The organism is Vibrio alginolyticus NBRC 15630 = ATCC 17749, assembly GCF_000354175.2.
Taxonomy (GTDB): domain Bacteria; phylum Pseudomonadota; class Gammaproteobacteria; order Enterobacterales; family Vibrionaceae; genus Vibrio; species Vibrio alginolyticus.
Window position 1 is genome coordinate 1095761 of record NC_022349.1, and the last position, 230686, is coordinate 1326446.

Below are 230686 nucleotides of genomic sequence, written 5' to 3' on the forward strand. Positions count from 1 at the left end.
CAAACAGCTGTTATTTAAACAAATATTCTTGAGATATCATCACCTCATCCAACAGAGGTTTAAGGTTGTGCTGCTTAATCGTAAAACATTCCTTTCAATATCCGGAACATTTAAAAAGATAGCATTCTCGTCACAGCTTTGCCTGGAGCAAGAGTGGTTATTCTCCACAAGTGATGGTTTAAACATAGACTAGTAGGAATGGCTAAGATGCTTTGCAATGGCAGAATGAACAATCACTTGAGTCAATTAGACAAAGGGTTCGTTACTTAACGAAGTCTGTGACAGAAAAGAAGTTTGAGATTTTCAAAAAATACGAAAAAGGCCTAACATTTTCATGTTAGGCCTTAAATCTGGAGCGACACACGAGGTTCGAACTCGTGACCTCAACCTTGGCAAGGTTGCGCTCTACCAACTGAGCTAGTGTCGCATTTAATATGAGATGGTGCCCCGGGCCGGACTTGAACCGGCACAACGCGAACGTCGAGGGATTTTAAATCCCTTGTGTCTACCAATTCCACCACCAGGGCACACAAATATTCTTTGTGATGCCTTTACAGAAAAGTAAAACACCATCTGATACCGCTAAATGCCATATCAATAAAATTTGGAGCGACACACGAGGTTCGAACTCGTGACCTCAACCTTGGCAAGGTTGCGCTCTACCAACTGAGCTAGTGTCGCATTTTTCTCGAAAGCCATTCGCTCTCAAAAGAATAATGGAGGCGCCTCCCGGAGTCGAACCGAGGTCCACGGATTTGCAATCCGCTGCATAGCCACTCTGCCAAGGCGCCTCATTTGTGAATAAAGCTAAGCTTTTTCACCACCCTTTCGAGCCGTGCTCTCTTGGGTACGGGATGCATTCTACGGATTCGAGCGATCGAGTCAACACTATTTTTATTTTTTTAAATCGTTTGACTAGAATTTGTGCGAAAGACGATGGATTGCTTAGTTTTAATACTAAAAATCGCTTAAATACACTTGTTTATCATAAAACTTTGGCTACGCCTTACACTGCTGGCCGTGCGTTGCGTGCATTGAAGTATTAATAATCAGAAGACTCGCCTCTCTAAGACTCTCCAAGGACAAAAACAAGACTTAGATCACAAATATAACTCTATCGAAGCAAAAGCCCCAGATACAAATTGCAAACATGGCCGTTAGCAAGCATTGAAAAGCGAGAGAAGCCAAAAAATGCTGTAGATTGCCTTAGATACAAAAAAGCAGGCTATTAAGCCTGCTTTCTAACATCAGAATTTAATGGTGCTCTTCATTCAACAGATCGTCTTTCGCAGCAGCCAAATATTGAATCATTGACCAATATGTCAAGAAAGTTGCCACATACAAGGCCGCAAAGCCTAGCCAAACCATCCATTCATCGTAACGCCATATCAACACCCATAAGGCGAACATTTGCGAAACAGTTTTTACTTTGCCAACCCAAGATACCGCAACACTTGCTCGCTTACCGATTTCAGCCATCCATTCTCGCAATGCTGAGATAATGATTTCTCGCGCAATCATCGTTACCGCAGGAATGGTCACCCAAATTGAATGATAATGTTCCGTGATTAGAATCAATGCCGTTGCCACTAGCACTTTATCAGCGACAGGATCAATAAACGCGCCAAAACGAGAAGTTTGGCCAAGTTTACGGGCCAACATGCCGTCAAGCCAGTCAGTAAAACCCGCTACCCAAAACACCATTGCTGCTGCAAACGGTGCCCATGAATAAGGTAGATAAAAGACAACCACAAAAACAGGGATTAGGAACAGTCTAAGAAGAGACAGAATGTTCGGGATATTCAAACGCATTTTATTATTCTCTTACACATTGCGGCTTAATGTTGCGCGATTTTCCTTATTGTTTCAATGCTTGGAAAATAATTTCTGCTAAAGAGTGACTTATTCCCGGTACTTTGGCGATTTCTTCGACACTTGCACGTTTAAGTTCTTGTAACCCACCCATGTACTTGAGTAACGCCTGACGTCGTTTAGGGCCGATTCCCTCAATCCCTTCGAGTGCACTCGTACGTCTGGTTTTACCTCGCTTAGCACGGTGCCCCGCTATAGCATGGTTATGGCTTTCATCACGAATATGTTGAATAAGATGCAGCGCAGGAGCATCGCTTGGTAAATGAAACTCGTCCCCATCGACTGTAATCAGCGTTTCTAAACCTGGTTTGCGAGTAACGCCTTTTGCAATACCAATCATGATAGGACGCTTTGGCCAATCCCCCCAGTACTGCGAAATGATGTCATGCGCACGATTTAACTGACCTTTACCGCCATCGATAAAGATGATGTCGGGAATTTTCTCTACGTCCAATTGCTTCGAATAACGGCGCTCCAACGCTTGTCCCATTGCTGCGTAATCATCACCACCGGTAATCCCAGTAATGTTGTAGCGACGATACTCTTGCTTTACGGGGCCTTCGTTGTTGAACACAACACATGACGCAATCGTGCTTTCCCCCATCGTATGAGAGATATCAAAACATTCCATTCGAGCTATAGACTCCAAATTCAATGTTTCGCGAAGCGCATGAAAACGTTGATTAATCGTCATTTTGTGATTGATTTTGGTGGTAATCGCCGTTAGTGCATTCGTGTTCGAAAGCTTGAGATACCTTGCTCGAGAGCCAGTTGGCGACGTATGAAAATGAACCTTACGGCCTGCCACTTCACTTAACGCTTTCTGTATTGGCGCAATATCTTCTGCCAACTCTTGATTCAAAATAATACGAGAAGGAATTGTACGTGCTTCGTTATGGCTCAAATAGTATTGAGTCAGAAAACTATCGAACACTTCCTGCTGGCTTGTATTTTGTGGGATTTTCGGAAAATGGCTACGGCTACCAAGCACTTTGCCTTGGCGTATCATCAGGATATGGATACACGCGATACCATTCTCCTGAGCAAACCCGAGTACATCCATATCATCCATGCTGTCTTCTGAGACGTACTGCTGCTCTTGAACACGCCTAATCGCTTGGATTTGATCGCGAAATTTAGCGGCATCTTCAAAGCGCAATTGCTGACTGGCAACTTCCATTTTCTCGATCAGTTGTTTGAGTACTTGCTGATCTTTGCCTTGCAAAAACATTCGCACAAAGCCAACCAACTCTGCATATTCTTCATCAGAAATGATGGTATTAACGCATGGTCCTGCACAACGACCAATTTGGTACATCAAACATGGGCGCGTTCGGTTGGAATAGACAGTGTCTTCACACTGGCGCACAGGAAATATCTTTTGCAGCAAATGCAATGTTTCTCTTACTGCACCAGAATCTGGGTAGGGGCCAAAATATTCACCTTTGCGCTTCTTGGCGCCACGGTGGATAGAAAGCCGTGGGTGCTTATGACCGCTAATAAAGATGTAAGGGTAAGACTTATCATCTCGCAGCAACACATTGTATTTCGGTAAATACTGCTTGATGTAGTTATGCTCTAAGATCAACGCTTCTGTCTCAGTGTGAGTCACCGTGACGTCTATTTTGGCGATATTACTGACAAGCGCGCGAGTTTTCTCACTGTCTACTTTTTTTCGAAAGTAGCTTGAAAGGCGCTTTTTAAGGTCTTTGGCTTTACCTACGTAGATTACAACAGCTTCGGCGTTGTACATTCTGTAAACGCCGGGCTGATGAGTTACTGTCTTGAGAAAGGAAGCCGAATCGAAAGGAGGATTCACGCTAAAGGGTCTCGGTGTCCAGCATTCCGTGGCGAATCGCTAAGTGAGTTAACTCAACGTCACCATTAATGTCCAATTTACTAAAGAGTCGGTAGCGATAGCTGTTGACTGTCTTTGGACTTAAATTAAGTTGCTCAGAAATATCCGTTACCTTTTGGCCTTTGGTGATCATAAGCATGATCTGCAATTCACGTTCGGATAAGTCTTTAAAAGGGTTCTCAGAGGCTGGAGAAAATTGACTCAATGCCATCTGCTGCGCAATCTCTGGCGAGATGTAACGCTGCCCACTATTAACTACACGAATCGCATTCACCATTTCGTCAGGGCCAGCACCTTTGGTTAAATAACCAGACGCACCTGCCTGCATCACCTTGGTTGGAAACGGGTTTTCTGTATGAACGGTAAGTACGATGATTTTCACATCAGGATTCACGCGAAGAATTTTTTTAGTGGCTTCCAAGCCGCCAATTCCTGGCATGTTCATGTCCATTAAAACGACGTCAGCATGATTACTGCGACACCATTTTACTGCATCTTCACCGCTGTCAGCTTCTCCTGCTACGTTCATTCCACGGACGTCTTCAATAATACGTCGTATCCCTGTGCGAACCAGCTCGTGATCATCTACAAGGAAAACATTTATCAAACTTGTATCTCCACACTTTGTATTGGTTCTGCACCCACATAACCATTATTTGTTAAATGTGGATATCAGTATGACTGCCTATATACTAACGTAATCGACAAAAAATTGCTTTCTATGAATATGTGCTGAAACGCAAACTTTAGCAAGAACTTATTCATAAACCACTCTATTATTTTAGAGCGTGATGAGCAGAACCGAAATCTAAGAAAAGACAATTAACAACATTAAGTACAATAAATCAAGTAACTAGGTTTCATATTGCCCAGAGAAACACGCTATAACTTAAAATGACACTGTCCCTCTTGCACCAAAGACTAACTTGTAATCACTAATTCCAGCAAAAATTTGAGACGCTTTCTTTACTGGTTATTTTTACAGTTCTTAGTGTTAAACTAACGTTCTTCAAGTTTTCTAAGGTTTCTCACATTTGAATATTCAACAAGGCTTCCTGCTAACTCGACAGGCACGAGACATCAAAGGTCAAACTCAAATCGAGCTGTGGCTTTCGACAGAAGCAGGTCCTACTCAGTTACTTATTAATGGTGAGAAGCCAGTATTTTTCATCGCTCAGAAACACTCAGAGCAAGCAAAGACACTCGCACGAGAAAAAAACATATTCGTCGACATCCGCCTTTTGGATCTCAAAACGTTTGAACATACTCCTCTTGCTGCCTGCTATACCAATGTAACCAGAGACGCTCTCGCACTCAAAGACACATTCGCTCAAAAAGATATCACTACGTATGAAAGTGATATTCGCCTCGCCGATCGCTACCTAATGGAGCGTTTTATCAAAGGCAGTATCGAGTTTACAGGCAATGTGACTCGCACCAATGGCTACCAACGCGTCCAGAGCGCAAAATGCCGTGCGGGGCAATATGAGCCGAAGTTAAACGTTGTCTCGTTAGATCTAGAATGCTCTGAGAAAGGCATTCTTTACTCAATCGGATTAGACAGCATCATGGATTCCCGCGTTATCATGATCGGAGAACCAGAACCTTCGGAGACACCGATACAATGGGTTAAGGATGAAAAAGCGCTTCTAGAAGCACTCATCGTTTGGTTTAAACAATTCGACCCCGATGTCATTGTCGGTTGGAACGTCATTGATTTTGACTTTCGTCTGCTACACAAACGAGCAGAATGGCACAACATGAAGCTAATGCTTGGTAGAGCAGACCAAGCCAGCTTTTTCAGAAGTTCATCTCAAAGCCAACAAGGGTTTATTTCCATTCCAGGGCGAGTTGTAATGGACGGTATCGATACGTTAAAAACGGCGACTTATCACTTTCGGTCTTGGTCATTAGAGTCTGTATCTCAAGAACTCTTAGGGGAAGGGAAAGAAATCCACAACGTTCATGACCGCATGGATGAGATCAATCGTATGTACCGCTCCGACAAACCATCGCTGGCTAAATATAATTTACAAGACTGCGTGTTAGTGAATAAGATTTTCAATCACACTCACCTGCTCGACTTTGCAATAGAGCGCTCTCGTCTCACTGGTGTCGAACTGGATCGTGTCGGCGGTTCGGTTGCAGCATTCACAAACCTATACATGCCTCAGATACACCGAGCAGGCTACGTTGCTCCGAACCTACACCCTGAAAATTGGATTGCCAGCCCCGGCGGTTACGTGATGGACTCCATCCCTAACCTATATGATTCTGTTTTAGTATTGGATTTTAAGAGTCTATATCCATCGATTATTCGCTCTTTCTTGATTGATCCTATGGGTTTAGTTGAGGGGTTATTGCTCGATATTGGAAAAGAAGAAAATCAGGCTGTACCTGGCTTTCGCGGTGGGCAGTTCCATCGTACGAAACACTTTTTACCAGAAATGATTGAAAAGCTTTGGGCAGCACGTGATGTGGCAAAGAAGAACAATGAAAAAGCTTTTTCTCAGGCAATCAAAATCATCATGAACTCCTTTTATGGCGTACTGGGCTCATCGGGATGTCGTTTCTTTGATACTCGGTTAGCTTCTAGTATTACCATGCGCGGACATGAAATCATGAAGCAAACTAAGGTGCTGATTGAGGAGCAAGGATATCAAGTGATTTACGGCGATACGGATTCCACATTCGTGTCGTTGAATCGACCATACAGTCAAGTAGAAGCTGACGCTGTTGGAAATCAATTAGTTGATTACATCAACTCTTGGTGGCAAGAACACCTGCGTTCTGAGTACAACCTAACATCTATGTTGGAAATCGAGTATGAAACCCATTATCGCAGATTCCTTATGCCAACGATTCGTGGCGCAGAAACTGGCTCGAAAAAGCGCTATGCGGGTTTAATCGGTGAAGGAGAGCAAGAACGGATTGTATTTAAAGGGTTAGAAAGTGCCCGTACTGACTGGACCTCGTTAGCACAGAAATTTCAAAATACACTCTATAGCATGATTTTCCATGGTGAAGATCCAAGCGACTATGTCCGAGAGATGGTTGAGAAAACTAACAACGGTGAATTTGATGAACAGTTGGTGTATCAAAAGCGACTGCGAAGAAAACTGCATGAGTATCAGAAGAACGTCCCGCCACAAGTGCGTGCAGCTCGTTTAGCCGATGAGATAAATGCCAAGCTTGGCCGCCCATTACAGTATCAAAACAAAGGACGAATTGAATACATTATTACCGTGAACGGTCCTGAACCTTATGAGTACCTCAATAGCCCGATTGATTATCAACATTACATTGATAAACAACTCAAACCCGTTGCAGATGCGATTCTCCCTTTCATTGGGACGGATTTTGACAGGCTTTCAGCGCCACAAATGGGGTTGTTTTAGCCGATACGAAACTCTGTTTTCTGGTACTGTTTTGCTAACCAATCACCAAACGCATCAATTAGCCCGATAACAGAACGCTTGGGAATACCCCGGCCAGAAAGTAAAATTTCTAGCCGCTCGATCTCAAGCTGCTTTTCAGGATGATAAGTTAAGAATACCTTGCCACACTCTACGGGGTCATCAAACCAACGTTTATCTCGATACATCACCAAAGAGTATGACGCTCTTAGTAACTTTTTAGCAATCACGCGCTGGGCGGCCACCTGCTCTTCTATCGTCTTCGCTTGTACGATTTTTTTGCGATAAGCCGTAATCCAATCTTCCACATCCATATTCCAGTGCTTAGCAATTTCCCAACTTGGGACGTAATCACCAAAACAGTCTGCTAGATCATCACCATAAACACAGACACAGCAATGCTTAAGCATAAAGCCCCAAGTGAAAATACTATCTAAATTAGCTACTTCGCTCACTAAGGCTGTACGGACCGATACACCATTAACGTGAGGGTAACTCTGCTGCGCACGCCACTTAATTGTGTTGAGCAAAGTCGCGCGATTGTGCTCAAAGGATGATTGAGTAACGACAACCAGGTCTAAGTTCGACTTCCCTGCGATCGCTGTTTTACGAGCAACACTACCGTATACATAAACGCTGTGTAAGTTTTGCCCCAGTCCACCTTTGAGACAAGCGGTGACTTCCCTAATTAAAGGCGCAAACTCTGGTTGAAATGGTTGTTTAGGATCGATAACAGGCAGAGACATGACTTAAAACGTGTTCTCAGATGGTTCAAGAAGTTGGGCTATATGTTCTCTTAGCCGACTCACTGAATCAAGTCCATTCAGGTGTTTAGTCATGGGAGTAACAACAAATTTCTGCAATGAATTTTAATGCTAGGCGGCTAACTTAGCGCTATAATCACCGAGTTTTGCTTAATAAGTATGAATAGGAATATACAATGCCAAAGGCAAGTGAAATCAAAAAAGGCTTCGCAATCGAGTCTAATGGTAAAACTCTTCTAGTTAAAGACATCGAAGTAACGACTCCAGGCGGTCGTGGCGGCGCTAAAATCTACAAAATGCGTTGTACAGATCTAAACACGGGCGCACGTGTAGATGAGCGTTACAAGTCTGATGACGTTGTTGAAACGGTAGAAATGAACAAACGTGCAGTTGTGTACTCATACGCTGACGGCGATGAGCACATCTTCATGGATAACGAAGACTACTCACAATACACATTCAAGCACAATGAAGTTGAAGACGACATGCTGTTCATCAACGAAGATACACAAGGTATCCACATTATCCTTGTTAACGGTGCTGCAGTGGGTATTGAACTACCATCTTCTGTTGAGCTAGTGATTGAAGAAACTGACCCTTCAATCAAAGGTGCTTCTGCATCTGCTCGCACTAAGCCAGCACGCTTCGCTTCAGGTCTTGTCATCCAGGTTCCTGAGTACATTGCAACTGGTGACCGTGTTATCATTAACACAGCTGAACGTAAATACATGAGCCGAGCATAAGCATGTCTGATTTGATTTCTTACGACGACGTCATCGACGCAGCGTACGACATTTTCCTTGAGATGGCTCCAGATAACCTAGAGCCTGCTGACGTGATTCTGTTTACTGCGCAATTTGAAGATCGTGGTGCCGCAGAACTTGTTGAAACCGGTGATGACTGGGTTGAACATGTTGGCTTCGAGATCGACAAAGAAGTATATGCAGAGGTTCGTATCGGCCTAGTAAATGAGGAAAATGACGTTCTTGATGACGTATTTGCTCGTATGCTAATCAGCCGAGACCCTGAACATAAGTTCTGCCATATGCTTTGGAAACGCGATTAACGTTTCTTCATCATGAACAAAGATACCAGCCTAGTGCTGGTATTTTTTTATCTGTTATTTTCGTCTAGCTGAGATATTTGTTTATACAAAGCACCCTGCTCTATATAGGCTTTAGACCCTTTTGTTATGTAACAGATAAGAAAAAGGCTTGCCGAATTGGCAAGCCTTTCTGATGTTTTGCTATCGATTAACGATGCTTGTTGCGTGCGCCTTGGTCACCAGCAGTCTTCTTCGGCTTACGACGAGAAGGGTTGTTGCTGCGACCTTTTGGCGTGTTAACACGCTCTTCATGGCGCTTAACTGCGCGACGAATTTTTTGGCTGCGTGCACGCTCACGTTTGCGTGACGTGTTGTCTTTGTTCAGATCAAGCATGGTTTCTTTCTCTGGACGAAGCTCTACAAGCTCACGCAAGTAGTTTACTTCTTTCAGGTCAAGCTCCATCCAACCGCCACGAGGCAGTTTCTTGTCTAAGAAGATGTCGCCGTAACGAACACGTTTCAGACGGCTAACGGTACACTCTTGCGATTCCCATAGTCGACGAACTTCGCGGTTACGACCTTCGTTGATAACAACGTAAAACGTGTGGTTCATGCCTTCACCACCCGCGTAAACAACATCTTCAAAGCGAGCTAAACCGTCTTCCAGTTCAACACCTTTTACTAGATTACGAACTTTCTGTTCAGTTACTTCACCGAACACACGTACTAGGTATTCACGTTCAACTTGGCGGCTTGGGTGCATTAAGCGGTTCGCCAGTTCACCATCCGTTGTGAAAAGTAGAAGACCAGAAGTGTTCGCATCCAGACGACCAACTGAAATCCAACGAGAGCCACGAATTTTTGGCAGACGATCAAAAACAGTACGACGACCTTCTGGATCGTGACGAGTACACAGTTCACCCTCAGGTTTGTAGTACGCAAGTACACGACAAATCACTTCTTCTTGAATCTTTGCAGAGACAATGTGACCATCGATACGAACTACGCTGCTCTCGTCTTCAAGTCTTTCACCAAGCTTAGCGACTACACCGTTCACGCTAACGCGACCAGATTTAATTAACGATTCAATCTCACGACGAGAACCGTGACCAGCACGTGCTAATACTTTTTGTAACTTTTCGCTCATTTATCTACCTATGTGTCGTCTTCACAGACGTCTAGACCAGGATTGGTCTGCATTTTGCTATTTACCCATTTCAGTGGGATTTTTCGGTCGGACATTATACGTAACTTTCTTAGTTAATGTAAGCTAAATCGGCGCCATTCTCCACACCAAAATTCACTTCAAAAATGACCGAAATATTTGTCCTATTCTGCAACTTTTTTACTACTTAATGCAGGCATTGCTCAACGAGAATCCCACTAATATCGGTCTTCCTGAACCACTTTAACCACGCGGTACCTGATAAAATTGTCAGGGTTACAACAATAACCACTTGGGGTGTGTTTACTGTTCGTATTGCTAGAAAGCAACGAAGAATAAGCCGTCCCTGTTTGCTGCTAAGTAATACCAATCATCGCAGACAATGAGCGCTCATAGCAAAACAAGGTCGTGGGTAACAAGACAAAAATTGTCTTTAAGTCATTAGTTCACATCAAAAATAACACTAATGCTATCGTGTACTCTGACTCACTAGGTTCGCTCTGCACTCTCGGCGATTGGCATAAATCAGACAAAAAGGAATAGAACAATGTCTATGCTAAATCTCGACCTAAATTGGATTTTTGGGACATCTCAAGATGACGATATGACAGGCACAAAAGGCTCTGAAACAACCGATATTTTCTTCGGCTTCTGTGGTGATGATAAGTTTGTAGGATACGGAGGTAATGATATTGTCTTCGGTGGCTTGGGAGACGATACCTTGCTTGGTGGCCGAGGTAACGACTTTGTTTCTGGCGGCTTTGGAAACGACTTCCTATCCGGCGGATTAGGAAACGACAAACTCTTTGGTGGCTGTGGCGACGACACAATTTTTGATTATTCAGGCAACAACTACTTGAGTGGTGGCTGGGGTAACGACACGCTCGTTGTTGGTGATGGTGAATCAGTACTGAGCGGTGGCTGTGGAGACGACACCTTCGTGCTTACAAACCGCCTGGCTATTGGTGTACCTGATCAGCCAGTATCTTCCAACGATATTGATGTCAAAGCCGACATTGTCGATTTTAATATTTTCCATGACAAACTTGTCTTTGATATGGGCCGAGACACTGATAACGATGGCATTCGAGATACGTTCTTGGATTCAGCGGATGATCTGACTTTATCTTACAATGAGTGTGGCTGGGCAGTATTCTCAAGTGATGAATACAATGTTGAAGTGACACTAAACGGTGTGAGCTCTGCATACATCAACTATGCAGAACAAAATGGTATCGACATTTTCGATTTCGCTTAACCTCAATCAGTTAAGTTCAATGAGATATTCGATATGACAACTAAAATAGGAGGCGCGATGCCTCCTATTTTGTTTGGCGGTGGTGTGCGTCTACTATTCGAATGGTGCAGGGTCACCTGATCCCAAACGAACTACAACAGGTTCACCTTCGCTAAAGTCAATTACAGTCGTAGGTTGTTCACCTAGGTAACCGCCATTAAGAATCACATCAACCGCATGTTCTAGTTTATCGCGAATATCCTCTGGATCAGATTCTGTTACGTCACTGCCAGGTAGAATCAACGACGTAGACATCATCGGCTCACCTAATGCTTCCAACAAGTCCAAGGCAATTTGATTGTCTGGGACACGGATACCGATGGTCTTACGTTTTGCATTCATCAAACGACGCGGCACCTCTTTTGTGCCTTTGAAGATGAAGGTGTAAGGACCTGGTGTGTTATTTTTCAGCAGTCGGAATGCAGAGTTATCCACTCGCGCATAGAGAGAAAGCTCCGACAAATCACGACACAGTAAAGTAAAGTTATGCTTATCATCCAGACGACGAATCTGACAGATTCGTTCCAGTGCCTGTTTGTTCTCCAACTGACAGCCAAGTGCATACCCTGAATCAGTAGGGTAAACCACAACGCCGCCGTTACGAATGATTGCTACTGCTTGATTAATCAAGCGAGCCTGTGGGTTTTCTGGGTGAACGTAAAAAAACTGGCTCATTGTAATTCCTCATTATCGAGCCTCTCGGCTCTATATTTTTATGGGTTCTCGACTTCGTATTACTGAGTATTATTCAACGAAGGATCTATTCCCCAATCTTTCCAAACTGGTTCGACGCCAGCAGGCAACCATAGGTTCCTTCCTAGCTCCATCCACGGTGATGGGTAGTGAAAATCACTGCCTTGAGAGGCTAATAGTTTGTATTGTATAGCATAATCAGCCAAGTTGCGCCTTTCTTGTTGCGCTTGCTGTGGCTGTGCAACTTCCATCGCATCACCACCTGCTTCGACAAACGCTGCTAGAAGACGCTTAATCCACTTCGCTGTCAACTTATATCTGCCAGGATGCGCTAATACCGCCATTCCACCAGCCGCATGGATAGCATCAACCGCATCCTTCATCGAACACCAATTCGGTGGTACATAACCTGGGTTATTACGCGTTAGGTATTTTTTAAACACCATTTGCATGGTTTTTGCGTAACCATTATCTACCAACCATTTCGCGAAATGCGCTCTTGTCACTGGAGCATCACCGGCGATTTGCCTTACCTCTTCAAGCACACCTACTCGAGTTGCTTTTTGTAGTCGCTCTGCAATTAACTCAGATCGTGTTATGCGATGCTGCTTCTGCTGTTCTATGAGGGCAGATAATTGTTCATTTTCCGGATCAATATTCAGGCCGACAATATGAATGTCTTTGTTTTGCCAGACGGTCGATATCTCAATGCCATTGATGATTTTTATCGGCAAATTATTATCTTGAACGTATTGCTTAGCTAACGCCAAACCGTCAACCGTATCGTGATCAGTGATCGCCAAAACCTCGATATCAAAACTCAGCGCCCTTTCCACTAAATCTTTAGGTTCTAACCGACCGTCCGATGCAGTGGTGTGACTATGTAAATCAATTCTCATATTTTTATCGTTTTAATGCCGTTTTGGGGTTGACTTTTTACCCTCGCACTAGTTAACTAGTACACAAATACAAAGTACGTAATTTAAGGTTCACCATGTTACAAGAATTTAACCAAAACCAAAAAGCGAAAGTTGCGGTTTGTCTTAATAAGGCAAACTCATCAGATCTTGCTTGGTGGCGCACTTGGACTAGTTCTTGGTGGGCAAACGTATACTTCTAGTTTATAGAACCAAACGTTGTAAAGCCCGCTACTTAAGCGGGCTTTTTTGTTTTGTTGCTCATTTCACATTCAACTGCCTAAACATTAATCGAATATAGCCAACTCTAGATTGGGAGAACGTTTGCTTTATGCGACTATGTACGGCAGGAAGATTTAAACAGCTACAAGGAGGTCTTGTGAACAAGGCCATTGAAATTAAGAAACTTGGACAGCTTGAAGTGCTAACGGCTTCCGTCCCTTATACTCAAGACCCGACTCGCTTGTTCCACACACTATGTGAGAACAAAACTGACAGCCTATTGCTGGAATCTGCTGAGATCGATTCAAAGCAAAATTTAAAATCCCTGCTGATCGTAGATTCAGCGGTTCGCATTGTTTGCTTCGGCCATACCGTTAGCATGCACGCCTTGAGCAATAACGGTAAAAACCTACTGTCTCACCTAAACCAGAACATCCGTGGTGACGTTGAGAGCAAGTTCGATGGCGAAACGCTAACTTTGCAGTTTAACCAGCCATGCGACACGTTAGATGAAGACTCTCGCCTACGTGAAGCCTCTTCTTTCGATGCGCTACGTTTGGTTCAGCATAGTTTTGATATTTCACAGCAAGACAAACACGCAATTTTCCTTGGTGGTCTGTTTGCCTACGACTTAGTCGCAAACTTTGAGCCGCTTGGTAATGCCGAAGCAACAAATCAGTGTCCAGATTACGTTTTCTACGTCGCGGAAACACTACTTGTTGTCGACCATCAAACGGAATCTTGCCAGCTTCAAGCGACGTTGTTTGTTGATGGTTCAGAGAAAACAGCGTTAGAGACTCGTATTGCAGAAATTAGCGCCCAGTGTGCAGCGCCAAAACTGTTGCCGAGTGCAGAGCAAATAACAGATGTAACGGTAGAACCTAGCGTGTCTGATGCAGACTTCTGCCAAACCGTTCGCGACTTAAAAGAGTTCGTAGTGAAAGGCGATGTATTCCAAGTTGTACCGTCTCGTAGATTCACTCTACCTTGTCCTTCTCCACTGGCGGCTTACAAAGAACTGAAACAAAGTAACCCAAGCCCTTACATGTTCTACATGCAAGATGAGCTGTTCACTCTGTTTGGCGCATCACCTGAAAGCGCGCTTAAGTATGAAACCGATACCAACCAAATTGAAATCTACCCAATTGCAGGCACACGTCGCCGCGGTAAGCGCCCGAATGGAGAGATCGATTTCGACCTAGATAGCCGCATCGAACTTGAACTACGCACCGACATGAAAGAAAACGCAGAACACATGATGTTGGTTGACTTGGCACGTAACGACGTCGCTCGTATTGCTCAAGCTGGCACTCGCCACGTAGCAGACCTTCTAAAAGTCGACCGTTACAGCCACGTGATGCACTTGGTATCACGCGTGGTTGGTCAACTGCGTGAAGACCTAGACGCGCTGCACGCATACCAAGCTTGTATGAACATGGGCACGCTCACTGGTGCACCAAAGATTCGCGCAATGCAGTTGATTCGCGATGTGGAAGGCGCACGTCGCGGTAGCTACGGCGGTGCGGTTGGTTACCTAACTGGTGAAGGCACACTCGACACGTGTATCGTCATTCGCTCAGCGTACGTTGAGAACGGCATTGCTCAAGTTCAAGCTGGTGCTGGCGTGGTGTTCGATTCTGATCCACAAGCAGAAGCAGACGAAACGCGCGGCAAAGCACAAGCGGTAATCTCTGCTATCCAAGCAGCGCATAAATCACAATAAGGAATAGGGTTCAGAGATGGCTAATATCATTTTTATCGACAACTTTGACTCGTTCACCTACAACCTTGTGGATCAATTCCGCTCGCTAGGTCACTCAGTCAAGATTTACCGAAACAACATCCCAGCAGAAACCATTGAACAAGCGGTAAACGAGCTTGAAAACCCAGTGGTTCTGCTATCGCCAGGCCCAGGCGCACCGTCAGAGGCAGGCTCAATGCCAGAGCTTATCCAACGCATGAAAGGCAAAGTGCCGATGATCGGGATTTGTCTTGGTCACCAAGCGATTGTTGAAGCATACGGCGGCACCGTTGCTGGCGCAGGCGAAATCATTCACGGTAAGGTCTCTATGATGGAGCACCAAAACCATGCGATTTACCAAAACCTACCATCACCACTTGCGATTGCACGTTACCACTCGCTGGTTGCGACCAAGGTTCCTGAGAGCCTAACCATCACAGCAGAAGTGGATGACTTGGTAATGTCTGTTGTACATGAAGAAGATAAAGTTTGCGGGTTCCAGTTCCACCCGGAATCTATTATGACGACCTACGGAGCAACACTGTTGGCCAATGCCATTGAATGGGCACTTGAAGAACAAACTTCAGCTAACCCACTCACTGCTTAAAAAGCACTGGCACATAAGAAATTTAGGAGAGGAAATATGGAAGCAATCATCAACCCTATTATTACCAAACTGTACGAGCAAGAATCGCTTACTCAAGAAGAGAGCCAACAGCTATTCGACATCATTATCCGTGGTGAGCTAGACCCAATTTTGATGGCATCAGCGCTGACTGCACTAAAAATCAAAGGCGAAACACCAGATGAAATAGCAGGCGCGGCAAAAGCGCTGCTGGCAAATGCAAACCCATTCCCTCGTCCAGATTATGATTTCGCGGATATCGTAGGTACTGGCGGCGACGGTCACAACACCATCAACATTTCAACCACTGCGGCGTTTGTTGCTGCAGCATGTGGTCTAAAAGTAGCGAAACACGGTAACCGCAGCGTTTCAAGCAAATCGGGTTCTTCTGACCTTCTTGATTCATTTGGTATCAACCTAGCTATGAGCGCAGACGATACGCGCAAAGCGGTCGACGATATCGGTGTTGCTTTCCTATTTGCACCTCAGTACCACGGTGGTGTGCGCCATGCGATGCCAGTGCGTCAAACCATGAAAACGCGCACCATCTTTAACATTCTTGGCCCACTGATTAACCCTGCTCGTCCTAACATCGAATTGATGGGCGTTTACAGTGAAGAACTGGTTCGTCCTATCGCAGAAACCATGCTACAAATGGGTATGAAGCGCGCCGCTGTAGTACACGGTAGTGGTTTGGATGAAGTGGCGATTCACGGCGAAACAACCATTGCTGAAATCAAAGACGGTAAGATCACAGAATATAAACTAACGCCTGCAGACTTCGGTCTAGAAGCGCACCCACTAGAAGCGATCAAAGGTGGCGATCCTGAAGAAAACAAGGCGATCATTACCAATATTCTGACGGGTAAAGGTACAGACGCACAATTGGGTGCAGTGGCGGTGAACGTTGCTCTGCTAATGCGTCTATTCGGCCACGAAGATTTAAAAGCCAACACGCAACAAGCGATTGAGGCAATGAATTCAGGCAAGGCGTACCAATTGGTACAACAACTTGCCGCACACGCTTAAGGAATTGAAGAAGATGACTGACTTCAACACTCAGCAAGCTGACAACCTGTCTGAGCACGTTTCTAAAAAAGAAGCAGAAATGGCAGAAGTACTGGCGAAAATTGTCCGCGATAAATATCAATGGGTAGCAGACCGTAAGGTGTCTCAACCGCTAAGCACATTTCAGTCTGATTTGCTGCCATCGGACCGCAGCTTCTACGACGCTCTGAGTGGTGAAAAGACGGCGTTCATCACCGAATGTAAGAAGGCATCTCCTTCTAAAGGTTTGATTCGTGATCACTTCGACTTGGATTACATTGCATCGGTTTATAACAACCATGCTGATGCAATTTCAGTATTAACAGACGAAAAATACTTCCAAGGTAACTTTGACTTTCTTCCTCAAGTGCGCGGTCAAGTCAAACAACCCGTTCTGTGCAAAGACTTCATGGTAGATACCTACCAAGTTTACCTAGCACGTCATTACAGTGCTGATGCTGTGCTACTGATGCTTTCTGTCCTGAATGACGAAGAGTATAAAGCCTTAGAAGAAGCAGCACACAGCCTGAACATGGGTATCCTGACCGAAGTCAGCAACGAAGAAGAGCTTCATCGTGCAGTTAAGCTAGGCGCACACGTTATCGGCATCAATAACCGTAACCTTCGCGACCTAAGTACTGATTTGAATCGTACAAAAGAACTGGCACCGACAATTCGCGAACTGGCTCCTAACGCAACAGTAATCTCAGAATCTGGCATTTATACCCATCAACAAGTTCGTGATTTAGCAGAATTCGCAGACGGCTTCTTGATTGGTAGTTCGCTGATGGCGGAAGACAACCTTGAACTTGCAGTACGTAAAGTGACGCTGGGTGAAAACAAAGTCTGTGGTCTTACTCATCCAGATGACGCAGCGAAAGCGTATCAAGCTGGTGCGGTATTTGGTGGCCTGATTTTTGTCGAGAAGTCGAAGCGTGCGGTTGACCTTGAAGGTGCTCGCTTAACCATGAGCGGTGCTCCTCTGAATTATGTAGGCGTTTTCCAAAATCACGATATCGATTTTGTTGCTTCTGTCGTGACCTCTTTGGGTTTAAAAGCGGTGCAACTGCACGGTCAAGAAGACCAAGCTTACGTAAACCAACTCAAAGCCGAACTACCAGCAGCGGTAGAAATTTGGAAAGCTTACGGCGTGACTGATGCCAAGCCAGAACTGCTAGCAGACAACATTGATCGCCATTTATTAGATGCGCAAGTTGGCACTCAAACTGGTGGAACTGGTCAAGTGTTCGACTGGTCACTGATCGGCGACCCAAGTCAAATTATGCTAGCGGGCGGACTGTCGCCAGAAAATGCTCAACAAGCAGCGACACTAGGTTGCTTGGGATTAGATTTAAACTCTGGTGTAGAAAGCGCACCAGGCAAAAAAGATTCACAGAAGTTGCTCGCGGCATTCACTGCTATTCGCAACTACTAAAGCTGGATATCAGCTAAAAAATTTAAAGCTATTCGTAGCGAAAAATACGAGAAGGAATATAACGATGGCAAAACTGAATGCCTACTTTGGCGAATACGGCGGTCAGTACGTTCCGCAAATTCTAGTTCCAGCACTGGAGCAACTAGAGCAAGCGTTTATCGACGCGCAAGAAGATCCAGAATTCCGCAGCGAATTCATGACGCTTCTTCAAGAGTATGCGGGCCGTCCAACGGCTTTGACTCTAACTCGTAACCTAACCAAAGGTACGAAAACCAAACTGTACCTAAAACGTGAAGACCTACTTCACGGTGGCGCGCACAAGACCAACCAAGTGTTGGGTCAAGCGCTGCTTGCAAAACGCATGGGTAAAAACGAAATCATCGCAGAAACAGGCGCAGGCCAACACGGTGTAGCAACTGCACTAGCGTGTGCGCTGCTTGGCCTTAAGTGTCGCGTTTACATGGGTGCAAAAGACGTTGAGCGTCAAAGCCCGAACGTATTCCGTATGAAACTAATGGGCGCAGAAGTTATCCCTGTCCACTCGGGCTCTGCGACACTTAAAGATGCATGTAACGAAGCGCTACGCGACTGGTCTGCAACTTATGAAGACGCGCACTACCTACTAGGTACAGCGGCAGGTCCTCACCCATTCCCAACCATCGTGCGTGACTTCCAACGCATGATTGGTGAAGAAACGAAGAATCAGATTTTGGCACGTGAAGGTCGTCTTCCTGATGCGGTTATCGCATGTGTGGGCGGTGGTTCAAACGCTATCGGCATGTTTGCTGACTTCATCGAAGAAGAAAGTGTTCGCCTAATTGGTGTTGAACCAGCAGGTAAAGGTATCGATACTGACCAGCACGGTGCACCACTTAAGCATGGTAAAACAGGCATCTTCTTCGGTATGAAAGCGCCATTGATGCAAGATCCAAACGGTCAAGTAGAAGAGTCTTACTCGGTATCTGCTGGCCTTGATTTCCCTTCAGTTGGCCCACAACACGCACACCTAAACGCAATTGGCCGTGCTGAATACGACAACGTGACAGACGATGAAGCGCTAGAAGCATTCCAAGAGATTGCACGTCACGAAGGTATCATCCCTGCTCTTGAATCTTCTCACGCCGTGGCACACGCACTAAGTATGGCACGTGAGAATCCAGAAAAAGAGCAATTGTTGGTTGTTAACCTATCAGGTCGTGGTGATAAAGATATCTTCACTGTACATGCCATCCTAGAAGAAAAAGGAGCAATCTAATGAGCCGTTATGAGAAGATGTTTGCGCGCCTAAACGAAAAGAGCCAAGGCGCATTTGTACCGTTCGTAACGGTTTGCGATCCAAACGCAGAGCAATCTTACAAAATCATGGAAACACTGGTTGAGTCTGGCGCAGATGCCCTTGAACTTGGTATTCCATTCTCAGATCCACTAGCCGATGGCCCAACCATCCAAGGCGCTAACATTCGCGCGTTAGAGTCAGGTGCAACACCAGATATCTGCTTCGAGCAAATCGGTAAGATCCGAGCTAAGTACCCAGAGTTGCCTATTGGTCTTCTGATGTACGCGAACCTTGTTTACTCTCGTGGTATCGAGAACTTCTATGAGCGTTGTGCAAAAGCAGGCATCGATTCTGTTTTGATTGCAGATGTGCCAACTAATGAAAGTGCCGAATTTGTTGCTGCTGCAGAAAAGTTTGGTATTCACCCAATCTTCATCGCACCACCAACGGCAAGTGATGAAACACTGAAGCAAGTATCAGAGTTAGGTGGCGGCTACACTTACCTACTCTCTCGTGCAGGTGTTACTGGCGCAGAAACCAAAGCAAACATGCCTGTAGGTCATATGCTGGATAGACTGAACCAATTTGATGCACCACCAGCGCTACTTGGTTTTGGCATCTCTGAGCCAGCACAGGTGAAACAAGCACTAGAATCTGGCGCCGCTGGTGCAATTTCTGGTTCAGCCGTGGTCAAAATCATTGAAGCGAACGTTGAGCAGCCACAAATTATGCTCGACAAGCTAGGTGAATTCGTTTCTGCAATGAAAGCTGCCACTCAAAAATAATTTCAGTTTGATATGACACAACAACGCCCGCTTAACATTATGTTTAGTGGGCGTTTTCTTACTATCGCGTTTATACCACGTCATTTTTTGTTCAACGCCCGCACTTTCCAAATCTATCTCAAGCAGAGCACTCCAAGAGTGTTAAGCTTGGGTAACTTAACTAACTCAATAAAGCAATGTGCAGTAAGGTTGCTACATGGAAGAAGTCAAAACACTGCTAGCCAAATGTCCTGTACTATCAGGGCTGCCAGATAAAGGGCTTAGTGAAGCAGCGCAAATGACTAAGGTTCGCTGCTTCGACGAAAAAGCACTGATTTGCAATAAAGGTGCGCTTCAATCTTCTCTTATGGTCATAGCTCAAGGTGCAGTGAGAGTGAACTCAATTAGTTCAAAAGGCAAAGAAGTCACACTGATGATTTTCGAAGCTGGTGGCTGGTTTGGAGACAATGTTTTTTCTCCCGGTATGCCTCGTATTTTTGGTGCGACCGCGCATTCGGACGTGACTGTAATGGAGCTTCCTGGAGATAAATTTCGCCAATTACTCGCCAAATACCCTCAAAGTTACCCCACTATACTCGACTTACTTAGCCGCCGCTTGTGGTCTGCTATTTCTGTTATCGAAGATGACGCGATTAGAGGAATTGAAGAACGAGTCGCCAAAAGGTTGCTGCTACTTGCTGAATACCAACTTAATCAAGCGATCGATACTCGACCATGCGTTGTCAGGGTAACAAGAGAACATATCGCTAACATGATGGGGCTAACTCGTCAAAGCGTACACAAGATACTAAAACGATTAGAAAGTATCGGGATGCTAGAGCTAAACTATGGCTCAGTAACCATTACCAATCCGAAACGCTTAGAAGAATACTTTAAAGAACTCGAGCAATAGATCCATTCAACAAACGGTAAGTATTGTCTAACGATATCTAAAAAACTTATGCATCTAATTGGTCAAGAGCACAACACCATTTGCACTTAGGCAAGTGGCGCTGTGACACAAAAACCATTGAATTGACTAAGCTATATTCAATTCAGATTTCAACTCACGTTTCAAAATCTTTCCTGTCGCACTCATCGGGAGGTGTTCACGAATTTCGACATAACGAGGATATTTAAACGAGGCTAATTGCTCTTTACCCCACTTTTGTAATGAATCGGCGTCAATGTATTCTTTTGGTTTAAGTACAACGTAGGCTTTTATCTCTTCGCCATACTCTTCATTTGGAATCCCTATCACCGCGACCATTGAAACTGCAGGATGAGTCATGAAAACTTCTTCAATTTCTCTGGGATAAACATTAAATCCACCTCGAATGATCAGATCTTTCATTCTATCGACAATAAATAAATTACCTGAACTGTCAAAGCGGCCCACATCACCAGTATGGAACCAACCATTTTGTAGCGCAGATTCAGTAACTTCTGGGCGATCAAGATATCCCTTCATAACATTATGACCACGCACAACAATCTCACCTTCTTCGCCTATCGGTAGTGCATTGCCTTCAATGTCGATAACTCTTACTTCGACGCCTTGAACCGGTTGACCTACCGAGCCTGGTATACGCTCCTGATCCAAATGATTAAAACATGCAATAGGACTTGTCTCCGACAAGCCGTACCCTTCTAAGATCGGCACATTAAATGTTTCTTCAAAGGTTCGAAAGATTTCGGTTGGTAATGGCGCACCACCGCTTACTGCAACACGCAATGACGAGGTATCAAATTGATGCTGCACATGAAGCAGACCGATGTACATCGTTGGTACACCAGCAAATATCGTCACCCTACGTTTTTCCACCAGCTCAAGAACATGTTTAGGCTCAAACCTAGGCACTAACACCAATGTTGCCCCGCCCAAAACACTAGCATTTAAGTGGACGGTTTGACCAAATGTATGAAATAAAGGCAAAGTTACTAAGTGAATATCATCGGCCTGGCTGCCCATAATGTTTTGTGCCACCAGAGCGTTCATTATGATGTTCTGCTGAGTCAGCTCAGCGCCTTTTGGTAAGCCTGTCGTCCCTGATGTATACAAAATCACACAAGTATCATCCGCATTACGCGGTATATAATCCGGCAACGGTTGGACATCGGCTATAAACGCATTGAGAGTTATTACACCATTCCAATAGCTTTCATCTTGAGATTGAGTCAGTACGACTATGCCTTCGCATGTATCGACTTGTTCAAAGGCTTTGACGCCCTCTTTTGCCATTGGCAGTTCTTTCGTCCCTTCAAAGCAGAAATAAAACTTCGCTTTTGAATCTTCTAAGTGATACTTAATTTCTCGCGCTTTCAAAAGCACATTTAATGGGACTGCAACCGCGCCGGCTTTTTGTATTGCATAATAAACAAACGCGAAAAAAGGATTGTTTGGGCATGAAATCGCAACGCGGTCACCTGGCTTTACGCCTTTATTGATTAAAGACGCTGCGATCTTACCGGCGACCGCATCAAACTGCTCATAATTTATCTTTTCAGCGCCACATATCAACGCCGTTTTATCTGGTTTACTCGCAGCATTTCTTTGTAACGCAGCAGCAAGATTCATCATAGTATCTTTACCTCTTACTTGTCTTTCTCGTCTAATCAGCTCAGGAGCATTAACTAAGCAAGTTATCCTTAACACTGGATCGTCAGCATTTGAGTCTCACCAGTCATTGTCATTTAACATTATGTTTACAACGCAATCAGGACTAAGAATGTAAAGCAATTAACATTTCAGAAGGCAAATTAATAAAAGTGTGAGCTTGAAAGAGATGAATTGTTATAAATATCAACCCAAGTCACTAAAAACTCTGACTGCAATAGCAAATACAAAAGCGGTTAAAATTAACAAAAAGAAAACAAATAAAGAAAAATAAACTTGAACAATCCTAAGCGCGACCCTTATAAGAAAAATCAATAGCAAACGTTTGCCATTGAACAAAACTTTATCGTTCGTCAATAAAATATCGATTAATCCATCAATAATACCTTGCTGCATATTGCCAATTGTAAACGATAAGTGTAAAAAGCAAGGCGAGATAATTATCCGTAAATCCATTTATGGTTAGTGGGTAATTTTAGGATTTTACATTTTATTAGCACAGAGGTTATGGAAGTGTTAAAAGAAAAGAGTTTGCTAAACAACATTGGCGTACAAGTCGTAATCGCCATGATCGTGGGCACAGCCGTTGGTGCCATGATGGGTCATGATGCGACGGTGTTCGCTCCTTTAGGTGCTATCTTTATCAACTTAATCAAAATGTTGGTTATTCCTTTGGTCGCTGTAGCCTTGATTTCTGGCGCCGCTGGTCTTGGGAACAGCCAGTCAGCAGGTAAAGTTGGTATCGTCACTCTAGGTTATTTTGGTTTAACATCCGCCCTAGCCGTTGCGCTTGCACTATTTATGGGTGAAGTATTCCAACCAGGCATGGGTATCGACGTCTCTGGCGTTGAAGGCATGTTCTCAGCAGAATACGCTTCAAAAGGTGAACTACCTACTTTCTGGGCAACCATCACTGGTATGATCCCAACCAACGTTTTCCAATCACTAAATGAAGCAAACATCCTACAGATCCTCGTTTTCTGTATGTTCTTTGGTATTGCGATTTCTAAGCAAGCAAAAGAGCGTCGTGAACCAATCATCAATGGTGTTAACTGCATCGTTGACGCAATGGTTTGGATGATCAACAAAGTAATGATCATTGCACCTATCGGTGTATTTGGTCTGATGGCAGAAGCCGTCGGTACGTTCGGTTTTGGTGCGCTAATGGTGGTGTTTAAACTGTTCGTTGTTTACGTTGCCGCCATCCTAATCTTCGGTTTCGTTGTTTACCCAGCAATGGTGCATGTTTTCACGAAGACATCTGCGAAGAAATTCCTGTCTTCAATGAAGAAACCGCAAGCAGTTGCGCTTTCAACAGCGTCTTCTATGGCAACACTGCCTGTTACAATGGACACCTGTGAAAAAGAGCTGGGCGTAAAAAATTCAACTGCATCATTTGTTCTGCCTCTAGGCGCAACGATCAACATGTCAGGTAATGCGATTTACTATGGCTTGGTTGCTATCTTCTTTGCTCAACTGTTCAATATCGATCTAGGCATGGGCGCTTACATTGCAATTATCGTAACGTCTACATTGGGTGCGGTTGGTCAAGCGGGTGTTCCTGGCCCTTCTTTCCTAGTGGTTGCCGTGCTTCTTGCCGCTGGCATTCCAATTGAAGGTCTACCGCTGCTATTCGCTCTTGACCGTATTTTCGATATGATTCGTACAGCACTGAACATCACAGGTGATGCTGCATGTGCAGTTATCGTTGATGCGCTAATTGAAGAAGAAACGGCAGAAGCTGAGCTAAAAAAGCAAGAAGCCTAACCCTTTCTTGAATAGACCAAAAACCGCTCATAATGAGCGGTTTTTTTGTCTTTTCTTGCATTACGTAACTATACAAATAGAAACCGATGGCATAAATTTTTCAAAATGATATAAACCATTACAAAATATAACAAAACGTTAGAGCTAGGTTATATCATGAGTCTTGAGCAATCTTTGGACTATCTCACCAAAACAAATTTGCCGATCGAATCAAAGCAGCAGGCCTTGGTTGACTCAGTTATTCTTACCCTAACGAAACAAAAACGAGATGCTCTTTTTCAACCGGTTGCTCTGTATCGAATAAAACTGCTTAAATCTCTCTTTCCTAAACACGCATCAAAAAGTCTTTCTGCACTATTTGAGTTAATGGATTATCGAGATTTAGTGCAACAGTATCCGACAGGTTTCTCCAAAGAGATTCGTTTACTTGAACAACTTGCCGCAGATTGTTACCCGCATTGGATGGTTTTCTGGTGTCAATGCGAGATCGAAGCAATCAAGCAAAAATATCCTTCAAACGAAGCTGCGATTCCTACTCCGCTTCCGTTTGACGACCACAGCTATACTAGCGTGTTAATTGAAGATATCGCAGATTGCGATCTTGAGGTAATGCTGCCAAATCATGCAGCGTTAATGCCGATTTCCGAAGCGATCACACTGAGTAATCTTGAGCTTTTCGTCCAAACTGAACAATGGTTTGAAATCTTGCCTCTTTTATCACTCTCGCAAAAAGGGCAGCACTTTGCCCTCTTGCTCAAATCGTCATCTTCACCAATCATGGTCTCCTCCGCTTTAGTGCAAAGCTGGCATCAACGAAATAACTGGCTCAGTTACTCACCACAGTTTAGTAACGAACAATGGCAGTTTTGCTTTCCTAATCATGGGTATAGTGTTCTCAATCAACTGGGTATTTTGGAGTGTCGTGCTCTAACTCATGAGCACACTCTTATTGAGTTTGATGCTCAGTTTCAATCTCGTGTAAAGAACAGTGAAGCGGTTTGCGAAGTACTGCGTCTTACGGTGGGAGGCAACATTCAACAAAAGCTGTATTTTTTGTATCTGGCGCAAAAAACTATGATGAGCGAGCTCTATAAAGCAGGCTATAAGCTCGGCTTTACCATTATTGAGCAAGTGTTTATGTTAAATTTCTATCAATCTATTGATTTAAGTGCCTACTTTCACTCAGGATACCGCGACATTAACAGTGACGGTACCAAGACATACCGCGGTTTCTGGAATTTAGGTATGATGGTTGAAGCATTTCAAGACATACAATTTCGCGACTACAAACATTGCGTACGAACAAAAAGAATGGATAAAAAGGTGAATGAGCATGCTTGATGTTCATTTGCACGGTATCTTTTACCCAAAAGCATTGGCATTGTACGCGACTGTACTAATAGTATTCGCTTGGTTACTGTATTACTGCTATCGCCTAAAACAGAAGAGTGAATCAATCTTAGGCTCGCATCACGCGCCTTACATCGCTTATTCCAGCTGTATCATTGTTTGGATAAGCAGCAACGCCTATTTCCATACCGATTTATTGCCAGAATTAGGCTCTGTTGGTGGCATTTTTATGGCTAAGTTAGCGAACTTAGCGTCTTTTTTCGCCTTTGCGTTTGCATTCTATTTTTCTTGCCAGTTAACCGCAGATGTTAAAAAAACAGCGGTCAAAGTCTGGCAAAAAGTCGTCTTTGTCGCACTAGCAACGTATTCACTGTACATCAACTTAGTGCCGAATCTTACTGTCGAAAATGTCACCATTAGTGGTCCAAGCCAGTTCGTCATTGAATTTGGCTCACATACCTCATATTTTTTCATTAGTTTGCTAGCTTTCGTGGTACTAACGCTGCTTAACTTGATTGCCATGCGCGCGAACAGCAGCAAGCTCACGCTAGCAAAAAGCAACTATATGATAGCTGGCATTTTGGTATTCATGTTATCTACGGCAGTGATACACCTTGGAATGACGTATTTCCTTGGCGACTTCTCCCTAACTTGGTTACCACCAGCACTTTCAATCAGCGAAATGTTGTTTGTGGGCTATGCCCTACTTACCTCTCGCTTCTACAGCGCTAAATATCTCACGTACTTAACGGTAAGCGCGCTCTTAGTCTGCGCCATTTTTGTTCTGCCGCTAGGGGCGATATTTATTCCTATCTCTGAAGATAACCAATGGCTTGTTGCGGTACCTTTATGTGCGCTTATCGGTATCACTTGGCACTTGCTTTTTAAGCGAGTCAGTCGTTACGCTTCGTATTTTATTTATGGGAAACGACACACTCCCGTTCAGCAAATCCTTGGGTTAGAGGAAGAGTTTAAACGCTCAATAGATGATGCTATGCATCAGTTGGCATCGTTACTTAACATACCAAACAACAAGCTGCAGCTAGTCACTAGCAATTACACAGAAACGTTTTACGAAGAGTACCTGCCGTCAAGCAAGTCAGTTCTCGTGCTAGATGAGTTGTCTGAAGAAATTGATTATGCCTCCTCTTCTAAAGGGTCGATGAGAAAGCTCTACGAGCGCATGCGCTCAAGCAATACTGCGCTCGTTATGCCTCTCTTCGGTCGTGGAAAGTCAGTTACTCACTTACTAATTTCTTCACATAAAATAGATAATAAGCTGTTTTCTAATGAAGAAATCTCAGCTCTGCAAACGTTATTAGTTCGCATCCAGAGCACCATTGAAGCCGATAGAAAGGTACGCCAAAGCCGTGCGCTGGCTAACTCCATTGCACATGAAATGCGTAACCCTCTCGCTCAAGTACAATTACAATTTGAAGCTTTAAAACAGCATATAGAGTCAAACGCCTCACTGGATACGCTAAAAAGAGAAATTGATAAAGGTGAAGCCGCTATACAACGCGGTAGACAACTTATCGATATTATTTTACGAGAAGTTAGCGACAGTTCACCAGAGCATGAGCCTTTAGCTCTCACTTCCATACATAAAGCCATCGACCAAGCAGTAAGCCGTTATGGTTTTGAAAACGATCAAATAATAGAGAGAATTAACCTGCCACAGGCACACGATTTTGTCGCGAAGTTAAATGAGACCCTGTTTAACTTTGTCATTTTCAATTTGATTCGTAACGCTATCTACTATTTTGATTCTTATCCCGACAGTCAAATTGAGATTCGTACCCAGACGGGGGCTTACGAAAACATTCTGATCTTCCGAGATAGTGGGCCAGGTATAGATAGCAGTATCTTACACAAGATATTTGATGACTTTTTCTCGTATCAAAAAAGCGGAGGCAGTGGCTTAGGTTTGGGCTATTGCCAACGTGTTATGCGCTCCTTCGGAGGACGAATAGAGTGCCAGTCTGAATTGAACGAGTTCACAGAATTCTACTTGTATTTCCCAGTCGTACCAAACGCACCAAAACCAGAGACATTAAGAGCACCGGACTTTGATAGCTGGAAAGCAACTGCATCACATTTTGAAAATCATTCAGCTCAACACGTACAAGTATCTAAAGATGCACCAACAGTGCTCATTGTTGATGACAAAGAGGTGCAACGCACCTTGGTACAGATGTATTTAAAAAGGCTGGGAGTCAACAGCTTACAAGCAAATAATGGAGCCTCTGCGGTAGAACTATTCCACTCTCATAAGATTGATCTCGTTCTTATGGATGTCCAAATGCCGGTAATGAATGGATTTGACGCAAGCCAACGGATTAAGCAAATCACATCCTCCGTTCCAATCATTGCCTTATCTGGTGAGTCTGGAGCTAGAGAGTTGGAGCTAATTTCGAAACTCATGGATGACAGACTCGAAAAGCCCACCACGTTAAATGCACTTCAAGTCGTCATCCAAAGATGGTTACAGAACGAGAATTCTGCGCCTTCCAACACTTTTTAATCTGCAAATATAGAATTGGCACTAGATGTGCATTATTGGAGTAAATCGAATTATCCAGAAGGTCAAGCAGGCTGCAAAAGAGTAGCGTATGAGCTTGATAAGGAGATCGCCATGTTACTTCATCGACATACATACTACGGCTTGATTCATCATGGAATCAAAACACTGTTACTTGATCGCTTAGGCCACTATACAGAAGAAGAGTATCATCAATATCTGAGCCTGATGACTGGTAAATCCACTTGCTTCACGATGTCTCTCGAAGAGCTAGAAGCAACGGTCGATAACTTACTACGGGAAGGCTATTTAGAAGATGTAAAAACGCTTATTTCCCAATATCAACGTGTTGCTTAAGGTTTAAAACTCTCAACTCTATTGCCGCTTCACGCGGCAATTTTTATTCCTTCCATTTGCTGTTTCGACGTGGAAGAAGCTTGCGGGCTGTACGATATACTAAGCGTTACTATTCTTACCTTAACTTCCTCAGTATTCACATCTTGTCAGATTCCGTTAGACTGTCTTCAATTCAATAATTAGGTAGATTTTGCCATCATGAAGCAGATCCTAGACTTTATACCACTCATCGTTTTCTTCGCTTTATACAAGCTGTACGACATCTACGTGGCGACAGGTGCACTGATCGTAGCAACAGCCATTCAGCTTGTCGTCACCTATGCGCTATATAAGAAAGTCGAAAAGATACAGCTAATAACATTTGTTATCGTCACTATCTTCGGCGGCATGACCCTTTTCTTCCACGACGACAATTTTATAAAGTGGAAAGTCACCATCATTTACGCGATTCTGGCGATTGGCTTAGCAGTGAGCCACGCATTGGGAAAATCAGCCATCAAAGGTATGCTAGGCAAGGAAATTACGTTACCTGACGCTGTTTGGGCAAAGATTAACTGGGCTTGGGTTGGCTTCTTCTCATTCTTCGCTGGCCTAAACATTTATATTGCTTACGAATTGCCGTTGGATGTTTGGGTTAACTTCAAAGTATTTGGAATGTTGATCGCGACATTTGCCTACATGATTGCGACTGGCTTTTACATTTATAAACACATGCCAAAAGAACAAAAAAATAACTCATCCGATGTGTCCACTGATGATTAAAAACTCAGTTTTGCTATAATCCGCGACTTCACAGCGACCTTAGGGTCGCTGTTTTGCTCCATGTATCAGTAAACCGCTCAAACAACGTACCGTTTTCAGACCATTCTTGCTGCTGTAAATCAACTTTCTCTGGTCCGGTATCTGCGGTTTTTTAAGGACCTTTGGTTCTAGGTATTTACTATGTTGGCGCTTAGTTTGAGCGCCTTTAAGATTTAGGATGTCACAATGAGTCAAGAAATTAGCTCTCCGAAAGGTCAAATGCTGCTTCGTACCCTTGCAATGCCTGCAGATACAAACGCCAATGGCGATATTTTTGGCGGTTGGATAATGTCTCAGCTCGACTTAGCGGGCGCGATTCTGGCAAAAGAGATCTCTTGTGGTCGCGTTGTCACCGTTTCGGTATCAAGCATTACGTTCAAAAAACCTGTTGGTGTGGGCGATGTCGTATGCTGCTACGGCGAATGCACTAAGATCGGCCGCACATCCATGAGTGTCGATTTGGAAGTATGGGTCAAACCCGTCAAAGCTCACGGTGTTGGCGAACGCTTCATGGTTTGTGATGCGACCTTCAACTACGTAGCCATTGACAGTGAAGGTAAACCACGTCCGGTTCAGAATTAGTCAACCTACAACGCTAACAGTTAGAAAGGATCTCACATTTTCTGTTGTTCACTTGTGAGAGACACAAAAAAGGCGTTAAATTAACACTTTACCCTACCAATTAAGGAACTATGCTATGTGGTATGTCATCTTTTCACAGGACGTTGAGAACTCGTTGGAAAAACGCATGAGCGTTCGCCCACAACACTTGGATCGCTTACAAAAGCTACAAGACGAAGGCCGCCTTCTTACAGCTGGTCCGATGCCTGCGATAGATTCTGACAATCCTGGTGAAGCTGGATTTACGGGCTCAACTGTCATCGCTGAATTCGCCTCTCTAGAGGATGCTAAAGCGTGGGCAGAAGCCGATCCTTATGTAGCGGCTGGTGTTTACGATCATGTAATCGTGAAACCGTTCAAAAAAGTGTTTTAATTTATGAAAAAATTACTGTGTCTTTTCTTGGTATTTGGTGCTCTGGCTGGCTGTTCATCAACCGATGATAAGCAGCGCCAACTTGAGCTTATGGCATCAAACCGAGCAGGAGTTTTGTCTGCGGGTCTCCCTTTAGAGTACGGTCCACTGCAAATAATGCGTGTCTCATCCAACAAAAATGTTGTAGAGATGATGATGATTTATAACGATGGCGCACTCGGTGCAAAGCCGTTAAATCAAGTACTGAATACCAGTATCTATACCTACTGCAGCAACCCAGAAGTTCGCAAGCAAATTGATATGGGCTTGATGTATCGTATTAAGGTACGTAATTCTCGCGGTCAGTTGATGGCAGATGAGTTGGTTTCCGCACAGACTTGTACTCAGGTGAAGTAGCTACAGTAATTTTTGTTGCTTTCGGCACGAGACGATGATTCGCTATTATTGAATAATCTGAAAACGAAAGTTAACAATTAAGAATAGAAAAACGGAGACCACAGTCTCCGTTTTTATTTGCTGTAACGATGTGTTACGCCAGCTCAGCACGGAGCTTCTTCGCCGCTGAAACCAGATTTGCCAATGCGGCTTCTGTCTCCTTCCAGTTTCGTGTTTTCAGACCACAATCTGGGTTTACCCACAAACGTTGAGCCGGAATTTTTTCTGCCGCTTTCTTGATTAAACCTTCAATCCATTCTTCCGTAGGAATGTTTGGTGAGTGAATGTCATAAACACCAGGGCCAATTTCGTTCGGGTAATTGAACTCTTCAAATGCTTTCAGCAGCTCCATATTTGAGCGAGATGTTTCAATGGTAATGACGTCCGCATCGAGTGCCGCAACCGAATCAATGATTTCATTGAACTCGCTGTAACACATATGAGTGTGAATCTGAGTTTCTGGTTTTGCACTTGCCGCAGAGACCTTAAACGCATTTACGGCCCATTCTAAGTACGCTTTGTGATCGCGTTTTTTGAGTGGTAAACCTTCTCGAATGGCTGGCTCATCAATTTGAATGATATTGATGCCTGCATCTTGCAGGTCAGACACCTCATCACGTAGTGCCAAAGCAAGTTGCTGCGCAATTTCTTGACGTGTGATGTCTTCACGTGGGAACGTCCAACATAAAATCGTTACTGGTCCAGTCAACATGCCTTTCATCTGTTTGCTGGTTAGCGACTGGGCGTACGTCGACCATTCAACTGTGATCGGTTTTTCACGTTCAATGTCAGCAACTACAATGGCAGGTTTCACACAGCGAGAACCATAACTCTGTACCCAACCAAATTTGGTCGTTTGAAAACCCGCCAAGTTCTCAGCGAAGTATTCCACCATGTCGTTACGCTCTGCTTCACCATGAACTAGCACATCTAGGTCGAGCGCCTCTTGACGTTTTACTGCGTCAGCAATATGTCCTTTAAGTGCTTGGATATATTCAGACTCAGATAATTGACCTGTACGATAAGCGCTGCGCTGCACCCGGATTTCACCCGTTTGAGGAAAAGAGCCGATTGTCGTTGTTGGCAACAAAGGCAAGCCCAATACTTCAGCTTGATGCGCAGCACGCTCTGCATAAGGTGCGCTGCGCTCGGCAAGTGACGCGGTAATGTTGTTTAAACGCGCTTGTACTTGAGGTTTATTCACATGTGTTGCTGTCTTGCGCGCTTTGATTGTCTGGCTATAGGTATCACAAGCGAGAATCGCATTTTGATCACCATCGAGCGCTCGGCCAAGCAAGGCGACTTCTGCCACTTTTTGTTTTGCAAAGGCAAACCAACTTTTTACTTCTTCGCTCAGTTCTGTTTCCAGTGCTAAATCAACAGGGCTATGTAGAAGAGAACATGAACTGGCAACCCAAAGTTTGTCGCCCAGTTTCTCTTTGACTGGCTGTAGACGCTCGAGTTGGGCACTTAAATCCGAACGCCACACGTTACGACCATTCACAACGCCAGCAGAAAGCACCCACCCCTCCGGTAACTTGGCAACCACATCGTCAAGCTGCTGAGGGACGGCAGATAAATCGATATGCAAACCATCCACCGGTAGCTCTACAATTTTGTCTAGCGTATCGCTTACGGAGTCAAAGTACGTCGTTAGCAGCACTTTTACATCGCTTCGAATCACTTGGTAGGCCAGCTTAAACGAATCAGCCCATTTGCTTTCTAGCTCCAGTGACAAAGTTGGCTCATCAATCTGAACCCACTCAACACCTTGACTTGCTAGCTTTGCCAAAATAGCTTGGTAAGCAGTAAGTAAGCGTGGTAGCAGGGTTAAGCGGTCAAACCCTTCTTCGACCTCTTTGCCCAAGTAAAGGTAACTGACTGGGCCAAGCAAAACAGGCTTCACTTGGTGGCCAGCTTGAAGCGCTTCGTTGACTTCTTCAAACAGTTGCGGCCAGCTCACTTCAAACGTATCGTCCTTGCTGAATTCAGGGACAATGTAATGGTAGTTTGTGTTGAACCATTTGGTCATATCCGATGCCGCAGCGCCCGCACAGCTGCAACCCGCCTGAGATTGACCGCGACCCACTTTGAACAACGTATCCAGGTTAGGGAAACCATCAGCGTGACGCTTTGGCACATGACCCAATAGCAACGTGGTCGTCAGTACATGATCGTACCAAGCGAAGTCGCCAGCGGTGGCAAAACTCAAGCCAGCATCTGTTTGCGTTTGCCAGTTTTTAGCGCGCAGATCTGCTCCAACCTTTTTAAGCTCTGCTTGATCAATTTCTCCGCGCCAGTATTTTTCCTGAGCGAATTTTAATTCTCGTTTTTCACCGATGCGTGGATAACCTAATATGTGAGTCGTTGTCGCCATGTCCCTATTCCTTTCTCAATTTTGTTCAATTTGTTTGGATCAGAGCATCTTTCGGTAAAGAATAAGATGTCTGGATGGCTAAACTATCGCTCTCATCTGATATTAGAACAACGTCCATTTATTCAACTTGTTTATTAAAAAAATTCATCATGAAGCGACATGATTCGCAAATAAAAACAACAAATAGACGTCTAGACGTTTACATATCCATTTTTTGTCGTTAAGTTATTTACACGATTGCTATTCTGTTCATAGCGAGCAACAAAGGATGAAAGGAATTCATGATAGAGCTAAAACATTTGCGGACACTCACTTCGCTTCGAGACACTGGCTCTCTAACGGCGACAGCGACCGCTTTGCATCTCACTCAGTCGGCACTGTCTCATCAGATCAAAGATTTGGAGGCGCGAATTGGAGGGCAACTGTTCCTGAGAAAGACTCGTCCGGTGAAGTTCACTTCAGAGGGAGAAATCCTATTGCGTCTTGCAGAAGATATCCTTCCGAAACTCGCAAGAGCAGAAAATGATTTAGCGAGCTTGAAAGAGGACGTCAATGGCCGATTACATATGGCCATTGAATGTCACTCTTGCTTCCAATGGCTAATGCCTGCACTTAGGGAGTACCAACTTGCTTGGCCAAGCGTAACATTGGACTTTTCCTCTGGTTTTGGCTTTGAACCACTCCCAGCTCTATTGGCAGGCGAACTCGATCTTGTTATTACTTCCGATATCCAACCTCGATCCGAAGTCCACTACGAGCCTCTATTCGACTTTGAAATGCGTTTAATTACCGCAACCAACCACCCATTGGCGGAAAAAGAAATTATTGATCCGCAAGATCTCGCAGATCAAACCATGCTCTCTTATCCTGTTCAAAAACAACGGCTAGACGTCGTAAAACACTTTCTTCAGCCAGCAGGAATAGAACCTGCGAAATGGAAGCAAGCCGACAACACTCTCATGTTAGTTCAGATGGTCTCTGCTGGATTGGGGGTGGCGGCACTACCCAATTGGGCGATTTCTGAATTTTCTCGCCAAGGTCTTATTACCAGTAAACCTTTCGGCCAAGGCTTATGGCGTCGCTTGTTTGCAGCAACGCGTCACTCAGAGAAAGAGAAGCGTTACTTACAAGCTTTTTTTCGCAACCGCGAGGCTACAATGTAAAAGCCACCTTGACGGAATCAAGGTGGCTTAAAAGATTTGGGTTATGAAAGGCTTAGCGTTGATATGCTTTAAATTGGTTAGTCAATGGATCGTACTGATAACCGAGCATATCAAGCTTGCCGACTACAGACTCTACATCCATCTCATACACTGATACTAACTCGTCAAAACTGTCGCACTCTAAACGTAGCTTTTCGTTGACGATACCTAGCAAAATAGTGCTGTCCAGATTACCTACATTGCTTAAATCCATCGCGACTCTCCTCTTCGACAAGGTATATAAACAAGCGTAGTAGTAATCACGCGAATTTAAAGTGAGTGCGATCTAAAACGTGATCACCTTATACCCAAGCACCAAGAAAGCACTTGGATATAAGCTGTCTAGCTTTGTCTTTAGAATAGAGGTTAAGCCGCGAGAGAGAATAAACCTTGCAGGCTCGTCATCGACGCGAGTGCTAGAAGCAAGGCAACGCTCAGTTGCACCTTTTCTGGTTTCTTATGCGTAAAAATATGCCAACACCACACAATAATTGAAGAAATTAGCATAGCTAAAGACAGCAAGATCGGCTGTGTCGCAGCGTTTAGTGTGGCTTCATTTAACTGGTAAGAAGCAAACAACGTTGCGATGACTAATAGCATTCCAGACACAATGCCCGTAACTGGTAAAATACGGTGAAATGCCTGTAATCTGCTGCGAGCTATCGTAAGCAGCAATTGAGAAAATGACGCCCCAAGGAAAAATATCATTAGCGCCATCGCTATCGATGCTGGCCAGCTTGATTGCTCAAATACTTGAATACTCACATACGCAAAGGCCAAACCATTCGCTAAATGCATCGCCCATAGTGGCCCTTTCTCACGCGTTTTCTTGGTTTGAACCTGAGAATAAAAGTAGAAAATAGCAAACACGATCATAAATGCTTCAATGCGAAGTGACGCAACAGCGAGCCACAATACAGCTACTGCTGGCAACATTTTATGAAGACGTCCTCGCTGACCAGGACAAATATCGCCCTTTATTAGAAGCAAAGTCAGTAGCGCTTGTGCGCCAAATAGCATCGGAGGGAAAGTAACCAGCAATTGTTGAATCATGTTGAATGCACGCTCAAAAGTCATTTTGGGGGGCGATAATATCAAATCAACTATCGCCAAACCACCGAAAGTCGGCCCCCAAATGAGCTAAAACGGTAAGACAATTTTATTCACAGAGAGGCAAGATACTTCAACGCGTCTTCCTGCGTTAAAACTCCACGGTACTCTTCTTTGGTATTACACAGTACCCAAGGGAAACGAATGCCGGTTTTAACCAACTCTCGAATAACAGAGACAGGTAAACCCTCATCAACCAACACAAATTCGGTGCTCATTATCTGATTAACAGGACGTTTCCAAATTCTGCTTTCTCGTTCAGTTTCTCGCTCTGTGCCCATCGAGGGCGTTAGGTGTAAATTCACCGTCTCTTTCGTAATTAACCCAACACAACGATTTTCATTGAGAACAACTAAAGGCAAGCTTGGATTCAAATTCATGTACTCCACTGCCAAGGAGAGCGGTTCTCCAGGGTCCATAGACCTGACTTGTTCATGGCTCACAGATTGCAACACATCACTTTGCTTAGACTCAATCGCGATGTCAGAGAACAGATGCCCATAACTGTTCGCTTTATCCATCAAATCGACAGGCACGGCAGCAGAAAATAGAAAGCCCTGCATGTAATCGACACCGATTTCTGCCAATACTTGAAGTTCTTGCTTAGATTCCACGCCTTCAGCAACCACTTTTACATTCATTTGCTGTGCAAGCTCGGTGACCATTTTCACAATGTTATAGCTGGTGCTCCCTTTATGAATGTTCTTGATGAATTTTCGGTCTATTTTCAGTAAATCAAACTGCCCTTTTTCTAGATAAGAAAAAGAAGAATACCCAGTACCGAAGTCATCAATCGCGATCTCAATGCCCTCTTTCCGCACTTCCTCTAGAGCTCGAGTATGCTCCTCATCTTGTTCAAAATACGCGGTTTCTGTTAGCTCGATAGTTACTCGCTTAGGGTCTACACCACTGGCTTTAATCAAATCATGCGACCGCTGAAGGATCTGAAGAGAATCCAATTTCGTATTGAGGGAGCGATTGATGGTCACGCCCACTTCCTCGCCATAAATTTCTTGTAAGCGCGGAAAGTGCTTCAACGCAGCTTGGCAGACCACATCATCAAGTGCCGCTATGAGTTCTAGATCTTCAATAATAGCGATCATCTTCTGCGTACAATACGCATCATTTTCATCATAGAAGCGTGCGAGGGCCTCGAACTTAACCACTCTTCCGGTTTGAACGTCGATAATCGGTTGAAAGTAAACGTCCACTAGCCCACTCTCTATTTGTGCCTCCAAAAACGCCTCGAGATGTTGGCGCTTCACTAATTCAGAGTGAAGTTCACTGTCGTAAAAGTTGAAATAGCTGCCTTCACCGGAAATAGAGGACAACATCGCTTGCGCTGCATGTGCTAGCGCTTGTCTTGGTCGGTTCGTATCATAGCCAAGGATTGACACACCAGTTTGGCCTTTAACGATAGTGGCATGCATTTTTGTGCCCATTTCATTTCTAAGCTCATTAAAGAACCCTTTCATGGCAATTTGGATCAAACGAACCGGGCTCAACCATTGACAATGAGGGGTCTGCAAGCATACGACAAACACATCCCGAGATAACTGCCCCGCAATACTGGTGTAGCGACTTCGCATAATAAAATCTGCAAAACCTAATTGCTGTTCAAGCAAGTATCTCTCCGAAAACTTGGGTCTGAGTGTCATAACAATGTTGAGTTCTTTATTTCTGCTTTCATTCGCTAAGTTCGCTAATTGGAGTTCAAATTCTTTCCTCGCTGGTAAAAAGGCAGCCCAATCATGCTGTTGTTCACAACGATTTTTCATCCACAACAACGAAGCAGAAATATCCGTAGAAAATCCGAGATAGAGAATTCGTCCAGAATGAAACGTAAGTCGGTAAATACAAAGATGATGAGCTTGGTTGCTACCGTTTGCTGTTTTGCTCAGCAAGTTACCACACCAACATCCTTCATCATTAATTTGCTGCCACAGCTGATCATAAAACGCTTGGCTATGGTGAGAGGTACTGAAAATATGAGTTTTAAGCCCAACCAGATCTCGGTTTTGATAGCCCATTTGTAACTCAAAGGCACGGTTACAACCTAAGATGCGCGTATCTTCATCGGCAACTAAAACGCCTACATTTGGCAAATCAAAAATCGTTTCGAGAATTTTCGCTAACTCCTCGCAACCAGTGATTGTTAATTGTGGAATGATAGTGCCTTGGATAATGCGCTTATTGAGCCTTTCAAAACTAATAGTAACGTGCACTAAGTTAACGTTTTTTAGCATCATGCAACAAGAAAACCGCCCCCGTCCGCCAAAGAGTTCCACTTCTAGAATTCGTTGTTTTAGCGTTTCTTGTTGCCCCATCAGCATATGATCAAACAAGTTATTTAGGCTGGTTATTGGCGTACTTATCCCAAATGCCTTTGCCATTCCTTGCTGATCACATTCGAACTCGCGAGTATCAATATCGTAAGACCACTCTATAACAGGAGTTAGACTGGAAGTCGTTTGCATTTTTGGATGCACTGTTGTCGTAGATTCACTCATACCCTAGCCCCTTTTTTTGTAATTAGCCCAAGGCTCAAAATTCACAGTCAATTCGCGACATTCCAGTTGGGACCTGCCGATCCTCTTTATAGATGGATTGTGTCAACGATAAGCCTATCGACTTAGAACTATTTCCAGAGCAGCTCAGCCTTTTGCATTTAATATGCACTAATTTGATTATAGGCTTTACCCCACATAAGCACACCATTGCTTATTCTTTGTATTAAGATTGCGACATTTTTCATGAACCGATCTATAACCATGAGGCTTTCAAGGTGAAATTAGACAGAAAATCGCCGATAGAGCATTGATATTTTTACAAACCAAATAAAACTCGATGAACTAAGCTTGAATAGATGAGTTTGTTATAGATACCTGATAATCAAATCGCTATAATTCGCGCTCCCTGGAACAGAGAGCAAAATATGACCAATAACATCACTCCTATTCATGAGTACAAAAAATACTGGGCAGAGTGTTTTGGTACGGCACCTTTCTTGCCGACCAGTCGCAAAGAAATGGATGCCCTAGGATGGGATAGCTGTGACATTATCATTGTAACCGGTGACGCTTATGTGGATCACCCAAGCTTTGGTATGGCTATCATTGGCCGCCTGCTAGAAGCACAAGGTTTCCGTGTCGGTATCATTGCTCAACCAGAATGGCAAAATAAAGATGCGTTCATGCAACTTGGTAAGCCAAATCTGTTCTTCGGGATCACTGCGGGTAACATGGACTCCATGATCAACCGTTACACCGCGGATAAAAAGCTTCGTCACGATGACGCGTACACACCGAATAACGAAGGTGGTAAACGCCCAGACCGAGCAACGTTGGTTTACTCTCAACGTTGTCGTGAGGCATACAAAGAAGTACCTATTGTTTTAGGTGGTATCGAAGCTAGCCTACGCCGTGTTGCGCACTACGATTACTGGTCAGATAAAGTTCGCCGTTCTGTACTGTTTGATGCAAAAGCAGACATCCTACTTTTTGGTAACGCAGAGCGCGCACTTGTCGAAGTAGCACATCGCATCGCAAACGGCGAAGGCATCAGCACCATGACCAATATTCGTGGTACTGCCGTGAACTTGCCAGCGGCGCCAGAAGGCTACACGGTTATTGATTCTTCTCGCATTGAAAAACCTCGTAAAGAAGCGTTCGTACCAAAGAACCCATACGAAGTAGAAACTCAGTGTGAAACTAAAAAAGATGAGCCTGTTGCACAACCAATCACGATTCGCCCATCACGCCACGATGCTGCGACGACTGCGGTCCGTTTACCTTCGTTTGAAAAGCTAAGAAACGATCGTATTCTTTATGCGCATGCAAGCCGTGTATTGCATCTAGAAACGAACCCGTACTCTGGTCGAGCGTTACTTCAAAGCCATGGTGATCGTGAACTTTGGGTAAACCAAGCTCCAATTCCATTGACGACCGAAGAGATGGACTTTGTGTTTGGCCTGCCTTACGCGCGTGTCCCTCACCCTATGTACGGGAAAGCAAAAATTCCTGCGTACGACATGATCAAGACGTCTGTAAACATCATGCGTGGTTGCTTTGGTGGCTGTTCTTTCTGTTCGATTACCGAGCATGAAGGTCGAATCATTCAAAACCGTTCGAAAGAGTCTATCATCAACGAGATTGAAGAAATTCGCGACAAAGTTCCAGGCTTTACCGGCACAATTTCCGATCTTGGTGGCCCGACTGCAAACATGTACCGCCTGGGCTGTAAAGATCCAAAAGCGGAAGCGAACTGTCGTCGTCCTTCTTGTGTATTCCCGGGCATCTGTAACAAGCTAAACACAGACCACAAACACACGATCGATTTATACCGCGAAGCGCGTAAAGTTGAAGGCGTGAAGAAAGTGATGGTTGCATCTGGCGTACGTTACGACCTTGCGATTGAATCACCAGAATACGTGAAAGAGCTCGTGACTCACCACGTAGGCGGTTACTTGAAGATTGCACCGGAACATACAGAGAAAGGTCCTCTTGATCTGATGATGAAGCCAGGCATGGGTACGTACGATCGCTTTAAAGAGATGTTCGAGAAATACAGTGCAGAAGCAGGCAAGAAGCAGTACTTAATCCCTTATTTTATCTCTGCGCACCCAGGCACAGAAGACGAAGACATGCTGAACCTTGCTCTGTGGCTGAAAAAGAACAACTTCGAATGTGATCAAGTACAAAACTTCTACCCTTCGCCAATGTGTAACGCAACGTCGATGTACTACTCAGAGACAAACCCTCTGAAACGCGTGAAGTACAAAAAACGTGAAGATGTACCTGTAGCAAAAGGTGAACGTCAACGTCGCCTGCATAAAGCGCTGTTGCGTTATCACGATCCAGCAAACTGGCCAATGATCCGTGAAGCCCTAATCAGTATGGGTAAAAAACATTTGATTGGTGACAAACAAGGCTGTCTCGTTCCTGCAGAAGACATTGAAGCACAAACACCTGCGCAACGTCGTAAATCTGGTCGTCATGGGGCAAACCGCTTTGCAACCAAACATACCAAAAACCAACCAGGCTTCGGTGGTCATTTGAACAAACGTTCTGAAGGCGGTTCAAAAGATGGTAAACCATCTGGCAACCGTAACGGTTCGGGTAAAGCTACAGGTGGTCAACGCCCTGCAAGCAACGGCCAACGTCCTAGCGGCAACGGTGCAAACCGCCCGGCAGGTAGCAAGCCGCAAGGCCAAGGTCGCCCACAAGGACAAAGCAAACCAGCTGGTCAACGTAAACCAAAGCGTCGCTAACTCTTTAGCACTTAAATACTAGAAAGGGCTCCAGAGGTAACTCTGGAGCCCTTTTGTTTTGTCGGCTCATTGAGGCATCACTCACAACTAAAACTTTGATTCAATCAATACAAAAAATGGTAAACACCAACCAACTTATTGGAAAAACAAACAATTATTTGATTGACGCAAAACCATAAAAATCTAACTCATTGATTTTTAATTGCTTTATTTTGGTGCGATATTTGCGTAATAGAATAAAACTCTTAAACATGGGCTAACGATGAATAATCCACTTCCCCCAAAAACTTCTATGTTCTGGTATGACAACAGCTATACCTATGAGGAGGCCGTTCAGGCATTTGAAAGCGATGGTACACTGAAATCGCTGAATATCGTTCCAACCACGGAATCCGATGATCTTGCTGGCTCACCCCCAGAGCGCAGTATGTTTTGGGAGGGAGAAACAAAAAAAATCGATCCGCCACCGCCGTCTGAACCAGAGCCTCTCAATTTAAAAACTGAGAAAGAAGCAACGGAAGCATCACCTGCGCACTTTATCCCAGTCCGCTATGCCATCGATCAGCTAGAAACAGAAGAGACACAACCTTTTGGTTTGCCTGAAGAATGGAAAGGGCAAGGCCCAGCCAAACTCAATACCGTTGGTTACACCCTGCGTCAACTGCGCGACGGTTGGCTGTATGTCTATGATGCAATCAACAAAAGCTTAGACGAATACGAAATCAAAGGAACGCAATTCACGCTCTATAAGTTGGGAGAATCAGAAAGCCCAAAATCAGAGCAGCGTGGGACACCACAAGATGCAAAGCCCTTCCTTACTTACGTCAACGGAAGCGTACTATCGATTTGCTTCTCTGAGCACCGGTGGACATGGCACACGTTCATGCGCGTACTTAACAATCCGAGTAATCATATCGATCGCATGCAAACCATTGTTCTGTCCTCAAACGAGAATCAGCACAACATTGCACCAATAGATAAGTTAACCCAAGTCGCTGATATTGAATCTTCTGCCGTCGATGATGGTCGCTTTGCGGATTCTGGCATCGCCACCAAAGCAGATGAAGATGGTTCTGTCTTTAAACCTGTCGCAGTCGAAAGCGATTTAACCTCTGCGATTCCAGAAGAAGAATCAGGCTACTTCGTCGCGATAAAAGATTACGCCGCAGACATTCAAGATATGTCACTGCATTTTGTTGGTGCCGCAAGCCCTTACCGCCTTTTCACTGACCAGTTTTCAAACCAGTGGAACTTGATGCAGACCGCCATGCAACTGTGTATGTTTGGTGCAAGTGACGAGATAGACATGCCAGCTAGCGTTAAGCGTAACGGCGAAGAGCTGTCGTTTTATACCGACATGGCTGACTATTATGACTCCTCTCACCAACTTGATTTGGCAGAGCAGAACAAAAGCTCAGTTCAGTCCGGCTATCCTGCTAAATTTTCCGCTGGAGCGATTGAATCACACCAACATACCCAAAGTGACATTGCTAAAGCGATACAGGACAAATATCGAATTTCTGCGAGCCGTTTTGGTAAATACGAACAATGGATAGCGACTGAACGCTGGCGTCAGCAGCTCAACTGGAAGCAAATGCTGAGCGAGATGCAAGAGCTGTCAGAACAAAAAGAAACCATGCTAGCCCAAGTGGTTTCGGTCAAACGCGACTTTATCGCAGTAATGGAGTCCTTAACGCCGCATCATCTCGAAAGAACCTTCGACCTATACAGCGAAGACACGCAGTACAGCTTGTATCAACTACACAAGCAAGCGGTTGAGTCATTTACTTTGGTGATACAAGAAGAAGACCGCCAATGGGCTGAAAGCCAATGGGAGAAACCAACCAGTTTACTTGCTCTCTATGCCTCTGGGTTTAGTCGTAGTTTATTTAAAGTGATGGAGAAGAATATTACAGAGGCGCTTGATGAACAGTCGATCGTCTCAGGAAATCCTGATCCTGATAATCAGTTGATGGACCAGATATCTGATACCAGCAACCGCGTGAATATGTACTCTAAGATCATGGACTTTGTTTCCAATCCAAACACTGCGGAAACAGCCTTTCTCAAAGATATCGCCAAAGGTTTCCAAGAGCTGGATATTATTTTTAAATCTGCAATAGGTGCGCTTGCAAAAGGCGTTGTAGAGTTTGGTGTTAGCATGACCTCACAAGTATCAATTTCGCTGATGCCTGTTTTCGCTAAACCTCTGAACCGTCATAGCTATTATTTATTTGCCGTTATTGCAGAACATATGGCACACAACATGCCCGTAACAATAAAAGAAGGTTACGCTCGCGATTTTAAAAAATGGAAAACACGCGTAAATGATTATCTGATTAAGCTCGAAAAAAACGATGCAATCATTGCTGACTTCCAGAAAAATAACCGCAAAGCTGACTCTAAATACACAACAGCTTTAAAAAATAAAAAGACTATTAAGAAGGCTCTCGCTGTAGCTACATTGGAGTACCCGCAGTACATTGAGTTACCTGATGATCTACCTCAAAGAACCATCGAGCTTAGAACGCGGATCGTGATGAATAAGCTCAATGATTTGAATAAACTGTTCGAGAATGCCGGTGGTCTAGGCTTTCTGGCATTAATATTTAACTGCATCGCGCTTGGTGATGCCATGAGCAGTATTCAAGACACGGGGTTAATGTCCTCAGATGAATTTTTGGATATCCAGCAAAAGTTATTTTACACAGTCAACGCTTGGACAGGTGTTCGTACAGGTAAGTTATGGGAGAAAGTGAAGGGTGAACCTAGGTTAAGGTCACATTCATATAATGTCTTAAAAAAGTTAGTGAATAGAAACGAAGATACCTTTAAAAACTTAAACCTTGATGACCTAAAGGTATTCAATAAATGGCTAGCAATCACAGGGGCTTTAGGTGCGTTAGCTTCGGGTATTGAGGCTTACCGTTCTTGGCAGAGTGCTGACAAAGTTTATGGTCAAGAAAAATATCTGCATGTAGCAAATTCCCTAGTATTAACAGCAATGTCAGCTGTCGGTATATTCCAAGTATACGGAGGGTTAACTGGACAATTTGCATTAAACTTATCCTTTGGCGGGCCTATAACGGCCGGCCTGGTTATTCTCACGATTGCATACCTAGCCATCAATTATAAGTTGAATAAACTGAAACAAGATGATTTCCAAAAATGGTTAGATAAACTGCCTTGGGGTTATCACCCGACTCGCACTCAGTGGAGCCAATCTTCGAGCTTACCCGAAAGAGAGAAGCATAATTCAGCATTGGTTCAGCAAGCGCTGTTTGACTTACAATCTATTATTCAACAGCCTACGGTATACCATCAACCTATTGAAAAAGTACAAGCTTACCCAGGTTACACACATCGTGAGTTAATCGGTTTGGAAGTGCATATTCAACTGCCAAGGCGTGCTGCAACGAATGGTATTACGTTGAGAACTAACAGCAAGGCAACAGAAGATGATTTGATGTCAGGCTCGTGGCATCAAAACGCAGATTTAGTCACGCTACAAACTCAAGATCAAGCGAGCAAAGAATCACTGGTGTACAAAGTAACCTTGCCAATTGAAGAAGCAGATCATTACCTTGCAATGCAAGTAGCTTACGATGTGGAAGATGATGCCCCTGCTAAGCGTGAGTATTGGTTCCAAAACGGCATAAAACAGAGTGCAACTTATGGCATTATTTCAGACAATATCAAACAAGACATAATTAAAAAAACACTCACCCCCGCAGTTGGCACACTAGGTTTTCAGGAGTAACCCTTGGCATATTCACCGTTTTATATCACCCCAGAAGAATTGGCGGTTTATCAAGAAGCACAAGAGCAAGAGATTCTCAAAGGGGACAATTTAACAACATGGCATAAGTATGATGTAGAAGAGCCATTTCGCTACCATTACAAGTTAACGGCTTTGCCATTTATGAGCTTCTTATTTGTAATTGTATTTTTGACACACTCAAGTGATACGCTTGTCGTGACCTTTTTTGGCCTTATCTTGTCAGTAATGATGGCCGGGATCTTTTATCTTACGATTGGCCTCGACTATCGCTATGACTATATCTTTTCTGACAAAGGCTTTGTGATGAAGAAGCGTCGCAACATGCCTAAGTGGGCGAATACCGCCACACAAGCCGTTGGCTGGATCGGTGCGGTAGTTTGCGTTTTGATGGTAGCGGTAGTTGGCCCGATGGCGTTAGCTGGAGCGGGCGCTCTTATTTTATTCTCATTTGGTATGTTAAAACGCAAGCCCGATGAACCAACAGAAGTGAGAATTGGAGAGCGTGAAGATTGGTTGTTTGCCGACTACAACAAAAAGCGCAAAGTGATCCAGTTCTACTTTAAGCAGGATAAGTGTGAATATATCGATATGGAACACAACACTATTGTCCGTTCACATAGTAGATCTGATTGCTACGTATTTTTCAAAACTGAAACGGACTTAGAATCGATGGTAAATCAGTTAGCTACGGAATATAAGCTGGATTGTACAGAGGTAGATGACCACAAAAAGCTGTTTGAATCGAAGCCAGAATCAAGGCTCTTTAGTATTCCGGTTTGTAGTAGAGAATATCAAACCGAAGAGGTATTTGATTTAAGGGCGTCAAATGCCCCACTTCCTGAGCGTGAATACCTTTACAACGGCAAGTGGCAAACGGAATCTGAGATTGAAAAATCAAAATCTGAACTAACGGCAGCCAAGGTATAAACCTTGGCTTGTTTACCTTTTTACATCCCCCAAAGCTTTAGGTTTACTCTGATGTACAAAAAGAAAAATTGGTTCAAATAACGAATTTTTAACTCGAGGATAGGAGAGTAAGCCCGAACCTTCTATCCTCAACTAAACACCCATTTTGCACTGAGTAAATAGTTACTCACCATGCCTGCCAATATGCCTAAGATCAAAGCCAAATAGACCATCACCCCTTGCGTTCCTAGCGCGAGCGTTACGCCTTTGAACACAATAAAGTTCGGCAAAGCACTGATACAGGCACTCGCCATAAATTTTTGCCATTGAGCGAAAGGGTTGGTTTTTTCTGCTTGAGAGAAAGTCAGCCAGCGATTGCCAAGCCAAGTCGTGGTTGCTGCAAACAAAAATGCTATCCCACGAGCCAGCATCAACTCCAGACCAAACCAATGGAACAACACAGAAAAGATAAGGGTGTCGACCATAAAGCCGACACCACCTACCAGAGCAAACCTTGTTAACGAAGCAAACCTTTCCAGCGAAGCAAATTTTGGTAATTTGCGCATTCCGTTATCCAACCACACAGGTGTAGAGTGAGCGTTTCGATTTTGCTGTGAACTCGTTGGTACAACTCAACGCATTTTCATGAATCATGCTATCCACTCGCTGCGATTTACCAATCAGGTGGAATTTCTTCAGATTGTTTAAGTCATTCTTATGTTTAAGCTTTTTCGCCTGACCATGACTATAGAACTGGCCTGAAAACGGGCGCTTACCAATGTAGAAGACCGGAGCATTATCATTAATTTGCGCGAAGATGATGCGGTCGCTGCGGCTATCTGCTTTGCCCATATTCAAAACCAACATCGCAATCATAAGCAGGGCTGGCAACACCGCTGCCGTTCCGGTCAACCATTTGAAATCGTGTTTATCCACCAGCATTGCAATCAAGATACCCAACGCAGGCACACCCGGTAGCACGTAAGCAGGCAAAATATTCCCAGCCATGGTGAACAAGATCATTGGAGAAATCAGCCAACACATCAGGAAGCTAAACAAACCTTGATGATCGGTTTCAATGGCTTTGAGTACCTTACGACGTTTCCACGCCAAGATAGGCAATACAATTGACCAAGGCGCAGCCGACTGTAGCCAGAATACCCAGATCATCCCACGTGGTTGATCATGAGCAGAACCATACAGGTCCCCTTCCCAACCGCTGACAACAAAACGCTTAAAGTGCTCGCCAACAATAAAGTAATCAATAAATCCAGGCGTCGCCATTTCAGCCATGATGTACCAAGGTAGAGCAATCGCAAGCATGAGCGCCAACCCCAACACAATTGGAAAACGCTGCCACAAGGCTTTGAAGGCACCGAAGAAACCATGCTGAATCACAAGCCAAGGAAACACTGCGATGCCCATGATCACGATCGCCACCGGACCTTTTGCTAACAGCCCGCAAGCCAAGCCAAAGAAACCGAGATAACCCCACAATCGGCTGTGGTTGTCTTTGCCAAGCCAGCAGTAGTAAAAGCCGACCATCGCCATGGTCATTGCCAATGTCAGTGCCATGTCTGTCATCACTGCACCCGCCGCAATTGAAAAGATGCCACACGTCGCCAATACCAACGCTGCGATGACTGCATTAAAGCCAGCGCGATGCGCCATGGCTGCAACAAAAATAATAGTCGCGACACCCGCCAACCAATGAGGCGCGCGCACTGCGAATTCATTCAATCCAAACAACTCAATGCCGTAAGCACTCATCCACGTGAACAGGGGTGGCTTCCCCCAAAAAGGCACGCCGTAATCAAACTGTGGGGTAAGCCAATTGCCGGTTTCCACCATTAAGCGCGCCATTTCGCCGTAGCGGGCTTCTGTGGTGTCCATCAAAGGGTAAGCGGCAAGTGAAATAAGACGGAGTAAAAGAGCAAACGCCAACAACAACCACAAATGGGTTTTATTAATACTCATGATTACGCGGTTTCTCCCAGTTTAAACTTCATGGTTTGGATGGATTGATGTTTTGCAGGCTGCTCGTAAACAGACTGAACAAGATAAAGAGGACGTTGCTTGGTCTCGACAAAAATGCGGCCAATGTATTCACCCAAAAGGCCAATCGACAGCAGTTGCACACCGCCCAACGCAAGTTGGACGACCATCATGGATGGGTAGCCAGTGACAGGCTCACCAAACACAACGGTTTTCATCACAATGAATGCGCCATAGATAAAGGCACTGAACGCCACTAACGCACCGGCAAGTGTCGCTAAGCGCAAAGGACGAATGGAAAACGAGGTAATGCCGTCCATTGCAAGGCCAATCAGCTTGAGGTAGTTCCATTTGGTTTCACCACAGAAACGAGCGTCACGCTCAAACTGAACCGTCACTTGCTTGAAACCCGGCCAAGAAAAGATGCCTTTCATGTATCGGTTACGCTCTGGCAACGCATTGATGTGTTTAACCACTTTTGCGCTCAGTAGACGGAAATCGCCCACGTTCTCCGGCACATCCAATTTCGCCATGCTATTAAGCACTTTGTAAAAGCAAGCGGCCGAGAAGCGTTTGAACCAGGTTTCACCGTGGCGTTCACTGCGCTGCATGTTCACCACGTCATAACCTTCACGCCATTTTGATACCATTTGCGGGATCAACTCCGGTGGGTCTTGCAAGTCGGCATCAATCACAATCACCGCTTCACCTTGGCAGTGTTCCAGACCCGCACTCATGGCGGACTCTTTGCCAAAGTTACGGCTTAATGCAATACAACGAACGTCGCTAGAAGATTGAGAAAAGTTTTGCGCGATCATTAGGCTGTCATCTTTGCTGCCGTCGTCGACATAGACGATTTCGCAATGTTCTGGCATTTCATCCAAAACGGCGGCTAAACGACGATGAAATTCAGTCAAGACTTCTTGCTCGTTAAAGAATGGCACCACAACAGACAAAACTGTTTTAGGCTCAGTGTGTTGGCTCACCTTTGAAAAGGTTGCAGCGTGAATGTTGAAGGTTGACATGCTACTCTTCCACTAAATCCGATGAATGAATCCAGTCTACAAACATCAACGTGAAAGAGATGTTATTGACATCTTTTTCACGTCCTTAGTGAATAATGTTCGGTTAAGACGAAGTCTTATTTTCGAACACCTGCCCACTTGGAGAGAAATACATGAAACGCGTACTTTTAGTCGAAGATAATCGAGAAATTGCAGGCATGCTGTTCGATTATTTTGAGTGTGCAGGTATGGAACTCGATTATGCAGACAACGGCGAACTCGGCCTGAAACTAGCGATGGAAAACACCTTCGACATCATCTTGCTCGATCTCATGCTGCCACGCATGGATGGCCTGACCATGTGTAATAAACTTCGCGACGCGGGCAACAACACACCGGTACTTATGCTGACGGCGCTCGATAGCCGTGACGATATGCTCAAAGGCTTCCAACACGGTGCGGATGACTATCTGACCAAACCTTTCGATCTGGATATTCTTGAAGCGCGCATGATGGCACTGATCCGCCGTTACCGTGGCACTGTCGCATCGAGCAAGTTGGAATACGGTGAAGTGTCTATCGACCAAAAAACGCGTAAAGCTTATCGCCAAGATAAACTGTTGGCGCTAAACCCTACCACTTACACCATTCTGGAAATGCTTGTGAAAAGCGCGCCAGACGTAGTGACACGCGAAGAAATTGCCTTCCAACTTTGGCAAGAGAACGAGCCGAACAACGACGTTCTGCGCAGCCACATTTACCAACTTCGCAACCAACTTGATAAGCCATTTGAACAACATGTGCTTATCACCGTGCCGAAAGTTGGCTTCCGCTTGGAGACAGGTGCATGATCAATCGCTTACTTGCTAGCACGCAAAGCACACAAAGTATGACAGGGCGACTCGCTCTGTTTTTCTCTTTTGTGTCGGTCGTGATTGGCATCTTCTGCTTTTTGTTGATTACCGGCTCCCTGCTTTGGTCTGAAGACCGCGTGGGCGAGCGTCGTATTATGGTCGACAAAAAAGAAGCAATTGAACATTTCCAGTCCCACCCAGAGCAAGGCAGTATTCAGCTTGACCTGCTCACCACTGCATACAACGACATCTCATTGGTTGCCGAGCGCTATCAAAAATACCTGATTGGTCAAAAGCACTTTCTTGATGAAGTAGAAGACGGTGAATACTCGCGCATGGTTTACATGAGCACTTACACCTACAAAGGCGTTGAACATCCCGTTATTCTGGTTTCCTTGATTGATGAAATCGAGATCACCTCAGAGGAATTCATTCTCGTCGTCGCTATGGTGCTGTCCATTGTCGCCGTGCTGGTGTTCCTGTTTGGTAGCCTCCTGCTGCGCTTATCACAACGCTTGATTGAACCCGTCAATGCGCTTAAAACTCAACTCGACCATCATCAAGGCGATGCTACGCAAACTTTTAGCGTGCCAGAGGGCTCGGCCAAAGAGTTCCAAACCCTCGCGGATGAGTTGAATGAGTATCGCCACAAAATCAACCAAGTCATCAAGCGTGAGCAAGCCTTTGCACGATACGCAAGCCATGAACTGCGTACACCGTTAACCGTAATGAAAGGCTCAAGCAGTTTACTGGCAAGAAGTGCGAACACGGATTTCCAGACCCGCCAGGTGAACCGAATTCAAGATGCAACGCAGCAGATGTCGACTATGGTGGATGCCCTACTCGGCTTAGTGCGTTACGAGCGTAATGCAGATGATTCACCAGTGCGCAGCATCACCGAAGAAGAACTCATCCAAATCATCTTCCAAAGCCAAGCTCAGGCGGATGAGAAAGCACTCAGCTTTGATGTACAGATCGACGGAAACCCAAAAACGCGCGCTACCAATGCTGTGTTGACCATTATTCTTGGCAACCTGATTCGCAACGGCATCGCCGCGACACCATCGGGATCAATTCATATCAGCATCGGGGAAAACACCATCTCGGTACGTGATGAAGGCGAAGGCTTTTCGACCATTCCACATTCTGATGGGCACGGATTGGGTTTGATGATTGTGGATGATTTATGCCAGCGTTATGGCTGGCAATTTAAGATTGGTACACATCCAGAAGGTGGTTGTGAGGCGGTGATTGACCTTACGTCAGAGCATCAGGAATAACCGAAAAGGTTGTACTGAAACACAGACTTTTTATCTGGGTTTAATGGCGTTACACTACGCGCCCTTTTTAAATGGCAAAGGTGACACGGTTTATTCCGTCAGCATCGACATGAAACTCTCAGAAAGTCCTATCACCCAACATAGCTTTAATGGGCACAAATTTTTCCTTAAACGTGACGACATGCTCCACTCCCACTTTTCTGGGAACAAAGCACGTAAGTTTATGACGTTAATGGAAGAGCAAAATCCCGACATCACCACGTTAATAAGCTTTGGCTCCGCTCAATCTAATGCCATGTACTCGCTAGCGGCTCTCGCCCAGATTAAAGGTTGGGCATTTGAGTTTTATGTTCATCACATTCCATCTTGGCTAAAAAGCTCCCCCATCGGAAACTATCGCGGCGCTCTCGATTTGGGTATGAAAATCACCGCCATGCAAGACATCGGTAGCGAACTTCACCCTAGTGAATACATCCACCAGGTACGAAGAGTAGATGAGTCGACATTGCTGATTCCAGAGGGTGGACGTTCCCACCTCGCTGAAGCTGGCATCAAACAGTTAGCACGAGAAATTCTTGATTGGACGCGATTGAGAGGTAAAGAGCAGTTTACGGTCGCCCTGCCATCAGGTACTGGCACGACGGCTTTATATCTTCATAAACATTTAAGCCCACACGGCATAGAAGTGCTAACTTGCCCTTGCGTAGGCGATGCAGATTACTTAACTGAGCAGTTCAACCAGCTCGGTGAAAACAGCCACCCAACCATTTTAACCGTGCGCAACAAACACCATTTTGGTCGCTTGTACGAAGAAGATTACATCACATGGAAAGCACTCTTTGAGCAAACCGACCTCGAATTTGACCTGTTATACGACCCGTATATGTGGCAATGCCTCACCCCTTGGTTGGAAGAGAACACAGATAAAACGGTGATTTATATTCACCAAGGCGGGTTACTTGGCAACGAGTCGATGTTGCCAAGATATCAACGAGAATTTGAATAGCGTGTTCAAATAAAGTTGTTGCTGATTACAGTGATTCCACTATTTGATGAGCGCCAGAATTTCTTTGAATTCAGGTGCTCGGCAATCTTCGACCATTTCATACAAACACATTTCTAACCCAGTGAGCACCACACCGTTAGCGGTTAACTTCGCAAGAGCGAGCGCTTTATTGGCAGCGGTTCGGGAAGAGACACAATCCGTGACTAATTCAACGCGATAACCGGACTGGCGCAGAGAAACCGCGGTTTGATAGACGCAAATGTGGGATTCAATACCGCAAACCAACCAGGTATCAACTTTCGCGTTCTCCACCGCGACCTTAAACGTCGCCTCTTTGCAACCATCAAACGTGTACTTGGTAATAGGTAAATGCGTGCTTTCAAGCACTTCACGAATCGGCTCCGCGGTTGGGCCCAACCTTTCTGGATTCTGTTCTAGCCACAGAATAGGCAAATCTAGTGCTTTGGCGCCCTTTACCAGTTTCGTGATATTTTCAATCAGTGCGTCGCTTTCATGCATTAATGTAGCGAGTTTGCCCTGAACATCCACCACAATCAGGCCCGTGTTTCCTTTCGATAACATTTCCATCTCCTATCTTGTGCGACCACAAACCATACTCAACAAGTTGAGCAAAAGTTAATGTATCAGAACCCTTTCATGTTAGAGCAATAAAACCTAGAAAGATGACCTTCGCTCACACATTTGCCCTTAGGTAAGAGTGGTTTGAACTGACTATTTAAATTTCTCTCGAATTAGTTCAATCAAGGCTTTGACTTTATTGGGCAGAAATAAGGCCGAGGGATAAATCAGAGTAAGATGCTGCTTCGGATGCGCGAATTGAGGCAGCACCTCGACCAACAAACCGTCTCTCAGTGCAGGCTTGGAATGAATTTGAGGAATAAACGCGATGCCGTTTCCTGCTATCGCCATCGAGCGCAGCAAGTTGAGGTCATCCGAACGCAACGCCACATGCAGATCTGAATCGAGCAAATCGGCATTGTAACGATTAGTTAAAAGGCGATGCTGCTTAAGATCTTCCACCGTTTTTACTGGCGGATGCGATTCTAGATAGGCTTTTGACGCAACAAAGTGACTACGATAAGGCAAAAGACTGAACTGCACATAGCTGTCATCGGTGACTTTGACCACGCTCGGAAGAAGCTGTAAATCAAACGATTGACGCTTGAGATCGACACTCTCTTGATGGTTTTCAATCTCGACCGAAATCTCCGGATACCGCGTTGTGTACTCGGTGATGATCGCGTTAAACGCGGCAGAGCTCATCAATGCGGAAGGAATGGCTAAACGCACCTTGCCCGTCAGCTCTTGTTGATATTCATGCATGGCATTTAAACCTTGCTGAATATGGTCAATAGGCTGCCCCACCAACTCAAACAAGCGTTTCCCGTGCTCCGTCAACTCAATGCTGCGTGTTGTGCGGATCAAAAGCTGTACCCCGAGCGATTTCTCTAATTCTTGCAGGCGACGACTCACTTTTGAGCGTTGTAGTTGATTCGCCTCTGCCGCTGCGCTTATACCGCCGTGAACCACCGTCTGAGTGAATAGGTAAATATCATCAAAATTAACGTTCATTGTCCTATTTTTAGGTCATTTATGTTCGTATTATCATTCTACTGAATTGTGAGTAACTTCTCTATAATCCGCTATCCAATATGTTTAACGGAACTTGTAATGACGGCTGACCAAAAATTCAAACACTGGATGCGAACTTTGATTGTCCTGTTCATCGTACTATTTTTGTACATTATCATTGCTGACCGCCACGCCCCCTTAACGACCGAAGGACGAGTGCAAGGATACGTTGTCCAAGTCGCACCCGAGGTATCTGGTAAAGTGACCGACGTTCTCATCGAGAATAACCAGTCCGTTCAAAAAGGCGATGTGTTGTTTACGATTGATGATCGTAAATACAAGATAGCACTTGAACAGGCGGAGCTGTCTCTGCAATCCGCTTATGAAAAAGAAGCAACACTGTATTCTCAACGCGAAGCCGCTCTTGCCAATATTGCCCGCGCACGAGCGACATTTGATAATGCACACCGCGAGTACAACCGCTTACTGACACTATCGAAGCAGAAAGTCATCTCTCAATCGACACTCGATAATGCCTTTGCCCAAAATCAGGTATCACGTGCAGCGCTTAAAGCGGAACGACAAAACTTAAAAGTCATTGAGGCGCAATTAGGCGATCAAAAAGGTCAAAGCACCGCCGTTCGAATTGCCAAAAATGGCATCGAAAAGGCGCAACTTGATTTGGCAAATACCGCGGTACTCGCTCCCAGTGATGGTGTCGTGACCAACCTGCAACTAGAAGTTGGCACGATGGCAAACACCAACATGCCATTGCTGACATTTGTACCAACAGGATCACTCTGGGTAGCCGCTGATTTTCGTGAAAAATCCGTCGCGAACATAGACAAGACTTTCCACGCCTTGGTCACATTTGATGCCAACCCAGGTTCGGTGTACGACTTTGATTTAGCTAGCCGCGATTACGGTGTAGCAGCCGCACAACAAACGCCTAATGGCGCACTAACCAAAGTGGAAGTGAACAACCGCTGGGTACGTGATGCGCAGCGTACACGAGTGAACCTAACCAGCAGCGAAGAGTTACCACCAGCACTGTTTGTCGGCTCTCGCGCTACCATTGTTTTGTACCCAGACAACAGCATTTTCTGGCAGTTGATGGCGCAAGCACAGATTCACCTCGCAAGCTGGTTCCACTTCATTTACTAGGCGGCGACAATGAAAACCTTACGAATTTGGTTCGGCTGCTCTTTAGGGCTCGCGCTAAGCATGATCTTCGGTTGGTCTTACGGATTTTTTGCCATCATGATGCCGCTGTTTATATTGGGCAGAATGGACAACTTTAATCTTTCGGCTTTATTGATCGTGTTTTTCTCTGCGGTGTGGACAACCATACAAGCCACATTTTTGCTGGAATACTTGCAGTTTCATCCAACATTAATGACCGTAGCCGTCGGAATCATGATGCTGTTCAAGTGCATTGCAATGATGAACCAGAAAACCTATTTGTTTGGTTACATGGGGCTGTTGGTGGGTTCAATTGTGTTGAATTTTGCCAGCTATAACTTCATGGATATTGAAGAGTTCAACGTCAACATGTGGGTGATGGCGTTCAGCAATATTTTTGTTTGCACATTCGCGTATTGGTTGTTCCCGGAGCCAAAGTCCCCCACCGAGCACATTGAGATGTCGACCCCAGTGAAAAGCGATATTGACTACATCAGCCAAGTTGCCATGGGTTGGGTAGTGGCGATGGCGGCGTTTATCGTATTCCAAGTAGCGGACTTATATGACTCGTTATCCGCACAAGCTTCCATTTTGATCATCCTAACCCCAATGACTTTAGCAGGCTCGCTCGCCATGGCAAAAATTCGCATCATCGGCACCGCACTAGGCTGCATCGCAGGGATGGCTGTTCAGCTGATATTGGGCAGTTGGTATGGGCATGCGCTACTCTTTTGGCTCGCCTTTACCATTGCAATGGGGCCATTCTGCTTGTGGCTCACAAAGGGGCAAATTAAAGCGGCTATCGCGTTTTCTGCCATGTCTGCCCTATCGGTTCCGCTGACGACTTCATTGGTGCCAGAACAAAAAGACGCGTTCTTTTCGATCTTGTACCGTTTCAGCTCGATTTTCGTTGCTGTTCTGCTCACCGCGATGGTGATGTGGGTGGTGCATCACTGGATTCGTGTGATATTGCTAAAGCATCCTGAGATGAAGAACGTGGAGTTGAATTAAATCTGGCCGAGGCTGGAAACGGGAAATGTATGTCGCTCACTTTACTGTGAGCGGCATTTTTATTTAAAACGGTCACCCTGAACATTGAGGAACGAGCGTGGTTCAGGATCTACTCACCGAGTGCTGTAAAGTTCTAAGGTTATCGCCATTTTCCAGTGAGTTGTTAGTAGATTCCTAGTCTCGTCTAGACTCGCTGGAATGACCAAAATTTGAATACAAGCCAAATAGTTGGGTATGTGAGTAACGTATCTCTTAACATCCGTCATCCTGAACAGCGAGGGACGAGCGTGGTTCAGGATCTACTCACCGACTGCTTTGAAGTGCGAAAGTTATCGTCATTTCCTAGCGAGCAGTAACCCGATTCCTAGTCTCACTTAAACTCGCTGGAATGACGTTATCTTGAAACTGCTCTAATAACTAGGGTTGTGGCGAGCAATATATCTTCCAACATCCGTCATCCTGAACAGCGAGGGACGAAGTGATTCAGAATCTACTAATCACGTGCTTTGAAGTGCGAAAGTTCTCGTCATTTACCAGCGAGCTGTTATCAGATTCCTAGTCTCGTTTAAACTCGCTGGAATGACGCTATCTTGAAACTGCTCTAATAACTAGGGTTGTGGCGAGCAATATATCTTCCAACATCCGTCATCCTGAACAGCGAGGGACGAGCGTGATTCAGGAGCTACCCACCGGGTGCTTTGAGGTTCGTAGACTATCGCTATTTCCCAGCGAGTTGTAATCAGATTCCTAGTCTCGTCTAGACTCGCTGCAATGACGCTATCTTGAAACTGCTCTAATACCTAGGGTTGTGGCGAGCAATGCATTTTCCAACATCCGTCATCCTGAACAGCGAGGGACGAGCGTGGTTCAGGATCTACCCACCGACTGCTTTGAAGTGCGAAAGTTATCGTCATTTCCTAGCGAGCAGTAACCCGATTCCTAGTCTCACTTAAACTCGCTGGAATGACGTTATCTTGAAACTGCTCTAATAACTAGGGTTGTGGCAAGCAATATACTTCCAACATCCGTCATCCTGAACAACGAGGGACGAGGTGATTCAGGAGCTACCCACCGAGTGCTTTGAAGTGCGAAAGTTATCGTCATTTCCTAGCGAGCTGTAATCAGATTCCTAGTCTCGTCTAGACTCGCTGGAATGACCCTATCTTGGAGCTGCTCAAATATCGGTTTTGTGGCGAGCGATGTATCTTCCAACATCCATCATCCTGAACAGCGAGGGACGAACGTGATTCAGGATCTACCCACCGAGTGCTTTGAAGTGCGAAAGTTATCGTCATTTCCTAGCGAGCAGTAATCAGATTCCTAGTCTCGTCTAGACTCGCTGGAATGACCCTCTCTTGGAGCAGATCCAATACCTAGGGTTGTGGCGAGCAATGTATCTTCCAACATCCGTCATCCTGAACAGCGAGGGACGAGCGTGATTCAGGATCTACCCACCGAGTGCTTTGAAGTGCGGAAGTTATCGCTATTTCCTAGCGAGCAGTAAACCGACTCCTAGTCTCATTTAAACTCGCTAGAATGACCCTAATTTTAGTTCATGGTGCGGAGCCTAAGTATTAACATCAACCCACCAACTCTTTACGAATGATCTCCGCACCCGCACTTAACGCATTGAGCTTAGCGGTCGATACTTCAAGAGACAAAGGCGCCATACCACAGTTGGTACATGGGTAAAGCTTGTCGGCATCAACGTATTTCAATGCCTCTCGCAGTGTATTCGCCACTTCTTCTGGCGTTTCAATTTCGTTGGTTGCAACGTCAATCGCACCAACCATCACTTTCTTACCGCGAATCAACTCAAGTAACTCAATAGGCACTCGTGAGTTATGACATTCGAGCGAGATAATATCGATATTCGACTGCTGCAATTTAGGGAATACTTCTTCGTATTGTCGCCATTCAGTGCCTAGCGTTTGCTTCCAATCCGTGTTCGCTTTGATGCCGTAGCCATAGCAGATATGCACCGCCGTTTCACATTTCAGCCCTTCAATCGCACGCTCTAAACATGCAATGCCCCACTCGTTCACATCATCGAAAAACACATTGAACGCAGGCTCATCAAACTGAATGATGTCGACACCTGCAGCTTCAAGCTCTTTCGCTTCTTGATTGAGGATCTTTGCAAATTCCCAAGCCAGCTTTTCACGGCTACCGTAATGATCATCATAAAGCGTGTCGATCATCGTCATAGGGCCTGGCAGCGCCCACTTGATAGGTTGCTTAGTTTGCTGACGCAAGAACTTGGCATCTTCAACAAACACGGGCTTTGTGCGGCTCACTGGGCCAACCACAGTCGGAACACTTGCTTCATAACGGTTGCGAATGGTCACCGTTTTACGGTTTTCAAAATCTACACCGCTTAAATGCTCAATAAAGGTCGTCACAAAATGTTGGCGAGTTTGCTCGCCATCACTGACGATATCAACGCCTGCCAGTTCTTGTTCTTGCAAAGCGACACGTAACGCATCGCGTTTGCCATCAATCAGTTCTTCACCTTGCAGTTTCCACGGTGACCAAAGTTTTTCTGGTTCCGCTAGCCAAGAAGGTTTCGGCAAGCTGCCAGCCGTTGAAGTCGGTAATAGTGTTTTCATCGTCATTCCTTTCTAGATTCTCGTTATCTTTTACGCGTAATTTGCAGACCATTGTTCAAGCACAGATTGATAAGGTTTGATGAAATGCTCCTCGGCAAATTTCCCTTGTTCAACTGCCAGTTGGCTGCGCTCTTCTCGGTCGTAAACGATTTGAGTTAGCGAGTGGTCTAGGTTTTTTAGGTTTGGCTGGTAGCAATTACCGGCAACCGCATTGGCATTATAAATTTCTGGTCGGTAAATCTTCTGGAATGTCTCCATCGTACTTATCGTGCTGATAAGCTCTAGGTTTGAATAGTCGTTCAACAAGTCACCGAAGAAGTAGAATGCCAACGGTGCAACACTGTTGGGTGGCATAAAGTAGCGCACCTGTAAGCCCATCTTTTTAAAGTACTGCTCAGTCAACGAAGATTCGTTCGGCTGATATTCAAAGCCCAAAACAGGATGTTGGTTTTCGGTGCGTCGGTATACCTTGTTGTCCGATACACTCAGACAAATCACCGGCAGCTTTTTGAAATGCTGTTTGTAAGACTCAGAATTAACGAAAGCTTTGAACAGTTTGCCATGCAAATCACCGAAGTTCGCTGGGATGCTGAACTGTGGCTGGTTTTTGTTGTGGTCCAACAGCAAAACGCTAAAGTCGTAATCACGCACGTATGAAGAGAAGTTGTTGCCCACTATGCCTTCAATGCGCTCGTTAGTGTTGTGGTCAACAATGTTGGTTTTGAGCACTTCAATCGATGGGAATGCTTCTCCACTACCTTGGATATCCATATCAACAGAGATGATTTCAAGTTCAACTGAGTAGCGGTCACCTTGCGCGTTATCCCAATATGCCAACGCATTAAAACGATTGTCGATCATTCGGAGTGCATTGCGCAGATTCTCTCGGCGGTAGTTTCCGCGAGCCAGATTAGCAAAATTGGTAGTGATTCGCGTGTTGTCTGATGGTTGGTAATTCTCATCAAAGCGAATGCTTTTGATAGCAAATGTGAAATCGTTATTCATCGTGAGTTGGTATCCTATTTCCTTAGATAAAGCAGACTTTTCCTAACTCTGTGCATGGGGACATTTTTTGTTTTTGGTTTTCCCAATCGTTAGGTTGCACAGCGCTTACGACGAACGGTTAGTGCAAAAATGACCGTCGCAGTGCCTAACACCAGAGCAGTCCTTTTTTTATACTTGCTTCACGAGTTAAGTAATATTGGTATTGTTTCACATTGAACATGAAGGAAATTCATAGTGGCAGTTCCAACCCTGAGAGAGCTATCGTAGATACTGTTTTTCATTGACACCAATACACGTAACTTGGCGAGCATATTGCCAATATGTGTAATTAAGAAACGGATAAGAGATTAGCAGTACGTAAACCAGTTTAAGCCGAGAAAACGCATTGTATGAACAAGGCACCAACTGGAATATAGGACGACGTAACTTAAATAGCACTTTTCACACTCCATCGTTTATTCAAGCATTCGTTTAATTAGAAGTACGTTACATTTTATATTCTCGAAACATGATTATTTAATTATCTTATTTATTTCTTTTTCTATCTTTACCATCTTAAACGTAAAGTTTAATCCCCTGCTGTAAAAGCACATATAACTTCATACACGAACATGACAACTTCATTGACGGACTTTATCACTAAACTATTACATTAAGCTCTAAAAAAACAACAACAAAAAAACATAAGCCGCTGTTTTAATTTGAATTAAAACCATAAACCCGAGATAACCACATAACGATACTTTACTTAGTTTGGTATAACAAAAACCCTAAAAATAACATGGCTAACATTTATAAAATTCACTTTTATCAATAAAAAATCTAAATATAACATTAGAAAATTAAAATTAAGCAATAACTTAAAAAGACAAGACTTAATAACCAAATTCTTATTTATTATAGTTGAGAGGTGAATTTAAAAACTATGAGACATTAATCCCACGAATCTATCCTTTTTCTTTTTTTAATAAAACACAAGATGCACTATTTCACCGCTCATTTATTGAGCTTGAATTTATAACCTGTCCATAATTATAAAGTGCCCATCAAGATAGTTTAAAACAAAAGTCTTTATGGGCTGACTAATAGGAAACAATAATGGAAAAACAGCATCTTTCCGCGAGTATTATCGCACTCGCTTTACTTGGTTCTTTAGCACCAGCACATGCTGAAGATACATTAAAATCTTACACTTCGACGTTGCTTCAGCTTGATGATGGTGATGCACGCTCGAAAAAAATCCGCTTAATTTATTCTTTAGAAAATGTCTGGAACCAATCTTTACTACCAAATGGCGCTAAAGAAGCTAAGTTGATCCTAAATGGCGGCTCTGGCTTCGACATGACTAATGTTCCAAACAAAGAACAAATCTATGGTTTTGCCACTGGGGGAGATTACCGTTACACCGTTCCAACGGCTTTTAAGCTGGCACTGAGCTATTTAAATGGCGCCCCTTTACGCCACATGAGCCATGCTCCAGAAAACACCATTGCAACGGCATCTGTCAGTGAGTCGCTAGATTTTAACCTTGGATTCAGTGCTTCTACTTCTCCAAATATTAGTGGGGGAATCTCCTGGAGCAACCGTGTAACGTACGACCAGCCAGAGTTTCAAACGGTTGCCGATTTTAACCAAGCTAACGAAAGCATTAATTGGTTAATTGAAAACAAGACTATCCGCCATAATACGCCAGCTAAAGACTGGTTATTGTATCGTTGGACCAGTTGTGACATGGGTAATTTGATTGATTACAATGAGTTACCTGTCGTTATGCGTTCAGATTTTAAACCACAAGTCGGCGTCGTATATAGAAAAAATGACATTCAAGATGGCCTAGATACATCAGAGGTCAAGCTGGTTGCTGGTTGGCGAAAAACCAATTACTACTTTGGTCGCGACTGGTGTAGCTGGTATACCACACCAGAAAATACCTGGAAGAAAAATCGTGATAGCAGTCAATGGACAGAGACTAGCCGAGCCGTAACTATCTCTTGGAATGACGATCTCTACCACTAACTTATTAGCCTGCGGCCACGGAATAAATAAGTGGCCGCCGTATTTACTAATGAAATAAACGGTAAGACATGACACATGACAAGTAACAAAAAACTCTTGACTGGATCGGCGCTAGCACTTGGTGCAGTACTCGCCATATTTCTGATTAATTCAAATAACAAGAATGCCCAGACCGAACCTGTTGCAAGCCTTGACGAGCAAATCAAGACAGAAGACGCTGCGACAATAAGTGTAACGCCTCCTGAGAGCAATGCTGCTCAAAAGGTGGTTACCACTCCAACACCACAAAGTGGCAATGATGATACTTCCGACGTCATTCCAGCTACACCTTGGATATCTGCCCCATTAAATGAACTGAGCAATGAACTGTACGATTTTATTGAAGCTGAACAGGTAAGTTACATCAGTACGACCGACTATCCATTCGACGAGCAAAAGCAAAAACAATTGCGAACATTAGCTAAGCAAGGGGTTCCTATCTTGTTTGACAATACGGAGTCATCCTATTTGGATAGCTACGGTGTCAGCGAAACCAAAGTCGTATCAGAGTATTTTGGTACGGCGTCTGAAGGTGATGTCATCATCGCTACCGGAGTACAGAATGCAGATGGCAGCATTCATTATCTAGTTTTGCCTTTGAAGAGCAACGATCTCAACGATAACAGTAAATTGATTGAGGACACTAAGCTCGCAATCACTCTACTTAAAGAACAAAAGCATGACTTGATAAAAGAGAGACAAAACGAACATCGCGAATAAAAGTAAAGGGAGATAGCCTCTGTATCGCTATTTCCCTTAAAACTCAGTTCTCAATTAAGAAAAGCTCATTTCTCCCTACTTACCGGCACCCTATCCGAAATCACCTTGCCGTCTTTGATGGTGATGATGCGTTTAGTGCGCTCTGCCAGAGCGTTATCGTGCGTCACGATGATCAGCGTTCTACCTTCGGCGTGGAGTTGGTTGAACAAGGCTTCAATCTCTGCGCCGGATTTTGAATCCAATGCACCCGTTGGTTCATCTGCTAAGATGATTTGCGGATCGTTGACCAAGGCTCTTGCAATCGCGACCCTCTGTTTTTGACCACCAGAAAGCTGGTTTGGTTTATGGTCTAAACGATCCCCTAGCCCGACTTGCTCTAGCAATTTAGCTGCGCGCTGGCGACGTTCTTTGGCTTTGATACCAGAGTAAACCAACGGCAGTGCCACGTTATCAAGCGCCGTCGCGTATTCCAATAAGTTAAAGCTTTGGAAGACAAATCCGATCTTTTGGTTACGAATGCCAGCCAGCTCATTCGCACTTAAACTTGCGACGTTTTGGCCGCCAAGTTGGTACTTGCCATCGGTGGGCTTGTCTAAACAGCCGAGCATGTTCATCAACGTTGATTTGCCTGAACCGGACGGGCCAAGAATCGAAAGAAACTCGCCTTGATTAATGGTTAAGTCAACGCCGTCTAGCGCGCGAACTTCCGCCTCCCCGCTTGAGTAGTATTTACAGATGTTGGTCAGCTCAACAAGCGGCTTGTTCGACATGTTCTTTCCAGAGTTATTGTTGTTATTCACTTTGTAGCGCCTCCAACGGGCTGACTTTTGCGGCTCGGTTTGCAGGTAACCATGCAGATGCCACACCAATGATCACTAAGGTGAGGATGACAATCGCGACAACGACCCACGACAACTCAGGGACAGGTTTACCCAGTTGTTCATAAAAGGCATTACCCTCTAAAGGAATGGAACTGATGGCAGACACCAGCGCGTACGTCACGCCTAAGCCAAGCGCGCCCCCCATCATCATTGTCAATAAAGACTGCACTAAATAGTGCATGCGAATGGCCGTTGGAGTTGCACCGACTGCCATGCGCACGCCGATATCACGCGTAGATCGCTTTACGGTGGCATACATCACATTGGCGATGCCAACGCCAGCAACAGCTAACGTCACGAAGCCGATAATGCCAAGAAAACTCTGCAAACCTATCAGGAACTGCTGCATACTCTTTTGCTTAAGGAACATATCATCGACTTGGACGATCTGCTCATCGCTGACACTTGCCCCGTGCTTACGGGCAATCACTTGCCTTATCGTCTTTGCTAAGGCTTCTCGGTCTACATTCGCTTGTGGCTGCACATTGATGCCACCAATTTCACCGTTGACATGAAATCGCTTCCACGTCGCTAACGGCACAAAGCTGGAATAGTTGATAAGATCCCCCAGCTCTATTTGAGCGCTGTTTTTCTCCAATACGCCCACAACGGTGAACTCCTCATTGCCGATTTTTACCTTTTTCCCCACAGGGTTGACTTGCAATGTGACTGTCGCAAACCAACTAAAGTCCTCATTCGGGTTGAATAAGTCGGCTGCCAGTTCATAACCCAGTACAACGACTTTGCGCGTCTCTTTTTGATCGAGTGGATTTAACCATCGCCCCCCCGCCATCGGCACCAAATTGGTCATGGATTGAAACTCGCTCGTGACCGCTAACGGCTCTTGCCACGAGCTTCTGTCACCAACGGTGATGCGCTCTTTCCACTTCGCCGTTGGCGCAACGCTTTTTACATCAGGTAACGCTCGAACGACCTCTGAATCGTCCATTTTTAGTGTCAGAAACTTACCTTGGTGAAAAGCACCGTGGTCGACGGTGGCCATCCCTCCGGTCAAATAAATCAAGTTGCCGTTACCATTTTGTGCGGTTTTCAATACGCCCTGACGAATACCCTCACCTACCGCCAACATAGCAGCGATACAAAGGGTCGCCCACGCTACTGCTAGAATGGTCAAACCCAGTCTCAGCTTTTCTGCGGCCATTTCTTGGAAAATTTGTCTCATCGGTAACAACATGACTAAGCCCTCGCACTCAAAGCAATGACTGGCGTGAGACGCGATGCTCGCCTTGCTGGGAAATACGACGCCATCAATGCCAAGATAAGCGTCACAAGTAAAGACCAAGCAATAGAATCTGGCGTGATCACAGGTAAACCAATCCATTCCGGTAATGCCATGCTGCTTAAGACAGATACCACGGCATACGAAAACATCAGACCTAATGCCGTGCCCACGGCTACCAATATAAGCCCTTCAAGAATAAACTGACTGAGTATGGATTTTTGAGTCGCCCCGATCGCCAAACGCACACCGATTTCACGCGTGCGCTCCGTGACAGATAAAAACATGATGTTGGCAACGCCAAGCGCACCGACCGCCATGGTCATCGCGCCGCTCGCTCCAAGAAAAATCTGAATGCCACGCAAAATTCCACTGATGACCGCTGCACCTTCACTAAAATCGGGTAATTCGACCGCATCTTTATCACTTGGGTCAAAATGAAGCTGCTTGGCGAAAAAGTTCACGATATTTTGTCGAAACGACGGTGCATCCATCCCGTCTCTCGGCTTCATCAATATCATCCAAGGTTTCGCATCCCACAAATCGCGGTACGTTGTTTGAGGAATGAAAACCGTGCGGCTATCGCCGAATGAAATGCCAGTGTCCTCACCAACGGTTATCCCAATCACCAAAAACGGAATGCCGTTGACTTTGAGCCTATCCCCGATTTGGATTCCACCCATTTGCGCAATTTGATCGCCTAACACCGCCACGCGAGTGTGGTTGTCCATATCACTTGGTGACAGGTTTCTCGAACCGGGTTGCAGCTTGCGTTGCATTAAAGGAAAGTAAGACGTATCAATACCGCTGACCGTACTCGATAAATTCTGTCCTTTGAGATTGGTGATATTCGCATCCCATTTGGCGTAAACGCTTGACGCCTGTTGCACGAAGCCCGACTGTTTGATCATGTCGACTTTTTCTTGTGGTATATCAATTTGGCGTCTTGAAGGTAACCCTTGCCACGGTTTACTGGTACTCGACGGAAACACCACTTGCACATTGTTGATCATAAATGAAAACGACTGGGTCTGATGGCGATAAAAGCCTTCGCCAAGTGCGATTAACACCACCACAGAGATCACGCCCCAAGCAATCGCGATAATGGCTAGCACGCTCTTCATGCGGTGCGCCATCAACGTTTGCCAAGTTTGTTGCAATAGACTGCTCATGAATGAAAAGCCCGAGAGATCAACGCCATGGTATCGTCATCGAGTTTCCCTGCGGTTTGCAGTAAGCCGATTCTCTTACGCCAGTAGCTGTACAAGTTGGTTTGCAGACTGTTTTTCGCCTCAAACAAGCTGTTGTGTGCGCTGATAACTTCCGACACTTCAAGCAGACCAGCGTCGTAAAGTTTCTCTTTGCTTTGCAACACTCTGGCGCGCGACTCAACCAGCTCGTTCGCTATCAAAACTTGATTCCAGTTGATATCGACCTGCGTAAACTGCTGAATAACTCGTTTCTGAATATCAATTTCCACTCTACGCATATCTTGCTTGGCGCTTAAAATGTTCAACGATGCTTCGTCCACTTTAGCTCGCACTGCACCATTGAGGTCAATCGGCAAACTCAAACTAATCCCAGCGTTAAACTCGCCGTTTGAACGATTGTCACCATCGCTGTAGCCCACACTGCCTTTGACGGTTGGGTAGTATCCACCTTTAGCTGAATCTTTCGCGAACTCGCTCGCTTTCACCATCTGCGCCGCGACCAACAGCTCTGGACTACTGTCTTTCGCCAGCTTTAGCCATTGCTCCTGAGAGTCCACCAGCATCGGCGGCTGAATTAGAGAATCCGTTCGAATTTGGTCGACACTCTCCGGCATTTGATTGATTAACGCCGCAAGCTCTGCTTTTTTCACTTCGAGATCGGCTTTTGCATTGAGGATACTTGCTTGCTCAGAAACTTGATTCGCTCGCATCTCTTCAACATCAACCGACTTCACTTTGCCTGCTCGATAGCGTTTCTCGATGATGTTGAGAAGTTCTTTCCCCTCCTCCAGCTTGGACTGCGCCAATTTGAGGTCGCCCTGTGCGCTTGCTACATCTAGGTAAGCGGTGAGCAACTTCTGCGCAAGCTCGTTATGTGATTGAGATAGCTCTAACTGTGCTTTGAGATAATTGGCATTCGCTTGATCCAGTTCCGACCACAAACTGCTATCCCAAATAGTTTGAGATAAGGTAGCGCCGTAACTGTTCGAATGGCTTGAGGACTCATTCCAATCCGCTGACGCACTGGCACTTAAACCCGGCAATAACGCACTGCGGCTACTCTGTACGCCAACCTCGCCAAGCTGGACGCCGATTTTCGCTTTTTCGTAATTAGGATCGTTCTGCTTTGCTTGGTGCCAAGCTTGTTCAATAGAAATTGCGTAGGTCGGCAAACTGAGTGTGGCAGCCAACAATGCAAAGGCGATTTTTGATCGTTGCAGTTTAACCATGCGCCGCTCCCATCATGCTGTTGTCGATAACCTCTTCATCAAGCTCCACGCCGTCAAGCACTTCGACATTGATGCCATCTGACAGACCGAGTTTCACCGGTTGTTTATGAAACCCTTGTTCTGAGCTATCGGGGATCAGAACATTCGGTGCGTCACCATCAAATTGCAGAGCGCGCTCCGGTAGAGTGAGCACGTTTTCAGACTTCTTCAGAATGATTTGAGCCGTCGATGAAAAACCAGAACGAAGCAACACATCTTGTGGGATCTTGAGTTCTCCCACTTCAACCTCAAAACCGTTATCAAAACTTTTTGCCGAAGCGTTGCCTTCTGGTGAGTTAAGGTTCTCAGATTGAATCGCCACTTTGGTTAGCACACCAGAAATCGCCACATCAGGATAAGGCGCAACCGTCAACATAACGGGCATTCCCGGAGACAACTGCGCAGCATCATGCTCACTGACGCTACCTTTAAAAATCAGACTGTTCATGTCGGCCAATGACATCATTTCAGTCGCGGCTTGGCTTGATTGAGTCGAGATGATCGGCTCTCCGACCTCAACTTTCTGGTTGAGTACCGTGCCATCAATTGGCGCGTAGATCGTCGACGTTAAACGTGCATCGCCGATAGACGCCTCACCACTGCGGATGAGTTCGAGATTCTGGCGCTTTTGCAATACGTCCGCTTGCGCAGATTTGACTGCCGAGCGCGCACTTACGTATTCGTCGTAGTTACTTGGAATAATGTCCTGCTTGACCAAGCTTTCTAAGTTGGACAGTTTTTGTTTGGCGGATTCCAGATCGGCTTCGCTACGCATGAGCTCTGCCGATGCATCCGTTAATGCTTGGGGTGTTGGGTTTGGACGCACTTTGATCAGCGGCTGGCCTTGCTTCACCTTTTCACCAACTTTCGCGTAAATTTCACCGACGATACCGTCGATTTGTGACTTGATAGACACGGAGTGTGCAGGGACAATTTTACCAACAGCCACCGCTTGTTTTTCAATCGTGCCTTTTTCCACAATCAATGTAGGCAGCAATTCTGGTTGAGCAGCAGATTGGAGATAGAAAGACGTACCACCGCCGAGCAGCGCGAAGCTCACAGCGGAGACAAACCAACGTTTCGTCATTATTTATTCCAACAATTATTGGGTAGTCTAATGACTACTCCTAAAACACAAAGTTGAAGGAATAATATCCTGCTTTAATAGCGGTTTGGTTGTCACAGTTGGTATGGTTTTGTCAGTCGGCTCTGACAATCAAAAACTAAAGAATCATTCAGCAAAGACGTTGTCTACGATGGCGACTAACAAGCTCTGTAACCGCTCGTTTCAACCGCCACCCTTTTCATTCTGAACAATGTGCAAAATGGCGCTGATCTGTATCCAAGTGAGCAGCTGTTTCTTGAGCGTTTAATATGTTCTCTTGATTAGCCCCAAACTCAGCCCCCGTTCCAGGCCAATAATATGTATCTTTATCACGACATAGTGTGAGAATGACAGGATCATTGTGTATATTGGGCTCATCTCCTAGCTCGCCATACATACTGAAAGTAATCTCAGACCCAACGTCTCCACGAAGTTTCTGAATCACTTCTGCTTGAACTTTAAAGAGAACATCTTCCTCGTGTTCAGCAAACTTTTCAAAACCTGTAATTTTCACCACTGCAGAATAGGGCGTTTGAAATATCGCATCTTTGAGTACCTCATTCTGAGAGTACACTCCCTGTGAAGCACAAGCTGATAAGCTCACACAGCCTAGCAAACTTATAAATTTCTTCATATTTAACTTTCCGTTCCTGCTAAGGCAGAGCCTTTTGTATATACAGGTAAAGTACCTTTTGTTTCATCGTAGTTACTCGGTACTACGAACTTGTCCCAGACATCAATAGAGTACTTTGCTATATTGACTTGGTTGCTTTGGTTTCCTCCTAACATGTACAAATGCCTACCATCAGGGCTCTTTCCCACGACAAAAGCAACATGCCCACCACCTTTTCTCGATTTAATCCCTAGAGCTCCATGTATAGGTTCTGAGATGTTTTTACCAAAACCCTTCCACTCCTTTGCTCGATAAGCTTCTTTTACTGGAGTGATTCCGTGTTGTTTAAAAACCCAAGCGGCAAACGAACCACACCAAGCATTTTGACCTCCAGAGTCATCAGTGCCCCAGAACTTAGATGCTGTAAAATACTCTAAAATCCTTGGATTGGCCTTAGTGCCTGAAACTTCTTTTTGTCCAATTTCTCCCAACGCTGTTTTCATCCAAGGTACTTTGGTTACTAGTTTTTGAGCATCATGAGGATCATTTTTCACTGAGCTATAGGATGGTAATCCATTGAGCTTACGATGAGTTCTACCATTTACATCGATCCGACCATCTGGCTTTACCATATAAAGTAGCTTACGCTGACACACTTTTATTGCCTCTACTGTTTTCGACAAATGAGGACTCCGCCCTAACGAGCCATCAACAACCAACAGTCGGGTAAAACCTATTCTCTTTTGGTTATCATTTAAAAATTGTTGAACTGCTTTAACATCATTTTTCGAATTAGTGCCATTTATACCAACAGAGCCACGGATTTTTAATCCCATTCTCGTTACCTTTATAACTAATCATATAATTAAGAAAGTACGCTTTAGCGTGACAACAATAAAGATAAAATGTTGTTTTATACGATTAGCCATACGAGGGAAATTAGGTGTTGAAAATATAGATTACAAATAAACTCAGCTCATATCACTAAAAACACCTATTTATCATCTTTTGGTCACGCTTCAAAGCAGGACAGCCAGATGTTTTAAACTATGCGTATTAATAGACGAAAAAATGTTTATAAATGAACACTTAAATTAACATAGTAAAACTATCAATTACTATTTTAAATTTAAATAACACTTCCTTTTTAAGGTCAATCTATAATTAAATTTATCAAACTTTAATTTTTATTAAATTGAGCTTTAATTTATTAATCTGACTATTTAACTAATTTCATTTCAGTTAATTGTACTTTTTGGCATGTTAGCGGGTGATGGCGGCGCCAATAACACCGACCCATTTTCAGAAGGAATAACGGACGATAACCAATGGATTGTGGAAGAACCACACATGATGATTATTACCCTAGACCAAGTGTTGCTCGACTCTCTACCAACCGGTTCAAGTTATGATCGCCCATACGTGATGTGGAATGGTATGCCATACGCACACATTATTATTCCCGTTAGAGCGAGAAAATAAAAAGAAAAAAATCCGATACTCAATATTTTGAATATCGGATTTTTATAGCGTTATCGAGCTAACCAAATTCTCGCTAGTATTCCTATCGGAGTGGTAACGCCAGTTGTGACAGAGGAAATTTCACCATTTCTTAAAACATAAATGGTTGGGGTCACGCTAATTTCCCATTCGCGCATAATATCGCTTGAAGGATCGTTTATGTTTTCGAAACGATATTCTTTTGCCCTCATAAACTGCGCCACACGCTCATTCGGTCCCGACGAGCCAGAAACGCCAACTACGGTGTAGTCATCACTCAGCCAGCTCACGCTTGGGCTTACAAATTTACAAGCGGGACACCAAGTCGCCCAAAAATAAACAACGACAGGTTGTTCATAACTTTGCGCGATTGCATCGAAGTGTTCACCATCGCTCAATACTGAGCTCAATGGTGGTGCCTCCTGTTTAGGAATATCTTTAGTGCGATACCAATCCATCGCGATGGAAATGACGGTGACAATGAGCACCATCTGTACGATTTGAACGAGCCAATATCGGAATGTTCTACGCCGCTTTGTCGAACTCATTGAATAGCTCCCCCACTCGCTTGCTTCACCGCACTTAAAACAACATCATCAGTCAGGATCACAGGTAACGGGATACCTTGTGGCGCTGCCGGGCCATAGACGATGTTAAACGGCACACCGTAACGCCCATGAGCTCGTAAAAAGTCCGTTACCGAGCCGTCCGGATGTGTCCAATCCCCTTTTAACGTCGCTACATTAGGGCTTTGCAGCAATGAGTAGACAGGATCTTGCCAGATCACACCGATCTTGTTCGCTTTACACGTGACACACCAATCCGCAGTGACATCCACAAACACCACTCGCCCATTATTGACGTGATCTTCAATCGCCGAGTTAGAAAGCTTCTGCCACGCTAAGTCCTCAGGAAGCGGTGTCGCCCATTGGTCGGCAGTGACACTACCAAGTAACAGGCCACCAGCTATCAACACTAATGACGCAGTTCCGGATACAGCAAGCGCTTTCTCACCATACACTTTCTTAACTCTTGCCATCATTACAACAAAAGCAACCACAGCGATAAGTGCAATCCATAACATCGGTACATGATTTGCCATTAATGAAAGTAGCCAAATGCTAGTCGCCAGCATCATTATGCCAAACACGATTTTAACGACATTCATCCACGAGCCAGGCTTTGGTAGTTTCAGCGCGATATTTGGAAACACAGCGACTAAGAGCCAAGGCAGTGCCATACCCAATGCTAATGCTGTAAAGGTTGCAAATAACGTTAATACGTCGGCACCCAAGGCAAACGCCACGGCCGTTCCTAGAAAAGGCGCGGAGCAAGGCGTCGCAAGCAATGTAGCAAACATACCTTGAACATAGTGTCCAGCTAACGAGTTGTCGCCTTTCGAGGCCAGCCATGTATTGGTACCCGATGATAGACGGACTTCAAACAGCCCCAGCATATTGGCCCCAAACAAAGTGGTGACCAACACCATCAAACCTAAGAACCAAGGGCTTTGAAATTGCACGCCCCAGCCAATGGCATTACCTGTTAGCTTAAGCACCAAAATAAAACCAGCGAGAATCCAGAACGACGTTAATATACCAAGTGACGAGGCAACAAACTGAGCGCGAATTTGACGACGCTCGATACCTTGAGCGGCAACAATACTACTTAGCTTCATCCCCAAAACCGGAAGAACGCAAGGCATAATGTTAAGAATTAAACCGCCGAGCAACGCGAATAGAAAAACACTCGTTAGAGACGTGCTCGGCAACGGTTCAACTATTGCCTCAGCAGTTGCTTGAGTGGTTTCTTCTGCTAGTAAATTGGTGTCTTTGATGGTCACAAACAGCGACTGACCATCTAACTCCACATCGCCCAGCCAAGTATCAACGATATAGCTCGCGGTGACGATGTTTCCTTCTTGATGCATTCCTTCAAGCTTGAAGCTATAGTCTCGCGTTGCTTCATCGACACCATCCACCAGCACTTGTGGTTGTTGCCAACCCTGACTGTTCTGTAGCTTGATTTGTAGTTTCGATTGGTTCACATCCCAACTCGCCTGAGTAACATCAATAAACGGCGATGGCTGCGGCACGTTACTCACTGCTTGAGCGTAACTGAACATCACGCCTTCATCGACTGTTAGATCAGAAGGCAAGAACGTCAATTGAATTTGATAGTCGGTCAGCACACAAATCGTCGTACAAGAAGAAAGTGTCAGTACCGCATCAATCGTGACAGGTTTGGACATGTCTTCGACGTGCAGCGTCATGGGGAACAAAGTATCGCCTTTATACCCAAGAGTCTCGATACCTAATAGTTCGAATTTTTGTGGGTGCGGCCATTGCCAATCCACTTTGGATAAATTTTGTGAATTTTGCCAATCAATAGATGGTGCTACGCCGCCCTCACCAGGTGAACGCCAGTAAGTTTTCCAGTCTCCGGTTAACTTGACATCCAAATAACCTGTAAGTGTTTTGGCTTGCGGATCTTGTTGACCAGTGAGCACAAAGCGCGTTTGCACTGGAGGATGTTGTGGGTTGGTTATCCAACCTGTATCAGTAGTTTGAGCTGAAATACTCAGAGAGAGCAAACTCAAAGCAAGCGTCATAAAAAACATGAACGCAAACTGAGTCAGTTTAGTAATTTGATTCATAGTGATTCCTAGTTAAAAGACAAAGGTGCTAAATAACTGACGCTAGTGGTCAGAAAGCACGCTTTTATTCTCGGAACACACAGAAAGTCAGATGGACTCGATACTTACGGCCTATCGGTTCCGTCCAATGTTGCGCACCAATATAGGCACTGCACAACCAAATTGCCGAAGCAAAAAGACCGACAAACAGAACAACAATAAATACATCGAGTTGATGTTGAGAAAACTGAATTAACTTTTCAGACAATTCGCACTTGCTAGTTTCTTTAGTATCAATCGACTTGACGCTCGAACGCTCATCAGCAAGTGAAACCGCGGGCGATTCCGTCTCATATTTCATAGAGCATGACGATGCAAAGCCTGAATTTTGCATCAGACACACAACGACCACCCAGCCAATAATCGCCAGTAGCCATTTTGCCCGCTTATGTGGCGTGTGATGTCGTTTAGTCAACAAACTCATAAGAATTCAGATAAAGTAAGAACGAAGAAGATAATACGCGAGTCGTCATAAAGCTCAAGTTGTATCCTCTAAATAGCCTTAAGAGGCTTCACTCGCTAAGCTTTAATCTAACTTGCCATAAATATATGCCAACTCTGCGACGGTTTTTGCCGAGAACTTCTTCAATAGATTGGCTCGGTGTACTTCAACCGTTCGCATTGCTATGCAAAGTTCGTCAGCAATACGAATGTTGCGTTTTCCTTCAATGATCAAACGCAAAATGTCTTTTTCTCTAGGTGTGAGCGATTCATAAGCCGATTTTGCTGCTGCCATATCGAGGTTTGTGGCAGACTGCGCCTGTCCCTGCAAAATGGCTCGTGCCAGTTCATCGCCTTTGACTGGTTTTTGGAAGAAATTGACCGCCCCAGCATGCAATGCATCGACCGCCATCGGAACATCACCATGCCCTGTCAGATAAATAACGGCTAACGGGCTGTTGGCTTTATTTAAAACTTGGTGCACTTGCTGACCACGAAGGTTGGGCATTCGGCTATCAAGGATCACACATCCGGCCTGATGAATGTTCACTTTATCGAGAAAAGATTGCCCATCAGCAAAAGTCGTCACGTTGAAGTCATGCTCTTCCAGCATAAAAGCGAGCGAGTCACGCACCGATTCATCATCATCGACTACAAAAACAGGTAGCTGCTTTTCACCGCTGCTCATTGAATGCTCCTATGCCTAGTTCAGATTAGTTTTGATATGGAAGCACAAGCTCAACCAAACAACCATGTGGTGCTGTCGAGCTGATGACAAACTCGCCACCATGCATTTCCATCACATCGCGACAAATGGCTAACCCTAGCCCAAGCCCTTCTTCTTTGCTACTCACAAACGCTTGAGTCGGATTCTCTTGCTGCAACCCTGTACCATTGTCTAACACTCGAATAGAGAGTTGACTGATTTGGTAATCGCAATGCAGGGCAATTTTACCTTGATAACCTGATGAGTGATATTTCTCTTGGAACAAAGTACACGCATCAATCGCGTTGCTGATCACATTAACTAAAACCTGTTGTACGCCAACTGCATCGACAAGTAACGGACGAATGTTCCCTTCTGTACTGGCCACAATAGAAATGTTTTGCTTCTGCATTCTAAAATGGAGCAACTCAATCGTGTCATCAATAAGTACTTGAAGATCACACGACGTTTTGTCGACACTGCGCTTACGAATCAACGTTCTTAATCGCTGAATAATTGCATCGGCTCTTTCAACTTGGCCCTGTATTTTCTCAAGCACAGGGACAATATCTTCATGTGGGCGTTTTTTGGCCAAGCGAAGTAAACCGCCTTCACTATAATTGCGAATGGCTGCCAATGGCTGATTGAGCTCATGGGCAAGACTGGTGCCGATTTCACCGACAATCGCGACTCTTTGTGAATGCTCTAACTGTTCACTTTTCTCTTTTAAACGTAACGATGTCTGCTCCAACGCTTGCTTGCTCTTGCTAAATCGATACTCAAGCCAAAAGTGGTAAGCGTTCAATACAATCACAAAAATGAACAGCGCCCACGCCCATTCCTGATGACTACGCAGCCAGCGCAATGCTTCTTGCCACCAAGGCTGCTGCAACGGATGGAGGTCTAGCGCCTGATAAAGTTTGTCGATGCTCAGCAAGCTGACGGGTGACGTCCAACCTGATGCGCCTGCCGCAATAACCGCAGGGTGTTCAGGTGGCATCGCTAACAATACTTGCGCAATCTGTTTGGCGATCTGAGCAGAGCCGCGCTCTGTTTTGGCAAATGACCAGTTTGGATATAACGGCGTAGAAACAGCGCACGAAGAATGTTCATTTGGCTGTTGATTTAGGACTCGAAAATCCCCTTGCTGTAACAGACCTTCATTTTGCATCTGTTCCAATAAACAAGCAGGGACGACAGCGGCTTCCACATTGCCATCACGCAATTGATACAGGTTGGCATCAATAGGAAAGCCGAGGTAACGGACATCAGCAAAGAAATCGTTAGGATTAAGACCCATTTCGACTATCTGGTAACGCAGCGTTAAGTAACCGCCAAAGGCTTTTTCTGATACAGCAGCAACGGGAAGCCCTGAGACATCTTGCAATGTTTGATAGCTTGAACTGGCTCGAACCACCAGCGCCGAACCAATTCCGTAGTTCGAATTTTGCGGCGCTCGGCTGGTTAGCGTTGCCATCCACGATAGCGCGTATTGCCTACCCAATCGCACTGCCTGACCTGGGTTAGTTAAGATGAAATCCATCGTCTGAAACTTCACCGCTTCGCCCATTTCATCCAAGTTAAGGGGATGAAGAACAAAATGCACATCAGAAATTTGCTGATTGAGCCAATCAATGGTCGGTTGCCATCTCTGCTCAGCATAAAGGTGACCACGTATCGCTAACACGCCCACTTCGACTTTCTGCTTGGCCTCTGGCTGCACTGCCTTTTGCTCTTGCATTTCTTGCAGATATTCTTGTTCAGAAACTGCGCCCTGAGCCAAAGATGCAAAGGCAACTAAGCAAAGAACCCAAAACTGAAGCAACCGTGGCGTTTTGTTCATGATGAGTAGAATCGTTCCTTCGAAAGTAATGGAGCAAGAATAACAGCTACCCTTGGTAAACCACATTTGTTTTAGATCAAGTTTGATCTGGGTATGTGGAAATCCACAATATAAGCCTCGCAGTGCATTTCTCACAATGGAATCAGTCAATTCAAATACAACAAAAAAAGCAGGTGAGTTATGGATTCCACCAAACGTCGCTTTCTCAGCGCGGTCACAGCCGGAGCCGCGTTAATTCCAGTCGCTGGCATTGGCACGGCAACTGCGGGAAACATTATTCGAAATAACCAGTCCGCTGACCGAAAAGGACAAGTCGGGAAGCGTTATGCCATGGTGATAGATTTGCGTAAATGTGTCGGATGCCAGGCTTGCACTGTGGGTTGCAGCATCGAGAACCAAGCGCCAATCGGTCAGTTCCGAACCACCGTAAAGCAATACGAAGTTACGTTAGATGATGGCTCTACAGCCACGCGAGAAGCAAAAGCCTTTATGCTACCGCGCCTGTGTAACCACTGCGACAACCCACCTTGCGTGGCAGTGTGTCCGGTTCAAGCAACCTTTCAGCGCAAAGATGGCATTGTCATGGTGGATAACAGCCGCTGCGTCGCCTGCGCGTACTGCGTACAAGCTTGCCCTTACGATGCTCGCTTTATCAATGAAGACACCCTCACCGCAGATAAATGTACCTTCTGTGCTCACCGTCTAGAACAAGGTCTATTGCCTGCCTGCGTGGAAACCTGTGTTGGCGGTGCACGTGTAATTGGTGATTTGAATGATCCATCAAGCGAAGTCCGCCGCTTAATTGCGAAGCACCAAGACGATATCAAAGTGCTAAAACCCAATGAAGGCACCAAGCCACACGTGTTTTACATCGGCATGGATGAACGCTTCACCAGCCACATCGACGGACAACCTGCTATTTACGACCCACAGGGAGAGCGCGCATGAACATCACCGAAGTGTTAGTCCAACCTCAAGCAATGGCTTGGCTCCCGTGGGCAGTGCAGTATTTCTTCTACATCGGCTCAGCTTATGCGGCTGCTGTTTTATTCCTAATCGCCCTATTATTTGAAAAACACACCAGTCACAGACTGCGCGCTGCGCTTGTTCTGACGCTGGCCATCGGCGCCATCGTGGGGCCATTAGCGTTAACTGGCGACCTTCACCAACCGGGACGCGCATGGCATTTCTACGCACACATCACTCCGTGGTCATGGATGTCTTTAGGGTCGCTTTTCTTGCCTGTTTTCTCAGGTTTAGCGGTAGTGACTGCATGGCTGTATCTCCGCGAGGATCTGATCAACTTACGTAATCAGCCAGGGAAAGTACTGCCTCTAATTTCAAAGCTGTCACTGGGTGACTGGGCGCTCTCTCGTAGAGTCATGCTTATGGTGTCTGCCATCACGGTGCTATCAGGCATCACCATTGCAGTCTACACAGGCGCTGAAATTGCGGTCGTTAAATCGCGCTCTTTATGGCACCAACCCGCGTCACCAATTCTTTGGTTTGTCACTGCATTTATGGGCGCTGTCGGATTTTCTCTGCTGATTTGGTTACTGCTGCCTAGTCAGTCAAAGACGCTGACATCTGGCGATACTAATTTACTGAAAAAATCAGTGGTTACCAGCGGTGTATTAACGCTGATACTGCTACCGATTTGGGCATCCAACAATTCCGCATTTTCGCTCTATTCTAGCGAACAATGGATGCACAACATTGCCCTGCTCACTTTTGTCGTTTTAGGTTGTGTTTTGCTCGCTTTCATCTTCTTGCGCGATACCAAAAAGTCCGCATCAGCCAGATTTCGTCACGTCATAGGGCTCAGTTTTGTGTCTGCTGCCGCACTGGAAAGTGCATGGCTGATTCGCTGGTTTACCATCATGGAAGTGCAAACCATCGCCAAGTTCGATGCAGGGCTGTATCCATACCAACTCACTATGGATGGAAATGGCTGGATAGGCATTATCGGCATGCTCGGATTATGGCTTGCACTGGCACTGCTCGGTTCGGAGCTGGTTCAGCCAAAACAAAAGATCGAAGTAAAAGCCTCATCACCCACCTTAACTGAACGCTAATCAAAGGGGATTTCATCATGGATAACAAACGCCGTCAGTTTTTGAAATCAGGCATTGCAGTGGGTGGGCTTGGCGCATTCGCTGCGGGTTACGCCACCACCACCAAACACATGGTCGAGGGTGCGCTCGAAGGCACTGCGGGAGAAAAAACGCGTGATATTCACCACGGTAACTCGCTTGAACCAGAGTACACGGTCAACAGCAAAGGCAACCTAATCCCTAATCCAAATCAGCGCGTTGCACCATCGATGTGCTTTGGTTGTTGGTCACTGTGCGGATTGCGTGTACGCATTGATAACCGCAACGACGAGATTTTGCGTATTACTGGCAACCCATATCACCCACTCTCTCATCAGCAACACATTCCGTTCGAAACGCCAGTCAAAGGTGCTTATTTAAGTTTGGCAGGAGAAGCGGGCCTTGACGGTCGTTCAACAGCATGCGCACGTGGCAATGGGATGCTAGAAATTCGCAACAGCCCGTACCGCATTACTCAGCCACTGAAACGAGTTGGAAAACGCGGCGAAGGAAAATGGATTCCGATCAGTTACGAACAACTGATAGAAGAAGTCGTCGAGGGCGGTGATTTATTTGGTGAAGGTCATGTGGATGGCTTACGCGACATTCGCGATTTAACAACGCCCGTTGATCCTGAAAACCCAGAATATGGACCGAAAGCCAACCAACTGTTAATGACCAACGCCGGTAACGAAGGCCGAGACGACATATTCAAACGCTTCGCGTTCAACAGCTATGGTACGCGTAACTTTGGGCATCATGGCTCTTACTGCGGCTACGCATTTCGTGCTGGCAGCGGCGCATTCATGAACGATTTAGATAAGAACGCGCACTTGAAGCCAGACTTTGATAACGCGGAATACATCATCTTCATCGGTATGTCACCAGCTCAAGCGGGTAACCCTTTTAAGCGTCAGGCGCGCCAACTCGCCAATGCGCGAACAGAAGGTAGCTTGGAATACACCATCATCACACCAAGTTTGCCTGCTGGTTCATCGAGCTTGGCTGCCGGTGACAACAACCGCTGGGTACCAATCAAACCAGGCACCGACTCTGCCCTCGTGCTTGGCATGATCCAGTGGATCATCGAAAACCAACGCTACAACAAAACCTTCTTGGCGCAGCCGGGGGCAAACGCGATGAAGCGAGCCGGCACCGCGCACTGGTGTAATGCTACGCATCTCGTGATAAGCGATAATCAGCACCCGAGAAACGGCACGTTTTTACGCGCGTCGGACTTGAATCTGCCATTCGAGGGCGAAGCGTTGTCTGACTCCGACCCATACGTCATCGTGGATGAGCAAAGCGGCGAATTTGGTGTTCATACCCAAGAAGAGGAAGCGGCACTGTTTGTCGATAAAACGGTTTCGCTTGCATCGGGCGAAGTGCGCGTAAAATCGTCTCTACAAAGACTCAAAGAAGAGGCGTTCAAATACAGCCTTGCGTTCTACAGCCAACAATGTGAAATCCCTGTCGAACAAATTGTTGAACTAGCAAAGCGCTTCACCAGTCACGGAACAAAAGCGGTGGTCGATACCCACGGTGGCAACATGCACACCAATGGGTTCTATAACTCGTTTACCATCATGATGCTCAATGCGTTGATTGGTAACATAAATATGAAAGGCGGCGCGATGGCCAAAGCGGGTGGCTACCCAACTTCCGCTGCGGGTCCTCGTTACGACTTCACCAAATTTGCTGGCAAAGTCGGCCCGAAAGGCGTCTTTTTGTCGCGCAGTAAATTCCCCTACCACAAAACAAGCGAATACAAACGTCGCGTTGAGGCTGGTGAATCCCCTTATCCAACTCGCGCGCCTTGGTATCCGTTTGCCGCGCCACTGCTGACAGAGCACCTATCTGCGGCTATTGATGGTTATCCATACCGCGTTAAAGCGTGGATCAATCACATGGCGAACCCAATGTATGGTGTACCCGGTTTGAAAGCTCTGCTGGAAGACAAGCTTAAAGATCCAAAAAAACTCGGTTTGATTGTGTCTGTTGATGCGTTCATTAACGAAACCACCGCATTGTCGGACTATATTGTGCCGGACACGGTCACCTACGAAAGCTGGGGTATGGCAACGCCTTGGCACGACGTTCCGGTGAAAACCGTCACCGCTCGTTGGCCGATTGTGGGAGCGCGAACAGAGAAAACCGCCGATGGTCGTTCAATTTGCTTAGAAAACTTTTTGATTGATGTCGCCAAGAAAATGCAACTAGGCGGCTTTGGTGACAACGCGATTCAAGATGCGCAAGGGAATTGGCACGCTCTCCACAGCGCTGAAGATTTCTACTTACGTTCCGCGGCAAACTTGGCTTATGTGAAAGGCGGGGTGCCTGAAGTTTCGGCAGAAGACATTGCGTGGTCCGGCCTAGAGCGTTTAATGCCAGCCATGCAGAAGACGCTGACAGCGGATGAGATGAAACGTGTGGCGTTTATTTTTGCTCGCGGTGGACGTTTTGAAAATGCAACCGAAGCGTATCAAGGTGAGCAAATGAAGCACAAATGGACACGACCTGTCGCGATATGGAATGAACGTGTCGGCAGCGCAAGAAACACCATGACCGGTGATTTCTACACGGGTTGCCCAACATGGCATCCACAAAAACTGGCCGATGGCACATCAATGGAAGACCAGTTCCCAAGCTCAGAATGGCCTTTCAGCCTGACGAACTTTAAATCCAACATTCACAGTGCGGTATCCAATCTATCGCCAAGGTTGAACTCGATTAAAGGCGTAAACCCAGTGTACATCCATCCAATCGATGCCGAGTGCGCAGGCATTAAAACGGGTGATGAGTTTGTTATCGAGACACCATCTGCAAGCACCAAAGCACTTGCGATGATAGTCAGCGGGATTCGCCCTGGCACACTCGGATTTGAACATGGGTTTGGCCATACCGAGCTAGGACAACGCTCGCACTGGATCGGCGATAAGCAACAACCCGTAAAAACGCGCAGCCAAGATGGCGTCAATATTAACGACATTGGCTTAATTGACCCTACTCGAGAAGGCAAAGGCGTGTTGTTGGATTGGGTCGTGGGCGCGGCGGCACGTCAGTCCCTGCCGGCCAAAATCCGCAAAGCGTAACGCCGCACGTTAAGACGTCTCTACCACTTAGAGCTGCCGATTTGTGCAGCTCTTCACCACTTTGTTTTTATCGCTTATAGAACAACCAATAAAAACAAATACGGCCATTTACACTTATTAAATATGTGGAAATCCACAATACCTTTCATTATTGACAAGGCCGACAATATTGTCCAAGTGACTACCAAGTAGCACTTAGACATATTAATAAAAATTAAAGTGAGTCAGCATGTCAAAAATTCTTCCAGTGGTGGTGGCCTGTTTGTTAGCAACCACTATGGGCGCAAGCGCCTCGTCTATTCCGGAAAAAGCCAGCGTATGTAGCGGTTGTCACGGCCAAGATGGCATGGGACAGCCAAATATCGCGCCGATGATCGCTGGTTTAAACGCGAATTATCTCAACACTCAAATCGAACTATTCCTTAGTGGCGAACGCCAAAATGTGGTCATGCAAGGCATGGCGAAGGAACTCAGCGATCCCGCAGACCGTAAGGAAGTTATGGAGTACTTTGCTAACCTCCCGAGCTATGAGTTCACGAATCCAGAACAACGCGGCGACCAAGCTGATATTCGTAACCCGTATCGTAAATTAATTTTCCAAGGCGATTGGGATAGAAATATTCCAGCTTGCGCAACTTGTCATGGAGCCAGCGGTATGGGCGTCGACAAGTTCCCTCGCCTCGCAAGCCAACATGCTGATTACTTAAAAACGCAATTGATGGCATGGAAAAACGGCACTCGCAGTGGCGACCCGCTCAATATGATGGGGACCATCGCAAAAAATCTCACTGACAAAGAGATCGAAAATCTTGCTTACTACTTTGCCTCATTACGTTACTAGGAGCAGTCATGAAACGTTTCTATTCTTTGTTCGCACTGCCTTTCATTTCTACGCTCGTACTAGCTAACGATCCATTACCGGACCGCCAGAAAGAGCTACCTGCGATAGAAAAAGAAAAGCACGGTGAATACTTAAAATCGCGTGATCTCAGCACAATCCCAAACACCGCATTTGGTGAGCAAGTAAAACGCGGTTACTCGCTCTTTGTTAACTCACAACAAATGCGCGGAAAATACGTTGGCAACGAACAAAACTGTGTGAACTGCCATATGGAGGCAGGACGAAAAGCAAACGCTGCGCCACTGTGGGCAGCTTACATGGCATACCCTGCATATCGTAAGAAAAACGATCGCGTAAACAGCTATGCTGACCGTATCCAAGGTTGTTTCGAGTATTCCATGAACGGTAAAGCGCCCGCTTACGATTCGACAGAAATTGTTGCCCTTAGTGCTTACGCCTACTGGTTAGCGATGGGCGGCTTGCTTGACAAACATGGTATGGCGGATGAACCCATTCCAGAACTAGACGCAAAAACGTTGCAAATTGGTGGAAAAGCAAAAGACTTCCCGTTGCCCGAAGCCATCGCACAAGCATTACCAATTGAAAAGCGGGGTAATCTCTCTGGGCGTGGCTACCCAAAAATCGCCGCCCCTGAGCAAGAACCATCAATAGAGCGAGGCGCATTGGTCTACGAAAAGAACTGTGAAACTTGCCATCGCGCCGACGGTTCAGGCATCAAAGACACCAACGACCATTCATACATTCCACCACTTTGGGGCGAATATGCGTATAACTGGGGCGCAGGTATGCACCGGATTAACACAGCGGCCTATTTTATTTACGAAAACATGCCGCTTGGTAAAAGTGTACAGCTGACAGAGCAAGAAGCTTGGGATGTCGCAGCATACGTCAACAGCCATGAGCGTCCACAAGATCCTCGATTCAAAGGCAATGTCACCGCAAACGCGGAGAAATATCACCAGCACCAAGGCTATTACGGCAAAACGCTCAACGGTACGCAAGTCGGCTCCAATGCCTTTAAGAGCGGAACGGTCAAGTAAAGTACAACTAAGTACCTTAAATAAAATGCTCTTTTTCCCTGCTCTGATTATCTGGGCAGGGTTACTTACCCTTAAAAACAAGTAATTACCCCCCTCCACAGACAAGCAATATCACATTATTTTCGACTTCCAACATACTCATCTTCGCCGTAAAATCTTGTACCAAACGCGACTTCGTTTATGTCTTAGATCTCCCATATCCTCTAATGCCAAAAGTAAGAAACTCGTAAACTCCTGAATCAAAACAAGCGTGCCTAGTGAAAAAAGAGTATTCTTAAAGCAAATGAATCTAAAACCTACCCGATGAGTATTCAACCTAATTCCCGTCAGTTAATTTCATGCGAAGAGTGCGGCCTTGTTGTTCGCATTCCCGATATCGAACAGGGGCAAAAAGCACAATGTCCTCGATGTTCGCATTCGCTGACTAAAGTGAATGCCAAGCCTTACCAAAGCGTGATCGCCATATCATCGGCATGTTTGATCATGTTAGTGCTAAGCATTTCTTTCCCTTTTATGTCGTTCAGCGTGCAAGGGTTGTCGCAAGAAATCACCTTGTTGCACGCTGCCAAAATGCTGGCTGAGTTTCAAAATGTGCTTTTGGGTGTGCTGCTACTCGCAACAGTTATCGTTTTGCCTGCAATCTATGTTGGTCTCATTCTCTTTCTTCACCTTGAAGCATTAAAAGCACGTAAACATACCCCCTCTAGAAAGCAGCAACGAATGGCAAAAGTTTTATGCCGTCTTCTGTTTCGAGTCGAACCCTGGTTAATGGTGGATGTCTTTTTGATTGGCGTGTTGGTCAGCTTAATTAAAATCGCTTCCCTCGCAGACATAGGAATGGGCACTTCATTCTGGGCGTTTTGTGTATATACCGTTCTGGTAGTCAAATGCATATCAATGGTCGACAAAAGCTGGCTCTGGGGGCACTTTATTCCAGCTATCGAGCTATCTAATGTAAAAGAGGGTGATACGCACCATAACCACAACCATATTGGTTGTCATACGTGTCACCAGCTCAACCCTATTGAAGCTAAAAAACACCAACACTGCATTCGTTGTAAAAGCCCTATTCACAAATACAACCCCGCAGACAACTTACAAAAAGCTTGGGCGCTTTTGTTTGCTTCAGTCATTTTCTATATCCCTGCAAACCTCTACCCTATGATGTACACCGTAAGTCTTGGACATGCAGAAGGTTCGACTATCATGGAGGGGGTAATATTGCTTTGGCATTTAGGTTCTTACCCTATTGCGATGGTAATTTTCTTTGCTAGCGTATTTATTCCAATGGCGAAAATGCTGGCACTCGCGTGGCTGTATTACAATGCGCAAAAAGCGCGATATCTTCCGCACGAAGAGAGTATTTCACGCTTAAAGATCTACCGCATAACTGAGTTTATTGGCCGTTGGTCCATGATCGATATCTTCGTCGTCGCGATCTTAGTTGCACTGGTTCAGCTGCAAAACTTAATGGCGATTTATCCAGGTCCTGCTGCGCTCTCTTTCGCGGCAGTGGTCATTTTTACTATGCTTTCTGCAATGATATTTGACTCACGTTTGTTGTGGCAATTGCCACAAAACGAAGTGCAGGAGCCGATTTCTGACAACTTAAACGAGAAAGCCAAATATGAGTGATGAGAACAACGTAACCGCTCAAATAAAACCGCAAAAGCAGATTTCTGCGATATGGATTGTCCCGATCCTTGCGCTAGCCATGGGAGCGTGGATGCTGTTCCAATATATCAACAGTACAGGCCCACAAATTACTCTCCAACTGCCAACCGCAGATGGGATTGAGGTTGGCAAAACCGAAATCCGAGCATTGAATGTAAAAGTCGGACTGATTACTGAAGTCACTCTCAGTGAAAATTACGATCACATCATCGCTAAGGCACAAATGAACAAGGATGCAGAACGCATGCTGCGAGATGACACCATGTTTTGGGTTGTGAAGCCTCGTATTGGCCGTGATGGCGTTTCAGGTTTAGAGACCTTGCTCTCTGGCGCTTATATCCAACTTCAGCCGGGTAAATCTAAGATAGAGAAAGAGCGCTTTACGGTCTTAGATGTTCCCCCAGTCGCCTCTCCTGATGCAGAGGGGTTACGCCTTGTGTTAACACACCGCGAGGCTGGTAAGCTAGGCGTTGGTGACCCCGTCATTTATAAAGGCTTTACGGTTGGTCGTGTAGAGAAAACCAGCTTTGATGTTGACACTCGCAAAGCGTTATACCAACTCTTTATTTTCAAGCCTTATGACAGCTTAGTGCGCACTCGTACCAAGTTCTGGCTGAATTCTGGCGTAGATTTACAGCTCAACGCTGAAGGGTTCGAAGTCAAGTTTGGCTCATTAGAGAGCATGCTAACGGGTGGTGTTACCTTCGATACCGTTCCAGGTCTTGAATCCGGTGAACAGCTCACTGAAAATATGGTCAACTTCCGCTTGTACGATGATATTAAACAACTTCGAGAAGGCATGTACGATGATTATATTGAATTCGTTATGCTTTTTGATGAATCGGTACGAGGACTTAAACGTAAGGCACCTGTCGAATATCGAGGCTTGAGAATTGGTACTGTGATGCGTGTACCAATGCGACTTCCAACCCCAGAAGAGAACTTTTCTGCGAAAAAAATCCCTGTATTGGTACGAATCGAGCTCGGCCGTGTTTATGGCGATTTCCAATCCCAATCTTTACCAATGTTAAAAGATAAATTGAAGAGTGAGTTTGCTAAAGGCCTACGTGGTACTTTAAAAACAGGTAACTTATTAACAGGCGCACTGTATGTTGACGCCGACTTCTATCCAAACGACGAGCCTTACGTACCGAGTAAGTTTGCTGATTTAGATGTTTTCCCAACCATGCGTGGTGGTTTTGCGCAGGTTCAGCGCCAAGTGAACGACTTCCTAAATAAGATTAATAACTTACCAATGGAAGAAACACTAGACTCTCTCAATTCAACGTTAAAAACGTCCGAAAAAACGTTAGCTTCAGCAGAACGCGTGGCGGACAGTATTGATAAACTTTTGAATCAAAAAGAGACGCAAGAGATCCCAACAGATATTCGCCAAAGCTTACAGCAATTACAAAAAACACTCGATGGTTATGGGCCCAACTCAACCATGTACAGCGAAATGGAAGCCACGCTAAAAGAATTAGAAAGCGTAATGACAGAGTTTAAACCCGTACTTAAACAGCTAAACGAAAAGCCAAACTCTCTCGTGTTTGGAGAAGATGAAATCAGTGACCCAATACCAGTTAAAGGCAAAAACTAATGAAACGAGTATTCTTTCTGTCTATCGCGCTATTTGTCGGTCTAACGGGTTGCAGTAGCGCTCCGCAAACTAAAGGAGCTATGTACCTTCTACCTAAGGCGGAACCAGTGACGCTGAGCTCTTCTGATATCGCTCAGCGCCCAACTTTAGTTGTTCGTCCAGTGACATTGGCGAGTTATTTGAATGATAATGGCATTGTTTATCGAACCTCTGAGACCCAAGTTATTCAGGCGAAGCACAATCAATGGGCGCACAGTATTTCTGAGCAAATCACTCAGAGAGTCGTCGCGGAACTACGTCACAAGCAAAGTCATTACTGGCCGACTGAAATGAATAATCTGTTGGATCAAAGCGGTGAAGCCAAACTCCAGCTTACGTTAAATAAATTTAATGGCAGCTACAAAGGTAATATCGAAATTGAGGGGGAATGGTTACTCATTAATGCCGAAGGTAAGGTAGAAAACAGCGCGCCAATACAAATCTCTCAGCCGCTTCAAGATGAGGGCTATGAAGCGCTCGTCAACGCTTTATCCATAGGCTTAGAAAGCCTAACCTCAGACATTGCCAAACAACTCTAAGTCAATGTTAATTACAGGGAAGCAAGTTGCTTCCCTTTTTTATGCAGAGTGTAGCGACTTCTACTAAGCTGAAAGCTGACGAAAAGCCGAAAAGGAAATTGGATGAAACCATGTAACCTGCTATCACTCTCCTCACTCATTCTTGTATTACCTACATCAGTAGCGCTCTCAGCTGAGACACAAGAATCTCGTTGGCGAAATAGCATAGAAGTGTACATGCTAGGACTGAATATCCACGGGGATACCAGTATTGGTCGCTTTTCATCAGAGGTGGATGTCGATCCTAAGTTCATCGTAGACCACCTCGATATTGGGGCGATGTTGCGATTCGAGAGTATTTACCAAAGTAAGTGGGGCTACTACATAGATTATAGTTTCATGAACTTAAGTGGTGATGTTAATAATATCAAGGGCGCTCTGCCTAACGCTCGTTATCGTGCGGACATCGAAATACGGCAAGGTGTTCTAGAAGCAAAGGCATTCCAACGCGAACAATATTCATTTGGTAAACTGGATTATATGTTTGGATTACGTTGGTGGGACAATGACATCACCGGCAAGCTGTATCGTAATGACAACCGGGTACTAGAAGATAGACTGTCATTACAAGAAGATTGGGTCGATTTTTTAGTTGGCTTGCGACTCATTGATGAATTGAGTGAAAACTGGCGATTTCATGCCAGTATCGACGCCGGACTTGGCAACGATACTCACTTCACTTATGCCATTCAAACTGGTGTTCGTTATCGCTTTAACGAATGGTCTGATCTCAACTTAGCTTACAAGTCGACCTGGGTCGATTACAAAAATGAAGAGGTATTTGAATATGATACGGCTTCTCAAGGGCTTTTAGTCGGACTTGGCTTTTACTTTTGATCAGGTGAAACCCTAGCCTATATTCAAGCGTTGTAACGTGTACTAGCTCTAGGTACACGTCTAGTGCCGCGTTACAGATGCTTAAATAAGGCAAATTGATCTTCATCAGACTATAAATTGCTCTTCGGTGTTACTCTCTGTCGCAAAATATAAAACCCCACTCTATGACCTCATATAGGTCTTGTTGATAAGGTTCCCGAGTAGCAATGTCGATTAACATTTCCGATTTAACCACCGCCCTAAATAAGGTGGAGCATATTCATAAAGTGCAGCTTGAAAACGTACATCAGTTCTTCAAAGCAAACGAAGCTTTCTCGTTGCAAACATTCAGCCAGCTGATATCCAGCGACTCGCTTGATGATCGATTTAAAACCATCGATAAAGCGTTCTCTTTGCTTGGTGATGCAAAAACCTACCTTTTAGAAGTGTCTTACCTTGTTAAGTAAAAAAGAAAGCCCCGATAAAATTCATTACCGGGGCTATCATTTTCTATCTAAACTACTGATTTACAATTTGTAACGATCATCAATTACCGTTAATTCTGGGAAGGTTTTACCCTCGTCCATCGCTTCTTCTGTCTCTTCTTTTACTTGGTTATCAATCCAGAAATTACCGATATCCATTGGATGAAGCACCCATTCTGTCGCTTTTGTCATGCCGTTTTTAGGAATTTTAACCCAGCGCCAATGAGCAACTCGAGAATAAGGCACCATGTAGCCAGGAACGATGATATTCGCTTTGCTGACATAGTTTTGGATTTGATGCGACAAGTCGTAACGCTTCTCCTGATCAAACTCAGAATCATACGCTTCAATTAACTTGTCTAGCTCAGGGCTGCTGTAGTTGGTGTGAGCATTCGTTTGTGGTCGATTTGCATTATCCGAGTGTAGGTATTCCCAATACGCAGGGATCTCACCAGAGCCCATATTCAAAAACGCTAGCTGATGCTTTTTCTCAAGAATGTATTTAAACGCAGATGAGCCATCCACCAAGTTTAACGTGAACTCAAGACCAGCAAGTTTCGCTTGCTCTTTCAGGTATGCAATACGCGGTGTCCAAGAGTTGTATCCGTAGGTGATAGCAAAGCTCAAGCGTTGGCCCTTGTCGTTAACACGAATACCATCTGCGCCCACTTTGTCAAAGCCCGCTTTTTCGAAGTGTTTAACCGCCGCATCAGCATCAAACTTTGGCGGTGTATTGTTAGGATCATCGTATTCGCCATGACCAAAGCCGAGTCCATGCGGTTTACGTGAATAATCTCCACGCATGATGTTTTCAATCATGCCGTCATAGTCAGTGGCTGCCATAACACCTTTACGCACTTCTAGGTTATCCAACATCGGCATCGCTGTGTTCATCCAAAGACCACCTGCTCCTTGCGGTGCTTCGTTAAAGCCCCAGTACTTTTGGATATAGCCTTTTTTGTACACATCACTATTGGTTTTGTCATGCCAAAAGCTTGGTAGCACCATCTCAAAGTAGTCTAAGTTGCCTTTCTCAAAGTGCTTCATGGCAATATCAGGATCGCGAATCACCTTAATGCGAACCTTTTCAACGTTATAACGGTTTTTATAGTAGCGGTTGTTGTATCCCCACCAATCTTCACCGACATGTTTGAATGTCACGCTCTTACCTTTCTTCACTTGATCAATGTAGTAAGGCGCTGCGGTTGGCTCAGATTTAAAGTTAAACTTTCTGACGAAGTTATCAGGCATGCCATCGTTATTTGCGTCCTTTTCTCCTTCAAAGAAGTGTTCAGGACGAGGCTGAAAACCATTACTTGGCATGTTAATCATAACCATAAGTGAGTCATGACTTTGAGCTACAGCAAGATTGACTTTGATCGTGTAGTCATCAATTTTTTCAACACTCACAATACTGTTTGTGAAGAAGTCGTTATACCACGGGTCGATAATGTCTTTTGACGTGTAGTACTTCATCATAAAGACGTAATCATCTGCTGTAATTTTTTCACCATCTGACCACTCGGCCGTTTCGTCGAGTTTAAAGAATACGGTTTTGTTGTCCTCTCCAAATGCCCATGACTTAGCAAGTTGAGGGATCCATTTGCCAGTATTTGGATGACGCTGAGCCAGTTTTGGTGAACCATCCATTAAGTATTGGCGCAAACCTGAGTTCGCATCTGGACCAACACTTCGTAATGTTTGCGGAAAGCTCTGAATGTAAGTGCGATAGGTGCCACCTCGTACCGCTTCTTCAGAGGCAAATAGAGGTTCGTTGTTGTTTGAAATCCATTCGATATCAGCTGGCAATTCTGCCGCACTCAGTTGAAAACTGGCAGCGGTCAGTGTTGCTAGTACTGAAAATGGCAGTTTTTTAGTCATGTTTCTTCCTTGTTGTGTTTGCGCACTAAGGTCGTAACAAGGAAGACAGCGTGTGAAAGCTCACAGAAAGCTGCGATTTAAAATACGCAGATAGGAAATAATAGGAACGTAATATGAAGTGACGTCCTGCCAGCTTCTATATTAATTTCAAAGAGTTTCACTAGGTCATCCTAGACCTTACAACGCAGTGAATGCATCTTCGCCATAGTATTCTTTAGATATTTGTAACGCAAGCCATCAATAACACATGATTGCATTTTCGAGGCATCACAGTGAGTTATGTTACAAAAGTGTGATCAGCATAGTACCAAGCCCTACTTTACTCAGAATAAACCGCAGAACCTTTATCTCAATTGGCCCCGATATACCAGTTACAGCGAGTAAATGATCAGACATAGCTGGTTAAAAGGAATGGTTGTTTACCGCGATCAGTATTTTCATTCGATATAAAAAGTGAGGCATCTTAGCCTCACTTTTCTCCATACAATCGAGACAGTGCTTACATTTTAGATAAGCTCTCATTGATCGACTTCAGCACTTCTGCAGGATTTGACGCTTGAGTGATAGGGCGACCAATCACAAGATAATCTGAACCTGATTGGATAGCGTCTACTGGCGTCATGATACGGCGTTGGTCACCTTGTTCTGAACCAGCAGGTCGAATACCAGGGGTCACTAATTTAAATTCTTGGCCTAGTTCGCTCTTCAGTAGTGAGGACTCTTGCGCTGAACATACGACACCATCTAAGCCCGCGTTTTTGGTCAAGGTTGCTAGACGAATCACTTGCTCCTGAGGCGCAACATTCAAACCAATACCAGCTAAATCACTTTGTTCCATACTGGTTAGTACCGTTACACCGATAAGAAGTGGACGATCTTTACCATATGGCTCAAGAATTTCACGTGATGCCGTCATCATACGCTCACCACCGCTCGCGTGTACGTTCACCATCCATACACCCATTTCAGCCGCAGCGCGAACTGCTTTCGAACAGGTGTTTGGAATATCGTGAAATTTTAAATCTAGGAATACCGAGAAACCACGTTTATGGAGTTCACGTACAAAATCAGGACCAAATAGCGTAAACATCTCCTTGCCAACTTTTAGTCGGCATGACGCAGGATCAATTCTATCTACAAACGCAAGTGCATCTGCTTGGTTATCATAATCCAGTGCGACAATAACTTTTTGGTCGATCATTTCATCTCCTAACTGTTTTGGTTCTTATTAAATAAAAAGTTAAAAAAATGCAGCGGACAGAAACTCTGCCAGCTGCATTAAGAATTATTCACCATCCAATCCGCGGATTGGCTTGATCGTCCCCCATCCTTTACAGGACGGACAATGCCAATAAAGGGAATGGGTAGAAAATCCACACTTCCGGCATCGGTAATGTGGTTTCACTTTTAACTGTTCACCCACCATCGCTTGTAGTGTTGATAGGCTGTCTTTCGCTCGACCATCTTCTGCTTCTGCAATGTGGTAGTCAATTAAACGGTAGAAGCCCTTCATGGTTGGGTTTTTCAGCAATTGTTTCGTCAGTAACTCTTGAGCAGCCCCAACGTTCTCGTGATGAGCAACTAATTGAGCCAACATCAACTCGGCTGATACGCCAGCTTTCTTATCAATACAAGCTCGCAGAAACTCGACAAGTTCATCTTCCTGACCCAGATGATGATAGCATTCTGCAATAGTTGGCAAGACATCACTGATAAAGTCTTTATCTTGCTCAAGTACCCCTGTCAGATATTTGATGGTGTGCTTATAGTCTTCAGACTCTAGATAAATTCGTCCCAAAGCAATACTTGCTCGAACACACTTCGGGTCTTCCGCTAACGCTTTTTTAAAATGCTGTATTGCCTTATTAGTATTCCCATCAGCTTGGTCGAGCATGGCTATTTCACACCAAAAATGGGCAATATTTGCACGCATCCTTGAGCGTTTATTACCTAACTTAGCCAATTGGTTCGCGTAATAAATCGCCTTTTCCCATTCTCGTGTTTGCTGATAAATGGTCACTAATTGTTGAAGAGCCGCCTCTTTGTAATCTGGCTCTTCAACTAACTGTTCGAAGATTTTCTCTGCACGATCAAGAAAACCTGAGACCATGTAGTCTTTCGCTAACTGTTGAAGGGCGAGGTTCTTTTGGTCCAGTGTTAAGCCTGAACGAGAAATAAGATTTTGGTGAATTCTGATTGCGCGGTCGACTTCACCACGAGACCGGAACAGGTTACCCAACGCAAGGTGAGTATCGATGGTCTCGTTATCAACTTGGAGCAATTCAATAAAGTGATCGACAGCCTTATCTGATTGGTCAGAGAGCAGTAGATTAAGACCCGTCATATACTGACGAGAGATTTGATGAGATTGCTTCTGCTTGTCTTGCTGAGCGCTGCGATGTCCCATATACCAGCCATACGCAGCAGCTATAGGCAACAACAAGAAGAGTAGTTCAAGCATTAAAGTTAAGCCTTATCCTTATGCCTGTTTTTCAATGGCTGGCTTATCAGCAGCGTTGTTTGATTCAGTTGGTTCGTACTTTTTCAGTTTTTTCTTTAAACGACGGACCTGTAGCTGAGTTTTCAGTTGGATGCTACCAAAGATAACCCACGCTAAAGCAAAGCCAACCACAAATACTACACCTAATAGCGTAGATAAGTGGAACTCTCCTTTTGCTAGAAGATAGTTAAAAGTCACGAGCTCTTGGTTTTGGGAACCTAACGCCAATGCAATTAAAAAGAGAGCTAAAACAGCAACGATTTTTATAATTTTCATGTTACATCACCCTTCTAGGAGTAAGTCGGTAAGATTATGCAGGAAAATGCTTCTTCAGACTACGTATATTAGCAATAATCTATACCCAAGTAACCTCAAGATGCTTAGTTTGTAGACATGCTTAGAAGTTAAAGTTATTTGGGTATAGAAAACAGCTGAATCCACAATTAGATTAGTAAACGATCTTGGATGTATTACTAACTTGGATACATTACAAAAAAGCGGCATACACAAACGTATGCCGCTTTTTTCAAACTAATAAGAGTGCATTAACCAATATTTACACGCTCACGAAGTTCTTTACCAGGTTTGAAATGTGGAACGTATTTACCTTCCAATTCCACTTTATCGCCCGTTTTAGGGTTACGACCTACGCGAGGCTCGCGGTAATGAAGAGAAAAACTACCAAAGCCACGGATCTCGATACGGTCACCGCTCTCTAGTGTAGAGGCCATGTGCTCTAAAATATCTTTTACAGCATCCTCTACCTCTTTCGCTGATAAGTGTGTTTGCTCAGCGCAGAGTCTTTCAATCAGTTCAGACTTAGTCATAGTTGCCCTCTTTGAGTATCTTTATCACTTATTATAGTAAGTAATACTAATTCCAACAAACACTTGCTGACAATTCTAGACAAATTTTATGCAAAATGCGCAATGAAGAAATGCCTTTTATTAAGATAGTTTACTGTCATTAGTATTACTACTTAAATATGACCAAATATAAAAAAGGAGCCTTGCGGCTCCTTTTTTGCTTAAGCGAGTATATTATTCGCCTTTAGCAGCTTTGAAAGCGTCAGCCATTGCGTTACCGAATGCATTGTCATCTTGCTTGTTGATAGATGCCATTGCTTCTTGCTCGTCAGCTTCGTCTTTAGCTTTGATAGATAGGTTGATTACGCGGTTCTTACGGTCTACACCTGTGAACTTCGCTTCAACAACATCACCAGCGCTTAGGATTAGAGAAGCATCTTCTACGCGATCGCGTGATACTTCAGAAGCACGGATGTAACCTTCAACGCCTTCTGCGATTTCAACAGTAGCGCCTTTAGCGTCAACAGCAGTTACAGTAGCGTTAACTAGAACACCTTTCTTGTTGTCAGCAACGTAAGCATTGAATGGGTCATTTTCCATTTGCTTGATGCCTAGAGAAATGCGCTCACGCTCAGCGTCTACTGCTAGAACAACTGCAGAGATCTCGTCGCCTTTCTTGTACTCACGTACAGCTTCTTCACCAGCAACATTCCAAGAAATGTCAGATAGGTGAACTAGACCGTCGATGCCGCCTTCTAGACCGATGAAGATACCGAAGTCAGTGATAGACTTGATCTTACCAGTAACTTTGTCGCCTTTAGCTTGTGCTTCAGCGAATGACTGCCATGGGTTAGCTTTACACTGTTTCAGACCTAGAGAGATACGACGACGTTCTTCGTCGATTTCAAGAACCATAACCTCAACTTCGTCGCCAACATTAACAACTTTAGAAGGGTGGATGTTCTTGTTAGTCCAATCCATTTCTGAAACGTGAACTAGACCTTCAACGCCTTCTTCGATTTCAACGAAGCAGCCGTAGTCAGTTAGGTTAGTTACGCGACCAGTTAGTTTGTGACCTTCTGGGTAACGCTTAGCGATTGCTACCCATGGATCTTCGCCTAGTTGCTTAAGACCTAGTGATACGCGAGTACGCTCACGGTCGAACTTAAGAACTTTAACTTGGATCTCGTCACCAACGTTAACGATTTCAGATGGGTGCTTAACGCGCTTCCAAGCCATATCAGTGATATGTAGAAGACCGTCAACGCCACCTAGGTCAACGAACGCACCGTAGTCAGTAAGGTTCTTAACGATACCTTTAACTTCAGAACCTTCTTGTAGAGTTTCTAGAAGCTCGTCACGCTCAACGCTGTTCTCTGATTCGATAACTGCACGACGTGAAACAACTACGTTGTTACGTTTTTGGTCAAGTTTGATAACTTTGAACTCTAGCTCTTTGTTTTCTAGGTGAGCAGTGTCGCGGATTGGACGTACGTCTACTAGAGAGCCAGGAAGGAAAGCACGGATACCGTTTAGTTCAACAGTGAAACCGCCTTTAACTTTACCGTTGATGATACCAACAACAGTTTCAGCTTCTTCGTAAGCTTTCTCAAGTACGATCCAAGCTTCGTGACGCTTAGCTTTCTCACGAGAAAGTTGAGTTTCACCGAAACCATCTTCAACAGCGTCTAGAGCTACGTCTACTTCAGCGCCAACTTCAACTTCAAGTTCGCCAGCAGCGTTCTTGAACTGTTCAGCAGGGATAGCAGATTCAGACTTAAGACCAGCGTCAACAAGAACGAAACCGTTCTCGATAGCTACTACAGTACCTTTAACGATGCTGCCTTGTTGGAATTCTGTTTCGTTTAGAAACTCTTCAAAGAGTTGAGCAAAAGATTCAGTCATTTAATTAATCTTCAATAAATTAAACTTCCACGGGTATCCTACCGCATGGGGTTATTAAATTCGCCAGTCATCATCCTTGCGACCAACGCTCTTAGCCTAGTCGAGTATTATTACTCAGCTAGCTTCGATTCGATATATTGTAGTGCCTTTTCTACTACTTCGTCGATAGTCATCGACGTAGAATCTAGCACAAGCGCATCCTCAGCAGGGCGTAATGGCGCCACTGGGCGGTTACGATCTCGGTCGTCACGCTCTTGGATCTCGCTTAAAAGGTCAGCAAATCTAACATCTAACCCTTTCTCTTGCAACTGTTTAAGGCGTCGATTTGCACGCTCTTCAGCACTCGCATCAAGGAAGATTTTTGCTTGCGCACTCGGGAATACAATTGTGCCCATATCACGACCATCAGCAACCAGACCCGGTGCGGTCTCAAATGCACGCTGACGACGTAGTAATGCCTCACGAACACGTGGCAAAGCCGCAACTTTAGATGCTGCCATACCCGTTTCTTCTTTACGAAGCTCCCCTGACACGTCTTCGCCTTCTAGAATGACCTTAACTAAGTCACCTTCCGCGATAAATTGAACGTCTAGGTGGGTTGCTAGTGGGACAAGAGCATCTTCTGACTCGGTGTCGACACCGTGGTGAATCGCAGCGAGTGCAAGTACACGATAAATTGCGCCAGAATCTAAGAGTTGGAAACCCAACTTTTTCGCCAGCAACATACATAAAGTGCCTTTACCTGCACCACTAGGTCCATCTACGGTTACAACCGGAGTTTGAGAGGACATGTTCTTCTCCACCAATAGTTTCTTTTCAGCAATTTGCTCGGTTTTCGAGGCGCACATTATACGGGTAATCAGTCTTTGGAGCGAGGAAAAATGTCGTGTAAAGCATTACACCTAATGCGTAATTGGATTCATCAATAAACATAAAGTTCAACAAAAACGGCGAGAGCTTCTGCCCTCGCCGTTTTAAATGTCATGAACTTAAGCTCGATTAAACAATCGGTTTTTGACCACGCTCAGCTAACTTTAAAATCACACTATCAGCGACTTTACCCGCCACACCTGCTAGCTTGTCTGCCAGCTTTTTCTTCTGCACATAATGCACAGAAAGTACGGTTTTATCTTTGCATGCCGCAACAACGATATCATCAGATGTACTAATGTCATCCACCAAACCAAGCTCTTTCGCTTGTGTACCGAACCAGTGCTCACCAGTGGCTACTTTGTCTAGGTCCAAACTAGGACGACGCTCACGGATGAAGTCTTTAAACAAGACATGTGTTTCTTCAAGTTCTTGCTTAAACTTATCGCGCGCTTTATCGGTATTCTCACCGAACATCGTTAGCGTGCGTTTATATTCACCCGCTGTTAGTTGTTCGTACTCAATGTCATGTTTCTTCAACAGTTTGTTGAAGTTAGGAATTTGTGCGATAACGCCAATAGACCCCACAATTGCAAATGGTGCAGAAACAATCTTATCTGCTACACATGCCATCATGTAACCGCCACTTGCCGCAACTTTGTCAACAGAGATGGTCAGAGGAAGACCCGCAGCTTTGATTCGGTCCAGTTGAGAAGAGGCAAGGCCGTAACCATGAACCATACCACCGCCAGACTCTAAGCGAAGTAACACTTCATCACCTTCACGTGCGACAGCCAAAATAGCGGTGATTTCTTCACGTAGAGACGCGACTTCTTTTGCGTCTATGCTACCGTTGAAATCAAGAACAAATAGGTGTGGTTCACGCTTGCTATCTAATGAACCGTCTTTGCTCGCTTGTTTGATTTCTTTCTCGCGAGATTTGTTCTTCTCTTTTTCTTCTTTCTTGACGGCTTTATCTCGAGCCTTGATGAAAGCATCGTCATGCAAATGATGCTCTAACTGCTCAACAGATTGTTTGTGTTGCTCTGAAAGGTTGGTAATCTCTAACTCCCCTTTCGCCGCACCCGATTTGCCACCAGCCGATTTTGCAATAATGAGCAGAACAATTATCGCAGCAACCACCGTGATAATTTTGGCCAGAAACAGACCATAATCTAATAAAAATTCCAACGAGAGCTCCTTTATCTCATTTCAGATGACGTTAGTATGTTACGCAGAAACATCAGCGAGAAGGCAGCGCGGTTTGTAACCACTTGTTCTGATTGATAGCATACCTAACGAAAGTTCTGGAATTGGTATAACACATGAATTGGTGTATTGTAACCATCTTGTCACGATTACCAAGATTTTCCATTGAGAAACAGGCGTTTTTTAGCGTCAATTAACTATCATGGACCCTCTTACAATAATAAGGATTTATCGCCGTGAACTACTCCGTTTCAGCTGATGCTCTAAAAGGTAAAGTCATTCTTGTTACTGGCGCTGGTAATGGCATCGGCCGTCAAGCCGCGCTTTCTTATGCCGAGCACGGTGCAACTGTTATTCTCTTGGGTAGAAATGTGCAAAACCTTGAATCTATCTATGATGAGATTGAAGCTGCTGGCTATCCACAAGCAGCTATCATTCCATTGGATCTCAAGGGTGCAACTCAGCAGAATTACATTGATATGGCAGAGACAATCGAAGGACAGTTTGGTCGCTTGGATGGTCTATTACACAACGCAGGTGTCTTGAGTTCGCTGTGTCCATTTGATCAAATCAAAGAGGAAGACTTCGACGATATCATGCAGATCAACGTGAAAGCCGAAGTGCTAATGACTCAAGCACTACTGCCTGTGATGCGTAAATCAGAAGCTGGGCGTATTATCTTTACCTCTTCAACCGTCGGCCACTCTGGCCGCGCATTCTGGGGGCCATACGCTATCTCTAAATTTGCCGTAGAAGGCATGATGCAAGTTTTGGCTGACGAGCTGAGTGATACACCGATCCGCGTTAACGCAATTAACCCTGGTGCCACTCGTACTCGCATGCGTGAAAAAGCATATCCGGGTGAAGATGCGAATACTCTCAAAACGCCACTGGATATCATGCCGCTATATTTGCACTTAATGGATCCTGCGGTTACCGATGTGAACGGTCAGTGCATCGACGCTCAACCGAAGCGTAAATAACTCATTCAGGTTACCTCACATAATCGATTGAAAAGGCAGCAAACGCTGCCTTTTTTCATTTCTCTCTTCATAAAAATCTTGCGACTTTCTCCCACAGAAATATACTGTATATATATACAGGTATTTATTATGCAAGATATTATTCAGAACTTAAAAAGCCAACACCTTGTTTGGCAAGCAAATTTAACGAAAGCAGATCCTCAGCAGTTGCAGACTAGTTCCGGTTTTTCTGAATTAGATGATTTGCTCGGCGGAGGCTTTCCACCTCATGGCGTAGTGGAGATGGAATCTATTGGTAGTATTGGTGAATTGCGTTTGCTCGCTCCCTATTTAAAAGCCACTCAGACCAATGGTGTGACCGCATTTATTCAACCACCTGCGCTAGTGAATTCTCTGTTTTTACACTACATCGGGTTGGATATAAACCAAGTGTGGGTCGTTACTCCAACTCACCCCAAAGACGCTCTTTGGGCTGCAGAGCAATGTCTGAAAAGTGGGGTATGCAGTAATGTTTTGTTATGGCAAGAAGAGCTTGAAATACATCAAGTGAAACGCTTACAGGTAGCAAGTGAACAAGGGAGTTGCCCTCTCTTTATGCTTAAAACAGATACTATCAACCGCTTGTCTTTGCCTGTGTCACTCAGTTTAAAACTGAAAGGCGACGAGCAAGGGATTCATGTTGAAGTGCTGAAAAGGAAAGGAGGCTGGAATAGAGGTAGCGTTAGTATCGGATTCCAACACCATTACCCGCAACTGGTGAAACCATCATCTGAAACTGTGCACTCGACTGTGGTCAACTTCCCACTGGCGAACCAAGGTTAGTGATATGTCTCTGTGGATTTACTTACACTTCCCTCGCCTGCAGCTAGACGCACTCTTTGGTGATAACCAAGAACAACCCGTGGTGATTGTCGAAAGCCAACGTTGCCAGATTATTCAATACAACGAGATTGCCGAACAACAAGGCATTAAGCCTGGTATGGGCTTAGGCAGTGCTGCGTCCTTGTGTCGAGATTTACAAGTGCATCCTTATCATCCACAAACCGAATTAAATAAATTACAAGAGGTAGCCCAGTGGTTGTATTTGATCACATCTGACGTTGTGTTGATGCCAAACCAAGGTATTTTACTGCGTGCTACTCCAATGCTCGCTCTGTATGAAGGGCTTGAAAACTATTGGAATAAAGTCAGAGCTCACTTATCGGAGCTGAAACTGAGTTTTCAATTCGGATGTGGTTTTTCGCCTTTTGCTGCCAAATTGATGGCATTATCAGGAGCGAACGTCATCAGCGAAGACAAATCTGCCATACAAAAAGCCTTATCACCAATACCGTTAACACTGACAGATTTATCAAACGCTACCGTAGAGAAGTTACAACGTGTAGGTGTCACCACATTGCAAAACCTGCTTGAACTGCCATTGCAAGACATCGCACGACGCTTTGATATCGATTTGGTGAACTACGTTGGTCGACTGACTGGGCAGTTTAAACACCCTGTCGACTTTTATCACCCTACCGAATCCTTTCAAGTTTATTTAGAGCTGTTGTTTGAGATCGAAAACGTTCAGTGGATTGAAAAGCCGTTGGCCAAATTACTTCGTCAACTCGAAATCTTTCTTAAATTAAGAGATAAGGTCGCTTTTGAACTGTGTTTAACACTCCACCAGCGTGAGAAACAAGAGCAACACCTTCAACTCACTTCTGCGCAAGGTGATTACCTATGTCAGCGTTGGCAACAGTTAGCGAGTTTGAGCTTAGAGTCACTCTCGCTTAATGGCCCAGTCACAGGGCTAACGTTAAAAGTCATCCGTCAAGGTGAGCCTCTTAGTGCATCACGCGATCTCTTTGCTGGGCAGAAAGGAAACATGAATGCTTTAGAGCTGCTCTCTTTACTGCAAGCTAAATTGGGAAAAAGTGCCGTTTTAAAACCCAATATTGCTTGCGATCCTAGACCAGAAAAGGCCAGTCAGTATCGCCCTGCTGATGCTCCGGATGAAAAGGGGCACGACATACCATCCATACTACGCCCAGCAATGCAATTACCGACTCCCATTGTATTGCAAGAGCAAGTTTCTTTGGTCCACGGACCTGAGCGAATAGTTTCTGGGTGGTGGGATGGTGATGAGATCATGCGTGATTACTACATTGCACACACCAAGCAAGGCCGCTGGTTATGGATATTTCGCGATCAGCACAAGCACTGGTTTCTTCATGGCTATTTTTGTTAAATCGACAGTTATTTTTGTTGGGTCATTATGAGTTACGCGGAACTATTTTGTCAGTCTAACTTCTCTTTTTTGACTGGGGCTTCTCATGCAGAAGAGCTGGTACTCCAAGCTGCTTTCTATCGCTATCAAGCTCTAGCTATAACGGATGAATGTTCAGTCGCGGGCGTTGTCAAAGCCCATGCGACCATCGAACAACATAAACTCGATATCAAACAAATCGTTGGAAGTATGTTTTGGTTAAATGATGAATGCCAAATCGTACTGCTTTGCCCTTGTCGCAAGGCTTATGCCGAGTTGTGTCGTATCATCACAAACGCAAGGAGACGCAGTGAAAAAGGCAACTATCAACTGTTCGAATGGGATTTGATGTCGGTTCGACATTGTTTGGTATTGTGGCTGCCCACACATCAAGAGAGTGATCACCATTGGGGGCGCTGGCTCAATCAACACCACGCTAATCGTTTGTGGGTAGCGATTCAGCGCCATTTGAGTAACAACGATACTGAGTACATTGCGCACTGCGAGCAGTTAGCACATGAATTTCAATTACCTATAACTGCCTGCGGAGGCGTTCTCATGCATGATGTTGAACGCTTGCCATTACAGCATGTACTTACTGCTATAAAGCATGGGTGTAGCGTCGATAAACTCGGTTTTGACCGTATTTCGAATACTGAGCGAGCGCTTCGTCCTTTTAAAAAGTTGATTCGGATTTACAAACCAGAATGGCTGGAAGAAAGTACTTACATCGCCGATTTATGCGAGTTTAAGCTCTCCGATTTAAAATACGAATATCCTACCGAGCTGATCCCAGATGGTTACACACCCGACTCTTACTTACGTATGTTGGTCGAACGTGGTAAAAAGCTGCGTTTTCCTGAAGGCGTGCCAGCAGAAGTCAATCAAACCATCGAGAATGAACTGGCGCTTATTCAAGAGCTGAAATACCACTACTACTTCCTTACTATTCACGACATCGTAATGTTCGCGAAACAGCAAGGCATTCTTTACCAAGGGCGAGGTTCCGCTGCAAACTCTGTGGTGTGTTATTGCCTGGAAATTACCGCCGTCGATCCTCGACAAATCGCTGTCTTATTCGAACGATTTATCAGTAAAGAACGTAAGGAACCGCCGGATATTGATGTGGACTTTGAACACGAGCGCCGTGAAGAAGTTATCCAGTATATTTACAAAAAATATGGCCGTGAGCGTGCAGCACTTGCTGCAACAGTGATCAGCTATCGCTTTAAAAGTGCCGTGCGTGAAGTCGGTAAAGCACTAGGGATTGAAGAGACCCAATTGGATTTTTTCATTAAGAACGTTAATCGCCGAGATCGCAGCCAAGGCTGGCAAGCTCAAATTATTGAACTTGGCTTACAACCAGAATCTCTCAAAGGGCAGCAGTTTATCCAATTGGTCAACGAGATCATTGGCTTCCCACGCCATTTATCTCAGCACGTAGGTGGCTTTGTAATTTCATCTGGCCCTTTATATGAGTTGGTACCTGTTGAAAATGCCTCGATGGAAGATCGCACTATCATTCAATGGGATAAAGACGATTTAGAAAGCTTGAAGCTACTAAAAGTCGATGTGCTCGCACTCGGCATGTTAAACGCCATCAAAAAGTGCTTTCAGCTGGTCGAGAAACATCACCAGCGATCCCTCTCTATTTCCGAAATCACTCGCCGACAAGATGATCCACACGTGTACCGCATGATCCAAAAAGCCGACACGATAGGCGTATTCCAAATAGAATCTCGTGCACAAATGAGCATGCTTCCTCGCCTAAAGCCTGCTTGTTATTACGATTTAGTGATTCAAATTGCAATTGTTCGTCCAGGCCCTATTCAGGGTGATATGGTGCATCCTTTTTTAAAACGACGAGATCACAAAGAGCCAGTCAGTTATCCATCGGAAGAAGTAAAAAGCGTTCTGGAGCGGACTATGGGCGTCCCTATTTTCCAAGAGCAAGTCATCAAGCTAGCCATGGTAGCCGCAGGGTTTAGCGGCGGCGAGGCCGATCAACTCCGTCGAGCGATGGCATCATGGAAAAAGAATGGCGATCTCGCTAAATTCAGACCAAAACTGATCAATGGTATGCAAGAGAGAGGTTATGACTTAGCGTTTGCTGAGCGCATTTTCGATCAGATTTGCGGCTTTGGTGAGTACGGCTTCCCTGAAAGTCATTCAGCGTCTTTCGCAGTGCTGGCATATTGTTCTGCATGGTTAAAATATTATTACCCAGCCGAATTTTACACTGCATTGTTGAACAGCCAACCAATGGGATTTTATAGCCCATCGCAATTAGTACAAGATGCTCGCCGACATGGCGTCGAAGTATTGCCGGTGTGCGTCAATCATTCAAAATATCAACATCATCTCGTCTCACGTCCGAATGGCAGGCTCGGCGTGCAACTTGGTTTTCGCTTGGTGAAAGGCTTTAACGCAGAAAGCGCACAAAGACTTATTGAGCGCAAACCACTTAATGGTTACCGATCGATTCAAGAAGTAAAGCAGATATTAAGAAGCCGAAGTGACATTGAATTATTGGCTTCAGCCAATGCATTTCAGGCCTTATCGGGGAATCGTTATAACGCTCGCTGGGCAGCAATGGATTCCTTATCTGACCTACCATTGTTTCACAAGGTCGAAGAACCCAATGTTAGCTACCAGACTCAACCTTCTGAATATGAAAATTTAATTGAGGATTACGCAAGCACGGGACTATCTCTTAGCCGCCATCCAATTAAATTATTAGAAGAAACGGGCAAACTCCCTCACTTTACCCGCATGAGGCAACTGACAGAGAAACCGCATAAGTCACTGGTCACAGTGGTAGGTGTGGTAACAGGAAGACAATCTCCAGGCACCGCCGCTGGCGTGACATTTTTTACGTTAGAAGATGACACGGGCAACATTAATGTGGTCGTTTGGCAAGCGACAGCACGAGCCCAAAAGCAAGCGTATTTAGGTGCTAAAGTATTAATGGTGAAAGGCATTCTTGAAAGAGAGGGAGAAGTCACACACGTTATTGCTGGCAAGTTGATGGATTGCACGCACTACTTGAACAATCTACAAAGTAAATCTCGGGATTTCCATTAGTACAGAGGAATTAAGGAGAGAAATGTTAAAAATCAGAGAGAGGTGCGCTCCCTCTGATTTCACTAGATCTAATCATGCACTTTTAGAAAGCATCTGGCGTAATCGGTCTTGAGCAACTTCAACCAGCAGATCCGGTTGGAATTTAGATATAAAGCGATCACAGCCTACTTTTTGTACCATGGCTTCATTAAAACTACCGCTCAGAGAAGTGTTCAATGTGATAAACAACTTAGACATACGTGGATCTTGGCGCACTTCATGGGTCAGTTTATAACCGTCCATTTCAGGCATTTCAGCATCCGTAATCATCATCAACAGCTCTTTTTCTACATCTTTACCTTCATCACACCAACGTTTTAAAACCGTTAACGCTTCTAGCCCGTCACGGCACTCGATGATATTCATACCCAATTGAGAAAGCGTATCGCGAACTTGATTACGAGCTGTAGAGGAATCATCCACAATCAGAACATTACGCCCGACCATTGCTTGGGCCAATTCTTGATCGAGAATGTCCTCCGAGATAGTCACGTCGTAATGTACGATCTCTGCTAAAACTTTTTCAACGTCAATAATTTCGACAATTTGAGAGGCATCCCCCTCTTTGATTTGCGTGATAGCCGTGAGGTAATTCGAGCGACCAGACGTGGAAGGAGGCGGCTGAATTTCAGTCCATGCCGTATTAATAATGTTTTTAACCGGACCGACTAAGAAGCCCTGCACCGTGCGGTTGTACTCTGTCACGATCAAATTTTCTTCTTCCGCTTCACCACGTAAAGCAGGAAAACCAATTGCGCCTCGTAAATCAATCACTGGTACCGCTTCACCTCGTAGAGAAGCAACCCCACGAATATTGTAGTGCGATCCAGGGAGCTTGGTTAACGGTGGAAGCTTGATGACCTCTTTCACTTTGAACACATTAATCGCAAATAATTGGCGACTATTTAAAGTGAACAGCAGAAGCTCTAGTCGATTTTCACCAACCAAGTTTGTACGCTGGTCAACCGTATTTAACACTCCGGACATACTACTACCTAAATTATGGATAATTCTTATTTTACTCGAAATCAGTACAGACACAGCAAGATTATATAACCAAATAACCTTAAAATATTTGGCTTTTCGAGCACAGCTTTAAAGTACAACAGTTTTAGCGTATTACTTCTCTTTGCATCAGACGCAAAGTCACGCAGCACATTGAAAGCCATTTTGTTTATTTACTTGAGCTTTTTAGGAAATTACATGAATGGCGCAGATATAGCAATGCAACATAACTCAAATTCCCATTCTAGTAATAGGCGATCAAAAAGGGTGAGCCGTTAAGTCTCACCCTAAATCACCTACAAATGTAGTCTCAACAGCCAGGCACATCATCATGTTAAAAAGTACTTAACCTTCCACAACCTTCATCAATAGTTGACCATCGTACAACGCTTGCTTAATCAACGCGGCACCAGGCATTGTGGCTTGCTTATAGAAACGAGACTCCACCAGCTCAAGATCTTGGTGATAAACAGGTAAACTCTGCTCTTCGATACAGCGACGAACCGCAGGATAAAGCACATCTTTTGCTTGGTTAATCACACCACCGATCAAGATTTTCTCAGGGTTAAATAAGTTGATCACAATAGCAATTGCAGAGCCTAAGTAGCCTCCAAGTTTTTCAATCACATCGACGGCCAAAGGATCACCGTTTGCAGCGGCTTCACAAATGCTCTCAATACTCATTTCTTCTTGTTTAGCAAGAATAGAGTCTTCGCCATCAGCGATTCGTCTTACGACTTCTTCACGAATTGCCTGAGAACTGGCAACGGTTTCCAAACAGCCAATATTGCCGCAATGACAACGTTTTCCATTTGGGTCAATTTGAATATGCCCGAGTTCACCAATGTTACCGTGACGGCCTTGCAAAACGCGCCCATCCAGAATGATGCCCGCACCTAAACCGTGGTGGATAGAGATAAGAACGGAGTTGTCATTATCTTGAGAATGACCAAAAAGCTTTTCTGCTAATGCCCAAGCTCGCGTGTCATTGGCAATGAAAACTGGCAAGCCTGTTGCTTTGTATATCTCTGGTCCAAGAGCAAGATTTTCGACATTGTAATGAGGCATCTGCAAAACGACACCTTGCTCTGAGTTCACGAGACCAGGCAGCGTAAGGGCAATACTGGTAACACGATCAAGTTGATCCGCGTAAGTCTGAAAGAATTCATCAATTTCGTAAAGCAGGCGCTCAAGCACATCGTCTTGATCAAGCTCGTGTATCTCGATTTTAGTATCGATCAGTACATCACCGCCTAACTCATGCAAAGCAATGGTTAAATAACCTCGCCCCAAACGCATTGACAAAAATTGCCAGCCTTCATTATTGACCTGCAAACCGACAGCAGGTCGACCACGACTCGTCGCTTCTTGTACTGTCGTTTCATGAATCAAGTGCGCTTCAATTAATTCTCGAGTGATTTTGGTGATACTAGCAGGAGCAAGCTCACTCTGCTTGGACAAATCAATTCGAGAAATAGGACCTTTTAGGTCAATTAGTTTATATACACGACCAGCATTGACCTGTTTGATATGATCAATATGGCCCGGTTGAGCCATGTACATCTTGCACTCCGAAATTCTATAACGGGACAATTTTTTTACTTTGCGAACTAATTGTGAAGTGAATTAATAAATCCCCGTGACAAGCATCACGTATAAACCTGTTTGTTTGTGTATTCAATCAAATAACGAAGAATCTACTCCTGTTAAATTGTTTGAAAAATAACTTATTTTTATTCACTAAATTATGAAGTAATGCCTTTAAAGCAGCGTATTTTTATCAATAAGGCCATTGCCTGTCGAATATCTGTCTGTTTTACCGGGGTTACTCTTAATGTAAACATTCTGTGCATATACTTATATTCAAGTAGCTTTAAGGTGTGGGCTCAGCAACGAGGCTAACCTTGAGAGCGATTGCGTAAAGTAAGGATAGAGTTCAAGTTACCTTTACACACACATTCATCGGAGAATCTATGACTTCCAAATTAAGACGAACAAAAATTGTCACTACGCTGGGTCCTTCAACGGATAAGGACAATATACTTGAGGAGATCATCAAAGCCGGTGCAAACGTTGTCCGTATGAATTTTTCACATGGAACCAGTGAAGACCACATTCAACGTGCGAACAAAGTCCGTACCATTGCAGCAAGACTTGGGCGTCAGGTTGCAATTCTTGGTGACTTACAAGGCCCTAAAATCCGTGTATCAACGTTTAAAGACGGCCAAGTCATTTTGAATGTGGGCGATAAATTCACATTAGATAGTGATTTACCAAAAGGTGAAGGCAATCAAAAATCTGTAGGGTTAGATTATAAAGAACTACCGCAAGATGTTTCACCAAATGACATTTTATTACTCGATGATGGACGCGTTCAGTTGCAAGTTACTAAAGTAGAGAGTAATAAAGTTCATACCCGTGTGATTGTCGGTGGTCCATTGTCCAACAATAAAGGGATCAACAAAAAAGGCGGCGGATTGTCAGCGGATGCGCTCACAGAGAAAGATAAAGCTGATATTCTTACCGCCGCAGCAATTCAAGTGGACTACCTTGCTATTTCATTCCCACGTAACGGCGAAGACATGCATTACGCTCGACGCTTAGCCAGAGATGCAGGCCTTGAAGCCATGTTAGTGGCTAAAGTCGAACGAGCAGAAACCGTCGCGACCAATGAGTCTATTGACGACATTATTCTCGCATCCGATGTGGTGATGGTTGCACGTGGTGACCTTGGTGTAGAAATCGGTGACCCTGAGCTCATTGGTGTCCAGAAAAAACTGATTCGTCGCGCACGCAGTTTAAACCGTATCGTGATTACTGCGACACAAATGATGGAATCCATGATTACTAGCCCAATGCCAACGCGTGCTGAAGTGATGGATGTGGCCAATGCGGTTCTAGACGGCACTGACGCGGTGATGCTGTCTGGAGAGACTGCTGCAGGTAAATATCCTGTAGAAACGGTCAAATCCATGGCCGAAGTATGTGTGGGGGCAGAAAAAATGTCGGAGGCAAGTCTATCTACTTATCGCTTAGATAGAACCTTCGAAACCGCTGAAGAAACCATCGCAATGGCAACCATGTACTCTGCGAATCACATGGAAGGAATTAAAGCGATGATCTCGTTAACTGAGTCTGGCAGGACTGCGTTGATGATGTCTCGCTTAAGCTCTGGCTTGCCAATATTTGCCTTATCACGGAATGAATCGACACTAAATCGAGCAGCATTATACCGAGGCGTGACACCTGTATATTTCGAGTCAAAAAGTGATGCGGGTTTACCAACAGCTCAAGCAGCGATTACTAGCCTTAAAGAGCAAGGGTTCTTGCACAAAGGTGATTTAGTCATTATTACTCAAGGCGATGTAATGGATGTTGTTGGCTCAACCAACTGCATGCGCATTCTACAAGCGTAGTCGTTATACCTAACTGGAATTAACCACAAGAACCCGCAAATAAGGCTCCGAAAATGGAGCCTTATTTATATGCTTTGTATATTGCGCACATCGTGAACGTAAGAAGGTTTATGCAGTCTCTCTACCATCAATTTCAACATCCAGCTGGTCATAGAGTTGAACTAGGTTAAACCCAGCTTGAAGCCCAAGTTGATAGTCATGCTCTAGTGACTCTTGGTCACTTAACAAAGAAGAAGAACGAAGTCCCTCTTTAGGCGCAACTTGTAAAATAAAAGTGTCGTCAGGTGGAGCAGATATAAAGGCCTGAGTGAGCTCAAATGTTTGATAATGAATCATCAGCATGTCGGCTAAACCTGAATCAAAATTCTCACCAATCAGATGACTTAAACGATACAAGTTATCGGCACCGAACAACCAACGGCCTCCATTTAACAGCATTTTCCCTGCAAGCTTCGATTGATGTGCTGCATTAATTTTTTGTTGGAAGAACGACGCCCAATCCAGCTTCCACTGATTCACTTTTTGCTGCCATGATTGCTGTACTGAGTTGATAGACTCTCGATACCATTCGACAGGCACATCCCCCACTTCACTTTGGGCTCTCGCTTCAATCTCTGAAAACGGCTCTGTGCGAATGACAATAATGTTGCGAGCATTCTGACGCCACGCTTCTTGAACAGGGATAGAGGCAGACACGCCGCCATCAACAAACTTATTGCCATTTACGTCGACAGGTCCGTGGTACAACTTGGGAATCGCACATGTCGCTAGCATAGTGTTAAACCACGAGTCATCCAAGATTGGTAGATATTGATCTGATAGCGTCTCTATATTCGTTACCGCAGCAAACGCTCCTCGTTTTCCCAATGCGCTGCGACCTAAATCAAGGTCAAGCTTGTATGGGAAATCTTGAATCCGTTCTAATGCCCACTCTAAACCTAAGTACTGCTGCTTTCGGATATAGCGAAACAGATTAAAAAATTCAGGAGACGTTGTCAGCTCGGTAATAAAAGCTTTGCCCATGCCATGTTGACGACACAAGTAAGAACATAAGTTAAGTGCTCCGGCAGAGGTGCCATAGAATTCATCGAAAGGATCGAAGTTGGAAAGTAAAAAGGCGTCTAAAACGCCAGCGGTAAAAATCCCTCTCTGCCCTCCACCTTGCGTGACTAAAGCAGTTTTACCATGCCTAAAGTGCTCATAAACTTTTACATCAAGCTCTGCATGGCTTTCTGTGATTATACCGCTGTTACGTATCATAGGCTCACGCCGTTTTGTTAAAACGTTTGGTAAAAGTGGTTATCTTAAGCTGTTGTAATAGCAATGATGCCAAATGACAAAAGCACTGCAAAAACAGTCACCACAATGATTAATGCGGATTTTAGATCGTGTTCCATAAACACCTCCTTAATATGTAACAAATTAATAACACCGGTGTGAAATATGTTCAAGATTTGCTTAATTTAGTCGCGCAATTTTGACTAACCCATCACAATTAGCTTAGTCATAATAAGGAGATAGGGGATGAACCAAAAACTCAGCTGGCTAGTAGGAATCATGATGATGAGTACTGCTATCAATGCACAAGCGAATATCATCGTTACACCATACATAGGCTATACAGGAGGCGGCCAAGTAGAGGATGAAAGTGGTAATACATACGATCTCGACCCCGCAGTGAATTACGCTCTTTCAGTCGAGACTCCCTTAGAAAAAGGAAGGATCGGATTGTTTTACTCCAATCAATCGACGGAACTTGAAAAGCTGTCCAACTCGGCAGATATCCATTATCTGCACTTCCAAAGCAGCATGTACTATCCTGTCGCAGAAAAATGGCAAACCTATATCGGTGTAGGTTTGGGCGCTTCTTACGCCGATGTGGATTGGGTAGACAAAAAATACGGATTTTCGGCTAGCGCTTTTGCAGGGCTGGAATATGAATTTTCAAAGAACTTTGCATTAACAGCCCAACTGAGATGGTTAGGAACGGTCGTTGATAACGATACATCTGGCGCCTGTACTCTACCTAATGACGGCTCAAACTGTATCATTAAGTTCGATACTGATTGGATGAACCAATTCCAATCAAATGTCGGTTTTAGTTTCCGCTTCTAATTTTTATGCATGTTCCTTTATAGGACTCGTCACAAAGAACGCTGAACGAGTCCTGCACAGAGCCGATAAAGGACATCGTCTAAACACCATTGTTTGGCAAAGTAACGAAGCATCATCTAGATAGGTGCACAAAAGATAGCCGTACGCCCTAATTAATCAAAATAGTCTTAAACACCAAAGCAATTATTAGATCCCAGTCATTTATTCCAGACAAACAACCACACACCCACATAAAACCACAATCAAACTCAAATTTAACAAGATTAAAACCAGACAACGCATCTGAATTAACATTTAGATTCTATTGCGCTAAGTATTATTAGAAGTTAGTCTGATCAGTGAAAACAGATAAATATTTCAGTTTTATCAAACACACATCAAAATTTTAAGATTAATAATCTACTTTCTCTTACAGTAGCCAGAATATAGCTCTATAAAATTATAAGAAGTTAGAATTAAGGATAGAAAAGCTGATGGATAACAGCGGTCCTTTCTTCCAACTGTTTGCGCAATTATTACTGTGTTACGTAGAGAGCTTCATTCCTCAGGGAGTCTTATAGGAGTCAAATATGAAGCGAGAACAATGGGGATCCCGGGCGGGATTCATCTTAGCAGCAGTTGGGTCTGCTATCGGTTTGGGAAACATTTGGCGTTTCCCATACATGGCCTATGAAAACGGTGGCGGCGCATTTTTTATTCCTTACATTTTTGCCATGATCACTGCCGGTATTCCATTTATGATCCTTGAGTTCAGTATGGGACAAAAATACCGAGGCTCGGCACCAAAAACACTTGCGAAAATTCATTCTAAATTTGAATGGCTTGGCTGGTTCCAAGTTGGTGTGGCTGCAGTTATTGCCGTTTACTATGTGGCTGTTATCGGTTGGTCGATTTCTTACTTTGGGTTGTCGTTTACTCAAGGTTGGGGAACCGATACCAACGCATTTTTCTTTAGTGAATACCTAAAGCTAGGTGACAACTCACCAACAGACTTAGGCAGTATTCAATGGAAGATTGCTTTATCCATGGTAATTGCTTGGGCAATTACTTACACCGCCATTGCCAAAGGCGTGAAATCAGGAATTGAACGAGCATCTAAAATTATGATGCCAATCCTATTCTTGATGGTGATTTTCTTAATCGGACGTATGATTTTCTTGCCAGGAGCTCTAGATGGCGTGAACTACATGTTCGAACCCGATTTCAGCAAAATTTGGGATGTGAAAGTATGGGCAGCGGCATATGGTCAGATCTTTTTTACGCTAAGTATCGGCTTCGCCATCATGCTAGCTTACTCTAGCTACCTACCAGAAAAGTCGGACATAACGAATAACGCGTTTATGACCGTGTTGATCAACTGTGGCTTCTCGATCCTAGCCGGCATCATGATCTTCTCAGTATTGGGTTACATGGCTCAAGAGCAAGGTAAGCCGTTAACAGAGGTGGTATCTGCAGGCGTTGGCTTGGCTTTTGTTACTTTACCTGCGGCAATTAACCTACTACCTGCCCCATATATTCTTGGTCCACTGTTCTTCTTTGCACTGGTGGTTGCTGGTCTAAGTTCGCATATTTCAATTATGGAAGCCGTAACTTCAGCCATTATCGACAAGCTGAAGTGGAGCCGTAAAAAAGCTGCAAATGTTGTGATTGGTATTGGCTTCGTTGTCTCTATGGCGTTTGCTACCAATGGCGGTCTGCTGCTACTCGATCTAGTAGACCACTTTGCAAACAACGTTGGCATCATGGTTGGTGGTCTGGTTGAGATTGTCTTGATGGCGTGGCTATTGAAGCGCGTGCCAGAAGTACGTAATTACGTTAACGAGCGCTCTGATTTCTCTGTTGGTCAATGGTTCGAGATCTGCTTACGCTTCGTTACACCAATCATGCTCGCCATTATCTTAGCGACCAAGCTATACGCCCTAATTACTGAAGGCTACGGTGGCTATGATCTAACTTTAGGCTGGGCACTTATCGCCGCACTCTTTATCTTTGGTCTAGTGATCAACGCAGTGAACCGCAAGGAGACAGCAAAATGACAATCAGCGCAATTATTATGATGGTTATTGGTTTAGGTATCACTTGGGGCGGCGCTGCCGTTTGCATCAAGCGAGCCATGGATAAACAATAAAACGTTAAGTTCCATATAAAAAAACGCCGGTAGTTACCGGCGTTTTTTTGTACATACTTTAGTTCAATTCTAGAAACTGTACTTGATGCCAACGGCGCCGCCAAGTTGCAAGTCAGCACCTTTGTAAAGATCTAGCTCTGGGTGTATTTGACCATAAAGGTCCCAGCCGCGTGATAAATCCCAGTTCACACCAAGTGGTACTCTCACACCAAACTCGTCATCCCATTCATACCAGCCACCAACGCCGACATACCAAGTCACAGGCATGTTTTGATCGAATGTTCCACGCTTAGCGATGTAATCAAACGCCATACCATCGTTTCCGATAATGCCACGATATTTGTTATCTAACTCTACAACAACACTTAATTGTTGATCGACAGCCATACCAACTGATAGATCCGTTGGCTCGCTTGCCGCCATTGCCGTACTAGAAACTAGTCCCAAAACTAAAATGAATTTGTTCTTCATACACGTTATCAATTATTCAAAAAAACATTATTCGCTATTCAAACATAATGGCATATCAATATGTCAACGATGGGTAAGCTCGATGTATGAAAAAGCTGACAAAAGTAAAGATGAGTTTAGGATCACACTAAAAAAGGAACTGTCAGTTAATAAAATAGGAACTAAAAAAGGAGGCCGAAGCCTCCTTTTATGCATTACTATGAATGACTGCGATTAACCGTGGTTACGAATCCACTCATCCATTTCAGTTTTTAGGTTATCAGACTTAGTACCGAAGATAGCCTGTACACCACCAGCTACAACTACAACACCAGCAGCGCCTAGTTGTTTTAGCTTGTCTTGGTCAACAGCTGCTGTATCTGCAACTGCTACACGTAGACGTGTGATACATGCATCTAGACCAGTAATGTTAGCTTTACCGCCAAACGCTGCAACCAGTTCACCGCCCATATCAGAGCCAGAAGTTACAGCTGCACTTTCCGTTTCATCTTCACGGCCAGGTGTTTTTAGGTCAAGCGCTGTGATTACACCACGGAACACTACGTAGTAAATTACTGCGTAAACTAGACCAACGGCAATCATTAGCACCATCTTCTGAGCGTTACCAGATAGAACTAGGAAGTCGATCAGACCGTGAGAGAAAGAAGTACCGTGTACAAAGCCTAGAGTGTTCGAAACGATGTATGCAGAACCAGCTAGTAGAGCGTGGATACCGTATAGTAGTGGAGCAACGAATAGGAATGAGAATTCGATTGGCTCAGTAATACCAGTTAGGAATGAAGTCAGTGCAGCTGACGCCATGATACCCATTACTTTTGCACGGTTTTCTGGTTTAGCACAATGAGCAATTGCGATTGCTGCAGCTGGTAGACCGAACATCTTGAACATGTAACCACCCGCTAGCTGACCGAAGCCATTACCAGCAGCACGAGATGCTTCATCAGCAACTAGGTAACAAGTTAGTACACCATTTTGAGCTTCACCGGCAGCGTTAACACAAGAACCTGCTTCGAAGAAGAACGGTACGTTCCATACGTGGTGTAGACCGAATGGGATTAGAGAACGCTCAACAACACCGTAGATACCGAATGCTAGCTGTGGGTTTTGGTGTGCAGCCCAATCAGAGAATGCAGAAATTGCACCGCCAATTGGTGGCCAGATAACAGAAAGGATAACACCTAGGATGATCGCAGCAAAACCAGTGATGATTGGCACTGCGCGCTTACCAGCGAAGAAGCCAAGGTACTCTGGAAGTTGGATTTTGAAGAAACGGTTGAATGCCCAAGCAGCCACACCACCGACAAGGATACCACCTAGTACACCTGTATCGATTTTCTCAACACCCATAACGCCCGCCATTACACCTAGCGTTGCCGTCATGATGCCGTAACCAACGATAGCTGCAAGACCTGCAACACCGTCGTTGTTAGTGAAGCCTAGAGCTACACCTACTGCAAATAGAAGTGCCATTTGGCCGAATACTGAACCACCAGCTTGTTCCATAAGATTAGAAACGATCTCTGGAATAAAGCTTAGATGGGCAGCACCCACACCTAATAAAATACCTGCAACTGGTAAAACTGATACTGGAAGCATCAGAGCCTTACCAACTTTTTGCAGGTTAGCAAAAAGGTTCTTAAACATGTTTATGCTCCTGATAAATTTATAAGTATTATTTGGGCACTAACGGCACACCCCCGTAGCCTAAAGGTTAGCACCCAATGAAAATGTAACCACAACTGCATTATATTTTCCGGCTCTAAATATATATTGATGACCCTCAAACTTTCCACACAGTTACGAAATTTAGTTTCAAAACAAGTCTTGGATCACACCCAAAAACAGCCGATGAAAAGGTTTGCATTGCACTTATATTACTGTTTTATAAAGAATTAATTATTTATATAATTAATTTTAAGGCGTAAATAAAATACGCCCCAATGTTATTTTTAGTAACAAAATTACATTTGTGATTTTTGAATGTTATTAAATCAACATTTTTAGTAAACATTAAACTCGTGAGCGTATCTGTTGTTTTTATCAACAAAAAAGGAGCCTAAGCTCCTTTTTTATGCTCTTATTATTTTTTCATCGCAAAAAAAGATTTCGGAAGTTTTCGGTGGTTTTTTGTGCCACTTCAGAAAGAGAGCACGATTTGAGTTGCGCAATATAAGAAGCGACTTCGACAACGTAAGCGGGTTGATTCTCTTTGCCACGATGGGGAACAGGAGCCAAGTAAGGAGAATCTGTCTCAATAAGAAGCTTCTCTAAAGGTAGAGTCTTCACCACTTCTTTTAACTCTGTAGCTTGACGGAAAGTAACAATCCCCGAGATAGAAATATAAAACCCCAGCTCCAGTGCAGCTTCAGCAAATGGAAGATCTTCTGTAAAACAGTGGATAACACCACCACATTTCTCTGCCCCACCCTTACGCAAAATATCTAGAGTATCCGCACGTGCGTTTCTGGTATGGATAATTAAAGGTTTGTTGAGCTCCACTGCAAGATCAACGTGTTGCTCAAAGCGCTCTTTCTGTAACGCGGCCGTTTCGGGCTTGTAATGATAATCTAAACCCGTTTCGCCAATAGCGACGACTTTTGCATTCGACGCATGGTGGCGCAATACGTCCATCGAAAAGTCGCTTTCAACATCAAGTGGGTGCACACCGCACGAAGCATAAACATTGTCATAAGGCTCGATCATTTCCATCATTTTCGGGAAAGAATCCAGCGTTACTCCAACAGAAAGTAGCTCAGTTACGTTTGCTTGTTTAGCTTTGTTAATAACGTCTTCCACATTGATGTGGAGATCGTCGTAATTCAATTTGTCTAAATGACAATGAGAATCTACGAACATAATGCCTCTCGTGATTCAATTAACCAATTCATTGATAGTAGCTCAAGGTTCAGGCCAGGAAAGGCTTGCACCTGAGCTTTCAGGTTCATCAGCGCCTTCGCTGATGAGTACAAACCGTTATAGTTGTCCGGTTGAAACTTTGTCGCGCCCGGAAGCATTTGAGCTTCTGATACACCAAACTGCGCTTTCTGAGCATCTGTCAGTAAATACCATGCCCAGTCTAGTGATTGCTCTGAGTGTTTAGCGATTAAAGAAGCACACTCAGAAACGTCTGAAACAGGCGAAGACATTGCCTTAATAAAACTGCGTTCAAAAGCCAAGTAAGCTTCGAGATCACCATTATTTAACGCATCCAATGTTTTTATTGGAGAGCCCATATTCAGTTTTAAGGCATAAGCAGGAACTTGCTTCGCCCCTTGTTCGTGCATCCATTGCATTGCTTGTTCCGCTGACGGAGGCGCAACAACCCAGTGTTGGCAACGGCTACGAATCGTTGGGAGCAGACGCTCCTGATTGTGGGTAACGAGCAAAAACAAGCACTTTGCCCCAGGCTCTTCTAGCGTCTTTAACAGCGCATTCGATGCCGACTCGTTCATAGAGTCCGCCGGTTCTATTACAAATAGGCGGTAACCATTAAGCTGAGATGATTCCTGAGCAAGACGGTTACAAGCGCGAATTTGGTCCACCGTTATCGCCTTTCCTTCTTTCTCTGGCTTGATCCAGTGTAAATCAGGGTGGTTTTGAGATTGATTTAGCTGGCAGCTATGACAAAAACCGCATGCTTCACTCGCGTAATTTTGGCAAAGAAGCGCTTGGCTAAAAAACTCGATAAGTTTTTCGATGCCTAAGCCCTGATCGCTTTGTAATAAAAGCGCACCTGGTATTCTGTCCGACTCTAACCCTACTTTGAGGTTATCCCATATTGGCTGTAGCCATGGATAATCATTTAACATGAGTCACCTAAATTTACATTTCACTTATTGACGAGCTAGCCACTCGTTTAGAGCGTCCCGAATATCACGCGACACGCCTTCAATCGTCTGTTCTGCGTTAATGATAACGATGGAAGGATCGGCATGAGCAATCTCCAAATAACGCTCACGTGTACGCTCGAAGAAACTAATATCCATCTTCTCTATACGATCTAACTCACCACGCCCACGCGCACGCTCAAGCCCAACACGAGGGTTAATGTCCATATAGAGAGTAAGAGCAGGTTTAAAATCACCAAGCGTTGTATCCCGGAGATTTTTCATTAACGATGCGTCAATCTGACGGCCACCACCTTGATAAGCTTGCGACGACATATCGTGTCGGTCACCAACCACCCACTGACCGTTTTCCAAAGCTGGTTTGATCACGTTCTCAACCAACTGAACACGTGCAGCGTACAGAAGAAGCAACTCCGTCATGTCCTTAAGTTCTTCGCCTTCGTGCTCTTCTTTCACCAGAGCGCGCATTTTTTCTGCTAGCGGTGTGCCTCCTGGCTCACGGGTATTTACGATATCCTCAATACCTGCCGCTTTTAGCGTATCTAAAACGGTTTTAATCGCAGTGCTTTTACCCGCGCCTTCTAGGCCTTCAACGACAATAAAGTTTGCTTTCATCATTTGTTCTTTCTTAGTTCTCTTAAATAGGCACGAACAGCACGGTTGTGCTCAGCAAGGGATTTCGAAAATACATGTCCGCCCTTTCCACTTGCTACAAAATATAAATAGTTGCTGCTTTCTGGATTCAAAGCCGCTTCAATGGAAGCTTCACCAGCCATCGCAATCGGTGTTGGTGGCAAACCATTGATGGTATAAGTGTTATATGGTGTCGGCGTACGCAAATCTTTCTTACGAATATTGCCATCGTATGCATCACCCATACCATAAATAACTGTCGGATCAGTTTGTAACCGCATGCGTTTGTTCAATCGGTTGATAAACACAGAAGCGACGCGCTCACGCTCAGAATCAATAGCCGTCTCTTTCTCGATGATAGACGCGAGAATCAAGGCTTCATATTTGTCCTGTAATGGCAGCTTTTCTTGACGAGCTTCCCAGCTAGCGTCCAGTATTTTATTGAGTTTTCGATGCGCTCGTTTTAATAACTGGCTTTCACTCGCACCCGCTGTGTAATGGTAGGTTTCTGCTAAAAACAACCCTTCTAGCTTTTCTCTCTCAATTCCAAGCTTCGCAGCCATTTCTTTTTCTGACAGTTCGGTTAAATCATGCTTTAAATAAGGAGCACTTTTTAGTTGATCTACCCATTCAGAAAAGCGGCTGCCTTCAACAAAAGTGATCGCAAACTGGTATTCTTTTCCAGTATTCAGATGCTCCAATGTTTGCGAAAGCGACATACCAGGCTCAAGTTGGTAAGTACCCGCTCGCACTTGCAACAATTCTGGATATAAGTGAGGAATTAAACGGATGTACTCCGATGTTTCAATCACCTCATCTTCAACTAAGGCGCGCATGACATGATGAAAGCTTGTACCACTTTCTACAGTAAACAGCTGAGGTTGTTCCAATAGAATAGGCTTTTCAACGTATTGTTTAGCCTGTGAAATTATATAAAAAACAGCTGCTGCGCCTATCACTGCGATCAGCACAACAAAAGCCAACAGTTTTTTAATCACGTAGTTAAATTCCCTTGCAGTCGTTGAGTCAATTTTCCTATCGGAAATATAGTCTTAGAGTTCGATGTCACTATGCTGCGAATAGGTACGACACCTAATATTGAGTTACACATGAAAGCCTCGTCAGCACTCAGCAAATCTGGAAGTATAAAACGCCCCTCGATGACTTCAATATGACTTACTTTAAGTAACTCAAGCACCTTACGACGCATTACGCCCGTAACGCCTGATAAGGTCAGCTCCGGCGTAAATACTTTATTACCTTTAACCCAAAAAAGGTTGGCCATTGTAGTTTCAATGACATGGTTTTGCACATTTAACGTTATTGCATCTGCAAACTCTGTATTGTCGATTTCAGCCTTGGCGAGAATCTGCTCTAAACGGTTGTTGTGCTTATGTCCCGCAAGTAAAGGTTGAATCCCTAGACGAGTATTACAAACGCCCAAGTCCACACCTTGTTCTTGCCAAGATGAATAATGAGAAGGAAACGCAAAATTGGAAATCGTCACGATAGGGCCTTTAATCCCATTAGGGCTATACCCTCGCCCGCCAATACCGCGGCTAACGTGAATCTTCACCCCCGCTCGTGCGTCAGATAAAACCGCTTTGCTTGCCCAATCATGCACAACTTTCCAGTCAGGTGAAGAGATCTTCAAAGCGTCAAGGCAAGCACTCATGCGCTCAGTATGTTCTTGCCAGTAAACCAACTCTCCATTTTGGGTCAGGATGGTGGTAAAGCCTCCATCACCGTATTGGAATGAGCGATCACCTAGCTCTACATGCGTTTGCGGAACTCCATTTACCCAAAACATTCACGTACCTTCAAATTAGCAGACAACAAATAAAACAAAACGGCTCAATGCTAAGCATCGAGCCGTTAGAATACAAGTTTCGCTTATCTAAATAAGGTTAGATAGTGTTACTCAGCGAACTTCTTGAAGATCAAAGAACCGTTTGTACCACCAAAGCCAAACGAGTTACAGATAGCGTACTCCATACCTTCAACTTTGCGCGCTGTATGCGGCACAAGGTCGATGTCTAGACCTTCTTCTGGTTCATCAAGGTTAATGGTTGGCGGAACAATTTGGTCAACCAAAGACATAACCGTGATAATTGCTTCAACAGAGCCAGCAGCACCTAATAGGTGACCCGTCATCGACTTAGTTGAAGACACAAGAACTTGCTTCGCACCTTCTTCACCAAGAGCACGTTTCACGCCCTTGATTTCTGCAACATCACCAGCAGGAGTAGAAGTACCGTGAGCATTCACATAACCTACTTGAGTACCTGTGATGTTAGCGTCACGCATCGCCGCTTCCATCGCAAGTGCACCACCAGAGCCATCTTCGCTTGGAGATGTCATGTGGTAAGCATCACCAGACATACCAAAACCAACCAGTTCTGCGTAAATCTTCGCGCCACGTGCTTTTGCGTGTTCGTACTCTTCAAGCACCATCATGCCAGCACCATCACCTAGAACAAAACCATCACGGCCTTTATCCCATGGGCGAGACGCTTTTTGAGGCTCTTCATTACGAGTAGATAGCGCTTTAGCTGCACCGAAGCCAGCCATGCCAAGAGGCGTAGAAGCTTTTTCTGCACCACCAGCAACCATCGCATCTGCATCGCCGTAGGCAATCATACGTGCTGCATGGCCAATATTATGCAGGCCAGTAGTACATGCGGTAGAAATCGCGATATTTGGACCACGAAGACCACGCATGATAGATAGGTTACCTGCAACCATGTTTACAATGGTCGAAGGAACAAAAAATGGGCTAACTTTGCGAGGGCCTTTGTCTACTAATGCAGTATGGCCAGTTTCGATAAGGTCAAGACCGCCAATGCCTGAGCCGATAGCAACACCAACTCGAGCCGCATTTTCTTCGGTAATTTGTAAGCCAGAGTTATCAAGAGCTTGAATACCCGCTGCAATGCCGTACTGGATGAAAAGGTCCATCTTACGAGCATCTTTTTTAGACATGTACTCTGTGCAATCGAAATCTTTAACAAGACCTGCAAAACGAGTTGAGAAGTTCGTAGTATCAAAGTGCTCGATATTTACGATACCACTTTGACCTTCTAGCAGGGCTTTCCAAGATGATTCTACTGTGTTGCCTACCGGTGACAACATACCCATGCCAGTGACAACTACACGACGCTTGGACACGATATAATTCTCCGGGAATTGAATATTTCTATGAGAGGATAGAAGAAGTTAGAAAGAACACAGGCGGTCTAGGAGACCGCCTGGGAGAGCTAATTACTGAGCGCTGTTTACGTAGTCGATTGCAGCTTGAACAGTAGTGATCTTCTCAGCTTCTTCGTCAGGAATCTCAGTGTCGAATTCCTCTTCTAGAGCCATAACTAGTTCTACAGTGTCTAGAGAATCAGCACCTAGATCGTCAACGAAAGAAGCTTCGTTTTTAACTTCTGCTTCGTCTACACCTAGCTGTTCAACAATGATTTTCTTTACGCGTTCTTCGATGTTGCTCATTTTTCTTTCCTTTACAGATTTCGCCTAATGCGATGATTCCGTAGTTTATTCGAACTATTGAAAGTTGCAAGGGGGTCCTTGCTGGTCAAACCACAAAATTAGCGAATTTAACCGAATTTCAATACATTTTTGACTTAAATCATGCACAAATCTTGCGCATAAGCATGACAAGTTCATGACAGTTAACTGCAACTATAGGCTATTTTTCACAATGTAAAATAGCTTATTTTGCATAAACTGTCGCATTAAACCATGTACATGCCACCATTTACATGCAAAGTTTCACCAGTAATGTACGCTGCTTCAGGAGAAGCAAGGAAAACTACTGCTGATGCAATTTCACTTGGGTCACCTAAACGACCTGCTGGCACGTTCGACAATGTTGCCGCACGTTGGTCATCATTTAGTGCCTTAGTCATGTCAGTTTCGATGAAACCAGGAGCAACAGTGTTCACTGTTACACCACGAGACGCAACTTCACGAGCCATTGATTTAGTAAAACCAATCACGCCCGCTTTCGCTGCTGCGTAGTTAGTTTGACCAGCATTACCCATGGTACCAACAACAGAGCCTACGTTGATGATACGACCCGCACGTTTTTTCATCATACCGCGTAAAACCGCTTTAGACATGCGGTAGATTGGCGTTAGGTTGGTATCGATGATGTCGTTCCACTCATCATCTTTCATGCGCATCAATAGGTTGTCACGAGTAATACCAGCGTTATTCACCAGAATATCGATCACACCAAATTCTTCGTTGATCGTTTTTAATGTCGCTTCGATAGACTCGACATCAGTCACGTTAAGCGCTAAGCCTTTACCGTTATCACCAAGATACTCGCTGATAGCAGCCGCACCACTTTCAGAAGTAGCAGTACCGATAACCGTAGCACCTCGCTCGACAAGAAGTTCCGCGATCGCGCGGCCAATACCACGGCTTGCGCCGGTAACTAGCGCGATCTTACCTTCTAGATTCATCATGTTGTGTTTCCTTTTCTTATCGCAAATTTATCGCTTGATGGATTACTTCGCAGCGTCTAGCGATGCGATATCATTCACTGCTGCTGCAGTTAGCGTTTTCACGATACGTTTTGTTAGACCTGTTAAAACTTTACCAGGACCAAGCTCAAGAAGATTTTCTACGCCTTGTTCGTGCATCAGTTCAACTGTTTCAGTCCAACGAACTGGGCTATGTAGCTGACGAACAAGCGCATCTTTGATTTTTGCAGGATCTGTCTCAGCAACCACATCAACGTTGTTGATAACTGGCAGCTGTGGTGAGTTAAATTCGATAGACTCGAGAGCTACAGCAAGTTTTTCCGCTGCTGGCTTCATAAGTGCACAGTGTGAAGGTACTGAAACAGGAAGAGGAAGCGCACGCTTCGCACCAGCTTCTTTACATAGCGCACCAGCTCGCTCTACTGCGTCTTTGCTACCAGCGATAACGACTTGACCAGGCGAGTTAAAGTTTACTGGAGAGACCACTTCGCCTTGCGCTGCGTCTTCACACGCTTTTGCAATCGCATCATCAGCCAAACCGATAATCGCGTACATTGCGCCAGTACCAGCTGGTACTGCTTCTTGCATAAGTTGACCACGTAATTCAACCAGCTTGATGGCTTCTTTAAAGTCAATAACACCCGCACATACAAGTGCTGAGTACTCACCTAGGCTGTGACCGGCTAGGTTTGCTGGTTGCTCTAAGCCAAGTTCCTGCCATACACGCCAGATTGCAACAGATGAAGCTAGCAAAGCTGGTTGAGTACGGAAAGTCTCGTTTAAATCTTCTGCAGGTCCATTTTGAACAAGCGCCCATAGATCGTAACCTAGTGCGTCAGATGCTTCTGCAAATGTTTGTTTTACTACGTCATATTGTTCGCCTAGTTCTGCAAGCATACCTACAGCTTGAGAACCTTGACCTGGAAATACGATAGCAAACTTGCTCATGTTGTTTTCCTTTAAGCAAAGTAAAAAGAAATAAGATGCACCAAGTGCACCTTAAATTTTGAATTCTTGTGAAACTTAGAACTTCACAAGGGCCGAGCCCCAAGTGAATCCGCCGCCAAACGCTTCAAGAAGCAGAGTTTGACCGCGTTTAATACGACCATCACGTACCGCTTCATCTAGTGCTGTTGGCACCGTCGCAGCTGATGTGTTGCCGTGTTTATCAAGTGTAATCACGACTTGGTCTAGTGACATCGAAAGTTTCTTCGCTGTCGCTGAAATAATGCGGTAGTTCGCTTGGTGCGGCACTAGCCAGTCTAGTTCAGACTTATGCATGTTGTTGGCTTCAAGCGTATCTTTTACTAGTTTCGATAGCTGAGTTACAGCGACTTTGAATACTTCGTTCCCAGCCATATGAAGCCATTTATCCGCATCTTGCCCCCGCACAGGTACAGGTAGGCTTAGAAGCTCTCCGAATTGACCATCCGAGTATATGTGGGTAGAGATAATGCCAGGCTCTTGGCTAGCGCCTACGACAACGGCTCCGGCACCATCACCAAATAGGATGATGGTTGAACGGTCTGTCGGATCACACGTTTTAGACAAAGCATCTGAACCAATCACAAGTACGTTTTTGCACATACCAGATTTGATATGTTGGTCTGCAACAGATAATGCGTACACAAAACCAGAACAAGCAGCGGCTAAGTCAAAAGCTGGACAACCTTTAATGCCAAGCTTTGCCTGCACCTGACACGCAGATGAAGGGAAAGTATGGCTACTGCTCGTTGTGGCTACGATAATCAGGTCGATATCGTTTTTATCAATACCCGCCATATCGATAGCGTTTTCAGCTGCGTAGAATGCCATGTCTGCTACAGTTTCGTTTTCTGCAGCAATTCGACGCTCTTTAATACCCGTGCGAGCAACGATCCACTCATCACTTGTATCTACCATTTTCTCTAGATCTGCGTTTGTACGCACCTGAGATGGCAGGTAGCTGCCAGTACCTAAAATTTTGCTATACATGAAGACTAATAATGCCTCTCGAGTAAAACCGCTTCCAAACGATCGCTAATACGGCTTGGTACTTGTCGTTTGACCTCGTGTACTGCCTCGCCAAGTGCATTGACAATCGCAGATACATCCGCACTTCCATGGCTTTTTATGACAATGCCGCGCAATCCTAGCAAACTTGCGCCGTTATACTGGTCGGGGTTCAGTGTTTTTAGTTCATTAAACAGCCTAGAAAACAACTTTCTAGCTATCCAACCCTTTATCGTTGATGCCATTATGCTGGTTTTAATTTTTTCGATAAAAAGTTGAGCTGTTCCCTCACTGGCTTTTAAGCATACGTTGCCGACAAATCCATCACAAACAATGACGTCAGCAACATCATGCAAAATTTGATTACCTTCAATATAACCGACAAAGTTAATCGCATCGGTCTGAGAAAGCATTTCTGCGCAACGTTTGACTAAATCGTTACCTTTAATCTCTTCTGCGCCAATATTGAGTACAGCAACGCGAGGAGGACGACCCAAGTGTTCTTCAGCTAATGCACTGCCCATTACAGCAAATTGGAACAAGCTATCAGCATCGCACGATACATTCGCCCCCAGATCTAGCATCCAAGTACGCTTTCCGGTAATCGTCGGTAAAGCGGAAACTAAAGCAGGACGTTCAATGCCAGGAAGTAACTTAAGAATGAAACGCGATAGTGCCATTAATGCACCGGTGTTGCCACCACTAACACAAGCATCCGCTTTCTGCTCAGAAACCAAATCGATAGCCATACGCATAGAACTATTTTGGCTATTACGTAACGCCAATGAAGGTTTTTCTGAGTTCGAGATAACTTTCTCGCTGTGAAGAATAGTCAAGCGGGAACTGGTCGAGGTACCGAGTTGAGATAATTGAGACGTGATCAGAGATTGATCACCAATAAGAATCACTTTTAGCTCTGGGAAATGAGACAGTGCCTGCACGGCGGCAGGCACTGTTACGCGTGGACCGAAATCCCCGCCCATTGCATCAAGTGCAACGGTAATACTTTGCAAAGGTTCAACCTTACTTGTTGATAACCTTTTGACCACGGTAGTAACCTTCAGCAGTTACGTTGTGGCGTAGGTGAGTTTCACCAGAAGTCGCGTCTACAGATAGAGCAGCTGTAGTTAGCGCATCGTGTGAACGACGCATACCGCGCTTAGAACGAGTTTTACGGTTTTTCTGTACGGCCATTGACCCTACTCCTATACTATTGGGTTAAAAACCTGAAGAAGAATCGGCTACCACACCTATTACTTTTTCAGACTTTTCAAAACGTCGAATGGATTCGGTTTTTCTTCCTCAATTTCTTCAGGAATCTCACCAAAAACCATGTTATTTGAATCAACGCTACAATCCGCTTCATCGTGCATCGCAATTTGAGGTAATGCTAAGATGAACTCGTCTTCAACAAGTTGTATGAGGTCTAATTCACCATATTCATTTAGATCTACCAAATCATAAATTTCTGGTGCTTCCTGTTCTGTTTTCTCACCGTAGTAAGGAGTAGAAAGGAATTCAACTTCGCACTCATGTGCGAATACCTCATTACAACGCTGACACTCTAAATCGACTTCGATGTTAGCTTTACCAGAGATAACAACGAGTCGCTGTTCATCCATCCCAAATGACAATGAGACTTCTGCGTCGCGTTTTACGCCTTCAGTTGTTTCCACTAAGCGCTTGAAAAGACTAGCTTGGATGATGCCATCGTAATCCAATCGTTTCTGTGCAGCTTTAGCTGGGTCAACCGTTCGCGGTATTTTTACCTTTTGCATAGGGCGCGAATATTATCTTCCAAATCAAAATTAGTCAAAGAAAAAGGCAAAAAAGTTGTACTTTTTTACGCTTAACATACAGAGCATTAGCCAGAATCATTTTTGATCGATTATCCTATTGGAAATGCTCCCACGAATTGTAATTCAAAATGAAAAATTACCAACTGGTTTTAGCCTCAACTTCCCCTTTTCGTAAACAACTGCTTGAAAAGCTCTCACTACCATTCGTTTGTTTACCACCTGATTGCGATGAAACACCTTTTGACCAAGAAACGCCAACTGAACTTGTGCAGAGACTGGCCCAAGAGAAAGCAATATCTTGCCAGACGGATAAAGCAAGTTTAGTTATCGGCAGTGACCAAGTTTGTGTCATTAATGGTGAAATCGTTGGCAAGCCTTTAAATAGAGATAACGCGATAAATCAACTTTTGGCTCAAAGTGGAAAAGTCATCACTTTCTATACTGGTCTTGCGGTACATAACACCGTGACAAACCATACAGAAGTCGGCTTTGATTCTTTCGAGGTGCACTTTAGAGATTTAACGCTTGAACAAATCGAACGCTACGTCGACAGGGAAGAACCTTTTTACTGCGCAGGCAGCTTTAAAAGCGAAGGCATGGGAATTTGCTTGTTTACGAAATTAGTCGGTAAAGACCCGAACACACTTGTCGGACTACCATTGATTGATTTGATTGATATGTTGAATGTTCAAGGACTCGATGTCCTTTAACCCAAATACGATAAAAGGGAGCCACAGGCTCCCTTTTGCATCCGCGAGGAAAACATGGTTACGCGTTTCTTAAACCCGCCAACACTTTTTCTAGTTTCGGTTCCATCGGTGCGTTGATTTCCATCCACTCATCATTTGATGGGTGTTGGAACTTGATGTTTGCCGCGTGTAGGAACAAACGATCTAAACCAACTTGACCTGTGTAAGCATCAAAGCGACGATCACCGTAGCGATCATCCCAAGCGATTGGGTGACCAGTGTATTGCGTATGAACTCGTATTTGGTGAGTTCGACCAGTAATCGGACTCGCCTGAATCAATGTAGCTTGTTCGAACTTTTCCAAAATCTTAAAACGCGTTTCTGACGGCTTACCATTAGGGTTAACACGAACAATACTGTTCACTTCGTTTTTGAGCAGTGGCGCGTTCACAACCTTACAACTGCTTTTCCATTGCCCCATGACAAGAGCTAAGTAAAACTTCTTTACTGTCTTTTCACGAAACTGGGCTTGCAAGTGACGAAGTGCAGAACGCTTTTTAGCAACCAGCAAAATCCCTGAAGTATCACGGTCAATACGATGCACAAGTTCAAGAAAGCGAGCTTGAGGACGCAGAGCCCTAAGCGCTTCAATCGCACCAAACTTTAAACCACTGCCACCATGCACAGCGGTGCCAGATGGTTTGTTTAGAATCAACATATGGTCATCTTCGAAGATAATCATATTTTCCAACTCAGCGACTTTGTTAAGTTTCGTACTTGGTGCGACATCGTCATCTTTTTTCTCGACGGTCACCGGTGGAATACGAACGAGATCGCCTGCTTTTAACTTGTACTCTGCTTTTATACGCTTTTTATTTACGCGCACTTCGCCCTTACGCACAATTCGGTAAATCATGCTTTTAGGAATGTCTTTTAATTGGTTGCGCAAAAAATTATCAATGCGCTGACCCGCCATATCTTCGTCGATGTCGACGAACTGGACTTTTGTTCTTATTTCGTTCATGGGCGGTATTGTAAACTCAATTTCGTGCGACTTCACATTATTCTTGTCGTAAAAGAAACACTCGGTGGCACATACTGGTCTAAATTTCGCCAAGCTTTTGTTTAAATTATTAAAACTCTCAATCAAGTTCTCAATTTGTTTTCTGTCTTGAACAGTTTGCACATCTCAATTGCTTATGAAACAGCCAGTTATAAAATAGAAATTTTGAGTTTAGCGGCAAATTTTCTATCGTTTGCGTGAAAGCAGATTGCTGATAGCCACGCGCACTGCTATAGTTCACAGCTGCTAAGGAAGGTTTGGTTACATTTTATTCATTACCAATCATTTATCCTCAAGCAATGTGAGTAGATCGTTGAAGGTCGAGTGCAGCATTGGCGTGAGACACATCGAATTCAACACTCTTGCCACCCTACTCCTCGCATATTCACGTTGAGTACCTACCGCCCAAATAGCGGGTCACAAGTCTACGTTTCCAACAGAAACCACAAGAGGCTTGTGATGACTGAAGTGCCCGAGAGCATCCCCTTCCAGCCGGGAGGCTGCAAAATACAAGCCATGGGATCAGGCACCGTGAAAGAGCGAAAAAACAGTGGCAAGTCGACAAGAAAGATATAAAAGAAAAGACAACGAGAATTTTCAATGAAAAGAATGTTAATTAACGCAACTCAAAAAGAAGAGTTGCGTGTCGCTCTGGTTGATGGCCAGCGACTTTTCGATCTTGATATCGAGAGTCCAGGTCATGAATCTAAAAAAGCGAATATCTACAAAGGACGTATCACACGTATCGAACCAAGCTTAGAAGCCGCATTTGTTGATTACGGCGCCGAGCGTCACGGTTTCCTCCCTCTCAAAGAAATTGCCCGCGAATATTTCCCTGAAGGTTACACCTACCAAGGTCGTCCAAGCATCAAAGAAGTGCTAACGGAAGGCCAAGAAGTTATCGTTCAAGTGGAAAAAGAAGAACGTGGAAGCAAGGGCGCAGCTCTTACTACTTTCATTTCTCTTGCTGGTAGTTACCTTGTTCTGATGCCTAACAACCCTCGTGCTGGCGGTATTTCTCGTCGAATCGAAGGTGACGAGCGTACTCAACTAAAAGCCGCATTAAGTACTTTGGAACTGCCTCAGGGCATGGGCCTAATCGTACGTACTGCTGGCGTTGGCAAGAGTGCTGAAGAGCTTGAGTGGGATTTGAATGTACTACTTAACCACTGGGGTGCAATCAAAGGTGCAGCGGACTCTAACCCTGCTCCATTCTTAATCCACCAAGAAAGTAACGTTATCGTTCGTGCAATCCGTGACTATTTGCGTCGTGATATTGGCGAAATCTTAATTGATAGCAACACCATCTACGAACGTGCAAAAGAGCACATTCAATTGGTGCGCCCTGATTTCCTTAACCGCGTTAAGAAATATGAAGGCGAAGTTCCACTATTCAGCCACTACCAAATCGAAAGCCAAATTGAATCGGCTTTCCAACGTGAAGTGCGTCTGCCATCTGGTGGTTCTATTGTTATTGACCCGACTGAAGCACTAACGTCTATCGATATCAACTCTGCTCGTGCAACCAAGGGCGGCGATATTGAAGAAACAGCTCTAAACACGAACCTAGAAGCAGCCGACGAAATTGCTCGCCAATTACGTCTACGTGACTTGGGTGGCTTAGTGGTTATCGACTTTATCGATATGACCCCAGTTCGTCACCAACGAGAAGTAGAAAACCGTCTACGTGAAGCCGTTCGTCTTGATCGCGCTCGTGTACAAATCGGTCGTATTTCTCGCTTTGGTTTGTTGGAGATGTCACGCCAGCGCTTGAGCCCTTCTCTTGCAGAAGCAAGCCATCACATCTGTCCTCGCTGTAGCGGAACTGGTGTCGTTCGCGACAACGAATCTCTAGCACTTTCTGTACTTCGTTTAATTGAAGAGGAAGCGCTAAAAGACAACACAGCACAAGTACTTGCAGTCGTACCTGTGCCAATCGCCTCTTACTTATTGAACGAAAAACGTCGTTCAGTAAACCATATCGAACGCATTCAAGAAGTGAAAATTACGGTTGTTCCTAACTCTGATATGGAAACACCGCACTTTGAAGTTATCCGTGTTCGTGAAGGCGAAGAGTTCGATCTGATTTCTTACTTACTTCCTAAGAAACTGGAAGCAATGAAAGAAGCAGAAGGTAAAGAGCCAGCGGAAGTTGACGTAAAACCAAAACGAATTGAAGAGCCAGTTCTTAAAGGCTTTGCTGCTCCGTCTCAAACCGCACCTGCACCAGCAGCTAAACCAGCTCCTGAGGCGAAGAAGAAAGAACAAGACGTTGAACAAGAAGAGAAACCTGGATTGTTCAGCCGTCTGTTTAAAGCACTTGGTAGCTTCCTATTCGGTGGTTCTGAAGAAACAAAAGAAGAACAGAAACCTCAGGAAGAGAAAAAACCAAATCGCGATAATCGACGTAACAAACGTGATCGCAACGATCGTCGTCGCAATAACAACCAGCGTGATAATCGTGATAACCGCGACAATCGCGATAACCGACGTCGTCGTAAGCCTCGTGATGAGCAGGCTAATGAGCAAAACGAAGCTCAACAACAAACAAATAAACCGCAAAACCGTAACCAAAAGCGTAAACCTAAAGCTCAACAGGCAGATAAAGCCCAAGAGCAGAAAGCAAACGCAAAAGTAGCGGAAAAAGGTCTGCAGCTAGCAGCGGAAGCTCGTACTGAAACAAAACCAGAAGAGAGCAAACCGAAGCAGCAAAATGCGAAAGCAGAAAAAGTGAAAGAGCGCCGCCAACGTCGCAAATTGAACAAGTCTGTACGCGTTAAGGACCAAGAAGCTATTGAGAAGAAAGCCGAAGAAACAGCGGTTAAGACTCAAGAAACGGTTGAAGCTAAAGTTGAAAAGCCAACAGAAGCAGCGGTAGAGGCACAGCAAGACAACAAGCAAGCAGAGTCTAAGCAACGTCGTAATCGTCGTTCGCCACGTCACCTGCGTGCAAGCGGCCAGCGTCGTCGCCGTGGCCGTGATCGCCGCCCTAACCCATTCCGCCTACGTAAGGGAGGTGTCGCTTCTCCTGAAATGGCTATGGGTAAAGTAATGCCACGTTACATTCCGAAACCAGCACCTAAGAAGGAAGAGCGAGTTAAGGAAGAAGCTGTAGCAGCAGTACCTGCAATCCAAGGTGGCTTTGCTTGTCCAGAAATGGCAATGGGTAAAGTGATTATTCGTCGCGAGCAGCCTGTCGTAACAGATGCGCCAGTTGTTGAACACAAGGTTCAAGAAACCGTTGAAGCGAAAGTGGAAGCTCCAGTAGTAGAAGCACCCGTTGTGGAAACAGTAATCACAGAAAAAGCTGAATCAGCAGTAATAGAAACAGCCTCGGTAGAGCCTATCGTTGAAACTCCTGTAACTGAACATGCTGAACCGGTTGATGCCATTGTAGAAACGGCACCTGCTGAAGAGCCTATCGTTGAAGCAGAAAAAGAGATTGCGGCCGAAGCGCCAGTAGATAAACCAGAGCCTAAAGTCGAAGCCATTAAAGTTGCGGCTAAGCTAAACGCTAGCGCACCGATGACGAAAGCACCTGGCCCTCAAGAGCTACGCGAAATCACGGTTGCAGCAGCACCGTTCAAAACCGAACGTTACCAAGCTAAAGGTGCTGGTAGCCAAGTGGCTAAAAACCGTGCATCGGCAGAGATGACAAAGCCTAACTTTAACTAGGCTAAATCATTACGTTCAACTGCTTAACGGCATAAATAAATTAAAGGCTACCATCTGGTAGCCTTTTTTATCTTCATATTTGCCCAATAAATTGTTCATATAAATACCAATTCGTGATCACATTTGTACGCCATTATTCGTATCATTCTTGAACTTAATCACACTTTTCGGTAGCATGCGCCGACTCAAGTTTTCGACACCATTCTGATGCTGCTCTTTTAATACTACGGTTTACACTGCAATGTTTGATTAAAAATCAACCTTCCAGTGGCTTGTGCAAATACGAATATGTGTCGGGTTTAACTCATTGCAAAGAGAACTTAAAAACAAACATGTTCGAATTTCCCCAATTTTCTAAGCACTCCGTAAAAAATGATGTGCTATCAGGCCTAACCGTTGCGCTAGCATTGGTTCCTGAAGCTGTCGCATTTGCGTTCGTCGCAGGCGTAGATCCGATGGTCGGTCTTTACGCTGCATTCATCGTTGGTCTTATTACTTCCATTTTCGGTGGTCGTCCTGGCATGATTTCTGGTGCAACAGGTGCCATGGCAGTCGTAATGGTTTCGCTTGTCGCGACTCACGGTGTCCAGTACCTATTCGCAGCCATCATGCTCGCTGGTATTCTTCAAATTGCCGCTGGTATGTTTAAATTGGGTAAGTTCATCCGTATCGTACCTCACCCTGTGATGATCGGTTTTGTGAACGGTCTGGCTATTGTTATCTTCCTAGCTCAGTTGGGTCAGTTTAAAGCGCCAGACATCAACGGCATGCTTACTTGGCTACCACAAGACCAGATGCTGCTAATGCTTGGTTTGGTTGCGCTGACTATGGCAATCATTCACTTTCTACCAAAAATCACAACAGCTGTACCCTCTTCACTTGTTGCGATCGTAACGGTGACGGCTTTAGTGGTTGGCTTGGATCTGGAAACTCGTACTGTTGTTGACTTCCTGCGTACAATGTCTGGAGATGAAGCTGCAACACTCGCTGGTTCACTACCAACCTTCTCTATTCCTGCGGTACCATTTACGCTAGAAACTCTACAAATCATTCTTCCATACGCGATCATTCTAGCGGCCATTGGTCTAATTGAATCTCTACTAACACTGACAGTTTTAGATGAGATGACGAATACTCGTGGTCAATCTAACCGCGAATGTATCGGTCAAGGTATGGCAAACATGACGTGTTCTGTGTTTGGCGCAATGGGTGGTTGTGCGATGATTGGTCAGTCGATGATCAACGTAAACTCAGGTGGTCGCGGCCGTCTATCTGGTATCGTTGCGGCTATCGCTCTATTGATGTTTATCTTATTCGCTTCTTCGCTAATTGAAATGATCCCACTCGCTGCTCTGGTTGGTGTGATGTTCATGGTTGTCATTGGTACATTCGAATGGGCAACATTTAAGCTAGCACGCCGCGTACCGAAGCAAGACTTCTTCGTTATTGTTCTTGTGACCGTTGTTACTGTTCTTACTGACCTTGCTGTTGCCGTAGCGGTTGGTGTTATCGTTTCTGCATTAATGTTTGCATGGCAACACGCTAAGCACATCTATGCCGACACGTGCTTAAACGAGGAAGGTTCAAAAGAGTACAAGATTCACGGCCCTATTTTCTTTGGCTCTGCGGCTAACTTCCTGGAGTTGTTTAACGCGCCTGAAGATCCAAAAGATGTGATTGTCGATTTTGCAGACTCTCGCGTGACAGATCACTCTGCAATTGAAGCCATTGAAACACTGGCTGAGCGTTACAATGCTCAAGGTAAAACGCTGCACCTTCGTCACCTAAGCCCAGATTGTCGTAAACTTTTGGACAAAGCTGGCAGCTTGGTTGAAATTAACGTGAAGGAAGACCCAAGCTACAAAGTCGCAACCGACATACTAGCGGGTTAACACGAATAAAAAGGGATGAGCTGAGCTCACCCCTTTTTCTATTGTCTTCAAGCACGGTGATTATAGCTTCTTCAAAATTGCGTCTGATGCCTCTTCGATTAAATCAAGCACCAGTTCAAAGCCATCTTCCCCACCATAATATGGGTCCGGGACTTCGTCGTAAACTGACTCAGAATGACTTAAAAATAACGATACTTTGTGTCGATACTTCAACGGACAAATATCCAATAAATCGGCCAAATTTGCTTTATCTGCGGCTAATATAAGGTCAAACTTTTCAAAGTCATCAATGGTGACTTGGCGCGCTTGCATTCCTTTAAAAGAATAACCTCGCTGCTTTCCTGCTGCCATTGCTCTTGAATCCGGTCGGTTTCCTGCGTGGTAGTCAATTGTACCTGCCGAATCAACCTCTACTTCAACGCCTAGCTTTTGAGCTTTCGCTCTTAACACTGCCTCTCCAGTTGGTGACCGACAAATGTTTCCCATACAAACAACAAGTATTTTCTTCATTTTATTCCCTGAATTATCGGTGGTTTTTCTTCACGATATGTTGGTCTATCATAGCGAGATAAATCAATGAACCCAAATTAGCTTGGGCACAGCACGAAAAGGAATTGAGGAAGTATTATGTCTATCGAAGAAAATAAAGAAGCACGCCATAAAGCTCGCCAACAAAAAGTCAAAGAACAGGTAGACGCAAAAATCGCTGCTGCTCAAGAGGAAAAAGGTCTGCTACTGATCATTACCGGAAATGGTAAAGGTAAATCGACATCAGGATTCGGTACGATCGCACGCGCAGTGGGTCATGGTTTGAATTGTGCTGTCGCGCAGTTTATTAAAGGTACTTGGGACAACGGAGAGCGCAACCTACTTGAGAAACTCGGCGTTGAATTCCAAGTAATGGCAACCGGCTTTACGTGGGAAACTCAAAACAAAGCCGCTGATACCGAAGCAGCGCAAGGCGTATGGCAAGAATGTAAGCGCATGCTGCAAGACGACTCTATCGATGTCATCTTGTTTGACGAGCTAACTTATATGGTGAGCTACGGCTACATCGACTTAGACGAAGTGGTCGAAGCACTGAGCAACAGACCTAAAATGCAGTCGGTTATTATTACTGGGCGTGGCGCACATCGAACCCTGATTGAAATGGCCGATACCGTTTCTGAAGTGAAAAATGTAAAGCACGCATTTGAATCTGGCGTAAAAGCCCTCAAAGGCGTCGATTGGTAACACTCGCAGAGTAATTTAAAAAGGGTTGGCAAAATGCCAACCCTTTTGATTTTCACGCACGGTTAGTTGAAAAGATTCTTCAATAAACCATCGACCGCATCTTTGGTTTTCTCGTCTTTGATTTTGTCCGTTAGCTTCTCCACGCCACGATCGATTTCTTTTTGAGCTTTCTGCTTCAGAACATCATCGAATACGAGCTTGAATTTAGGATCTGCCCACTTACCAGACACATTGATTGGAATCGTGATGTCTTTCAGCTCATCTATATCTTTACCGCCCTGGCCTTCTAGGCTGCCTACAACTGACGTGCTGATAGTAAAGTCGACTGTTTCATTGATGTAGTTTGCGGTACCTTTACCACGAACACGTAACAATGGAGACTGAGCTTGCATATTATCCGTTGATACAACACCTTTGTTGAGTTTCAATGTCGCCGTCATCGCACTGAAGTCTGTTTTCTTAGCTACATTGGTGCCTTCAACTTTTTGCCCTTTAAATTTCGCATAGTTTTCACGAATCAACTGAGCAACGTTGATGCCATTCACCGCACCGTCAGCAAAATTGATAACAACCGTACCAGATAGATTCTTCTTGATACCGGTAGGCGTGAGACTCTTACCTGTAACATTCACATCAATGTTACCTGTCCCTTCAAGTTTGTCGTTTTCAGCAACGTCTATAAGTAGCGGTTGAACTTTCACGCCTTTGATTGACTTTTTAACACTGTAAGTCGCTGGTGATTGGCGTGCATCTAACTTCGCTGTCGCTGAGATTGAGCCTTGGTACAACTTCGAACTAAAAGATGTAAGCTCAAACACGCCACGATTTACAGTGAAGCTCGTTTTTACCGCTTCCATCTTCGCATTTGCCGCTTTGAATTTGTCGATGGTAATGTCACCCTTTACATCTAACGTTTTCAACGCAGACAAATCAGGCTCAACCTCAGGTCCGGCAGGAGCACTCTCGCCACCAGAAGCAGGCTTATTACCTTCGGCAGCTTGCTTATCTAACCCTAAGAACTCATCAAGATCGATATTGGGGCTATGGAGAGCAAAGCGTACTTTAGGAATATCACCGAGTGCCACATCAGCCTTACCATCTAAGGCGATAGCATTCGCTGTTAACTTCTCTAGAACAAAACTCAGATGGTTTTTCGTTAGGTCGAAAGACAGATCAGACACCATGTCGACTTTCATCGGGGACTGAGGTAAAGCATCACCCTCAAAAGTCGATTTAAGAGTTAACTTATCCAACTGTACTTTGCTGATAGCCTTGTCCACGCTAAGTTGACCAGCACCCTGCATATCTAACTTCATACCACCAGCGTCACCCTTAATGGCATAAGTCAGGTTATTTACTTTATCGAATTCAAACGTGTCTAAACCGATCGTTGCCGATTCAATTTTATTGGCAGGGTCAGAGTATGTCGCATCAAAGTTGATGTTCTTTAGCGCGTAGTTTGCCAAACCTTTTTCTAGCTTAAAGTCTGCCTGACCTTTCGCGGTGAACTTTTGGTCGTTCATTTCGCCCTTCACGCCAAAATCAGCCGTTGTCCAGTTGTCAAAAGCGAATTCGGAAAGGTTTAATGAAATATCATAAAGTTTGGTGTAACTACCGGCTTGCTTATCCTGCATTTCTAATGAACCGTTAGAAACCGTAACGCCAGCAAGATTAATACTCCAATCAGAACCAGAAGTTTGCGTTTCACCATTTTGCGTAGGCGCAGCATTGTTCTCTTGTTCTGCTTGTTGTGTTTGGGCTTTCGTCAATGCATCAATATTCTTGCTGCCATCTTTCTTGGTTTCAATGTAGAACTCAGCACCATCAAGCGTGACGTTTCCAATTTCAAGCTGTTGACTAAAAAGTGGCATAACAGAGATGTCTACACCAACGGTATCAACTTTGAATAAATTGGGTTTACTAAAGCCTTGTGGGTTTCGCAATTCTGTATGTCCCAACTCAAAGCCAATTGATGGGAAAAATTGCCAACTGATATCCCCTTCAATCACCAACTCTAATCCCGTTTGCTTTTGCGCTTGCTCAACAATAAGGGGTTTAAACTGATTCGGATTGACGAAGATGGTTAACGCTAAAATTGCGACCAAAATGACCACAATCGGTATTGCTAGAATTAAGAGCAGTTTCTTCATTTGTTTTTCCTTGCTCGAGTGTTTTTACAATTATAAGCGCAGACTCCATTTGCCGCTGACAGTTCCACAAAAGCGTGAAAAGTGTCTGGTTTTAACCTGCAACTGACTAATTTAAAAACAAAAAAAGAAGTGGCACTTAAGGTGCCACTTCTTCTCCTAAAAATAAAGCGATATAGCCGTCTATAGGCTTAAGCTTTCAAAAGTCTTGCAATGTGAGCTTTTAATACATCAATTGCGATACGGTTTTTACCACCGCGAGGAACAATAATGTCCGCATATTGCTTAGAAGGTTCGATAAACTGCATGAACATCGGACGTACTGTTTGTTGGTATTGCTTAAGAACAGACTCCATAGTTCGGCCTCGCTCTTCCACATCACGCTTAACACGGCGAAGCAAGCAAATATCTAACGGTGTGTCCATAAATACTGTCGCATGCATCAAATCACGAAGACGAGGGTCTGTAAGAAGAAGGATACCTTCTAGAATGATCACCTTTTTAGGTGTCATTGTGGTGGTGTTAATTGTTCTTGTGTGCTCAGTGTAGCTGTACTCAGGCACTTCTACTGCTTCACCACGTACCAATTTTTCTAGGTGCTCACACAGTAGGTCGTGGTCCAACGCACTCGGGTGATCGTAGTTCGTCTTTACTCGCTCTTCCATGCTTAGGTGGCTTTGGTCGTTGTAGTAGCAATCTTCCGTGATGACACCGATTTGATGATCGCCTACTTTCGCGCGAAGCTCATTATAAATAGTGCTCGCGATCAGACTTTTTCCAGAAGCAGAAGCGCCAGCAATACCTACGATGACGCATTGATTATTATCAGACATTAGTTTGCACCCGATGATGATTTCTAGTCACATAAAAAGATAAACTGCCTGATTATAGGGAGTTCACCCCATAGTTACTAGTTGGAATTAGGGTTTAGTCATAAGTTTCTGCCTGCTCAGAGGATTAACCTCCGAGCAAACGTTAAAATGTGCAATTATCAACCAGCAGGCATAGTAAACTTAGTTCACCATTGTAAAGCTAATCGCATCTGGTTTTGCTTTGCCTTGCCAAAACATCGTGCTACATACGCGATCGGCAAGTTGCTTATAATACCCTGCATGCTCACTTTCTGGGCGTCTTGCTACCGTTGGCACGCCAGCGTCAATATCTTCTCTCATAGAGATATGAAGCGGAATTTGTCCTAACAATGCTAAGCCAAATTCTTGCGACATTTTTTCAGCTCCGCCCATACCAAAAATATGCTCTTTCGCGCCACATTGACTACAAATGTGATAACTCATGTTTTCCACAACACCAATAACCGGGACATGGACTTTGTTAAACATTGCCGCTCCCTTCCTTGCATCGGCAAGGGCTAAATCTTGCGGCGTTGTGACTAACACGCTACCTGTTACCGGAATTTGTTGTGACAGCGTCAATTGAATATCCCCCGTACCTGGCGGCATATCAATCACCAAATAATCCAAATCTGGCCAATCTGTTTCAGTTAATAACTGCGACAACGCTTTTGAAGCCATTGGACCGCGCCATATCGCCGCTTCTGATCTATCCACCAAATAACCGATAGAATGAGTATAGATGCCGTGAGCAAAAATGGGTTCCATCCACTTGCCATCACGAACTTCTGGTTTAGCATCTTCTTGCCCCAACATCATAGGTACAGACGGACCATAGATATCTGCATCCAACAATCCCACTTTCGCCCCAGATTGAGCAATCGCCAACGCTAAGTTAACTGCGGTAGTAGATTTACCAACGCCACCTTTCGCAGAACTGACGGCAATGATGTTCTTAACACCCTTAACCGAGTTAGCCACTTGAGTTTCTAAAGCTTTAACTCCAAGGCGAATATTAAATGGGAATTCAGCCACTTTACCCGAGGCTTGCTGCTGTTTGATCCAGTCATGCAGTACGGTTTGAAGCTCATTACTTGCGAATGGCAACGTTATATCAATAGAACCCTGTGTCGTAATCGAAATTGCGCCATGAATATCTGCCCAGTTTTCCACCAACTGTGGATGTTGGAATTGGTTAAACCAGTGACAAAAATCTTGTTTTGAAGTGAACTGATGCATAAGCCCTCCTTTTAGATGTCATGCTACCACCGTCCAGGCTCAACCAGAACCCCAAAAAAACTAAGGCATTCCGCAGTTTGACACCTTGGAGTTAGTCAGTTCATGGGGTAGTATTATCCATCAAAATTTATTTATACCTATCAAGAAAAGCGAATATTAAGTATGGCAAACGATCCAAAAAACTTTCCGTCAAGGAAAATGCTGGTAACTTGTGCCCTTCCGTACGCTAACGGTTCGATCCACCTTGGTCATATGCTTGAGCATATCCAAGCGGACATTTGGGTTCGTTACCAACGCCTACGCGGCAACACTGTAAACTTCATCTGTGCTGACGATGCTCACGGCACGCCAATCATGCTTAAAGCGCAACAGATGGGTATTACTCCTGAAGAAATGATTGCCGCAGTTAGCGAAGAGCACCAAAAAGACTTCGCTGGATTTGATATCAGCTTTGATAACTACCACAGCACACACTCAGATGAGAACCGTGAGCTAGCGTCACACATTTATCTTGAGTTGAAGAAAAATGGCTTTATCTCTAGCCGCACTATCTCTCAGCTGTTCGATCCAGAAAAAGAGATGTTCTTACCGGACCGTTTCGTAAAAGGTACCTGTCCAAAATGTAAGTCTGAAGACCAGTACGGTGACAACTGTGACAACTGTGGTGAGACTTACAGCCCAACAGAACTGATCAATCCTAAATCTGCGGTTTCTGGTGCGACGCCAGTAATGAAAGATTCAGAGCACTTCTTCTTCGACCTGCCTCAGTTTGAAAGCATGCTAAAAGAGTGGACTCGCTCTGGCTCGCTACAAGCTGAAACAGCGAACAAAATGCAAGAATGGTTCGAATCTGGCTTGCAGCAATGGGATATCTCACGTGATGCACCATACTTTGGCTTCGAGATCCCTGGTGAGAAGAACAAATTCTTCTACGTATGGCTAGACGCGCCTATCGGCTACATGGGCTCTTTCAAAAACCTATGTGACAAGCGCGACGACCTAGATTTCGACGAGTACTGGAAGAAAGACAGCTCAGCAGAACTGTACCACTTCATCGGTAAAGACATCGTTTACTTCCACAGCCTATTCTGGCCAGCAATGCTAGAAGGTTCCGGCTTCCGTAAACCAAACAACGTATTCGTACACGGTTACGTAACCGTAAACGGCGCGAAAATGTCGAAGTCTAAAGGTACGTTCGTAAAAGCAAGCACTTATCTAGAGCACCTAGACCCTGAGTGTCTACGTTACTACTACGCTGCGAAGCTAAACAGCCGTATCGATGATCTAGATCTTAACCTTGAAGACTTCACTCAGCGCGTAAACGCTGACGTTGTTAACAAGATCGTTAACCTGGCATCTCGTAACGCAGGTTTCATCGCGAAACGTTTTGAAGGCAAACTGTCTGACAACTTTGCAGAGCCTGAACTTTACAACGAATTTGTTGCTGCTGCTGACCGTATCGCTGAGCTTTACGAAACGCGTGAGTTTGGTCGTGCAATCCGTGAAATCACGGCATTGGCAGACAAAGCTAACCAATACGTTGATGAAAAAGCACCGTGGGTTGTAGCAAAAGAAGAAGGCAAAGATCAGGAACTACAAGACATCTGTTCTGTCGGTATCAACCTATTCCGCGTACTGATGACTTACCTGAAACCAGTAATGCCATCGCTAGCTGCGCGTACTGAAGCGTTCCTAAACCAAGAGCTAACTTGGGAAAACATCGCTGATCCACTAACAGGCCACGAGATCACTAAGTTCAAAGCACTGTTCAACCGTATCGAACCGAAGAATGTTGAAGCGATGATCGAAGCGTCTAAAGAAGATGCGGCGGCAGAAATGGCGGCGAAAGAGAAAGCTGAAGCGGAAAAGAACAAGGCTAGCCAAACCGAGTTAGACAAAGAACCAATCGCTGAAGAGATTGAGTTCGATGCTTTTGCTGCAGTAGATATGCGTATCGCTCGCATCATCTCTTGTGAAGAAGTACCAAAAGCCAACAAACTGCTTAAGTTCCAATTAGACATCGGTGGTGAAACTCGTCAGGTATTCTCTGGCATCAAGTCAGCTTACAAACCTGAAGAGCTAGAAGGCAAGCTAACGGTAATGGTAGCAAACCTAAAACCTCGTAAGATGAAGTTTGGTATGTCTGAAGGTATGATCCTAGCGGCAGGCCCTGGTGGTAGCGACCTGTGGATCCTTGAGCCACACGAAGGCGCTCAACCTGGCATGCGCGTAATGTAAGTTGTAGCTTTACGATCAAATTTAAAAAGTCCTCGCCAGTTCAGCGGGGACTTTTTTTGACTGAATTCACACTTTTGGGGAATTTGTGCACCAAACTTGTACAGCATCTTTCCCGTCACAAGCCTAACTCACTGTTTTAATAGAATTTAATTAGTGGCATCAAAACTGCAATCTTCCTTGTTAGGTCCAAACACTAACAAGGAGTTGGTTATGTTTGTTTTGATTTCCACACTATTGTCCATCGCTATTTTAGCCGGAATATATCACTTATCTTCTAAACGAGAGCAGCAACATGCGCGCAAATATCAGCTGTTAACATTGTTACGAGATGTTGTTCACCTTCTGAGACACCACCGAGCTGCTACTCACTACTCGCTTCAATTCCAACAAAACGATCAACAAAAATTGGACGCTCTTCATGATGCTCTGACTAACAAGCTGCATCTTTTAGTCGAAACATCACGGTTTGAAAACAAACCCATGTATCGCGTATTACAGATTAAAGTAGGGAAACTACTTGAACAATGGAATGACCATAGTGTTGCAAGAAACCAGATGGAGCATGGTAAGTTAATTCGTCATTGCTTGTTTTTGATGGATGAAGTAACCATCGCATGGCTAGCGGTTGAACAAAGAGATGACTTGCATAATGAGTATCACATGAACTGGCAAAACATTATGGATAGCTTGGAGACCCTGACTCAGTTACGAATCAGCATTCAAGATTTAGGAGAACAAGGCGGAAATGAGCGTTTCAAAAACTATGCATCGGTCATGATGCGTAAGCTAAACCAACTAGCGGTTATCGCTCCACTTAGCATTACCTCTCCTGCTTCCACGCGCTCAATACAGACGCTAAATGAATACGTGACAGGGAGTCATGTCGACTTAACAGAAGCAGAGCTTTATGGCGTCACATCGGACTTGTCATTGACCATCTTCAATACTTACGACCATGTCCTTTCAGATGTCGTAGAGTCATTATATCTACCGTTACCCAGACTCTCGCTAGCAGGATAAACGTTCCATGCCTTTTTATTGGTGCTTGGTTCGTCGCCGACTTATAAATAAAAACAAAAAAAACCGCAGGCCTAAGGCACTGCGGTTTTCGTTTATTCAACTTGTCAGCGCTTAGCTGTCGTCTTCCGTGAAGTTCGTTGGTAATTGCTTTTTCATTTCGTTCCAGATCAACGCACTTTCCATACCATAATGACGAATCACCACTGGTAGTTGTTCACGCTGGCCACTTTCACAAGTTTCGAGCAATTGATGGTAAAACTTCAGAGCTAGCTCACGAGAAGCTGGATTTGAGAAGTAGTAGCTACCGACACGATCGTAGAGCTTCTTCAAACCATTAAAGATCAAACCGTAAATTTGATTTCCTGAATGGAATGCTAGGCGCTGGAAAAGCATATAATCGTAAAAGTTGAACGTTTTAGCAATCAAGATTTCTTGACGCTTCGCTTCATCTTTCTCGTTATCTTCTTTCACATTCTGCAGAACTTTTTCAGCATACGGCGAAGAAGCGATGAATTCGTCCCAGGAAGCCGCATTCATTAAAGCTTCACAAGATTCGATTACGTTCTTAATTGTACGCTCAGAGCTCTCTTTGTTCGCTTTAAATGCATAGCGCATAAAGATAGGACTGATGTTGGTACGTGCCGCAAGCAGATCTTCTACAATGTTTGTCGCATTATCAACGTCTAGCGTCATTAAAGTATCCAAAATATGCAGACCAGAGGTCTCCATAAATTGGTTAACTTTCGTAGGTTTGCCGTGCTGGATAGTCAGCCATCCATCACGGGCTAGTCGTTGAAGAACCTCTCTTAAAGTCGTTCGAGTAACACCAATCAGTTCGGACAGCTCGCGCTCAGCAGGTAAAATTGAGCCTGGAGGAAAACGGCCGTTCCAAATGCTCTCGATAATATATTTTTCTGCGAATCCCGCAGGGCTTTTCGCCTTTATGACCATTCTACTTTTTATCCAATATTGATTTCTGAGGGTCGATACTACTCATCATACCACTACTTAGCGGTTTGAGAAAATTTACGATCAATAGTGGAAACGACTCCATAACATAGAGTTAATACTCTATATGTTGTGTCAATTTAAGAGGCTCTAACATGCGAGCGAAAGCAGTAAAATATGAATTTTCATTTAATTAAACAGCTCACAAATCTCGGAGAAATAAAGACAACCGTGTCACATTTTTATATTCAAAATATGAAAAATTACTTTGTATATCACAGTTAATATTCTTTCTTAATTTGCCTTTTCTCGTCACTGACCGTCATTTAAAATCCAAGAGGATTTTTTTAAGACTTTCATGGTATAGTAACGCCGTTTTGATCGCGTTATTACATTTAAAAAGTCATTTTAGTCGGTAGCATCACGTTTTGTTATTGACTAATAAATGCCTGAGTGTAGAGTTTGCGGTCGAAAGTGAGCGGTGCTTGAGTTCAGGGGAAGTAACTTGGCAAGACTACAATAAACAAAGGATTGTTGTTTTACTAAGTTATTGTTTTTAAAGACTAGTTAATAAGTCTAACAAACAGATACTTAAGCACTATTGTAGTGTCTATTCATAATTTTGTTATAAAGAGAATTATCATGCCGATATCGCTCGGAAACGCTTTTATCAAGAACTTCCTTGGTAAAGCGCCTGATTGGTACAAAGTTGCCATTATAGCCTTCTTAATAATTAACCCGATTGTATTCTTCCTAATAAACCCATTTGTAGCTGGATGGTTGTTGGTCGCTGAATTTATTTTCACGCTAGCAATGGCATTAAAATGCTACCCATTACAACCTGGCGGTTTACTTGCTATTGAAGCCATTGCTATCGGCATGACTAGCCCTGCGCAAGTTAAGCACGAATTAGTAGCAAATATCGAAGTACTGCTACTTCTGGTGTTTATGGTTGCGGGCATCTACTTCATGAAGCAGCTATTGCTGTTCATTTTTACCAAAATTTTACTTGGCATTCGCTCTAAAACCCTACTATCACTCGCGTTCTGCTTTGCTGCGGCATTTTTGTCTGCATTTTTGGATGCCTTGACGGTTATCGCCGTTGTTATCAGCGTGGCGATCGGCTTTTACTCTATCTATCACAAAGTAGCGTCTGGTAACCCTATCGGTGACCATGACCATACACAAGATGACACGATCACTGAACTAACGCGTGATGACTTAGAAAACTATCGTGCCTTTTTGCGCTCTTTGTTGATGCATGCTGGTGTAGGTACTGCCTTAGGTGGCGTAACCACGATGGTTGGTGAACCTCAAAACTTAATTATTGCAGACCAAGCGGGTTGGTTATTTGGTGAATTCCTAATCCGTATGTCTCCAGTGACACTACCTGTATTTTTCTGTGGTCTCATCACTTGTGCTTTAGTTGAAAAGCTTAAAGTGTTTGGCTACGGCGCGAAGCTTCCTAATAACGTTCGTCAGATCCTCGTCGATTTTGACCGTGAAGAGCGTAAAACGCGAACAAATCAAGATGTCGCAAAACTCTGGGTTCAAGGTCTTATTGCGGTTTGGTTGATCGTTGCACTCGCTTTGCACTTAGCTGCTGTCGGCTTAATTGGCCTTTCTGTGATCATTTTAGCGACCGCATTTACTGGTGTCATTGAAGAGCACTCCATGGGGAAAGCGTTTGAAGAGGCCCTGCCCTTCACTGCACTGCTTGCAGTATTTTTCTCGATCGTTGCTGTAATCATTGACCAAGAGCTGTTTAAACCAGTCATCGATGCGGTGCTTGCCGTTGAAGATAAAGGTACTCAGCTAGCTCTGTTCTATGTGGCGAATGGCTTATTATCTATGGTGTCGGATAACGTGTTCGTTGGTACGGTTTACATCAATGAAGTAAAAACTGCACTCATTGAGGGCCTCATTACTCGTGATCAGTTCGACTTACTGGCGGTGGCAATCAATACTGGTACTAACCTGCCTTCTGTTGCAACGCCAAACGGTCAAGCGGCATTCCTATTCTTACTCACATCGGCTCTCGCTCCATTAATTCGTCTGTCTTACGGTCGAATGGTTATCATGGCGCTGCCTTACACCGTCGTTCTTGCGATTGTCGGTCTGATGGGAATCATGTTCTTCCTAGAGCCTGCAACAGCTTCTTTCTACGAAGCTGGTTGGATTTTACCTCATAGTGGTGATCTGACTCCCGTAGTATCCGGTGGTCACTAAAATTTGAGTTGATTAGGAAACTTATCCACGATAAAAAGCTCTGAGTATTCAGAGCTTTTTCTATTTCAGACAGGAACAAAAACGTGACTATTTTAAATTCACTTAACCAGTTTTCAAAGGGACGTTTATCGTGGCTACTGCTTCTGCTATTCGTCGTTTTCTTTGAAGCATGTGCCCTCTATTTTCAGCACGTCATGATGCTTGCACCATGTGTCATGTGTATTTATGAAAGAGTCGCGATGATGGGAGTGGGCGTCGCTGCAATGGTTGGTATATTGGCACCCAAGAACCCAATTTTCCGCTGGCTAGGTTTGATAGGCTGGGGATTAAGTGCTTACAAGGGTTTGTTACTTGCGATGCAGCACGTTGACTACCAGTTTAATCCATCACCATTCGCGACTTGCGATTTATTCGTCACATTCCCTAGCTGGGCTCCGCTCAATCAGTGGGTTCCTTGGATGTTTGAAGCATATGGTGATTGCTCTAAGGTTGTATGGCAGTTCCTTGATTTATCAATGCCACAATGGTTAGTCGTAATTTTTGCAGGCAATTTAATCGCTTTGGCATTAATTGTAATTGCACAATTCTTCCCTGCAAAACGCGTTAATCCAATTCGTTAATCCTACTGACGCGTAAAAATTAACAAAAAGCCGACCATCTGGTCGGCTTTTTGTTAAGTGGATAGCGCGGCGATTCGACTTAGCCGCGTTATTGACCACAGCACTGCTTGAATTTTTTTCCGCTCTCACAAGGACAGAGATCATTGCGCCCGATACCTTTGAATGGGTTTAGGCTTTGAGCTTTATTGCCTACCATCAACTCATCCGCGCCCAGCGCGACTTCACCGACCATTAAATCAAGCTGGTCGACTAAATCTGTCAGGGCCGGTGGCGTTTCAATACCTGCGTCGCGCATCTGTTGCTGCGTTGCTGGCTCATCGATCGCCAGCATCAAAGTGGTCAGTAATGCTTGCAGCATACGCTGTAATCCATCATTGAGCTCAACGTCTTGCCACTGTTCTTCAATCATTGGCCAAACAGACATAAAGCCTTCGGCAAAATCAGCAAGTTGTTCAGGTTCTTTGCCTGTTAGCTCTAGCACGGAATATTCGTTTCGTTGAATTCGGTTATGCTGCTTGTGAATTTGCTCTTCCACAGCTGGTTGAATCGCTTTGAATCCCTCACCTAATAGCGGCTCTAACCACTTTTCAGGAGCGAGTGGTTTTGTCGTCAGATTCGCAGCTAACACTGCGCCTTCGATAAATAGGCAAGATTCATCGACGTGAACTTCACCTTTTTCAATCAATGTGTATTGCATGACATCTGGTTTCCCATAAATTTGGCGGCATTATACCTCAGAGCTCAAAAGCAAGTAACCTAACGTTGTGTGTTTGACGGCATTGGGCGCTTCGAGTCTTTTAATGACAAACTTAACTTACATCGCTACAATCGCCCTCCTTTTTACCACCAAACTGTATTAGGCAAGCTATGCGAGTTGTACTAGGCCCAATGGAAGGCGTTTTAGATCATTTGATGCGCCAAATCCTGACCGAGATAAACGACTATGACCTGTGTGTTACGGAGTTTGTTCGCGTAATCGACCAGCTATTACCCGATCATGTGTTTCACCGTTTATGCCCAGAGCTGTTGCAAGGTTCTCAGACTGCATCTGGTGTGCCAGTACATGTGCAATTGTTGGGACAGGAACCGAACTGGATGGCTGAGAACGCAATTAAAGCGGCAAATCTTGGTGCCAGAGGCATTGATATAAACTTTGGTTGCCCAGCCAAAATGGTCAACAAAAGTAAAGGTGGAGCAGCGCTACTCCAGCATCCAGAGCTCATTCACCGTGTTGTGAAAGCTTGTCGAGAAGCCGTTCCAGAAGCCATTCCCGTAACTGCAAAAATTCGTCTTGGCTGGGAGAACCCTGAAGATTGCTTTGAAATTGTCGATGCCATTCAGTCTGCTGGCGCAAATGAATTGACCGTACACGCACGTACTAAACAAGGTGGTTATAAAGCTTCTGAGATAAAATGGGATTACATCAACCAAATTCGCGAACGTTTCGATATCCCACTGATAGCGAATGGTGAAATTTGGAATTATGAAGACGGTCAACGTTGCATTGAAACGACTGGCGTTAACTCTTTGATGGTGTGCCGAGGCGCTTTCAATATCCCTAACTTAGGCAATATGGTGAAACATAACCACCAGCCAATGTCATGGCCCGAGGTGGTTGAGTTGCTCATCTATTACTCCAAGTTTGAGATGAAAGGCGATAAAGGCTTGTATTACCCAAACCGCGTAAAACAATGGTTCTCTTACTTACGTCAGGCTTATCCTGAAGCAAAAGACCTATTTAGAGAAATCAGAACGTTCAACAAAGCCGCACCAATTGTTGAGCATATTCAACGCTACCGCGATGACTTAAACTCTCAGGTTGCATAACTCCCGAACACAAAAAAGGACGAATATCTCGTCCTTTTTTGTACCTAAATCCTAGTAACAGATCTTATTTTTGCCGGTACTTTTGGCTTGATATAACTTTTCATCCGCCGCTTTAAACAATTCATCAAAGTTTTCTACTCGGCTCTCTTTACTAAACACCACACCGCCAGAGATCGTAAAGCCTTCTTTCGTTACGCGTATCGAGCGCTCATCTATGGCTTTTTTTACTCTGTCTAAAATGAGTTTAATGCCTTCTGAATCTTCGTCATAAATAGCTAAAACGAACTCTTCGCCACCAAACCTTGAGGCAACATCGGTATGGCGAATATTTTCACGTATACATTTTGCAACAAGCTGAATTGCAGAATCACCGACATCATGACCATAGGTGTCGTTGATCTTCTTGAAGTTATCAATATCGAACACTGCCAAAGCAACCTGTTTTTTTGTCATCTTATTACGCCACACGGTTTGCATACCTCGACGATTCAATAAGCTGGTCATTGGGTCTCTTGCTGCCAGTTCTTTAAAGTAACGTCGCTCGCTATGCATATTCACATAGAACAAGACGACGGTACTCAGCACGTAAATAAATAGTGCAACAATAAGGCTGTATTTTTCAAAAACCGCTAGGTTCTTAGCTTCATCCCAAAGGTTGTACTCGTAGTACATGCTGTGATTCGCACTCAATCGCTCTAATTCGACTGGTTTGATTCGTGTACTGTTTGAAGGAATGGATTGTAAATTGGAAACCAAATGAAACTGACCAACAAGACCTAGCGACGAAGCCATGAGCGTATTGATGTCAAAATCAATAGACAAAACACCTTGATGTTCTCCTTTCTCATAGACGGGTACCGTCATACTAATGACTTGACCTTCCATCGAGTCCAACACAGGCCCTGGTCCAGCCAAGGTAATGTTCACTTTATCTTGCGCGGTTTTTTGCCAAAAAGGTCGGGCTTTTAGCGTTGACAAAAGCTCTCTTGTGAAATTTTTTGCGTAGGTATCGGGTGAGGAGATAACGTAACCGCGCTTGTCAATGTAATGGATTCCAACAATGTGCGATTCAATATCGTGCAGAAATGACAATGACGGCGCAAAACCCGCCTTTTGTTCAGCTAACTGGTTAATCGTTGAACCTTGCTGACATAAGCTTTCGTCCCCTACGATCATATAATCAAGGTCAACCGCAGGTAACCCTTCACTATAAACACTTTCGAGTAATAACACATCTATAGGCCAAAGATAACAAAGCCCTTCTTTGACTAAAGAATTATGTTCTTCAAACAGTGGGTTAGCGTAATTGGTATAGTTGGTGAAGCTGTAATCTAAAGCCGTGAGTACTTTAATACCGCGAGACATTGCACGCTCGATACGCGAATACTCAGAATCGATATAGCGGTTAACCGCATCATAGTAATTTTTCGTTGTCACGAGTAAAACCACTACAAATAACGCCAGAGGAAAAAAGATGACAAATGAGAGGCTAAATCGCCTTTGGTTTACCATTGAGTACCATGCATATGAAAGGTCAATAGTCTCTTATGACTGCTATTAAATTGATACTCGTTATCTGGTGACGCATGCAATGCAGCACCAGATAACAAGAGACCAAACAAATGTGTGCGCGCTGTTTGAGACCGTTTATATATTAAAGGAGTTTAATCAATATAGAGTGTGGTGTCACTTTAGTCGCCATAATTTGCAGCTTTGTGCCGACATATTGACAGAGATATGACCTTTATAATCAACCTGTTCTGTGTCACCTAACAACGATACAACTTGGCTAACCTCCAAGCCCAGTTGCCACATAGGTAAATCGATTGAACATTCATTACCACTGAGATTAATCATTACAACGACTGCTTCACGACCCAGTACACGTGCGTACGCCAACTGGTTGTTAGTGCAATGAAGCCATTGAATACAGCCCGACTGTAAAGGCTTACATTGTTTACGTATCTTGATCCATTGTTGGTAAAGCGATAGCCATTGTGAACTTTCAATTTCATTCCAAGGAAAACAACGACGATTATCCGGGTCCAGCCCTCCCTCTAGTCCGACTTCACTCCCATAGTAAATACAAGGTGTACCGACGTATGTCATAAGCATTGCTAGCGCGATGTTCATTTTACGCTTATCACCATCAACCAGTGTGATAAAACGAGCAGTATCATGACTATCGAGTTGATTTAGCTGCGATAGCTGATTCGAAAATGGGATTTTTACTCTGGCTTCGTCCAACCATGCTTTAAACTCCAAACCATCAATGTTGATTGGATCGTACACAATGTCTTGTCGTGCGATAAAAGCTCGGACTGGATGAGCAAAACCGTAGTAGTTCATCGCCCCATCCTCTTGATCACCTTGCAACCACTGCGTTGCTTCAAAAAAGTGCTCACCTAACACATAAGCATTCGGGTTTACTGACTTAGTCGCATTACGAAACGCTGCCACATAATGAGCATTGTTTTTCGCGCCGTCCCCTTCGCCAAGCATATGAATTACATCAAACCGCCAGCCATCAACCAAGTACGGTGGCTTCAGCCAATACTTAATGACAGAATCTTCACTTTGGTAGATGTAGTCGCGCACCTGTTCATTTTCAAAGTTCAGAACCGGTAAGTTACCAATGCCTTTCCAACCAATGTAGTGATTGGTTTCACCTTCGAAAAAGTAGTAATCACGGAACTTTGACTGCGGATTGCCATACGCTCCTTCTCCTTTTTGATGGATATCAAACCAAGGATGATGCACTGACGTGTGGTTAAACACCGCGTCTAAGACAATCTTCATATTCTTACCACGGATTTTCTCACACAGTTCAGCAAACTGATCATTGGTGCCGAACATAGGGTCAACAGTGAAGTAATCGGTGGTGTCGTATTTATGATTACTTGGTGAAGAAAAGATCGGATTAAAATAAAGCGCAGTAACGCCGAGCTGTTCAAGATAGTCCAACTTTTGCTCCACACCTTTGAGGTCGCCACCAAAGAATTCACGTGCCCCGGTATTTTGGTGAGAGCCTACCGCGTCTCCCCACGCCTTGACGATCGATGCAGAATCATACTGAGCATAAGCGTGGCGAATATCAGACTCACTTTTACTAGCAGAAAAACGGTCAGGAAAGATTTGATAGAAAACTTGCTCTTGGACCCAGCTTGGTGGTTGATGCTCTACATTCAACTTAAAGTGGAACTCTTTGGGTGGAATACGCTTTTGTACGCCTCGTGCATCGAGCCAGTATTGTTGTCCGTCTTTGAGGAGCTTAAACACATAATGTGTGACATCTCGATCTTGATTTGGTCGAAACGATGCCTCCCATAGTAATAATTCACCAGCCGTTCCTACTTGAGCCATGTCGACCAGATATTCTTCATTGTCCGGTTCAATACGCACATAGACGGAATCAAAATCCAATGTCTCGGTTTTCAGTCTGACTGTAACTTGCTCGTCATTAAAAGCTAAACCATCAATAGTTTGACTATGAAAAATAAATGGCAGGTTCATTATGGGCACTCCTCGTCATCGGATATGCCACTATGTTATTGAAGAATTAGAGACAAGAAATCCTCCCTGCGAGTTGACATATCAGCCAATTTTCCCAAGGAGGATCACACTTAGTAGGCGTAGTGACTTGTCGGATACCGCTTAGTTCAACAAAAGACTGTCATCTGCAAGCTCTTCACCACGCACTTTAGAGAACATATCCAGCAAGTCTGGTACTTGCATGTTAGCACGCTGCTCTCCAGCCACATCAAGCACAATTTCACCTTGGTGAAGCATTACGGTCCTATCGCCACATGCTAATGCGTCTTTCATCGAATGCGTCACCATCATCACTGTTAAATCGAACTCATCGACAATACGTTTAGTTAAGTCGATAACAAACGCCGCCATACGAGGATCAAGCGCAGCCGTGTGTTCATCAAGCAACAACAACTTACTCTCCGATAACGTCGCCATCACAAGGCTAACGGCTTGTCGTTGTCCACCAGACAGCAACCCAATGCTATCGCCCAAGCGGTCTTCTAAACCAAGACCGAGGATGCTAATTCGCTCTTGGAACAGCTTGCGACGTTTGGTAGAGAGCGCCAACCCCCAGCTGCGTTTTTTACCACGCATGTGCGCTAGAGCCATGTTCTCTTCTATCGTCAGTTCACCACAAGTCCCGGCCAATGGATCTTGAAACACTCGGGCACATTGCGTCGCACGTTGGGCTACCGTCTGCTTGGTGACGTCTTTACCATCAATGATCACCTGACCACCTATCATCGGCGTCTCACCTGTCACCGCACCAAGCAACGTCGATTTTCCTGCGCCATTAGAACCAATCACGGTAAGAAATTGATGCTCTGGAACCTCTAAAGAGACGCCTTTCAATGCACGATTTTCCAAAATCGTCCCTGGGTTGAACGTGACCTGAATGTTATTTAGTTCGATCATAATGCCTCCCCAGAACCATTTTTTGATGCCGCTTGTTTAGCATCAGTAACGCGTTGTTTCGCTCTCATGCTCTGTTTTAGCTTTGGAGCAATAAGCGCCACAGCCACCAATACTGCGGTAACCAGGTTGAGGTCTGAAGCTTGTAAACCAAACATGCCAGAACTCAAAGCGAAAGCCACTGCAAGACGATAAAGTACCGAACCGATGATGACCGCAAATACCGCAACCCAAATCTTGCGCCCGGGAATAAGGGTCTGCCCCAAAATCACAGCTGCCAAACCAACGACAATGGTGCCCACGCCAGAGGTCACATCCGCAAAGCTGTTCGTTTGTGCAAACAACGCGCCTGCGAATCCCACAAACCCGTTGGATAAAGCCAAGCCAAAGTAGGTATAAAAGCCAGTGCTCGCCCCTTGCGCAGAAACCATACGCGCATTCACACCCGTGGCTCGTAAACCAAGACCAAAGTCGCTGTTCAGCAGGCGAATGACAAAGAAAGCGGACAGAAGAACTAAGGCCCCAACAACCAGAGGGCGAATAAACATCGCATCGCCCAATGCTTCAAACGGAGTGAGAATCGTATCCTCTCCAAGCAACGCCATATTAGGTTTGCCCATAATACGAATATTAATTGAAAATGCAGCGATCATGGTAAGAATGGAAGCTAACAGGTGTAAAATACCACACCGAACAGCCAGAAAAGCGGTTACCCACCCCGTCATACTACCAGCTATCATCGCCATTATTGTCGCAAGCCAAGGATTAATACCTGCGACAATCGCCGTTGCAGCCACCGCAGCTCCCATTGGAAAGCTGCCATCCACACTCAAATCGGGGAAATCGAGAACACGGAACGTAAGATACACACCCAGAGCGACTAGGCCATAAATCAAGCCAATTTCGAGTGCGCCAAAAAAAGCAAATGCAGACATAACTGCTCCTTTCTGCATGCTCAGGCTGGCTAATACCAACCTGAACGTAAGACTTCTAACGTATACTCCCCTTCTTCTCTAGCAGAATGCTCTACACGAGAAATCCGGCGAGTATCAATTTTGGGGCAAGCGTCTACCAACCAACGTGACAGGCTTAACCCCAAAAAGCGTTACTTATTGCATGCTTGTCGCACGTTCAACCACAGAACTTGGCAGCTTGATACCGAGCTTAGATGCTGCGCTTTCATTAATTACAAGGTCAGAGCCCGTCGCGACTTTTACATCTAGCTTGCCTGGTTCTTGACCATCAAGAATCGCCGCCACGTAATCCGCGGTTTGTACACCAACCTGGTAGTAGTCAAAACCTAAGCCTGCAATTGCACCCTTTTCCACATACGACGTCGCGCCACCAAATACAGGTTTCTTCGCTTGATTCGCTGCCACAATCATCCCTTCAATCGCACTTGCAACTGTATTGTCTGTTGGGGCGTAAAGAATGTCTGATTTCGCTGCAATCGCTTGAGTCGCAGACTGAACATCAGCACTTTTTAGTGCGGTCGCTTCAACCACTTGTATGCCTTTTGCTTTTGCGCTTTCTTTTAGTAATTCAACTAAAGTCACGGCATTAGCTTCACCGGGATTAAATACAACCCCGATGCTTTTCACCTGAGGAAGAATTTCTTGGATGAGATCGACATGCTGAGCAACGGGTGAAAGATCAGACAGGCCAGTTACGTTTTTGCCTGGTTGTTCCATCGACTTAACCAATTTCGCACCAACCGGATCTGTTACCGCAGTAAAGACAACAGGAATAGAGCGAGTAGCCGACACCAAGGCTTGTGCCGAAGGTGTCGCGATGCCAACTAACACATCAGGATTTTCGCCGACGTACTGACGGGCAATTTGCACCGCAATCGCTGGATTACCCTGTGCGGTCTTATAATCAAATTCTAGATTTTTGCCTTCTTCGTAGCCTTTCGCTTTCAAACCATCAAGTAATCCTTGGCGCGTCGCGTCTAACGCCGGGTGTTCGACAATCTGTGAAACTGCGACAGTTGCAGTGGCGGCCAGTACATTGGTAGAAGAGAAAATAGCAGTAGCAGATAGAACGGCGGTGGCTAATAAACGTTTCGTTTTCATCATAACTCCTTGATGTGACTTCGTCCTTGTTTCACGAGCTTTCAATATGTGTATCGACTCGTGAATTCAAATGTTTGAAGGCGGTATTGTTGTGTTCGTATAACTGTGCACTTCTTGCGCATCTTGTTTTTATTATTACTACTAAGTCTTAGTAAAGAAAAGAAAGATTTAACACTAAAGCAACATTTGTGATCGGGGGGACTTCTTCATCCGGAAAGAATCTTTGGTAAACAAAGCTTCGCTCGCTTCATCAACGACCGTCAAAGTAGGTAATAGAGGCAGGATCAAAAATGGAGCGGCCAGTGCACACTCCATTTCAAACAATTTAAATTAGAACCAACGCTCTAATGACGATTTATCGAGCTGGCGAAACGCTCGGTTCAGTATTATCGCAAGCTCTTTGTAACGAGGGCGAGCTTTGACAGGCTCTAATGCAAAACCTGTTTCCACAATTTTTTGATGCAACTCCCGATACCAAGAGGCCAAAGAAGGCGGCAATTTCGTGTTGGATCGAGCACCAAGCCACCAAATGCCTTGAAGTGGCAAGCTAATCGCAAACAAGGCGACAACAATGGATTGAGGTAACGCGTGGTAATTGTTGAATGCCATTTGAGTGAGTACGCTGATCGCAGCAACGGCCGGCATGACTTTAATGCCAAAGCGAGTCGCCTTAATGATACGCTGTTCCGGAAATATGGCGCTTAGCTCTTTACGAACCGGCCAGATCTCCATGTAATTCTGGCCATCTTTCAGGCTATGGATCAATCCGACTTTATTACTCATACCGCTCTCTCACTAAAAAATAGTTGAACATTTCAACTGAAGGTACAAAAAATTGATGAAAGTTAATATTCTTTCAAATTTTTTTTGTTATCATTGCTTATTATCGCTATCCTTTGCAGACCCTCAATCTCATTGTTGCTGTTATTTACAATTTAAGCAACTCCGAGATATCTATCTGCACGGATCGCATCATAGTGATGGAAGGGTTCATCACTATTTCTTTATATGGAATTAGAACAATTTTTGACCAGGATTAGTACGCAGCCTTCTGGGTATCGGCTATTCTTGTGATTAATTTTTCATTCTTTAACTGATTTTTTATCAGACGAATAACAGGTAGTCATACATGTCTAAGCTAGTTTTAGTTTTAAACTGCGGTAGTTCTTCTCTTAAATTTGCCGTTGTTGATGCCGAGAACGGCGACGAGCACTTGTCAGGTCTTGCTGAGTGTCTTCACCTTCCTGAAGCTCGCATCAAGTGGAAACTTGATGGCAAGCACGAAGCTCAACTAGGCAATGGTGCAGCTCACGAAGAAGCACTAGCGTTTATGGTAGAAACTATTCTTGCTTCTAAGCCAGAGCTTAAAGCTAACCTAGGCGCAATCGGTCACCGTATCGTTCACGGCGGCGAGCAGTTCACTCAATCTGCACTAATTACTGATGAAGTTCTAAAAGGTATTCAAGACGCTGCAACATTTGCACCTCTTCATAACCCTGCTCACATCATCGGTATCGAAGCGGCTAAGAAAAACTTCCCAGAGCTGAAAAACGTTGCTGTATTTGACACTGCGTTCCACCAAACTATGCCTGAAGAGTCTTACCTATACGCTCTTCCATACAACCTATACAAAGAACACGGTATCCGTCGTTACGGCATGCACGGTACTTCTCACTTGTTCATCACTCGTGAAGTTGCAGGCCTACTAAACAAACCAGTTGAAGAAGTAAACATCATCAACTGTCACCTAGGTAACGGCGCATCTGTATGTGCGATCAAGAACGGTCAATCTGTAGACACTTCTATGGGTCTTACTCCACTTGAAGGTCTAGTAATGGGTACTCGCTGTGGCGACATCGACCCTGCTATCGTCTTCCACCTACACGACGCTCTAGGTTACTCTGTTGATCAAATCAACACGATGCTAACTAAAGAGTCTGGTCTTCAAGGTCTAACTGAAGTGACTTCTGACTGTCGTTTCGTTGAAGACAACTACGGTCAAAAAGAAGAAGCAACACGCGCAATGGACGTGTTCTGCCACCGTCTAGCTAAATACGTTGCTGGCTACACTGCTTCAATGGAAGGCCGTCTAGACGCAATCACTTTCACTGGCGGTATCGGCGAGAACTCTGGCCCTATCCGTGAAATGGTTCTAAACCGTCTTGGCATCTTCGGTATCGAAGTAGATAGCGAAGCTAACCTTAAAGCTCGCTTCGGCGGCGAAGGCGTTATCACGACTGAAAACAGCCGTATCCCTGCAATGGTTATCTCTACTAACGAAGAGCTAGTCATCGCTGAAGACACTGCTCGCCTGACAGGTCTTTAATTGAATTCCTGGCTAGCCACTCGGCTAGCCAGATTTTCATTCAAACGAATTTCTTAGGGGCTCAACTCCTATTCTTCGAGCTTCATGGAATAAGAGTTGAGCTTTTATCCCCCAAATAGCTAAAGGTACTCTACGAATGTCTCGTACTATTATGCTTATCCCTACTAGCGCAGGCGTTGGCCTAACAAGCGTTAGCATGGGTGTTCTTCGCGCTATGGAGCGTAAAGGCGTTAAAGTTTCTTTCTACAAGCCAATCTGTCAGCCACGTTCAGGTGGTGATCAGCCAGATCTGACTTCAACTATCGTTGGTCGTAACAGCGATATGAAGATCGGTGAACCAATGGCGATGTCTGTTGCTGAAAGCCTAATCGGTAACGACAACATGGACGAGCTGCTAGAAACCGTTGTTGAACGTTACAACCAAATCAACAAAGACGCAGACGTTACGCTAATCGAAGGTCTTGTACCTACTCGTAAGCACCCATTTGCAAACCAAGTAAACGCGGAAATCGCGGCAACACTTGGTGCAGAAATCGTGCTAGTTGCGACTCCAGGTACTGATAACCCTGCGCAACTGAAAGAGCGTATCGAAGTAGCATGTTCTAACTTCGGCGGCACTAAAAACAAAAACATCTCTGGTGTTATCATCAACAAGCTAAACGCTCCTGTTGACGAAGCTGGCCGTACTCGCCCTGACCTATCTGAAATCTTTGACGATGCAGACAGCGCGAAACAAAACGAATTGAAAGTGATGGAAATTTTTAACACTTCTCCAATTCGTGTACTAGGTTGTGTGCCATGGAGCATTGATCTGATTGCGACTCGTGCAATCGACATGGCTAAACACCTGAAAGCAGATATCATCAACGAAGGTGACATCAACACTCGTCGCATCAAGAGCATCACTTTCTGTGCGCGTTCTCTGCCAAACATGATTGAGCACTTCAAACCGGGCTCTCTACTTGTTACTTCTGCAGACCGTCCTGATGTTATCGTTGCTGCTTCTCTTGCTGCAATGAACGGTGTGGATATTGGTGCAGTACTACTAACTGGCGGTTACGATATCCCTAGCGAAATCGAAGGCCTATGTAAACCAGCATTCGACACTGGTCTACCTATCTTCAAAGCACAAGGTAACACTTGGCAAACGTCTCTAAACCTACAGAGCTTCAGCATCGAAGTACCTGCAGACGATAAAGAGCGTATCGAGTTCATCAACGAACACGTTGCTGGCCACATCGACGGTAACTGGATCGAGTCTATGACTGAAGGCACTCAGAAGTCTCGTCGTCTAAGCCCACCAGCGTTCCGTTACCAGCTAACTGAACTTGCTCGTAAAGCAGGTAAGCGTATCGTTCTTCCAGAAGGTGACGAACCACGCACAGTTAAAGCAGCGGCAATCTGTGCTGAACGCGGCATTGCAGACTGTGTACTTCTAGGTAACCCAGATGAAATCCGTCGCGTAGCGGCTCAACAAGGCGTTGAGCTAGGTACTGGTGTAACCATCATCGATGCAGATGCTGTTCGTGAAAACTACGTTGCTCGCCTAGTTGAGTTGCGCGGTGCGAAAGGCATGACTGAAGTTGTGGCTCGTGAGAAGCTACAAGATTCAGTATTCCTAGGCACAATGATGCTTGAGAACGACGAAGTTGACGGCCTAGTTTCTGGTGCTGTTCACACTACGGCGAACACTATCGTTCCTCCGTTCCAAATCATCAAGACGGCACCAAATGCGTCTATCGTATCTTCAGTATTCTTCATGCTTCTGCCTGATCAAGTACTGGTTTACGGTGACTGTGCAATCAACCCAGATCCAACTGCTGAACAGCTTGCTGAAATCGCTATCCAATCTGCTGACTCTGCAGCAGCATTCGGTATCGAACCACGCGTTGCAATGATCTCTTACTCTACTGGTGAATCTGGTAAGGGTGCAGACGTTGATAAAGTACGTGAAGCAACAAAACTGGCTCAAGAGAAACGTCCTGATCTTATCATTGACGGTCCTCTACAATACGACGCTGCTATTATGGAAAACGTTGCTGCTTCTAAAGCACCAAACTCTCCAGTTGCAGGTAAAGCGACAGTATTTGTATTCCCAGACCTAAACACGGGTAACACGACTTACAAAGCGGTACAACGTTCAGCTGACCTAGTATCTATCGGTCCAATGCTGCAAGGTATGCGTAAGCCTGTAAACGACTTGTCTCGTGGCGCGCTAGTAGACGACATCGTGTACACCATCGCTCTAACAGCTATCCAAGCAGACCAAGAAGCTAAATAATCGCTTCTGACATCTAGTTGGATATAGATACAAAGCCCTCGATTCGTCGAGGGCTTTTTCTATTGCTGGCCAGAACACTTATTTGTTTTTTATACCAATCACTGCACAACCTATAATTACTGGTGCACAAAGCTTTTCTCCCTATCGCCCCCCCATACCTAATCGACATTGCTCGTGCTTGTTCTTACACCGATTGACCCACTCCCAAAAAATGCATTGGCTCCAAAGCAGCACGGTCCCTGTTCAATTTATCGACATTATTTACGTTTTAGCTAAACTTTTTTGCTAGGAAATACGTAAAAGCTACTGCAATGCACAAACTCATTGACTGCTAAGGAATATATATGAAGGATTTCATCAATACATCACTGATAAAGTTTGGTTTAGCTGCGTTTCTGATTAGTTTTTCTTCATTCAGCTTTTCCGCCCCGAGTATTAAAGGCGTCGATCAAGATATGTCCGGAGGAACGGTGACCGCTGAAATGGCTCATGCTGATGACAATGGGTGGATGGTTGTCCACCGAACAGACGAATCAATGAAGCCTGGTCCTGTTATCGGCTACGCTCCGTTAAAAATGGGAAAGAATGAAAACGTAAATGCAATTTTGATGGAACCAGTAGAATCAGGCGATATGCTGATGTTAATGGTCCACGGAGAGAAAGGTGGCATGAAGACTGGTGTGTTTGAGTATACGCTCGGCGCTAAAGAGGACGGTCCTGTAAAAGTGGACGGAAAGCTAGTGATGGACATCGTACGCGCTAAGTAAGGTGGCGATGAATGAAAAAGTAAACTTCCTACTCCCGGTATTTAGATGACACAAAAGTACTTAACGGCATTGCTAACCGTTAAGTACTTTTTCATTTGCGATGGAAGCAGCAAACTAGCCAATCCTTTCTCTTCCATGAGGAGTATTTAGGTCTAAATCAGGCCCTTTTGGTACAACTTGCGTCGGATTAATCCCAGTGTGGCTGAAGTAGTAGTGGCGTTTAATGTGATAGAAATCCGTCGTTTCTTCGACGCCTTTTACTTGATACAACTCTTTTAAGTAGCCTTGTATATTTTCGTAGTCTGCGATGCGCTGCTTGTTACACTTGAAATGCCCCACATACACCGCATCAAAACGAATAAGAGTCGTAAACAAACGCCAATCCGCCTCAGTAATTGTGTTCCCTGCTAAGTAACGATGCGTAGCTAGGTGAGCATCGATTTTATCTAACGCATTAAACAAAGAATCAAACGCTTCTTCATACGCCTCTTGCGTAGTCGCGAAGCCACAACGATACACTCCGTTGTTGACATTCGGATAAACAAAATCGTTCCACTCATCAATAACGTGTTTTAGATGTTCTGGATAGTAGTCGTCGCGATTCCCTGTTAACGCATTGAACTCCGAGTTAAACATACGAATGATCTCTGACGACTCGTTCGACACAATAGTATTGGTCTTTTTATCCCAAAGTACAGGCACGGTTACGCGGCCCGTGTAATCGGGTTTGGCCTGCGTGTAAATTTGATACATGCGCGTGTGACCAAACAATGGCTCAGGAAGCCCCATTTGCCAACCTTGGCTGAGCATATCAGGGCAAACGACCGTGACATCAATATGTGGTTCTAAACCTTTCAGCTTGCGGAAAATGAGGGTTCGATGTGCCCACGGACAAGCAAGAGAGACATACAAATGGTATCGACCGGACTCTGGTGTAAACTCCGCATCAGGGTCGTTTTTAACCCAGTTACGGAATCCGGCATCTTCGCGCACAAATTTGCCACCATTTGATTTTGTGTCATACCAGACATCTTGCCAAACACCTTCAACCAACTTACCCATGATTGCTCTCCTCTCGTTCTGTTTGTGTCTATATTAGCGTTTCCTATCAAACAGAGAATCATCGAACTTAGGACATCATGTTCAAGAAATTCGAATGTATAAATCAGACACATAAAAAAAGCGCGACCCGATGAAGGTGTCGCGCTTAAGCCCGTCACAGGCTGAATTTATACACTAACGTGTAAACAAGATACCGCGTGAACGTCATTACCTAAAATGGTTGGCTTCGTCTTCGCACACTCTTCGGTTGCTTGTGGGCAACGAGTGCGGAATACACAACCCGACGGTGGGTTGATAGGTGAAGGAAGATCACCCTCTAGCATTTGGATTTTCTTATTGCGCTCAATATCCGGGTCCGGGATCGGAACCGCAGACATCAGCGCACGCGTATATGGGTGCTTAGGATCAGCAAACAGAGCCTCGGCCTCGCCAAGTTCCACGGCATTACCTAAATACATAACTAAAACGCGATCTGAAATGTGTTTAACGACAGACAAGTCATGCGCAATGAATACCAGAGAAAGCCCTAACTCTTTTTGAATCTCTTTAAGCAGGTTAACAACCTGAGCTTGAATAGATACATCAAGCGCCGATACTGGCTCGTCACAAATGATCATCTTAGGCTTAAGGATAAGCGCACGCGCTATCCCGATACGCTGACACTGACCACCCGAGAATTCGTGTGGGTAGCGGTTAATCACGTTAGGTAATAGGCCAACTTTCGCCATCATCTCTTTAACGCGATCTTTCACTTCCTGCTTAGACAGTTCTGGATAGAATGTCTCAAGAGGTTCAGCAATGATATCACCAACAGTCATACGCGGATTCAGCGATGCCAATGGGTCTTGGAAAATCATCTGAATTTCTTTACGCGTCTCACGGCGCTGAACGCTTTTCATTTTAGTAAGGTCTTGACCCAACCAAACTACTTGGCCGTCAGTAGCTTCAACCAGACCAATGATGGCACGAGCAAACGTCGATTTACCACAACCTGATTCACCTACTACACCAAGCGTTTCCCCTTCGTATAGTCGAACGTTCACGCCATCTACCGCTTTCAGGCTCGAAGGCTTTGACCACGGCCATGCCGACTTTGAGGCAATGCTGAAGTGAACTTTCAGCTCAGAAATGTCCAGAATTAGTTTTTTGTCTACTGCGTTCATTTGTTCCAAGCCTCCCATTCAGAAAAACATGCACGCTGACGACCATCACCAAATGGTGTCAGAATTGGCGCCTCGCGCTTACAACGATCCATCACACGGTGACAGCGCTCTTGATAAGGGCAGCCCGGCGGTAGACGAAGCAAGTTTGGTGGATTACCAGGAATGGTCGGCAGAATTTCACCCTCAGTATCGAGGCGAGGAATCGCCTTCAGCAGCCCCTCCGCATAAGGATGGCTTGGATTGTAGAAAATTTCGTTTACGTTACCGTACTCCATAGTACGGCCTGCATACATCACCAGCACCTTGTCACACGAACCTGCAACCACACCAAGGTCGTGCGTGATCATGATGATCGCTGTGTTGAACTCAGATTTCAGCTCATTCAACAAGTCCATGATCTGTGCTTGTACCGTCACATCAAGTGCTGTTGTTGGCTCATCGGCAATAAGCAGTTTAGGACGACATAACAACGCCATCGCGATCATTACACGCTGACGCATACCGCCTGAAAACTCATGCGGGTACATCGTGATACGCTTACGCGCTTCAGGGATTTTTACCGCTTCCAGCATGCGTACTGATTCTTCAAATGCTTCCGCTTTGCCCATGCCTTTGTGCAGCATAAGCACTTCCATCAACTGATCACTCACTTTCATGTAAGGGTTCAGTGATGTCATTGGGTCTTGGAAGATCATTGCGATCTGTTCCGCACGCACTTTGTTCAGTTCTTTTTCTGGTAAGTTTAGGATTTCTTTGCCTTCAAACTTTGCGCTACCAGAAATAATACCGTTCTTAGCCAAAAGGCCCATGATTGCGAATACGGTTTGAGATTTACCTGATCCCGACTCTCCAACGATACCTAAGGTTTCGCCTTGGTTGAGAGAGAAGTTCAAATCGTTTACTGCGGTTACGATACCATCTTGCGTGGTGAATTCGACGCGCAGATCTTTGACATCTAATAAGCTCATCATTGCTTCCTTAATCTTATCTTTTAATTATCTGTCTTTTGGATCCAGCGCATCGCGCAGGCCGTCACCAACGTAGTTGAAGCAGAATAGCGTCACAACCATGAACACTGCTGGGAATGCCAGCTGCCAGATTGCTACTTCCATTGTCTGTGCACCTTCTTGTAGAAGAGCGCCCCAACTTGTCATTGGTTCCTGAACACCAAGACCAAGGAATGATAGGAATGATTCCGTTAGAATCATACTTGGGATAAGCAGCGTAGAGTATACCGCTACAATACCCAGTACGTTCGGTACGATATGACGAGTAATGATTTTCCAGTTGCTTACACCACACACATGTGCCGCTTCGATAAACTCCTTGCTACGTAGACTAAGAGTCTGACCACGTACGATACGCGCCATATCTAGCCATGCGATAGCACCAATCGCAACGAAGATCAGCATGATGTTACGACCGAAGAATGTTACCAGTACAATCACCAGGAACATAAACGGTACCGCGTATAAAATTTCTAGAATACGCATCATTACGCGGTCAACTTTACCGCCGATGAAACCAGATGCTGCGCCGTAGAGCGTACCAATCAGTACCGCTACAAATGCACCCATAACACCTACCATCAACGAAATACGACCTCCAATTAGCGTACGCACGTATAAATCACGGCCTAAGCTGTCAGTACCAAACCAATGGTCAGCATTCGGTGCAACGTGCATCGCGTACCAGTCAGTATCATCAAATGTGTACGGTGCGATCATTGGCAGGATAATAACCGCCAACGTCATTAAAACAAGAAGGAATAAGCTCACCATCGCCGCTTTGTTGCGCATGAAACGGATACGAGCATCTTGCCAAAGACTGCGACCTTCAATCTCCAAGTTTTCGGAGAATTTCTCAATCGCTTCTAGGTTTTCTTTTTTCGTTAACATAACCAAACGTCCCTGTTAGTAGCGAATTTTCGGGTCAATCATTGCAAGTAAAATATCTACAATCGCGTTGAATAGAATGAATAGGAAACCAATCAGAATGGTTACCCCCATTACTAGCGAGTAGTCACGGTTAAACGCAGCGTTAACGAATAGTTTACCAATACCAGGCAGACCAAAAATAGTTTCGATAACAACGGAACCGGTGATGATACCTACGAAAGCTGGACCCATGTAAGAAACAACAGGGAGAAGTGCCGGCTTAAGAGCGTGTTTGATAATGATATAACGGTAACTTAGACCTTTAGCACGTGCCGTACGAATAAAGTTACTGTTTAGGGTTTCGATCATCGAACCACGCGTAATACGAGCAAAGGTAGCAACATACAGTAGCGACATACCAATAACAGGAAGCACTAAATACTGCCAGCTACCATCTTGCCAACCGCCCGCAGGGAAGATATTCCAGTGAAGCGAGAATATGTAGATAAGCGCAGGCGCTAATACAAAGGATGGCATTACGACACCAAGCATCGCAGTCGACATGATGGTGTAATCAATCCAAGTATTTTGCTTGAGCGCAGCAATAGTACCGACGGTAACCCCCATTATCAAAGTAAAGATAAAGGCGATGAAGCCCACTTTAGCCGAAACAGGTAAGGCAACCGCGATCAGCTCGTTTACTGAGTAATCAAGGTATTTAAATGACGGTCCGAAATCACCTTGGATAACATTGGTCAAATACGTGGTGTATTGTTCAAATACAGGTTTATCCAAGCCATATTTAGCTTCGATATTTGCCATTACTTCGGGTGGTAATGGACGCTCTGTCGAGAAAGGGTTTCCCGGTGCAAAGCGCATAAGAAAGAAAGATACGGTGATCAAAACCAACATTGTTGGGATCGCCTCAAATATCCTTTTTGCGATGAATTTAAGCATAAACTCACTCTTTCAGTCTGTGACAGTTAAATTAAAGAAGTCGTCCAATTCTTTTGGACTAAAGATAGGCGCTACATGCAATTTCTCACATGTAGGGCCTCATTTTTATAGTTCTATCGAGTTACGAATTACTCTGTGATGTAGAGATCTTTAGAGTAAATCTTGTCTTCCGCGTTATTTACTGGGAAGCCACCAACTTTCGGTGATAGTAGACGTGATTTCACGTACTGGTAGATAGGTGCGATTGGCATATCTTTTGCCATCAACTTCTCTGCTTCTAGGTAAAGTGCTTGGCGCTCTTCGTCAGAAGTTGAAGCAAATGCTTTGTTCATGATCGCATCGTACTCTTTGCTGTCGTAGTGAATACCACCAGTAGTGTTATTACTCATCATCAGCGTTAGGAAAGATGAAGCTTCGTTGTAGTCGCCACACCAACCTGCACGAGCAACCTCAAAGTTGCCAGAATCTTTGGTAGATAGGTAAGTTTTCCACTCTTGGTTTTCTAGCGTAACGTCTAGACCAAGTGTCTTCTTCCACATTGAACCCAGTGCAACCGCAAGTTTCTTGTGGTTCTCTGATGTATTGTATAGAAGGTTAAATTCAAGAGGGTTGTCTGCGCCGTAACCCGCTTCTTCCAATAGACGCGCAGCTTCTGCGTTACGCTCTTCTTGCGTCATTTTGCCGTATGCAGGAATTTCTGGGTTGAAACCTGCCGTAATTTCAGGTGTTAGGAAGTAAGCTGGCTTTTGACCTTGACCTAAAATCGCATCGGTCACAATGTTACGGTCAATCGCATAAGAAATCGCTTTACGCACACGAACATCATCAAACGGCTTTTTCTTCGTATTGAAGATGTAGTAGTAAGTACATAAGTTACCGGTTACAGACACTTCTTGTGGGTGCTCTTTCTTCAGACGCTTGAAGTGCTCTGTAGGCAGCTCGTTCGTGAAGTCGATTTCACCCGCTAGGAAGCGGTTCATTTCCGCTACTTGGTTCTCGATTGGTAGGAAAGTAACTTGGTCAAGCGTCGTGTTTTCGTTGTCCCAGTACTGTTCGTTACGTTTTAGAACCAAACGCTCGTTTACAACCCAGTTGTCAACAACATAAGCACCGTTACCTACAAAGTTCTCTGGCTTCGTCCATTGATCGCCGAACTTTTCAACAGTTGCTTGATGAACAGGTTTCACTGTCGTGTGGCCCATCATCATTACAAAATATGGTACTGCAGTATCTAACTCAACCACTAACGTGTGATCGTCAACCGCTTTAACACCTAACTCGCTCTTATCTTTTTTACCCGCAACAATGTCTTTTGCGTTCTTCATCTTGGTGTATTCCATGTACCAAGCATATGGAGAGGCGGTTGCTGGATCGACTGCGCGTTGGAAGCTGTAAACGAAATCACCTGCAGTGACAGGATCACCGTTTGACCATTTTGCGTCTTCACGTAAGTGGAAAGTGTATGTTTTGTTGTCTTCAGTTTCCCAAGATTCTGCAACACCAGGGATAGTGTTACCGTCCGCATCTTGGTTTACAAGGCCTTCAAGAAGATCGCGAATCACGTGGGATTCTGGAACACCTTGAGATTTATGAGGGTCTATTGTCGCAACTTCTGTACCGTTACCACGCACCAATTCTTGAACAGCAGCAAGTTTTGGCTCTTTAGAATCAGATTTAGCTTCAGGGGCTGGAGCCGGAGCAGGCTCAGCAGCTTGTTTCTCCGCAGGCTTTTCACCACAACCAGCTAGAGCGAGAGAAAGACCAGCACCAATAAATAAAGCGCGCGTGATTTTATTCTTATACATGCGTAAAACTCCAAATTTTTTCGTTAGCATCCATGACTTCTTTGTAAGGGCCTGGAACGGTCAGAGTTTTAGATTTTTTTAGTGCACTTTCTGAGCACAAAAGTCTAAAACCTTACAAAGACTGCGGCACACATTAGCAATCATTGAAGTAATTTGCCATAAAAATGTAGCAAAAAAACCAATAATGCTGACTAAACCACACATATCTAGCAGTAAACTCTAACCCCAAAGCATTCACCAGCCAAATAAAGACCAGAAGCGACATTTAACAGGCGAAACTTTCGATTAATCTGAGTTTAAACCATTTACTAGCATCTTATGCTAGATATTTACACATCATTTAACATTTATGACAAATCAAGTCTAACAAATAATTGTTTATATATTGGGCAAAAAACTTTTATTGTGAAGAATATCACCAGACAAAAGATAGGAAATATTGAAACAAAGTGAGCAATACAATGAAGATAAATACAAAAAAAGCTAAGTACCATTAGCACTTAGCTTTTTTCACTAGAATGCGGGTTAGTTCTATTTTTCCCAACGCTGTGCAGCTTGATGATCGGTGTCGCGCGACTCAACCCAACGATCTTCATTCGTCGTACGCTCTTTTTTCCAAAATGGAGCTTGGGTTTTCAGATAATCCATGATGAACTCGCACGCATCAAATGCCGCGCCGCGGTGCGCACTGGAAACGCCCACAAATACAATTTGATCACCGCTATCCATGTCTCCGACGCGATGAATCACGCGTACACCTAATAGTGGCCAGCGAGACTCAGCTTGATCGCAAATGTCGCTCAAGCTCTTCTCTGTCATCCCCGGATAGTGCTCTAGATGTAAACCAATCACATTATCCCCAAGGTTCATATCTCGAACTTTACCAACGAATGTAACGACAGCGCCGGCAGCCGTCCCTTCAGATAGACGTTGATATTCTTGCTCAACCGAAAAGTCTTCAATTTGTACAGAAACACGAGAATCCATCTTAACCCCCAGTTACCGGCGGGAAAAACGCAACTTCATCACCTGCTTTTACTTGTGTATCCAGAGGGACGATAGATTGGTTCACTGCAGCAAGTAGCTTTCCTGACTCGAGTGCTAAATCCCACTTGCCATCTTTCTCAGTGCCTTCTTCCACTAGATGTGCACGAATTGATTCAACCGTTTCAAACGGCCCGTCTAACTCAACACTGTCGATGCCAATCAGCTCGCGAGTTTGAGCAAAGAAAAGTACTTTAATCATGATTCCACCTTAAAGTGACCAGATTTACCACCCGTTTTCTCTAATAGACGAACTTGACCAATGACCATGTCTTTTTGTACTGCTTTACACATATCGTAAATCGTTAGAGCAGCAACGGAAGCTGCCGTGAGCGCTTCCATTTCCACACCAGTTTTACCCGCAAGTTTACATACTGATTCGATGCGAACTTTGTTCTCTGCTTCGATAGCTTCCAGTTGAACTTCAACTTTAGAGAGTAGTAGCGGATGACAAAGTGGAATCAAATCCCAGGTTTTCTTCGCAGCTTGAATACCAGCAATACGAGCCGTCGCAAATACATCACCTTTATGGTGCTGGCCAGAGACAATCAGTTGAAGTGTTTCTGGGGCCATGTGAACAAATGCTTCAGCACGAGCTTCACGAACCGTCTCCGTTTTTGCTGACACGTCAACCATGTTTGCTTCGCCAGAAGCATTGATATGTGTAAATTGGGTCATTGTTTTTCCTTCGCTTTTAGGAAAGGTTATACAGATAGGTGTGGCATGAAGTTACAAGGGCGATGACTTGCATCCAACTGCTGTTTAATAATTTTTGTCCAGCCTGTGCGGCACGCACCAGTTGAACCTGGCATTGCGAAGATCACGGTGTGGTTAGCAAAACCAGCAATCGCACGAGACTGAATCGTAGACGTACCGATCTCTTCGTACGACACCATACGGAACAACTCACCAAAACCTTCAACTTCTTTATCAAATAGAGGCTTAAGTGCTTCTGGCGTGCTATCACGTGAGGTGAAACCTGTACCGCCAGTAATCATGATCGCTTGTACGCTTTCATCAGCAATCCATTGAGAAACAATCGCGCGGATCTTGTACATGTCATCAATAACAATTTGCTTGTCTACTACGTTGTGACCCGCTTCTTGAGCATGCTCAGCTAGGTAACGACCAGAGGTATCGTTTTCTTCAGTACGAGTGTCAGATACCGTTAGAACGGCAATATTTGCAGGTTGGAATTTGCTTTCAGCGTGACCCATTTGTTCACCTATTCTCTTAATTAGCTTTGATACGCTTGGTATCGATTCGGAAAAAGTTAGAGCCAGCTTATCACTAAGCTCGCTCTAAAAGTTGAATGAAGTTAGCCGCCGATAGACGCGAGGTGTGGCGTCATACCAGTATTGCCATCATGCAAGAAATGGCTTACCGACTTGGTTTGTAACTGCGCCTGGATACGTTCAATAAGCTCACTCTCTTGCTCATCACGTTCCAAAAGATCACGCAATTCTACACCGTAGTCTCCAAACAGACATAGGTGCAGCTTACCCATCGCAGAAACGCGCAGTCGGTTGCAGCTTTCACAAAAGTCTTTTTCATAAGGCATGATAAGACCTATTTCACCCTTGTAATCAGGATGAACAAATACTTGCGCAGGACCATCATTATGCGAGCGTACTTTCAGCAACCAACCATTTGCAATTAGCTGGTTACGAATTGCCACTCCGGATACATGGTGCTTATTAAATAGCTCATCCATCTCACCCGTTTGCATCAACTCAATGAAACGCAGTTGGATTGGACGATCTTTTATCCAGTTAAGAAACGCTGGCAGCTCGTGATGGTTCAGATCTTTCATCAACACCACATTAACTTTTACTTGCTCATAACCGACCTCGAACGCACGTTCGATACCATTCATGACTTCAGTAAACTTATTTTCACCTGTGATTTGATGAAACATACGCGGGTCAAGGCTATCCACACTGACATTAATGTGGGTTAAACCCGCTTCACGCCAATCTGCGACTTGTTTTGCCATGCGATAGCCATTGGTTGTCGTTGCAACTTTTTGAATTCCAGGCGTCGCCGCTACTGAATGGATAATGTCGGTAAAATCTTTGCGTAAGCTAGGCTCACCACCAGTGATGCGCACTTTTGACGTGCCACAATCAGCGAATGCTTTTACGACCCGTTTGATTTCAGGGAGAGATAAAAAAGACGAGTTTTTATTGCCCGAAGGCTTATAGCCATCAGGAAGGCAATAGGTACATTTGAAATTACATACGTCGGTCACAGACAGACGCAAGTAATAAAACTTACGATGAAATTTGTCTTCGAATTGTTGCGCCACGGAACACCTTTCCAAACACGGGAGGCATGGCCATTTCCAATCATGCCCTTGTGACAGTATGCCACTGGCTCAAAACGCTTATCCAAGGACTTAGCAATAGTGAGCTCGGAGTTATGGCAACCAGAGATATGAAATCTCTGATAGCTTTGCGGTGTAAAATACTTAATATTTGTAATGGAATCCAGACTTGAGTGATAAAAAACTCTCTAGAGACACAATTTACCGCTAAGTGAGTACCTTTAAGACACTCCTTAAGATAAATTGTAGCCGTTTTTTATTAGATTATTAGAAGAACATAATGAATATCTACACAGATAAAAAAGTGGTCGCTGTTGGCGGTGGTCATGGCTTAGGTCGAATGCTGGCCGCATTACGAGATTTTGGCAGCAATGCAACTGGGATTGTTGCCACGACTGACAATGGTGGTTCAACAGGAAGAATTCGTCACTGCCAAGGAGGAATCGCTTGGGGAGACACACGTAACTGTATTAATCAGCTCATTACAGAGCCTTCGATCAGTTCTATGATGTTTGAATATCGCTTCAAAGGCACTGGCGAACTTGATGGTCATAATCTTGGTAATTTGATGCTTACTGCACTCGATAACTTATCGGTCAGACCTTTAGATGCCATTAATCTGATTCGCAATATGTTAAAAGTCGACGTTAACATCCTTCCTATGTCCGAACACCCTTCGGATCTTTCCGCGTTATCCGTAGATGGGAAGTGGGTTACGGGAGAAACAAATGTCGACGAAATGAAAGCAGACTTGCGACGTTTGGATCTTTCACCAGAAGTGCCTGCTACCAAAGAAGCCATCACAGCTTTGGCGGAAGCGGACGCGATTATTCTTGGCCCTGGCAGTTTTTTAACTAGTATCATGCCTCCTTTATTGCTGCCTGAACTCGGCAAAGCGATTGCAGCAAACACAAAAGCAAAAGTCATTTTTGTTGCTAACCTGAGTCCAGAATACGGCCCAGCAGGAAGAATGACGATGGCTCAAAAATTAGAATGGTGTGAACGTGCCTGCCAAGGAAGAAAAATAGACGTGGTTCTAACAGAGAAAACCGAGCAAGACGTCTTAAGTCAATGGAATGTAGTGACGGAGTCACTCGCCTCCTCTAACCGAGACTGGCGTCACGATAGAAACAAGCTCAAACTAGCGATTGAAAATCAGCTACAACTTTCTATCTAGGAGCACGTTACCTGACTAGCGCCCTCTTTTAAGTTGTTTATTGATAATGAAAACCCTTCTGTCATCGAAGGGTTTTAGTTCAGGCATCCAGTAAGAACAGATGTTTACTAAGAAAAATGGTTAATAGGAATAAATAGCTACTGTCGCCAAGAGCGATAAGCATCTCGAGTTTCGTGCAAAAGATCGAACATAACCTCTAACACCTCAGACTCCGCAGTTAACTCACCGGCTTTCGCTTTTTTGTCTATGGACATCGCCAGTTCACAAAGGCGATCTGCCCCAAAGCTCGCAGCACTACTTTTCAACGCGTGGCTGATTTCTTTTGAGTAAGCTAATCGCTCTGCCCCCTGTAGTTGGGATAAGTTCTCGATATAGGTATCCATTTCTCCTAGGAAGATATCGAACAGTACAGGTACGTTGTCACTGCCAATTTCCATCGACAGTTCATCTATTTTTTGCTGATTTAATACATTTACACTCATACTTTTTGCCGCTCTTCCTTGCCGTTCCATGCCTGTAACTTGCGGTAAATCGTCGACGGACTGACATCAAGGTATCCCGCCGCTCGAGGAATATTGCCATCACATGCTTCAATCGCTTGCTCGATTGCCATTTTTTCCGTCATCCATAATGGCATAATCTCAGATGCGGTCATCGCTTTCGGCTCAATTAATTTAGCCACAGACGACGGACGGTCAAGCGGTTGATTCAACGGTGGCGGTAACATGTCCAACGTAATCTCTTTACCGTTGTTTAGAACAACGATATTGCGTAGCACGTTTTGTAACTGACGAACGTTACCCGGCCACTCATAGCTGTTGAATCGCTCGATGACATCTGGCGCAAAACGTATGAAGCTTTTTCCTTCTTCGTGTGACATGTAACCTAGCAGTGAGTATGCAATTTCAATAACATCTTCGCCTCGTTCGCGTAAAGGCGGTAAATGCAAAGGAATGACATACAAACGATAGTACAAATCTTCACGGAATCGACCTTCTTGTACCTCTTTCCAGGGATCACGGTTAGTGGCACAAACAAAGCGCACATCCACGCTCTTCATTTTTGAGGAACCCACTTTTTGGAATGTGCCCGTTTGAATAAATCGTAGCAACTTGGTTTGTAAATCCAAGTCCATCTCACAAAGCTCATCTAGAAAAAGTGTGCCGCCATCCGCTAACTCAGCTGCCCCTTGACGATCATTCGCAGCGCCAGTAAAGGCCCCTTTTACGTGACCAAACAGTTCACTCTCAATCAAATCTTTTGGAATTGCAGCACAGTTAATTGCAATAAAAGGTTTGTCACCACGTTTACTTGCTGCGTGAATAGCCTCGGCACATACCTCTTTACCAGTTCCACTTTCACCTGTGATAAAAATACTCGCTTTACTGCTCGCCGCTGAATCTATCGTACGGTAAACCTGCTGCATGGTTTGGCTACTGCCGATAAACCCCTGATAGCTCTGATTGCCTGGATTATCGGCTTCATTTTTTAGCTTGGTCGCTTTACGAATTGCATTGTTAACCGTGACACGTAAACGGTCTGCTTCACACGGTTTAATTAGAAAGTCTTGTGAGCCATGACGCATGGCCTCGACAGCGGTATCGATAGAACCGTGAGCGTTCATAAAAATTATAGGTACGTCGGGATGACTCTTTTTAACGGCATGTAAAACGTCCATCCCCGTCATATCTGGCAGACGGAGATCGAGTAAAATAAGATCTGGAATTCGATGATTTAGGCTCTCAATGGCATCCCTACCTGTGCCGACAATATTGATATCTATGCCAAGCGGTGTCAGGTATGAGCGGTACAGAGCCGCAACAGATGCGGTGTCCTCGACCATTAAAAGGTAACGAGACTTTGGGCCTTCGGGTTTTTGTTGCATAACCTAGCTATTATTTTGTTGTGTTTTAAACAATAATCGCATTACGCTTTGCATTTTGCAAATAACATTAGCTAAATTATGGGCAAAGGAAAAAATTCAAAAATAATATCAATTATTTAAAAAGTGGCACAAACCATGCTGTAACGATAGTGACCCCTCGGGTCACCTAGCCAACTGACGTTGTTAGTGAACGATATGTTCACAAAACAAGCCAATAGACCCGACTGCCTATTGGCTTCTTTTTTTACAAGCGACCTAAAATGCTTGGATAGTTAAATCGGTAAGTTTGTTCAACTATTTGCGATGAACTGCGCTCGTAGTTTTTCAATCTCGTCACGCTTTTGTGCCGCTAACTCAAATTCTAAATCTTGCGCATGCTGATACATCGCTGCCTCCAGTCGACTGATTTCTTTTTCTAGCTGCTGAGGGGACAGTGCCTCGTAAGTTTGCGAAGGCTCCGCCACTTTCGATAATGGTACCTGTTTAGTGTTACGCTGGCGTTTAGACTTAGTGATATCGCCAAGTTCCATGATGTCTTTGATATTTCGTTTGAGCGCTTGTGGCGAAATACCCATTTCTTCGTTGTACGCTTCCTGCTTCTCGCGACGACGGTTAGTTTCATCCATCGCCTTTTTCATTGAGTTGGTGATTCGGTCAGCGTATAAAATCGCCTTACCTTCGATGTTTCGCGCAGCACGACCAATGGTCTGAATGAGTGAGCGTTCAGACCGCAAGAAGCCCTCTTTATCCGCATCCAAAATTGCAACTAACGAGACCTCTGGCATATCCAGGCCCTCTCTCAATAAGTTTATTCCCACCAGCACGTCAAATTCCCCAAGACGAAGGTCACGGATAATTTCCACACGCTCAACAGTATCAATGTCTGAGTGTAAATAACGTACCTTAACATCATGTTCGTGAAGGTATTCGGTGAGATCTTCAGCCATTCGTTTGGTCAGTGTTGTAACCAGAACTCGTTCATCTTTAGCTGCGCGAATACGGATCTCAGACAATAGGTCGTCGACTTGGGTCGCTACTGGGCGAACTTCCAACTCAGGGTCAAGCAAGCCTGTTGGACGAACGACTTGATCCGCCACATCACCCGCCGATTTTTCTAGTTCGTAATTTCCGGGCGTAGCAGAGACGAAAATCGTTTGTGGCGCTAGTGCTTCAAACTCCTCAAACTTCAGTGGACGATTATCCAAAGCTGAAGGTAACCGGAAACCAAACTCCACCAGCGTTTCTTTACGCGAACGGTCACCTTTATACATGGCACCTATCTGCGGTACTGTCACGTGAGATTCATCGATGATCAACAAGCCATCATGAGGTAAGTAGTCAAACAGGGTTGGTGGCGGCTCACCTTCCGAGCGTCCACTGAGATAACGAGAATAGTTTTCGATACCGGAGCAAAAGCCCAACTCATTCATCATTTCGATATCGAATTGAGTGCGCTGGCTAATTCGCTGCTCTTCCAGTAGCTTGTTGTTATCTAGAAGCTGCTTTTTGCGCACTTCTAGTTCGACTTTAATATTTTCAATCGCTTCAAGAATGCGATCTCTTGGCGTCACATAGTGCGTCTTGGGATAGATGGTATAGCGCGGCAAGTCTCGTTGTTTGACCACGCCTGTCAATGGGTCGAACACACTGATGCAATCCACCTCATCGTCAAACATCTCAACGCGCACAGCGTCTTGGTCTGATTCAGCAGGGAATATATCAATCACCTCGCCACGGACACGGAACTGCCCTCGCTCAAAAGCAACATCATTGCGCGAGTATTGGAGCTCCGCTAGGCGACGAAGCATATCACGCTGATCAATCACATCTCCACGTCGCAAATGAAGCATCATTTGTAAGTAGGATTCCGGATCACCCAAACCATAGATAGCTGAAACCGATGCAACAATAATGGCATCTTTACGTTCTAGTAGTGCTTTTGTAGCAGACAAACGCATTTGTTCTATATGCGCGTTAACTGAAGCGTCTTTCTCTATAAAGGTATCCGTGGTCGGAACGTACGCTTCAGGTTGGTAGTAATCGTAGTAAGAAACAAAATACTCAACCGCATTATTAGGAAAGAATGACTTCATCTCACCATATAACTGAGCAGCAAGCGTTTTGTTTGGCGCAAGTAATATTGCAGGTCGTTGGGCTTGAGCAATCACATTCGCTAGTGTGAAGGTTTTACCTGAGCCTGTGACCCCCAACAAGGTTTGATGTGCTAGCCCAGCATCGAGCCCCTCAAGCAACTGATTGATCGCTCCTGGTTGATCGCCCGACGGCTGATAATCGGAGACCAATTCATAGACTTTACTCATACCCTTCCTCAATTTTACTGCGCTTTGGCTGTATATATATACACCTTAGCTAATGAAATCTACGTCTATCGAGAATTTAACCATCATTGTTAATAAATTTTCTTGTTTGTCTAGAATGCTATAGCCATACAAAAGTGACTCTGATATAGTACTTCGCCCTAGTTGAAGAGCTACACACATTCTTCACATTATAGTTTCCACAACTTTTCCCCAAAAATTAGCTTAAAACTTTCTTATCCCCAAAAGATTGATTTTTATCCACTTTGAATACCTTTTGATTAACATCGATAAATCTTTGTTTTATTTGCTTATTTTACGCATAATTCCTACTAAAAATTCATTAAATAAAAACTTAGTTGCATATCAATTTTCTTTACCCAGATCTCATCAACATACTTATCCACAAATTTAGTGGATAACTAACCTCGAGCCTTTACTGACAAGCCATACAGAAAAGTAAAGCCCTTAACTCAATATTTTTTGCTAAAAATGTATTTTTTTACTGTTGACAGTAGTTTGAGTGCTCGGTAAGATTCGTCCCGCTTTCAAGCAAAGCAATTCCTCCTTAGCTCAGTTGGTAGAGCGACGGACTGTTAATCCGCAGGTCGCTGGTTCGAGCCCAGCAGGAGGAGCCAGATTATAGAAAAGCCGTGTCGCAAGACACGGCTTTTTTTGTATCTTAATCGCCATGAAATCTAAGCCAATCTAGGCGTCATAAAATCACACCGAAATAAGTTCAAATTACAGAACTCATAACATTGTCATAGATAGTGTTCTCACAGCACCACACATTTAATTCTGTCTCTTTTCTAGCAAAAAATAATCATAACCAATTGAATGTATTATTAATGCAATTTAATCATTGAAAAAATGAAAAGCATTCATTTTACTCATACCAAATAAATCCATACGATTAAAAGGGTTAAGAATGGTTCCGTCCTACTCGTCGCCTCCATTCTAATTATCAATAACTTAGGGATTTACTTATGACTATTCCGACAACTGACATGCTAGATGCATGGGCTGGATTTACTGCTGGTGAATGGCAAAACTCTGTCAACACTCGTGACTTCATCCAAAAAAACTATACACCCTATGAGGGAGACGAGTCTTTCTTAGCCGAGGTTAGCGAATCCACTTCAGCATTATGGAACCAAGTGCTTGAAGGCATAAAACAAGAAAGCCGCACACACGCCCCTATTGATTTTGACACAGACTTGCCCTCAACAATCACTTCCCACGATGCAGGCTACATCAACAAAGATCTGGAAAAGATCGTTGGCTTACAAACTGATCAACCGCTAAAACGTGCAATCATCGCCAATGGCGGGATTCGCATGGTAAAAAACTCGTGCGAAGTTTATGGCCGCGAATTGGATCTAACGGTTGAAAAAATCTTCACTGAATACCGTAAAACTCACAACAAAGCGTGTTTCGACCTTTACACCAAAGAAATTCTAGCCTGTCGTAAATCCGGCATCATCACAGGCCTTCCTGATGCCTATGGCCGTGGTCGTATCATTGGTGACTATCGCCGTCTCGCCCTTTACGGTATCGACTTCTTAAAAGCAGACAAAAAAGAGCAATACAATTCGACACAGACTTTCCTAGAGCGCGGTGGCGATCTTGAGAAAACACTTCGTCTACGTGAAGAAATTGCAGACCAAGTTCAAGCGCTTGAAGACATTCGTCAAATGGGTCTGAAATACGGCATTGATATGTCGCTACCTGCAAAAACTGCACAAGAAGCGATCCAATTTACCTACTTTGGCTACCTAGCGGCGGTTAAATCGCAAAACGGCGCAGCAATGTCACTGGGCCGTACTTCGACTTTCCTAGACGTCTATCTAGAACGCGATATAGCAAACGGTTTGATTGATGAATCACAAGCGCAAGAAATGATTGACCACTTCATCATGAAGCTACGCATGGTTCGCTTCCTACGCACACCAGAATACGATTCATTGTTCTCTGGCGACCCAATCTGGGCAACCGAAGCCATGGCTGGTATGGGCGTTGATGGCCGTACGCTAGTATCTAAAACGACATTCCGGTACTTACATACACTACATACTATGGGCCCTGCTCCTGAGCCAAACATGACGATTCTTTGGTCAGAGCAATTACCTGAAGCGTTCAAACAATATGCTGCAAAAGTGTCGATTGATACCTCTTCGGTTCAATACGAAAACGACGATCTAATGCGTCCTGATTTCGACAATGACGACTACGCGATTGCCTGTTGTGTGAGCCCGCAGGTTGTTGGTCAGCACATGCAATTCTTTGGTGCACGTGCCAACCTTGCAAAAGCACTGCTTTACACCATCAATGGTGGTATCGATGAAAAATCGAAAGCGCAAGTGGGTCCGGTAGTGGACAAAGTTCAAGATGAAATTCTCGACTTTGACGCTTTGATGCCTCGTTTCGACAATATGTTGGAGTGGCTAGCAACGCAATACGTCACAGCGTTGAACATCATCCATTACTCACATGACCGTTACAGCTACGAAGCATCACTGATGGCATTGATGGATCGCGACGTGCACCGCACCATGGCGTGTGGTATTGCAGGTCTGTCTGTTGTCGCTGACTCTTTGGCGGCAATTAAATACGCGACCGTGAAACCTGTTCGTGATGAAGATGGCATCGCCGTTGATTTTGAAATCGAAGGTGATTATCCAAAATTTGGTAACAACGATGCCCGTGTTGATGACATCGCTTGTGATCTAGTTGAGCGCTTCATGAAGAAAATTCAGAAGATGCACACCTACCGCGAAGCAGTGCCAACTCAATCGATTTTAACAATCACATCTAACGTGGTTTACGGTAAAAAAACGGGTAATACACCTGATGGCCGTCTCGCAGGTATGCCTTTTGGACCGGGTGCAAACCCAATGCACGGTCGTGATGAAAAAGGGGCGGTTGCGTCTCTGGCATCGGTTTCTAAATTACCGTTTGCTTACGCTAAAGATGGTATTTCTTACACTTTCTCAATTGTGCCGAGCGCATTGGGTAAAGATGACTTGAGTCAGAAGAAGAACCTAGCTGCGCTAATGGATGGTTACTTCCATCACGAAGCAAGCAACGAGGGCATTGCGATTGAAGGTGGTCAACACCTTAACGTCAACGTTCTAGACCGAGAGATGTTATTGGATGCGGTTGAACATCCAGAGAAATACCCTCAGTTGACGATTCGAGTGTCTGGTTATGCGGTACGTTTTAACTCTCTAACGACAGAGCAACAGCAAGACGTCATCACTCGTACCTTCACGAATAAGATATAAACACAGTCCATCAAGCACTCAGAAAGTTTAAATAATTAGCTTGTAAATATGCATTGCCCGCCTCTCTTTTCTACCTGGGAGAGGCGGGCTTTTTTTAAAATCACACATTAGATGAAAATTAATAGGTAGTATCCTCTCGCTAACAATACATTCAGCAAACGATTCAATTTCTTATTGATTCATCAAAATAGATCAAATAGACGACTATTTTTCCATCGTGTATGTAAAACCACATCGTTCACTGGTTGTTATTGGTGTCACAAAACACGATAATATCAAGATCGGATTTTAAGAACGTAATAACTATGACCGAATATGTTTTGTTGTTGGTCGGCACTGTGCTGGTGAACAACTTTGTACTGGTGAAGTTTTTGGGCCTATGTCCTTTCATGGGCGTGTCCAAAAAACTGGAAACAGCAATAGGTATGGGCTTAGCGACAACTTTTGTGCTAACGCTCGCGTCAGTGTGTGCGTATTTAGTGGAAAGCTACATCCTTCGTCCACTGGGTATTGAGTACCTTCGAACCATGAGTTTTATTTTGGTGATAGCCGTTGTGGTGCAGTTCACCGAAATGGTTGTGCACAAAACCAGCCCGACGCTTTATCGCTTGCTTGGCATTTTCTTACCGCTGATCACAACAAACTGCGCAGTATTGGGCGTGGCACTTCTTAACATTAATGAAAACCATAACTTTATTGAATCGATCATCTACGGCTTCGGCGCCGCTGTTGGTTTCTCATTGGTGTTGATACTTTTTGCATCCATGCGAGAGCGCATAGCCGCCGCCGACGTTCCTGTGCCTTTTAAAGGTGCATCAATAGCAATGATTACAGCAGGTTTAATGTCACTCGCCTTTATGGGCTTTACAGGTTTGGTGAAGTAAGCGATGAGTACGATTTTAATTGCGATTATCGCGTTAGCGGTTCTGGCTGCGATTTTCGGCGCGATACTTGGTTTTGCTTCTATTCGCTTTAAAGTTGAAGCGGACCCTATTGTGGATCAAATCGACGCCATTTTACCGCAAACTCAATGCGGTCAATGTGGCTACCCTGGTTGCCGCCCTTATGCTGAAGCAATTGCAAATGGCGACCACATCAACAAATGTCCCCCTGGTGGTCAGGCAACAATCGAAAAGCTCGCCGACTTAATGGGTGTTGAGCCAGAAGAATCTGCGCACGATCTCGACAGCAAAATTCCAACCGTTGCGTTTATTCATGAAGACATGTGTATTGGCTGCACTAAGTGTATTCAGGCGTGTCCGGTGGATGCAATTGTAGGCGGAACAAAGGCGGTCCATACCGTAATCAAAGATGAATGTACGGGCTGTGACTTGTGTGTTGCCCCATGTCCGACTGATTGTATTGAAATGATTCCTGTGGCAACGACCACAGAAAGCTGGAAGTGGCAACTTCACTCCATTCCGGTACTTAACATTACGGATGCTGCCGACAATGCAGCGAACGTGAAAGATTCAATTAAGTAAGGTTTCACATGTTGTCTTTGATTGAACAAATTCGTACAGGCGCGCTTTGGGATTTCCCAGGTGGTGTGCATCCGGCAGAAAATAAAAAGCAGTCCAACAAAACTGAACTCGCTCATGCGGCTATCCCGTCAGAAATTGTATTGCCGCTAAAACAGCACATTGGTAAAGCGGGTAACCTACTGGTTGCCGAAGGTGACTACTTATTAAAAGGTCAGCCATTAACGCAATCGGAGACCGGCTTTACGGTTCCAGTGCATGCTCCAACATCAGGTACGCTCACCGCGATTGAGCCACGAACTGTCGCGCACCCTTCTGGGTTAAGTGAGTTGTGCGCAGTCATCACGCCTGATGGGAAAGATGCATGGTGTGAAAGAAACCCCGTCGCAGATTACCAACAAGAAACCCCTGACGCACTGATTGATATTATTCGTCTCGCTGGTATTTCTGGTATGGGTGGCGCAGGCTTCCCTACTGCAAAAAAAATCCAATCAGGTTTTGCTCGTACCGAGATTCTTATCGTTAATGCAGCAGAGTGCGAGCCATACATCACGTCTGATGACAAGCTCATGCAAGAACATGCCGAAGAGCTTATTCAAGGTATCGAAATTGTCGAACATATCCTGACACCAAAGCTCACGATTATTGGCATTGAAGACAACAAACCAGAAGCAATCAAAGCGCTAGAAGCTGCGGCTATAAACAAAGACATCGTTATTCGCGTTATCCCAACTAAATACCCTTCTGGCGGTGAAAAACAGCTGATCAAAATTTTAACCAATAAAGAAGTGCCAAGTGGCGCGATTCCAGCAGATATTGGTATTTTGGTCCAGAATGTTGGTTCTCTTTACGCTATAAAACGCGCAGTCATCGACGGTGAGCCGATGATAAAACGCATCGTGACTCTCACTGGTAAAACCTTCAAACAACCACGCAACGTTTGGGCATTATTAGGGACACCAGTACAAGCACTGTTGGATGAGTTTGGCTATAAAGCAGATAAGAAGTTACAGCGTTTAATTATGGGTGGGCCAATGATGGGCTTTACCCTTCCTCACTCCCAAGTGCCGATTACCAAGACAGCAAACTGTATCCTTGCTCCGACTCGTCGTGAGATCTCTCCGCACCAGTATGAGATGGAATGTATTCGCTGTAGCCAATGTGCAGAAGCGTGCCCTGCTTCGCTGCTGCCTCAACAACTGCAATGGCATGCAAAAGCTGAAGAGTATGACAAACTCGAAGAATTAAACTTAAAGGATTGTATCGAGTGCGGCGCTTGTGCGTTTGTATGTCCAAGTGAAATTCCGCTCGTACAGTACTACCGCCAAGCGAAAGCAGAAATTAGAACTAGAACACAAGAAGCGGAAGCTGCAGAGCGAGCAAAACTGCGTTTTGAAGAGAAAAAAGCGCGTATGGAACGCGAAAAAGCAGAACGTGAAAATCGCTTCAAGAAAGCTGCCGATCAGCGCCGTAAAGAGATGAAGTCTTCTGGCGGCGATGATGCGATAGCAGCAGCAATCGCACGAGTGAAAGCTCAAAAGACAGAAACCACAGAAAAAACAGAGCCAGCAGTAAAACCAGCCGTAGCGGCAGCCATTGCCAAAGCGAAGACGAAACAAGCGGCAGCAGCTAAAGCAGGCTCTAGTGAACCTGATAACTCAGAAATGGCAAAACTGCGCGAAGAGCGCAAACGTCTTGCTCGCGAACGGAAAGCGCAAAAAGAACAAGGCGAAACGCCAGACAATAACGCTGATGATAAAAAGTCGGCAGTTGCGGCCGCCATCGCCCGAGCTAAAGCGAAAAAAGCACAACAAGAAGATTCAACTGAATCTGTAGAATCGGAAACGTCTGCACAGCAAGACAGCGATCCGAAGAAAGCCGCGGTTGCTGCTGCCATTGCACGTGCCAAAGCACGTAAAGCGAAGCAAGCAGACTCAACTGAAGCGGAAGAAGCTGACGCACCTGCTGAGCAAACCGACGATCCGAAAAAAGCCGCAGTTGCCGCTGCAATTGCTCGAGCCAAAGCGCGCAAAGCTAAGCAAGCAGACTCAACCGAAGCGGAAGAAGCTGACGCACCTGCCGAGCAAACCGAAGACTCCGAAAAAAGCCGCCGTAGGCTGCTGCGATTGCACGTGCCAAAGCACGTAAAGCGAAGCAAGCAGACTCAACTGAAGCGGAAGAAGCTGAAGCACCTGCTGAGCAAACCGACGATCCGAAAAAAGCCGCCGTGGCTGCTGCGATTGCACGTGCCAAAGCGCGAAAAGCGAAGCAAGCAGACTCAACTGAAGCGGAAGAAGCTGACGCACCTGCCGAGCAAACCGACGATCCGAAAAAAGCCGCAGTTGCCGCTGCCATTGCACGTGCCAAAGCGCGCAAAGCGAAGCAAGAAACGCAAACAGAGCCTGTTGAAGAAGCAACCTCCGAAGAACCAGAAGTGGATCCGAAGAAAGCCGCGGTTGCCGCAGCAATTGCGCGCGCGAAGGCACGCAAAGCGCAACAAGAAGCTAATAAAAATAATACTGAGGAGAGCGAGTAGTGTCGTTTTTTATTGCCAGTTCACCGCATACCCACAGTCGTCGTAATACGCCAGACTTAATGAAATGGGTGGCACTTTGCGCACTTCCAGGTTTAGTAGCTCAAACCTACTTCTTTGGCTGGGGTACGCTGATTCAGCTGATTTTTGCCATTGCAGTCGCTGTATCCCTTGAAGCCTTAGTCATGATCTGTCGTAAACGCTCACCAATGAGAGCGCTACGTGATAACAGTGCAATAGTTACCGCTTGGTTGTTAGCCGTTGCTATACCACCATGGTCTCCGTGGTGGATTATGGTGATCGGGCTTATTTTTGCGATAGTAATCGCTAAACACCTCTATGGCGGCCTTGGACAAAACTTATTCAACCCTGCAATGGTCGCTTATGTGGTCTTGTTGATCTCTTTCCCAGTACAAATGACGAGTTGGAGTGCACCGACATCACTCATACCTGATCATGTAAATTTTGCAGATACACTCTCTTTAATTTTTACGGGCTATGATTACGACGGCTTATCACTTCAGCAAGTTCGCTCAGGAGTTGACGGCGTGACAATGGCGACACCACTTGATGCATTTAAGACTGGCATTCTTACAGGTGCCACTCCAAGCGAAGTAATGTCGCAGCCAATATTTGATGGCTTAGGTGGTATTGGTTGGCAATGGGTAAACCTTGCTTACCTTCTTGGCGGCATAGTCATGATCAAAAAGCGTATCATCCAATGGTATATTCCAGCAGGTTTCCTTGCGAGTCTGACTCTGTTTAGCCTAGTGTTCACGTTGCTGACGCCAGGGGAAACTGCGTCGCCAGTTTTACACTTGTTATCTGGTGCAACCATGCTTGGCGCATTCTTTATTGCAACCGATCCCGTTTCGGCGTCTACCACCGTCAAAGGACGTTTAATCTTCGGTGCGCTTATTGGTGCTTTGGTCTTTATCATTCGCAGTTGGGGCGGTTTCCCAGATGGTGTTGCATTTGCAGTGTTGCTTGCAAATATGTGTGTGCCACTGATCGATTACTACACCAAACCTAGAACTTACGGTCACTGAGGTAAACATGTTAACCGCTATTAGAAAAAATGGTCTGACACTCGCGATATTTGCATGTGCAACAACCGGATTAGTCGCCCTTACTCAGTACCTAACAAAAGACCAAATCAAGGTACAAGAGCAAAAACAATTACTTTCTGTTTTGAATCAAGTCATTCCAGAAAACATGCATGACAACGCACTCACGCAAGCTTGTACAATGGTCACGTCTCCAGATCTGGGGACATTACGTGCGATGCCAGCCTACCTCGCCACGAAGAATGGTGAACCAACAGCAATCGCAATAGAATCTATCGCGCCAGATGGCTACAATGGTGAGATAAAAGTAATTACTGGGATTGATAATCAGGGCAATATTTTGGGGACACGCGTCCTAAACCACCAAGAAACCCCTGGTCTGGGCGATAAAATCGATCTTCGTGTCACCGACTGGATCCTGAGCTTTACAGGAAAACAAGTCACGGAAAACAATTGGAATTCGTGGAAAGTTCGTAAAGATGGCGGCGATTTCGATCAATTTACTGGTGCAACGATCACGCCAAGAGCCGTCGTAAAAGTGGTGCGAAATACCGTTAACTACGTAAACCAATCTCGTGAAGACATTCTTAGCCAGCCGTTAGGCTGTGAAGGAGAGCAGTAATGAATGAGAATAAATTACTGATGAAAAACGGTATGTGGAGTAATAACCCCGCTCTCGTACAACTGCTGGGCTTATGTCCACTGCTAGCGGTTTCTTCCACGATAACCAATGCATTAGGTCTTGGTATTGCAACCTTACTTGTGCTAGTTGGATCCAACGTAACAGTTTCTCTTATTCGTAACTATGTGCCAAAAGAGATCCGTATACCTGTATTCGTTATGATCATTGCCTCACTCGTTACCTGCGTTCAGTTGTTAATGAATGCCTATGCGTACGGTTTATACCTGTCTCTAGGTATCTTTATTCCTCTGATTGTAACGAACTGCATTATTATTGGCCGAGCAGAAGCTTACGCGTCAAAAAATGATGTTGCACCCGCTGCGCTAGATGGTTTGTGGATGGGCCTTGGTATGACGAGCGTCTTGGTTGTTTTAGGTGCCATGCGCGAATTAATTGGTAATGGCACACTATTCGACGGAGCAGACCTTCTCCTAGGAGACTGGGCTTCAGCTCTACGGATCCAAGTTTTCCAATTTGACAATAGCTTCCTGTTAGCGCTTCTCCCACCTGGTGCATTTATCGGTGTTGGGCTGTTGATAGCGCTCAAAAATGTCATAGATAATTCAATTCAGGCACGTCAACCAAAAGAAGAAAAACCAACCATAGAACGTGCTCGCGTCACTAACGCATAACAAGATAAGGCTCTGTCATAGGAGCCTTTTTCATAAACCGCAGAGACGGTATTGGAAGTCAGCAATGAACAAAATAAAAAGAATCGAAATTCTTGAGCGATTACGAGAAAACAATCCGAATCCTCAAACTGAGCTTAACTGGAGCTCCCCTTTTGAGCTGCTAATCGCTGTATTACTATCAGCTCAAGCAACCGATGTAAGCGTCAATAAAGCCACCGACAAGCTTTTCCCTGTAGCGAATACACCTCAAAGCATTCTTGATTTGGGAGTCGATGGCTTAAAAGAATACATAAAGACCATCGGTTTGTTTAACTCAAAGGCAGAAAACACAATCAAGACTTGTAAGATCTTGTTGGAAAAACACAATGGTGAAGTTCCTGAAGATCGTGCAGCGTTAGAAGCGCTGCCAGGCGTAGGTCGCAAGACCGCAAACGTCGTGCTCAACACCGCTTTTGGTTGGCCAACTATTGCCGTCGATACGCACATTTATCGCGTGTCGAATCGCACTAAATTTGCGATGGGAAAAACGGTTGATGATGTCGAGCAGAAGCTATTAAAAGTTGTGCCAAAAGAGTTCAAACTCGATGTGCACCACTGGCTCATTCTTCATGGTCGTTATACGTGCGTAGCAAGAAAGCCTCGCTGCGGTAGCTGTATTATCGAAGATTTGTGCGAATATAAAGAGAAAGTATACCCAGATAGCTAACGCTATTTGTAAATCAAAGCTAGGAGCAAAAAATGTCAAACGGTCGAATTCTCCACACTATGCTTCGCGTAGGTGATCTAGACAAATCCATCAAGTTTTACACTGAAGTTATGGGCATGCAGCTGCTTCGTACTAACGAAAATAAAGAGTACGAATACACGCTAGCGTTTCTTGGTTATGGTGACGAATCCCAAGGTGCAGTGATCGAACTGACTTACAACTGGGGTAAAACTGAGTATGACTTAGGTACCGCTTTTGGTCATATCGCCATTGGTGTTGATGATATCTACACAACTTGCGACGCTATCAAAGCGGCGGGCGGTAATGTGACGCGTGAACCAGGTCCAGTAAAAGGCGGAAGCACGCACATTGCATTCGTAAAAGACCCAGATGGTTATATGATTGAGCTTATCCAAAACAAGCAAGCTTCAGCAGGTCTTGAAGGCTAAGCGGCACTTCTAATAATCACTTGTACTGCAAGTTGAACATCGATTACAGGCAGGTCTGCGATCTGCCTGTCCTTTTATAAACAAAACTCTTTACTTGATAATAGTTATCGTTTAGATTTGTCCGCAACTTCGATATGCGGGATTACGATAATGATCAGTGAATGGGAAAAACACACACTTCTAGCCGATACGGCACTTCAACTAGATGACCCTGTTCGCAGCATTCTTCATTACCAGCAAGCCCTAAGCCTGAGTGAAGATATCAGCGAATGTGTGGAAATTGAGGCGGACGAGCGATTATTAATTTCTGTGATTTCTTGTCATAACTTAGCTCAGTTCTGGCGTTGGGCTGGAGATACTGACTATGAACTCAAATACCTTCAACTGGCCTCTGAGAAAGTCTTAACACTTATCCCACAATGCCCAAATAAAGAGTGTGCAAGCTTTATCGACTCGATAGGATGCTGTACTAAGGCGTTGATAGACTTTATGAAGCGTCACCCTAATCCGGCTATTGCCAAACAGGTTGAAAAAATAGATACCGCAACCAATTGCGAAGTCATTGCCAAATTCCGCTTAAACTAACATTCAAATTATACAGTAGGAATCACCGAAAGGTGCTTGGCAAAATACCACTAAAATATTATTAACAACGTCAGTAAATCAAAAACGCCGAAGCTTTCTAGCTTCGGCGTTTTTATAAGCATCACACTTGGGTTCGCCCTAGAGATATCACGACTCGGCGGTTTTTGCTTTTCCTATTGGCGAACCGTTATCTGCAATAGGACGACGCTTGCCGTACCCTTGCACTTGAATTCGATCTTCCGGTAGCCCTAGAGACTGAAAGTAATCACGAAGTGACTCTGCACGTCGCTCTGATAAACTTTGACTCGCACTTTTACCATCGGTTGAATCTGTGTACGTCGCCACCAGCACGAGATCGATATCTTGATTATGTCGGATATAATCTGCAATTTGTGATAAACGCTTTTTAGAAGCCTTGGTTAACTGATCACCTTGTCTTTCGTAGTGCAAAATCGTAAAAGCAATGTCCTCGAAACTGTATTTCAATAAGTTGGAAATACAGTCGCTAAACGCGTTGTACTTGTTTTGAAATAGTACTGATGACAATGCGACTTCAATTCTCTGATCTCGGCTCTGCCAATCTTGGTAACTAAAAGTCGGATAACGGCCTTTTTCCAGCTCAGACAAAATGCCCCATGCTGTTTGCCCTCCGACATAACCATCAAACTGTTTAAAAAACTTTAGGTTTGTAATTCGATCGGCGTGTTCACCTGGTCGCCAAGGTGGCGGCATAGAAATGAGACTGACGTTACGTGTTTCTCCCATCGGACGACGCATTTTTAACTCAAAGTCTAAATTGATTTTTTTATTCGCACGAGATGAAAATACCGCATCTCCAAAGCTTGGAATGGGGTGTACAAGCTGACATTCTAATGGTGTATTGACCACCATTTCCCATTGAGATTGCTGTGGAGTTGCAGCATAACGTTTGCCCATCAAAGCGAAGCTGCTTGTGCTAAACAACGAAAATACAACACCACTGGTAATCAGCCATTTCTTCATCTAATACTGTCTCTTAAACGGCAGTCTGTTGCCGTCAAATTGCATCAATAAAACCACTTCAACGGGCATGCAAAAATCTCGCCAATATCGGAATATCTGTCACTCTGCCATTAATGTGAGCCATAGTGTTCCAATCACCTTAACCGCCACTTAGCGTTTTACTTCCTCATGTTTTATCGATTTACATGATGCAAAGTATGGCGAATAAACGTCTACATAATATGCAATACAAACTTATTGATTGGATGCAAAATAGAATTCCGGTTTTCTCTTAAATTGCGGTTTTTCTCATCGGTATAATCTGCAATAATGCAGCCTTCGTCACACAAAAATAAGCCAACATGACACTAGAAAATGAAGCTCTAACCTTGAAAAAACGCTTTCGTGGTTATTTCCCTGTGGTAGTAGACGTTGAGACCGCTGGTTTCAATGCTCAAACTGATGCACTTTTAGAAATCTGTGCCGTTACGTTGAAAATGGACGAACATGGCGTGTTGCATCCGGCCTCCACCATTCATTTTCATGTGGAACCATTTGAAGGCGCTAACTTAGAAAAAGAAGCGCTTGAATTCAATGGTATTCGTGACCCTTTCAGCCCTCTTCGAGGTGCTGTTTCTGAGCAAGAGGCGCTAAAGGAAATTTATAAGCTTATTCGCAAAGAACAAAAAGCCGCAGATTGCTCACGTGCAATTATGGTTGCTCATAACGCAGCATTCGACTTGGGTTTTGTAAATGCAGCAAATGAACGCTGTAAACTAAAAAGAGTCCCTTTTCATCCCTTTGCTACTTTTGATACGGCTACATTAAGTGGCCTTGCTTATGGCCAAACAGTTCTCGCTAAAGCATGCAAAACAGCCGGGATGGAATTTGATAACCGTGAAGCACACTCTGCGCTTTACGATACACAAAAAACAGCAGAATTATTCTGCGGTATTGTCAACAAATGGAAGGCCCTCGGCGGTTGGCCGCTTGTCGACGAAGAATAATAAGTAAACACAACATATTAGGAAAAGTATGAATCCTGTCGTTATATCAGTGTGCGTCATGCTCGTGTTAGCATTGATGCGCGTAAACGTGGTGGTTGCCCTCACGTTTAGTGCCATCGTAGGCGGCCTAGTCGCAGGCATGAGCCTTGGGGATACGGTTGCCGCATTTGAAAGTGGTCTAGGTGGCGGTGCAACTATCGCACTAAGCTACGCCATGTTAGGTACTTTCGCTGTTGCCATCTCGAAATCAGGCATCACGGATCTACTGGCCAAAAGTGTTATCAAGCGCTTAAATGGTAAAGAAAACTCGGCGTCAACTACCGGGTTAAAGTACGCCGTGCTGGTGGCATTAGTGCTTGTCACGATGTCATCTCAGAACGTAATTCCGGTCCATATCGCCTTTATTCCAATTTTGATTCCACCTCTTTTGGGCGTATTCGCGAAACTTAAGCTCGACCGACGTTTGGTCGCGTGTGTTCTTACCTTCGGTTTGATCACACCTTACATGATCTTACCTGTTGGTTTCGGCGGTATTTTCTTAAACAACATTCTATTAAAGAACCTACATGACAACGGTTTGGAAAACGTGGTTGCAAGCCAAGTCCCAACCGCCATGTTACTGCCGGGTGCAGGAATGCTGTTTGGTCTATTACTGGCTATCTTTGTTAGCTATCGTAAACCGCGTGTCTACAAAGAAACTGAGTTGACTGTCGTTGACGAAACCGATCATGTCATCAATAAAAAGCACATCTTGGTTGCGGCACTTGGTATTGTCGCTGCATTGGGTGTTCAGCTTTACACGGGTTCAATGATTATCGGTGCTCTAGCTGGCTTTATGGTGTTTACTTTCGGCGGCGTTATTGCATGGAAAGAGACACACGACGTGTTCACTAAAGGTGTACACATGATGGCAATGATTGGCTTCATCATGATTGCAGCGGCAGGTTTTGCAGCAGTAATGAAGCAAACTGGCGGTGTTGAAACACTAGTACAATCGCTATCAACCAGCATCGGTGACAATAAGCCTCTAGCTGCACTACTGATGCTGATCGTTGGTCTATTAGTAACAATGGGCATTGGTTCATCGTTCTCTACGATTCCAATCCTTGCAACTATCTATGTGCCTCTTGCGCTAGCATTCGGTTTCTCGCCGATGGCAACGATTGCACTGGTAGGTACTGCAGCGGCGTTAGGTGATGCAGGCTCTCCAGCTTCTGACTCTACATTAGGCCCTACATCTGGTCTAAATGCCGACGGTCAACATGAGCACATTTGGGAAACAGTCGTTCCAACCTTTATCCATTACAATATCCCTCTAATCATCTTTGGTTGGATTGCAGCAATGGTGCTTTAATACTATTGTTTGGATGGATATACATTTAGTTACGAAAAAGCCGCTCAATGAGCGGCTTTTTGTTATTCATAACTGTGGTTATTGCGCTGGCATATTGTCAATAATACGCTCACGAATCAGCTTCAAGGTTGGTTCTGTCGACAGGTAATCGATGGCAATCGGAAAATAAGCGTCGTTAATTTTAAGAACCAAGCTAGGGTAAGAGCTCACACCTAGGCTCTTTGCAAGGCTCAATTGATCTTCGAACACACCTTCTAAGAAAGAGCCATCCATGTCATTCTTGAATTGCTGAACATTCAAGCCAATTTCTCTCGCTAGTTGCAAGTGAGTGGCTTCTTCATGAGGAGGCATCGCACGTAAGTAATACGCATGCTGAATCGCTTCTAGCATCTGCTCATAAGAGTCTTGAAAGCCCGCTGCAATAACCGCACGACAAGATTGGTAAGTGCTTCTAACTGGCGTACAAAGCTTCCAGAAATCGTAGTTAAACTTAGTGCCTAACTGGCGCTCAATCTGCTTCCAAATACCTTCGAGTTTTTGTTGCATCTCGGGCGGCATCGGTAAATTAGTATCTGGCGCAAGACCACCAACCACATACTCAAACTGAATCACACCTGGCAGTTGCTGTTTTAGTTTATCCAGCGTTGGTTTGTAACCCCAACACCAACTGCACATTGGGTCATGCACGTAGTAAAGCTTTATATCCACTTTAATTTTTTAACCTATAAAATCAATTAGTTAAATGAAACAAGAATAATAAATGGCGATAAAGTGGCGACACATTTAAATCTTATTGCTTGGTTTCTGCTTAAGAGTTAACGAGTTTTGCTTGTAACCCTGATAACAATATAGGTCCAGCACTCACTCGTTCCCCTCTTCTTCATCAACACGTAAACAGCGGTTTTGTCCCGTTAACTGCACAGTGATTTTGACATCTAAGTTTAATTATACCGTCTCATAAATTGAAAAACTGCTTTATCTTAATAATTCGCTCTAAAGCCTTATCGAGTAAGGCTCTATGCCCTCTTAATCAGATCTTATCTTCGCTCACCTGATCATCTATATTTCTCACAAAATCCTGAACAACACTTATTTTTCATGCACTTACAAAAGCCACCTTGATCTTTCCAGATCATTAAAATTGGAATTTACTGAAAATATTTTCAATCTTTGAAATTTTCAAAACACTCTCAGTCTAGACTCTAAGTAGCTCTATTCTCTCGCAAGCCCCGCTATATATATGGTTTCCCGCGAGACACTCTAAGAACTCTCCCCACTAAATTTCAGTACACAAAAACTGAAAAAAAACTGATCGAAAAAGCTCGCAGGCGGGTGAGGAGAGTGCGGATTTTGTCATCCGCTCAGTCTGTCCCGTGAGTTCATAACCGTTCATCGCCATATGACTTGTAGCTTTAGTTTGAGACCAACATAAAAAAACGCAGCCGTATGGCTGCGTTGGTTGTGTGAAAATCAAGTTCTTTATGTGTGCTAATATGCCTTAAACTTGCTTTCATCATCACCTTGTCCTACGGACTGCATTTCAGAGCAGCTCCATAGCAGCTCGAATTGGTTCAGATCTTCGTCGTCTTCGGGAAGAACAATGGTTGAATCTTGAATAACTAGCTTCACGCAACTTGATTGTTTAGTTGGGATACAGTGGTAAAGCTCAGCAACTTTTTTATCATCTTCGACTCCCCCAAGCACAAGCGTTGAAGCGTCTAGAATGAGACACTGGCAAGGTACAAAGTCCGGCAATGCCCCAAACTTAGTTTCTAGATTATTCAATAACTCCGTATCTAAACTATCTCTCTTCAAGCAACCAACGATAGCAAACTGGTAATTTTTCGATTTTCTAACCACCTTACCAGAGAGCCAAGGTTTGTGGTCTTCGTTGACAATTTCTACCCACCAATTCCAGTCCTCAAACATTTTATAGATCTTCTTATTTTGAGTGCTTTTTTTAAAAACGAGACACAAACCCACCACTACAAATACTGCAGCTACTAGAGTACTGATTGTCATCCCCTTACCCCTAATTAATGGTTCTTTAAATACAAAAATAGGAAAGAGAATAACAATAATTTCAAACAGTTATTATTCTTAATGGAGTATTCCAGCGAATCTCCCTACAAAATGGTTATTTTGTCTATCAAAAACATGGCATAAGAAGGTAATAAGCCTAATTAATATATGGATAACAATTGTTAAGCTATCAACATTAAAGTCCAAGTGGGTTATCCCCCACCCGTTGGGCAACTAGCTTGTTTGTGTTATCGGTTCGAGTCTTCCCTTCAATTTCATACTATCCTCCCCATGGCCAACAATATCATTCGCTTGGACTGGTGTTTTGGTGCTTGCTCGTCCTGGTGCTACACCGCTGTGTGTATGCGTTGCTAAAGTGTCGGCCAATTCTTTAACCACCTGCATTAGCTCCGATAAAAGAATCAACACATTCTCTTGCTTAGAGCCTATCCAAGTCTTAGGTGATTGAAGCCATTGGTGCTCAGCGGCAATACTTCGGCGAAATTTTCCGATGGTCTCAATCAGTTCGCCAGCGGTAGCCGTTTGCATGTTACCCAAGCTTCCTAACACCAGATCATCTCCTGACAACAAATTAATAGCGCCAAGCGCTTCAATGAGCTTCTTACCATTCACTTCTTCAGTGCTGTGCTCATTTACAAAAAGCTGATGCTGGCCAAACTCACCTTTATACCGTTCAAATTGGTCTAACTTACCAAACGCTCTCTGATTTTGAGTTTGGTCAGTCTGCAGTGTTGTATTTCCTGCGGCATCGACTCGATAACTCACTTCTTCACGTTGCTGTTGTAGTTGTTCACCAGGCTCTATTGAGGGAAGCGCATATTCACGTCCATAAACGCCACGTATGATGGGTCTATCGCTTCGACCATAAGCGAAAGCAATTTCAACCAATGTCCCTTCTAATGGATACGCTAACAATCCGGACTCATGTCCGCTCATGTTAACTGGCAGTGGAATCGAGCGATAAACCGGTACGTTACTATCTGGTTGCAAATTCTCATCTAGAACTTGCACATCAACAGAGAGTCTTGGCCGAAATGGGTCAGATACTTTACCCGCCGTCGCACTGTCTCTGACCATTTCGACTCGCCCGAACTTTGGCAAGTGAAAGCCAGCTGCTAATTCAGGAAAATGCTGTAGTGTTTCTCGCTTTTTAGGTATGACTTCAGACTGTTCAGCTTTCCAATACGCCGTCATATCATCCTGTATTAAGTCAACCCGATTGACTCGCTTACCATTCACAACCCGACCTGGTCTAAGCATAGGAAACGGAACAAAGGTGACACTGTTACCATTTTGACGACTCGTAAACTCTTCAGGTAGTGGCATTGGTTTGTCGTTGAAATGGCTATCTTGATAGGAGCCAAAATAAACTACCTGGTCAGTATGTTGAAACCAAACACAGTCAGGAATAGAAAAAGCCTTAGCGACCTGATCTAAACATTGATAACCCGTTCCCTGGCAAACAAAGTTTGGGATCGCGGTCTTCATGTATTCTTCATTGGGTAGATTAAACTCGAGACCAGTAAGGTGAGAGAGCGCATCAATAACTTGCTCGGCATTTGGATGCTCTAAACTGAGAGACCAACGTTTACTCAAAATACCTGTCAGTTCTTTTACTGTGATTTTTTGGTAGCCATTGACTGTAGATTGGATTTTATCAACATAGCCCTCAAACCAAGGCGACGTTTTGTTTTCATATCCAATATCAAAACGCACCGGCTCGAATAATTTCAAGGGTTGTGTAGCTTCAATTTCAAAGATGGCCACACTACCCAAAGAAAGCTTTAAGCTCACCATGTTACTTGCCAATTTGACTTCTTCGCCGCTTATATACAAGCGCTTCTCTAACTTCATTGAGTCGCCTCCTCTGCGGTGATGAGTGCCTGTTTCAACCGAGTGTTCTCTCGCTGCTCTGGCTTGCTTTGCGCTTTAATCCGCTGCTCTTTTTGCTCGGCGACACTGTTGTACTCCCGAAGCTCAAAAGATACATTCCAAGCCTGTAGAGTTTCATGTTCTCTTGCTTGAATACGTCCAGTGAACTTCACATTGCGAATTTTAAGTGCGAGCGCAATGTCATTGCCGATTCGATAAATACGCCTAGCATTCGACTCATCTTTATCTGAAGCAAACGCATAAAGTTGGGTCAGTGTTTCTATACGAATGAATGGAACACGACCACTAAAGGTAAGCTTTTTGCCTTTGTCACCTTGCTCTGCCACCTCGGTACCAGAAGACTGCCCACTCATGTCCTGGTCTTTAAACTCCATAGACATTTCAACGGTCATCGAGTCTAAGTTAATTGGCACACCATCTAGAGCTAGCATAATAGCTCCTCAAAAAACGTCATAGGTTCATAGCTAAGCAATAAGCTTGCTAATGTAAATTGATGATTGTTGGGCGCTCCCGCTTGATTCAACCGTGTCGCTATACTTTCCGCATTGCCCTCCACGGAGAACGCATAGATACTTCCTTTCAAGTTCTTCAGGGCGTTGAGCTGAGCCTTGATTTCTTCCATCTTTTTATTGCGTTTTGCTGCTAATAACTGCAACTTGTCAATTACGTGATGGTCATCGTCTGCTAATGACTCTAGCGTAGCTACTTGGGCACCTTGCCAATGTAAAGCATCATGTAATGGGTTAGCGTTGAGTAAAGCCATCGGCTTAAAGCGTGGTAGAGCGAGCGCTGCAGGTTGATGGAACTTATCAACGTCATTGGTATTTAAAGCATGACTTTGCCTAGCTACTTGGCACCATTCAGGCATTGGAAGCAATGATGTAAGCTCAATGAGCTGCCGAGAAAATTGATTCAATTGAGAGGCCGTTACCATTATCGCAATTCCGTGAAGATGGCCGTTTGGTCGGTACCTATCAGCGTAATCCCGCAGCTTATAAGATAACGTTTTAATTGCAGTACTAGGATTGAGGTAACACCCCGAGTCCAAACGGGTCCCCACTTGAAACTGATATGGCGACACTGTAAGTACGGTTCCTGAGACAAGTAAGGATTGAAGTTCACTACGCAGCTTAAGCAAAGCGCTCGCCTCTTCACTTAAAGAGTGACGCCCGTAATTGGCGTCACTTGTATGGTTGGTTAACCGGTTAATCGCTTCATTCATTACGGCGCCGACTGCGTCTGTCACTGACTCAGCCTTGGTTTGAATGTTCTGCGAGTAACTTGGCCAGTTTAATTGGGATAAGTGCCAAGTCATAAGCGGCCTTCAATTGTCATGGATTTCTCCGTAGGGCGTTGTGGTCGAATGGCCATCGTTACTACACCATCCTTTACATAGTCGCGCAGCGCTCTCCGGTAGCTTCTCCAAACTGAAGCAGTTAGCGTAGAACGAGGATCGGAGTCTTCATGTAATGTGACTTGTCTATCCACATAAACCATTTCATGTGCCACCCATTGATTTTCTGCTTCAGCAAAAATGGATGGCTCTTCTTGACCAGGAACTGCATCTGGATATGTCCATATGCCATTTGATTGTAAGACAGCAGGCAACTTTTCGGGTGGTGAAGGGATCTCTATCCATCCATGCGGAGGGGTACCTCCGACAACTTGAAAGCACCCTGTTCCCACTAATCCATATATTTGCTCTTTATCCATGCCTTACACCTTAACGCCCACAATCTTTCTCAAATAATGCTCACCTGAATAGGCGGTCACACCATCGTATTTTAGAGAAGTACCACCTCTAACCGATTGAACTTCCTTACATGTCAAGGTAAACCCGTACTTGCCATCACTCTGCAAGATGACATAAAACTGGCCCAGCTCCATTGCTAATTGCACATCAACAATCGCGCTAAGACTTAGCCCTGACGCCGCTGCATAACCACCTTCGGCTGTCACTATCAAGAAGTCGAAGTTTGTAATAGGCTCTGACGTTTTTAGCTTCGTATTACCTGGCGCTCTTCCATTCCACAAAATTGACCGCTTTGTATTTGATTTACTACTGAGTGCTTCTTGTAAACCTCTAATAGTAGAAATCGCTTGAGTGCCCGTATGATTAGCTCGGTTCTTTAAATGTGCGTCTGTTTGGTTTTTCGTAGCTTGAGTGGCAACTCCATCGAGCTTTTTCTTATCTGCTGCCGTCATTACCCCTGCATGAGATGCCGTCACCGCACTTAAAACAGCATCTTTACCTGTAGAACTCTTGATCGTTTGAGTTGTGGCATTGCGAGATGCCGTCAAGTTAGTTGCGATATTCGCTTGCGCTCCAGCTTGTATGCCATCCAGCTTCTTCTTGTCTGCTGCGGTCATAACCCCGGCGCTAGATGTTGTTGCGGCACTTAAAGTGGCATCTTTACCCGTAGAGCTATTAACCGTTTGAGAATTGGCGTTGCGAGACACGCTCAAGTTAGTTGCTACATTGACTTGAGCCCCACTCTGAATCCCGTCTAATTTTTTCTTATCGCTTGCACTCATCCAACCGGAGGCTGTTTTAGTGGCATTCTTAACATTCTTGTTGATGTATGACGCGACAGACTGAAAGACTCGTTTTGCACTCCATAGGCTACGGTGTTCATCCTCACCAGCTTCAGCTTGTTGCTGAGTGATAACATCCCACACACGCCAATCAGTAACATTGCCATGGGAGTCAATGCCAGCAAGTCGAGCGATGTAATGCTGTTGACCGTTTTCATCAACGTAATTACTGAGTTCTGTTTTTGAGCTTCTTACTGTCGCTATGTTTTCCCAACGAGAGAGTGCGCTGCCTTGACGTACCACATCTAAGTACAAGCCGCAGGGAACGCCATCACTGACCACCACCTCTTTTTTTGAGAGCTCAACACGTAACCCTGAGACATAAACAACTCCGGGACTAACAACAAATGTGTTTGACTTTCCTTTAGCGACAACCGAGCAGCCACGTACAAAGGCCGAACCGCCATAATGGTCAAGGTTCACCAAACGTAAATCATCATCAATGCCCATTAAGCGCGCATGAAAATCTATCTGCCAAGTTCTTGGATCAACATGAATATTTGCTATCGCTGCAGCGCCACTGTATTCCTGCGCGACGGACTTAATAGTGGTCATGTTTTCTTCTTTAGTTTCCGTGTTCTTATACACGATCAAGCCACAGGAGTTCTCAACATGCTTGTCATGGAGGTAAATCGCATTGAACTTAAAACTCGGTGTGGTTGACTGAAGAATGACGGAATACACCAACGTATTACTATTAAGTCGCGCAGCCTGGTCCACTTTTTGACGATGCACGATATACGCTTCACTAGGCAAACCTAGGGCACGGTCAATCGGTGATTCAGCGTCCAAGTTAGGAATATGAGCAAACACAAACTCGTTCATGTCTGTCGTACTACCCGCTGTAATTTTATCCACTAAATAGCGCTCAAACTGAGCAGGGATAATGGTTTGGCTCATACTGTATTATTCCTCTAGTTTTGCACTAAATAGCTGCTGACTTTGGCTGAAACAGGCCGTACGAATGTGCACCTGAATGGGATAAACAACTTCAAATCGATATCGACGGCAAGTTCTCCCATACTGCTCTATGAGCACTTGAACCAACTTGCTGTTTTGCGAGATATCGCCATCACTTAGCTCAATAGTACAAACGTCCCACTGAACTTCGCTTTGACGCTCTTTGAACTTAACGATGCCAATGCCTAGCCTTTCAAAAATCCGCTTGAAGCCCGCTACGCTACCTGCGTCTTTGGCGTTCACTTCTGCGTATTTCACTCGCTTTCGAAATAGTGAAAGTGGCTCACTCTCAAACCTTTTGATATCTCTATCCCATGCCATTAATTCCAATGCTTTTTCGTTACAGGTCAACGCATCCATTTGGCGAAGCGGAAATAGCAGACTGCTCCAAACTATCTGGAAGAATGAAAAAACGCCTTTAGATAAAAAGTGAGGTTCTTTGACTTCATCCGCCGTCGTTCTTCCGTCCTGCCACCATGGGATCACTATTTCTGGTAAGCGAGGGGAATGTCGGCTTTGGTCGTAATTTCGAGACTCAGACATCCACGAGTTCCTTAACTGTGAGTGATTTCAAGCGAGGCTGTTCTAGCTTGCTGATAATGTCTTTTTGGACTTTTCCGTCTACGGTAAACCTTACCGATTCAACTTCCGTCATGTTGGTATGTATCTCAGTACCAAGCAAAGATAAGCTAAAACGATGCTCAGGTTTCGCGCGTGTCATTTCTGGGTAAGCTGCTGTTTCTCGAAAAGCCGCTCTAATCCTCGCTTCCACTTCAAGAAGTTCATTCACTTTGGTGGTACTGTCTAAGTTCTCAGCTAAGACGACATCCGCCGTGATCTCATGTTTCGTATCGGGAATGGCTTTACAGGTAAGTACATCACCGTGACCGTGATGCCCTTTAGACATTATGTGCTCATTTAGCTGTTCAAGAACGGTTAGCGGGGTTGGTCCCACTTCCATCAAAATCAATGCTTCTGCTGAACCAGGGGTTATGTCCCCTGTATTTCTAAAATAGATGTTATCACTTCGGATCCCCGCTACGCTGGCGATGATAGAGCGATACACATCATCGATGTGCCATTCACCAGAACTAGTAAAGGCATTTTGAATACGAAGCGCTAACTCTTCATCAGTCTCTGCGTCAGCACCGAGTACAGAGAGCCAGTCAGGTTCATTCACCGCATCAACAATGCCCGGTATCGCTTCAGGAATAATGTTGAAATACCCCGCCGGCAAGTTAAATGCGGAGCCCGCTTCAAGTGCTTCGACAAGCACCTTACCCTTTAAGTGACCAGCCTCGATGATTCCAGGCTCAGTAACTTGAACTTTATACATAACGCCATCTATAGGTAGCGTTTGAATAACCGCCCCTTTCTCAATCGTCACCGCATCAGCAGCATTTGCTTTAGTTAGTGTGATGTAGCCTTGTGCTCTTTGAGCTACTTTCGGCGCGATATTGTGCTCCCATGCTTTTAGGTCCAGAGCCCAACGCTCAGCGGTTGCCACGAACATATTGGGCATAACGTGCTGAGCCAATAGATGTCTAATCAGCCAAACACATGGCGTGACCACTGCAGCGCGAACCCAACGCCAAAACGGTGACATTTCGGAGTCATTCGAAACCTTGCTACCAGCCCCCACGACTTCTTGTTTTAGTTTGGTTTCAAAGTCCTTTTCGGTAACTGGCACACCCGATTCACTTAGTACCTGAACAAAATCCGTACTTGGTCGTTTACTCATGCTTTCACCTCAAGTTCCCCATATTCATAAGCCTTAGCGGTTAAGGTGATATCACCAGTTTCTGTTTCTCTTGCTGTCGCTGAACCCGGTACCACTCTTACATCTCTCTCAGCAAGTTGCTCAATTTGCACCATTACATCAGCGCGTAACGCTGGGTTTCTTTCTGCAACCAATTGGCGAGCCAATCCTGATTCCATGATCGCGTGCTTAATGTCCTGCGCGATGCTGTATAAATCACTGCACTCTTTAGGTTGTTGGCCTGCGTCCATATCCCAGCCACCCTCGACCACTTTGATATCGTTGTAGCGCTTGCGTTCTGTTAAGTCGTTACCCCACATTGAGCTCATCCCACTCGGCTAATTGGTCTGGTGTTATTCCGTTAGGGGCAGTGATATACACGTCGCCAAAAGAGCTAACTCGACTAGCATCACTGTGATTGGTTGTTTTCATATTGTTCACCACTTGAGGAGGCAATCGTGGCTCGTTGCTCTTCCCTTTATATTCGATAAACGGTTGAGGCGATTGAGTATCTAGATTTGGAGCTTCAACATTGATGCTTGGCTGAGAAATAACCTGGCTTTCTGCAATTTTGAACGGCGCCATTTGCTCTGGCTTATATCCATAAACGTCTTGGTTCGTCGCTATCGCAGACTCGTAACTCATTTGAGGTTTAAGTAGTTCTAATTGCTTAACTTCTGACGCATCACCCGGAGCTAGGTTCTGTGATATAGGAGTACTGTGTTCAGCTTGGACGGCCGTTGTCATCTCTGGCGTTTCAATTTGGCTCCCCAGTTCAATATCAACACCTGGGATCATATTGAGTAAATCAACGAGTCCTTCGATAGCATAAGCAATAACATCAAACCAAGCCGTATCTTTAAACGCGGAGGTTAAGTCGTCCCACCAATAGATTGCCGCAGCAATACCACCTATAAGCAGCGCTATACCAGCGACAACCCAAGTTAACGGGTTGGCCCAAAGCGCGGCGTTAAACAGCCATGCAGCAGCAGTACTCGCCAGCGTACTAGTACGCAGTAGTTTCATGATGCTATTTAAACTCGTCATGGTAACCGTCCAACCAGCAGACATCATTTGCCCGATACCCATGGCAAGCGACAATGTTGCAATCACCCCGCCAAGAGACAGGCCTGCGATAGCGACATAGCCAAGAATTTCAGCAAGCCAAGGAAATTGGTCCGTCCAACCAACAATCACCATTAAGCCGTCAGCCATGGTGCCTACAACCGAATTGATTGAAGGAAGAATCGCACCAAATACCGCAGCACGAACCGCAAACCATGCCGCTTCTAACCGTTCCCACTGATCTGTCATGGTGCTGGCCATTTGCTCAGCCTTCGACATTCCCTCGATTTGACCAAGTTGGTCAATACTGCCTGCGAGTCCTTCGGTATCAGCCATTAATAACTTAATCATGCTAACGGCTTCTTCTGAGCCGAATGCCTTTTTCAAATCAGCCGCTTCAGCAACACTTAAGGTGTCACCATATTTACCTTTCAATTGTTCAAGAATATCTAGCATAGGCAGCATCTGACCTTGGCTATCGGTAAACGACAAATTGAGCTTATCTTGAGCGTTGGCCACACCCGCTAAGAATGCTTTGTATTTGGTACCCGCTTCGCTGCCACTCATGGTTGATTGAAGAGTGCCTAAAATCGCCATCTGCTCTTCGATAGCAACTCCTGCACTGGTCGCATTCGCTCCGATGCTAGTAAAAGCACTACTCATGCCTGCGCCTGTAGTCTTAAACATTTCAACAGACTGCGCGGTCATGCCGGCAATTTGTTTGGACCAAATACCAACCCCAATTTCATCAGCTTGATTTTTGAAAACACCATACATGGTGCCCATATAATCCGTAATAGTTGCTGTATCAGCCTTAGTCGCAGCAGCTAAAACGGCAGAGCTTTTGGTGATGTCAGAAAGGCTGCCTCCATCAATATCACCAAATGCTGACTTGATATCATATGAGGCGCCGACAATATCTGTTGCGGATTTCCCGTACTCTGCCGATGTCCAAAGTGCGGTCTTTGAAAGCTTCGTGAGATCCTCATCCAGAACCCCTAACGACTTCACTTCGCCTAGCTTTCTATCCATTTCAATCGCTGGCATCAGCGCATTTTGAATAGCAAAGCCCGTGGCAACTAAACCCGCACCACCTGCCGCCATGTTTTGCATGCCTTGCTTACCAGCATCCATCGAAGCTTGTACTTCTTTAGTAATCCCCTGCAGCGGCTTGGTGACTTGATCAACCAACGCTATGTGCATCAACAGTTTTTCCATGCTCATCGCGTAATACTCACTCGCTCTTTATGTCTGTTAATGACTAAACAGTCGGCTGATAGCACTCATTACTGCTCTTTCTTCGCGTTCGAACTGGTGTTTGTCCAGCCAGATAGCGCGACTTAAACTTCTTTCATCGTCTGGCTCACTCGGCAAAAAATGACGACGAAGGGCAAAGGCTTGTTCCAAAGGATTGTCTTCAATCCGCTTTGCCCTATCTGTTATTTTTTTAGTGTGATTTCGATACCACCTTTAGAAGCGTTACTTACCGTGGCATAAAGCTCGATAGTTAAGCCAGGAACGCTATCAAGTAACTCAGTGAGCTCATCTTTTTGCTCTGGGTTCACGGTACGCGTTAAGTACGTATAGGCAGGCGCGACTTTGTTGTTAGGCATCATGTCATTGGTATAGTTATTTGCATCCTGTACCGTTGGCGTAAATACGAAGTCAGTGCCACCGATAGCGACTACGACAGGTTTTGATGTGAAGGTAGGTTTAGTCATTTTTACTTCTCTTCTTGTTTTCGTGCTTAGCACGCCATTGCAAATAATCTTCAATCTGGTTATCACACTCAGTCAGTGCGTTTTTCAGTTTGGGAATGTCGTCGGTAACCACTTCCGGCCATGTCCCTTGAACTTGTGGTTTTGAACAGGGCACCAACATTCCAGCAGGTGGCAATTTCATGAACACCTGCATTGCGACGGTTTCAGTAGGGGTCGCGCAGGCGGTCAGTAACAGTGGCAGGGATATGGCACTGAACGTTTGCCAGCTCTGTTTTAAGTGCTGCCAGGTCTGCATTGAGTTTTTCCTTTGCTGCTATGTGTTGCCGTTGCCGCTGAACTAACATGTTGTTAGCTTGCTCACTTTCACCCTTCAAAAATTCAATGGTGGTTAAGTTGATTTGGTTGTCTGCTTCTGCCTTGGTGAGCTTTTCACTTAATGTGGTTTTCTCTGCTTTGACGGTATGAAGCTGCAGCTTCAGCACCGCGATGGTCGTCACCAACACCGCAATACCAATCCACTTAATCCATTTCCATGCAGCGATCACGTTCTAATCCTCTTCGAGTGACGAGTCCTTTAAGCACAACGCCCTGACTCTTTACCCACTCCGTAATGTGACCGCAGGCTTTGGGATAATTGCCATATTTGATTGCTTCGTAAATCCGAGTGTCAGAGCCGTCCTTATTTTTGCGAAACTTGGTACACCCGAAGTTGAAAACAAAGCTGGTAAATGCGTCAAATTGACCCGTGCTCATTTGCGCTCCTGAAATCCTTTCTGCATTGGTCACACATCGTTCGGCCGATTGAATGTTTTTCACCCAGTCGATCGCGACTTGCTCCAATGTGATTGGCGTATCTGGCACACCATGAGTATTCCCAATTCCATTCGTAGGAATACCTCCCGGACAAACGTAAGGGTTCTGCCGGCATCCCTCTGCATCACCAATCAACTTCAGTCCTTTAGGGGTGATGCGCAGCGTTCCTAAGTCTCGTTCCGATACCACAACTTGCCCAATGGGCTGCGTCAATTCTGGTCCATAAACAGCCGTACCACCTGTTACCAAGCCGATCACAGCGACTACAGAACAAATGATGCGCTTAGTCAGTTTCACTCAGTGCTACTCCTTTTTCGCTAGCAATACGTTGCATTGCTCGCTTGTGCCAATAGTTCAATCCCAGTGCTGCAAGGCCAATCACTAGTGATAAAATGAAATACCACTGTTCAAATGTCAGCTTGCTGAAAGTCATTCCTGCCAATGACACAAGGTAAGCAACTCCACTGGTTAATTTGTCGAACCAATCTTTCATATCGTTACTCCAAATTAGCCTGGCAAGGGGCGCAAAACCGGCACCCCGCTATAGCTATCTGACGCCCTTCAGGGATAGGGTCACCACACTCAAGACATTCTTTTGCACTCTCTCGTTCGCTTGTCTTCATAGACTGTTTAAGCTGGTTTGCGATTGCCATTTCAGTAAACTTGGTTTCGTTACTACTAGCATGGTCGATAAAGTCAGGCATTCGTTCTCTCTCTGATAGGCTTAAAGCAAACCGCGGGTATCATCATTACTTAGGTATGAGATGCCATTAATGCGAACAAAGTGAGGGCTCGTCACAAAGCCTTTAAGCTTGCGCTTGGTTTTATCACTGCTGTTTGGATCAACACTAAGTAAATCTGAGATTTGAAGCTTCACACCAAACAACTCTACTTTGTCTTCATCATCGCCAGTATTTGCATAGAACATACAGTCGTGTGGCTTAATACCGCGCCAACTGCCAGCTTCGCGAGCTTTTTGTTGAAGCTTACGGAAGTTGTTCAAGTCCAGCTCATACTCAACATCACAACTCACAGCTCCATGAGTAAATCCAGTGGGAATGCCGCGCTCTTTATCAACAGCAGACTCATCATTGATGGTTGCTGTAGCCGACTCCACATGAACCAAAATCCCCAGCATGTTTATGTCGAAGCTTCGCCCTGTATAACGAGAATTCATTGTTTACTCCCCTAGTCGTTGATTGAGCATGATGCCGATGGTGATCTTCACTGGGCACTCGTAAGGTGTCACAGCGAGTAGAATTTCAACTTCTTCACTATTAACCCATGTAATGGTGATGTCATCGTCTTGAGGTGGTTTGATTTCACCAGGGAACTCGTAATCACCGATTTTTTTCACTACCGCCATTTCACGGAGGTCTTGAGTGAAATACAGCTTTGCGCTGGCTTCACTGCCTGGTGTGGAATTGAACTCTCGATCAGCAATTCGTGCGATTGCTCGTACCCGTACTTTACGTGCTGCTTTCATGGCAACGCGAATGTGACGAATATCTTGATAATCACCACCAGGGACATCTAGCGTACGTCCAGTTGTCCAATATTGCCCCGGATAGTCCGGATACCACATCGGTACAGCGATTCGAGAAGCTTCTAGTGCTTTAAGTGTTGCTAGCTCTAATGGCTTTCCATCCTTATCTTTTGCTAATGCCATACTGCCGAGAATGCTGCCTGTTTTTACTCGTGCCGGTGAGTCAGCAATAGATACTTCTTGATTGGCCAACCGACCTGCATAAATGCCAACTGTAGAGTTTCCTTCGTGTACTTGTGGCACTACGGTGATGTATTCACTTGCAATGTTCTTTGGCACATTCACCGTTTGCGCTAACCACTCAGCCCATGTTTCACCGTCCTCGGAATCATTAATTCCTGGTAAGGAACAGATCATGAAAACTTCTCGTCCAAGCTTGGCTTTAAGTTCATGCCGAAATGCGACTGCATCTTCAAGAGTGGACGCTCCAGTATTTGGCTTATCCAACACAACAGCTTCAAAGCTTGATGTCTCATTGGCTTTAAAAACCGCAGCCTGCCAACTATCTGATGGGTTTAAAACGATCACACCGGCAGTCCAGTTCTGTTTCCCATTTAACTGAGCAGCTTTTAGCGTGAGCATGTGTACAGGGTCGATGTTATCGAACGTGCTGTCTGAAAAATCCGTGGTGTTATCCACCATAATTAGGTTGCGCTCTGTTCCTGCAACTGTGCCGTACACAACAAACAGAAAGTGAAATTCAACGCCCGGGATCGGTCCGCGCATCATGTTCAGAATGTTAATAATGACGGTAGGCCATGCCATGTTTAGTTGCTCCTATTTCGATTCATTTCCCGCTTGATAATCATTGCTGCCCGTTTCGGACTAATGCCTATCAATCGGCGTTCTGGGCGATCTACTTCCCACTTACGTGATGGCGTTTTATTTTCCAGATCACTAATCAGTTTTGCGGCTTCAGCGACGGTCATATTCTGAGTAATGAATTTGAGCGTTGGCTTTTTGCCTCTCTTCTGCCTGCCTTGGGGCGGAAGTCTGTAACCTAAATCGCGTAACTCTTTTGCTTGCTCTCTCGTTGCCGGGTCGGTTTTCTTTGGTTCTTTCGCTTTCTTGGCTTGCTTGAATCTCTGCTGCAATCCGCTTTCCTCTGCTTCACCGGTATGGTGAGCCAGTGCAACGGTTCCTCGTCTTGATGGCCAACCAACAACCAAAACCCGGTTATTGTCTTTTTGAAAATGCTTTAGCTTCTTAGTGAAACCTTTAAGCATTTTTCGCCTGCCGTTTTTGCGCTTTGACCACGCTTTACCGTCTGGGTCACGCTGTGCTCGAATGTTTTTTTTGGTCGTTTTGGTGATGTATTTACCAAGCTCTTTCAGCACTCGGGCTCTGGCTTTTTTCTCAAGCTTTAGCAGCTCGAATTGCTCTTTAACTCGCAAATAACTGCGCTTATCGGCCCGTATCTCATACATTGCGGAGAACTACATTTGATAGCCTTTCCGCCTGCCAAATCTCGTACTCTTCAATCTTCCAGCGTTGACCATTCCAATAGATTGGCCCGTCTGGGTCTGCAGCCACTTTGACGGGTTCTTCAAACATGACTGAGACCAATACTTCGGCGTTTTTCTCATCTTCCAGTACTACGTCTACGTCTGGGTCGTCTAAGTCTTCGATGCGGAAACGGTCAGAATCGTTGTCCATCAACCACGCCCCAACATTGGCGAACAGCACCGCTGGGTCGTATTCTTTGAAAGGGAATTTGTCGAAGTAGAAGTCAGCAACATAACGCTGATACAGCAGGTCAAAACCATGGCCCATGTGCTTGGTTTCTAGTTTCAACTCAACCTTGCCCATTTCACATTCCATGCGCTTGGCTATCTTGTCGCCCACAACGCTGATTAAAAATGCATTTAGATCACGCAGCTTGTAGCCTGCTTGGTATTGCGTTCTCATAGCAAATCCACCGATGAACGGTTCAGCCCTTTCATATTTCGAATAATGCGCTGGCTTTCTGAAAGTAATTCAGTGCGCACCTCTACGCTTCTGTCTGCGATGTGATCGCCCTTGTCCTTGGTATGAACAGTTGCAATGTCCGGCAGCAAATCAGCTTTGGCTCTCGCAAATACTGCTGATTCGTATTGATATACAACACGATTTTTATCATTCATTTTCGGAAAAGCAGGAACATCGCCAGCAGTTGCATGCCCCTCTTCCTGATACATAGCTTTTAAGTCTTCGAGTTGCTGATTAACTTCCGAAACCGCATTAACTAGAGCGATAGCAATACGTTCTGAATCTTGAGCAGCAGGAATACCGCGACGCTTTTCAAAATCACCGGCATTGATGTTCGGCCAAAAACCGTCATTAGTGATTTCTGTCGCTTGATAATCCGAACCGGAAGATCCCGTAAACATCGTTATTCCTCTTTTAATAAGTGAGCCTCTAGCCACTGGGTCGACGGTATTGAGTTAGCCTATTGGCACTCTTACCTCACCAGCCGAGGCTCGGCGGCGTAGGAGCTGTTATAAGTTTTTGTTGTCTTTAATCGCTCGAATACGTTGTTCTACCTGACCAATTTTGGTTTTCACCCCAATTTTGGCGTACTTCTCATGAGCACACTGCAGTAGCAACAAGGCCTTTTCCAAGGTATCTAAACAACCGATAGATGTCGGTTGCGGTTGTCCTTCTTCATTTCGAAGTAAGTGCAACCCAGCAAATCGATACCACTTGGCATGCACTTCTTCGTGTAGTCGCCATTCGCTCTCAACCTTTTCAAAAACCGCGCTGAAATAAGGCTCGATAGAATGTCCTCTGCCAGACTCTTTTTCCGCCCAAGCTAAAACTTCATCGGCGCACACGGTTGGCCAGTCACGTCGGAAGTTATCTGGTGTAGGTAAATCAAGCGCTATGGCTTTCAAGCACCAATCAATCGCGGTTTCCATGTCGTTGACATCGAACAACCAGATAACCATATTGGTGAAAATTGGGTTCTCGAATACTTCGCCTTTTGCTAGGTAAGCTTCCACGTACGGTTTGTACTTGGGCACCAAAACATCACGCTTATGTTTCACCTTGTCTTCGATAGCATTGAGCTGTTTTAGATATTTGCGGTCTTCTTCAAAATCGATCAGCTTGATGTGCAGGCTTTCGGTATTTGCACTAGCACTCAACTTCGATGCAGAATGACTGACTTGATTTTCTAGAAGCTGACGACGCTGCCTTGCTAAAGGACTAGCCATTCATCACCTCTGCAGTGGCTGATTCGACGACTGAAACAGATTCGATAGCCGCGAACTTTTTAAGATTTCCCACAGCGTAACCTTCCATACGGATATGGTTTTGCTTGAAACGAAGCTCATCTTCATCGTTTTTCTGCTTACGCCACTGAGTGCCTTCTTGCGTCAGAATCTGTAGGTTCTTGGTATTGGTAACCCAAAGTTGATCAGCCGGGAAAAATGGTGGTGTGTAAGCCTTTTTGCCAGCAATTGTCTTGGCTAGGCTTTGGGCCGCTTTATGCTCTGTTGGACTATCGGCAGCCTCAAGTAAGCGGTGCTGCTCAGCCGCGACTAGATTCGACCCAACTAAAACAACGAGATCTGGGTCTTGACGATGTTCGGGAGCAATCGTCGTGTTGATTAGATCTTGCGTAAGTGAATCAAGATTCTTGTATGAATCAGTCGCAGTGCCTGTTGGGTCAAGCTTTGCTGATGCGAGTACCTGGCTAGATCTCTTCTCTTTAACAATCGTGAGCCAGCCTTTATTTACATCCTGGCCTAATGGATTTTTAATCGGGTCCGTATTAGTTGCGATAGACGTACCGTTAAAACCGACACGCAACATATCCAATGCAAAACGACGAGAAATCGCGCTTTTCATCATGCTCAACCAGTGACCTTTAGAGCCAGAGTTTGCCCATTGCGTCATAGTTTCCCAAAGGATGTGTGCTCCTGAATCTGTCTTTGTAAGCTCGTAGGTATTACCACTTTGGCCCACTTCCACGCTAAAACGTCCCGAACCAGATCGACCGGTCGAAAGGCCATCATCACCAACATCAACAACCTGACCTTTGATTTGCTGAACTGGCAGCAATGAAACCATACCTAGGAAAGCATCCGATTCCATAATTGCTTGACGTAGCTTAGTTTCCATTGGGGGCGTCAAGTTAAACGACTGTGTACCTTGCGGAGCATTTGCGGCGGATAACGTCGCTGTACAAAACTCTTGTAAATAACTGGTAGATAGTGCGTTCAGCATTAAAACATCTCCTTAGATGAGAAAGATTCACTAGCACCTGATGGATCTGGTTCCTGGTCAGGGACTTCTTGTGATAGTTCAGCAAACTTAGTTTCTAGTCCGTTCACTTTCTCAAACAACGGATTTAGCTTTTCTTCCAGCGCAGCGGAAAACTGCTCGACCGTCGCATCTTTGCTTGCTACTTCTGGTGTTTCTGGTTGTTCAGGTGTGTTTTGCAAATTGAACTCTTCTTTTAGTTCTTGCTTAAACTCACCTTTGAAAGCAGAAAACTGCTCTTTTAGTGCGACTTTTAATTGTTCTTCGGTCACGTTGGTGCCCTCTGCTGTTGATAGCGTTTCTGGCTCTTCATCGTCAGAAGAGAAAAATTCATTGAGTGCCGCAAAAAAGCGGTCTTTGCGAGTAAAGCAATCTGAAAAGTCCACCTCTTCTAAATGGCTTGCTTTGATCTCGGTGGTTTCCCCATGAACACGAGAGAATTGAAGGAGCGATGTTCCTGTGGAGGCTGGGGAGTCAGTCGCAGCTAGGCCCATTAGATAGCAACGCCCTTCCCCCTTGTAGTCGGGATTTGGCTCAATAGATGTGAAAAGTTTTTGTTTTTTACGGTTGGCTTCAAGCAGATAGTCATTCGGCTCTAGCTTGGCGAACAGACGTAATTTTCCGCCTTGTTCCTCCGCTTTTACTTCAACCACTCGGCCCCAGTTTTCACCGTAACCGTAAAATCGACGATGCTCAGGCCAAATTAGTGCGGTGTACTCATCCATCGAATAACTAGCGGCCATTTGCTCAATCCAATCACGGGTTATTTTACGCCCGTCGACGGTCGGTCCTTCTGTCGCGATGATTTTCCACTCACTAATCTTTGGCATTTTTGTACTCAAACTTGTCAATCACATACGGTTCGAGCCAACAATACGCCTTTGAATGTGTCGTTTCAGCTACTTCAATTCCTTGTAATTCGGATACATTTACTATCCGAATTCATCCGAACTTTGCTTAGTCATCTGCAAGTTTTCGGCGCGTATGATGCGCTTATGGCATATTCTCCCGAAATACGACAAGCCGCCCGAGCACTCTATTTGAAAGCTTGGACGCCACGTGAAATCGCTACCGAACTGAACCTGAATAATGAGCGCATCATTTATTACTGGGCAGATAAATTCGGTTGGCGCGATATGTTGCGTGAACAAACCATTGATGAAGCGATAGCAAATCGAATTCAAACACTGCTTGAACTTGTTGACCCCAGTAAAAACCAACTAGACATGCTCGATCGGCTTATCAAGCATCACGCTGCATTAAAGAAACAAAGGGCACAAGAAAAGCAGCAAGGTGAGCAACCTTTAAATACAGGGAATAAAAAGCACGACGGTACGAATAGCCGTAACAGCCAGAAATCTAGCAGTAATTCAAAGTCTACCAAGAAACGTAAAAGTAAAAAGAATGACATCAGCGAACTGAGTGAAGATGACTTTGTCACATGGCATGACTCCCTGTTTGCCTATCAGCATGTAATGCGCAACAACATAAAACAGCGTATTCGAAACATTCTTAAGTCCCGCCAGATTGGCGCAACTTACTACTTCAGTGGTGAAGCGTTAGAAGATGCGATTCTGACCGGCGATAACCAGATCTTTTTGTCAGCATCACGAGCTCAAGCGGAAGTTTTCCGCAGCTACATCATTGCTATTGCAAAAGAGTTCTTAGACATAGAGCTAACTGGAAACCCGATCATTCTCTCCAATGGTGCTGAACTTCGTTTTTTATCTACCAATAGCAAAACCGCGCAAAGTTACCACGGCCATGTTTATGTAGATGAGTATTTCTGGATACCGAAGTTTGACGAACTAAACAAACTCGCTTCGGCAATGGCTACCCATAAAAAATGGCGTAAAACCTACTTTTCGACACCATCATCGAAAATGCACCAGGCATATCCGTTTTGGACGGGCGACCAATGGCGAAAAGGCAGAGACTCACGCGCCAAAATTGAGTTTCCAACGTTCGATGAATATCGCGATGGGGGTGTACTTTGCCCTGATAAGCAGTGGCGATATGTCGTCACGATTGAAGACGCTGCTGCAGGCGGCTGTGAACTATTTGATATTGAAGAACTGAAGGACGAATACAGTAAAGACGATTTCGATAACCTGTTTATGTGTATCTTCGTCGACGGCTCTTTGTCTGTATTCAAATTCTCTGACCTCGAAAAAGGCATGGTTGACTCTGCCCACTGGCAGGACTTCAAGCCGAAAACAAAATCACCGTTTGCCGGGCGTGAAGTATGGTTGGGTTATGACCCTAGCCGAACGCGAGACAATGCTTGTTTGGTAGTAATAGCTCCACCGGCAGTTGCAGGTGAAAAGTTTCGTGTCTTAGAGAAGCACTACTGGAAAGGACTTAACTTCCAGTACCACGTGAGTGAAATTGAAAAGGTATTTCAACGCTACAAAGTCACTTACATAGGCGTTGATACTACAGGCATTGGTGGCGGTGTTTGGGACTTAATTAAGAAAAAGCACCCTCGTGAGGCCCACGCCATACATTACAGCAACGAAAACAAGAATCGCCTAGTAATGAAGATGATCGATATCGTAGAAGCAAAACGACTGCAGTTTGATGCCGAACACAAAGACATTGCTATGGCATTTATGGCGATTAAACGAGTGCCGACCAATAGCGGTAACGCTATGACCTTTAAAGCAGAGCGAAGTGAAACAACAGGCCACGCTGATGCGTTTTGGGCCATTTCACACGCCATTATCAATGAGCCGCTAGACCACAACACACCAACGAAATCAACCTGGGCGACTGCAGCATGAACAATCAAAAAGACAAACTAGTACAACAGGAGCAACATGTGGAATCGGTTTATCACCTTGACTCCACACCTGAGGCAATTGACTCAACGAGTTGGATGACTTCATATTCTGAGCTTTTCTATAACGACACTGATGGTTACTGGGAACCTCCAATCTCACGCCAGGGCTTAGCAGAAACTTCACGTGCAAACGCCTATCACGGGTCTTTACTTAAAGCTCGAGCAAATTATGTTGCTGCCCGTTTTATTTCAGGTGGCGGTTCAAGACGTCGGCAGATTCAATCTTTTTGTAATAACTACTTCACGTTTGGTGATGCCGCATTTTTAAAAATCCGCGACCACTTCAAGCGTGTTGTGCGCTTGTTTCCTCTACCGACCATGTATCTACGTAGACGTAAAAATGGGGACTTCGTTTTGCTAGAGCGAGACAACAAGCAACGAGTATACAAAGAGAATGACATCATTTTTTTGCCTCAAGAAGATCTGCAGCAACAAGTTTATGGATTACCTGACTATCTAGGTAGTTTACAAAGTAGCTTACTAAACCGTGATGCAACGCTATTTCGTCGTCGCTATTACAAGAACGGTGCACACATGGGATTCATTTTTTACGCCACGGATCCAAACCTTAGTGATGACGACGAACAAATGCTGAAGGAAAAAATCGCGAGCTCCAAAGGGGTGGGTAACTTTAGAAGTATGTTTGTTAATATTCCAGGCGGTGCGGAAAAAGGGATTCAGCTAATCCCGGTGGGCGATATCGCGACAAAAGATGAATTTGAGCGAATCAAAAACATCACTGCGCAAGATATTCTCGTAGGCCATCGCTTCCCTATAGGAAAAGCAGGAATAATTCCCCAGGGAACGACTAATCTGGGTGACCCCGTCAAAATTGGCAGTGAGTATGCCAAAGACGAAATCATACCTGTATGCGAATTAATTATGGATGAAGTTAACAACGATCCAGAGATAAGAAATATCAAAAATCTACATTTAAAATTTGATACTACGTTTGGAGAATGCTCATAAACCTGTACAAAAACACAGCCCTTTGACGTATCATTATTTGGTCAGTCAATAAGTTAGGTGCTTGTATGAGAGTATTGTGTCCGGAGTGTGGTTGTAAAAGCCGAATTCAAAAATCCAATCGACTATCCAATAGTCATGCCGATTTATATTGCAGTTGTAGTGACCCAGAATGCGGGCATAGTTTTGTGATGAACTTGTCTTATAGTCATACTTTAAGCCCATCGGCAAAAACAACTAGTCAAATAGCTTTTGATTTATGTAAGGCGTTGCCGCCAGAGGCACGACAACAGCTCAAACATCAACTCTCGATACTATAGTGAATCTTGTATAAACGCCGTGCTATCTACTTCAGAAGCCATCTCGACAATGCTCAAGATGGCTTTTTGTTTTTCGGAGTCCAACTGCCCTTTTGTATCAGCCAGTATTAAGCCAGCAATATATGCACCTGCCGCTCTAGTCCTCTCTGTTGCCTCACTATTAGCCACACCATCAATGACGATTTCTAAAGCAGACAACAAGATATCGTTTTGATTTTTATTCGACATATCAACACCCTTACCAATCATCAGTGAAATATACTGTATATCCATACAGTTTTCCACAGTGGTTTTTAGATACCAGTCACTAGTTTGTTATGACGACACATAAAGTAGCTAAAACGTATCTCTGCTGGAGAATGTTAGTTGATTAGCAGTGAGGAGATTTCATTTTGTAATTACTCATTTGAAGCATTTCAATTTTAAAGCAGTATTGCTGCATGACCTTCAGTTTGAAGGTTACTTTTCAATCAAACAAGAAAGCTGAACACTGATTAATATCACTAATTAAACATCTGCTAATTGAAGAGAATTATTAAAGGTTGCAATATCAGTATTGAAAATTATGTTTTAACACAAGCAACAATCTGACTTTTATGAGAACTATAACAACAGAAATTCTATTATCATTATTACTTGGAGCTGTGCCGATAATATTGCTCAGCAATCAACCTGATTTTTCAGCGGCAGAAAGCTTATCGTCTTTGAATCCTGGTGACATTGTACTCAACTACTTCTTATACTTATTATGTATTCATTTAGTTATTTGGTTTTTAAATAGTCAAGTTTTAAAAACAAACCAGTCTATTTCAGCAACGCTACAAAGGGCACACGAGTTCACTCACAAGCTCGGGTTTGCCATTCATGGTGTTTATCGTGTTATAGCAGGTGCTGTTCCAGCGGCAATTTGGTTTGAAATTGATAAGCATGGATTTGTTCAAGGTTGGCAAGCGATAACTATTTTCAGTGTGGTTTTATCAATATCTAGCTTTATCGCTAGTGTAGCTTTAGCCAAAGCTACTAACTATACAGCACCAAGAGCACTTCTTTTCGGTAAATAACATCAAAATTATAGTAGGCATAAATATCAAGTTGCTTACATTGCAAACAAATGTAACTTTTAGAGAGACTATTAATGAACAAATCAATCATTCTGGCCAGTGTTTTCATTGCATTAACTGGCTGTGCTTCACAACCTAATAATGAAAAATTCAATGTACATACAGCAGACTTTACAAAATCTAGTGACTTAAACCTATGTGCTGTCTATGGGGCCAGAGCGAATCGCTCTATTGAAGCTAAGAACGAACTAGTTAAGAGAGGTGTTTTCTCTGATGCTGAGTGGGAAAGCATTGCAGATAACAAAGTATCTGTCGGAATGACAGAGTGTGCTGTTAAAGCGGCCTACTCTGTTAATTTTATAAAACAGAAAACCACAAAATTCAAAAATGGTGATAAGGGTATGACTTTCTTTTATGATTGTAAGTCAAGCAATGCTACGTATTGTCCATTCACAAAAGTAGACTTTGTAAATGGAAAAGTCTCTGCAGTGTCTAAAGTTCAAAAAATATAACACCAAAAGCTAAAAAATCTTGATCTAATTTAAGTGTACCAAACCAGTAGGATGAGAATCACTAGCTTGGTACATTTATTACCAGAATCTGAGTAATGACTACAATCTCATCAATCAAATGGATCTGTCAGATTAGAAGAAAATACGAGTCCATTAAGCTGATTTTGTTCACACATAGCCTTGAACCTCTCTGTACAGTATAAGTTGCTGGCCCCTTCTAATCTTGATTTAAAGATCACTTTATCTTTCACATCATCATCAATGAATGCAAGAACCTCTAACCCATCAGGGCTTCCATATGAGATCTTCTCTACACACTTTTGTCTATCTTCTTTTCCAAAAGTCAGCGATGTATATAAATACCATTGTTCACTTTGATAATTGACAGGTAAAAAATCCCCGCTTTCAGATAAGAAACTATTTAAAGCTTCATATGCTCTCGGCGATAAAACAAGATATGTTCGTAACCATAAGCTAATATCAGGCAATACGGAGTTATCGGTTAATACATCTTCAAACTCGACCTCCGCAGACTTCCAAATATCTTTCAGAGATTTATTTTCAACAGCCTGCAATAAGATTCTCTCAAAATAGTCGAAATCCCCCAACTGGGTAGCGATTTCATCTGGGCCAGAACATACCGACTGAAACTTAGTTAAATCATCTGTAATTTTATAAACCGTCATCATCCTTTCCAAACTTCATTCTTAGCTTCCAAGACCTCTTTAGGGTAGGTGCCACTCTTTAACTCCATTTTGACCCGAAGTAAGTTAGCCTCAAAGTGCTGTTTACTCGGAATACCCTTCGAAAATTTGGAACTAATCCAAGTTTCATAATTAAATGTATGGATCGAACGGTGAGCCGGAGACTTAGGTGCTTCCCAGTTAAAGTCCGTATGCTTCGCATAATTTGTTAACCAAACACCATTTACGGGCGCATTTATGCCAATTTTATGCATGTGCAAATTTAATCTTGCGGCTCTCATTTCTGCTTTTCTAAACCTTCCCGAGCCAGGAATGATATGGTGAGGCTCATGGTTTTTAGTTGGTTTAGGCTCTCCTGCAGCGGTTAGATTATTAGCTAGTTTCGTCGTCGGATGATGCTTTTCAACGAACAACTCTTTCGCATTTTTTTTTAAGTTTTCTGCAGAGTACGATTGCAACTTAGCTTGCATATCTTCAACTCGAGCATGAGCAATGAGTTCAATCCTCATTTTTTTCAAAAACCTCAAGTCTTGTGCTTCAAACTGCAATCGTTTTGCTCTTTGCTGTTCAGTTTCACCCGCAGGTGGAGCCACACGATACTTGCTATAGAAATCGTCGACTAACGCATCAAAACGATCTAAGGCCAACTCAGCTGCAGTTGGATTACTAGGACGATTCGTTTTTCGTCCAACTATACTCAAATTATGCTTCATACTCGTATCCCTCCAACAAACAAAGCCGTTGGATAACATTCACATAACTGACGAGCAAATAATCAATAGCCTTTATGTGGCCTACAGCTCAGATTTTTATGCAAGCAATAGCACTTTAAATCAACTTTAAGAAATAGCGGTTCACTACTCTAACCTTTAAGTTCTTATGACGACACAAACCGGACTAACTCAATATTGGAAAAAGCCGCCCCTCAAGATAATCTGCCGTAATGCTATGCCAATAAGAAAGCTCACTTTCATCAACTTCCATGTGTTGTATAGATTCATGTAATAGTGATTGCCAATAGGACTGATTCTCCTTAAATCGCTGATATTCAGATTGATAGAAGTGGCTCGCGTCTTGTTTTATATCGCTCAGGTCCAAATCCCTGCAGTTCAATGACCACCCTCTTGCACCAGCAGCCCAAACCATAAACTTGTCTACTTTATCCTTAGCCAGTTCTCCCTCAAACGTAATGCAGAAGCGATTGCTCGTATTCACGTGTACTCCCCTGCTATGCAAGTTCTGACTCAGCTTTTCGGCCTGCTTTTCCAAACGGATGACTCTCTGATAAAGCTTGTTCTGATACTCCTCAGATTTCTGCTGCTTTTTGGCGATCGCTTTGGCCTTGATGGTTTGCTCTTTGGCATTTCGTAGCTTGCGGATTTGCCGCTTAATTGGCTTTTTCCACTGCTCAAGTTTGTAGCCCAACTCCTTAATTATTGCGGTCATATTGCCAGCTTCAAACGAAGCAAGAGTTTCCCAGGCAGGAGCTCTTGAGCACTTCGCGATATTGTATCTATTTCCCTTGATTAGCCCTTGATCAGCATTTTCACCTTTCGCGGCATAGCCAACAGCCTTGATAATGTAGGAACCGGCGGCTTTTGGCTTTTTGATTCGCTCTAGTTTCGCAAATCCATGTCCCCATATTTTTTCAAGTCGCTTAGCCCAAGGGCTAAAGAGATGCTCTGGTACCGTCCAGCGTAGCAAAATATGAACGTGCGGATTAGGCTCTCCATCTTCATTAGCTGGACACTCGGCTACCCATATGTAATGGAAATCAGCAGGCAAGTAAGTCGGGCCAACATCGCCGGGCTGAACATGTTTAGCAACTTTCTCCTGAGATAAGTCGCAGTACTTTCGTCCACTATCTTTATCAACTTGGATGGTATGGTCCGCAACCCAGCCGCGTTGATACATTTTCTTTGCGCCATCAAGAAAACGAGAGACTTCTTTACCTATTGTTGTCTCTAAAGTTTTTTCCATCGAGAACTCTTGCTTGGGCTTTTGTTTAAGATCGCAATATGGACCGACTATGACATTGCCCTGGTTCATAGCTTTAACACGCTTACTATCTGAGGTTGGAAACAGCCAGTATTCTCCACCAATATCCGTGATTGGTTGGCCAACTTTCTTTTCGCCACGCTTGGGATGTATTGTCACCATGTTGCGCTTATAGATTATTGGGTGATGCGATCCCATACTGACACACTCACTTCCATCCAACATTCCACCGAATATGGCCATCCGTTGTGCCTTGGTGAAAGTCAGCGTCAGAAAAGTAGAGAAACCACCATGGCAAGCTGCAGTGTAAGCCCCTGCCTCAAAGATTTTAGAAACAGAACGGGACGTCAGCTTTTCCGAGAACCTCTCACCACTGTTTTCCGCAGGCGCAGCACTAGATGGCGTTTCGGTTACCGCCTGAAACTTATAAGTTTCATTCCAAGACCGGTGCATTAGCTGCATTGAAATAGGAATCTTTTTAGGTTCGCCTTGTCCTCGTTTTCCATTCTGATTGAGAATGGCAGGTTTGGAGCGCTCGTTCGTTTCATACAAAGCATCATGGCTAAAGTTGGCGTCGGCATTGCTGATGATACTTTTAGGGCGTAGAGACTTGCTCAGACTCATCAACTGCTTAATTTGCTTGTCTTTTCTGTGGCGAAATTTCTCTGTCGGACTTTTGCGCCCTTTGACTAGCCTATACTCTTCGGCGATTCTCGCCGCCGCTTCGCGGTCGTGTTTCGAGCAATAATTTACAGATTTATAGAAGTCAGTTCGCTCTTGAAGATCTCGTTCGCGCTTAGACTTTCGATTGGGAACACGGTCATATATCGCTATTTTTTTGACCATGCCACTATCTAGAAGTGCTTGTTCTTGGTCTGAGTAAATTTTGGAACCTAAAAAACCAGCATTATAGCTGGCGTCATTTTTCCTGATTCGGTCCAGGGGCATCACTGCCCCACCGATATAGAGAAGATCAGATTGGTTCATAATCCATTCGTAATTTGTCTTTACCTACAGAGAAAACAGTAAACTTTTGGTGCTTCATACCGCCTCCAACTCCTGAGTTGTCACCAACATAAAGCCGCCCTTCCGGTTGCCCTTGCTCAACACGCCTTTGCTTAGATGAGTGCAGCTAAGGGAAACACATGCTTGTTCGATGGCTTGGTCTAGTGAGTCGAAGTCGCCAACCATTACATTGGCAACTTCTTGAGTTTCTTCATGGCGGATAACACCGCCAGCAGGACAAAGCATTATTGCGGCGTATTGCATAAATCAGCCTCCAGTTCTTTCTCATCGCGACGAACGGCAATGCGTTCGATCAAGTAATCTTCAATGTTCAGTAGTTCTTCAAGCGCACGCTCTTTATCAATTAACACAACGTTGTGAGCGTAATTCGTTGTGTTTTCATCAAACACAATCACGTTGATAAGGCTCATTTTTGATGAATACTCGATACGAATACTGATGACATCTGAGCTATCCAACGCCAAAGCGAACAGACTATTAATAGTTGTTTGGATCGCGAGTTTGTTTGCGACTTCATTTAGATTCATCTTTTATGCTCCTACGCTAAGACAAAAAAAGCCCCCTGTTACAGGAGCAAAGGCTTGGAGAATTAATGCGTACTGCTGAATTGGCAATGCTTGAGGCGTCGAACGTCACCAAGATTGCGATCGAACAACGTTGCGATTTCTTTAATCTGTTGCATGCCGTCACGGATTTTTTGAAGCTCCAAATCATTAAAGCTTTCAAACTCTCGCACATGCTCCGAGGCTTTCAGATCACCGGCTACTAAAACCATACCGCGAAAGCGTGGTGGCATCGCGTTCCACAACTGCTTCAACTTGCCGCGTGTAGCGGAACCATTGAACAAAGCTTTGCAAGCGGCAATGCTCTCGTTGGCGTTGGGTATTTGGTTTTGTTGTTCCTGTTGAATAGCTAACTGACTCATTGGCTCTCCTTAGGCTAAGCCCGGAAGTGGCGCACCGTTGGCGAGGAAATCTGTGCCCATTTGCATGAGTGGCTGAAAGCCGGTGGTGCGGTTTTCTAAATCGTTGACGAACAAAACTAAGTTGCCGATGGCCGCTTGAACCTTGGCAATGGTTTTGCGCTTTTGACTGCGGGGTAAACGGTCTGCACTGCACATGTGCATTGCATCGCTAGACAGCTCACCTGAATATTGGTTGTTAAGTAACGTGCGCTCTAAAAGGTTCTTATCTTCCCCGTCTTGAGGTAACTGAACCGTCACGACACCTAGATCAGCAAAGAGTGTGTTGACAATGGTGTAATCGCCGGATTCTTTACTCAGCAATGCCAAATCCACAGGGTCCAGTTTGTGAGGCTGTTCTGGGTTTAGCTTGTTACGCAGCATTCTCCCAGTCAGGCCAACGCGTGGAGCCAGCTTTTCCATATTGTGATTGATGGCGAAGTCGCAACATGCAGCGTTAAAAGATTGCTGTTTGCGTTCGCGGAATCCGCACATAGCGATATTTGAGTCCATGATCCACACTCTTACATGAAAGGCGGTACGAGAATGACAACCAACGTAAACACATTTAGCCACATTAGGCTGTGCATTTTAGCTAGAACAAGAGAGTAAAGGCCCATTACTTACCCAAGTGCAGCAATGGCTTCACGTGCCGCCATTTCGTGCATAGCAACCATGTTAATCAATGGCTTATCGCGGCGTTTGTCTTTGGGCTTGATGATGACGCGACCTTCAGTCACGTATTGCTTGATGGTGCCCATAGGTAAACCAGTAAGGCGGGAGTATTCTTCGTAAGTCACATATGGACTTAGTGGAGGTATCTTGTACGTTAACATGGTGATATCCTTGTATTTATGTCTATCTTCTTCGGTTGTCTCTTGCTTTGGTCGGCGTGACTTCCGAAACACACAAGAATTATTGATCGTCATTCTCGAACTTTCAACAAAAAATGACAAATTAATTCGAAAACGAGAACTTTAAGTCATGAGCATTCGTAAAATAGAACCTTTCGATTATTTGAAAGGCACTGATTTCACAGAAAATTTGAAGGATTTGACGGGATGTAAGAACTTTCAAGAAATGGCGTTCGTATATGGCGTACCAAAAAGCACTTTTAGCACTTGGAATACTCATAATCGAACTTCCCATGAACTCATGGTAAGAGCTCATTTAGCTTTGGGAATCCCAATGGTGGATTTGGCGTTAAAGCCAGAGGACCGGTTTAAGGCTCACTCAGCGACAAAATGTACTGCCGAAGAAGCAAGCGCTACAACTTCACCTAAACACAACTCAGTCCAGATCAAAAGCTATTGCCTGACCAATGGGGAGCTTTTAGATACTGGTGAGTTACCTTACGCTATCCGCAGGTTTAACAGCTTTAACCTCAAAGCTGACGCGACAATTGAAGTTGAAACTAATGAAGCTATATATCTCGTTGACAAAAGCTCTACAAACCCAGCTTCGGGCAAATACTTAATAGATATTGACGGTACTTTGTCGATCAATCATATCCAGCGCTTACCAGGCAAAAAACTGGCTGTTGTGTTTGGTGATAGCACCGTAGAAGTTTCAGAGAAAGCTATAAAAGTAATTGGTCGTGTAGCAGTCACGCTAAAAACATAGATATAAGTAAATATATCTTCCGTTACGTGACGAGTATCATCAGATTTTTATCCTAACGTTAAGCTTTGACATTTTATATGGTACAACATCCATATTCACTCAATAGCAAAATAAGTTAGACAATGATTATCGATAAAGTTGACATTTCGAGGTTTAGAGCTTTCGAGAATACGGCATTTACATTAGGTGAATGGGTTACTCTAATAGCAGGCCAAAACGGCACCCAAAAGAGCACATTATTAGGGATGTTATCCCAACCGTTTACAATAACTGATGAAGATCATCCATTACATGGTGAATTACCGTTATCAGGAGACAATTTTCGCTCCAGATTCAAAGATAAGTTTCGCTTATCTCCAATATTTGACCAAGCCAAACAACATGAGTGGACTCTACATTTAAAAAACAACAATAAACCTTTTACCCTTGAAAGTATTTCTCGAGATAAAGAAAAAGGAAAGATTCGTTTTTGGAGAAAAGGCGATCGGTCTGCAGGAAGTGGCTATATCCAACTACCAGTTATTTACCTTAGCCTCAAACGATTGATTCCAATAGGTGAAGAAGATGATTCTAAAATATCAACGAGCACTGATGTCACCCTAACCGAAGAAGAAAATGTTTGGTTCTCTACCTACTATAAAAAGATAATGATTAATCATTCAGAGGTATTAAACTCTGTTGATTATGTAAAAAGTCCAAACAAAGCTACTTTAGGTGTTAGCACAAAGACATATGATTGGAATACAAACTCTGCAGGCCAAGATAATATAGGCAAAATTTTATTAGCCATCTTGTCTTTCAAACGATTGAAAGACAAGTATGGCGAGAAGTATGAAGGGGGTATTTTAGCTATAGATGAGATAGATGCAACATTGTATCCTGGCTCTCAAATTAAGTTACTTGATTCTTTTATGGAAATTTGTCGAGATTACAAAATCCAAGTAATTGCGACAACGCACTCTTTAGAACTACTTAAAAAGGCAGATGCTCTTTCAAAACGTAAAGCCAAAAAGGTAAAAATCATTTATCTTAAAAAGCAGGATGGAAAAGTTCTTATAGATGACAATCTTGAATATGATCGAATACTTCATAATTTAAAGTTATCACTAGGAGAGCCAGTACCGCCTAAGCCAAAACTTACAATTTATACAGAAGATCCTGAGTGTATACATTTTGTGAAGGCATCACTAGGAAGGACTGTAAATAACATTGCCTTTTCAGATATAAGTTTAGGCTGTGGTAATTATGTTCAAATGGCTACAAAAAAAGTTCCAACTTTTACATTCCCGCATTCCATCGTTGTCTTGGATGGGGATGCAGCTCCTATTTTACAGAAAAGGCGCCTCAAAAATTTTATATGCATACCTGGGGAGCAAAGACCTGAAGGAACTTTAGCTAATTTCTTGCATAACCTACCTGAAGCAGATTCATTTTGGACATCTAAGAATCCAGACTATTCTAAACAACATTGCTTTCTAGATTTTACTCTTAACGATATATTATTAGATCGCGGTAAAGCAAAAGCTTGGTACAACAGACAATTAGGAACAAATAATTGGGGGCGCCATGCCAGTCACCTCTATAAGCGATATTTTGAGGCATACCCAGAAGTAAAAGAAGATTTTGTTTCTAGATTCAAGAAAATTCACGAAGAAATATTGAAACATACCGAATAATAAAAAGGCTCCTAATGGAGCCCTTTTACTTTAGTGGTTTACCAAGATTTTTTAACTTTCTCAGTTCATTAAATGAGATGTCAGGTTTAAACAATACCTTATGGATAGTTGGGCTATGAATGATAAGCTCAGAGCCTTTGCGTTTTGTTTGTGCCGTATATGTTAGACCAAATGGTTGTGGATCAAACTCTGCGTATATACCAGCAATCTCGGGAGTATCATCATAGGTTACAATCCAAGGATGCTGAATATTTCTCACACTGCGGTAAAGACGATAGTGATCATCATGCTTAAAGAAATTTTGGTAAAGACCTTTGCCTTTAACATAGTAAGGCGGGTCGATATTAACGAGACATGGGCCGTCGATATCTGGTAGGTATTCATCAATAAACAATGTAGCGTCGACATTAGTTAAAACTATGTTTTCCCTACGCGCAGCAATAGCCCTAATTTGCTGAGTCAATCTTTCTTTGTTATATCTACAGTCTAGTAGGTAGTTACCATTTTGCTCTAGACCACCGATCACACCAGCTTTAATGATCCCAGAACGGTTTGTTCTATTTAAGAAAAACGTCGCAAATCCCAATTGAAGAGAGTTAGTCTTGTCATTGGAATAAACTTCCTTTTGTCTGAACCACTCTTCTATTGTAACGTCGGTGTTTTCTATCAACTGACAAAGCTCATCAGTTCGATTTAACACGCTATACCAGAAAGCATGAATCGCAGGGTCTAAATCGTTAACCCACACATTTTCAACATGCCCTTCTAAAAGTAGATACCATGCGATTGCACACCCACCGGCGAATGGCTCCACGTACGTTCCCCCCTCAAGCCCATTTAGCTTGAGAGTCTCCACGACATATGCGGTAAGCTTGGACTTCCCACCTGGATACCTTAGCGGTGAATAAAACATTATCTTTCCTTCAATTCAATCAGGACTTTTAGCAGGGGCGTAAGCATATCCCAAAAGCCATTTACAAATCTATAATCAATTTTATGGGTTTCATGTCCATGCATATAGCTGTTCAACGTATCTAAACTGTGTTCATTGTTTGGCTGAAGTAGCTTACTGATAACCTTGTTTGCTTGTGTTTCCTTTACATGACTATCGCACAAAAACTTAAGACGTTGCTGGAGGATAGTATGATTGTAGTCTTTGTTGTACTGTTTGGCCACGAGCTTTTCTAATTCATTTCTACGAATAAAATCATCGACTGAAAGATCAAGAAATACGCGAAGAGTTATAGATGCCGAATGAGTATAAAGATGCACTGGCACTTTTTTTAGTTCAGCAAATAGGCTATTGAGTTTTGCGCTATGCACCTTGATCGTCGTTTGGGGAATGACCATTCGAAGTCTATTACTCTTAAGCTTAACTGGTACGTCCAACTTAATTTGAGTAGAACCAGATACACTAGCTTGCTCATTAACGTTATTGGTTGTTTCAGCTTTAGGTTCCGTACCATTACTAGGACTGTTCGGTTCGATTTTTTCTGGAGAGTCTATCGATGTTGAAAGTACTTTTTCTTTTCCATTTTCTGGGAAAGTAACTTCTGGAAGTACAGCAAATATACTCTCGTTCCTTTCTGGTATCGAACGAGTGTTCACAGCAAAGTCTAAGTCATTGGGTTCAATATTAAACATCAGTTTAAGAAACTTACCATACGCATGGAGAAAACTATCTTCGTTCGAAGTTATTTTAACTTTCATTCCATCAAACTGAACTCCCCACCGATCTCGAACTGACTCACTAGCAAACCAACGCTCTAGAATAGTCATAGATATACGGTTGCTATAAATCAGCTCTTTTTCTTCCTCACTCATCAAGTCTGTAACTTGTTTACGAGTAGCTAAATCACGCAACTGAACATATCTGAGTGCCTGAATTATCTCTGAACGAGTAAAACCTGTGACTGATATAATTTTATCAATATCGTGTTCGTACTCATCATACAAACTCACAATGAAGCGCTGTTGCTGCAAACGCTGCCACGGTTTCTGAATAGAGCTAGTCGAATGACGCTGTAAAACATACCAGCGTGTTGCTTCTAGGCTTGGTGCTACACAGACTTGCACTTTTTCAATGTCGTTTCGGTCAATGAGCTTTGACTGCTGCAAAATGAACTTACGAATTGATTTAGGCGCTTTCTCTGGATTCCGCAGCAGTTTGAGAGCCAAAATACGACGATTTCCTTCTGCAACAATATAGCGTTCAGTCTCGTCTTTCCAAACAACAATGGGTTCAAAATCCATAAAGCCGAGTTTGATGATCGATTTAATGAGCTCAAAAAAGCTCGCTTTGTCTGAAGGTTCATTGATAATTTCTTCAGCAAAGTCAGCTAACTTTATTCTCGATTGGCTTTCTGCCGTATCAAAACGGGGGTTTTCTTTCCAGAGCTTCAAATAGTCAACCGAACGGGGTGTACGCTTTTCCCACCACTTATTTTTGTTACCAACCACTTTCATTAAACCTCAAGCTTATATATCTACAAGTATGATATTCATATAAAACGAGTATGTTAAGCACCTTAATGCTCATTTGAGAAGGGTTGCTTATATTTGGAGCAAAATTTGACTATTATCAAAGACTAACACTGTATATAAAAACAGATTTGGTGTAAGTGCCGCGTCAAGCTAGAGAGCATGCTCTAGCTTGACTTACCTCTATCGTTCAATAGTAGAGGTATCATTCCTTTGCCTGAACAAGCCTAACTAAAATTGCTTGTTTTTGACGTACTCTTCTAGCTCATTCCGTATCGACGTATTCAAACTTAGCGCAGCGAATGCATTAGAAAATTTGTCCATCGTCAATTTACAATCAGAAAATGGCTTCTCATTTCTAGCATAGTCAAACAAATCATCCACCAATACTTGAAGTTCTCCTAAAGAATACAAGCAAGACTTTCTATATGATCGATTGCCTGAGCTATCCGTCGGAATAGCTCTCATTCTTGCATCATGAATCTGCAGTAGCATTAATATATTTGCCAAATATTCAGCTACATCCGGCGTTGCCGATTTTATACATTCTTTGAAAATAGGGATATGACGCTCATATGTGTCTGGTATTTCAGTCTTTAGAGCATTTCTCTTGCGCCTAGGTTCTTTCGAGTTTTCATATGCTTCACTCAGTACCTTAGCGCTTTTTCTAAGATAGTCACATAATTCATTGAGCGCTTGTGGCAAGAAAGCCTTAGCTGCTATAAATTCTCTTTCTAACTGTTTAGTGACATGATATCGAGATATGTTAAACGCAATCAAGCTAGAGCCAAAAGCTAGCATGCCCACATTGAGAGCCTGCCATGAGTACCACACGCCATGTACATACTGCCAACTCCACTTTCCTTCAATAAAGGGATGGATGAACATTGAATATAAATATACAAGAATTACAACGACACTAAAAAAGTTCAGCGCCCGAATTAGATTTTCAACCCCAAATAAGGTTCGATACAGTTTCAATATTCCTCCAACCCACGTCGGTTCTTGTTCAACATTCACTTTCTAACTCCAAACATAGTACAAACCCTCGCTAGCCTTCAAAATGATTGGTTGACGCCCTCATAATGTTACTTTTTGCATATAAATACAATTCATAAGAAAAACTCCACCACACAGCGTCTTTAATCACACCTGATAGCACCAACTATATTATTGTCATTCCTGTTCGTTCATCATCCACTTAAACATTGCAAAATCTCCGACATAGAAATACTGTATATAAAAACAGTAAAGTTTATACTGAGATGACTACACGAAACCTTAAAGACGGCAGTAAAAAACCTTGGCTATGCGAGTGCTACCCACAAGGTCGAGCAGGAAAACGTGTCCGTAAACGATTTGCAACCAAAGGCGAAGCTACCGCTTTTGAGTTGCATCTAATGAAAGAGGTGGATGACAAACCATGGTTAGGGAGTAAACCCGATCACCGTCGATTATCTAACTTGGTGGAACTTTGGTACATGCTCCACGGAAAGAACCTGAAATCTGGAGAACATACTCGTCTACGTTTAGGGAATATGGTTGAAGACTTAAGCGACCCGATCGCAGCTCAACTAAACTCGAAACACCTCGCGACTTACCGAGCAGCCCGCATGAACAAGGGGCGTGGCCAAGAACACAAAGAGCTTTCTATTGCATCCAACAATGTGGACTTTGGGTTGCTAAAAGCGATGTTCAACAAGTTAATAAAGCTTGGTGAGTGGAAGCTACCAAATCCGGTTAGCGGTATTGAGGCAATCAAAAAGCCTGAGTCTGAGCTTGCGTTCCTGACCGAACAAGAGATTCATCTCCTGTTTGAAGTAGCTCAACAAAGCCCGATTGGTGATGAGCTAACGAAGATATATAAAGTTTGCCTAGCGACTGGTGCGCGTATCAGGGAAGCTATTTATCTGAAGGGTTCTAACTTGACGAAATACCGCATTACCTACAACAACACCAAAGGTAAGCGCAACAGAACAGTACCAATTTCTGAAGAGTTGTATAACCAAATTTATAAGCCAACCAATGACCGCCTTTTTACTTGCGGTTACGGCGTAGCATACAAGTGGTTAACTAAAGCCCTCCCCCATTTACCAGAAGGACAAGCGACTCACGTTTTACGTCATACCTTCGCAAGTCACTTTATGACTAATGGCGGCAACATTCTTGTTCTTAAGGAAATCCTCGGTCATCAGCACATCGATCACACTATGATTTACGCTCATTTTTCGCCAAATCACCTGAGTGATGCCGTACGTTTCAACCCACTAACAAATCTTAGTATCTAGTCGCCAATTATGGCGACAAAATGGCGACAAAGGTCAGCTTTTGTCGTGATTTATAGGTCACAGTCAGATTGATGAATTACTTATACTCTATGTATAGCAAGGGATAGCAAGGATTAAGAAGGTTAGGCAAGGTGGCGACACATAATAAAGCTTTATATCCACTTTAATAATTAAACCTTTAAAATCATCTCAAAATCTCAGAGTAATTATACAGTCTCATAAGTTGAAAAACTGCTTTATCTTAATAATTCGCTCTAAAGCCAGTCTATACGAGGCGTGTTAAGTTTCATTGTAGATCTTAGGTTAGATAAACAAGTCTGTCAGCTGAGAACTCTAGCCCACCTAGCTCATTTTGTTCGCACAAACTCTTAAAATGTTCAGTACAATACAGAAAGCTCGCTCCTAGCATCTTTGACTTGAAAACAACCTTTTCTGCAACGTCGCTTTCATTAAATACTAACACCTCTACACCTGCTAAGCTGCCATATTCAATTTTTTGGACGCACTTATCTTCATCTTCTTGCCCAAACTCCAACGGTGTATACAGGTACCATTCCTCTTCTTTATAGCGAATCGATAAGAACTCGCCTACTTTGCTCAATGGCTCTTTTAAAGATGCATAAGCTTTAGGGCAAAGCACTAAGAAAACCCGTAACCATAAACTGATATCAGGAAGTAATGAGTCTTTCTTGAGAACATCTTCAAACTCAATATCTACTTCACCCCATATACTTTTGAAAGAAAAGTTTTCTAATGGCTGCACAAAGATTTTTTCTATTAAATCCATGTCACCTAACTGCCTAGCTACAGAACTAGGCGTAGTGCTCACGATTTTATATTCATTGTGACAGTCGAAAATTTTATAAACCGTCATTAATCTATCAACTCCTCATGTTTTACTACCAAGTGCTACCTATGGGTAAGTTACTTTTCAAATCATTTTTCATGAAGGAAACAGGCCTAAAAAAGCTGCGTTTTAGAGGAGAAAGCTAATTTTCTCGTCGACCATTACAGTGCTTACAAACCTCAAAATCAGAGAAATAGTATTTTCATATTAATAAAAATCACTAATTAAATGGATCTGTCAAATTAGAAGAAAACATGATGCCATTGAGCTGATTTTGTTCACACAAAGCCTTAAACTTATCTGTACAGTACAAGGTGCCCGCTCCTTCTAACCGAGACTTGAAAACCATTTTGTCTTTAACATCATCGTCAATAAAAACAAGGGTATCTAACCCATCTCGGCTCCCATATGCGATTTTTTCTACACACTTTCTCTTGTTTTCCTGTCCAAAAGTCAGTGATGCATATAAATACCATTGCCCACCTTGGTAGTTAGCAGGTAAAAACTCCCCGTGTTCACTTAGATCAGCATTCAATATTTCATATGCCCTCGGAGATAAAACAAGGTATGTTCGCGCCCATAAACTAATATCAGGCAATAGAGAATTGTACTTAAATACATCTTGAAACTTTACCTCCACAGGCTTCCAAATATCTTGCAGAGATTGGTTTTTAATAGCCTGTAATAAGATCCTCTCAAAATAGTCGAAGTCACCTAACTGGCTAGCGATTTCATCGGGACCAGAGCAGACCGTTTGAAATTCTCTTAAATTATCTATTATCTTGTAAACTGTCATAATCCTCCCAAAACTTGGTTCTTAGCGTCCAATGCTGATTTATGATGGGGCTTACTCTTCGAGTGCATTTTGTGCCGAAATAAGTTGGCCTAAAAATTCTGGGGAGTTAAATTGCCTTTAGTGTAATTCCTTAACCAAATACCATTTGTAGCAACTCCCTTATCAAAGACGTGTAAGCAATGATGTTTGAAAACGACTTTACGAAATAGATGGCAGCATACATCGTAATTACACGCCAATATACATCAAAATTCATACTGGAATTTTTGTATACACTAGGCGGGATTAACATGGCTTCGCGAGGTTTACGAGATAGGCAGTTAGAACAAAGCTTTATGTTCATTCCACTAACCTAAAAAGAAAAAGGAGCCAGTACGGCTCCTTCGTATTCTATCGCTAAATGTGAGTATTTACGAATTACTCAGCTTGATCTTCAGCGCGCGCTGCTGCTTCTTTGATTAGAGGCTGCAGTTCACCTTTTTGGAACATTTCTAGAATAATGTCACAACCGCCGATAAGCTCACCTTCAACCCATAGTTGAGGGAAAGTTGGCCATTGCGCGTACTTTGGTAACTCAGCACGGATATCTGGGTTTTGCAGAATGTCTACGTAAGCGAACTTCTCACCACATGCCATTAGTGCCTGTGACGCTTGAGAAGAGAAACCACAGCTAGGTAGTTTCGGTGATCCTTTCATGTACAGCAGGATTGAGTTTTCAGAGATCTGCTGTTTGATTTTGTCGATAGTTTCCATCGCTTCCTCATTCATGGGTTTGAACTTTATTTATTTGCCACATTCTACTCAATAACGACAGAATAAAAACCATATAATTAATAAGGCTTAATTTTAGGTTGCTCATTGGCGAGCAATGCAGCACTTCACCACTGCTAACCTCTTAAAATATTTTCATATCGGGGTTTTAATAAAGTAAAAACTTGCTAAAATACTTAGCAAGTCAGCCTTAAAGGCGACATAGCTATAAAAAAACACTGGAAGCAATCGAAAGGTCATCCTTTCAAATCAATGGAGAATCGAGTAATGGCATTTGAACTACCAGCTCTTCCTTACGCGAAAGACGCACTAGAACCACACATCTCAGCAGAGACTCTAGACTACCACCACGGTAAGCACCACAACACTTACGTTGTTAAGCTTAACGGTCTTATCCCTGGTACTGAGTTCGAAGGCAAAACTCTAGAAGAGATCATCAAGACTTCTACTGGTGGCGTATTCAACAACGCAGCGCAAATCTGGAACCACACGTTCTACTGGCACTGTCTTGCTCCAAATGCGGGCGGCGAGCCAACTGGCGCAGTTGCAGACGCAATCAACGCAGCATTCGGTTCTTTTGAAGAATTCAAAGCGAAGTTTACTGATTCAGCAATCAACAACTTCGGTTCTTCATGGACTTGGCTTGTTAAGAAAGCTGATGGCTCTCTAGAGATCGTTAACACTTCTAACGCTGCTACTCCTCTAACAGAAGAAGGTACAACACCACTTCTAACTGTTGACCTATGGGAACACGCGTACTACATCGATTACCGCAACGTACGTCCTGATTACATGAACGGCTTCTGGGCTCTAGTAAACTGGGACTTCGTAGCTGAGAACCTAGCGAAGTAATATACTTCCCCTAAGTTCAATTTAGTCTTATTCAAAAGCTCGCTATTTAGCGGGCTTTTTTGTTTCGCCTTCCCTAGCACCTTTAAATAATTCCCTCTTTTACTAAAGTTCTTCTTATCCACGCCGTTAAAAGAGCATCGAGCGAGGAACATCATGCAAATTCATACGTTAGACAAAGCTGCAATTATCAACGAACTTCAGTTCGGTAATGGTATTAACCATGCCGTACACGAAGGTCGTCGTGCGGATTTCTCACTGATTCTGTCTATGTTCTCTAATGATGTTCGCGATGTGGTCCCGGTTGAAGAGGTCCAGGAAGTCATCACCAGTGATAGTATTCTTCGCCAACAATTGGGTTTATCGCAACCTCAAGCTCTTCGTTCTGATGGCAGCAGCTATGAACTCGCAGCTGAACAAGCGAAACAGTTTCACGATGCAGGATTGCCTTCCGCAAAGCTGAGCCATTACCTAAAACCAGATGCGCTGACTTACCTGCCTGAAGACACATTCAACCTACCAGAGGAGGTTTATCACAACCTATCTGGTCATGAGCGACGCAGATTGGGCGAACGCAACAAACAACTGATCCCAGATGCTGGGCTATATAATCAGCTAGTGACGGCTCAACGTCAGCATCAAATTCAAGCTAAAGCATAGAGATCCGCTTTTTATCCAATAGCTTGCAATACCTACACGTCAGAAATGTGACATCTTACAAATTACCGCACAATAGTCCTCACTCGAAAGCGTTAGTTTGAAGCCTTTCACACTGAACCCAACGAATTTCAACCATGCTATTAGCACAAACCACTGGTGTATTGTTTTTCACATATGGATACAGTGAAGGTGCTATGGATATCAAAGAATCAATTATTCTCGTCACGTCTGCAGGTTCGGTTATAGGAAGAACCTGTGCAAATCACTTTGCTCACCTTGGAGCAACGTTGATTCTTTGTGACCAAAATTCTAGCGCTTTGAGAGCGAGCTATGAGCAAATCAGCGCTTTCACTGACAAAGTGTATGCGATGAATGTGTGTAGTGATAACACAACGTCCATTAACTTATTGTTTGACCAGATAGAATCACAGCTACGTGCGACACCAGATGTGATTGTTAATTGCTGGACTAGCTCTCCTATGCCTGGCTTAATGGCGCCAGAACCAATGAGTACTTACATTGATCACTTGTCGTCTGCGGCACGCTTCCTTTATACCTACGGCCAAGTAGGAG

The 230686-nt window shown here is 44.3% G+C and carries 210 protein-coding genes, 5 tRNA genes, 3 pseudogenes, 1 riboswitch and 1 other annotated feature (1 of these 220 only partly in view); of the genes and pseudogenes, 87 read left to right on the forward strand and 131 right to left on the reverse strand.

Annotated features, from left to right (window positions below; translation table 11 throughout):
* Window positions 1-351: 351 nt before the first annotated feature.
* The 7 genes from N646_RS04865 to uvrY form a co-directional block, all read right to left on the reverse strand.
* Window positions 352-427, reverse strand: a tRNA-Gly gene (locus N646_RS04865).
* A gap of 13 nt (window positions 428-440) precedes the next feature.
* A tRNA-Leu gene (locus N646_RS04870) sits at window positions 441-527 on the reverse strand.
* A gap of 78 nt (window positions 528-605) precedes the next feature.
* Window positions 606-681 (reverse strand) — tRNA-Gly (locus N646_RS04875).
* Between the two features lie 36 nt (window positions 682-717).
* A tRNA-Cys gene (locus tag N646_RS04880) sits at window positions 718-791 on the reverse strand.
* 463 nt (window positions 792-1254) lie between these two features.
* Window positions 1255-1812 carry a CDP-diacylglycerol--glycerol-3-phosphate 3-phosphatidyltransferase gene (gene pgsA / locus N646_RS04885; RefSeq protein ID WP_005394805.1) on the reverse strand — a complete coding sequence of 186 codons (558 nt, stop codon included), beginning with the start codon at window positions 1810-1812 and terminating at the stop codon, window positions 1255-1257.
* Between the two features lie 46 nt (window positions 1813-1858).
* Window positions 1859-3691: an excinuclease ABC subunit UvrC gene (gene uvrC / locus N646_RS04890; protein WP_017820475.1), complete on the reverse strand. Its 1833-nt coding sequence runs from the start codon at window positions 3689-3691 to the stop codon at window positions 1859-1861.
* A 1-nt stretch (window position 3692) separates the two neighbouring features.
* A complete protein-coding gene (uvrY, locus tag N646_RS04895; RefSeq protein ID WP_005386783.1) occupies window positions 3693-4337 on the reverse strand; it encodes a UvrY/SirA/GacA family response regulator transcription factor in 645 nt (214 codons plus the stop codon).
* Window positions 4338-4764: 427 nt separating this feature from the next.
* Here uvrY and N646_RS04900 point away from each other — a divergent pair, with 427 nt between their 5' ends.
* On the forward strand, window positions 4765-7128 hold the full coding sequence (locus N646_RS04900) for a DNA polymerase II (RefSeq protein ID WP_017820476.1): 2364 nt from the start codon (window positions 4765-4767) through the stop codon (window positions 7126-7128).
* Here the strand turns inward: N646_RS04900 and N646_RS04905 are convergent.
* Window positions 7125-7892, reverse strand: a complete 768-nt coding sequence (locus N646_RS04905; protein ID WP_017820477.1) for a nucleotidyltransferase family protein — start codon at window positions 7890-7892, stop codon at window positions 7125-7127. The two genes, N646_RS04900 and N646_RS04905, sit on opposite strands and share 4 nt — an antisense overlap.
* A gap of 194 nt (window positions 7893-8086) precedes the next feature.
* Here N646_RS04905 and efpL point away from each other — a divergent pair, with 194 nt between their 5' ends.
* On the forward strand, window positions 8087-8653 hold the full coding sequence (gene efpL, locus N646_RS04910) for an elongation factor P-like protein EfpL (protein ID WP_005376801.1): 567 nt from the start codon (window positions 8087-8089) through the stop codon (window positions 8651-8653).
* Window positions 8654-8655: 2 nt separating this feature from the next.
* Complete coding sequence (locus tag N646_RS04915) at window positions 8656-8976, forward strand: HI1450 family dsDNA-mimic protein (protein WP_005376800.1); 321 nt, start codon at window positions 8656-8658, stop codon at window positions 8974-8976.
* Between the two features lie 187 nt (window positions 8977-9163).
* Here the strand turns inward: N646_RS04915 and rluB are convergent, their stop codons facing one another.
* Window positions 9164-10102 carry a 23S rRNA pseudouridine(2605) synthase RluB gene (gene rluB / locus N646_RS04920; protein WP_005376798.1) on the reverse strand — a complete coding sequence of 313 codons (939 nt, stop codon included), beginning with the start codon at window positions 10100-10102 and terminating at the stop codon, window positions 9164-9166.
* A 565-nt stretch (window positions 10103-10667) separates the two neighbouring features.
* On the opposite strand from rluB, the gene N646_RS04925 reads away from it, so the two are divergent.
* Window positions 10668-11378 carry a calcium-binding protein gene (locus tag N646_RS04925; protein WP_017820478.1) on the forward strand — a complete coding sequence of 237 codons (711 nt, stop codon included), beginning with the start codon at window positions 10668-10670 and terminating at the stop codon, window positions 11376-11378.
* A gap of 93 nt (window positions 11379-11471) precedes the next feature.
* Here the strand turns inward: N646_RS04925 and N646_RS04930 are convergent, their stop codons facing one another.
* Window positions 11472-12092 carry an L-threonylcarbamoyladenylate synthase gene (locus N646_RS04930; protein WP_005376791.1) on the reverse strand — a complete coding sequence of 207 codons (621 nt, stop codon included), beginning with the start codon at window positions 12090-12092 and terminating at the stop codon, window positions 11472-11474.
* A 59-nt stretch (window positions 12093-12151) separates the two neighbouring features.
* Window positions 12152-13009, reverse strand: coding sequence for an RNase RNM (rnm, locus tag N646_RS04935; protein ID WP_005386777.1), 858 nt, complete (start codon window positions 13007-13009; stop codon window positions 12152-12154).
* Between the two features lie 95 nt (window positions 13010-13104).
* Between rnm and N646_RS04940 the strand changes: the two genes are divergently transcribed.
* The 8 genes from N646_RS04940 (at window position 13105) to N646_RS04975 (ending at window position 21050) form a co-directional block, all read left to right on the forward strand.
* On the forward strand, window positions 13105-13230 hold the full coding sequence (locus N646_RS04940; protein WP_005376787.1) for a trp operon leader peptide: 126 nt from the start codon (window positions 13105-13107) through the stop codon (window positions 13228-13230).
* Window positions 13177-13280 (forward strand) — a sequence feature (Trp leader region). (Overlaps the previous gene by 54 nt.)
* A gap of 126 nt (window positions 13281-13406) precedes the next feature.
* Window positions 13407-14972, forward strand: a complete 1566-nt coding sequence (locus N646_RS04945) for an anthranilate synthase component 1 (protein WP_017820479.1) — start codon at window positions 13407-13409, stop codon at window positions 14970-14972.
* 16 nt (window positions 14973-14988) lie between these two features.
* Complete coding sequence (locus N646_RS04950) at window positions 14989-15597, forward strand: aminodeoxychorismate/anthranilate synthase component II (protein WP_005434961.1); 609 nt, start codon at window positions 14989-14991, stop codon at window positions 15595-15597.
* A gap of 36 nt (window positions 15598-15633) precedes the next feature.
* Window positions 15634-16644: an anthranilate phosphoribosyltransferase gene (trpD, locus tag N646_RS04955; RefSeq protein WP_017820480.1), complete on the forward strand. Its 1011-nt coding sequence runs from the start codon at window positions 15634-15636 to the stop codon at window positions 16642-16644.
* A gap of 13 nt (window positions 16645-16657) precedes the next feature.
* Window positions 16658-18097, forward strand: a complete 1440-nt coding sequence (gene trpCF, locus N646_RS04960) for a bifunctional indole-3-glycerol-phosphate synthase TrpC/phosphoribosylanthranilate isomerase TrpF (protein ID WP_017820481.1) — start codon at window positions 16658-16660, stop codon at window positions 18095-18097.
* 64 nt (window positions 18098-18161) lie between these two features.
* Complete coding sequence (trpB, locus tag N646_RS04965; protein WP_017820482.1) at window positions 18162-19352, forward strand: tryptophan synthase subunit beta; 1191 nt, start codon at window positions 18162-18164, stop codon at window positions 19350-19352.
* Window positions 19352-20158 (forward strand): tryptophan synthase subunit alpha, encoded by an 807-nt coding sequence (gene trpA / locus N646_RS04970; RefSeq protein ID WP_017820483.1) that lies wholly within the window; start codon window positions 19352-19354, stop codon window positions 20156-20158. The genes trpB and trpA overlap by 1 nt, the downstream gene beginning before the upstream one ends.
* Before the next feature lie 196 nt (window positions 20159-20354).
* Window positions 20355-21050, forward strand: coding sequence for a Crp/Fnr family transcriptional regulator (locus tag N646_RS04975; protein ID WP_005376777.1), 696 nt, complete (start codon window positions 20355-20357; stop codon window positions 21048-21050).
* A 126-nt stretch (window positions 21051-21176) separates the two neighbouring features.
* On the opposite strand, the gene N646_RS04980 is transcribed toward N646_RS04975, so the two are convergent.
* The gene (locus N646_RS04980) at window positions 21177-22718 is read right to left on the reverse strand and encodes a long-chain-fatty-acid--CoA ligase (protein ID WP_005376776.1); all 1542 of its coding nucleotides are present in this window, start codon (window positions 22716-22718) and stop codon (window positions 21177-21179) included.
* A gap of 543 nt (window positions 22719-23261) precedes the next feature.
* On the opposite strand from N646_RS04980, the gene N646_RS04990 reads away from it, so the two are divergent.
* From N646_RS04990 to N646_RS05025, 8 genes are all read left to right on the forward strand, one after another.
* Complete coding sequence (locus tag N646_RS04990; protein WP_005376774.1) at window positions 23262-24521, forward strand: dicarboxylate/amino acid:cation symporter; 1260 nt, start codon at window positions 23262-23264, stop codon at window positions 24519-24521.
* 156 nt (window positions 24522-24677) lie between these two features.
* Window positions 24678-25862 carry an acyl-homoserine-lactone synthase gene (locus tag N646_RS04995; protein WP_017820486.1) on the forward strand — a complete coding sequence of 395 codons (1185 nt, stop codon included), beginning with the start codon at window positions 24678-24680 and terminating at the stop codon, window positions 25860-25862.
* The gene (gene luxN, locus N646_RS05000) at window positions 25855-28395 is read left to right on the forward strand and encodes a quorum-sensing autoinducer 1 sensor kinase/phosphatase LuxN (RefSeq protein ID WP_017820487.1); all 2541 of its coding nucleotides are present in this window, start codon (window positions 25855-25857) and stop codon (window positions 28393-28395) included. Before N646_RS04995 ends, luxN begins: the two co-directional genes overlap by 8 nt.
* 111 nt (window positions 28396-28506) lie before the next feature.
* Entirely contained in the window at window positions 28507-28749 is a 243-nt protein-coding gene (locus N646_RS05005) for a hypothetical protein (protein ID WP_005376770.1), read from the forward strand.
* Between the two features lie 198 nt (window positions 28750-28947).
* On the forward strand, window positions 28948-29511 hold the full coding sequence (locus N646_RS05010) for a septation protein A (protein WP_005386728.1): 564 nt from the start codon (window positions 28948-28950) through the stop codon (window positions 29509-29511).
* Window positions 29512-29736: 225 nt separating this feature from the next.
* Complete coding sequence (yciA, locus tag N646_RS05015; protein WP_005376768.1) at window positions 29737-30132, forward strand: acyl-CoA thioester hydrolase YciA; 396 nt, start codon at window positions 29737-29739, stop codon at window positions 30130-30132.
* Window positions 30133-30247: 115 nt separating this feature from the next.
* Complete coding sequence (locus tag N646_RS05020; protein WP_005386727.1) at window positions 30248-30544, forward strand: YciI family protein; 297 nt, start codon at window positions 30248-30250, stop codon at window positions 30542-30544.
* Window positions 30545-30547: 3 nt separating this feature from the next.
* Window positions 30548-30940 carry a GspS/AspS pilotin family protein gene (locus tag N646_RS05025; protein ID WP_005376765.1) on the forward strand — a complete coding sequence of 131 codons (393 nt, stop codon included), beginning with the start codon at window positions 30548-30550 and terminating at the stop codon, window positions 30938-30940.
* Window positions 30941-31073: 133 nt separating this feature from the next.
* On the opposite strand, the gene metE is transcribed toward N646_RS05025, so the two are convergent.
* Window positions 31074-33356 carry a 5-methyltetrahydropteroyltriglutamate--homocysteine S-methyltransferase gene (gene metE, locus N646_RS05030; RefSeq protein ID WP_017820488.1) on the reverse strand — a complete coding sequence of 761 codons (2283 nt, stop codon included), beginning with the start codon at window positions 33354-33356 and terminating at the stop codon, window positions 31074-31076.
* Between the two features lie 281 nt (window positions 33357-33637).
* Here metE and metR point away from each other — a divergent pair.
* A pseudogene (metR, locus tag N646_RS05035) lies at window positions 33638-34550 on the forward strand (HTH-type transcriptional regulator MetR).
* Window positions 34551-34571: 21 nt separating this feature from the next.
* Here the strand turns inward: metR and N646_RS05040 are convergent.
* The 3 genes from N646_RS05040 to N646_RS05050 form a co-directional block, all read right to left on the reverse strand.
* Window positions 34572-34772 carry a DUF4250 domain-containing protein gene (locus N646_RS05040; RefSeq protein WP_005376762.1) on the reverse strand — a complete coding sequence of 67 codons (201 nt, stop codon included), beginning with the start codon at window positions 34770-34772 and terminating at the stop codon, window positions 34572-34574.
* Window positions 34773-34924: 152 nt separating this feature from the next.
* Window positions 34925-35635 carry a hypothetical protein gene (locus tag N646_RS05045; RefSeq protein WP_005389354.1) on the reverse strand — a complete coding sequence of 237 codons (711 nt, stop codon included), beginning with the start codon at window positions 35633-35635 and terminating at the stop codon, window positions 34925-34927.
* A gap of 86 nt (window positions 35636-35721) precedes the next feature.
* Window positions 35722-38178, reverse strand: coding sequence for a sensor domain-containing phosphodiesterase (locus tag N646_RS05050; RefSeq protein ID WP_017820489.1), 2457 nt, complete (start codon window positions 38176-38178; stop codon window positions 35722-35724).
* A gap of 425 nt (window positions 38179-38603) precedes the next feature.
* Here N646_RS05050 and N646_RS05055 point away from each other — a divergent pair, with 425 nt between their 5' ends.
* The 3 genes from N646_RS05055 to N646_RS05065 all read left to right on the forward strand — a co-directional run bounded on the left by N646_RS05055 (window position 38604) and on the right by N646_RS05065 (window position 45645).
* Window positions 38604-40937: a YgiQ family radical SAM protein gene (locus tag N646_RS05055; protein WP_017820490.1), complete on the forward strand. Its 2334-nt coding sequence runs from the start codon at window positions 38604-38606 to the stop codon at window positions 40935-40937.
* Between the two features lie 262 nt (window positions 40938-41199).
* The gene (locus N646_RS05060) at window positions 41200-44697 is read left to right on the forward strand and encodes a T6SS effector BTH_I2691 family protein (RefSeq protein ID WP_031777260.1); all 3498 of its coding nucleotides are present in this window, start codon (window positions 41200-41202) and stop codon (window positions 44695-44697) included.
* Window positions 44698-44700: 3 nt separating this feature from the next.
* Window positions 44701-45645 (forward strand): hypothetical protein, encoded by a 945-nt coding sequence (locus tag N646_RS05065; RefSeq protein WP_017820492.1) that lies wholly within the window; start codon window positions 44701-44703, stop codon window positions 45643-45645.
* Between the two features lie 128 nt (window positions 45646-45773).
* Here the strand turns inward: N646_RS05065 and N646_RS05070 are convergent, their stop codons facing one another.
* The 3 genes from N646_RS05070 to N646_RS05080 are packed head-to-tail and all read right to left on the reverse strand — an operon-like array spanning window position 45774 to window position 48644.
* Entirely contained in the window at window positions 45774-46190 is a 417-nt protein-coding gene (locus tag N646_RS05070) for a GtrA family protein (protein ID WP_017820493.1), read from the reverse strand.
* A gap of 4 nt (window positions 46191-46194) precedes the next feature.
* Window positions 46195-47601 (reverse strand): ArnT family glycosyltransferase, encoded by a 1407-nt coding sequence (locus N646_RS05075; RefSeq protein ID WP_017820494.1) that lies wholly within the window; start codon window positions 47599-47601, stop codon window positions 46195-46197.
* Window positions 47602-47603: 2 nt separating this feature from the next.
* Complete coding sequence (locus N646_RS05080; protein ID WP_017820495.1) at window positions 47604-48644, reverse strand: glycosyltransferase family 2 protein; 1041 nt, start codon at window positions 48642-48644, stop codon at window positions 47604-47606.
* Between the two features lie 152 nt (window positions 48645-48796).
* Between N646_RS05080 and N646_RS05085 the strand changes: the two genes are divergently transcribed.
* The 3 genes from N646_RS05085 to N646_RS05095 all read left to right on the forward strand — a co-directional run bounded on the left by N646_RS05085 (window position 48797) and on the right by N646_RS05095 (window position 51763).
* Entirely contained in the window at window positions 48797-49474 is a 678-nt protein-coding gene (locus tag N646_RS05085) for a response regulator transcription factor (protein ID WP_005389368.1), read from the forward strand.
* Complete coding sequence (locus tag N646_RS05090) at window positions 49471-50757, forward strand: sensor histidine kinase (RefSeq protein WP_017820496.1); 1287 nt, start codon at window positions 49471-49473, stop codon at window positions 50755-50757. The genes N646_RS05085 and N646_RS05090 overlap by 4 nt, the downstream gene beginning before the upstream one ends.
* A gap of 109 nt (window positions 50758-50866) precedes the next feature.
* A complete protein-coding gene (locus N646_RS05095; RefSeq protein WP_031777262.1) occupies window positions 50867-51763 on the forward strand; it encodes a 1-aminocyclopropane-1-carboxylate deaminase/D-cysteine desulfhydrase in 897 nt (298 codons plus the stop codon).
* A gap of 39 nt (window positions 51764-51802) precedes the next feature.
* Here N646_RS05095 and N646_RS05100 read toward each other — a convergent pair whose 3' ends face one another.
* Both N646_RS05100 and N646_RS05105 read right to left on the reverse strand, forming a co-directional pair.
* On the reverse strand, window positions 51803-52345 hold the full coding sequence (locus N646_RS05100) for a hydrolase (protein ID WP_005457944.1): 543 nt from the start codon (window positions 52343-52345) through the stop codon (window positions 51803-51805).
* A 150-nt stretch (window positions 52346-52495) separates the two neighbouring features.
* On the reverse strand, window positions 52496-53356 hold the full coding sequence (locus N646_RS05105; RefSeq protein ID WP_017634710.1) for a LysR family transcriptional regulator: 861 nt from the start codon (window positions 53354-53356) through the stop codon (window positions 52496-52498).
* Between the two features lie 99 nt (window positions 53357-53455).
* On the opposite strand from N646_RS05105, the gene N646_RS05110 reads away from it, so the two are divergent.
* Entirely contained in the window at window positions 53456-54520 is a 1065-nt protein-coding gene (locus N646_RS05110) for an HlyD family secretion protein (RefSeq protein WP_017820498.1), read from the forward strand.
* A gap of 9 nt (window positions 54521-54529) precedes the next feature.
* Window positions 54530-55549 (forward strand): DUF2955 domain-containing protein, encoded by a 1020-nt coding sequence (locus tag N646_RS05115; protein WP_017820499.1) that lies wholly within the window; start codon window positions 54530-54532, stop codon window positions 55547-55549.
* Window positions 55550-57129: 1580 nt separating this feature from the next.
* On the opposite strand, the gene N646_RS05120 is transcribed toward N646_RS05115, so the two are convergent.
* Window positions 57130-58158, reverse strand: a complete 1029-nt coding sequence (locus N646_RS05120; protein ID WP_017636058.1) for a methionine synthase — start codon at window positions 58156-58158, stop codon at window positions 57130-57132.
* A gap of 30 nt (window positions 58159-58188) precedes the next feature.
* Window positions 58189-59163 (reverse strand): DUF1852 domain-containing protein, encoded by a 975-nt coding sequence (locus tag N646_RS05125; protein ID WP_017821636.1) that lies wholly within the window; start codon window positions 59161-59163, stop codon window positions 58189-58191.
* Between the two features lie 1098 nt (window positions 59164-60261).
* On the opposite strand from N646_RS05125, the gene N646_RS05130 reads away from it, so the two are divergent.
* Together N646_RS05130 and N646_RS05135 are read left to right on the forward strand one after the other, a co-directional pair.
* Entirely contained in the window at window positions 60262-61179 is a 918-nt protein-coding gene (locus N646_RS05130) for a leukocidin family pore-forming toxin (RefSeq protein ID WP_005376731.1), read from the forward strand.
* A gap of 75 nt (window positions 61180-61254) precedes the next feature.
* Window positions 61255-61938, forward strand: a complete 684-nt coding sequence (locus N646_RS05135) for a topoisomerase I (RefSeq protein WP_017821637.1) — start codon at window positions 61255-61257, stop codon at window positions 61936-61938.
* Between the two features lie 65 nt (window positions 61939-62003).
* Here N646_RS05135 and N646_RS05140 read toward each other — a convergent pair whose 3' ends face one another.
* The 7 genes from N646_RS05140 to N646_RS05170 all read right to left on the reverse strand — a co-directional run bounded on the left by N646_RS05140 (window position 62004) and on the right by N646_RS05170 (window position 69092).
* Window positions 62004-62708 (reverse strand): ABC transporter ATP-binding protein, encoded by a 705-nt coding sequence (locus N646_RS05140; RefSeq protein WP_025767247.1) that lies wholly within the window; start codon window positions 62706-62708, stop codon window positions 62004-62006.
* A gap of 22 nt (window positions 62709-62730) precedes the next feature.
* Window positions 62731-64014, reverse strand: coding sequence for an ABC transporter permease (locus N646_RS05145; RefSeq protein WP_017821639.1), 1284 nt, complete (start codon window positions 64012-64014; stop codon window positions 62731-62733).
* Between the two features lie 2 nt (window positions 64015-64016).
* Window positions 64017-65231 (reverse strand): ABC transporter permease, encoded by a 1215-nt coding sequence (locus N646_RS05150; protein WP_017821640.1) that lies wholly within the window; start codon window positions 65229-65231, stop codon window positions 64017-64019.
* The gene (locus tag N646_RS05155; protein ID WP_017821641.1) at window positions 65228-66499 is read right to left on the reverse strand and encodes a TolC family protein; all 1272 of its coding nucleotides are present in this window, start codon (window positions 66497-66499) and stop codon (window positions 65228-65230) included. Before N646_RS05155 ends, N646_RS05150 begins: the two co-directional genes overlap by 4 nt.
* On the reverse strand, window positions 66492-67625 hold the full coding sequence (locus N646_RS05160; RefSeq protein WP_017821642.1) for an efflux RND transporter periplasmic adaptor subunit: 1134 nt from the start codon (window positions 67623-67625) through the stop codon (window positions 66492-66494). Before N646_RS05160 ends, N646_RS05155 begins: the two co-directional genes overlap by 8 nt.
* A 217-nt stretch (window positions 67626-67842) precedes the next feature.
* The gene (locus tag N646_RS05165; RefSeq protein ID WP_017821643.1) at window positions 67843-68277 is read right to left on the reverse strand and encodes a hypothetical protein; all 435 of its coding nucleotides are present in this window, start codon (window positions 68275-68277) and stop codon (window positions 67843-67845) included.
* A gap of 2 nt (window positions 68278-68279) precedes the next feature.
* Complete coding sequence (locus N646_RS05170; protein WP_017821644.1) at window positions 68280-69092, reverse strand: TIGR02594 family protein; 813 nt, start codon at window positions 69090-69092, stop codon at window positions 68280-68282.
* 424 nt (window positions 69093-69516) lie between these two features.
* On the opposite strand from N646_RS05170, the gene N646_RS05175 reads away from it, so the two are divergent.
* Entirely contained in the window at window positions 69517-69738 is a 222-nt protein-coding gene (locus N646_RS05175; protein WP_017821645.1) for a hypothetical protein, read from the forward strand.
* A 50-nt stretch (window positions 69739-69788) separates the two neighbouring features.
* Here the strand turns inward: N646_RS05175 and N646_RS05180 are convergent, their stop codons facing one another.
* The 5 genes from N646_RS05180 to N646_RS05200 all read right to left on the reverse strand — a co-directional run bounded on the left by N646_RS05180 (window position 69789) and on the right by N646_RS05200 (window position 75441).
* Window positions 69789-70304, reverse strand: coding sequence for a protein disulfide oxidoreductase (locus N646_RS05180; RefSeq protein ID WP_017821646.1), 516 nt, complete (start codon window positions 70302-70304; stop codon window positions 69789-69791).
* The gene (locus tag N646_RS05185; protein WP_017821647.1) at window positions 70301-72412 is read right to left on the reverse strand and encodes a protein-disulfide reductase DsbD family protein; all 2112 of its coding nucleotides are present in this window, start codon (window positions 72410-72412) and stop codon (window positions 70301-70303) included. Before N646_RS05185 ends, N646_RS05180 begins: the two co-directional genes overlap by 4 nt.
* Before the next feature lie 64 nt (window positions 72413-72476).
* Window positions 72477-72875: a hypothetical protein gene (locus N646_RS05190; protein ID WP_005376702.1), complete on the reverse strand. Its 399-nt coding sequence runs from the start codon at window positions 72873-72875 to the stop codon at window positions 72477-72479.
* A gap of 102 nt (window positions 72876-72977) precedes the next feature.
* Complete coding sequence (locus N646_RS05195) at window positions 72978-73580, reverse strand: response regulator transcription factor (RefSeq protein WP_017821648.1); 603 nt, start codon at window positions 73578-73580, stop codon at window positions 72978-72980.
* A gap of 25 nt (window positions 73581-73605) precedes the next feature.
* Window positions 73606-75441: a sensor histidine kinase gene (locus N646_RS05200; protein ID WP_017821649.1), complete on the reverse strand. Its 1836-nt coding sequence runs from the start codon at window positions 75439-75441 to the stop codon at window positions 73606-73608.
* 180 nt (window positions 75442-75621) lie between these two features.
* Between N646_RS05200 and dsrO the strand changes: the two genes are divergently transcribed.
* From dsrO to N646_RS05250, 10 genes are all read left to right on the forward strand, one after another.
* Window positions 75622-76389, forward strand: a complete 768-nt coding sequence (gene dsrO / locus N646_RS05205; RefSeq protein ID WP_017821650.1) for a sulfate reduction electron transfer complex DsrMKJOP subunit DsrO — start codon at window positions 75622-75624, stop codon at window positions 76387-76389.
* On the forward strand, window positions 76386-77516 hold the full coding sequence (gene nrfD, locus N646_RS05210) for an NrfD/PsrC family molybdoenzyme membrane anchor subunit (protein ID WP_017821651.1): 1131 nt from the start codon (window positions 76386-76388) through the stop codon (window positions 77514-77516). The genes dsrO and nrfD overlap by 4 nt, the downstream gene beginning before the upstream one ends.
* A 17-nt stretch (window positions 77517-77533) precedes the next feature.
* Window positions 77534-80626 carry a tetrathionate reductase subunit A gene (locus tag N646_RS05215; RefSeq protein WP_017821652.1) on the forward strand — a complete coding sequence of 1031 codons (3093 nt, stop codon included), beginning with the start codon at window positions 77534-77536 and terminating at the stop codon, window positions 80624-80626.
* 277 nt (window positions 80627-80903) lie between these two features.
* A complete protein-coding gene (locus N646_RS05220) occupies window positions 80904-81467 on the forward strand; it encodes a c-type cytochrome (protein ID WP_370687796.1) in 564 nt (187 codons plus the stop codon).
* 8 nt (window positions 81468-81475) lie between these two features.
* On the forward strand, window positions 81476-82528 hold the full coding sequence (locus tag N646_RS05225) for a c-type cytochrome (protein ID WP_017821654.1): 1053 nt from the start codon (window positions 81476-81478) through the stop codon (window positions 82526-82528).
* 303 nt (window positions 82529-82831) lie between these two features.
* Window positions 82832-84163 carry a paraquat-inducible protein A gene (locus N646_RS05230; protein ID WP_017821655.1) on the forward strand — a complete coding sequence of 444 codons (1332 nt, stop codon included), beginning with the start codon at window positions 82832-82834 and terminating at the stop codon, window positions 84161-84163.
* Window positions 84156-85802 carry an intermembrane transport protein PqiB gene (pqiB, locus tag N646_RS05235; protein ID WP_017821656.1) on the forward strand — a complete coding sequence of 549 codons (1647 nt, stop codon included), beginning with the start codon at window positions 84156-84158 and terminating at the stop codon, window positions 85800-85802. Before N646_RS05230 ends, pqiB begins: the two co-directional genes overlap by 8 nt.
* Window positions 85802-86380: a PqiC family protein gene (locus N646_RS05240; RefSeq protein ID WP_017821657.1), complete on the forward strand. Its 579-nt coding sequence runs from the start codon at window positions 85802-85804 to the stop codon at window positions 86378-86380. Before pqiB ends, N646_RS05240 begins: the two co-directional genes overlap by 1 nt.
* 102 nt (window positions 86381-86482) lie before the next feature.
* A complete protein-coding gene (locus N646_RS05245; protein WP_017633868.1) occupies window positions 86483-87256 on the forward strand; it encodes a hypothetical protein in 774 nt (257 codons plus the stop codon).
* 206 nt (window positions 87257-87462) lie between these two features.
* Window positions 87463-87702, forward strand: a complete 240-nt coding sequence (locus N646_RS05250) for a hypothetical protein (protein ID WP_017821658.1) — start codon at window positions 87463-87465, stop codon at window positions 87700-87702.
* A 60-nt stretch (window positions 87703-87762) separates the two neighbouring features.
* Here N646_RS05250 and N646_RS05255 read toward each other — a convergent pair whose 3' ends face one another.
* From N646_RS05255 to sohB, 8 genes are all read right to left on the reverse strand, one after another.
* Window positions 87763-89601 carry an extracellular solute-binding protein gene (locus tag N646_RS05255; protein WP_017633867.1) on the reverse strand — a complete coding sequence of 613 codons (1839 nt, stop codon included), beginning with the start codon at window positions 89599-89601 and terminating at the stop codon, window positions 87763-87765.
* A gap of 499 nt (window positions 89602-90100) precedes the next feature.
* A complete protein-coding gene (pyrF, locus tag N646_RS05260) occupies window positions 90101-90802 on the reverse strand; it encodes an orotidine-5'-phosphate decarboxylase (protein WP_017821659.1) in 702 nt (233 codons plus the stop codon).
* A gap of 84 nt (window positions 90803-90886) precedes the next feature.
* A complete protein-coding gene (gene lapB, locus N646_RS05265) occupies window positions 90887-92062 on the reverse strand; it encodes a lipopolysaccharide assembly protein LapB (RefSeq protein WP_005376665.1) in 1176 nt (391 codons plus the stop codon).
* Between the two features lie 18 nt (window positions 92063-92080).
* A complete protein-coding gene (locus N646_RS05270) occupies window positions 92081-92377 on the reverse strand; it encodes a LapA family protein (protein WP_005376663.1) in 297 nt (98 codons plus the stop codon).
* 269 nt (window positions 92378-92646) lie between these two features.
* Complete coding sequence (gene ihfB, locus N646_RS05275; protein ID WP_005385816.1) at window positions 92647-92928, reverse strand: integration host factor subunit beta; 282 nt, start codon at window positions 92926-92928, stop codon at window positions 92647-92649.
* Between the two features lie 213 nt (window positions 92929-93141).
* Window positions 93142-94812 carry a 30S ribosomal protein S1 gene (rpsA, locus tag N646_RS05280; RefSeq protein WP_005385817.1) on the reverse strand — a complete coding sequence of 557 codons (1671 nt, stop codon included), beginning with the start codon at window positions 94810-94812 and terminating at the stop codon, window positions 93142-93144.
* A 110-nt stretch (window positions 94813-94922) separates the two neighbouring features.
* A complete protein-coding gene (gene cmk / locus N646_RS05285) occupies window positions 94923-95603 on the reverse strand; it encodes a (d)CMP kinase (protein ID WP_021033981.1) in 681 nt (226 codons plus the stop codon).
* A gap of 208 nt (window positions 95604-95811) precedes the next feature.
* On the reverse strand, window positions 95812-96873 hold the full coding sequence (gene sohB / locus N646_RS05290) for a protease SohB (RefSeq protein ID WP_005385819.1): 1062 nt from the start codon (window positions 96871-96873) through the stop codon (window positions 95812-95814).
* Window positions 96874-97127: 254 nt separating this feature from the next.
* On the opposite strand from sohB, the gene N646_RS05295 reads away from it, so the two are divergent.
* From N646_RS05295 to N646_RS05310, 4 genes are all read left to right on the forward strand, one after another.
* A complete protein-coding gene (locus tag N646_RS05295; RefSeq protein WP_005372980.1) occupies window positions 97128-97874 on the forward strand; it encodes a YciK family oxidoreductase in 747 nt (248 codons plus the stop codon).
* Window positions 97875-98003: 129 nt separating this feature from the next.
* Complete coding sequence (gene imuA, locus N646_RS05300; RefSeq protein WP_017821660.1) at window positions 98004-98696, forward strand: translesion DNA synthesis-associated protein ImuA; 693 nt, start codon at window positions 98004-98006, stop codon at window positions 98694-98696.
* Between the two features lie 4 nt (window positions 98697-98700).
* Window positions 98701-100104, forward strand: a complete 1404-nt coding sequence (locus tag N646_RS05305) for a Y-family DNA polymerase (RefSeq protein WP_017821661.1) — start codon at window positions 98701-98703, stop codon at window positions 100102-100104.
* 27 nt (window positions 100105-100131) lie between these two features.
* A complete protein-coding gene (locus tag N646_RS05310) occupies window positions 100132-103206 on the forward strand; it encodes an error-prone DNA polymerase (protein WP_017821662.1) in 3075 nt (1024 codons plus the stop codon).
* A gap of 72 nt (window positions 103207-103278) precedes the next feature.
* On the opposite strand, the gene N646_RS05315 is transcribed toward N646_RS05310, so the two are convergent.
* Together N646_RS05315 and mlc are read right to left on the reverse strand one after the other, a co-directional pair.
* On the reverse strand, window positions 103279-104232 hold the full coding sequence (locus tag N646_RS05315; protein WP_005372976.1) for a chemotaxis protein CheV: 954 nt from the start codon (window positions 104230-104232) through the stop codon (window positions 103279-103281).
* 363 nt (window positions 104233-104595) lie between these two features.
* Window positions 104596-105813 (reverse strand): sugar metabolism global transcriptional regulator Mlc, encoded by a 1218-nt coding sequence (gene mlc / locus N646_RS05320; RefSeq protein ID WP_005372973.1) that lies wholly within the window; start codon window positions 105811-105813, stop codon window positions 104596-104598.
* Window positions 105814-106223: 410 nt separating this feature from the next.
* Between mlc and pyk the strand changes: the two genes are divergently transcribed.
* Window positions 106224-107666, forward strand: a complete 1443-nt coding sequence (pyk, locus tag N646_RS05325) for a pyruvate kinase (RefSeq protein WP_017821663.1) — start codon at window positions 106224-106226, stop codon at window positions 107664-107666.
* Between the two features lie 108 nt (window positions 107667-107774).
* Here the strand turns inward: pyk and N646_RS05330 are convergent, their stop codons facing one another.
* A complete protein-coding gene (locus N646_RS05330; RefSeq protein WP_017821664.1) occupies window positions 107775-108926 on the reverse strand; it encodes a patatin-like phospholipase family protein in 1152 nt (383 codons plus the stop codon).
* Window positions 108927-108970: 44 nt separating this feature from the next.
* Window positions 108971-109063, reverse strand: a complete 93-nt coding sequence (cydH, locus tag N646_RS24245) for a cytochrome bd-I oxidase subunit CydH (RefSeq protein ID WP_005372970.1) — start codon at window positions 109061-109063, stop codon at window positions 108971-108973.
* A 127-nt stretch (window positions 109064-109190) separates the two neighbouring features.
* Between cydH and N646_RS05340 the strand changes: the two genes are divergently transcribed.
* From N646_RS05340 to N646_RS24250, 3 genes are all read left to right on the forward strand, one after another.
* On the forward strand, window positions 109191-109781 hold the full coding sequence (locus N646_RS05340; protein ID WP_005372968.1) for an outer membrane protein: 591 nt from the start codon (window positions 109191-109193) through the stop codon (window positions 109779-109781).
* Between the two features lie 569 nt (window positions 109782-110350).
* On the forward strand, window positions 110351-111817 hold the full coding sequence (locus tag N646_RS05345) for a sodium-dependent transporter (protein ID WP_005372966.1): 1467 nt from the start codon (window positions 110351-110353) through the stop codon (window positions 111815-111817).
* On the forward strand, window positions 111814-111909 hold the full coding sequence (locus N646_RS24250; protein WP_005372963.1) for a MetS family NSS transporter small subunit: 96 nt from the start codon (window positions 111814-111816) through the stop codon (window positions 111907-111909). The genes N646_RS05345 and N646_RS24250 overlap by 4 nt, the downstream gene beginning before the upstream one ends.
* A 69-nt stretch (window positions 111910-111978) precedes the next feature.
* Here N646_RS24250 and N646_RS05350 read toward each other — a convergent pair whose 3' ends face one another.
* The 15 genes from N646_RS05350 to yceD all read right to left on the reverse strand — a co-directional run bounded on the left by N646_RS05350 (window position 111979) and on the right by yceD (window position 125127).
* Window positions 111979-112380, reverse strand: a complete 402-nt coding sequence (locus tag N646_RS05350; RefSeq protein ID WP_005372960.1) for a hypothetical protein — start codon at window positions 112378-112380, stop codon at window positions 111979-111981.
* A 213-nt stretch (window positions 112381-112593) separates the two neighbouring features.
* The gene (gene ptsG / locus N646_RS05355) at window positions 112594-114024 is read right to left on the reverse strand and encodes a PTS glucose transporter subunit IIBC (protein WP_005372959.1); all 1431 of its coding nucleotides are present in this window, start codon (window positions 114022-114024) and stop codon (window positions 112594-112596) included.
* Between the two features lie 444 nt (window positions 114025-114468).
* The gene (locus N646_RS05360) at window positions 114469-115236 is read right to left on the reverse strand and encodes a TatD family hydrolase (RefSeq protein WP_005372957.1); all 768 of its coding nucleotides are present in this window, start codon (window positions 115234-115236) and stop codon (window positions 114469-114471) included.
* Complete coding sequence (locus N646_RS05365) at window positions 115227-116189, reverse strand: DNA polymerase III subunit delta' (protein WP_017821391.1); 963 nt, start codon at window positions 116187-116189, stop codon at window positions 115227-115229. Before N646_RS05365 ends, N646_RS05360 begins: the two co-directional genes overlap by 10 nt.
* A gap of 24 nt (window positions 116190-116213) precedes the next feature.
* A complete protein-coding gene (tmk, locus tag N646_RS05370; RefSeq protein WP_021707721.1) occupies window positions 116214-116846 on the reverse strand; it encodes a dTMP kinase in 633 nt (210 codons plus the stop codon).
* Complete coding sequence (gene mltG / locus N646_RS05375; protein WP_017821389.1) at window positions 116843-117859, reverse strand: endolytic transglycosylase MltG; 1017 nt, start codon at window positions 117857-117859, stop codon at window positions 116843-116845. Before mltG ends, tmk begins: the two co-directional genes overlap by 4 nt.
* Window positions 117856-118671 (reverse strand): aminodeoxychorismate lyase, encoded by an 816-nt coding sequence (gene pabC, locus N646_RS05380; protein WP_017821388.1) that lies wholly within the window; start codon window positions 118669-118671, stop codon window positions 117856-117858. The genes mltG and pabC overlap by 4 nt, the downstream gene beginning before the upstream one ends.
* 107 nt (window positions 118672-118778) lie before the next feature.
* The gene (fabF, locus tag N646_RS05385; RefSeq protein ID WP_017821387.1) at window positions 118779-120029 is read right to left on the reverse strand and encodes a beta-ketoacyl-ACP synthase II; all 1251 of its coding nucleotides are present in this window, start codon (window positions 120027-120029) and stop codon (window positions 118779-118781) included.
* Between the two features lie 93 nt (window positions 120030-120122).
* Window positions 120123-120356, reverse strand: a complete 234-nt coding sequence (gene acpP, locus N646_RS05390; protein ID WP_004406112.1) for an acyl carrier protein — start codon at window positions 120354-120356, stop codon at window positions 120123-120125.
* A gap of 245 nt (window positions 120357-120601) precedes the next feature.
* Complete coding sequence (gene fabG, locus N646_RS05395; protein WP_031777238.1) at window positions 120602-121336, reverse strand: 3-oxoacyl-ACP reductase FabG; 735 nt, start codon at window positions 121334-121336, stop codon at window positions 120602-120604.
* 45 nt (window positions 121337-121381) lie between these two features.
* On the reverse strand, window positions 121382-122305 hold the full coding sequence (gene fabD, locus N646_RS05400; RefSeq protein ID WP_005387313.1) for an ACP S-malonyltransferase: 924 nt from the start codon (window positions 122303-122305) through the stop codon (window positions 121382-121384).
* Window positions 122306-122380: 75 nt separating this feature from the next.
* Window positions 122381-123331, reverse strand: coding sequence for a beta-ketoacyl-ACP synthase III (locus N646_RS05405; RefSeq protein ID WP_017821385.1), 951 nt, complete (start codon window positions 123329-123331; stop codon window positions 122381-122383).
* A 5-nt stretch (window positions 123332-123336) separates the two neighbouring features.
* Entirely contained in the window at window positions 123337-124362 is a 1026-nt protein-coding gene (plsX, locus tag N646_RS05410) for a phosphate acyltransferase PlsX (RefSeq protein ID WP_017633846.1), read from the reverse strand.
* Window positions 124363-124372: 10 nt separating this feature from the next.
* Window positions 124373-124543 carry a 50S ribosomal protein L32 gene (gene rpmF, locus N646_RS05415; protein ID WP_005396978.1) on the reverse strand — a complete coding sequence of 57 codons (171 nt, stop codon included), beginning with the start codon at window positions 124541-124543 and terminating at the stop codon, window positions 124373-124375.
* A gap of 59 nt (window positions 124544-124602) precedes the next feature.
* Window positions 124603-125127 carry a 23S rRNA accumulation protein YceD gene (yceD, locus tag N646_RS05420; RefSeq protein WP_005387307.1) on the reverse strand — a complete coding sequence of 175 codons (525 nt, stop codon included), beginning with the start codon at window positions 125125-125127 and terminating at the stop codon, window positions 124603-124605.
* A 149-nt stretch (window positions 125128-125276) separates the two neighbouring features.
* Here yceD and N646_RS05425 point away from each other — a divergent pair, with 149 nt between their 5' ends.
* A complete protein-coding gene (locus N646_RS05425; RefSeq protein WP_017821384.1) occupies window positions 125277-125858 on the forward strand; it encodes a Maf family protein in 582 nt (193 codons plus the stop codon).
* Between the two features lie 58 nt (window positions 125859-125916).
* Here the strand turns inward: N646_RS05425 and rluC are convergent, their stop codons facing one another.
* A complete protein-coding gene (gene rluC, locus N646_RS05430; protein WP_021033985.1) occupies window positions 125917-126861 on the reverse strand; it encodes a 23S rRNA pseudouridine(955/2504/2580) synthase RluC in 945 nt (314 codons plus the stop codon).
* 639 nt (window positions 126862-127500) lie between these two features.
* On the opposite strand from rluC, the gene rne reads away from it, so the two are divergent.
* Entirely contained in the window at window positions 127501-130575 is a 3075-nt protein-coding gene (rne, locus tag N646_RS05435; protein WP_017821383.1) for a ribonuclease E, read from the forward strand.
* A gap of 332 nt (window positions 130576-130907) precedes the next feature.
* A complete protein-coding gene (locus N646_RS05440; RefSeq protein ID WP_005380840.1) occupies window positions 130908-132467 on the forward strand; it encodes a SulP family inorganic anion transporter in 1560 nt (519 codons plus the stop codon).
* A 60-nt stretch (window positions 132468-132527) separates the two neighbouring features.
* On the opposite strand, the gene N646_RS05445 is transcribed toward N646_RS05440, so the two are convergent.
* Window positions 132528-132977 (reverse strand): low molecular weight protein-tyrosine-phosphatase, encoded by a 450-nt coding sequence (locus N646_RS05445; protein ID WP_017821382.1) that lies wholly within the window; start codon window positions 132975-132977, stop codon window positions 132528-132530.
* Window positions 132978-133094: 117 nt separating this feature from the next.
* Here N646_RS05445 and cobO point away from each other — a divergent pair, with 117 nt between their 5' ends.
* Complete coding sequence (gene cobO / locus N646_RS05450) at window positions 133095-133700, forward strand: cob(I)yrinic acid a,c-diamide adenosyltransferase (RefSeq protein ID WP_005380837.1); 606 nt, start codon at window positions 133095-133097, stop codon at window positions 133698-133700.
* Window positions 133701-133762: 62 nt separating this feature from the next.
* Here cobO and N646_RS05455 read toward each other — a convergent pair whose 3' ends face one another.
* The 3 genes from N646_RS05455 to apbC all read right to left on the reverse strand — a co-directional run bounded on the left by N646_RS05455 (window position 133763) and on the right by apbC (window position 137937).
* Window positions 133763-135850, reverse strand: a complete 2088-nt coding sequence (locus N646_RS05455; RefSeq protein ID WP_017633849.1) for an AsmA family protein — start codon at window positions 135848-135850, stop codon at window positions 133763-133765.
* A gap of 188 nt (window positions 135851-136038) precedes the next feature.
* Window positions 136039-136680 carry a uridine kinase gene (gene udk, locus N646_RS05460; RefSeq protein ID WP_005380833.1) on the reverse strand — a complete coding sequence of 214 codons (642 nt, stop codon included), beginning with the start codon at window positions 136678-136680 and terminating at the stop codon, window positions 136039-136041.
* Window positions 136681-136860: 180 nt separating this feature from the next.
* Window positions 136861-137937: an iron-sulfur cluster carrier protein ApbC gene (gene apbC, locus N646_RS05465; RefSeq protein WP_017633850.1), complete on the reverse strand. Its 1077-nt coding sequence runs from the start codon at window positions 137935-137937 to the stop codon at window positions 136861-136863.
* 162 nt (window positions 137938-138099) lie between these two features.
* On the opposite strand from apbC, the gene metG reads away from it, so the two are divergent.
* Both metG and N646_RS05475 read left to right on the forward strand, forming a co-directional pair.
* Window positions 138100-140175 (forward strand): methionine--tRNA ligase, encoded by a 2076-nt coding sequence (gene metG / locus N646_RS05470; protein WP_017821381.1) that lies wholly within the window; start codon window positions 138100-138102, stop codon window positions 140173-140175.
* Window positions 140176-140385: 210 nt separating this feature from the next.
* Entirely contained in the window at window positions 140386-141195 is an 810-nt protein-coding gene (locus N646_RS05475; RefSeq protein WP_017821380.1) for a hypothetical protein, read from the forward strand.
* Window positions 141196-141306: 111 nt separating this feature from the next.
* On the opposite strand, the gene fadR is transcribed toward N646_RS05475, so the two are convergent.
* Complete coding sequence (gene fadR, locus N646_RS05480) at window positions 141307-142146, reverse strand: fatty acid metabolism transcriptional regulator FadR (protein ID WP_005380824.1); 840 nt, start codon at window positions 142144-142146, stop codon at window positions 141307-141309.
* A 639-nt stretch (window positions 142147-142785) separates the two neighbouring features.
* Between fadR and nhaB the strand changes: the two genes are divergently transcribed.
* Together nhaB and dsbB are read left to right on the forward strand one after the other, a co-directional pair.
* On the forward strand, window positions 142786-144372 hold the full coding sequence (gene nhaB, locus N646_RS05485; RefSeq protein ID WP_005380822.1) for a Na(+)/H(+) antiporter NhaB: 1587 nt from the start codon (window positions 142786-142788) through the stop codon (window positions 144370-144372).
* Window positions 144373-144455: 83 nt separating this feature from the next.
* Window positions 144456-144992 (forward strand): disulfide bond formation protein DsbB, encoded by a 537-nt coding sequence (gene dsbB / locus N646_RS05490; protein WP_017821379.1) that lies wholly within the window; start codon window positions 144456-144458, stop codon window positions 144990-144992.
* A gap of 88 nt (window positions 144993-145080) precedes the next feature.
* Here the strand turns inward: dsbB and N646_RS05495 are convergent, their stop codons facing one another.
* A complete protein-coding gene (locus N646_RS05495) occupies window positions 145081-145689 on the reverse strand; it encodes a YecA family protein (protein WP_017821378.1) in 609 nt (202 codons plus the stop codon).
* 170 nt (window positions 145690-145859) lie between these two features.
* Here N646_RS05495 and dusC point away from each other — a divergent pair, with 170 nt between their 5' ends.
* Entirely contained in the window at window positions 145860-146819 is a 960-nt protein-coding gene (dusC, locus tag N646_RS05500; RefSeq protein ID WP_017633856.1) for a tRNA dihydrouridine(16) synthase DusC, read from the forward strand.
* A 51-nt stretch (window positions 146820-146870) separates the two neighbouring features.
* Here the strand turns inward: dusC and N646_RS05505 are convergent, their stop codons facing one another.
* The 6 genes from N646_RS05505 to yfbV all read right to left on the reverse strand — a co-directional run bounded on the left by N646_RS05505 (window position 146871) and on the right by yfbV (window position 154123).
* Complete coding sequence (locus N646_RS05505; RefSeq protein WP_005387278.1) at window positions 146871-148331, reverse strand: sensor domain-containing diguanylate cyclase; 1461 nt, start codon at window positions 148329-148331, stop codon at window positions 146871-146873.
* A gap of 174 nt (window positions 148332-148505) precedes the next feature.
* Complete coding sequence (gene malZ, locus N646_RS05510; RefSeq protein ID WP_017821377.1) at window positions 148506-150332, reverse strand: maltodextrin glucosidase; 1827 nt, start codon at window positions 150330-150332, stop codon at window positions 148506-148508.
* Window positions 150333-150473: 141 nt separating this feature from the next.
* Window positions 150474-151268, reverse strand: coding sequence for an ABC transporter ATP-binding protein (locus tag N646_RS05515; protein ID WP_005387275.1), 795 nt, complete (start codon window positions 151266-151268; stop codon window positions 150474-150476).
* The gene (locus tag N646_RS05520) at window positions 151265-152200 is read right to left on the reverse strand and encodes an ABC transporter permease (RefSeq protein WP_005380812.1); all 936 of its coding nucleotides are present in this window, start codon (window positions 152198-152200) and stop codon (window positions 151265-151267) included. Before N646_RS05520 ends, N646_RS05515 begins: the two co-directional genes overlap by 4 nt.
* A 174-nt stretch (window positions 152201-152374) precedes the next feature.
* Window positions 152375-153340, reverse strand: coding sequence for an ABC transporter substrate-binding protein (locus tag N646_RS05525; protein ID WP_017633858.1), 966 nt, complete (start codon window positions 153338-153340; stop codon window positions 152375-152377).
* A 330-nt stretch (window positions 153341-153670) separates the two neighbouring features.
* Window positions 153671-154123 carry a terminus macrodomain insulation protein YfbV gene (gene yfbV / locus N646_RS05530; RefSeq protein WP_005380809.1) on the reverse strand — a complete coding sequence of 151 codons (453 nt, stop codon included), beginning with the start codon at window positions 154121-154123 and terminating at the stop codon, window positions 153671-153673.
* 346 nt (window positions 154124-154469) lie between these two features.
* Between yfbV and N646_RS05535 the strand changes: the two genes are divergently transcribed.
* The 3 genes from N646_RS05535 (at window position 154470) to N646_RS05545 (ending at window position 158714) form a co-directional block, all read left to right on the forward strand.
* A complete protein-coding gene (locus N646_RS05535) occupies window positions 154470-155666 on the forward strand; it encodes an acetate kinase (protein ID WP_005380807.1) in 1197 nt (398 codons plus the stop codon).
* A gap of 136 nt (window positions 155667-155802) precedes the next feature.
* The gene (gene pta / locus N646_RS05540; RefSeq protein WP_005380805.1) at window positions 155803-157947 is read left to right on the forward strand and encodes a phosphate acetyltransferase; all 2145 of its coding nucleotides are present in this window, start codon (window positions 155803-155805) and stop codon (window positions 157945-157947) included.
* A 344-nt stretch (window positions 157948-158291) separates the two neighbouring features.
* Window positions 158292-158714, forward strand: coding sequence for a DUF7282 domain-containing protein (locus N646_RS05545; protein ID WP_005380804.1), 423 nt, complete (start codon window positions 158292-158294; stop codon window positions 158712-158714).
* Window positions 158715-158828: 114 nt separating this feature from the next.
* Here the strand turns inward: N646_RS05545 and N646_RS05550 are convergent, their stop codons facing one another.
* From N646_RS05550 to moaA, 11 genes are all read right to left on the reverse strand, one after another.
* The gene (locus N646_RS05550; RefSeq protein WP_017821376.1) at window positions 158829-159776 is read right to left on the reverse strand and encodes a glutathione S-transferase family protein; all 948 of its coding nucleotides are present in this window, start codon (window positions 159774-159776) and stop codon (window positions 158829-158831) included.
* A 167-nt stretch (window positions 159777-159943) separates the two neighbouring features.
* A complete protein-coding gene (gene oppF, locus N646_RS05555; protein ID WP_005387265.1) occupies window positions 159944-160957 on the reverse strand; it encodes a murein tripeptide/oligopeptide ABC transporter ATP binding protein OppF in 1014 nt (337 codons plus the stop codon).
* Window positions 160936-161907: an ABC transporter ATP-binding protein gene (gene oppD, locus N646_RS05560; RefSeq protein WP_005380792.1), complete on the reverse strand. Its 972-nt coding sequence runs from the start codon at window positions 161905-161907 to the stop codon at window positions 160936-160938. Before oppD ends, oppF begins: the two co-directional genes overlap by 22 nt.
* 27 nt (window positions 161908-161934) lie before the next feature.
* Window positions 161935-162837, reverse strand: a complete 903-nt coding sequence (gene oppC / locus N646_RS05565; protein WP_017633861.1) for an oligopeptide ABC transporter permease OppC — start codon at window positions 162835-162837, stop codon at window positions 161935-161937.
* A gap of 15 nt (window positions 162838-162852) precedes the next feature.
* Complete coding sequence (gene oppB / locus N646_RS05570) at window positions 162853-163773, reverse strand: oligopeptide ABC transporter permease OppB (RefSeq protein ID WP_005380786.1); 921 nt, start codon at window positions 163771-163773, stop codon at window positions 162853-162855.
* Between the two features lie 128 nt (window positions 163774-163901).
* Entirely contained in the window at window positions 163902-165578 is a 1677-nt protein-coding gene (locus tag N646_RS05575) for an ABC transporter substrate-binding protein (RefSeq protein WP_017633862.1), read from the reverse strand.
* Window positions 165579-166109: 531 nt separating this feature from the next.
* On the reverse strand, window positions 166110-166565 hold the full coding sequence (gene moaE, locus N646_RS05580; RefSeq protein ID WP_017821374.1) for a molybdopterin synthase catalytic subunit MoaE: 456 nt from the start codon (window positions 166563-166565) through the stop codon (window positions 166110-166112).
* 1 nt (window position 166566) lies between these two features.
* Window positions 166567-166824 carry a molybdopterin synthase sulfur carrier subunit gene (gene moaD / locus N646_RS05585; protein ID WP_005380780.1) on the reverse strand — a complete coding sequence of 86 codons (258 nt, stop codon included), beginning with the start codon at window positions 166822-166824 and terminating at the stop codon, window positions 166567-166569.
* The gene (moaC, locus tag N646_RS05590) at window positions 166821-167300 is read right to left on the reverse strand and encodes a cyclic pyranopterin monophosphate synthase MoaC (protein ID WP_005380779.1); all 480 of its coding nucleotides are present in this window, start codon (window positions 167298-167300) and stop codon (window positions 166821-166823) included. Before moaC ends, moaD begins: the two co-directional genes overlap by 4 nt.
* Window positions 167301-167326: 26 nt before the next feature.
* The gene (moaB, locus tag N646_RS05595) at window positions 167327-167839 is read right to left on the reverse strand and encodes a molybdenum cofactor biosynthesis protein B (RefSeq protein WP_005388935.1); all 513 of its coding nucleotides are present in this window, start codon (window positions 167837-167839) and stop codon (window positions 167327-167329) included.
* 101 nt (window positions 167840-167940) lie between these two features.
* Window positions 167941-168930, reverse strand: coding sequence for a GTP 3',8-cyclase MoaA (gene moaA / locus N646_RS05600; RefSeq protein ID WP_005380776.1), 990 nt, complete (start codon window positions 168928-168930; stop codon window positions 167941-167943).
* Window positions 168919-169053, reverse strand: a riboswitch (molybdenum cofactor riboswitch). It overlaps the preceding gene by 12 nt.
* Window positions 169054-169228: 175 nt before the next feature.
* Between moaA and N646_RS05605 the strand changes: the two genes are divergently transcribed.
* The gene (locus N646_RS05605) at window positions 169229-170125 is read left to right on the forward strand and encodes a YvcK family protein (RefSeq protein ID WP_017821373.1); all 897 of its coding nucleotides are present in this window, start codon (window positions 169229-169231) and stop codon (window positions 170123-170125) included.
* A gap of 137 nt (window positions 170126-170262) precedes the next feature.
* On the opposite strand, the gene luxU is transcribed toward N646_RS05605, so the two are convergent.
* From luxU to uvrB, 3 genes are all read right to left on the reverse strand, one after another.
* Window positions 170263-170607, reverse strand: a complete 345-nt coding sequence (gene luxU, locus N646_RS05610; RefSeq protein ID WP_005380770.1) for a quorum-sensing phosphorelay protein LuxU — start codon at window positions 170605-170607, stop codon at window positions 170263-170265.
* A complete protein-coding gene (gene luxO, locus N646_RS05615; RefSeq protein ID WP_017821372.1) occupies window positions 170604-172010 on the reverse strand; it encodes a quorum-sensing sigma-54 dependent transcriptional regulator LuxO in 1407 nt (468 codons plus the stop codon). The genes luxU and luxO overlap by 4 nt, the downstream gene beginning before the upstream one ends.
* A 290-nt stretch (window positions 172011-172300) precedes the next feature.
* Window positions 172301-174331 carry an excinuclease ABC subunit UvrB gene (gene uvrB / locus N646_RS05620; RefSeq protein ID WP_017636056.1) on the reverse strand — a complete coding sequence of 677 codons (2031 nt, stop codon included), beginning with the start codon at window positions 174329-174331 and terminating at the stop codon, window positions 172301-172303.
* Between the two features lie 559 nt (window positions 174332-174890).
* On the opposite strand from uvrB, the gene N646_RS05625 reads away from it, so the two are divergent.
* From N646_RS05625 to N646_RS05675, 11 genes and pseudogenes are all read left to right on the forward strand, one after another.
* Window positions 174891-174966, forward strand: a tRNA-Asn gene (locus N646_RS05625).
* 351 nt (window positions 174967-175317) lie between these two features.
* Window positions 175318-177615 (forward strand): formate C-acetyltransferase, encoded by a 2298-nt coding sequence (gene pflB / locus N646_RS05630; protein WP_017821371.1) that lies wholly within the window; start codon window positions 175318-175320, stop codon window positions 177613-177615.
* A gap of 305 nt (window positions 177616-177920) precedes the next feature.
* Window positions 177921-178499, forward strand: a complete 579-nt coding sequence (rsxA, locus tag N646_RS05635; protein ID WP_005380762.1) for an electron transport complex subunit RsxA — start codon at window positions 177921-177923, stop codon at window positions 178497-178499.
* Between the two features lie 3 nt (window positions 178500-178502).
* Window positions 178503-179099 carry an electron transport complex subunit RsxB gene (gene rsxB / locus N646_RS05640; RefSeq protein WP_005380760.1) on the forward strand — a complete coding sequence of 199 codons (597 nt, stop codon included), beginning with the start codon at window positions 178503-178505 and terminating at the stop codon, window positions 179097-179099.
* 8 nt (window positions 179100-179107) lie between these two features.
* Window positions 179108-181632, forward strand: a pseudogene (gene rsxC, locus N646_RS05645) (electron transport complex subunit RsxC).
* Window positions 181632-182678: an electron transport complex subunit RsxD gene (rsxD, locus tag N646_RS05650; RefSeq protein ID WP_017821193.1), complete on the forward strand. Its 1047-nt coding sequence runs from the start codon at window positions 181632-181634 to the stop codon at window positions 182676-182678. The pseudogene rsxC and the gene rsxD overlap by 1 nt, the downstream one beginning before the upstream one ends.
* Window positions 182679-182685: 7 nt before the next feature.
* Window positions 182686-183318 carry an electron transport complex subunit RsxG gene (gene rsxG / locus N646_RS05655; RefSeq protein ID WP_005380747.1) on the forward strand — a complete coding sequence of 211 codons (633 nt, stop codon included), beginning with the start codon at window positions 182686-182688 and terminating at the stop codon, window positions 183316-183318.
* A complete protein-coding gene (locus tag N646_RS05660) occupies window positions 183318-184010 on the forward strand; it encodes an electron transport complex subunit E (protein ID WP_005380745.1) in 693 nt (230 codons plus the stop codon). Before rsxG ends, N646_RS05660 begins: the two co-directional genes overlap by 1 nt.
* Before the next feature lie 64 nt (window positions 184011-184074).
* Window positions 184075-184716, forward strand: a complete 642-nt coding sequence (gene nth, locus N646_RS05665) for an endonuclease III (protein ID WP_005380743.1) — start codon at window positions 184075-184077, stop codon at window positions 184714-184716.
* A gap of 32 nt (window positions 184717-184748) precedes the next feature.
* Window positions 184749-185165 carry a lactoylglutathione lyase gene (gene gloA / locus N646_RS05670; protein WP_005380739.1) on the forward strand — a complete coding sequence of 139 codons (417 nt, stop codon included), beginning with the start codon at window positions 184749-184751 and terminating at the stop codon, window positions 185163-185165.
* A 150-nt stretch (window positions 185166-185315) separates the two neighbouring features.
* Window positions 185316-185750, forward strand: coding sequence for a DUF2753 domain-containing protein (locus N646_RS05675; protein ID WP_005384886.1), 435 nt, complete (start codon window positions 185316-185318; stop codon window positions 185748-185750).
* Between the two features lie 121 nt (window positions 185751-185871).
* On the opposite strand, the pseudogene motY reads toward N646_RS05675, so the two are convergent.
* Window positions 185872-186752, reverse strand: a pseudogene (gene motY, locus N646_RS05680) (flagellar protein MotY).
* Window positions 186753-187093: 341 nt separating this feature from the next.
* Between motY and rnt the strand changes: the two are divergent.
* Entirely contained in the window at window positions 187094-187738 is a 645-nt protein-coding gene (rnt, locus tag N646_RS05685) for a ribonuclease T (protein ID WP_005384888.1), read from the forward strand.
* A gap of 28 nt (window positions 187739-187766) precedes the next feature.
* Window positions 187767-189092 carry a Na+/H+ antiporter family protein gene (locus N646_RS05690; RefSeq protein WP_017821192.1) on the forward strand — a complete coding sequence of 442 codons (1326 nt, stop codon included), beginning with the start codon at window positions 187767-187769 and terminating at the stop codon, window positions 189090-189092.
* Between the two features lie 78 nt (window positions 189093-189170).
* Here the strand turns inward: N646_RS05690 and N646_RS05695 are convergent, their stop codons facing one another.
* From N646_RS05695 to N646_RS05810, 26 genes are all read right to left on the reverse strand, one after another.
* Window positions 189171-189800: a DsbA family protein gene (locus tag N646_RS05695; protein ID WP_017821191.1), complete on the reverse strand. Its 630-nt coding sequence runs from the start codon at window positions 189798-189800 to the stop codon at window positions 189171-189173.
* Between the two features lie 780 nt (window positions 189801-190580).
* On the reverse strand, window positions 190581-191114 hold the full coding sequence (locus N646_RS05700) for a hypothetical protein (RefSeq protein WP_017821190.1): 534 nt from the start codon (window positions 191112-191114) through the stop codon (window positions 190581-190583).
* Window positions 191115-191348: 234 nt separating this feature from the next.
* Complete coding sequence (locus N646_RS05705; RefSeq protein ID WP_017821189.1) at window positions 191349-192989, reverse strand: hypothetical protein; 1641 nt, start codon at window positions 192987-192989, stop codon at window positions 191349-191351.
* Window positions 192986-193459, reverse strand: a complete 474-nt coding sequence (locus tag N646_RS05710; protein WP_017821188.1) for a baseplate complex protein — start codon at window positions 193457-193459, stop codon at window positions 192986-192988. The genes N646_RS05705 and N646_RS05710 overlap by 4 nt, the downstream gene beginning before the upstream one ends.
* Window positions 193453-194343 carry a hypothetical protein gene (locus N646_RS05715; RefSeq protein ID WP_017821187.1) on the reverse strand — a complete coding sequence of 297 codons (891 nt, stop codon included), beginning with the start codon at window positions 194341-194343 and terminating at the stop codon, window positions 193453-193455. The genes N646_RS05710 and N646_RS05715 overlap by 7 nt, the downstream gene beginning before the upstream one ends.
* Complete coding sequence (locus tag N646_RS05720; RefSeq protein WP_017821186.1) at window positions 194340-194741, reverse strand: hypothetical protein; 402 nt, start codon at window positions 194739-194741, stop codon at window positions 194340-194342. Before N646_RS05720 ends, N646_RS05715 begins: the two co-directional genes overlap by 4 nt.
* Window positions 194742-194744: 3 nt before the next feature.
* Window positions 194745-196523 (reverse strand): phage tail-collar fiber domain-containing protein, encoded by a 1779-nt coding sequence (locus N646_RS23280; RefSeq protein WP_017821185.1) that lies wholly within the window; start codon window positions 196521-196523, stop codon window positions 194745-194747.
* Window positions 196524-196529: 6 nt separating this feature from the next.
* The gene (locus N646_RS05730; protein WP_017635434.1) at window positions 196530-197126 is read right to left on the reverse strand and encodes a phage tail protein; all 597 of its coding nucleotides are present in this window, start codon (window positions 197124-197126) and stop codon (window positions 196530-196532) included.
* A complete protein-coding gene (locus N646_RS05735) occupies window positions 197119-198324 on the reverse strand; it encodes a baseplate J/gp47 family protein (RefSeq protein WP_017821184.1) in 1206 nt (401 codons plus the stop codon). Before N646_RS05735 ends, N646_RS05730 begins: the two co-directional genes overlap by 8 nt.
* Window positions 198321-198662 carry a DUF2590 family protein gene (locus tag N646_RS05740; RefSeq protein ID WP_017821183.1) on the reverse strand — a complete coding sequence of 114 codons (342 nt, stop codon included), beginning with the start codon at window positions 198660-198662 and terminating at the stop codon, window positions 198321-198323. The genes N646_RS05735 and N646_RS05740 overlap by 4 nt, the downstream gene beginning before the upstream one ends.
* Window positions 198652-200631 carry a phage tail tape measure protein gene (locus tag N646_RS05745; RefSeq protein ID WP_017821182.1) on the reverse strand — a complete coding sequence of 660 codons (1980 nt, stop codon included), beginning with the start codon at window positions 200629-200631 and terminating at the stop codon, window positions 198652-198654. The genes N646_RS05740 and N646_RS05745 overlap by 11 nt, the downstream gene beginning before the upstream one ends.
* A gap of 30 nt (window positions 200632-200661) precedes the next feature.
* The gene (locus N646_RS24955) at window positions 200662-200814 is read right to left on the reverse strand and encodes a DUF6890 family protein (RefSeq protein WP_017821181.1); all 153 of its coding nucleotides are present in this window, start codon (window positions 200812-200814) and stop codon (window positions 200662-200664) included.
* 32 nt (window positions 200815-200846) lie between these two features.
* Entirely contained in the window at window positions 200847-201128 is a 282-nt protein-coding gene (locus N646_RS05750) for a putative phage tail assembly chaperone (protein WP_017821180.1), read from the reverse strand.
* Window positions 201121-201309, reverse strand: a complete 189-nt coding sequence (gene lysC, locus N646_RS05755; RefSeq protein WP_017635439.1) for an Rz1-like lysis system protein LysC — start codon at window positions 201307-201309, stop codon at window positions 201121-201123. Before lysC ends, N646_RS05750 begins: the two co-directional genes overlap by 8 nt.
* A 22-nt stretch (window positions 201310-201331) precedes the next feature.
* Window positions 201332-201673 carry a hypothetical protein gene (locus N646_RS23285; protein WP_017821178.1) on the reverse strand — a complete coding sequence of 114 codons (342 nt, stop codon included), beginning with the start codon at window positions 201671-201673 and terminating at the stop codon, window positions 201332-201334.
* The gene (locus N646_RS05760) at window positions 201648-202238 is read right to left on the reverse strand and encodes a lysozyme (RefSeq protein WP_017821177.1); all 591 of its coding nucleotides are present in this window, start codon (window positions 202236-202238) and stop codon (window positions 201648-201650) included. Before N646_RS05760 ends, N646_RS23285 begins: the two co-directional genes overlap by 26 nt.
* Window positions 202225-202434, reverse strand: a complete 210-nt coding sequence (locus N646_RS05765) for a phage holin family protein (RefSeq protein ID WP_017635442.1) — start codon at window positions 202432-202434, stop codon at window positions 202225-202227. Before N646_RS05765 ends, N646_RS05760 begins: the two co-directional genes overlap by 14 nt.
* Before the next feature lie 4 nt (window positions 202435-202438).
* Window positions 202439-202645 carry a TraR/DksA C4-type zinc finger protein gene (locus tag N646_RS05770; RefSeq protein WP_017821176.1) on the reverse strand — a complete coding sequence of 69 codons (207 nt, stop codon included), beginning with the start codon at window positions 202643-202645 and terminating at the stop codon, window positions 202439-202441.
* Between the two features lie 20 nt (window positions 202646-202665).
* Window positions 202666-203118 (reverse strand): phage protein, encoded by a 453-nt coding sequence (locus tag N646_RS05775; protein ID WP_017821175.1) that lies wholly within the window; start codon window positions 203116-203118, stop codon window positions 202666-202668.
* Window positions 203119-203121: 3 nt separating this feature from the next.
* Complete coding sequence (locus N646_RS05780; protein WP_017821174.1) at window positions 203122-204252, reverse strand: DUF2586 domain-containing protein; 1131 nt, start codon at window positions 204250-204252, stop codon at window positions 203122-203124.
* 2 nt (window positions 204253-204254) lie between these two features.
* Entirely contained in the window at window positions 204255-204914 is a 660-nt protein-coding gene (locus N646_RS05785) for a phage virion morphogenesis protein (protein ID WP_017635446.1), read from the reverse strand.
* Window positions 204907-205395 (reverse strand): phage tail protein, encoded by a 489-nt coding sequence (locus tag N646_RS05790; protein ID WP_017635447.1) that lies wholly within the window; start codon window positions 205393-205395, stop codon window positions 204907-204909. The genes N646_RS05785 and N646_RS05790 overlap by 8 nt, the downstream gene beginning before the upstream one ends.
* Entirely contained in the window at window positions 205392-205856 is a 465-nt protein-coding gene (locus tag N646_RS05795) for a head completion/stabilization protein (protein WP_017821173.1), read from the reverse strand. The genes N646_RS05790 and N646_RS05795 overlap by 4 nt, the downstream gene beginning before the upstream one ends.
* A 108-nt stretch (window positions 205857-205964) precedes the next feature.
* Window positions 205965-206681: a phage terminase small subunit gene (gpM, locus tag N646_RS05800; RefSeq protein ID WP_017821172.1), complete on the reverse strand. Its 717-nt coding sequence runs from the start codon at window positions 206679-206681 to the stop codon at window positions 205965-205967.
* On the reverse strand, window positions 206674-207696 hold the full coding sequence (locus tag N646_RS05805; RefSeq protein ID WP_017821171.1) for a phage major capsid protein, P2 family: 1023 nt from the start codon (window positions 207694-207696) through the stop codon (window positions 206674-206676). Before N646_RS05805 ends, gpM begins: the two co-directional genes overlap by 8 nt.
* Window positions 207696-208562: a GPO family capsid scaffolding protein gene (locus tag N646_RS05810; protein WP_017821170.1), complete on the reverse strand. Its 867-nt coding sequence runs from the start codon at window positions 208560-208562 to the stop codon at window positions 207696-207698. The genes N646_RS05805 and N646_RS05810 overlap by 1 nt, the downstream gene beginning before the upstream one ends.
* A 165-nt stretch (window positions 208563-208727) precedes the next feature.
* On the opposite strand from N646_RS05810, the gene N646_RS05815 reads away from it, so the two are divergent.
* The 3 genes from N646_RS05815 (at window position 208728) to N646_RS23635 (ending at window position 211860) form a co-directional block, all read left to right on the forward strand.
* Window positions 208728-210515 carry a terminase large subunit domain-containing protein gene (locus tag N646_RS05815; protein WP_017821169.1) on the forward strand — a complete coding sequence of 596 codons (1788 nt, stop codon included), beginning with the start codon at window positions 208728-208730 and terminating at the stop codon, window positions 210513-210515.
* Window positions 210512-211543, forward strand: a complete 1032-nt coding sequence (locus N646_RS05820; RefSeq protein WP_017821168.1) for a phage portal protein — start codon at window positions 210512-210514, stop codon at window positions 211541-211543. The genes N646_RS05815 and N646_RS05820 overlap by 4 nt, the downstream gene beginning before the upstream one ends.
* A gap of 65 nt (window positions 211544-211608) precedes the next feature.
* Entirely contained in the window at window positions 211609-211860 is a 252-nt protein-coding gene (locus N646_RS23635; protein ID WP_017821167.1) for an ogr/Delta-like zinc finger family protein, read from the forward strand.
* Here N646_RS23635 and N646_RS05825 read toward each other — a convergent pair.
* Entirely contained in the window at window positions 211855-212133 is a 279-nt protein-coding gene (locus N646_RS05825; protein ID WP_017821166.1) for a hypothetical protein, read from the reverse strand. The two genes, N646_RS23635 and N646_RS05825, sit on opposite strands and share 6 nt — an antisense overlap.
* 323 nt (window positions 212134-212456) lie before the next feature.
* Between N646_RS05825 and N646_RS05830 the strand changes: the two genes are divergently transcribed.
* Together N646_RS05830 and N646_RS05835 are read left to right on the forward strand one after the other, a co-directional pair.
* Window positions 212457-212921, forward strand: coding sequence for a hypothetical protein (locus N646_RS05830; protein ID WP_021707714.1), 465 nt, complete (start codon window positions 212457-212459; stop codon window positions 212919-212921).
* A 74-nt stretch (window positions 212922-212995) separates the two neighbouring features.
* Window positions 212996-213433, forward strand: a complete 438-nt coding sequence (locus tag N646_RS05835) for a hypothetical protein (protein ID WP_017821164.1) — start codon at window positions 212996-212998, stop codon at window positions 213431-213433.
* 110 nt (window positions 213434-213543) lie between these two features.
* Here N646_RS05835 and N646_RS05840 read toward each other — a convergent pair whose 3' ends face one another.
* The 8 genes from N646_RS05840 to N646_RS05875 all read right to left on the reverse strand — a co-directional run bounded on the left by N646_RS05840 (window position 213544) and on the right by N646_RS05875 (window position 218958).
* Window positions 213544-214119 carry a hypothetical protein gene (locus tag N646_RS05840; RefSeq protein ID WP_017821163.1) on the reverse strand — a complete coding sequence of 192 codons (576 nt, stop codon included), beginning with the start codon at window positions 214117-214119 and terminating at the stop codon, window positions 213544-213546.
* Window positions 214119-214850 carry an AHH domain-containing protein gene (locus N646_RS05845; RefSeq protein WP_017635458.1) on the reverse strand — a complete coding sequence of 244 codons (732 nt, stop codon included), beginning with the start codon at window positions 214848-214850 and terminating at the stop codon, window positions 214119-214121. The genes N646_RS05840 and N646_RS05845 overlap by 1 nt, the downstream gene beginning before the upstream one ends.
* A 184-nt stretch (window positions 214851-215034) precedes the next feature.
* The gene (locus N646_RS05850) at window positions 215035-217122 is read right to left on the reverse strand and encodes a rolling circle replication-associated protein (RefSeq protein ID WP_017821162.1); all 2088 of its coding nucleotides are present in this window, start codon (window positions 217120-217122) and stop codon (window positions 215035-215037) included.
* 54 nt (window positions 217123-217176) lie between these two features.
* A complete protein-coding gene (locus N646_RS05855) occupies window positions 217177-217404 on the reverse strand; it encodes a hypothetical protein (protein WP_017821161.1) in 228 nt (75 codons plus the stop codon).
* On the reverse strand, window positions 217386-217688 hold the full coding sequence (locus N646_RS05860; RefSeq protein ID WP_017821160.1) for a hypothetical protein: 303 nt from the start codon (window positions 217686-217688) through the stop codon (window positions 217386-217388). Before N646_RS05860 ends, N646_RS05855 begins: the two co-directional genes overlap by 19 nt.
* A gap of 62 nt (window positions 217689-217750) precedes the next feature.
* A complete protein-coding gene (locus N646_RS05865; protein ID WP_017821159.1) occupies window positions 217751-218086 on the reverse strand; it encodes a hypothetical protein in 336 nt (111 codons plus the stop codon).
* Between the two features lie 9 nt (window positions 218087-218095).
* On the reverse strand, window positions 218096-218635 hold the full coding sequence (locus tag N646_RS05870) for a phage regulatory CII family protein (protein ID WP_017821158.1): 540 nt from the start codon (window positions 218633-218635) through the stop codon (window positions 218096-218098).
* A gap of 110 nt (window positions 218636-218745) precedes the next feature.
* Complete coding sequence (locus N646_RS05875) at window positions 218746-218958, reverse strand: hypothetical protein (RefSeq protein WP_017821157.1); 213 nt, start codon at window positions 218956-218958, stop codon at window positions 218746-218748.
* Window positions 218959-219106: 148 nt separating this feature from the next.
* Between N646_RS05875 and N646_RS05880 the strand changes: the two genes are divergently transcribed.
* Together N646_RS05880 and N646_RS05885 are read left to right on the forward strand one after the other, a co-directional pair.
* On the forward strand, window positions 219107-219745 hold the full coding sequence (locus tag N646_RS05880; protein WP_017821156.1) for a phage repressor protein CI: 639 nt from the start codon (window positions 219107-219109) through the stop codon (window positions 219743-219745).
* Window positions 219746-219867: 122 nt separating this feature from the next.
* Window positions 219868-221421 carry an AAA family ATPase gene (locus N646_RS05885; protein ID WP_017821155.1) on the forward strand — a complete coding sequence of 518 codons (1554 nt, stop codon included), beginning with the start codon at window positions 219868-219870 and terminating at the stop codon, window positions 221419-221421.
* Between the two features lie 25 nt (window positions 221422-221446).
* On the opposite strand, the gene N646_RS05890 is transcribed toward N646_RS05885, so the two are convergent.
* The 3 genes from N646_RS05890 to N646_RS05900 form a co-directional block, all read right to left on the reverse strand.
* Window positions 221447-222334 carry a DNA adenine methylase gene (locus N646_RS05890; RefSeq protein WP_017821154.1) on the reverse strand — a complete coding sequence of 296 codons (888 nt, stop codon included), beginning with the start codon at window positions 222332-222334 and terminating at the stop codon, window positions 221447-221449.
* The gene (locus tag N646_RS05895) at window positions 222334-223887 is read right to left on the reverse strand and encodes a ParB/Srx family N-terminal domain-containing protein (protein ID WP_017821153.1); all 1554 of its coding nucleotides are present in this window, start codon (window positions 223885-223887) and stop codon (window positions 222334-222336) included. Before N646_RS05895 ends, N646_RS05890 begins: the two co-directional genes overlap by 1 nt.
* A gap of 246 nt (window positions 223888-224133) precedes the next feature.
* Window positions 224134-224922, reverse strand: a complete 789-nt coding sequence (locus tag N646_RS05900) for a hypothetical protein (protein WP_017821152.1) — start codon at window positions 224920-224922, stop codon at window positions 224134-224136.
* A gap of 245 nt (window positions 224923-225167) precedes the next feature.
* On the opposite strand from N646_RS05900, the gene N646_RS05905 reads away from it, so the two are divergent.
* Window positions 225168-226190, forward strand: coding sequence for a phage integrase (locus tag N646_RS05905; RefSeq protein ID WP_017821151.1), 1023 nt, complete (start codon window positions 225168-225170; stop codon window positions 226188-226190).
* A 298-nt stretch (window positions 226191-226488) separates the two neighbouring features.
* On the opposite strand, the gene N646_RS05910 is transcribed toward N646_RS05905, so the two are convergent.
* The 3 genes from N646_RS05910 to N646_RS05920 all read right to left on the reverse strand — a co-directional run bounded on the left by N646_RS05910 (window position 226489) and on the right by N646_RS05920 (window position 228586).
* Entirely contained in the window at window positions 226489-227064 is a 576-nt protein-coding gene (locus N646_RS05910; protein ID WP_017821150.1) for a hypothetical protein, read from the reverse strand.
* A gap of 193 nt (window positions 227065-227257) precedes the next feature.
* On the reverse strand, window positions 227258-227833 hold the full coding sequence (locus N646_RS05915) for a hypothetical protein (RefSeq protein WP_017821149.1): 576 nt from the start codon (window positions 227831-227833) through the stop codon (window positions 227258-227260).
* Window positions 227834-228250: 417 nt separating this feature from the next.
* Window positions 228251-228586 (reverse strand): Grx4 family monothiol glutaredoxin, encoded by a 336-nt coding sequence (locus N646_RS05920; protein ID WP_017635833.1) that lies wholly within the window; start codon window positions 228584-228586, stop codon window positions 228251-228253.
* A gap of 285 nt (window positions 228587-228871) precedes the next feature.
* Here N646_RS05920 and sodB point away from each other — a divergent pair, with 285 nt between their 5' ends.
* The 3 genes from sodB to N646_RS05935 form a co-directional block, all read left to right on the forward strand.
* Window positions 228872-229456, forward strand: coding sequence for a superoxide dismutase [Fe] (gene sodB, locus N646_RS05925; RefSeq protein WP_005396533.1), 585 nt, complete (start codon window positions 228872-228874; stop codon window positions 229454-229456).
* 153 nt (window positions 229457-229609) lie between these two features.
* Entirely contained in the window at window positions 229610-230113 is a 504-nt protein-coding gene (locus N646_RS05930; RefSeq protein WP_017821148.1) for a VC2046/SO_2500 family protein, read from the forward strand.
* A 134-nt stretch (window positions 230114-230247) separates the two neighbouring features.
* A protein-coding gene (locus tag N646_RS05935; RefSeq protein ID WP_005380732.1) for an SDR family oxidoreductase crosses the window boundary here: on the forward strand, window positions 230248-230686 show its 5' portion. It continues 305 nt past the right edge of the window; 439 of the gene's 744 nt are visible here — the first part of the coding sequence; its start codon is at window positions 230248-230250; the stop codon falls past the right edge of the window.

Excerpts from the sequence above, each read along its gene's own strand:
- N646_RS05840 (WP_017821163.1), bottom strand. The coding sequence starts at position 214,119 with ATGACGGTTTATAAAATTACAGATGATTTAACTAAGTTTCAGTCGGTA.
- N646_RS05795 (WP_017821173.1), bottom strand. The coding sequence starts at position 205,856 with ATGTTTACGGGATCTTCCGGTTCGGATTATCAAGCGACAGAAATCACT.
- metE (WP_017820488.1), bottom strand. The coding sequence starts at position 33,356 with ATGGCGACAACGACTCACATATTAGGTTATCCACGCATCGGTGAAAAA.
- N646_RS05810 (WP_017821170.1), bottom strand. The coding sequence starts at position 208,562 with ATGCCAAAGATTAGTGAGTGGAAAATCATCGCGACAGAAGGACCGACC.
- N646_RS05425 (WP_017821384.1), top strand. The coding sequence starts at position 125,277 with ATGAAAAATTACCAACTGGTTTTAGCCTCAACTTCCCCTTTTCGTAAA.
- N646_RS05175 (WP_017821645.1), top strand. The coding sequence starts at position 69,517 with ATGTTAGCGGGTGATGGCGGCGCCAATAACACCGACCCATTTTCAGAA.
- N646_RS05910 (WP_017821150.1), bottom strand. The coding sequence starts at position 227,064 with ATGACGGTTTATAAAATTTTCGACTGTCACAATGAATATAAAATCGTG.
- N646_RS05805 (WP_017821171.1), bottom strand. The coding sequence starts at position 207,696 with ATGCTGAACGCACTATCTACCAGTTATTTACAAGAGTTTTGTACAGCG.
- lapB (WP_005376665.1), bottom strand. The coding sequence starts at position 92,062 with ATGCTTGAACTACTCTTCTTGTTGTTGCCTATAGCTGCTGCGTATGGC.
- N646_RS05350 (WP_005372960.1), bottom strand. The coding sequence starts at position 112,380 with ATGAAGAACAAATTCATTTTAGTTTTGGGACTAGTTTCTAGTACGGCA.
- N646_RS05140 (WP_025767247.1), bottom strand. The coding sequence starts at position 62,708 with ATGTCGAACAAGCCGCTTGTTGAGCTGACCAACATCTGTAAATACTAC.
- gpM (WP_017821172.1), bottom strand. The coding sequence starts at position 206,681 with ATGGCTAGTCCTTTAGCAAGGCAGCGTCGTCAGCTTCTAGAAAATCAA.
- N646_RS05220 (WP_370687796.1), top strand. The coding sequence starts at position 80,904 with ATGGGCGCAAGCGCCTCGTCTATTCCGGAAAAAGCCAGCGTATGTAGC.
- malZ (WP_017821377.1), bottom strand. The coding sequence starts at position 150,332 with ATGAACCTGCCATTTATTTTTCATAGTCAAACTATTGATGGTTTAGCT.
- N646_RS05020 (WP_005386727.1), top strand. The coding sequence starts at position 30,248 with ATGTGGTATGTCATCTTTTCACAGGACGTTGAGAACTCGTTGGAAAAA.
- cobO (WP_005380837.1), top strand. The coding sequence starts at position 133,095 with ATGTCTATCGAAGAAAATAAAGAAGCACGCCATAAAGCTCGCCAACAA.
- fadR (WP_005380824.1), bottom strand. The coding sequence starts at position 142,146 with ATGGTCATAAAGGCGAAAAGCCCTGCGGGATTCGCAGAAAAATATATT.
- N646_RS05085 (WP_005389368.1), top strand. The coding sequence starts at position 48,797 with ATGAAACGCGTACTTTTAGTCGAAGATAATCGAGAAATTGCAGGCATG.
- N646_RS05105 (WP_017634710.1), bottom strand. The coding sequence starts at position 53,356 with ATGAACGTTAATTTTGATGATATTTACCTATTCACTCAGACGGTGGTT.
- N646_RS04930 (WP_005376791.1), bottom strand. The coding sequence starts at position 12,092 with ATGAGCCAGTTTTTTTACGTTCACCCAGAAAACCCACAGGCTCGCTTG.
- moaC (WP_005380779.1), bottom strand. The coding sequence starts at position 167,300 with ATGACCCAATTTACACATATCAATGCTTCTGGCGAAGCAAACATGGTT.
- N646_RS05045 (WP_005389354.1), bottom strand. The coding sequence starts at position 35,635 with ATGACTTTTGAGCGTGCATTCAACATGATTCAACAATTGCTGGTTACT.
- udk (WP_005380833.1), bottom strand. The coding sequence starts at position 136,680 with ATGTCTGATAATAATCAATGCGTCATCGTAGGTATTGCTGGCGCTTCT.
- N646_RS05675 (WP_005384886.1), top strand. The coding sequence starts at position 185,316 with ATGATCAGTGAATGGGAAAAACACACACTTCTAGCCGATACGGCACTT.
- N646_RS05545 (WP_005380804.1), top strand. The coding sequence starts at position 158,292 with ATGAAGGATTTCATCAATACATCACTGATAAAGTTTGGTTTAGCTGCG.
- N646_RS05830 (WP_021707714.1), top strand. The coding sequence starts at position 212,457 with ATGAGAACTATAACAACAGAAATTCTATTATCATTATTACTTGGAGCT.
- N646_RS05360 (WP_005372957.1), bottom strand. The coding sequence starts at position 115,236 with ATGTTCGTAGATTCTCATTGTCATTTAGACAAATTGAATTACGACGAT.
- yceD (WP_005387307.1), bottom strand. The coding sequence starts at position 125,127 with ATGCAAAAGGTAAAAATACCGCGAACGGTTGACCCAGCTAAAGCTGCA.
- nrfD (WP_017821651.1), top strand. The coding sequence starts at position 76,386 with ATGAACATCACCGAAGTGTTAGTCCAACCTCAAGCAATGGCTTGGCTC.
- N646_RS05905 (WP_017821151.1), top strand. The coding sequence starts at position 225,168 with ATGACTACACGAAACCTTAAAGACGGCAGTAAAAAACCTTGGCTATGC.
- cydH (WP_005372970.1), bottom strand. The coding sequence starts at position 109,063 with ATGGAACACGATCTAAAATCCGCATTAATCATTGTGGTGACTGTTTTT.
- N646_RS05055 (WP_017820490.1), top strand. The coding sequence starts at position 38,604 with ATGACCAATAACATCACTCCTATTCATGAGTACAAAAAATACTGGGCA.
- fabD (WP_005387313.1), bottom strand. The coding sequence starts at position 122,305 with ATGAGCAAGTTTGCTATCGTATTTCCAGGTCAAGGTTCTCAAGCTGTA.
- N646_RS05310 (WP_017821662.1), top strand. The coding sequence starts at position 100,132 with ATGAGTTACGCGGAACTATTTTGTCAGTCTAACTTCTCTTTTTTGACT.
- rnm (WP_005386777.1), bottom strand. The coding sequence starts at position 13,009 with ATGAGAATTGATTTACATAGTCACACCACTGCATCGGACGGTCGGTTA.
- N646_RS05535 (WP_005380807.1), top strand. The coding sequence starts at position 154,470 with ATGTCTAAGCTAGTTTTAGTTTTAAACTGCGGTAGTTCTTCTCTTAAA.
- N646_RS04980 (WP_005376776.1), bottom strand. The coding sequence starts at position 22,718 with ATGATGAATCTTGCTGCTGCGTTACAAAGAAATGCTGCGAGTAAACCA.
- N646_RS04925 (WP_017820478.1), top strand. The coding sequence starts at position 10,668 with ATGTCTATGCTAAATCTCGACCTAAATTGGATTTTTGGGACATCTCAA.
- N646_RS05845 (WP_017635458.1), bottom strand. The coding sequence starts at position 214,850 with ATGAAGCATAATTTGAGTATAGTTGGACGAAAAACGAATCGTCCTAGT.
- N646_RS04975 (WP_005376777.1), top strand. The coding sequence starts at position 20,355 with ATGGAAGAAGTCAAAACACTGCTAGCCAAATGTCCTGTACTATCAGGG.
- N646_RS05150 (WP_017821640.1), bottom strand. The coding sequence starts at position 65,231 with ATGAGCAGTCTATTGCAACAAACTTGGCAAACGTTGATGGCGCACCGC.
- N646_RS05365 (WP_017821391.1), bottom strand. The coding sequence starts at position 116,189 with ATGTTAAATGATTATCCATGGCTACAGCCAATATGGGATAACCTCAAA.
- N646_RS05750 (WP_017821180.1), bottom strand. The coding sequence starts at position 201,128 with ATGACTAAACCTACCTTCACATCAAAACCTGTCGTAGTCGCTATCGGT.
- N646_RS05790 (WP_017635447.1), bottom strand. The coding sequence starts at position 205,395 with ATGAGAACGCAATACCAAGCAGGCTACAAGCTGCGTGATCTAAATGCA.
- pgsA (WP_005394805.1), bottom strand. The coding sequence starts at position 1,812 with ATGCGTTTGAATATCCCGAACATTCTGTCTCTTCTTAGACTGTTCCTA.
- N646_RS04990 (WP_005376774.1), top strand. The coding sequence starts at position 23,262 with ATGGAAGTGTTAAAAGAAAAGAGTTTGCTAAACAACATTGGCGTACAA.
- N646_RS05495 (WP_017821378.1), bottom strand. The coding sequence starts at position 145,689 with ATGCAATACACATTGATTGAAAAAGGTGAAGTTCACGTCGATGAATCT.
- N646_RS05025 (WP_005376765.1), top strand. The coding sequence starts at position 30,548 with ATGAAAAAATTACTGTGTCTTTTCTTGGTATTTGGTGCTCTGGCTGGC.
- N646_RS04950 (WP_005434961.1), top strand. The coding sequence starts at position 14,989 with ATGGCTAATATCATTTTTATCGACAACTTTGACTCGTTCACCTACAAC.
- N646_RS05305 (WP_017821661.1), top strand. The coding sequence starts at position 98,701 with ATGTCTCTGTGGATTTACTTACACTTCCCTCGCCTGCAGCTAGACGCA.
- rluC (WP_021033985.1), bottom strand. The coding sequence starts at position 126,861 with ATGAACGAAATAAGAACAAAAGTCCAGTTCGTCGACATCGACGAAGAT.
- N646_RS05040 (WP_005376762.1), bottom strand. The coding sequence starts at position 34,772 with ATGGATTTAAGCAATGTAGGTAATCTGGACAGCACTATTTTGCTAGGT.
- rsxA (WP_005380762.1), top strand. The coding sequence starts at position 177,921 with ATGACCGAATATGTTTTGTTGTTGGTCGGCACTGTGCTGGTGAACAAC.
- pabC (WP_017821388.1), bottom strand. The coding sequence starts at position 118,671 with ATGTTTTGGGTAAATGGAGTTCCGCAAACGCATGTAGAGCTAGGTGAT.
- N646_RS05010 (WP_005386728.1), top strand. The coding sequence starts at position 28,948 with ATGAAGCAGATCCTAGACTTTATACCACTCATCGTTTTCTTCGCTTTA.
- trpCF (WP_017820481.1), top strand. The coding sequence starts at position 16,658 with ATGACTGACTTCAACACTCAGCAAGCTGACAACCTGTCTGAGCACGTT.
- luxO (WP_017821372.1), bottom strand. The coding sequence starts at position 172,010 with ATGCAACAAAAACCCGAAGGCCCAAAGTCTCGTTACCTTTTAATGGTC.
- N646_RS05245 (WP_017633868.1), top strand. The coding sequence starts at position 86,483 with ATGAAACCATGTAACCTGCTATCACTCTCCTCACTCATTCTTGTATTA.
- lysC (WP_017635439.1), bottom strand. The coding sequence starts at position 201,309 with ATGAAATTGCCACCTGCTGGAATGTTGGTGCCCTGTTCAAAACCACAA.
- dusC (WP_017633856.1), top strand. The coding sequence starts at position 145,860 with ATGCGAGTTGTACTAGGCCCAATGGAAGGCGTTTTAGATCATTTGATG.
- N646_RS05110 (WP_017820498.1), top strand. The coding sequence starts at position 53,456 with ATGACGGCTGACCAAAAATTCAAACACTGGATGCGAACTTTGATTGTC.
- N646_RS05885 (WP_017821155.1), top strand. The coding sequence starts at position 219,868 with ATGATTATCGATAAAGTTGACATTTCGAGGTTTAGAGCTTTCGAGAAT.
- ptsG (WP_005372959.1), bottom strand. The coding sequence starts at position 114,024 with ATGTTTAAGAACCTTTTTGCTAACCTGCAAAAAGTTGGTAAGGCTCTG.
- N646_RS05855 (WP_017821161.1), bottom strand. The coding sequence starts at position 217,404 with ATGCAATACGCCGCAATAATGCTTTGTCCTGCTGGCGGTGTTATCCGC.
- yciA (WP_005376768.1), top strand. The coding sequence starts at position 29,737 with ATGAGTCAAGAAATTAGCTCTCCGAAAGGTCAAATGCTGCTTCGTACC.
- moaB (WP_005388935.1), bottom strand. The coding sequence starts at position 167,839 with ATGGGTCACGCTGAAAGCAAATTCCAACCTGCAAATATTGCCGTTCTA.
- N646_RS05195 (WP_017821648.1), bottom strand. The coding sequence starts at position 73,580 with ATGAGCAGCGGTGAAAAGCAGCTACCTGTTTTTGTAGTCGATGATGAT.
- N646_RS05190 (WP_005376702.1), bottom strand. The coding sequence starts at position 72,875 with ATGAGTTTGTTGACTAAACGACATCACACGCCACATAAGCGGGCAAAA.
- N646_RS05075 (WP_017820494.1), bottom strand. The coding sequence starts at position 47,601 with ATGAGTATTAATAAAACCCATTTGTGGTTGTTGTTGGCGTTTGCTCTT.
- N646_RS05705 (WP_017821189.1), bottom strand. The coding sequence starts at position 192,989 with ATGAAGTTAGAGAAGCGCTTGTATATAAGCGGCGAAGAAGTCAAATTG.
- N646_RS05915 (WP_017821149.1), bottom strand. The coding sequence starts at position 227,833 with ATGACAGTTTACAAGATAATAGATAATTTAAGAGAATTTCAAACGGTC.
- fabG (WP_031777238.1), bottom strand. The coding sequence starts at position 121,336 with ATGAATCTAGAAGGTAAGATCGCGCTAGTTACCGGCGCAAGCCGTGGT.
- N646_RS05225 (WP_017821654.1), top strand. The coding sequence starts at position 81,476 with ATGAAACGTTTCTATTCTTTGTTCGCACTGCCTTTCATTTCTACGCTC.
- apbC (WP_017633850.1), bottom strand. The coding sequence starts at position 137,937 with ATGCATCAGTTCACTTCAAAACAAGATTTTTGTCACTGGTTTAACCAA.
- N646_RS05455 (WP_017633849.1), bottom strand. The coding sequence starts at position 135,850 with ATGAAGAAACTGCTCTTAATTCTAGCAATACCGATTGTGGTCATTTTG.
- N646_RS05145 (WP_017821639.1), bottom strand. The coding sequence starts at position 64,014 with ATGTTGTTACCGATGAGACAAATTTTCCAAGAAATGGCCGCAGAAAAG.
- moaE (WP_017821374.1), bottom strand. The coding sequence starts at position 166,565 with ATGGATTCTCGTGTTTCTGTACAAATTGAAGACTTTTCGGTTGAGCAA.
- pflB (WP_017821371.1), top strand. The coding sequence starts at position 175,318 with ATGACTATTCCGACAACTGACATGCTAGATGCATGGGCTGGATTTACT.
- nth (WP_005380743.1), top strand. The coding sequence starts at position 184,075 with ATGAACAAAATAAAAAGAATCGAAATTCTTGAGCGATTACGAGAAAAC.
- nhaB (WP_005380822.1), top strand. The coding sequence starts at position 142,786 with ATGCCGATATCGCTCGGAAACGCTTTTATCAAGAACTTCCTTGGTAAA.
- N646_RS05070 (WP_017820493.1), bottom strand. The coding sequence starts at position 46,190 with ATGCGCAAATTACCAAAATTTGCTTCGCTGGAAAGGTTTGCTTCGTTA.
- N646_RS05690 (WP_017821192.1), top strand. The coding sequence starts at position 187,767 with ATGAATCCTGTCGTTATATCAGTGTGCGTCATGCTCGTGTTAGCATTG.
- N646_RS05180 (WP_017821646.1), bottom strand. The coding sequence starts at position 70,304 with ATGAGTTCGACAAAGCGGCGTAGAACATTCCGATATTGGCTCGTTCAA.
- rnt (WP_005384888.1), top strand. The coding sequence starts at position 187,094 with ATGACACTAGAAAATGAAGCTCTAACCTTGAAAAAACGCTTTCGTGGT.
- N646_RS05250 (WP_017821658.1), top strand. The coding sequence starts at position 87,463 with ATGTCGATTAACATTTCCGATTTAACCACCGCCCTAAATAAGGTGGAG.
- gloA (WP_005380739.1), top strand. The coding sequence starts at position 184,749 with ATGTCAAACGGTCGAATTCTCCACACTATGCTTCGCGTAGGTGATCTA.
- N646_RS05550 (WP_017821376.1), bottom strand. The coding sequence starts at position 159,776 with ATGGGTAAGTTGGTTGAAGGTGTTTGGCAAGATGTCTGGTATGACACA.
- N646_RS05515 (WP_005387275.1), bottom strand. The coding sequence starts at position 151,268 with ATGATCGAACTAAATAACATTCAGGTCACGTTCAACCCAGGGACGATT.
- N646_RS05735 (WP_017821184.1), bottom strand. The coding sequence starts at position 198,324 with ATGAGTAAACGACCAAGTACGGATTTTGTTCAGGTACTAAGTGAATCG.
- rsxB (WP_005380760.1), top strand. The coding sequence starts at position 178,503 with ATGAGTACGATTTTAATTGCGATTATCGCGTTAGCGGTTCTGGCTGCG.
- pqiB (WP_017821656.1), top strand. The coding sequence starts at position 84,156 with ATGAGTGATGAGAACAACGTAACCGCTCAAATAAAACCGCAAAAGCAG.
- N646_RS05345 (WP_005372966.1), top strand. The coding sequence starts at position 110,351 with ATGAAGCGAGAACAATGGGGATCCCGGGCGGGATTCATCTTAGCAGCA.
- pta (WP_005380805.1), top strand. The coding sequence starts at position 155,803 with ATGTCTCGTACTATTATGCTTATCCCTACTAGCGCAGGCGTTGGCCTA.
- N646_RS05170 (WP_017821644.1), bottom strand. The coding sequence starts at position 69,092 with ATGGGATTAAAAATCCGTGGCTCTGTTGGTATAAATGGCACTAATTCG.
- N646_RS05060 (WP_031777260.1), top strand. The coding sequence starts at position 41,200 with ATGAATAATCCACTTCCCCCAAAAACTTCTATGTTCTGGTATGACAAC.
- imuA (WP_017821660.1), top strand. The coding sequence starts at position 98,004 with ATGCAAGATATTATTCAGAACTTAAAAAGCCAACACCTTGTTTGGCAA.
- moaD (WP_005380780.1), bottom strand. The coding sequence starts at position 166,824 with ATGATTAAAGTACTTTTCTTTGCTCAAACTCGCGAGCTGATTGGCATC.
- pyk (WP_017821663.1), top strand. The coding sequence starts at position 106,224 with ATGACTTCCAAATTAAGACGAACAAAAATTGTCACTACGCTGGGTCCT.
- N646_RS05870 (WP_017821158.1), bottom strand. The coding sequence starts at position 218,635 with ATGGACTCAAATATCGCTATGTGCGGATTCCGCGAACGCAAACAGCAA.
- N646_RS05765 (WP_017635442.1), bottom strand. The coding sequence starts at position 202,434 with ATGAAAGATTGGTTCGACAAATTAACCAGTGGAGTTGCTTACCTTGTG.
- trpB (WP_017820482.1), top strand. The coding sequence starts at position 18,162 with ATGGCAAAACTGAATGCCTACTTTGGCGAATACGGCGGTCAGTACGTT.
- efpL (WP_005376801.1), top strand. The coding sequence starts at position 8,087 with ATGCCAAAGGCAAGTGAAATCAAAAAAGGCTTCGCAATCGAGTCTAAT.
- N646_RS05005 (WP_005376770.1), top strand. The coding sequence starts at position 28,507 with ATGTTACTTCATCGACATACATACTACGGCTTGATTCATCATGGAATC.
- N646_RS05120 (WP_017636058.1), bottom strand. The coding sequence starts at position 58,158 with ATGAAAACACTATTACCGACTTCAACGGCTGGCAGCTTGCCGAAACCT.
- oppC (WP_017633861.1), bottom strand. The coding sequence starts at position 162,837 with ATGTTAACGAAAAAAGAAAACCTAGAAGCGATTGAGAAATTCTCCGAA.
- N646_RS05865 (WP_017821159.1), bottom strand. The coding sequence starts at position 218,086 with ATGAGTCAGTTAGCTATTCAACAGGAACAACAAAACCAAATACCCAAC.
- N646_RS05155 (WP_017821641.1), bottom strand. The coding sequence starts at position 66,499 with ATGGTTAAACTGCAACGATCAAAAATCGCCTTTGCATTGTTGGCTGCC.
- pyrF (WP_017821659.1), bottom strand. The coding sequence starts at position 90,802 with ATGATCGACCAAAAAGTTATTGTCGCACTGGATTATGATAACCAAGCA.
- N646_RS05505 (WP_005387278.1), bottom strand. The coding sequence starts at position 148,331 with ATGGTAAACCAAAGGCGATTTAGCCTCTCATTTGTCATCTTTTTTCCT.
- N646_RS05520 (WP_005380812.1), bottom strand. The coding sequence starts at position 152,200 with ATGTCTGCATTTGCTTTTTTTGGCGCACTCGAAATTGGCTTGATTTAT.
- N646_RS23635 (WP_017821167.1), top strand. The coding sequence starts at position 211,609 with ATGAGAGTATTGTGTCCGGAGTGTGGTTGTAAAAGCCGAATTCAAAAA.
- N646_RS05315 (WP_005372976.1), bottom strand. The coding sequence starts at position 104,232 with ATGTCCGGAGTGTTAAATACGGTTGACCAGCGTACAAACTTGGTTGGT.
- acpP (WP_004406112.1), bottom strand. The coding sequence starts at position 120,356 with ATGAGCAACATCGAAGAACGCGTAAAGAAAATCATTGTTGAACAGCTA.
- N646_RS24250 (WP_005372963.1), top strand. The coding sequence starts at position 111,814 with ATGACAATCAGCGCAATTATTATGATGGTTATTGGTTTAGGTATCACT.
- N646_RS05920 (WP_017635833.1), bottom strand. The coding sequence starts at position 228,586 with ATGGAAACTATCGACAAAATCAAACAGCAGATCTCTGAAAACTCAATC.
- N646_RS05270 (WP_005376663.1), bottom strand. The coding sequence starts at position 92,377 with ATGAAAATTATAAAAATCGTTGCTGTTTTAGCTCTCTTTTTAATTGCA.
- N646_RS05125 (WP_017821636.1), bottom strand. The coding sequence starts at position 59,163 with ATGAATAACGATTTCACATTTGCTATCAAAAGCATTCGCTTTGATGAG.
- N646_RS05230 (WP_017821655.1), top strand. The coding sequence starts at position 82,832 with ATGAGTATTCAACCTAATTCCCGTCAGTTAATTTCATGCGAAGAGTGC.
- N646_RS05930 (WP_017821148.1), top strand. The coding sequence starts at position 229,610 with ATGCAAATTCATACGTTAGACAAAGCTGCAATTATCAACGAACTTCAG.
- cmk (WP_021033981.1), bottom strand. The coding sequence starts at position 95,603 with ATGTCCTCTCAAACTCCGGTTGTAACCGTAGATGGACCTAGTGGTGCA.
- N646_RS05130 (WP_005376731.1), top strand. The coding sequence starts at position 60,262 with ATGGAAAAACAGCATCTTTCCGCGAGTATTATCGCACTCGCTTTACTT.
- rpsA (WP_005385817.1), bottom strand. The coding sequence starts at position 94,812 with ATGACTGAATCTTTTGCTCAACTCTTTGAAGAGTTTCTAAACGAAACA.
- N646_RS05775 (WP_017821175.1), bottom strand. The coding sequence starts at position 203,118 with ATGAATTCTCGTTATACAGGGCGAAGCTTCGACATAAACATGCTGGGG.
- N646_RS05405 (WP_017821385.1), bottom strand. The coding sequence starts at position 123,331 with ATGTATAGCAAAATTTTAGGTACTGGCAGCTACCTGCCATCTCAGGTG.
- N646_RS05330 (WP_017821664.1), bottom strand. The coding sequence starts at position 108,926 with ATGATACGTAACAGCGGTATAATCACAGAAAGCCATGCAGAGCTTGAT.
- N646_RS05860 (WP_017821160.1), bottom strand. The coding sequence starts at position 217,688 with ATGAATCTAAATGAAGTCGCAAACAAACTCGCGATCCAAACAACTATT.
- rluB (WP_005376798.1), bottom strand. The coding sequence starts at position 10,102 with ATGAGCGAAAAGTTACAAAAAGTATTAGCACGTGCTGGTCACGGTTCT.
- uvrB (WP_017636056.1), bottom strand. The coding sequence starts at position 174,331 with ATGAGTAAAGTCTATGAATTGGTCTCCGATTATCAGCCGTCGGGCGAT.
- N646_RS05165 (WP_017821643.1), bottom strand. The coding sequence starts at position 68,277 with ATGAAGAAATTTATAAGTTTGCTAGGCTGTGTGAGCTTATCAGCTTGT.
- N646_RS05770 (WP_017821176.1), bottom strand. The coding sequence starts at position 202,645 with ATGCCTGACTTTATCGACCATGCTAGTAGTAACGAAACCAAGTTTACT.
- rne (WP_017821383.1), top strand. The coding sequence starts at position 127,501 with ATGAAAAGAATGTTAATTAACGCAACTCAAAAAGAAGAGTTGCGTGTC.
- N646_RS05715 (WP_017821187.1), bottom strand. The coding sequence starts at position 194,343 with ATGACTTGGCACTTATCCCAATTAAACTGGCCAAGTTACTCGCAGAAC.
- N646_RS05340 (WP_005372968.1), top strand. The coding sequence starts at position 109,191 with ATGAACCAAAAACTCAGCTGGCTAGTAGGAATCATGATGATGAGTACT.
- rsxG (WP_005380747.1), top strand. The coding sequence starts at position 182,686 with ATGTTAACCGCTATTAGAAAAAATGGTCTGACACTCGCGATATTTGCA.
- N646_RS05700 (WP_017821190.1), bottom strand. The coding sequence starts at position 191,114 with ATGACAATCAGTACTCTAGTAGCTGCAGTATTTGTAGTGGTGGGTTTG.
- oppB (WP_005380786.1), bottom strand. The coding sequence starts at position 163,773 with ATGCTTAAATTCATCGCAAAAAGGATATTTGAGGCGATCCCAACAATG.
- N646_RS05820 (WP_017821168.1), top strand. The coding sequence starts at position 210,512 with ATGAACAATCAAAAAGACAAACTAGTACAACAGGAGCAACATGTGGAA.
- N646_RS05710 (WP_017821188.1), bottom strand. The coding sequence starts at position 193,459 with ATGCTAGCTCTAGATGGTGTGCCAATTAACTTAGACTCGATGACCGTT.
- trpD (WP_017820480.1), top strand. The coding sequence starts at position 15,634 with ATGGAAGCAATCATCAACCCTATTATTACCAAACTGTACGAGCAAGAA.
- N646_RS05745 (WP_017821182.1), bottom strand. The coding sequence starts at position 200,631 with ATGAGCATGGAAAAACTGTTGATGCACATAGCGTTGGTTGATCAAGTC.
- N646_RS05200 (WP_017821649.1), bottom strand. The coding sequence starts at position 75,441 with ATGAACAAAACGCCACGGTTGCTTCAGTTTTGGGTTCTTTGCTTAGTT.
- N646_RS05575 (WP_017633862.1), bottom strand. The coding sequence starts at position 165,578 with ATGTATAAGAATAAAATCACGCGCGCTTTATTTATTGGTGCTGGTCTT.
- N646_RS05440 (WP_005380840.1), top strand. The coding sequence starts at position 130,908 with ATGTTCGAATTTCCCCAATTTTCTAAGCACTCCGTAAAAAATGATGTG.
- N646_RS23280 (WP_017821185.1), bottom strand. The coding sequence starts at position 196,523 with ATGAGCCAAACCATTATCCCTGCTCAGTTTGAGCGCTATTTAGTGGAT.
- N646_RS05720 (WP_017821186.1), bottom strand. The coding sequence starts at position 194,741 with ATGGATAAAGAGCAAATATATGGATTAGTGGGAACAGGGTGCTTTCAA.
- N646_RS05475 (WP_017821380.1), top strand. The coding sequence starts at position 140,386 with ATGTTTGTTTTGATTTCCACACTATTGTCCATCGCTATTTTAGCCGGA.
- N646_RS05815 (WP_017821169.1), top strand. The coding sequence starts at position 208,728 with ATGGCATATTCTCCCGAAATACGACAAGCCGCCCGAGCACTCTATTTG.
- N646_RS05135 (WP_017821637.1), top strand. The coding sequence starts at position 61,255 with ATGACAAGTAACAAAAAACTCTTGACTGGATCGGCGCTAGCACTTGGT.
- N646_RS05875 (WP_017821157.1), bottom strand. The coding sequence starts at position 218,958 with ATGTTAACGTACAAGATACCTCCACTAAGTCCATATGTGACTTACGAA.
- N646_RS05825 (WP_017821166.1), bottom strand. The coding sequence starts at position 212,133 with ATGGATATACAGTATATTTCACTGATGATTGGTAAGGGTGTTGATATG.
- N646_RS05605 (WP_017821373.1), top strand. The coding sequence starts at position 169,229 with ATGAATATCTACACAGATAAAAAAGTGGTCGCTGTTGGCGGTGGTCAT.
- metG (WP_017821381.1), top strand. The coding sequence starts at position 138,100 with ATGGCAAACGATCCAAAAAACTTTCCGTCAAGGAAAATGCTGGTAACT.
- dsrO (WP_017821650.1), top strand. The coding sequence starts at position 75,622 with ATGGATTCCACCAAACGTCGCTTTCTCAGCGCGGTCACAGCCGGAGCC.
- oppD (WP_005380792.1), bottom strand. The coding sequence starts at position 161,907 with ATGAGCTTATTAGATGTCAAAGATCTGCGCGTCGAATTCACCACGCAA.
- N646_RS05185 (WP_017821647.1), bottom strand. The coding sequence starts at position 72,412 with ATGAATCAAATTACTAAACTGACTCAGTTTGCGTTCATGTTTTTTATG.
- N646_RS05445 (WP_017821382.1), bottom strand. The coding sequence starts at position 132,977 with ATGAAGAAAATACTTGTTGTTTGTATGGGAAACATTTGTCGGTCACCA.
- luxN (WP_017820487.1), top strand. The coding sequence starts at position 25,855 with ATGCTTGATGTTCATTTGCACGGTATCTTTTACCCAAAAGCATTGGCA.
- rpmF (WP_005396978.1), bottom strand. The coding sequence starts at position 124,543 with ATGGCCGTACAGAAAAACCGTAAAACTCGTTCTAAGCGCGGTATGCGT.
- ihfB (WP_005385816.1), bottom strand. The coding sequence starts at position 92,928 with ATGACTAAGTCTGAACTGATTGAAAGACTCTGCGCTGAGCAAACACAC.
- N646_RS05255 (WP_017633867.1), bottom strand. The coding sequence starts at position 89,601 with ATGACTAAAAAACTGCCATTTTCAGTACTAGCAACACTGACCGCTGCC.
- N646_RS05880 (WP_017821156.1), top strand. The coding sequence starts at position 219,107 with ATGAGCATTCGTAAAATAGAACCTTTCGATTATTTGAAAGGCACTGAT.
- N646_RS04940 (WP_005376787.1), top strand. The coding sequence starts at position 13,105 with ATGTTACAAGAATTTAACCAAAACCAAAAAGCGAAAGTTGCGGTTTGT.
- N646_RS05780 (WP_017821174.1), bottom strand. The coding sequence starts at position 204,252 with ATGGCATGGCCTACCGTCATTATTAACATTCTGAACATGATGCGCGGA.
- N646_RS05090 (WP_017820496.1), top strand. The coding sequence starts at position 49,471 with ATGATCAATCGCTTACTTGCTAGCACGCAAAGCACACAAAGTATGACA.
- N646_RS04915 (WP_005376800.1), top strand. The coding sequence starts at position 8,656 with ATGTCTGATTTGATTTCTTACGACGACGTCATCGACGCAGCGTACGAC.
- N646_RS05730 (WP_017635434.1), bottom strand. The coding sequence starts at position 197,126 with ATGTCTGAGTCTCGAAATTACGACCAAAGCCGACATTCCCCTCGCTTA.
- N646_RS05050 (WP_017820489.1), bottom strand. The coding sequence starts at position 38,178 with ATGAGTGAATCTACGACAACAGTGCATCCAAAAATGCAAACGACTTCC.
- N646_RS05660 (WP_005380745.1), top strand. The coding sequence starts at position 183,318 with ATGAATGAGAATAAATTACTGATGAAAAACGGTATGTGGAGTAATAAC.
- N646_RS05115 (WP_017820499.1), top strand. The coding sequence starts at position 54,530 with ATGAAAACCTTACGAATTTGGTTCGGCTGCTCTTTAGGGCTCGCGCTA.
- mlc (WP_005372973.1), bottom strand. The coding sequence starts at position 105,813 with ATGTACATGGCTCAACCGGGCCATATTGATCATATCAAACAGGTCAAT.
- trpA (WP_017820483.1), top strand. The coding sequence starts at position 19,352 with ATGAGCCGTTATGAGAAGATGTTTGCGCGCCTAAACGAAAAGAGCCAA.
- tmk (WP_021707721.1), bottom strand. The coding sequence starts at position 116,846 with ATGATGAAAGCAAACTTTATTGTCGTTGAAGGCCTAGAAGGCGCGGGT.
- N646_RS05895 (WP_017821153.1), bottom strand. The coding sequence starts at position 223,887 with ATGAAAGTGGTTGGTAACAAAAATAAGTGGTGGGAAAAGCGTACACCC.
- N646_RS05160 (WP_017821642.1), bottom strand. The coding sequence starts at position 67,625 with ATGACGAAACGTTGGTTTGTCTCCGCTGTGAGCTTCGCGCTGCTCGGC.
- N646_RS05740 (WP_017821183.1), bottom strand. The coding sequence starts at position 198,662 with ATGTGGGGTAACGACTTAACAGAACGCAAGCGCTACAACGATATCAAA.
- N646_RS05850 (WP_017821162.1), bottom strand. The coding sequence starts at position 217,122 with ATGAACCAATCTGATCTTCTCTATATCGGTGGGGCAGTGATGCCCCTG.
- N646_RS05095 (WP_031777262.1), top strand. The coding sequence starts at position 50,867 with ATGAAACTCTCAGAAAGTCCTATCACCCAACATAGCTTTAATGGGCAC.
- N646_RS05240 (WP_017821657.1), top strand. The coding sequence starts at position 85,802 with ATGAAACGAGTATTCTTTCTGTCTATCGCGCTATTTGTCGGTCTAACG.
- N646_RS04995 (WP_017820486.1), top strand. The coding sequence starts at position 24,678 with ATGAGTCTTGAGCAATCTTTGGACTATCTCACCAAAACAAATTTGCCG.
- N646_RS05525 (WP_017633858.1), bottom strand. The coding sequence starts at position 153,340 with ATGAAAACGAAACGTTTATTAGCCACCGCCGTTCTATCTGCTACTGCT.
- oppF (WP_005387265.1), bottom strand. The coding sequence starts at position 160,957 with ATGGGAGGCTTGGAACAAATGAACGCAGTAGACAAAAAACTAATTCTG.
- N646_RS04905 (WP_017820477.1), bottom strand. The coding sequence starts at position 7,892 with ATGTCTCTGCCTGTTATCGATCCTAAACAACCATTTCAACCAGAGTTT.
- sodB (WP_005396533.1), top strand. The coding sequence starts at position 228,872 with ATGGCATTTGAACTACCAGCTCTTCCTTACGCGAAAGACGCACTAGAA.
- N646_RS05215 (WP_017821652.1), top strand. The coding sequence starts at position 77,534 with ATGGATAACAAACGCCGTCAGTTTTTGAAATCAGGCATTGCAGTGGGT.
- N646_RS05890 (WP_017821154.1), bottom strand. The coding sequence starts at position 222,334 with ATGTTTTATTCACCGCTAAGGTATCCAGGTGGGAAGTCCAAGCTTACC.
- N646_RS05100 (WP_005457944.1), bottom strand. The coding sequence starts at position 52,345 with ATGTTATCGAAAGGAAACACGGGCCTGATTGTGGTGGATGTTCAGGGC.
- N646_RS05785 (WP_017635446.1), bottom strand. The coding sequence starts at position 204,914 with ATGTATGAGATACGGGCCGATAAGCGCAGTTATTTGCGAGTTAAAGAG.
- luxU (WP_005380770.1), bottom strand. The coding sequence starts at position 170,607 with ATGAGTGTAAATGTATTAAATCAGCAAAAAATAGATGAACTGTCGATG.
- yfbV (WP_005380809.1), bottom strand. The coding sequence starts at position 154,123 with ATGAGTAATAAAGTCGGATTGATCCATAGCCTGAAAGATGGCCAGAAT.
- N646_RS05080 (WP_017820495.1), bottom strand. The coding sequence starts at position 48,644 with ATGTCAACCTTCAACATTCACGCTGCAACCTTTTCAAAGGTGAGCCAA.
- N646_RS05835 (WP_017821164.1), top strand. The coding sequence starts at position 212,996 with ATGAACAAATCAATCATTCTGGCCAGTGTTTTCATTGCATTAACTGGC.